This is a genomic window from Streptomyces sp. NPDC039480, assembly GCF_055597165.1.
This window is the reverse complement of record NZ_JBVITX010000001.1, coordinates 732,611-963,296: the sequence shown is the minus strand read 5'-3', so window position 1 is coordinate 963,296 and position 230,686 is coordinate 732,611. Positions and strand designations below refer to the sequence as shown.

General features: G+C 71.4%; 155 protein-coding genes and 5 pseudogenes. 83 read left to right on the top strand and 77 right to left on the bottom strand.

Annotation, left to right across the window (positions count from 1 at the left end; translation table 11 throughout):
- Positions 1 to 205: 205 nt before the first annotated feature.
- The 4 genes from ACZ56E_RS03555 (at position 206) to ACZ56E_RS03540 (ending at position 2,425) form a co-directional block, all read left to right on the top strand.
- Positions 206 to 1,045 (top strand): hypothetical protein, encoded by an 840-nt coding sequence (locus ACZ56E_RS03555; protein WP_471210556.1) that lies wholly within the window; start codon positions 206 to 208, stop codon positions 1,043 to 1,045.
- A gap of 29 nt (positions 1,046 to 1,074) precedes the next feature.
- The gene (locus ACZ56E_RS03550; RefSeq protein ID WP_471210553.1) at positions 1,075 to 1,371 is read left to right on the top strand and encodes a hypothetical protein; all 297 of its coding nucleotides are present in this window, start codon (positions 1,075 to 1,077) and stop codon (positions 1,369 to 1,371) included.
- A 111-nt stretch (positions 1,372 to 1,482) separates the two neighbouring features.
- Positions 1,483 to 1,713 carry a chaplin gene (locus ACZ56E_RS03545; protein ID WP_398304003.1) on the top strand — a complete coding sequence of 77 codons (231 nt, stop codon included), beginning with the start codon at positions 1,483 to 1,485 and terminating at the stop codon, positions 1,711 to 1,713.
- 172 nt (positions 1,714 to 1,885) lie between these two features.
- Positions 1,886 to 2,425: a GNAT family N-acetyltransferase gene (locus tag ACZ56E_RS03540; RefSeq protein WP_471210551.1), complete on the top strand. Its 540-nt coding sequence runs from the start codon at positions 1,886 to 1,888 to the stop codon at positions 2,423 to 2,425.
- 42 nt (positions 2,426 to 2,467) lie between these two features.
- Here ACZ56E_RS03540 and ACZ56E_RS03535 read toward each other — a convergent pair whose 3' ends face one another.
- Positions 2,468 to 3,580: a DUF6183 family protein gene (locus tag ACZ56E_RS03535; protein ID WP_471210549.1), complete on the bottom strand. Its 1,113-nt coding sequence runs from the start codon at positions 3,578 to 3,580 to the stop codon at positions 2,468 to 2,470.
- A 268-nt stretch (positions 3,581 to 3,848) separates the two neighbouring features.
- Between ACZ56E_RS03535 and dapB the strand changes: the two genes are divergently transcribed.
- The 29 genes from dapB to ACZ56E_RS03390 all read left to right on the top strand — a co-directional run bounded on the left by dapB (position 3,849) and on the right by ACZ56E_RS03390 (position 38,611).
- Complete coding sequence (gene dapB, locus ACZ56E_RS03530) at positions 3,849 to 4,607, top strand: 4-hydroxy-tetrahydrodipicolinate reductase (protein WP_471210546.1); 759 nt, start codon at positions 3,849 to 3,851, stop codon at positions 4,605 to 4,607.
- A 22-nt stretch (positions 4,608 to 4,629) separates the two neighbouring features.
- Positions 4,630 to 5,784 (top strand): isopropylmalate synthase, encoded by a 1,155-nt coding sequence (locus ACZ56E_RS03525; protein WP_471210544.1) that lies wholly within the window; start codon positions 4,630 to 4,632, stop codon positions 5,782 to 5,784.
- Between the two features lie 27 nt (positions 5,785 to 5,811).
- Complete coding sequence (locus ACZ56E_RS03520) at positions 5,812 to 5,997, top strand: lysine biosynthesis protein LysW (RefSeq protein WP_468606532.1); 186 nt, start codon at positions 5,812 to 5,814, stop codon at positions 5,995 to 5,997.
- A 1-nt stretch (position 5,998) separates the two neighbouring features.
- A complete protein-coding gene (locus ACZ56E_RS03515; protein ID WP_471210542.1) occupies positions 5,999 to 6,847 on the top strand; it encodes an ATP-grasp domain-containing protein in 849 nt (282 codons plus the stop codon).
- Positions 6,844 to 7,899: an N-acetyl-gamma-glutamyl-phosphate reductase gene (gene argC / locus ACZ56E_RS03510; RefSeq protein WP_471210541.1), complete on the top strand. Its 1,056-nt coding sequence runs from the start codon at positions 6,844 to 6,846 to the stop codon at positions 7,897 to 7,899. Before ACZ56E_RS03515 ends, argC begins: the two co-directional genes overlap by 4 nt.
- 23 nt (positions 7,900 to 7,922) lie before the next feature.
- Positions 7,923 to 8,699 carry an amino acid kinase family protein gene (locus ACZ56E_RS03505; protein ID WP_471210538.1) on the top strand — a complete coding sequence of 259 codons (777 nt, stop codon included), beginning with the start codon at positions 7,923 to 7,925 and terminating at the stop codon, positions 8,697 to 8,699.
- An 11-nt stretch (positions 8,700 to 8,710) separates the two neighbouring features.
- Positions 8,711 to 9,277: a type 1 glutamine amidotransferase gene (locus ACZ56E_RS03500; RefSeq protein ID WP_471210536.1), complete on the top strand. Its 567-nt coding sequence runs from the start codon at positions 8,711 to 8,713 to the stop codon at positions 9,275 to 9,277.
- Positions 9,278 to 9,425: 148 nt separating this feature from the next.
- Complete coding sequence (gene istB / locus ACZ56E_RS03495) at positions 9,426 to 10,637, top strand: IS21-like element helper ATPase IstB (RefSeq protein WP_471211525.1); 1,212 nt, start codon at positions 9,426 to 9,428, stop codon at positions 10,635 to 10,637.
- A gap of 463 nt (positions 10,638 to 11,100) precedes the next feature.
- Entirely contained in the window at positions 11,101 to 12,579 is a 1,479-nt protein-coding gene (locus tag ACZ56E_RS03490) for a sugar transferase (RefSeq protein ID WP_471211522.1), read from the top strand.
- An 82-nt stretch (positions 12,580 to 12,661) separates the two neighbouring features.
- Positions 12,662 to 13,981, top strand: a complete 1,320-nt coding sequence (locus ACZ56E_RS03485) for a nucleotide sugar dehydrogenase (RefSeq protein WP_471210533.1) — start codon at positions 12,662 to 12,664, stop codon at positions 13,979 to 13,981.
- Positions 13,971 to 15,251 carry a glycosyltransferase family 4 protein gene (locus tag ACZ56E_RS03480; protein ID WP_471210531.1) on the top strand — a complete coding sequence of 427 codons (1,281 nt, stop codon included), beginning with the start codon at positions 13,971 to 13,973 and terminating at the stop codon, positions 15,249 to 15,251. Before ACZ56E_RS03485 ends, ACZ56E_RS03480 begins: the two co-directional genes overlap by 11 nt.
- The gene (locus ACZ56E_RS03475) at positions 15,248 to 16,615 is read left to right on the top strand and encodes a Wzz/FepE/Etk N-terminal domain-containing protein (protein WP_471210530.1); all 1,368 of its coding nucleotides are present in this window, start codon (positions 15,248 to 15,250) and stop codon (positions 16,613 to 16,615) included. Before ACZ56E_RS03480 ends, ACZ56E_RS03475 begins: the two co-directional genes overlap by 4 nt.
- On the top strand, positions 16,612 to 18,174 hold the full coding sequence (locus ACZ56E_RS03470; protein ID WP_471210528.1) for a Wzz/FepE/Etk N-terminal domain-containing protein: 1,563 nt from the start codon (positions 16,612 to 16,614) through the stop codon (positions 18,172 to 18,174). Before ACZ56E_RS03475 ends, ACZ56E_RS03470 begins: the two co-directional genes overlap by 4 nt.
- Positions 18,175 to 18,177: 3 nt before the next feature.
- Positions 18,178 to 20,106, top strand: coding sequence for an asparagine synthase (glutamine-hydrolyzing) (asnB, locus tag ACZ56E_RS03465; protein WP_471210526.1), 1,929 nt, complete (start codon positions 18,178 to 18,180; stop codon positions 20,104 to 20,106).
- A gap of 25 nt (positions 20,107 to 20,131) precedes the next feature.
- Positions 20,132 to 22,330, top strand: a complete 2,199-nt coding sequence (locus ACZ56E_RS03460) for a bi-domain-containing oxidoreductase (protein WP_471210523.1) — start codon at positions 20,132 to 20,134, stop codon at positions 22,328 to 22,330.
- The gene (locus ACZ56E_RS03455; RefSeq protein WP_471210521.1) at positions 22,327 to 24,285 is read left to right on the top strand and encodes a heparinase II/III family protein; all 1,959 of its coding nucleotides are present in this window, start codon (positions 22,327 to 22,329) and stop codon (positions 24,283 to 24,285) included. Before ACZ56E_RS03460 ends, ACZ56E_RS03455 begins: the two co-directional genes overlap by 4 nt.
- 8 nt (positions 24,286 to 24,293) lie before the next feature.
- Entirely contained in the window at positions 24,294 to 25,817 is a 1,524-nt protein-coding gene (locus ACZ56E_RS03450; RefSeq protein WP_471210518.1) for a right-handed parallel beta-helix repeat-containing protein, read from the top strand.
- A gap of 1 nt (position 25,818) precedes the next feature.
- Positions 25,819 to 27,057, top strand: coding sequence for an O-antigen ligase domain-containing protein (locus tag ACZ56E_RS03445; RefSeq protein ID WP_471210516.1), 1,239 nt, complete (start codon positions 25,819 to 25,821; stop codon positions 27,055 to 27,057).
- A gap of 8 nt (positions 27,058 to 27,065) precedes the next feature.
- Positions 27,066 to 28,292 (top strand): glycosyltransferase, encoded by a 1,227-nt coding sequence (locus ACZ56E_RS03440; protein WP_471210513.1) that lies wholly within the window; start codon positions 27,066 to 27,068, stop codon positions 28,290 to 28,292.
- Positions 28,289 to 29,524 carry a class I SAM-dependent methyltransferase gene (locus ACZ56E_RS03435; RefSeq protein WP_471210510.1) on the top strand — a complete coding sequence of 412 codons (1,236 nt, stop codon included), beginning with the start codon at positions 28,289 to 28,291 and terminating at the stop codon, positions 29,522 to 29,524. Before ACZ56E_RS03440 ends, ACZ56E_RS03435 begins: the two co-directional genes overlap by 4 nt.
- Positions 29,521 to 30,315: a glycosyltransferase family protein gene (locus tag ACZ56E_RS03430; RefSeq protein ID WP_468606566.1), complete on the top strand. Its 795-nt coding sequence runs from the start codon at positions 29,521 to 29,523 to the stop codon at positions 30,313 to 30,315. Before ACZ56E_RS03435 ends, ACZ56E_RS03430 begins: the two co-directional genes overlap by 4 nt.
- On the top strand, positions 30,312 to 30,974 hold the full coding sequence (locus tag ACZ56E_RS03425; RefSeq protein ID WP_471210508.1) for a PIG-L deacetylase family protein: 663 nt from the start codon (positions 30,312 to 30,314) through the stop codon (positions 30,972 to 30,974). The genes ACZ56E_RS03430 and ACZ56E_RS03425 overlap by 4 nt, the downstream gene beginning before the upstream one ends.
- Before the next feature lie 3 nt (positions 30,975 to 30,977).
- A complete protein-coding gene (locus ACZ56E_RS03420; RefSeq protein ID WP_471147228.1) occupies positions 30,978 to 32,012 on the top strand; it encodes an NAD-dependent epimerase/dehydratase family protein in 1,035 nt (344 codons plus the stop codon).
- A complete protein-coding gene (locus tag ACZ56E_RS03415; RefSeq protein ID WP_471210506.1) occupies positions 32,000 to 33,283 on the top strand; it encodes a DUF4910 domain-containing protein in 1,284 nt (427 codons plus the stop codon). Before ACZ56E_RS03420 ends, ACZ56E_RS03415 begins: the two co-directional genes overlap by 13 nt.
- Complete coding sequence (locus ACZ56E_RS03410; protein ID WP_471210503.1) at positions 33,280 to 34,593, top strand: hypothetical protein; 1,314 nt, start codon at positions 33,280 to 33,282, stop codon at positions 34,591 to 34,593. The genes ACZ56E_RS03415 and ACZ56E_RS03410 overlap by 4 nt, the downstream gene beginning before the upstream one ends.
- Complete coding sequence (locus ACZ56E_RS03405) at positions 34,590 to 35,537, top strand: glycosyltransferase family 2 protein (RefSeq protein ID WP_471210501.1); 948 nt, start codon at positions 34,590 to 34,592, stop codon at positions 35,535 to 35,537. Before ACZ56E_RS03410 ends, ACZ56E_RS03405 begins: the two co-directional genes overlap by 4 nt.
- Complete coding sequence (locus tag ACZ56E_RS03400) at positions 35,534 to 36,730, top strand: polysaccharide pyruvyl transferase family protein (RefSeq protein ID WP_471210499.1); 1,197 nt, start codon at positions 35,534 to 35,536, stop codon at positions 36,728 to 36,730. The genes ACZ56E_RS03405 and ACZ56E_RS03400 overlap by 4 nt, the downstream gene beginning before the upstream one ends.
- Positions 36,727 to 37,278 (top strand): dTDP-4-dehydrorhamnose 3,5-epimerase, encoded by a 552-nt coding sequence (gene rfbC, locus ACZ56E_RS03395; RefSeq protein WP_471210496.1) that lies wholly within the window; start codon positions 36,727 to 36,729, stop codon positions 37,276 to 37,278. The genes ACZ56E_RS03400 and rfbC overlap by 4 nt, the downstream gene beginning before the upstream one ends.
- Before the next feature lie 7 nt (positions 37,279 to 37,285).
- Positions 37,286 to 38,611, top strand: a complete 1,326-nt coding sequence (locus ACZ56E_RS03390; protein WP_471210494.1) for a glutamate-1-semialdehyde 2,1-aminomutase — start codon at positions 37,286 to 37,288, stop codon at positions 38,609 to 38,611.
- Between the two features lie 7 nt (positions 38,612 to 38,618).
- On the opposite strand, the gene ACZ56E_RS03385 is transcribed toward ACZ56E_RS03390, so the two are convergent.
- Positions 38,619 to 39,347, bottom strand: a complete 729-nt coding sequence (locus tag ACZ56E_RS03385) for a phosphatase PAP2 family protein (RefSeq protein WP_471210492.1) — start codon at positions 39,345 to 39,347, stop codon at positions 38,619 to 38,621.
- Between the two features lie 143 nt (positions 39,348 to 39,490).
- Positions 39,491 to 39,901 (bottom strand): winged helix-turn-helix transcriptional regulator, encoded by a 411-nt coding sequence (locus ACZ56E_RS03380; RefSeq protein WP_471210489.1) that lies wholly within the window; start codon positions 39,899 to 39,901, stop codon positions 39,491 to 39,493.
- 98 nt (positions 39,902 to 39,999) lie between these two features.
- On the opposite strand from ACZ56E_RS03380, the gene ACZ56E_RS03375 reads away from it, so the two are divergent.
- Positions 40,000 to 40,899, top strand: coding sequence for an alpha/beta fold hydrolase (locus ACZ56E_RS03375; protein ID WP_471210487.1), 900 nt, complete (start codon positions 40,000 to 40,002; stop codon positions 40,897 to 40,899).
- Positions 40,900 to 40,945: 46 nt separating this feature from the next.
- On the opposite strand, the gene ACZ56E_RS03370 is transcribed toward ACZ56E_RS03375, so the two are convergent.
- Both ACZ56E_RS03370 and ACZ56E_RS03365 read right to left on the bottom strand, forming a co-directional pair.
- Positions 40,946 to 44,311 carry a S8 family peptidase gene (locus ACZ56E_RS03370; RefSeq protein ID WP_471210484.1) on the bottom strand — a complete coding sequence of 1,122 codons (3,366 nt, stop codon included), beginning with the start codon at positions 44,309 to 44,311 and terminating at the stop codon, positions 40,946 to 40,948.
- A gap of 123 nt (positions 44,312 to 44,434) precedes the next feature.
- Positions 44,435 to 45,343 (bottom strand): annotated as a pseudogene (locus ACZ56E_RS03365) (glycoside hydrolase family 62 protein); the annotation flags it as partial.
- 532 nt (positions 45,344 to 45,875) lie between these two features.
- On the opposite strand from ACZ56E_RS03365, the gene ACZ56E_RS03360 reads away from it, so the two are divergent.
- On the top strand, positions 45,876 to 47,327 hold the full coding sequence (locus ACZ56E_RS03360; RefSeq protein WP_471210481.1) for an endo-1,4-beta-xylanase: 1,452 nt from the start codon (positions 45,876 to 45,878) through the stop codon (positions 47,325 to 47,327).
- A 27-nt stretch (positions 47,328 to 47,354) separates the two neighbouring features.
- On the opposite strand, the gene ACZ56E_RS03355 is transcribed toward ACZ56E_RS03360, so the two are convergent.
- Positions 47,355 to 47,840, bottom strand: coding sequence for a carboxymuconolactone decarboxylase family protein (locus tag ACZ56E_RS03355; protein WP_471210479.1), 486 nt, complete (start codon positions 47,838 to 47,840; stop codon positions 47,355 to 47,357).
- Between the two features lie 199 nt (positions 47,841 to 48,039).
- On the opposite strand from ACZ56E_RS03355, the gene ACZ56E_RS03350 reads away from it, so the two are divergent.
- From ACZ56E_RS03350 to ACZ56E_RS03335, 4 genes are all read left to right on the top strand, one after another.
- Positions 48,040 to 48,963 (top strand): RNA polymerase sigma-70 factor, encoded by a 924-nt coding sequence (locus ACZ56E_RS03350; RefSeq protein ID WP_471210476.1) that lies wholly within the window; start codon positions 48,040 to 48,042, stop codon positions 48,961 to 48,963.
- 88 nt (positions 48,964 to 49,051) lie between these two features.
- A complete protein-coding gene (locus tag ACZ56E_RS03345) occupies positions 49,052 to 49,678 on the top strand; it encodes an ArsR/SmtB family transcription factor (RefSeq protein WP_471210474.1) in 627 nt (208 codons plus the stop codon).
- Positions 49,678 to 51,060, top strand: coding sequence for an MFS transporter (locus ACZ56E_RS03340; RefSeq protein WP_471210472.1), 1,383 nt, complete (start codon positions 49,678 to 49,680; stop codon positions 51,058 to 51,060). The genes ACZ56E_RS03345 and ACZ56E_RS03340 overlap by 1 nt, the downstream gene beginning before the upstream one ends.
- A 300-nt stretch (positions 51,061 to 51,360) precedes the next feature.
- Positions 51,361 to 55,899 carry an amino acid adenylation domain-containing protein gene (locus ACZ56E_RS03335; RefSeq protein WP_471210469.1) on the top strand — a complete coding sequence of 1,513 codons (4,539 nt, stop codon included), beginning with the start codon at positions 51,361 to 51,363 and terminating at the stop codon, positions 55,897 to 55,899.
- A gap of 111 nt (positions 55,900 to 56,010) precedes the next feature.
- On the opposite strand, the gene ACZ56E_RS03330 is transcribed toward ACZ56E_RS03335, so the two are convergent.
- Positions 56,011 to 57,027: a hypothetical protein gene (locus ACZ56E_RS03330; RefSeq protein WP_471210468.1), complete on the bottom strand. Its 1,017-nt coding sequence runs from the start codon at positions 57,025 to 57,027 to the stop codon at positions 56,011 to 56,013.
- Complete coding sequence (locus ACZ56E_RS03325) at positions 57,003 to 57,941, bottom strand: class-II aminoacyl-tRNA synthetase family protein (protein ID WP_471210465.1); 939 nt, start codon at positions 57,939 to 57,941, stop codon at positions 57,003 to 57,005. Before ACZ56E_RS03325 ends, ACZ56E_RS03330 begins: the two co-directional genes overlap by 25 nt.
- A 330-nt stretch (positions 57,942 to 58,271) precedes the next feature.
- On the opposite strand from ACZ56E_RS03325, the gene ACZ56E_RS03320 reads away from it, so the two are divergent.
- The 6 genes from ACZ56E_RS03320 to ACZ56E_RS03295 all read left to right on the top strand — a co-directional run bounded on the left by ACZ56E_RS03320 (position 58,272) and on the right by ACZ56E_RS03295 (position 69,176).
- The gene (locus ACZ56E_RS03320) at positions 58,272 to 58,475 is read left to right on the top strand and encodes an MbtH family protein (protein ID WP_468084340.1); all 204 of its coding nucleotides are present in this window, start codon (positions 58,272 to 58,274) and stop codon (positions 58,473 to 58,475) included.
- Positions 58,472 to 58,816 carry a phosphopantetheine-binding protein gene (locus tag ACZ56E_RS03315; protein WP_471210462.1) on the top strand — a complete coding sequence of 115 codons (345 nt, stop codon included), beginning with the start codon at positions 58,472 to 58,474 and terminating at the stop codon, positions 58,814 to 58,816. The genes ACZ56E_RS03320 and ACZ56E_RS03315 overlap by 4 nt, the downstream gene beginning before the upstream one ends.
- A gap of 8 nt (positions 58,817 to 58,824) precedes the next feature.
- Entirely contained in the window at positions 58,825 to 66,075 is a 7,251-nt protein-coding gene (locus ACZ56E_RS03310) for an amino acid adenylation domain-containing protein (RefSeq protein ID WP_471210459.1), read from the top strand.
- Positions 66,076 to 66,106: 31 nt separating this feature from the next.
- Positions 66,107 to 67,087, top strand: coding sequence for a TauD/TfdA family dioxygenase (locus ACZ56E_RS03305; RefSeq protein ID WP_471210456.1), 981 nt, complete (start codon positions 66,107 to 66,109; stop codon positions 67,085 to 67,087).
- 104 nt (positions 67,088 to 67,191) lie between these two features.
- Positions 67,192 to 68,469, top strand: a complete 1,278-nt coding sequence (locus ACZ56E_RS03300; protein ID WP_471210453.1) for a M20 family metallo-hydrolase — start codon at positions 67,192 to 67,194, stop codon at positions 68,467 to 68,469.
- Positions 68,470 to 68,555: 86 nt separating this feature from the next.
- On the top strand, positions 68,556 to 69,176 hold the full coding sequence (locus ACZ56E_RS03295; protein WP_471210451.1) for an LOG family protein: 621 nt from the start codon (positions 68,556 to 68,558) through the stop codon (positions 69,174 to 69,176).
- A 73-nt stretch (positions 69,177 to 69,249) separates the two neighbouring features.
- Here ACZ56E_RS03295 and ACZ56E_RS03290 read toward each other — a convergent pair whose 3' ends face one another.
- The 4 genes from ACZ56E_RS03290 to ACZ56E_RS03275 all read right to left on the bottom strand — a co-directional run bounded on the left by ACZ56E_RS03290 (position 69,250) and on the right by ACZ56E_RS03275 (position 73,702).
- Positions 69,250 to 69,942 carry a LuxR C-terminal-related transcriptional regulator gene (locus tag ACZ56E_RS03290; protein WP_471210450.1) on the bottom strand — a complete coding sequence of 231 codons (693 nt, stop codon included), beginning with the start codon at positions 69,940 to 69,942 and terminating at the stop codon, positions 69,250 to 69,252.
- Positions 69,943 to 70,027: 85 nt separating this feature from the next.
- Positions 70,028 to 73,150, bottom strand: coding sequence for an amino acid adenylation domain-containing protein (locus ACZ56E_RS03285; RefSeq protein ID WP_471210448.1), 3,123 nt, complete (start codon positions 73,148 to 73,150; stop codon positions 70,028 to 70,030).
- Positions 73,151 to 73,237: 87 nt separating this feature from the next.
- Positions 73,238 to 73,501, bottom strand: coding sequence for a hypothetical protein (locus tag ACZ56E_RS03280; protein WP_471210445.1), 264 nt, complete (start codon positions 73,499 to 73,501; stop codon positions 73,238 to 73,240).
- A gap of 39 nt (positions 73,502 to 73,540) precedes the next feature.
- Positions 73,541 to 73,702 carry a hypothetical protein gene (locus ACZ56E_RS03275; protein ID WP_471210443.1) on the bottom strand — a complete coding sequence of 54 codons (162 nt, stop codon included), beginning with the start codon at positions 73,700 to 73,702 and terminating at the stop codon, positions 73,541 to 73,543.
- Between the two features lie 300 nt (positions 73,703 to 74,002).
- Here ACZ56E_RS03275 and ACZ56E_RS03270 point away from each other — a divergent pair, with 300 nt between their 5' ends.
- Positions 74,003 to 74,977, top strand: coding sequence for a LuxR C-terminal-related transcriptional regulator (locus tag ACZ56E_RS03270; protein WP_471210440.1), 975 nt, complete (start codon positions 74,003 to 74,005; stop codon positions 74,975 to 74,977).
- 11 nt (positions 74,978 to 74,988) lie between these two features.
- Here the strand turns inward: ACZ56E_RS03270 and ACZ56E_RS03265 are convergent, their stop codons facing one another.
- From ACZ56E_RS03265 to ACZ56E_RS03165, 21 genes and pseudogenes are all read right to left on the bottom strand, one after another.
- Positions 74,989 to 76,254, bottom strand: coding sequence for an MFS transporter (locus tag ACZ56E_RS03265; protein ID WP_471210437.1), 1,266 nt, complete (start codon positions 76,252 to 76,254; stop codon positions 74,989 to 74,991).
- Positions 76,251 to 76,883 carry a GNAT family N-acetyltransferase gene (locus ACZ56E_RS03260; protein WP_471210435.1) on the bottom strand — a complete coding sequence of 211 codons (633 nt, stop codon included), beginning with the start codon at positions 76,881 to 76,883 and terminating at the stop codon, positions 76,251 to 76,253. Before ACZ56E_RS03260 ends, ACZ56E_RS03265 begins: the two co-directional genes overlap by 4 nt.
- Before the next feature lie 182 nt (positions 76,884 to 77,065).
- Positions 77,066 to 77,269: an MbtH family protein gene (locus ACZ56E_RS03255; RefSeq protein WP_067045059.1), complete on the bottom strand. Its 204-nt coding sequence runs from the start codon at positions 77,267 to 77,269 to the stop codon at positions 77,066 to 77,068.
- A gap of 127 nt (positions 77,270 to 77,396) precedes the next feature.
- Complete coding sequence (locus tag ACZ56E_RS03250; RefSeq protein WP_471210433.1) at positions 77,397 to 98,705, bottom strand: non-ribosomal peptide synthetase; 21,309 nt, start codon at positions 98,703 to 98,705, stop codon at positions 77,397 to 77,399.
- A 13-nt stretch (positions 98,706 to 98,718) separates the two neighbouring features.
- Positions 98,719 to 118,794, bottom strand: coding sequence for a non-ribosomal peptide synthase/polyketide synthase (locus ACZ56E_RS03245; protein WP_471210430.1), 20,076 nt, complete (start codon positions 118,792 to 118,794; stop codon positions 98,719 to 98,721).
- 554 nt (positions 118,795 to 119,348) lie between these two features.
- Positions 119,349 to 120,701, bottom strand: coding sequence for a serine hydrolase domain-containing protein (locus ACZ56E_RS03240; RefSeq protein ID WP_471210427.1), 1,353 nt, complete (start codon positions 120,699 to 120,701; stop codon positions 119,349 to 119,351).
- 105 nt (positions 120,702 to 120,806) lie between these two features.
- Positions 120,807 to 121,931: a cytochrome P450 gene (locus tag ACZ56E_RS03235; RefSeq protein ID WP_471210424.1), complete on the bottom strand. Its 1,125-nt coding sequence runs from the start codon at positions 121,929 to 121,931 to the stop codon at positions 120,807 to 120,809.
- A 1,088-nt stretch (positions 121,932 to 123,019) separates the two neighbouring features.
- Positions 123,020 to 124,234, bottom strand: coding sequence for a lytic transglycosylase domain-containing protein (locus tag ACZ56E_RS03230; RefSeq protein WP_471210421.1), 1,215 nt, complete (start codon positions 124,232 to 124,234; stop codon positions 123,020 to 123,022).
- Positions 124,235 to 124,268: 34 nt separating this feature from the next.
- Positions 124,269 to 125,000: a hypothetical protein gene (locus ACZ56E_RS03225; protein ID WP_471210418.1), complete on the bottom strand. Its 732-nt coding sequence runs from the start codon at positions 124,998 to 125,000 to the stop codon at positions 124,269 to 124,271.
- A gap of 26 nt (positions 125,001 to 125,026) precedes the next feature.
- Positions 125,027 to 125,584, bottom strand: a complete 558-nt coding sequence (locus ACZ56E_RS03220) for a nuclear transport factor 2 family protein (RefSeq protein ID WP_471210415.1) — start codon at positions 125,582 to 125,584, stop codon at positions 125,027 to 125,029.
- A 26-nt stretch (positions 125,585 to 125,610) separates the two neighbouring features.
- Complete coding sequence (locus ACZ56E_RS03215) at positions 125,611 to 126,192, bottom strand: hypothetical protein (RefSeq protein WP_471210412.1); 582 nt, start codon at positions 126,190 to 126,192, stop codon at positions 125,611 to 125,613.
- Positions 126,189 to 126,707 carry a hypothetical protein gene (locus ACZ56E_RS03210; protein WP_471210409.1) on the bottom strand — a complete coding sequence of 173 codons (519 nt, stop codon included), beginning with the start codon at positions 126,705 to 126,707 and terminating at the stop codon, positions 126,189 to 126,191. The genes ACZ56E_RS03215 and ACZ56E_RS03210 overlap by 4 nt, the downstream gene beginning before the upstream one ends.
- A complete protein-coding gene (locus ACZ56E_RS03205; RefSeq protein ID WP_471210406.1) occupies positions 126,704 to 127,996 on the bottom strand; it encodes an MCE family protein in 1,293 nt (430 codons plus the stop codon). The genes ACZ56E_RS03210 and ACZ56E_RS03205 overlap by 4 nt, the downstream gene beginning before the upstream one ends.
- Complete coding sequence (locus ACZ56E_RS03200) at positions 127,993 to 129,294, bottom strand: MCE family protein (protein ID WP_471210404.1); 1,302 nt, start codon at positions 129,292 to 129,294, stop codon at positions 127,993 to 127,995. The genes ACZ56E_RS03205 and ACZ56E_RS03200 overlap by 4 nt, the downstream gene beginning before the upstream one ends.
- Positions 129,291 to 130,358, bottom strand: a complete 1,068-nt coding sequence (locus ACZ56E_RS03195; RefSeq protein WP_471210401.1) for an MCE family protein — start codon at positions 130,356 to 130,358, stop codon at positions 129,291 to 129,293. Before ACZ56E_RS03195 ends, ACZ56E_RS03200 begins: the two co-directional genes overlap by 4 nt.
- The gene (locus ACZ56E_RS03190) at positions 130,358 to 131,464 is read right to left on the bottom strand and encodes an MCE family protein (protein ID WP_471210398.1); all 1,107 of its coding nucleotides are present in this window, start codon (positions 131,462 to 131,464) and stop codon (positions 130,358 to 130,360) included. Before ACZ56E_RS03190 ends, ACZ56E_RS03195 begins: the two co-directional genes overlap by 1 nt.
- On the bottom strand, positions 131,461 to 132,519 hold the full coding sequence (locus ACZ56E_RS03185) for an MCE family protein (protein ID WP_471210395.1): 1,059 nt from the start codon (positions 132,517 to 132,519) through the stop codon (positions 131,461 to 131,463). Before ACZ56E_RS03185 ends, ACZ56E_RS03190 begins: the two co-directional genes overlap by 4 nt.
- Entirely contained in the window at positions 132,516 to 133,769 is a 1,254-nt protein-coding gene (locus ACZ56E_RS03180) for an MCE family protein (RefSeq protein ID WP_471210392.1), read from the bottom strand. The genes ACZ56E_RS03185 and ACZ56E_RS03180 overlap by 4 nt, the downstream gene beginning before the upstream one ends.
- A gap of 1 nt (position 133,770) precedes the next feature.
- Positions 133,771 to 134,577: an MlaE family ABC transporter permease gene (locus ACZ56E_RS03175; protein WP_468606629.1), complete on the bottom strand. Its 807-nt coding sequence runs from the start codon at positions 134,575 to 134,577 to the stop codon at positions 133,771 to 133,773.
- A gap of 5 nt (positions 134,578 to 134,582) precedes the next feature.
- Positions 134,583 to 135,347 carry an MlaE family ABC transporter permease gene (locus ACZ56E_RS03170; protein WP_471210389.1) on the bottom strand — a complete coding sequence of 255 codons (765 nt, stop codon included), beginning with the start codon at positions 135,345 to 135,347 and terminating at the stop codon, positions 134,583 to 134,585.
- 404 nt (positions 135,348 to 135,751) lie between these two features.
- Positions 135,752 to 136,732: pseudogene (locus tag ACZ56E_RS03165) on the bottom strand (ABC transporter ATP-binding protein); the annotation flags it as partial.
- Positions 136,733 to 137,210: 478 nt separating this feature from the next.
- Here ACZ56E_RS03165 and ACZ56E_RS03160 point away from each other — a divergent pair.
- The 4 genes from ACZ56E_RS03160 (at position 137,211) to ACZ56E_RS03145 (ending at position 142,119) form a co-directional block, all read left to right on the top strand.
- Positions 137,211 to 137,843 (top strand): hypothetical protein, encoded by a 633-nt coding sequence (locus tag ACZ56E_RS03160; RefSeq protein WP_471210387.1) that lies wholly within the window; start codon positions 137,211 to 137,213, stop codon positions 137,841 to 137,843.
- A gap of 191 nt (positions 137,844 to 138,034) precedes the next feature.
- Entirely contained in the window at positions 138,035 to 139,648 is a 1,614-nt protein-coding gene (locus ACZ56E_RS03155) for a DUF6801 domain-containing protein (protein ID WP_471210384.1), read from the top strand.
- A 71-nt stretch (positions 139,649 to 139,719) separates the two neighbouring features.
- Positions 139,720 to 140,670 carry a hypothetical protein gene (locus ACZ56E_RS03150; protein ID WP_471211519.1) on the top strand — a complete coding sequence of 317 codons (951 nt, stop codon included), beginning with the start codon at positions 139,720 to 139,722 and terminating at the stop codon, positions 140,668 to 140,670.
- Between the two features lie 240 nt (positions 140,671 to 140,910).
- Complete coding sequence (locus tag ACZ56E_RS03145) at positions 140,911 to 142,119, top strand: PucR-like N-terminal domain-containing protein (RefSeq protein WP_468606639.1); 1,209 nt, start codon at positions 140,911 to 140,913, stop codon at positions 142,117 to 142,119.
- A 39-nt stretch (positions 142,120 to 142,158) separates the two neighbouring features.
- On the opposite strand, the gene xdhC is transcribed toward ACZ56E_RS03145, so the two are convergent.
- The 5 genes from xdhC to ACZ56E_RS03120 form a co-directional block, all read right to left on the bottom strand.
- Positions 142,159 to 142,980 (bottom strand): xanthine dehydrogenase accessory protein XdhC, encoded by an 822-nt coding sequence (xdhC, locus tag ACZ56E_RS03140; RefSeq protein ID WP_471210380.1) that lies wholly within the window; start codon positions 142,978 to 142,980, stop codon positions 142,159 to 142,161.
- Between the two features lies 1 nt (position 142,981).
- The gene (gene xdhB, locus ACZ56E_RS03135) at positions 142,982 to 145,417 is read right to left on the bottom strand and encodes a xanthine dehydrogenase molybdopterin binding subunit (protein WP_471210377.1); all 2,436 of its coding nucleotides are present in this window, start codon (positions 145,415 to 145,417) and stop codon (positions 142,982 to 142,984) included.
- Positions 145,414 to 146,910 carry a xanthine dehydrogenase small subunit gene (locus tag ACZ56E_RS03130; protein WP_471210374.1) on the bottom strand — a complete coding sequence of 499 codons (1,497 nt, stop codon included), beginning with the start codon at positions 146,908 to 146,910 and terminating at the stop codon, positions 145,414 to 145,416. Before ACZ56E_RS03130 ends, xdhB begins: the two co-directional genes overlap by 4 nt.
- A 428-nt stretch (positions 146,911 to 147,338) precedes the next feature.
- A complete protein-coding gene (locus ACZ56E_RS03125; protein ID WP_471210372.1) occupies positions 147,339 to 147,713 on the bottom strand; it encodes a VOC family protein in 375 nt (124 codons plus the stop codon).
- A 55-nt stretch (positions 147,714 to 147,768) separates the two neighbouring features.
- Positions 147,769 to 148,377, bottom strand: a complete 609-nt coding sequence (locus ACZ56E_RS03120) for a TetR/AcrR family transcriptional regulator (protein ID WP_471210369.1) — start codon at positions 148,375 to 148,377, stop codon at positions 147,769 to 147,771.
- A gap of 139 nt (positions 148,378 to 148,516) precedes the next feature.
- On the opposite strand from ACZ56E_RS03120, the gene ACZ56E_RS03115 reads away from it, so the two are divergent.
- On the top strand, positions 148,517 to 149,323 hold the full coding sequence (locus tag ACZ56E_RS03115; protein ID WP_471210366.1) for an alpha/beta fold hydrolase: 807 nt from the start codon (positions 148,517 to 148,519) through the stop codon (positions 149,321 to 149,323).
- On the opposite strand, the gene ACZ56E_RS03110 is transcribed toward ACZ56E_RS03115, so the two are convergent.
- The 3 genes from ACZ56E_RS03110 to ACZ56E_RS03100 form a co-directional block, all read right to left on the bottom strand.
- Entirely contained in the window at positions 149,307 to 150,251 is a 945-nt protein-coding gene (locus ACZ56E_RS03110; protein ID WP_471210363.1) for a Gfo/Idh/MocA family protein, read from the bottom strand. The two genes, ACZ56E_RS03115 and ACZ56E_RS03110, sit on opposite strands and share 17 nt — an antisense overlap.
- 32 nt (positions 150,252 to 150,283) lie before the next feature.
- The gene (locus tag ACZ56E_RS03105) at positions 150,284 to 150,688 is read right to left on the bottom strand and encodes a VOC family protein (RefSeq protein ID WP_471210360.1); all 405 of its coding nucleotides are present in this window, start codon (positions 150,686 to 150,688) and stop codon (positions 150,284 to 150,286) included.
- Between the two features lie 131 nt (positions 150,689 to 150,819).
- On the bottom strand, positions 150,820 to 152,349 hold the full coding sequence (locus ACZ56E_RS03100) for an MFS transporter (RefSeq protein ID WP_471210358.1): 1,530 nt from the start codon (positions 152,347 to 152,349) through the stop codon (positions 150,820 to 150,822).
- A gap of 62 nt (positions 152,350 to 152,411) precedes the next feature.
- On the opposite strand from ACZ56E_RS03100, the gene ACZ56E_RS03095 reads away from it, so the two are divergent.
- The gene (locus tag ACZ56E_RS03095; protein ID WP_471210356.1) at positions 152,412 to 153,371 is read left to right on the top strand and encodes a helix-turn-helix transcriptional regulator; all 960 of its coding nucleotides are present in this window, start codon (positions 152,412 to 152,414) and stop codon (positions 153,369 to 153,371) included.
- 92 nt (positions 153,372 to 153,463) lie between these two features.
- Here ACZ56E_RS03095 and ACZ56E_RS03090 read toward each other — a convergent pair whose 3' ends face one another.
- Positions 153,464 to 154,405, bottom strand: a complete 942-nt coding sequence (locus ACZ56E_RS03090) for a hypothetical protein (protein WP_471210353.1) — start codon at positions 154,403 to 154,405, stop codon at positions 153,464 to 153,466.
- A 116-nt stretch (positions 154,406 to 154,521) separates the two neighbouring features.
- On the opposite strand from ACZ56E_RS03090, the gene ACZ56E_RS03085 reads away from it, so the two are divergent.
- Entirely contained in the window at positions 154,522 to 155,547 is a 1,026-nt protein-coding gene (locus tag ACZ56E_RS03085; protein WP_471210351.1) for an HAD-IIA family hydrolase, read from the top strand.
- Positions 155,548 to 155,654: 107 nt separating this feature from the next.
- Here ACZ56E_RS03085 and ACZ56E_RS03080 read toward each other — a convergent pair whose 3' ends face one another.
- Positions 155,655 to 156,596 carry a polysaccharide deacetylase family protein gene (locus ACZ56E_RS03080; RefSeq protein ID WP_471210348.1) on the bottom strand — a complete coding sequence of 314 codons (942 nt, stop codon included), beginning with the start codon at positions 156,594 to 156,596 and terminating at the stop codon, positions 155,655 to 155,657.
- 248 nt (positions 156,597 to 156,844) lie between these two features.
- Between ACZ56E_RS03080 and ACZ56E_RS03075 the strand changes: the two genes are divergently transcribed.
- A complete protein-coding gene (locus ACZ56E_RS03075) occupies positions 156,845 to 158,095 on the top strand; it encodes a M20 metallopeptidase family protein (RefSeq protein ID WP_471210346.1) in 1,251 nt (416 codons plus the stop codon).
- The gene (locus tag ACZ56E_RS03070; RefSeq protein ID WP_471210344.1) at positions 158,092 to 158,616 is read left to right on the top strand and encodes a GNAT family N-acetyltransferase; all 525 of its coding nucleotides are present in this window, start codon (positions 158,092 to 158,094) and stop codon (positions 158,614 to 158,616) included. The genes ACZ56E_RS03075 and ACZ56E_RS03070 overlap by 4 nt, the downstream gene beginning before the upstream one ends.
- A gap of 231 nt (positions 158,617 to 158,847) precedes the next feature.
- Here the strand turns inward: ACZ56E_RS03070 and ACZ56E_RS03065 are convergent, their stop codons facing one another.
- On the bottom strand, positions 158,848 to 159,906 hold the full coding sequence (locus tag ACZ56E_RS03065) for an NHL domain-containing protein (RefSeq protein WP_471210341.1): 1,059 nt from the start codon (positions 159,904 to 159,906) through the stop codon (positions 158,848 to 158,850).
- 348 nt (positions 159,907 to 160,254) lie between these two features.
- Here ACZ56E_RS03065 and ACZ56E_RS03060 point away from each other — a divergent pair.
- The 6 genes and pseudogenes from ACZ56E_RS03060 to ACZ56E_RS03035 form a co-directional block, all read left to right on the top strand.
- Positions 160,255 to 161,511: pseudogene (locus ACZ56E_RS03060) on the top strand (MFS transporter); the annotation flags it as partial.
- Between the two features lie 551 nt (positions 161,512 to 162,062).
- Positions 162,063 to 163,145, top strand: a complete 1,083-nt coding sequence (locus ACZ56E_RS03055; RefSeq protein ID WP_471210338.1) for a pyridoxal-phosphate dependent enzyme — start codon at positions 162,063 to 162,065, stop codon at positions 163,143 to 163,145.
- Complete coding sequence (locus ACZ56E_RS03050) at positions 163,142 to 164,062, top strand: diiron oxygenase (RefSeq protein ID WP_471210335.1); 921 nt, start codon at positions 163,142 to 163,144, stop codon at positions 164,060 to 164,062. The genes ACZ56E_RS03055 and ACZ56E_RS03050 overlap by 4 nt, the downstream gene beginning before the upstream one ends.
- Positions 164,063 to 164,139: 77 nt before the next feature.
- Positions 164,140 to 165,132: an ornithine carbamoyltransferase gene (locus tag ACZ56E_RS03045; protein ID WP_471210332.1), complete on the top strand. Its 993-nt coding sequence runs from the start codon at positions 164,140 to 164,142 to the stop codon at positions 165,130 to 165,132.
- 56 nt (positions 165,133 to 165,188) lie between these two features.
- Positions 165,189 to 166,091 (top strand): methyltransferase domain-containing protein, encoded by a 903-nt coding sequence (locus tag ACZ56E_RS03040; protein ID WP_471210330.1) that lies wholly within the window; start codon positions 165,189 to 165,191, stop codon positions 166,089 to 166,091.
- Positions 166,092 to 166,163: 72 nt separating this feature from the next.
- The gene (locus ACZ56E_RS03035; RefSeq protein ID WP_471210328.1) at positions 166,164 to 167,279 is read left to right on the top strand and encodes a hypothetical protein; all 1,116 of its coding nucleotides are present in this window, start codon (positions 166,164 to 166,166) and stop codon (positions 167,277 to 167,279) included.
- On the opposite strand, the gene thpD is transcribed toward ACZ56E_RS03035, so the two are convergent.
- From thpD to ACZ56E_RS03000, 7 genes are all read right to left on the bottom strand, one after another.
- Complete coding sequence (thpD, locus tag ACZ56E_RS03030) at positions 167,239 to 168,183, bottom strand: ectoine hydroxylase (protein WP_471210325.1); 945 nt, start codon at positions 168,181 to 168,183, stop codon at positions 167,239 to 167,241. The two genes, ACZ56E_RS03035 and thpD, sit on opposite strands and share 41 nt — an antisense overlap.
- A 46-nt stretch (positions 168,184 to 168,229) precedes the next feature.
- Complete coding sequence (locus tag ACZ56E_RS03025; RefSeq protein WP_471210323.1) at positions 168,230 to 169,294, bottom strand: amino acid ABC transporter permease; 1,065 nt, start codon at positions 169,292 to 169,294, stop codon at positions 168,230 to 168,232.
- Positions 169,207 to 169,854 (bottom strand): amino acid ABC transporter permease, encoded by a 648-nt coding sequence (locus ACZ56E_RS03020; protein ID WP_468606721.1) that lies wholly within the window; start codon positions 169,852 to 169,854, stop codon positions 169,207 to 169,209. The genes ACZ56E_RS03025 and ACZ56E_RS03020 overlap by 88 nt, the downstream gene beginning before the upstream one ends.
- Positions 169,855 to 169,928: 74 nt before the next feature.
- Positions 169,929 to 170,840 carry a glutamate ABC transporter substrate-binding protein gene (locus ACZ56E_RS03015; RefSeq protein ID WP_471210320.1) on the bottom strand — a complete coding sequence of 304 codons (912 nt, stop codon included), beginning with the start codon at positions 170,838 to 170,840 and terminating at the stop codon, positions 169,929 to 169,931.
- 229 nt (positions 170,841 to 171,069) lie between these two features.
- Positions 171,070 to 172,185: a hypothetical protein gene (locus ACZ56E_RS03010; protein ID WP_471210317.1), complete on the bottom strand. Its 1,116-nt coding sequence runs from the start codon at positions 172,183 to 172,185 to the stop codon at positions 171,070 to 171,072.
- Positions 172,186 to 172,229: 44 nt separating this feature from the next.
- Positions 172,230 to 173,660, bottom strand: a complete 1,431-nt coding sequence (locus ACZ56E_RS03005) for a hypothetical protein (protein WP_471210314.1) — start codon at positions 173,658 to 173,660, stop codon at positions 172,230 to 172,232.
- Positions 173,661 to 173,712: 52 nt separating this feature from the next.
- The gene (locus ACZ56E_RS03000) at positions 173,713 to 174,300 is read right to left on the bottom strand and encodes a hypothetical protein (RefSeq protein WP_471210311.1); all 588 of its coding nucleotides are present in this window, start codon (positions 174,298 to 174,300) and stop codon (positions 173,713 to 173,715) included.
- A 358-nt stretch (positions 174,301 to 174,658) separates the two neighbouring features.
- On the opposite strand from ACZ56E_RS03000, the gene ACZ56E_RS02995 reads away from it, so the two are divergent.
- On the top strand, positions 174,659 to 176,014 hold the full coding sequence (locus ACZ56E_RS02995; protein ID WP_471210309.1) for an RCC1 domain-containing protein: 1,356 nt from the start codon (positions 174,659 to 174,661) through the stop codon (positions 176,012 to 176,014).
- A 185-nt stretch (positions 176,015 to 176,199) separates the two neighbouring features.
- Here ACZ56E_RS02995 and ACZ56E_RS02990 read toward each other — a convergent pair whose 3' ends face one another.
- On the bottom strand, positions 176,200 to 176,928 hold the full coding sequence (locus ACZ56E_RS02990; RefSeq protein ID WP_471210306.1) for an SDR family oxidoreductase: 729 nt from the start codon (positions 176,926 to 176,928) through the stop codon (positions 176,200 to 176,202).
- A 76-nt stretch (positions 176,929 to 177,004) separates the two neighbouring features.
- On the opposite strand from ACZ56E_RS02990, the gene ACZ56E_RS02985 reads away from it, so the two are divergent.
- Positions 177,005 to 177,382 (top strand): MerR family DNA-binding transcriptional regulator, encoded by a 378-nt coding sequence (locus ACZ56E_RS02985; protein WP_471210303.1) that lies wholly within the window; start codon positions 177,005 to 177,007, stop codon positions 177,380 to 177,382.
- A gap of 645 nt (positions 177,383 to 178,027) precedes the next feature.
- Here the strand turns inward: ACZ56E_RS02985 and ACZ56E_RS02980 are convergent.
- The 7 genes from ACZ56E_RS02980 to ACZ56E_RS02950 all read right to left on the bottom strand — a co-directional run bounded on the left by ACZ56E_RS02980 (position 178,028) and on the right by ACZ56E_RS02950 (position 187,560).
- Positions 178,028 to 179,893, bottom strand: a complete 1,866-nt coding sequence (locus ACZ56E_RS02980; RefSeq protein ID WP_471210301.1) for an ABC transporter ATP-binding protein — start codon at positions 179,891 to 179,893, stop codon at positions 178,028 to 178,030.
- A 4-nt stretch (positions 179,894 to 179,897) separates the two neighbouring features.
- Entirely contained in the window at positions 179,898 to 180,314 is a 417-nt protein-coding gene (locus ACZ56E_RS02975; protein ID WP_471210298.1) for a lasso peptide biosynthesis B2 protein, read from the bottom strand.
- Between the two features lie 117 nt (positions 180,315 to 180,431).
- Positions 180,432 to 180,704 (bottom strand): lasso peptide biosynthesis PqqD family chaperone, encoded by a 273-nt coding sequence (locus ACZ56E_RS02970; RefSeq protein WP_468606741.1) that lies wholly within the window; start codon positions 180,702 to 180,704, stop codon positions 180,432 to 180,434.
- Positions 180,701 to 182,593, bottom strand: a complete 1,893-nt coding sequence (locus tag ACZ56E_RS02965) for a lasso peptide isopeptide bond-forming cyclase (RefSeq protein ID WP_471210295.1) — start codon at positions 182,591 to 182,593, stop codon at positions 180,701 to 180,703. Before ACZ56E_RS02965 ends, ACZ56E_RS02970 begins: the two co-directional genes overlap by 4 nt.
- 149 nt (positions 182,594 to 182,742) lie before the next feature.
- Complete coding sequence (locus ACZ56E_RS02960) at positions 182,743 to 182,850, bottom strand: keywimysin-related RiPP (protein ID WP_164551888.1); 108 nt, start codon at positions 182,848 to 182,850, stop codon at positions 182,743 to 182,745.
- A gap of 763 nt (positions 182,851 to 183,613) precedes the next feature.
- On the bottom strand, positions 183,614 to 185,527 hold the full coding sequence (locus ACZ56E_RS02955; protein ID WP_471210293.1) for a flavin monoamine oxidase family protein: 1,914 nt from the start codon (positions 185,525 to 185,527) through the stop codon (positions 183,614 to 183,616).
- Positions 185,528 to 185,664: 137 nt separating this feature from the next.
- A complete protein-coding gene (locus ACZ56E_RS02950; protein WP_471210291.1) occupies positions 185,665 to 187,560 on the bottom strand; it encodes a CASTOR/POLLUX-related putative ion channel in 1,896 nt (631 codons plus the stop codon).
- Positions 187,561 to 187,942: 382 nt separating this feature from the next.
- On the opposite strand from ACZ56E_RS02950, the gene ACZ56E_RS02945 reads away from it, so the two are divergent.
- From ACZ56E_RS02945 to ACZ56E_RS02935, 3 genes are all read left to right on the top strand, one after another.
- On the top strand, positions 187,943 to 190,285 hold the full coding sequence (locus tag ACZ56E_RS02945; RefSeq protein WP_471210288.1) for an Orn/Lys/Arg family decarboxylase: 2,343 nt from the start codon (positions 187,943 to 187,945) through the stop codon (positions 190,283 to 190,285).
- Between the two features lie 1,420 nt (positions 190,286 to 191,705).
- A complete protein-coding gene (locus ACZ56E_RS02940; protein WP_471210285.1) occupies positions 191,706 to 191,861 on the top strand; it encodes a hypothetical protein in 156 nt (51 codons plus the stop codon).
- A 45-nt stretch (positions 191,862 to 191,906) separates the two neighbouring features.
- A complete protein-coding gene (locus tag ACZ56E_RS02935; protein WP_471210282.1) occupies positions 191,907 to 192,653 on the top strand; it encodes a bestrophin-like domain in 747 nt (248 codons plus the stop codon).
- Positions 192,654 to 192,710: 57 nt separating this feature from the next.
- On the opposite strand, the pseudogene ACZ56E_RS02930 reads toward ACZ56E_RS02935, so the two are convergent.
- Positions 192,711 to 192,875: pseudogene (locus tag ACZ56E_RS02930) on the bottom strand (pirin family protein); the annotation flags it as partial.
- A 244-nt stretch (positions 192,876 to 193,119) separates the two neighbouring features.
- A complete protein-coding gene (locus ACZ56E_RS02925) occupies positions 193,120 to 193,305 on the bottom strand; it encodes a hypothetical protein (RefSeq protein WP_471210279.1) in 186 nt (61 codons plus the stop codon).
- A gap of 734 nt (positions 193,306 to 194,039) precedes the next feature.
- On the opposite strand from ACZ56E_RS02925, the gene ACZ56E_RS02920 reads away from it, so the two are divergent.
- Positions 194,040 to 194,885: a transposase gene (locus tag ACZ56E_RS02920; protein WP_471210276.1), complete on the top strand. Its 846-nt coding sequence runs from the start codon at positions 194,040 to 194,042 to the stop codon at positions 194,883 to 194,885.
- 84 nt (positions 194,886 to 194,969) lie between these two features.
- Here the strand turns inward: ACZ56E_RS02920 and ACZ56E_RS02915 are convergent, their stop codons facing one another.
- Positions 194,970 to 195,572: a helix-turn-helix domain-containing protein gene (locus tag ACZ56E_RS02915; protein ID WP_471210274.1), complete on the bottom strand. Its 603-nt coding sequence runs from the start codon at positions 195,570 to 195,572 to the stop codon at positions 194,970 to 194,972.
- Between the two features lie 90 nt (positions 195,573 to 195,662).
- On the opposite strand from ACZ56E_RS02915, the gene ACZ56E_RS02910 reads away from it, so the two are divergent.
- The 3 genes and pseudogenes from ACZ56E_RS02910 to ACZ56E_RS02900 all read left to right on the top strand — a co-directional run bounded on the left by ACZ56E_RS02910 (position 195,663) and on the right by ACZ56E_RS02900 (position 198,880).
- Positions 195,663 to 196,694 (top strand): NAD(P)/FAD-dependent oxidoreductase, encoded by a 1,032-nt coding sequence (locus tag ACZ56E_RS02910; RefSeq protein ID WP_471211517.1) that lies wholly within the window; start codon positions 195,663 to 195,665, stop codon positions 196,692 to 196,694.
- Between the two features lie 48 nt (positions 196,695 to 196,742).
- Positions 196,743 to 198,236: pseudogene (locus tag ACZ56E_RS02905) on the top strand (MFS transporter).
- 47 nt (positions 198,237 to 198,283) lie between these two features.
- Complete coding sequence (locus tag ACZ56E_RS02900) at positions 198,284 to 198,880, top strand: class I SAM-dependent methyltransferase (protein ID WP_471210271.1); 597 nt, start codon at positions 198,284 to 198,286, stop codon at positions 198,878 to 198,880.
- Positions 198,881 to 199,236: 356 nt separating this feature from the next.
- On the opposite strand, the gene ACZ56E_RS02895 is transcribed toward ACZ56E_RS02900, so the two are convergent.
- Complete coding sequence (locus ACZ56E_RS02895) at positions 199,237 to 199,419, bottom strand: hypothetical protein (protein ID WP_471211580.1); 183 nt, start codon at positions 199,417 to 199,419, stop codon at positions 199,237 to 199,239.
- On the opposite strand from ACZ56E_RS02895, the gene ACZ56E_RS02890 reads away from it, so the two are divergent.
- Positions 199,333 to 200,202: a TetR/AcrR family transcriptional regulator gene (locus ACZ56E_RS02890; RefSeq protein ID WP_471210269.1), complete on the top strand. Its 870-nt coding sequence runs from the start codon at positions 199,333 to 199,335 to the stop codon at positions 200,200 to 200,202. The two genes, ACZ56E_RS02895 and ACZ56E_RS02890, sit on opposite strands and share 87 nt — an antisense overlap.
- Before the next feature lie 160 nt (positions 200,203 to 200,362).
- Here ACZ56E_RS02890 and ACZ56E_RS02885 read toward each other — a convergent pair whose 3' ends face one another.
- The 3 genes from ACZ56E_RS02885 to ACZ56E_RS02875 all read right to left on the bottom strand — a co-directional run bounded on the left by ACZ56E_RS02885 (position 200,363) and on the right by ACZ56E_RS02875 (position 203,716).
- Positions 200,363 to 201,613 carry a serine hydrolase domain-containing protein gene (locus ACZ56E_RS02885; RefSeq protein ID WP_471211514.1) on the bottom strand — a complete coding sequence of 417 codons (1,251 nt, stop codon included), beginning with the start codon at positions 201,611 to 201,613 and terminating at the stop codon, positions 200,363 to 200,365.
- Positions 201,614 to 201,876: 263 nt separating this feature from the next.
- Positions 201,877 to 202,548, bottom strand: coding sequence for a response regulator (locus tag ACZ56E_RS02880; RefSeq protein ID WP_471210267.1), 672 nt, complete (start codon positions 202,546 to 202,548; stop codon positions 201,877 to 201,879).
- On the bottom strand, positions 202,535 to 203,716 hold the full coding sequence (locus ACZ56E_RS02875) for a sensor histidine kinase (protein ID WP_471210264.1): 1,182 nt from the start codon (positions 203,714 to 203,716) through the stop codon (positions 202,535 to 202,537). The genes ACZ56E_RS02880 and ACZ56E_RS02875 overlap by 14 nt, the downstream gene beginning before the upstream one ends.
- Between ACZ56E_RS02875 and ACZ56E_RS02870 the strand changes: the two genes are divergently transcribed.
- A complete protein-coding gene (locus tag ACZ56E_RS02870; protein WP_471210261.1) occupies positions 203,598 to 204,404 on the top strand; it encodes an integrase core domain-containing protein in 807 nt (268 codons plus the stop codon). The two genes, ACZ56E_RS02875 and ACZ56E_RS02870, sit on opposite strands and share 119 nt — an antisense overlap.
- A 355-nt stretch (positions 204,405 to 204,759) precedes the next feature.
- Here ACZ56E_RS02870 and ACZ56E_RS02865 read toward each other — a convergent pair whose 3' ends face one another.
- Positions 204,760 to 205,461 carry an alpha/beta hydrolase gene (locus ACZ56E_RS02865; protein ID WP_471210257.1) on the bottom strand — a complete coding sequence of 234 codons (702 nt, stop codon included), beginning with the start codon at positions 205,459 to 205,461 and terminating at the stop codon, positions 204,760 to 204,762.
- A gap of 39 nt (positions 205,462 to 205,500) precedes the next feature.
- The gene (locus ACZ56E_RS02860) at positions 205,501 to 207,117 is read right to left on the bottom strand and encodes an MFS transporter (RefSeq protein ID WP_471210255.1); all 1,617 of its coding nucleotides are present in this window, start codon (positions 207,115 to 207,117) and stop codon (positions 205,501 to 205,503) included.
- A gap of 149 nt (positions 207,118 to 207,266) precedes the next feature.
- On the opposite strand from ACZ56E_RS02860, the gene ACZ56E_RS02855 reads away from it, so the two are divergent.
- Both ACZ56E_RS02855 and ACZ56E_RS02850 read left to right on the top strand, forming a co-directional pair.
- Positions 207,267 to 208,283, top strand: coding sequence for an Lrp/AsnC family transcriptional regulator (locus tag ACZ56E_RS02855; protein ID WP_471210252.1), 1,017 nt, complete (start codon positions 207,267 to 207,269; stop codon positions 208,281 to 208,283).
- Positions 208,284 to 208,571: 288 nt separating this feature from the next.
- Positions 208,572 to 208,934: a hypothetical protein gene (locus ACZ56E_RS02850; RefSeq protein WP_471210249.1), complete on the top strand. Its 363-nt coding sequence runs from the start codon at positions 208,572 to 208,574 to the stop codon at positions 208,932 to 208,934.
- A gap of 294 nt (positions 208,935 to 209,228) precedes the next feature.
- Here ACZ56E_RS02850 and ACZ56E_RS02845 read toward each other — a convergent pair whose 3' ends face one another.
- Positions 209,229 to 210,200, bottom strand: coding sequence for a pirin family protein (locus ACZ56E_RS02845; RefSeq protein WP_471210246.1), 972 nt, complete (start codon positions 210,198 to 210,200; stop codon positions 209,229 to 209,231).
- A 128-nt stretch (positions 210,201 to 210,328) separates the two neighbouring features.
- On the opposite strand from ACZ56E_RS02845, the gene ACZ56E_RS02840 reads away from it, so the two are divergent.
- Entirely contained in the window at positions 210,329 to 210,670 is a 342-nt protein-coding gene (locus ACZ56E_RS02840) for a tetratricopeptide repeat protein (protein WP_471211512.1), read from the top strand.
- 49 nt (positions 210,671 to 210,719) lie between these two features.
- On the opposite strand, the gene crcB (ACZ56E_RS02835) is transcribed toward ACZ56E_RS02840, so the two are convergent.
- From crcB (ACZ56E_RS02835) to ACZ56E_RS02820, 4 genes are all read right to left on the bottom strand, one after another.
- A complete protein-coding gene (crcB, locus tag ACZ56E_RS02835; RefSeq protein ID WP_471210243.1) occupies positions 210,720 to 211,094 on the bottom strand; it encodes a fluoride efflux transporter CrcB in 375 nt (124 codons plus the stop codon).
- Positions 211,091 to 211,504 (bottom strand): fluoride efflux transporter CrcB, encoded by a 414-nt coding sequence (crcB, locus tag ACZ56E_RS02830; RefSeq protein ID WP_471210241.1) that lies wholly within the window; start codon positions 211,502 to 211,504, stop codon positions 211,091 to 211,093. The genes crcB (ACZ56E_RS02835) and crcB (ACZ56E_RS02830) overlap by 4 nt, the downstream gene beginning before the upstream one ends.
- 255 nt (positions 211,505 to 211,759) lie before the next feature.
- Positions 211,760 to 212,833 carry a M20 family metallopeptidase gene (locus tag ACZ56E_RS02825; protein WP_471211509.1) on the bottom strand — a complete coding sequence of 358 codons (1,074 nt, stop codon included), beginning with the start codon at positions 212,831 to 212,833 and terminating at the stop codon, positions 211,760 to 211,762.
- 164 nt (positions 212,834 to 212,997) lie between these two features.
- Complete coding sequence (locus ACZ56E_RS02820; protein WP_471210238.1) at positions 212,998 to 213,717, bottom strand: PAS domain-containing protein; 720 nt, start codon at positions 213,715 to 213,717, stop codon at positions 212,998 to 213,000.
- Between the two features lie 239 nt (positions 213,718 to 213,956).
- Here ACZ56E_RS02820 and ACZ56E_RS02815 point away from each other — a divergent pair, with 239 nt between their 5' ends.
- A complete protein-coding gene (locus tag ACZ56E_RS02815) occupies positions 213,957 to 217,238 on the top strand; it encodes a bifunctional cytochrome P450/NADPH--P450 reductase (RefSeq protein ID WP_471210235.1) in 3,282 nt (1,093 codons plus the stop codon).
- Between the two features lie 33 nt (positions 217,239 to 217,271).
- Here ACZ56E_RS02815 and ACZ56E_RS02810 read toward each other — a convergent pair whose 3' ends face one another.
- Entirely contained in the window at positions 217,272 to 219,356 is a 2,085-nt protein-coding gene (locus tag ACZ56E_RS02810; protein WP_471210233.1) for a nuclease-related domain-containing DEAD/DEAH box helicase, read from the bottom strand.
- Positions 219,357 to 219,439: 83 nt separating this feature from the next.
- Positions 219,440 to 220,864, bottom strand: a complete 1,425-nt coding sequence (locus ACZ56E_RS02805; RefSeq protein WP_471210230.1) for a dihydrolipoyl dehydrogenase family protein — start codon at positions 220,862 to 220,864, stop codon at positions 219,440 to 219,442.
- Positions 220,865 to 220,986: 122 nt separating this feature from the next.
- Between ACZ56E_RS02805 and trxA the strand changes: the two genes are divergently transcribed.
- On the top strand, positions 220,987 to 221,412 hold the full coding sequence (gene trxA, locus ACZ56E_RS02800) for a thioredoxin (RefSeq protein ID WP_468323045.1): 426 nt from the start codon (positions 220,987 to 220,989) through the stop codon (positions 221,410 to 221,412).
- Positions 221,413 to 221,450: 38 nt separating this feature from the next.
- On the opposite strand, the gene ACZ56E_RS02795 is transcribed toward trxA, so the two are convergent.
- On the bottom strand, positions 221,451 to 222,515 hold the full coding sequence (locus ACZ56E_RS02795; protein ID WP_471210227.1) for a LacI family DNA-binding transcriptional regulator: 1,065 nt from the start codon (positions 222,513 to 222,515) through the stop codon (positions 221,451 to 221,453).
- Positions 222,516 to 222,677: 162 nt separating this feature from the next.
- On the opposite strand from ACZ56E_RS02795, the gene ACZ56E_RS02790 reads away from it, so the two are divergent.
- From ACZ56E_RS02790 to egtD, 5 genes are all read left to right on the top strand, one after another.
- The gene (locus ACZ56E_RS02790) at positions 222,678 to 224,099 is read left to right on the top strand and encodes an amidase (protein WP_468606800.1); all 1,422 of its coding nucleotides are present in this window, start codon (positions 222,678 to 222,680) and stop codon (positions 224,097 to 224,099) included.
- 123 nt (positions 224,100 to 224,222) lie between these two features.
- On the top strand, positions 224,223 to 225,563 hold the full coding sequence (gene egtA / locus ACZ56E_RS02785; protein ID WP_471210224.1) for an ergothioneine biosynthesis glutamate--cysteine ligase EgtA: 1,341 nt from the start codon (positions 224,223 to 224,225) through the stop codon (positions 225,561 to 225,563).
- Entirely contained in the window at positions 225,560 to 226,903 is a 1,344-nt protein-coding gene (egtB, locus tag ACZ56E_RS02780; RefSeq protein ID WP_471210221.1) for an ergothioneine biosynthesis protein EgtB, read from the top strand. Before egtA ends, egtB begins: the two co-directional genes overlap by 4 nt.
- Positions 226,903 to 227,658: an ergothioneine biosynthesis protein EgtC gene (egtC, locus tag ACZ56E_RS02775; RefSeq protein ID WP_471210218.1), complete on the top strand. Its 756-nt coding sequence runs from the start codon at positions 226,903 to 226,905 to the stop codon at positions 227,656 to 227,658. The genes egtB and egtC overlap by 1 nt, the downstream gene beginning before the upstream one ends.
- The gene (gene egtD, locus ACZ56E_RS02770) at positions 227,655 to 228,617 is read left to right on the top strand and encodes an L-histidine N(alpha)-methyltransferase (protein WP_471210216.1); all 963 of its coding nucleotides are present in this window, start codon (positions 227,655 to 227,657) and stop codon (positions 228,615 to 228,617) included. Before egtC ends, egtD begins: the two co-directional genes overlap by 4 nt.
- A 67-nt stretch (positions 228,618 to 228,684) precedes the next feature.
- Here the strand turns inward: egtD and ACZ56E_RS02765 are convergent, their stop codons facing one another.
- Positions 228,685 to 229,965, bottom strand: a complete 1,281-nt coding sequence (locus ACZ56E_RS02765; RefSeq protein WP_471210215.1) for an extracellular solute-binding protein — start codon at positions 229,963 to 229,965, stop codon at positions 228,685 to 228,687.
- Between the two features lie 245 nt (positions 229,966 to 230,210).
- Here ACZ56E_RS02765 and ACZ56E_RS02760 point away from each other — a divergent pair, with 245 nt between their 5' ends.
- Positions 230,211 to 230,426, top strand: a complete 216-nt coding sequence (locus ACZ56E_RS02760; protein ID WP_471210212.1) for a dodecin — start codon at positions 230,211 to 230,213, stop codon at positions 230,424 to 230,426.
- Positions 230,427 to 230,686 lie beyond the last annotated feature (260 nt).

The window sequence follows — 230,686 nt, the reverse complement described above, 5'->3', positions numbered from 1 at the left end:
GAGGGCTGTCCGGCTGGCCGGGCCGGAGGCGGCGTGTCAGGCGGTGAACCGGCAGACGCCCCTGTGAGGAATTCGCGGCTTACATACCTTTTGGCTGTTACATCGCATACGGGTGGGCTTGATGTGAGGTGCGTAACTTCGTGGATGTCGCCGCAACGGGGCGGCCACCCCCGAGAAAACGAGACCCAGAAGGGCCCTCTTTCCCATGCGTATGACCTCCCGCGCCCTGCGCACCAGCATTGTCACCGCGACGGCCACCACGGCGATCACACTCGGCGCCGCCTCCGGCGCCCTCGCGGCCACGCAGCACGCCCCGGCCACCGCTTCCGCCACGGTGACGGCCGGTGCCCACACCCACACCAAGCCGCACGCCAGGCCGCACGCCAAGCCGCACGCCAAGGCCAAGACGAAGCGGGTCTACGTGAAGACCGTGCGGCTGGCCTCGAAGGGACACACGGCCAAGGTGTACAAGCTCGGCAAGAGCAGGTACCAGGCCGACGTCCTCTTCCACGGCAAGAAGGTCGGCTGCCTGAACGCGTTCGGCAAGACCGCCCTGGCCAATCTGAACGGTCTGCACGTCAAGCTCACCGCACGCGGTGTGCTCTCCTCCTGGGTGGACCGGGCCAAGCCCGCCCCCAAGCCGAAGCCCAAGCCCACGCCGAAGCCGAAGCCGAAGCCGGGCAAGCGCGAGCTGATCCGCATCGACAGCCTGGTGGACGGCTCCATGGCGAAGGTCTACAAGCTCTCCGCCAACCACTGGCAGGCCGACATATACGCCGGCGGCGCGGGCATCGGCACGCTCGACGCCAACGGCCGCTCCGCCTCGGGCGAGAACAACGGGCTGCACGTCGTGCTGTCCCCGGACGGCAAGCTCAGCTCCTGGGCCGACGACCGGACCAAGAAGGACCCCACCCCCAAGCCGGACCCCACCCCCGAGCCGGAGCCCCCCCCTGAGCCGGACCCCACCCCCACTCCGGACCCGACCCCCACGCCGATCACCCCGAGCACGGACCCGGGCAAGATCGAGCCGGTGCCCGCCGCCTGACACGCCCCCGAGCCGGAAGGACTGTCCCCGTGTCCGCGCGTCTGCAAGCCCTCCTCATCGTTCTCGGTGCCCTTGCCGCGACAGCACTGCCGACCGTCGCCGCGTTCGCCGCCCAGCCGCATGTGCCGCCCACGGTGCCGCACAGCACACCGCGCGAGGAGATCCAGCCCGTCACCACCATCGTCGCCCAGCTCGCCTGCAAGACCGCCGCACGCTCCACCCGCAAACCGCTGGGCATGGTCCCCGAACGGGCCGCGCACTCGATCGCCCCGATCATCCCGATCGCCCCGATCGCCCGTTTGGACCGTGTCCTGGGCATGAGCTGATCGTTGATCTTGCTGGGCGTCGGCCGAGTCTGCTGCTCCGGCCGTGTGACAAGTCGCGTTGTGGTCCGCCAGGACGCCCCCGGGCCGCACCGAACCTCTAGGAGTACTCATATGAAGAAGACGATGAGTGTCGTGCTGGGCACCGGCGCCCTTGTGATGGGCAGCGCCGGCCTGGCGGCCGCCGACGCCGGTGCGCAGGGTGCGGCCCAGAACTCGCCGGGCGTCATCTCGGGCAACGCCATTCAGGTCCCGGTCCACGTGCCGATCAACCTGTGCGGCAACACTGTTGACATCATCGGCCTGCTGAACCCGGCCTTCGGCAACACCTGCGTCAACGACTGATCCTCCGCAGCGCATTGCGGGAGCCGCACGGCTCACCGCGACCCGAGCGAGCGCACCGCCGACCTTCCCTTGCGGCGGTGCGCTCGCTCTGCCATGAGCACACACTCTCTTATTCGTTTGCCGCTCTCTTATTCGTTTGCCGCCCGCCCACGCGGTCGGATAAGAATCTCGCATGCTAAAGGGGAACAAGATCGGGCTCAGGGCTCGGCACGAGGACGACATACCGGTGCTGCGGACCGAGCTCTACGACGACGTGGTCAACTCCGCGCGGGCCGAGGCCGGGCCGTGGCGGCCGATCACGCCCGGCGCGCAGGACCCTCGGCTCGTCGTGGACGACAAGGAGCAGGGGCTCGTCCCGTTCTCCGTGGTGGATCTGGACAGCGGCACGCTGGTCGGCACCGCGACGCTGTGGGGCATCGACAACCACCACCGGTCCGCGCACATCGGCCTGGGAGTGCTGCCGTCCGCTCGCGGCAAGGGCTACGGCACCGATGTGGTCGCCACCCTGTGCCACTACGGTTTCGTCGTCCGCGGATTGCAGCGTCTGCAGATCGAGACGCTGGCGGACAACACCGCGATGCTGCGCTCCGCCGAGCGCAACGGCTTCGTACGCGAGGGTGTGCTGCGCTCCTCGGCCTGGGTGCTCGGCGAGTTCCTGGACGAGGTGCTGCTCGGCCTCCTCGCCCATGAGTGGAAGCCGGACCGGGATTAGCCCGGCCGCTCCCCGAGGACGCGGCGGAGGCCGTCCGCACCTCTAGTCGGTGTCCGTCGCCGCGAGGACGGCGAGCCTGCGGCGGTCGGGGGCCAGCGCCGCGATGCCGTAGTCGGAGCCGATCTCGTTGTGGAACCAGTCGCCGTCGGCCTCGAAGTGGAACCACGTGCTCTGCCGGGCGTGGTGCTCGACCTCCTCCGCGCTCGCGCCCGCCGGTGCGCCACTGAGTCCCGCGATCGAACGCCATGCCCACAGCCGGCCGTAGGCGGCCTGCACGCCCGAGCTGCCCATGCCGCCCATCGAGGCGGTGGCGAAGAGCAGGCGCCAGATGTCCGCAAGCGGGCGAACGGCGACTTCGAAGCGGTCGGTGGGGCCCAGCCCGTCGACGCAGGACATGGGCAGCGTCGGCAGCAGCGCGGGCACCCGCTCGGGTGCGACGGGCTCGTCCGGCATGAAGACCCAGGCGTCGCAGGCGCCCCAGTCGCCCGCCTGCACGGCGGCCACGATGCTCTCGTGGACGTCCGTGGTGGCGATGTTGCGAAGGGGGGCCCGCTCGGACGTGCGGGGCGTCGGCGGGTCCAGCCGGCCGTCGTCGGGCAGCCCGCCCGGCACTCCACCGGCAGAACCGTGCAGCGAACGGCTCGGGAAGGCGACGTCGGTCTCGAAGTCGCGGCGGCGCACCGGGAGCCAGGCAAGCGGATGCCAGCCGGGGCGCACGAGCGGCCAGGAGCGCAGGGGCGGGAAGGCGTCGACGTCTACGCCTCGGAGCAGCAACTCGTGGAAGAGGCAGGCGCGGAGCTCGTCGAGCCGTTGCCACTCGGAGCGGTCGAAGACGGTCTCCGCCAGGACCGTGACCTGTTGGTGCTCCGCGAGGAGGGAGGCGACGAAGCGCGGCAGTGCGCCGTGGCCGGGCGGGCGTTTCTCGTCGAGGAGTCGGAGCAGCTGGAGCACGCTGTCCCGGCCGGGGGTGAGGGCGAGCACCCGGACGACGTGGGCGAGTTGGCGCTCGTACTCCCGTACCTGCTCGGCGGCGGCCGCGTACCGGTCGGCCAGGAGCGATCCCAGCTCGCCCACGTACGCGGTGTCGCCTTGCGCGGCGCGCTGTTCGGCCTGGGACCTGACGAGGTGGCCGAGATCGTCTGTGGCGTGTTCCATGATCCGTCACTTTATGGCGACGGGAACCGGCGGCGAGCCCGTGCCGTCCGTCCGCCGACCGGCCGCACTTTCCTGACACCGGCCGCACTTTCTTGGTACCGGCCGCACTTTCTTGACAAACGACACCAGGAATCGGCCGGAGCTTCGCGGCCGTCGGCTGATCCCGCCGGCGCCGGGCAGTCTGGTCCTGTGCTTCCGGTGCCGCTTCGGGAGGCAACCGGCAGGCCCTGCACCGTTCCGTCAGCAGTCGGTGAACGCGAGGAGCAGGATGAACGCCATCCGAGTCGGAGTGATCGGCGCGGCCGGCCGCATGGGGCGCGAGGTCGTCGCGGCCGTCGAGGCCGCCGACGACCTCGAACTGACCGCCGCCCTGGGCCGCACCGACCCCCTGCGGAGCCTCACCCGGGCAGACGTCGAGGTCGCCGTCGAAGTCACCCACCCGGACGCGGTCATGGGGCATCTGGAGTTCTGCGTGCGCAACGGCATCCACGGGGTCGTGGGGACCACCGGCTGGACGGACGAGCGGCTGAACACGTTGCGGGGCTGGCTCGCCGACTCGCCGCGGACGGGCGTGCTCGTCGGTCCCCTCTCCGTCGGCGCGGTGCTGACCATGCGTCTCGCGCAGTACGCGGCCCGCTGGTTCGAGTCCGTCGAAGTCGTCGAGATGCACCACCCCGACAAGGCCGACGCCCCCGGCGGTGCCGCTGTGCGCACGGCCCGGCTCATCGCCGAAGCGCGCCGCAGGTCGGGCCGTGCCGCGCAACCGGACGCCACCACCACCGCCCTGCCCGGCGCCCGGGGCGCGGATGTCGAAGGGGTGCCCGTGCACGCCGTGCGGGCGCGGGGGCTCGTGGCCCATCAGGAGGTCATTTTCGGTGGCACGGGCGAAACGCTCACGATTCGGCACGACTCCATGGACCGGGCCTGCTTCGCGCCCGGCTTCCTGCTCGGTGTGCGTCGGATCGGATCGGTTCCAGGACTGACCTTGGGCCTTGAGTCCTTCATGGACCTTCCCGACCTGGGGTGACCCGAGACGAGGGGTGAAGCAGATGGCAAGGGCAGCGGAATCGCCGGCGAGCCCGGCGGTGCCACCTCACATATCCGACGCGACGCTGCGGGACTCCGCGCACATGGCGGGCGTCGAGTTCGACCGGAAGGACGCCGCGGCCATCGCGGGCCTGCTCGTCAGGACCGGGGTCGGCCTGGTCGAGGTCGGCATGGTCTCGGGCCCGGAGTCGAAGGACGCAGAGCTCGTTCTCGCCGCCCACGAAGCGGTCGGCCCCGAGCGCTGCACGACACTCGTCGTCGTGCGCGATCGTCGGCAGGTCGCCAAGGCACTCGACGAGGCCGAGCGGCTCGGCGTGCGGCACGTCATGTGTTCCCTCCCCACCTCCGAGCGGCATGCGGAGCTGAAGCTCGGCTCGACCAGTCTCAAGTTCCTTCAGGTGCTGGCCCGTTCGGCGATCTCGCAGGCCAAGGAGCGGGGCTTCCACGTCACCTTCAGCGGCGAGGACGGCGCACGGACCCCCGCCGAGCGGCTCCTCCCCTATGTGACGGCGGGTTTCGAGGCGGGAGCCGACCGCTTCCGGCTGGCCGAGACCGTCGCCTGTCTCTCGCCCTGGCAGATGGAGGAGCTGATCGCACGGCTCGTGGCGATCGACCGCTCCGAGATCGAGATCCACGCCCACAACATGCTGGGCCTGGCGGTCGCCAACTCGCTGGCCGCCGTCCGCGCGGGGGCCCGGTGGATCTCTGCGACCGTCGGCGGCATCGGGGAGCGGGGCGGCAACACCCCGCTGGCCGAACTGCTCTCCGCGCTGCGCGTCCTCCACGCGGACACCCGGTTCGACCTGCCCCACCTCACCGAGCTCTCCCGTCTCGCGCTGCGGGGATCCGGCCTCGGCGACGCCTTCCAGTCCGGGCCGACCACCCGGCACTCGTACGCGTACGAACTGGTGGGCCAGCTCAGCCATCCGCAGGCGTACGAGACGCTGCCCGCCGAACTGGTGGGCAACAAGCGGCGGTTACGCGTCCGCAGCCGTCTCACCTCTGCCCTGGTCGCCTGGGCGCTGGCCGACTCGGACATCGATGTGGACGTCGACGCCTTCACCTCGTGGCTCATCGAACAGCAGGAACGTGACGGCAATCCGCTGCTCGACCGGGACGCGATCCGCACGGCCGCCACCGCTTTCCCGTCCGCCTGAGACCCGCACGAGCAACGGAGGTTCCTCATGACGCCCGACACGCTCGCCGGTACCTGCCCCGAGTGCGAGACGGACCTGACCGTGCCGGCGATGGCCGAGGGCGAGACCCTGGCCTGTCCCGAGTGCATGCTCACGCTCCGCGTGGAGGACGTCTCCGAGGGCCGGATGACCCTGCACATGGTCGAGACGCGGCTCCGGGACTGGGGTCAGTGACATGGGGCGGACGGTCGCCGTCGTCGCGGACCGGGTCGGCTGGGAGGAACGGCGGCTGATCGACGTGGGCCCGGCCTTCGGTCTGCATCTGGAGTGGATCAACGACGAGTCGATGTGCCTGGGTCACCCGGACGCGCCGGCCCTCGCGGGCTACGACGCGCTGCTGGTACGCAGCCGGAGCTACACCCGTGGCGGACTCCTCGCCGCACTCGCCGAGGCCGCTGGGGCCCACACCATCAACTCCGCCCGGACGATCGGCATCTGTCAGAACAAGGCGGCTCTGCGCGCCGTGCTGCGTACCGCAGGCGTTCCCGTCCCGGACTTCCGACTCGTGCTCTCCCGCCGGGACTTCGAACTCTGCCTGCGGGAACTGCCGCTCCCCCTGGTCCTCAAACCCGTCTTCGGCGGCATGGGCAAACGGGTCACCCTGCTCCGGCACGCCGACACCGCCCCGTCCGTGTACGACTACGTCGAGGACCTCGGCCACGCCTTCGAGCAGGCGTGCCTGGTGGAGCCGTACCTGGGCGACACCTCGGTGCGCTGCCTGGTCGTCGGAGAAGAACTGCTCGGGGGCGCCGAGTTCACCTGCGACGCCACCGACTGGCGTACCAACGCGGCGCTGGGCGGCCGGACCCGCGCCGTCGCTCACGACCCGGAGCTGCGCGAGATCGTCGGTAGGCTGGTCGCCGAACTGGGGCCCGGCCTCTATGGCGTCGACCTCTTCCGCACCCCCGACGGCTATGTGGTCAACGAGGTCAATCACGCCCCGGGCTTCCGGGCGCTGGACGCGGCGCTCGGCACCGACATCCCGTCGTCCGTCGCCCGCCATGTCCGGGAGGTCCTCGCGTGATCCGTGCGGGAGTCGTCGGTGCCTCCGGGCTCGCCGGTGGCGAACTCATCCGGCTGCTCATCCAACACCCCGGCCTTGAGCTGACGTTCCTCGGCGGCTCCTCCAGCGTCGGCATGCGCCCCGGTGAACTCCACCCCGGCCTGCGCGTCGGCGGGGACCTGACGGTGCAGCATGTCACCGCGGACGTCGCCGACCGGCTCGACGTGGTCTTTCTGGCCACTCCCGCGCCGGTCTCTGCCGAGCTCGCCGCGCTGCTCGCGGACCGGGGCCCGGTCGTCATCGACCTCAGCGGCGCCTTCCGTATCCGCACCGGGCAGCTCCACGACCGCTGGTACCCGAAGGTGGCACGCCGCGCGGACCTCGTGGACCGCTTCACGTACGGGGTGCCGGAACTGATTGGCGATCAGCTCGACGACGCCGCGCTGATCTCGCTCCCCGGCTGCTACGCCACCGCGATCACCTTGGGCCTCGCCCCCCTCACGCACGGCCTCGACCTGCGGCTGAACACCGTGCTCGTGGACGCCAAGGGTGGATCGAGCGGCAGCGGTCTGCGGCTGCGCACCGCCGGTCTGCATCCGCTGCGCAGTGGCGCCATCACGCCCTACGCCCCGACCGGGCACCGCCATGCCGCGGAGGTCACCGACTTCCTGCGACGGACCCGCCCCGGCTCGGTCGCGTCCCTCAGCATGGCGGCGTACGGCGTCCCCACTGTGCGGGGCCTGCTGGCCAGTCTCTACGTGTTCACCGACCGGCCCGTCGGCCGACGTGAGCTGGAGCGGGCCTATCTGCGCTTCTACAAGGGGCACCCTTTCGTACGCCCACGACGGCACGCCGAGACGCGGATTCCGGTGCCCGACCCGCAGGCGGTCCTCGGGTCCAACTTCTGCGACGTGACGCCCCTCGTCGACGAGGAGGGCGGCCACATCGTCGTCCTCGCCGCCCTCGACAACCTCGTCAAAGGCGCCGCGGGCCAGGCGGTGCAGGCCGCGAACCGCCGGTTCGGCCTCCCCGAGGAGACGGGACTGACGATGCAGCCGGTGATGCCCGCGTGAACGCGACCCGGCACCCGTCGCCCGTGACCGTCGTCAAAGTCGGCGGCAGCTGCCTCGACACGCTCGGCGAAGCCTGGTGGGACGACCTGGCCCGGCAGGGACGGGAGCGCCCCTTGGTCCTGGTCCACGGCTGGTCCGGCCCGCTGCGGCGGCTCGGTCCCCGCCACAGCCGGCCGTCGGCGATGCTGCGCGACCGGTACGGCAACCAGAGCCGCTGGACCACACCCCAGGTCATCGACGACATCAGAACCGTCAGCTCGACGCTGAGCAAGGAAGTCCTCGAAAAGCTCCACGCGCGCGGCGTCGGCGCGGAGTGGCTGCTCGGCAGCGACGGGCTGATCGTCGCGGGTCCGGCCGAACGTCTCTGGTGGCGAGGCAGCCGACTCGTCGAGCTGGAGAACCTCGTCGGCCCGCCCGCCCGCGTGAACACCGCATCGCTGGGTGCCCCGCGGGCGGGCCACATCCAGCTGGTGACACCGCTGGCACGCAACGCGGCGGGCCAAGAGGTCAACACGGACGCCGACCGGGCCGCCGCCGCTGTCGCCGGCGCCGTCGGCGCCGCCGATCTGATCCTCGTCACCGACGTCACCCACCTCATGGTCGACGGGAAACCGGTGCACCGGATCACCGAGGAGGGCGCGAGCAGGCTGCGCGACACCGTGGTCACAGGTGGCATGCGCAAGAAGCTGCGGGCCGCCTGCGAAGCCCTGGAGCTGGGCGTGGCGCGGGTCGTCATCGGCGACGCGCCCGTCACGGACCTGCTCACCGCCCGTACCGGAACCGTCATCACTCGAGACTGAGGGGCACACACGTGGCCGCCCGTCCCCGCGTCCTGCTGGTCGACAACGGAACCTTGTCGCTCCCGCGGCTGCGCGCACGCCTGGAAGAGCTGGGATCGGCCACGGAAACGGTGGACACGGCATCGGTGCCCTGCCGGCTTCGCGGGCGCTACCAGGCGATCGTGCTGAGCGGCACCAAGGTGCGCGCCCACGACCGCGCGCACTACGAACCCCTGGTCAACCTGATCCGGATCACCGACGTCCCCGTCCTCGGGATCTGCGGCGGGATGCAGCTCCTCGCGGTCGCCGCGGGCAGTCGGCTCTCACCGGGACCTCAGCGGGTCGGCCGCAGCGAGGTGCAGGTCGACGCCGAGGAACCGCTCTTCGCCCATGTGCGGCCGACGGTGACGCTCTTCCAGCGGCACACCCTGTACCTGCGGGAGGCACCCCCGGGCTTCCGCGTCATCGGCCGCTCCGCGCAGGCGCCCGTGGAGTTCCTCCGCTCCGACGACGGCCGGCTCGTCGGCTCCCAGGCACACCTGGAGTTTCGAACGGACGGACGGGACGTACTACGCGGATTCACCCAGTTCTACGCATAGGCAGTCGGATGGGAGGACCTGTCCGACTGGATTTCTATTAACCCCAACGAGTGGCTCGAATTCAGATTGTCGGGAGCGGACCACAAGAATGACGGACCTCACGGCTGTTGGAGGTCTCGTGTCCCGCTCCGCCTCGCCCCCGTCGAACATGACAACCCTGGGGTGTGCCCTCTTCGCGACCCGTTGGCTCCAAGCGCCCCTGTACTTCGGCCTGGTGGCCGCGCAGGGCGTGTACGTCTACAAGTTCTTCAACGAGTTGTGGCACCTCATCCACCACGTCATCAGCGGGCACGCGGACGAGACGCACGTCATGCTCGCCGTCCTCAAACTCGTCGACGTGGTGATGATCGCCAATCTGCTGATCATGGTGATCGTCGGGGGGTACGAGACCTTCGTCTCGCGGATCGGCCTGCAGGGCCACCGGGACCAGCCCGAGTGGCTGTCGCACGTCAATTCCAATGTCCTGAAGGTGAAGCTGGCCACGGCCATCGTGGGGATCTCGTCGGTGCATCTGCTCCAGATGTTCGTCGACGTGCACCACACGCCTCAGCACGATCTGCTGTGGGGGACGGTCATCCACATGGCGTTCATCGCCTCCGCCGCCATCCTCGCGTACATGTCCGGGCCGATGGCGGCGCACGAGACGAGGACGCGCACCGTGAAGGAGGGTCCCCACGCCCTGGTCATCCCCGCCCAGCGGGACGGCGGCGCCGCGGAGGACGGCGGGGCGGTGACGGAGCCGGGGTCCGGTGCCGAGGAGCGCATCGAGGCCGCCGGATTTCCGGCCAGGAAGGTCCTGGAGATGTTCGACGAGGGTCATCTGCGGGCGCCCGAGCCGCATGTGATCACCCGCCTCGGGAAGGTCGACTTCGTCACCCGCAAGGCGAACGTGGTGCTGCTCGGCGGCCCCGGCACCGGCAAGACGCACCTGGCGGTCGCCCTGGGCGTACGGGCCTGTCAGGCCGGCCACCAGGTGCTGTTCGCGACCGCCGCCGAGTGGGGCACCCGGCTCGCGGACGCCAAGGCCGCGGGGCGGCTGCGCAAGGAGCTGGCCCGGCTCGACGCGTACGCGGTGCTCGTCGTGGACGAGGTCGGTTACGTGCCCTTCGACTCCGAGGTCGCCCACCTCCTCTTCCAGCTCGTCTCGCACCGCTACGAACGGGCCTCGCTGATCGTCACCAGCAACCGTCCGCTCGGCCGCTGGGACGAGGTGTTCGGCGACAGCGCCATGGCTTCCGCGACGGTGGACCGTCTCGCCCATCACGCGGAGGTCGTCGCGCTCGACGCCGACAGCTACCGCACACGCCGCCTGGAGGGCGCGCCGGTCGCGGGCTGGGAGGGGACCGGTCCGGTCTTCTGACGGCACGCGGCACCACTCGGTAACGCCCGGTCGGGTCCCGGCTTTCGGGCGGCTATTCCCCGGGAGGACACCGATTCGTTGAACCAGCATCAAACCTCAAGCACAAATTCCACACATCCCCTCTCCATAGCCGTCGCGATGGTCTAGATTGACCGTGCTTCAGCTGTTCGCACCTGAAGCAACCGGTAATGATCTATGGGTTCGACGCTACAACCAGCCAGAAAGCGCGTCCCCGCGCCCGGCACAGGGTGATCAATTCCTTGTGGCCCGAGAGCGGGCCCTGATGCGGGGAGCATCCGGGGCTTCGACGGCGGGTTGACCAAAGAGCGCTTGAGTGGCCGGAATAGCGTGCGCGGAAGGCGGGGGCCTTCCGTGGGGGAGAACAGTGCGGCGCGGGGGACGGTCGTCTCCCGGGGGGAAGTGTGGGCGAACGTGCCCAACCATGGGGTATCTGGGGGGTTTTGTGCGGCAGGGGGGATTAGTCAGCCCGATTCCGTCGGCGCGCGGGCGTCTGACGGACGGGACGATCAGCCGGCCCGCGATCGACTGGGAGCAGCGGTACAGACGTACCGTGATCACCAGCGATACCGTTGCCACCGCCTTCGTGGTGGGGGCGATAGGTATCTTCTTCGGGGCCCGGGACGCGGCCAACTGGCATGAGAAGTGGGGAATTCTCGCATTCGGCACCGAGCTGCTCGTGCTGGGGGCGCTTGCGGTGAACCGGGCGTGGGCTCCGGCTGTTCTCGGCCAAGGAGCCGAGGAATTCCGCCGACTCGGACGTTCATTGTTTGCGGCGGTCGTCGTACTCGCGCTCGGTGGAATAGCCCTCACCTCGCGCAATATCAAACTCTGGATCTTCGTCGCGATCCCCGCGATCGCACTCGTCACCATGACCGCGCGGTATCTGCTCCGCCTCCGGCTGCACAGAGAGCGGAAGGAGGGGCGGTGCCTGATACCGGTGCTCGCCGCCGGGAGTCCGGCCACCGTGCGCGACCTGATCACCCGGTCCCGCAAGCTTCCGCACCTCGGCTGGCGGGTGGACGCGGTGTGCACGACGGACGGCGTCGGGCTCGACGGCGGTCACCTGGACGGAGTGCCGGTCGTCGGTGAGCTGTCGGACGTCGCGGGCCACGTCCGCCGCGACGGCTATCGCGTCGTCGCCGTCACACCGGACCCGCACTGGTCACCGGACCGGCTGCAGCGGCTCGCCTGGAACCTCGAGGGCAGTGATGCCGAGATGGTCGTTGCCCCCGTCCTGATGGAAGTGGCCGGACCGCGGCTGCACGTCGACGCGGTGCTCGGGATCCCGCTGCTGCGGGTGAGCATGCCGGCCTTCACCGGGGGCCGCCGGGCGGTCAAGGCAGTCGTCGACCGGTTGGGCGCGGCGATCCTGTTGCTGCTGTTCACGCCGCTGATGGTGCTCGTCGGGCTGCTCGTGCTCATGGACAGCCGGGGCGGGGCGTTCTACCGCCAGCGCAGGGTTGGCAAGGGCGGCAGCGAGTTCACCATCCTCAAGTTCCGCACCATGGTCTCCGGGGCCGACCGGGCGCGTGCCGAGCTGGTCGACCTCAACGAAGGCGCCGGCCTGTTGTTCAAGCTCCGCCGGGACCCGCGGGTGACCCGGGTGGGAGCGGTGCTGCGGCGGTACTCGATCGACGAACTCCCGCAGCTTTTCAACGTACTCACCGGATCGATGTCGCTCGTCGGTCCGCGGCCTCCGCTGCCGGAGGAGTCCGCCGCGTACGGCCCGGACATCCGGCGGCGGCTGCTCGTCAAGCCAGGGCTCACCGGTCTGTGGCAGATAAGCGGACGCAGCGACCTGCCGTGGGAGGAGGCGGTCCGCCTCGACCTGCGGTACGTGGAGGACTGGTCGCTCGCACTGGACGCGGTGATCTTGTGGAAGACGCTGCGCGCGGTGCTCTCCGGGCACGGGGCCTACTGATGCGCGGCGGGCGGCGGCCCGGCTGTCCGGCCGACGCGGGGACCGCAGGCCGCAAGGGCCTGCCAGGGGGGAGGGAGACGTCATGAAGGTCAGCGTTTTCGGGCTCGGCTACGTGGGCTGTGTTTCGGCCGCGTGCCTGGCCAGCATGGGGCACGAGGTCATCGGGGTGGACGTGAACCAGGTGAAGGTCGACCTGGTCAACGACGGCAAGGCACCCGTGGTCGAGGAGCGGATCGGCGAGCTCATCGCCGAGATGGTGCGGACCGGGGCGTTACACGCCACCGATGACGTCCGCGAGGCGATCATGGAGAGCGAGGTGTCGCTGGTCTGCGTGGGCACGCCCTCGGAGCCCAACGGCAGCCTGTGCACCACGTATTTAGAGCGGGTCACCGAGCAGATCGGCGCCGTGGTGGCCGAGCGGGGCGGCCGCCAGACCGTCGTGTTCCGCAGCACCATGCTGCCGGGCACCTGCCTGAACCTGCTGGTGCCGATCCTGGAGAAGTACGTCGGCGGCACGGCAGGGGTGGACTTCGGGGTCGCGGTCAACCCGGAGTTCCTGCGCGAGGGCACGAGCGTGCGGGACTTCTTCGACCCGCCCAAGACCGTCATCGGCGAGCTCGACCCGGCGAGCGGTGACGCGGTGGCGGCGCTGTACGACGGTCTTCCCGGCGAGGTGTTCCGGGTGCCGGTCCCGACGGCCGAGGCGATCAAGTACGCGGACAACGCGTTCCACGGCCTCAAGATCGGGTTCGCGAACGAGCTGGGCGCGGTGTGCCAGGCGCTCGGGGTGGACTCGCACCAGGTCATGGATGTGTTCCTGGCCGACCGCAAGCTGAACATAAGCCCCGCCTATCTGCGGCCCGGCTTCGCCTTCGGCGGCTCCTGCCTGCCCAAGGACCTGCGCAGCCTGGTCCACGCGGCGCAGCGGGCCGACGTCTCGGTCCCCATCCTGTCCCATGTGCTGCCCTCCAACTCCGATCATCTGCAGCGCGCGGTGGACCTGGTCGAGCGGACCGGCAAGCGGCGGGTCGGCATGTTCGGTCTCTCCTTCAAACCCGGCACCGACGACCTCCGCGAGAGCCCGCTCGTCGAACTGGCGGAGAGGCTCTTCGGCAAGGGGTACGACCTGCGGATCCACGATGCCAACGTGAGCCTCTCCCGGCTGCTCGGCGCGAACCGCGAGTACATCGAGACCCGCCTTCCGCACCTCGCACAGCTGCTCGCGGGCTCCGTCGACGAGGTGCTCGAGCACGCCGAGGTGTGCCTGGTCGGCACCAAGGACCCGGCCGTGCTCTCCGCGTTGCCCCACGGTGACGAAGGACCTGTGCTCATCGATCTCATCCACCTTCCCGACGCCGACGCGCGCCGGACCGAATCGGGGTACGTGGGCCTTGCCTGGTGACATATCGCTCGGTGACATAACCGGCGGCGAACGGCCGAACCGACGCGCACTGATTCTCGTGGAGAACCTGTCGGTGCCCTTCGACCGGCGGGTGTGGCAGGAGTGCACGACGCTGCGTGACGCGGGCTGGCAGGTGGACGTCATCTGCCCGCAGGGGACCAAGCGGGACACGGAGCCGGAGGCGGAGATCGACGGGGTGCGGATCCACCGCTACCCGTTGCGCGCGGCCACCGGCGGCCCGGCCGGCTATCTGTGGGAGTACGGGGCGGCGCTGTGGCACACGGCCCGGCTGGCCCGCAAGGTCGGCCCGGTCCACGTGGTCCACGCCTGCAATCCGCCGGACCTGCTGTTCCTGCCGGCTCGGTGGCTGACGCGGCGCGGCGCGCGGTTCGTCTTCGACCAGCACGACCTGGTGCCCGAGCTGTACCTGTCCCGCTTCGACCGGGGCAAGGACCTGCTCTACCGCGGTGTGTGCGCCCTCGAACGGATGACGTACCGGGCCGCCGACATCGTGATCGCCACGAACGAGAGCTACCGGGACGTGGCGGTGAGCCGTGGCGGCAAGCGGCCGGAGGACGTCTTCGTGGTGCGCAGCGCACCCGCTGTCGACCGGTTCCGGCCGGTGGCGCCCGAGCCGGAGTTGAAGCGCGGCAGGCCTCATCTGCTGTGCTACCTCGGCGTCATGGGACCTCAGGACGGTGTCGACTACGCGCTGCGGGCCCTCGCGAAGCTGCGCGACGAGCTCGGTCGGACCGACTGGCACGCGGTGTTCGTCGGCTCCGGCGACGCATTCGACGCGATGGTGGAGCTGGCCGGGCGGCTCGGGCTCTCCGAGCAGGTGCAGTTCACCGGGCGCATTCCGGACGCCGACCTGGTGCGTTTTCTGTCCACGGCGGACGTGTGCCTCTCCCCCGACCCGCGCAATCCGCTGAACGACGTGTCGACGATGAACAAGGTCCTGGAGTACATGGCGATGGGCCGGCCGATCGTCTCGTTCGACCTCCGGGAGGCGCGCGTCTCCGCCGGTGACGCCGCCGTGTACGCGCCCGCCAACGACGAGGCCGCGTTCGCCAAGCTCATCACGGAGCTCCTCGACGATCCGGAGAAGCGGGCCCGGATGGGCGAGATCGGCCGGGAGCGGATCAGCGGGCAGCTCTCCTGGCGCAACTCGCAGGAGGCGCTGCTCGCCGCCTACGCCGCCGCCTGCCGCGGTCGGGCCGCGGTGTCGGCGGGCGGCCCGGGGCGGAAGCGGAGGAGGCCCCTCCGTTGAGCGATGACCCGATACGCCTGGTCACGGTCGGGCGGATCCTCCGTCGGCGCTGGCGGCTGCTCGCCGCCCTCGCCGTGGTCGGCGCGCTCGTCGGCTACGGCGTCTCCGTGGTGTTCCCGCCCCGGTACACGGCATCCGCGTCCGTGCTGCTGCCAGGGCAGTGGGAGGAGCGCGAGCTGCTCACCCAGGCGGAGATCGCCACCAGTTCCGCCGTGGTCGACCGTGCGGCCGCCTCGCTCGACTGGAACGACGTCAGCGGCGGCGACCTGCGGGACCGCGTGAGCGCCAAGGCCACCGACGGGAACATCATCAAGATCTCGGGTACGGCCGGCTCCCCGGAGCGCGCGCAGCGGCTCTCCGACCGGGTGGCCAAGGAGTTCGTCGCGTTCTCCGCGCGGATCGTGGGCGGAAGCACCGATTCCGAAGCCGCCGCGGGGCCCGAGGAACTGCGGCAGCAGGTGGTGGAGACCAACCGCCGCATCAGCGAACTGGCCGACGCGGCCGACCCGGGGCGGACCGTGGAGAGCGTGCAGGCCCGCACCTCGCTGGAGAAGCTGCGGACCTCGCTGGAGGACGCCATGAAGAAGCTGGACGAGGCCGACCCGGCGTCCGACACGGCCGGCATGGTCGTCATGGGTCCCGCGCCCCGGCCCACCGGCGAGGCTCCGCCGACGAGGGTGCAACTCATCGTCGCCGGGGCGCTGCTTGCCTTCCTGCTCACGGTCGTCGGCCATCTCGCCGCGGCGCGCCTGAACCGCCGGGTGCGCACCGAACCGGAGATCGCCGCGGCGCTGGGCTCGACGCTGCTCGGCACCGTCGACGTGCCCGAGGAACGGGCCGCGCGCCGGCCGACGGGCCAGGGCCCACGGGCATGGCTCCGCGGATTCCTCGGCCTCGACACCCGCTGGGACGTGCCGGCTCCGCAGGCCTCCGGCGACGAGGCCGGCCGACGGATCCGCTACCGGCGCGTGTGCGCCCGCCTCCGGAGCCGCCTGCCGGGCCCCCGGCGGCTGTTGGTCGTCGTCCCGGACGGCGACGACACCGCCCGCCGGGCCGCCGGTCAGCTCGTCACCGAGGCCAAGAGCGATCCGCTGCTGCGCGTGGTGGACGTACCGGTGGACCGTCCGATGGTGCCGGACCGCGACACCGAGAACGGCGCCCTGGTCGTGCTCAACGCGGGCAGTTGGACCGCGGGTGAGCTCGCCGGCCTCGCCGAGGCGTGCGCGGAAGCCGGACACGAGGTCGTCGGCTTCGTCGTCGCCGGCACGGTCCGGGCCCGTCCTTCGCGGTCCGCCGACCGTCCCGCCGAGAGCGCCACGCCGGCGCTCGCGGCGCGCGGCCACGCGACGGGAGGTGCGGAGTGACGACAAGCACGACTTCGGAGTCGTCCGCGGCCACCCCGCTGCTCGACCTGCACGCGCTGGTGGTCGCGGTGCGCAGGCGTCGCCGCCTCTGGTCCGTCATGGCGCTCCTCGGCCTGGTGGCCGGGGTGGCGGTGGCCGTCCTGCTGCCGCCCGCGCCGACCGCGGTGACCAAGGTGCTGGTCGTGCACCAGGACGATCAGCCCAACGACACCGGAACGCTGATACGCACCGACGTCGAGCTGCTCGGGACCACACGGATCGCCGGCAAGGCCCTGGAAGCCCTCAAGTCCCCGGAGAAACCCGAAGACTTCATGCAGGACTACCGGGGCACCGGCTTGACCAACAACCTGCTGCAGATCGAGGTGTCGGCCGACAGCGACGCGGCGGCGGTGGCCCGGGCCGAAGCACTGGCCGACGCGTTCGTCGCGGACCATGTGCGGCGGATGCGGGAGACCGCGAAGGCCGAGGCCAAAGCACTGCTCGACCAGCGTGACCGCATGCGGGACGAACTGGAGCAGGTCAACAAGGCGATCGGCGGCCGGTCGCCAGACAGCGACCCGACGGCGTCGGCGAGCATCGAGTCGCTCTTCGCCCGCCGGGCCGAACTCAACTCGCGGATCGCCGACTTCGACGAGCGCGCCGCCGAGGCGCGCACCGGCACGCCGAAACTCATCGCCGGCACGCAGATCGTGGACGCCCCGCGCGCGGTGCGGCACTCCCTGCCGAAGACCGCTGCCACCAACGCCGCGATCGGGCTCGTCCTCGGCCTCGTCCTCGGCCTCGTGCTCGCCGCGGTCGGCACGGTGGTCGCGGACCGGCCCGTGCTGCGCCGGGAGATAGCGGCGAACCTGGGGGCCTCGGTCGTCGCGGAGCTGCGCCGCACACCCCGCGGGCTTGCCGGGCGGTGGCAGCGCCGACGGACCCGGGCGGCGCGCGAACGGCTCACCGCGATGTTGGCCCGCACCGTGCGCGGCTCCTCGGAACCGATATCGCTGCTGGAACTGGGCTGCGCCCGCACCACCAGCGCGATCGCCCTCGACGTCGCCAGGGCGCTGGCGGCGGAGGAACCGGTGGTCGTCATCGACGGTCTGCCCGGCCCGGAGCTGGCCGACGGCCGCCGTGCACCGGGAGATCCGGACGTGGTCAGCGGAGAGCGAGCCGCGGCCGTGCCGCATCGCACGCGCCGGATCGGCGTCGGCTCGGTCGCGCCCGGCACGGCGTGGACCGACCTGCAGTACCTCGGCGGCCAGACCGTGCTCGTCGTGCGGGCCGGACACGGCAGCGCCGCATGGCTGCACACCGTGGCGCGGCAGCTCGCGGACCAGCTCATTCCGGTGATCGGTGTGGTGCTGGTCGACCCCGACCCGCGTGACAGGACCGACGGCACGCTGTGGGACGGGACGCGCACCGCGCTGCGCGGACGTCAGGAGCGGCCGGCCCGGCAGAACGTTGGGGGCACCTCCCACGCCGTTGAGGCAGTGGGGAAGGACCAGCCGCGGACGGAACGGCCGACGAGGCCGGCCGCACGGGTCCCGTACAGCGACCAGGAGGCGCGCTAGATCATGTGTGGCATCGCAGGAACCTACCGCTGGCCGGACGGGAAGGCCGTGACCGACCGGCTCACCGATGTCCTCGCCCACCGCGGCCCGGACGGTGCGGGCCGGTACGGCCACTCCGCCGGTGACGGCGAAGTGCAGCTGGGGCACCGGCGCCTCGCCATCATCGACCTGTCCGAGACCGGCGCCCAGCCGATGGTCTCCGACGGTCTCGCCCTGACGTACAACGGCGAGCTGTACAACGCGCCGGAGCTCCGCGCCGAGCTGGCGGCCGCCGGGGTGCGCTTCCGCGGCACCTCCGACACCGAGGTGCTCCTGGAGGCCTGGCGGCGCTGGGGCACGGACTGCCTGCCCCGGCTGCGCGGCATGTTCGCGTTCGCGGTCTTCGACGAGCGGACCGGTGACCTGGTGCTGGCCCGCGACCAGTTGGGCGTCAAGCCGCTGTTCCTGCTCCGGCGCGGCGGCGGCCTGATGTTCGCCTCCGAGCTCAAGGCGCTCGCCGCCGTGACCGGCGGGTCGCTGCGGGTGGACCACGCGGCGCTGGTGGCCTCGCTGCTCTACTACTGGGTACCGGACTCGCGCTGCGCGTTCAGCGAGGCGGAGAAGCTGCCGCCGGGGAGCTGGCTGCGGTGCAGGGCCGACGGCCGGGTCGAGCGCGGCCGGTACTGGAACCTCAAGGACGTCGCCCGCGAGGCGCAGGAGCGGGCCCGCGGCGGTGAACTGCCGGACGTGGCCGCCATTGTCGAGGAGTCGACCCGGCGGCACCTGCTCTCCGACGTACCGGTGGCGACGTTCCTCTCCGGCGGGCTCGACTCCAGCTATCTGACGGCGCTGGCGGCCCGCGACCGGCCCGGGATCTCCGCCTACACGATCGGGTTCCGCGCCGAGGACGCCAAGTTCGAGGCGATGCCGGACGACCTGCGCTATGCCCGGCAGGTCGCCGAGCGGTTCGGTGTCGACCTGCACGAGATCGAGATCGCGCCGAACGTGCTCGACCTGCTGCCGCGGATGACGCACCACCTGGACGAGCCGATCGGTGACCCCGCCGCGATCAACACGTTCCTGATCTGCGAGGCCGCCCGGGAGGCCGGGGTCAAGGTGATGCTCTCGGGCATGGGTGCCGACGAGCTGTTCGCCGGGTACCGCAAGCACCTCGCCAACCTGCTGGCGCTGCGCTACCAGCGCGTCCCGCGGCCCCTGCGGCGCGGCCTGGCCGCGGCCGTGGACCGGCTGCCGGTCGCCACGGCCCGCCGTGGGTACCGGTCGGTGCGCTTCGCGAAAAGGTTCCTCTCCTTCGCCGATCTGCCGGAGGAGACCGCGTTCCGCCGCAGCTACACCATGTACGACCAGGACGAGTTGCTCGCTCTGGTCGATCCGGACCTGGCGGGGACGGTCGACGACGTACTGACGGAGCACGCGGACGTCTATGAGGACAACGACCTCGACGACTTCGTCAACCGCATGTGCCTGGGCGACGCCCGGATGTTCCTGCCGGGCCTGAACCTCGCCTACACGGACCGCTCCAGCATGGCCGCGTCGACCGAGGTGCGGGTGCCGTACGTGGATGTCGAGGTGGTCAAGGCGGCGTTCACCGTGCCGGGCGACCGCAAGATCGCCGGACGGCAGGGCAAGGCCGTCCTCAAGGAGGCGGCCGGCTCGGTCCTGCCGCGGGAGATCGTCTACCGGCCCAAGGGCCTGTTCAGCGCCCCGCTGCGCGCCTGGATGAGCCGGGACCTGGCGCCGCTGGTGCGCGAGGTGGTGAACGACGGGGTGCTCGTCAGCTCCGGGATCCTGCGCCGCGACGCGCTGGCGCGGATGGTCGCCGAGGACGCCGCCGGGCAGCGGGACTTCTCCAAGCATCTGTGGCACGTGCTGACCCTGGAGTACTGGTACCGCGACGCGACCTCCGGCTCCGGCCGGAGCCGGGCGGCTTGACAGTGTGGAAACAAGAGGAGCTCGGGTGAAACAGGTCGTACAGAACTACAAGAGCGGCGAGTTGGCGCTGCTCGACGTGCCGGCACCGGGGTGCAAGCCGGACGGCGTGCTGGTCCGCAGCGCGTACTCGCTGATCTCCACCGGGACCGAGCTCATGAAGGTGTCCGAGGCCGGCATGTCGATGGTGGGCAAGGCCCGCTCCCGGCCCGACCAGGTCGCCAAGGTCATGCAGAGCGTGGCCACCAACGGAGTGCCCGCCACGTACCGCAAGGTGATGGGCAAGCTGGACTCCTACACGCCGCTGGGCTATTCGCTGTGCGGGGTGGTCGAGCAGGTCGGCGCCGGGATCGACGATGTGGCGGTCGGTGACCTCGTGGCCTGCGCGGGCAACGAGCACGCGCTGCACGCCGAGCTGAACTGGGTGCCGAAGAACCTCTACACCCCGGTGCCGGACGGCCTGGAGCCGCGGCACGCGGCCTTCGGCACCGTCGGGTCGATCGCGCTGCAGGGCGTCCGCCAGGGCGAGCCGCAGCTCGGCGAGGTGGCGCTGGTCATCGGCCTCGGCCTGATCGGACAGCTGGTGGTGCAGCTGCTCACCGCCTCGGGGGTCCGCGTCGTCGGTGCCGACCCCGATCCGGCGCGCTGCGAGCTCGCCGCGCGCCTGGGCGCGGCGGCCTGCGGCGATCCCGCGTCCCCGGCCGTGGAGGCCGCCGTCGCCGAACTCACCGGCGGGCACGGCGTGGACCAGGTGTATCTGGCCGCGGGCGGCGGCAGCAACCAGCCCGTCGAGCTGGCCGCCCACCTGAGCCGGGACCGGGGCCGGGTCGTCGACATCGGCAAGTGCCGTCTGGACCTGCCGTGGAACGCGTACTACGAGAAGGAGCTGGACGTCCGGTTCTCCCGCTCGTACGGCCCCGGGCGCTACGACCCGGCGTACGAGCTCGAAGGCCGGGACTACCCGATCGGCTATGTGCGCTGGACCGAGCGCCGCAACCTGGCGTGCTTCCTCGACCTCGTCGCCCGCGGCCGCGTCGACGTGGAGCCGCTGGTCTCCCACATCGCCGACTTCGACGACGCGGTCGACACGTACCAGCGACTGAAGGACGGCGACCTGAAGGCCGTGGCGGTCCTGTTCCGATACCCCGGCCGCACCGAGGACCCGGCGGAAGCGGTGGCCCCGACGGTGACCGTGCCCGCGGTGAAACGACGCGGCGACAAAGCGCCCGCCCCGGCCCGCACCGCCAAGACACCGGTGCGCCTCGCGTTCGTCGGCGCGGGAAACTACGCGACGTCGATGCTGCTGCCGCACCTGGTGGGACGCGACAGTGTCACCCTGTCGACCGTCGTCACCACGACGGCGCTGTCCGCGGCCAACGCCCGGCGGAAGTTCGGCTTCGACGAGGCGACCACCGATCTCGACGCCGTGCTCGGCGACAAGTCCATCGACGCGGTGTTCGTGGTCACCCGCCACAGTTCGCACGCCGACCTGACCCGGCGGGCACTCCTCGCCGGCAAGACGGTGTTCGTGGAGAAGCCCCTGGCCCTCTCCGAGGACGAGCTGGCCGGTGTGCTCGCGGCCGTGGAGGAGTCCGGCAACGACCGGCTGCAGGTGGGCTTCAACCGCCGGTTCGCGCCGCTGCTCCAGGAGGCGAAGCAGCGGTTCGGCGTCCGGACCGGCCCGGCGAGCCTGCGCTACCTGGTCAACGCGGGCCGGCTCCAGCAGGGCAGCTGGTACCTCCAACAGGGCACCGAGGGCTCGCGGTTCGCCGGTGAGGGCGGGCACTTCATCGACACGGCGAGCTGGCTGCTCGCGGCCGACCCGGTCTCCGTGTACGCGGTCGCCCCGTCCGGCAACGAAGACCTGCAGGTCGTCCTGCGCTATCCGGACGGGTCCACCGCCACCATCAGCTACGTCACCACGGGACCGGCCGGCTTCCCGAAGGAGACGCTGGACCTGGTCGCGGACGGCAAGGCGCTGCGGCTCGACGACTTCGTCCGCGCCTCGGTGTACGACGGCGGCCGCAGGCGGTGGGTCAGTTCGCGGCTGCCCAAGGCCAGGGACAAGGGGCAGAACGCCGAACTGGCCGCGTTCATCAGGGCCGTGCGGACCGGCGGTCCTATGCCGGTGCCGCTGGAGTCGCTGGTCGCCACCACGGCGGCCACCCTCGCCGTGCCGGCCGGTCTGGCCGGTGGCGCGCCGGTGACGTTGGCGGGCGCGCGATGACGATGAGCGCGGGCTGGTACCTGCGACGGCTGTCCCGGATGGGGCCGCGGGAGGCCGCGGGGCGGTTCGGTGACGCGGTGCGCAGGCGCCGGTGGCGGTCGGCGCCGCCGGACTGCCCGGACGTGAGCGGCGCCCGGTTCACCTCGGTGCTGCCCGTCGGGGCGCTCGCCGCGGTGCCGCCGGACGCCGCGAAGCGTCTCGTCGCCGAGGCGGACCGGCTGATGGCGGGGCACGCCGAGTTCTTCGGGGTCGTCCGCGACGATCTGGTCGACCCGGACTGGTGGTACGACCCGAAGACCGGGCGGCGGGCCCCGTGGGGCTACGCCTTCGGCCTGCCGTACCGGAACGAGGACACGGTCGGCGACATCAAGCAGATCTGGGAGCCCTCCCGGCACCAGTACCTCACCGTGCTCGCCGCCGCCTACGCGATCACCGGGAACGAACGGTACGCCGAGCGCGTGGCCGAGCACCTGCGGTCGTGGTGGTCGGCCAACGCGCCGCTGCACGGCGTGCACTGGATCAGCGGCATCGAGCTGGGCATCCGGCTGCTGTCCTGGGTGTGGATCCGCCGGCTCCTCGACGGCTGGCCGGGGGCGCCCGGCCTCTTCGAGGACAACCCGGTGGCCCGCAACCAGATCTGGCACCACCAGCGGTGGCTGGCCGCCTTCCCCAGCCGGGGCTCCTCGGCGAACAACCACGTCATCGCGGAGACCGCCGGACAGGCCGCCGCGGCCTGCGCGTTCGGCTGGTTCCCCGCCTCGGCGCGCTGGCGGGCCGACGCGCTGCGCTCCCTCGAACGGCAGTTGCGCGCCAACACCTTCCCCTCCGGCCTCAACCGCGAACTGGCCACCGAGTACCACGGACTCGTCCTCGAGCTCGGCCTGGCCGCGGTGGCCGAGGCGGACGCCGCCGGTGTGCCGGTCCCGCCGACCGTCCGCCTCGTGCTGCTCCGCATGACCGACGCGCTGGCGGCCGTGGTGGACAACCGGTTGCGGCCGCCGCGCCAGGGGGACGCGGACGACGGGCACGGGCTGGTCCTGGACGGCGCGGGCACCGACCGCTGGGCGTCGCTCCTCGCCACCGGGGACGCCGTGTTCGGGCGGCGGGCCTGGTGGCCGACGGTGACGGGCACCGATGTGCGTACCCCGCTCCTCGCGTCGCTCATCCAGCCGTACGCGAAGGACGGCACCGCACCGCGCGTGACCCGCCCCGCACACCGGCCGGTCCACTTCGCCGAAGCGGGCATGACCATTCTGCGCGGCCCGGAGGAGATCTGGTGCCGCTGCGACGGAGGTCCGCACGGCTTCCTGTCCATCGCCGCGCACGCCCACGCCGACGCGCTGTCCGTGGAGGTCCGGCACGACGGGGTGGACGTGCTCGCCGACCCGGGGACGTACTGCTACCACGGGCAGCCCGAGTGGCGGCAGTACTTCCGGTCGACCCTCGGCCACAACACCCTGCAACTGGACGGCGGTGACCAGTCCGTCTCCGGCGGGCCGTTCCTGTGGACCCGGCACGCCCGCAGCCGCGTCCTGGTCGCGGACACCTCCGACGCGCGTGTGGCCCGCTGGTGCGCCGAGCACGACGGCTACCAGCGGACCGTGCACCGCCGCCGGGTGGAGCTGACCGCCGAGCGCCGGGAGCTGCGCGTGGTCGACGAGGTGCGCGGCCCGCACCGGGCGGCGCGCCTGGCGTTCCACCTCGGGCCCGCGATCACCGCGGACCTGACGGGGAACCGGGCCGTGCTCACCTGGACCCGGGACGGCGAGGACCGCTCGGCGGAACTCGACCTGCCGGGACAGCTGACGTGGCGGGCGCACCGCGGCGAGACCGCCCCGCCACTGGGCTGGTACTCCGCGGGATTCGGCCGCAAGGAACCGTCCACCACGCTGATCGGCACCGGGTTCGCCGACGGCGCGGAGGGGTTCACCACCGTACTCAGGTTCCGGGGCTAGGGGGACGCGTGGGGATCACGTGGCGGAAGTGGGCGGTGCCGGCGGCGGCGCTGGCCCTCCTGGCGACCGGCTGCGAGAGCACGCCGAGCGCTCAGGCGGAGCCGACCGTCGCGCCGTCCACGTCCGCGGCCCGGCCGGTGGCCCGGATGTGCGCCAAACCGGCGGCCGGGCCGGCGGAGGCACCGGCGGGCGCGGTGCCGGTCGACCCCGCCGTCGTCGGTGACCTGGCCGCCAAGACCAAGAGCAACCCCTCGGGCACCACGTTCTGGCTCCGGCCCGGCAGGCACAGGCTCGAACCGGACCGGCACGCCCAGGTCATCCCCAAGAAGGGGAACCGCTACCTCGGCGCGCCGGGCGCGGTGTTCGACGGCAGGAAGACCAACCAGTACGCGTTCGGAGGCGCCGCCCGCGACGTCACCATCCGCCATCTGACCGTGCAGGGTTTCGTCGCGCCGCACGACGAGGGCGTGGTCAACCACGACTCGGCCGACGGCTGGGTGATCGAACACAGCAAGATCCAGTACAACTCCGGCGCCGGACTGATGGCCGGAGCCCGACAGCAGGTCCGCGCCAACTGCCTGCGCGACAACGGCCAGTACGGCATGAACGCCTACAAGGGCACCGGCCCCCTGCGCGACCTGGTGGTCGAGGGCAACGAGATCGTGGGCAACAACACCGGCGACTGGGAGCGGCGTCGGAAGGGCTGCGGCTGCACGGGAGGCGTCAAGTTCTGGGCCGTCGACGGCGCCGACATCCGCGGCAACTGGGTGCACGACAACCGCGGTGTCGGGCTGTGGGCGGACACCAACAACAACGACTTCCGCATCGAGGACAACGTACTGGAGGCGAACGACGGTGCCGCGCTGATCTACGAGACCAGCTACAACGCGGTCATCCGAAGGAACACGTTCCGGCGGAACAACTGGGTCGAGGGCCGCAAGTACGCCGCCCGCGGCGACAGCTTCCCGTTCGCGACCATCTACCTGTCCGAGTCCGGCGGCGAGCCACGGGTCGAGGCCCGCACGGACAAGATCGAGGTCTACCGGAACGTGCTGGAGAACAACTGGTCCGGGATCACCCTGTGGGAGAACGCCGACCGGTTCTGCAACAGCCCGGCCAACACCTCGTCCGGCGACTGCACGCTGCTGGTGCCGGACACCGACCGCTGTGCGCGGCCGGCGATCGCCACCGCGCCGCTCTACGCCGACTGCCGGTGGCGGACCCAGCGGGTGGACATCCACGCCAACCGCTTCGTGCTCGACAAGTCCGTCGTCAAGTGCACGGTGAAGTGCGACCGGATGGCGGTCCTCGCCAACTACGGCACCTATCCGAAGTGGTCGCCGTACAAGGGCGAGCGGGTGGCCGAGGCGATCACGCACAAGCAGCACAACCGCTGGCACGACAACGTCTACCGCGGCCCGTGGAAGTTCGTCGCCCACGACCCGAGCCGGGTGCTCGACTTCGGGCAGTGGCAGAGCACGCCCTATGAGCAGGACGCGGACAGCACCCTCGACCTGCGGGCCGGTGGTTGAGATGGCCGAAGACCCGCGCCCCGCCGGCGCGCCGAGACTCGTCGGGATCGTCTGGGGGCTGCTGATCCTCAACACGCTCGGCTCCGCCGGGGCGAAGACCATCGTCCCGCTGCCCCGCTCCCTCATCCAGCTCGTCACGATGGGCGCGCTCGTCGTCGCGTTCACGCTGGCGCTCGCGCTCAATCTCCGGCTGCGCGTCCGGGCCAGCGCCTTCGTGCTCCTGCTCACCCTGCTCCTGGTGCCGAGCCTCATCTCCAGCCTGCAGCTGGAGTCCGGGTTCGGCGCGCTGTTCCGCTGCACGCGGCTGGCTCTCTTCGTCGGCACGCTGTGGCTGCTCAGCCGCTGGTGGGACGGCGGAGTGACGTTCGTGCGGCACCACATCCGGATGTACTTCGCGGTGCTCGGGTCGGTCGCCGCGGGTGCGGTCATCTCACCGGGCGCGGCCATGCCCGATCTCTACGGCGGGCGTCTCGTCGGCGCGTTGTGGCCGCTCACCCCGCCGCAGATCGGGCAGTACGCGGCGGTGATCATCGGGCTCACCGTGCTGCTTGTCCTCGGCCGCAGGACCGACAAGGCCAGCGCGGCCGTCATCGTCGTGCCCTCGCTCGTCCTGCTGGCGCTGACCCATACGCGTACGGCCACGCTCGGCCTGCTCATCGGCCTTGCGCTGGCGATCGGCTCGCTTGTCCTGACCAGTGCGGCCGCCCGCCGGTTCTTCACCTGGGCGGTGCTGTGCGCCGCGGTGGCCGCGGTCGGGTTCGCCTCCGCGCTGCGCGCGTGGTTCCTGCGCGGGCAGAGCGAGGAGAACCTCACCAGCCTCACCGGCCGGGCCAAGGTCTGGGACGCCCTCCTCGCCGCGCCCCGGACGACCTCGGAGAAGTTGTTCGGCACGGGTCTCGGCGACAAGTCGTTCGGCGGGCTGCCGATCGACAACAGCTGGCTGGCTGTCTACCACGAACAGGGCTTGACCGGCATCACGTTGGTGGCGGCGATCATCGTCGTCCTCGCCGGCGTCGCGCTGCTGCGGCCGCCGTCGCTCGCGAGGGCCTGCGCGATCTTCCTGATCAGTTACTGCGGGATCGCGTCGTACACCGAGGCCGGTCTGGGCGACGCCTCGCCGTATCTGCTGCATCTGGCCGTGGCCGCCTCGCTCCTCGCGACGCCCGCCCCGGCCGCGCCCCTCACGGCGCCCGCACTCCCCCGACGACGTGTCCCGCGCTGGGCCCAGGAAAGGAGGTGACCCCCATCATGCGTGTGCTCGTGGTGCACAACCGCTACTCCTCGGCGCAGCCGAGCGGGGAGAACAAGGTCGTCGACCAGGAGGCGGGGCTGCTGCGCGCGGCCGGCCACCAGGTCGAGGTGTTCGAGCGGCGCAGCGACGACATCGCCGCCCGGTCCCTCGCCAGCAAGGTCGCGGTGCCGCTGCTCGTGCCATGGAATCCGGCGGTCCGCAAGGAGCTCACCGCCCGGCTCCGCGCCGAGCGGCCGGACGTGGTGCACGTCCACAACGTCTTCCCGCTCCTGTCGCCCGCGGTCCTCGCGGCCTGCGCCGACGCCGGGGCGCCCGCCGTCGCGACGCTGCACAACTACAGCCAGGTCTGTCCGCCCGGCACGTTGCAGCGGGACGGCCGGCCGTGCACCGAGTGCGTCGGCTCCGGGCCGCTGCCCGCCGTCCGGCACGGCTGCTACCGCGGTTCCCGGCTCGCGACGGTGCCGCTCGCGGTCAGCCTGTCGGTCAACCGGCGGCGGTGGTGGTCCGGCGTGGAGCGGTTCTTCTGCATCTCGGCGGCGCAGCGCGACGTCCTGGTGCGGGCCGGCATGCCCGCCGAGCGGCTGGCGGTCAAGCACAACTTCGTGCCCGACCCGGGCGCCCGCCGGACGGACGCCGGTGAGCACCTGCTCTACCTCGGGCGGCTCGCGGAAACCAAGGGTCTGCGGCTGCTCATGACCGCGTGGGACGAGCTCGCGGCGGACGGCGGGGTGGGCGTGCCGCTCGTGATCGCCGGTACGGGGCCGCTGGAACGGGAGGTGGCGGCCTGGGCGGCGGGCCGGGACGACGTGCGGTACGTCGGCCTGTACGACGCGGAGCAGTGCCGGCGGGCCGTCGCGCGGTCGGTCGCCGTGGTGGCGCCCTCGACGTGGCTGGAGACGTTCGGCCTGGTGGTCGCGGAGGCGATGGCGGCCGGGGTGCCGGCCGTCGCCGCCGGTCACGGCGCCTTCGTGGAGCTCGTCGAGGACGGGGTGACCGGGCTGCTGCACCGGCCGGGCGAGGCCGCTTCGCTCGCGTCCTGCCTGCGCCGGATCACGGCGGACACGGCCCGCAACCGGGAGATGGGACAGGCGGCCCGGCGCCGGTACGACCAGGACTTCAGCCCGGCCGTCGGCCTGGAGCGCCTGCTGGACGGCTACCGCACCGCGATCGCCGGGCGGACGGAATCAATGGGGGGCACCACATCAATGGGGGGCAACAAATGACACGATGCCGACTCTGCGGCTCGGAGGCGATGGCGAGCGTCGTCGACCTCGGGGCGACACCGCCGTGCGAGAGCTTTCTCGCCGCGGACCGACTGGACGATCCGGAGCCGGCGTACCCGTTGCACCTGCGGGTCTGCACGGAGTGCTGGCTGGCGCAGATCCCGCCGCTGATCACGCCGGAGGAGACGTTCAAGGAGTACGCGTACTTCTCCTCCTTCTCGACCTCCTGGGTGGAGCACGCGCGCACGTTCGTCGCCGACGCCGTCCAGCGGGTGGGTCTCGGCCCCGACGCCTTCGTGGTGGAGGTCGCGAGCAACGACGGGTATCTGCTGAAGCACGTGGTGGACCGGGGGATCCGCTGCCTGGGCATCGAGCCGTCGGTGAACGTCGGCGCCGCGGCACGGGAGGCGGGTGTGCCGACGCTCACCGAGTTCCTCTCCCCCGCCACCGGCACGGCCGTCCGCACCGAGCACGGCCCGGCGGACCTGGTCGTGGCCAACAACGTGTACGCGCACATCCCCGACGTCGTCGGGTTCACCGAGGGGCTGCGCGCCCTGGTCGCCGACGACGGCTGGGTCTCCATCGAGGTGCAGCACCTGCTGACCCTGATCGAGGAGAACCAGTACGACACGATCTACCACGAGCACTTCCAGTACTACACGGTCGCGTCCGCGATCCGCGCCCTCGCCCGCGGCGGACTCGCGCTCGTGGACGTCGAGTTGCTGCCCACGCACGGCGGCTCCATCCGGCTGTGGGCGCGGCCGGCCGAGGCGGCGGGCGAGCCGTCCCGCCGGGTGGCCGAGGTGCTCGACCGGGAGCGGGCCGCCGGGCTTCAGGAGCTGTCCGGGTACAACGAGTTCTCCGCCCGGGTGGCCAAGGTGCGCAGGGACCTCCTGAAGTTCCTCATCGAGGCGGCCGAGCGCGGCGAGACCGTCGTCGGCTACGGCGCCCCCGGCAAGGGCAACACCCTGCTCAACCACTGCGGCATCCGGCCCGACCTGCTCCCGTACACGGTCGACCGCAACCCCTACAAGCACGGCAGGTTCACCCCGGGCACCCGCATCCCGATCCTGCCGCCCGAGCAGATCGCCGCGGACCGGCCGGACTACGTCCTCGTCCTGCCGTGGAACCTGCGGGCCGAACTGGTCGAGCAGCTGTCGTTCGTGCACGAGTGGGGCGGCCGGCTCGTCTTCCCCATCCCGGAACTGAGCATCGTCGAGGTGACGTCATGAAGGTCGTTCTGTTCTGCGGCGGTTACGGGATGCGGATGCGGAGCGGCGCCGCGGACGACGTGCCGAAGCCGATGGCGATGGTCGGCCCGCGCCCGCTGATCTGGCATGTCATGCGCTACTACGCGCACTTCGGGCACACCGAGTTCATCCTGTGCCTGGGCTACGGGGCCCACCACATCAAGAACTTCTTCCTCAACTACGAAGAGACGACGTCCAACGACTTCGTGCTGCGGGGCGGACGGACCGAACTCCTCTCCACCGACATAGCCGACTGGACGATCACGTTCGCGCAGACCGGCATCGAGTCGCCGATCGGCGAACGCCTCCGCCGAGTGCGCCACCACCTGGACGGCGACGAGATGTTCCTCGCCAACTACGCCGACGTGCTCACCGACGCCCCGCTGCCGGAGATGGTCGAGAACTTCGCCCGGCGCGACGCCGGTGCGTCGATGATGGTGGTGCCGCCGCAGTCCTCCTTCCACTGCGTGGACCTGGGCGAGGACGGCCTGGTCGGCGGCATCACCGCGGTGAGCGATCTGCCCCTGTGGGAGAACGGCGGCTATTTCGTGCTCCGCCAGGAGGTCTTCGACCACATACCGGAGAACGGGGACCTGGTCGCCGACGGATGCACCGAACTGGCCAAGCGCGGCCGGCTGGTGGCACACCAGCACCGCGGCTTCTGGAAGCCGACGGACACCGTCAAGGAGCGGGCCGCGCTCGACGACGCGTACGCCCGCGGGGACCGCCCGTGGGCCGTGTGGGAGCGGGACGGCGCCGGGGTGGGCGCGTGATCCGGCTCGGCGCGGGCCGCCTGGAGGGGATCGCCGCGGTGGGCGCGCACTGCGACGACATCGCCATCGGCGCCGGCGGCACACTCCTCACGATGTGCCTCGCACACCCGGGCATCCGCGTCGACGCGCTGGTGCTCTCCGGTGGCGGCGGCGAGCGGGAGCAGGAGGAGCAGGCCGCGCTCGCCGCCTTCTGCCCCGGCGCCGACCTGCGCCTCACCGTGCTCAAGCTGCCGGACGGCCGGCTGCCCGTGCACTGGGACGAGGCCAAGGCCGCCGTCGAGGAGCTGCGCGAACGGACCGACCCTGATCTGGTCCTCGCCCCGCGCACCGACGACGCGCACCAGGACCACCGCGGCCTCGCCCAGCTGATCCCCACCGCGTTCCGCGACCATCTCGTCCTCGGCTACGAGATCGTCAAGTGGGACGGCGACCTCGGCCGCATGGCGGCGTACCAGCCGCTGTCGCCGGAGACCGCCGAACAGAAGGTGCGGCTGCTTCAGGAGCACTACCCCTCGCAGCGGCACCGGCCCTGGTACGACCGGGAGGCCTTCCTCGGCCTCGCACGGATCCGCGGCATCGAATGCCACGCCCGGTACGCCGAGGCGTTCGCCGTCACCAAACTCACGCTCGATCTCGGCACTTCCACTCTGGGGGAATGAACCTTGCGCGTACTGCTCACCGGACACCAGGGGTACCTGGGCACCGTGATGGCCCCGGTCCTCGCGGCCGCCGGACACGAGGTCGTCGGTCTCGACGCCGGCCTGTTCGCCGACTGCGTCCTCGGTCCGCCGCCCGCGGACCCGCCGGGGCACCGCGTGGACCTGCGCGACGTCACGGCCGAACACCTGGCCGGAGTGGACGCCGTGATCCACCTGGCCGCACTCTCCAACGACCCGCTGGGTTCCCTGGCACCGGAGCTCACCTACGACATCAACCATCACGCGTCCGTGCACCTCGCCCGGCTGGCCCACGACGCCGGAGTGCGGCGCTTCCTGTACGCGTCGACCTGCTCGGTGTACGGCGCCGCCGGCGGCGGCGACCTGGTGGGCGAGGACGCCCCGCTGCGCCCCGTGACGCCGTACGCGGAGTCCAAGGTGCGGGTGGAGGACGACCTGCACGCCCTGGCCGACGACGACTTCAGCCCGGTGTTCATGCGCAACGCCACCGCCTTCGGCTACTCGCCGAGGCTGCGCGCCGACATCGTGCTGAACAACCTGGTGGGCCACGCGCTGCTGTCCGGCGAGGTCCTCGTGATGTCCGACGGCACCCCGTGGCGTCCGCTGGTGCACGCCGCCGACATCGCACGGGCCTTCGCCGCGGCCCTGACCGCGCCGCGGGACGCGGTGCACGACCGGGCCTTCAACATCGGCAGCGAGACCAACAACGTCACGGTCGCCGAGATCGCCGAGCAGGTCGCCGAGGCGGTGTCAGGCTCGAAGGTCGTGATCACCGGGGAGACGGGCGCCGACCCGCGGTCCTACCGGGTCGACTTCTCCCGGTTCCGCACTGCGTTGGCGGGGGGTCCCGGCTTCGAATGCGAGTGGACGGTGAAGCGAGGCGCGCTCGAACTCGCCGACGCCTACCGCAAACACGGGCTGACGCGGGAGGACTTCGAGCAGCGCTTCACCCGCCTCGCCGTGCTGCGCGCGGCGTCCGAATCCGGCGCGGTCGACGACACCCTGCGGTGGCGCCCGTGACCGCGTCCGGCGAGGAGATGTACGACCTGGTGGAGCGGCTGTACCCGCTCTGCCGGAGCATCACGGGCGACGGTGTCCGCGCCACCCTGAGCATCGTCGACGAGTACATCCCGCTCCAGGTGCACGAGGTGCCGACCGGGACGCAGGTGCTCGACTGGACGGTGCCGCAGGAGTGGAACATCCGGGACGCGTATGTCGCCGACGCCGACGGCAACCGCGTCGTCGACTTCGCCGCGTCCAGCCTGCACGTGCTCGGCTACAGCGTGCCGGTGTCGACGACCATGCCGCTGGCCGAGCTGCGCGCACACCTGCACACCCTGCCCGACCACCCGGCCTGGGTGCCGTACCGCACCAGTTACTACAAGCCGGAGTGGGGATTCTGCCTGGCCCAGGAGACCTTGGACGCACTGCCGGACGGCGACTACGAAGTGCGCATCGACTCCACACTCGCCGACGGACACCTCACCTACGCCGAACACGTCGTCCCCGGGCAGGTCCCGGACGAGGTGATCGTCTCCTGCCACGTGTGCCACCCGTCGCTCGCCAACGACAACCTGGCCGGCATCGCGGTGGCGACGTTCCTGGCCCGGGCGCTCGCGGAGACGACGCCGTACCACACCTACCGGTTCGTCTTCGCGCCCGGCACCATCGGCGCGATCACCTGGCTGGCCCGCAACGCCGAGCGCATCGACCGGGTCAAGCACGGGGTGGTGCTGGCCTGCGCCGGTGACCGGGGAGACCTGACGTACAAGCGGAGCAGGCGCGGCGACGCGGAGATCGACCGGGTGATGCGGCACGTGCTCGCCTCGTCCGAACGCCCGCACCGCGTCACCGAGTTCACTCCGTACGGCTACGACGAGCGGCAGTACTGCTCCCCCGGCTTCGACCTCGGGGTGGGCTCGCTCACCCGCACCCCGTACGCCGGCTACCCCGAGTACCACACCTCGGCGGACAACCTGGACTTCGTCTCCCCGGAGGCGATGGCGGACACGCTCGCCGTCTGCCGCGAGGCGTTCGCCGTGCTCGACCGCAACCGGCGGTACGTCAACCTCAGCCCGTACGGCGAACCCCAGCTGGGCCGACGCGGGCTGTATGACGCGCTGGGCGGCCGCAGCGACACCAAGCAGGCCCAGATGGCCATGCTGTGGGTGCTCAACCTCTCCGACGGCGAGCACAGTCTGCTGGACGTCGCCGAGCGGTCCGGGCTGGCGTTCGACACCGTCGCCGGTGCGGCCGACGCCCTGCGCGGCGCCGGGCTGATCAAGGCATGACGCCGATGGTCACCGAGGGGAAGGATCCGGGTCCGACGGCGCCGACGCCGCGGGCCGGATCCGCCCGGCGGGCCCTCGCAGGCCGGCTGTCCTGGGGTCTTGCCGACCAGGCGGCGTCCAGCATGAGCAACTTCGTGGTGGGGGTCTACGTGGCCCGCTCGCTCGGGGTGACCGCGTTCGGCGTGTTCAGCCTGGCCTGGGTGACCTACGGCGTGGTGCTCAACGTCTCCCGCGGCATCGCCACCGACCCGCTCGTGGTGCGGTTCAGCGGCGTGCCGGACGCGTCCTGGCGCGGGGCGGTGGCCCGTGCGTCGGGTACGGCGCTCGGCGTCGGCGCCGCCCTCGGTGTGGTGTCCGTGGTGGCGGGGCTCGCTCTCGGCGGCCGCCTTGGGGCCGCGTTCGCCTGCCTCGGCGTCGTCCTGCCGGGGCTGTTGCTGCAGGACGCGTGGCGGTTCGCGTTCTTCGCCGCCGGGGCCGGGCGGAAGGCGTTCGTCAACGACCTCGTGTGGGGTGCCGCGCTCGTCCCCGCCATGGTGGTGGCGGCCCAGGTGGGGAGTGTGACCGCCTTCGTGCTCGCCTGGGGCGGGTCCGCCGCGGTGGCCGCGGGGTACGGCTGGTTCCAGTCCGGCATCCGGCCCCACCTGACCGGAGCGCGCGAGTGGGTGCGCGAGCACCGTGACCTCGGCTACCGGTACCTGGTCGAGAACGTCAGCAACAGCGGCGCGAGCCAACTGCGGGCGTACGGGCTCGGCGCGATCGTCGGGGTCGGCGCGGTCGGTGTGATCAGGGGCGCCGAGCTCCTGCTCGGCCCGTTCATGGCCGTGCTGATGGGTCTTTCCCTCGTCACGGTCGCGGAGGCGGCCCGGGTGCTGCGGCGGGCCCCGCACCGCCTCGGCCCGTTCTGTCTGCTGCTGGGCGGCGGACAGGCCGCCGCCGCGCTGCTGTGGGGCGGGGCGCTGCTCCTCGTGCCGGACCGGCTCGGCGCGCTCGTGCTCGGCGGCGTCTGGGGCGCCGCATCCGAACTCATCGTGCCCGTCACGCTCGGTGTCGCGGGCGCCGGGCTCGGCACCGGCGCGGCGGCCGGCCTTCGGGCGCTCGGCGCGGCCCGGCGCAGCCTGCGCAGCCAGCTCTTCGCCTCTGCCTGTTACGTGGGCGGCGGACTCGGCGGGGCGGCCGCGGGCGGCACGGTCGGCTCGGCCTGGGGCGTCGCCGCCGCCACCGTCGTCGGCTCGGCCGTGTGGTGGCTGCAACTGCGGACCGCCCTGCGTGAGCACCACCGCAACTCGATTCCCGAAGTGAGGACTTCATGACCGCGCAACCCCGGCTGAGCATCGGCCTGCCCGTCTACAACGGCGAGGAGTACCTCGCCGAGGCGCTCGACGCCCTGCTCGGCCAGACCTACGAGAACTTCGAGCTGGTCATCTCCGACAACGCCTCGACCGACGGGACCGAGGACATCTGCCGCAGGTACGCCGCGCTCGACCCGCGCATCCGGTATATCCGGCTGCTCCGGAACATCGGCGCCGCGCCGAACCACAACTACGTGTTCACCCAGTGCCGCGGCGAGCTGTTCAAGTGGGCCTCGCACGACGACCTGTACGCCCGGGACCTGCTGCGGCGCTGCGTGGCGGCGCTGGACGAGCGGCCCGAGCTGGTCCTCGCCCACTCCGGGCAGGCGGTCATCGACGGCGAAGGAAAGGTGAAGGTGGACTACGAGTACGGGCTCGCCACCGACTCGCCGCACGCGCCGGAGCGCTTCCGCAGTCTGCTGTTCGAGCCCGGTGGCGACGACTTCTACGGGGTGATGAGGGCCGACGTGCTGCGCCGGGTGAAGCCGCACGACAGCTACCACCACGCGGACCGCACGTTCGTCGCCGAGATCACCCTGCACGGCCCCTTCCACCAGGTGCCCGAGCTGCTGTACTTCCGCCGCGACCACCCCACCCGCGCCGAGCGGGCGAACCCTTCCAAGCGCTCCCGGTGCGTCAACCTGGACCCGCGCCGGGCGGGTCCGCTGCACCCGACGCCCCGGCTGCTCGCCGAGTACGTGTGGGGTTTCGTCGCGGCGATCCGGCGGGCGCCGCTGTCCCCGGCCGACCGGCGCGCCTGCTTCGGCCACTTGGCCGCTTGGATGACGAGCCGGGTCAGGCCGGGCGCCGGCGAGCGGGTCGAGGACCGCGCCCCGGTCGACCCGGCCCGGCTCACCGTCTCCGTCGACGCCCTCGTCGCGGGCCGCGAGGGGAGGCGGCCGTGACCCCGGTGCGGGTGGGGGTGTTCGGGCTGCTCGGCTCCGGCAACCTCGGCAACGACGGGTCACTGGAAGCCGTGCTCGGCTACCTCCGCGCCGAGCACCCGGAGGCGGTCGTGGACGCGCTCTGCGGTGGACCGGAGGTCGTCGCGTCCCGGTACGGCATCCCGGCGACGCGGCTGCACTGGTACCGCGGGGAGTACCGCACCGCCTCCCGTGCGGGCGCGATCGCGCGGAAGGGACTCGGCAAGCTCGTCGACGTCTTCCGCACCGCCGCCTGGGTGCGCCGGCACGACGTGGTGATCGTGCCGGGCATGGGCGTCCTGGAGGCCACGCTGCCGCTGCGGCCGTGGGGCTTCCCGTACTCGCTGTTCCTGCTCTGCGCGAGCGGCCGGTTGCTGGGGACCCGCGTCGCGCTGGTCGGGGTCGGCGCCGCTCCGATCGCGGACCGGCCGACCCGGGCCCTGGTGCGCTGGTCGGCGCGGCTCGCCGCCTACCGCTCGTACCGGGACACCCTGTCCCGCGACGCGATGGGGGCGATGGGCGTGGACACCGCGCGCGACGAGGTCCACCCGGACCTCGCGTTCGCCCTGCCCGCCCCTGCCGTCGCCGCGTCCCCGGGCACGGTCTGCGTCGGTGTCATGGACTTCCACGGCGGCAACGACGACCGCGCCAGAGCCGACGAGATCCACCGCCGCTACCTCGCAGGGACGACCGCTTTCGTGCGCGCCCTGGTCGAGGACGGCAGGACGGTCCGGCTGCTCACCGGCGACGCGTGCGACGCGCCGGTGGCCGACGCCATCCTTGCCGCGGTGGACTCGCCGCTGGTCACCGCCGCCGAAGCGGCCTCGCTCGCGGACCTGTTGCGGGAGACGTCGGCCGCCGACACCGTCGTCGCGACCCGCTACCACAATCTGGTCTGCGCGCTGAAGGCCGGCACCCCGACGCTCGCCGTCAGCTATGCGGCGAAGAGCGACGCGCTCATGGACCGGATGGGCCTCGGCGCGTACTGCCATCCGGCCCGCGAGGTCGACGCCGACCGGCTGCTCGAACAGTTCCGGGCCCTGGAGAAGAATGCGGCGGAACTGCGCCGCACCCTCGCCGAACGCAACGAGGCCGCCGCCCGCCAACTCGCCCGCCAGTTCGCCGCGTTGACCACGGCCTTGTTCCCGTCGACCGCCTCGCAGGAGACCCGATGAAAGCGACCGAAGTCCCGGCGATCGCCGGGGCCTACCTGTTCGAGCCGACGCCGTACGCCGACGAACGCGGCTTCTTCTGCCGCACCTTCGACACCGACGTGCTCCGCTCGGTGGGCCTCGACCCGCACGCCTTCGTCCAGGACAGTCTGTCCCGCTCGGTCCGTGGCGTGCTGCGCGGCCTGCACCTGCGCTCCGGCGCCGGCGAGGCCAAGCTGGTGCGGTGCTCGTACGGGAAGGTCTTCGACGTCGTCGTGGACCTGCGGGCGGACTCGCCGACGTACCTGAGCCGCGCCTTCTTCGAGCTGTCCGGCGAGACGCAGACGACCCTGTACATCCCGGCGGGGTGCGCGCACGGTTTCCAGGCGCTGACCGAGACCGCCGACACCTCGTACCGGATCGACCGCCCACACGATCCGGCCGAGGACGTGACGATCGCCTTCGACGATCCGGAGCTCGCCATACCGTGGCCGTTGCCGGTCACCTCGATGTCCCAGCGGGACCGGGAGGCGCCGAGCCTCGCCGAGGTCCTGAAGCAGAAGGAGAGCTGAACCCACCGTGGACGACGAAGAGTTCTCCCTGCCCCGGTCGTGGGCGGCGAACGAGCGGCTGCACGCGCTGATCCCCGGGGGCGCGCACACATATGCCAAGGGCGACGACCAGTACCCCGAGAACCTGGCCCCGGTCATCAGCCACGGCCGCGGTGCCCATGTGTGGGACATCGACGGCAACCACTACATCGAGTATGGCTCCGGCCTGCGGTCGGTCAGCCTCGGCCACGCCCATCCTCGCGTACTCGAAGCGGTGCGGCGGGAGATCGACCGCGGCGGCAACTTCGTCCGGCCTTCCATCGTGGAGGTCGATGCCGCGGAGCGCTTCCTGGCCACCGTGCCGACCGCCGAGATGGTGAAGTTCGCGAAGAACGGCTCCGACGTCACCACCGCCGCGGTGCGTCTGGCCCGTGCCGTCACCGGGCGCCCGCGGGTGGCGATCTGCGGCGACCATCCGTTCTTCTCCGTCGACGACTGGTTCATCGGCACCACGCCGATGTCCGCCGGCATCCCGGCGACGACCACCGAACTCACGGTGTCGTTCCCCTACGGAGACCTGGCCGCGACAGAGGAGCTGCTCACCCGCCACCAGGACGAGGTCGCCTGCCTGATCCTCGAACCCGCAGGCCACACCGAGCCCCCGCCCGGTTACCTGGCGGGCCTGCGCGAACTGGCCGACCGGCACGGCTGCGTGCTGGTCTTCGACGAGATGATCACCGGCCTCCGCTGGTCGGAGGCGGGCGCGCAGGGTCTGTACGGCGTCGTGCCCGACCTGTCCACGTTCGGCAAGGCGCTGGGCAACGGTTTCGCCGTCTCCGCGCTCGCGGGGCGCCGCGAGCTGATGGAGCGGGGCGGACTGCGTCACTCCGGTGACCGGGTGTTCCTGCTGTCCACCACGCACGGCGCCGAGACGCACTCGCTGGCGGCCGCGATGGCCGTGCAGACCACTTACGTCGAAGAGGGCATCACCGCGCAGCTGCACGCGCTCGGCGAGCGGCTGGCCGCCGGTGTCCGCGAGGCCGCGGCCGGCATGGGCGTCGGCGACCACGTCGTCGTCCGGGGCCGGGCCAGCAACCTGGTCTTCGCCACCCTCGACGAGAACCGGCGGCCGTCGCAGGAGTACCGCACCCTGTTCCTGCGCCGGCTCCTCGCGGGCGGGGTGCTCGCCCCGTCGTTCGTGGTGAGCAGCGCGCTCGACGACGCCGACATCGACCGCACCGTCGAGGTGGTGGCCGAGGCGTGCGCGGTGTACCGGAAGGCGCTGGACGGCGCCGACCCCACGCCCTGGCTGGCCGGACGGCCGGTGAAGCCCGTGTTCCGCCGCTGGGCGTGACTCGACGTCAGCGGCGCTCGCGCCCACGGGTGTCGGCCACCCGGTCGACCAGCCACGCGGTCACGGGCACCACCGTCAGCGCGGTGCACCAACCGCCGAGGACGTCCGTCGGGTAGTGCGCGCCCAGGGCGACCTGCGCCCAGCCCATGGCGGCACCGGCGACCAGCGCCGCGGCGAGCACGAGCGCCAGGCCGGCCGCCCGGCCGAGGCCGAGCCGTCCAGCCGCGAGCAGCGCCATTACGACGGCGAGCGCGGTGAGGAAGGCGGTGTGCCCGCTCGGGTAGGACAGGTTGCCCTCACCGTGGATGGTCCGTCCCACCACGGGCTTGAGCAGCGTCGTCGTCCCCACGGTCAGGGCCGTCCCGGCGACGACGAGCACCGCCGCGCGCGGCCACCGAAGGAGCAGAAAGGCCGTCACGACGGCCACGACCAGCGTCGCCGCTCCCCCGGGCTCGCCCAGGAAGTCCGTGGCCAGAGCGGCGTACCGCCACGGCGGGCGCACGCTGTCCGCCGTCGGCTCGACGAACCACCTGTCCACCCTGCCGGGCTGCCCGTGACCGGCGTACAGAACCCCGAGCACGAGGGCTCCCAGCGCGGCAAGGCCCGCGACCAACCCGAGCCACACGCGCAGAGACGGCGGCAACACCGCGGACGCGGGCCGACCGGCCGACTCTCGCCCCGGACTTCCCGGGGCAAGGTGAGGCTGCGCGTCCTCGTCCGACCGGTGGACAGTCATGAACCAGCGCCTCCCTGGCGGCCCGGGCCCACGCCGCGCGTATCGCGTTCCGAGCACACCCTAACCAACAACGCATGGGCGGCACACGGGCGTTGAGCGGCCCGCTCGGCAGCACGCGGACCGGACGGGCGGAACCGGCCTGCCTATCCCTCGTCGGCCTCGTGGTCGGCGGCTTCGTTGGCGCGGTCGATCTCGGTCATGTGCTCCTCCGCCCAGTTCCGCAGCCCCGTGAGTGCGACTTCCAGAGACAGTCCGAGCCCGGTGAGCCGGTAGAAGACCCGCGGCGGCACCGTCGGTTCGACCCGGCGCGACACCAGCCCATCGCGGGTCAGGCTTCGCAGCGTCACGGACAGCATCTTCTGCGAGACGCCGGGCATCCGGCGCCTCAGCTCCGCGAAGCGCACCTCGTCCGGTGCGGCATCGGCGAGCGTCTTGACGACCATGGAGGTCCACTTCGTCCCTATGCGGTCCAGCAACTGCCGCGTCGGACACCCGGGATCGAAGAGATCGCCGCGCGCCCCGGGACCGGCGGTCCGGCCTTGCCGGGTGGTCACCTGTGGCTCACCACCTTCCCTGAAAGTGCCGTCTAGGCACCGACCGTGCAGTTACTTATCGTTTTCTGGTCACCGATGGTAACCACGAAGGAGCCGTCATGCCCACCACCACCGCACACCGGTTGCGCCGCATCACGACGAACGGCGTCCAACTCAACGTCACAGTCGCCGGGGACGGACCTGCTGTTCTCCTGCTGCACGGCTTTCCGCACACCTGGCGGCTCTGGAGCGGCATCATGGGCCGCCTGGCCGGGCAGTACCGGGTCATCGCCCCGGACCTGCGAGGCTTCGGTGCCAGTACACGAGCCGTCGAGGGTTACGACGCGGGGACCCTCGCCACCGACGCAGAAGGGCTGCTCGACGCACTCGGCGAGCCCTCGGCAGCAGTGGTGGGCATCGACGCGGGAACTGCCCCTGCCGTCCTGCTCGCGCTGCGCCGCCCCGGCCGGGTCCGGCGCCTGGTCGCGATGGAGGCACTGCTCGGCGGCCTTCCCGGAGCAGAACACGTCATCGCGGGCGGCGCCCCGTGGTGGTTCGGTTTCCACGCCGTCCCCGGCCTCGCCGAGAGCGTCCTGGACGGCAACGAGGCCCCGTACATCGACTGGTTCCTCGATTCGGGGACGCTCGGGCGAGGAGTGTCCGACGACATCCGTGCGGCCTTCGTCCACGCGTTCACCGGAAGGGAAGCCCTGCGCTGCGCGTTCTCCTATTACCGGGCGCTGCCCACCAGCGCGCGGCAACTGCGGGACGCCGTCGCGACGGCCCGGCTGACGATGCCCACCCTGGCCGTCGGCTCTCACCCCATCGGCACCGGGCTCGAACGCCAACTCCGCCCCATCGCCGATGACCTGACCGGACACCACCTCCAGGACTGCGGCCACATCATCCCCCTCGACCGCCCCGACGCACTGTTCGCGCTCCTCGCTCCCTTCCTCTCCGCCGACCTGCCGAAAAAGGGGCCGGGCCACGGGAAGTGTTCCCGTGGCCCGGCCTCATGACATGGCCGCTGGGCCTGTCAGGGGTGGAGGCGTCGTGGACCTCGTATCACGGGGCGAGCCGGTACGCGTTGGTGATCGTCTCGGTCACGGTGTTGCCCGCCGTGTCCTTCAGGTACACGCGGTACGACACGGCCTTGGCCGTCGCCGGGTGCTTGACGCTCGCCGTGCGCGCCCCCGTGGTGCCGGTCGTGACGGGGGCCGACTTCCATGTGCTGCCACCGTCGTAGGAGACCTTGACGGTCAGGGAGGCGATCCTGTCGGAGTCCGCCGCCGCGCCGGCCACCTTCAGCGGCACCTTGAGCGTGCTGCCGGCCGGGGCCGTGCCGTTCAGTGCCAGTTTCGGGGCGAGGCGGACGGTGGACAGGGGCAGCGTGGTGGGCGGCTCGTCGGGCGTCTTCGCCGACTTGAACGTCCAGACCGCGGCCACCTTGGTGCTGGTCGTGGCGACCTTGGCCGCGCGGGTGGCCTCCATGGTCAGCCGGTAGGAGGCGGAGGCGGCCGGGAGTTCGGCGCTCACCGCGCCGGGTTCACCCTCGGCGAGGACGCGGCCTCCCGACTCCAGCCGGGTGAAGCCACCGGTCGTCACGGAGCTGCCCGCGTGCCCCGCGCCGTCGCTGAAGAGCTGGACGTACGCGTCCATGGCGTTGCCCGCGCGGCGCGCGCCCTGCCCGTCGTCGGCGTCGAGGTCGGGGCCGACGACGCCGGTGTTGAAGTTCAGCGTGTAGCGCTTGCCCGCCTTGTACGCGACCGTGTCGGTGCCGTAGTCGATGGTGGACTGCCCCGCGTCGTCGAGCTGCGCCATGGACCAGGTCCAGCGGACGTCCTTGGTGCTGACGAAGCTCGTGCCGGAGGCCGGGAGCTTCAGCGCGGTCGCCGGCTGGAGAGGCGGGTAGTAGTCGTTCTTGCCGATCGGCAGGGCGGACAGCGTGCCCTTGCGCCCGGCGGCGGAGGAGCCGACGCCGTACTTCACCTCGGCGAGTTCGGCCTTGGTGGCGGCGTGCTTCAGGCCCGAGAACCAGCTGCCGCTGCGGCTGAAGGCCAGCCGGTAGTCGACCTTGTTCGCCGCCGTGCCCGAACCCTTCCAGACACCGTTGTACTGGGCGTTCAGGGTCGGCGATTCGGCGCCGATGCCCAGGGTGCGGATGACGGTGCCGTCGCCGAGGCTCCAGCTGTTCGCGATGCCGACTGCCGTGTCGTCGTAGCTGATCTGCGACTCCGTGAGACGCGCGCCGGCGTCCGGGGTGGTGACGGCGACCGGCTTGGCCTTGCGGGAGTCCAGTGTGACCGTCGCGTTCGCGCCGATCTTCAGCTTCGGCTGGACGAAGACGGAGAAGCTGCTGCCGGCGCCGTAGACGGAACTCTCCAGCGCGTACGTGCCCTTCGGCACCCGCACGGTGACGGGCCCCTCGCGGAAGGGCACCTCGATCTTCCGCTGTGTGCGGTCGGTGAGCGTGGTGGTGTAGTTGGACGAGTTCCTGCCGTTGACGTCCAGGTGCTTCAGCGTGAGGTCGTACGACTCGACCTCACGGTCGACGACGAGGCCGGTGCGCACCTCCTGGCCGTCACCGGTGGCCAGCAGTGTCCCGCCGTAGACGCCGTTGGTGGTGCCGAGCTTGGTGTCGGCGGTGACGGTGGTCTTCGCGGTGCCGCCCGCAGGGACGGTGAGCTTGGCGTCCTTGACGGTGAACATGCCCGCGGGGCCCGGGCGGCCCTTGGGGTCGAGGGCGGCGGCGGAGAGCGTGAGGGTGACGGGCGCGGTGCCGAGGTTGCGGTAGGTGACGGTCTTGGTGACCGGCTTGTCGTCGGTGTGCGGCCAGGCCTGCGTGCCGAAGGCGACCGTGCCGGGCTCGGGGACGACGGACGCGGTGACGGCGCGCGTCAGGTCGACGCGGCCCGCTCCCTGCTCATAGGCGTTGAGCTTGGGGTGGGGCTTGGCGGAGCCGGTCAGCGCGGCCTTGAGCTGCGGGCCTGTCCACTTCGGGTGCTGCTGGAGGAGCAGGGCGGCGGAACCGGCCACGTGCGGGGTCGCCATCGAGGTGCCCGACATGGCGACATAGGAGTCGCCCTCGGAGCCGTCGGACGTCAGCGTGGAGCGGGCGGCCGTGATGTCGTCGCCGGGCGCGGTGAGGTCGGGCTTGGCGACCCCGTCGGCCTGCGGGCCCCGGCTCGAGGTCTCCGCGATGTTGTCCTGCTTGTCGACGGAGCCGACGGTCAGGGCGTCGGGGGCGCTGCCGGGCGAGTTCAACGTACCGGCCTCGGGGCCGTCGTTGCCCGCCGCGATGACGAAGAGGGCCTTGCCGGAGAGCCGTGCGACGGCCTCCTCCAGCGGGTCGACCCCCGGCGAGTCGAGGCTGCCGAGGCTCAGGTTGACGATCTTCGCCTTGCTGTCGACCGCCCACTGCATGCCTGCGGCGATGCTGGACTCGGTGCCGGTGCCCTCCACTTCGGAGATGACCTTGCCGTCCAGGACCTGCACATCGGGCGCCACGCCCTTGTACTTGCCGCCCGACTTGGCGCCGGACCCCGCGAGGGTCGAGGCGACATGCGTGCCGTGGCCCATGCGGTCCTTGGCGTCGGGCGAGGACTCGGTGAAGTTCTTCTCGGTGACCTCGACGTTCTTGAGGTCCGGGTGCGTCTGGTCGACGCCGGTGTCCAGGACGGCGACCTTGACGCCCTTGCCGGTGTATCCGGCCCGCCACATGGTGGGGGCGCCGATCTGCGGCACGCTCTTGTCGAGGGCGGGGCGGACCTTGGCGTCCAGCCAGACGTGCGCGATGGACGGGGCGGCGATGGTGCGCGCGTTCGTACGGCTCCCCGCCCCGCTGCCCGTGCCGCCGGTGAGCTCCGCCCAGACCTTCTGCGCACCGGACTTGGGCGCGTCGAACGCCTCGCCGCCGATGGCGGGCAGCGTACGGCGGTCGCGGGCCGGGCCCCGGAAGGTGTCGCCGGAGCGGCTGTTGGCGCGGCCCGGCCGGTACTTGACGATCAGCGGCAGCGACGTGCGGTGGGCGTCGTCGTACTTGTCCCTGACGAGCCGCGTGACGTCGAAGAGACGCCGGTCCAGCCTGCCCGCGCTGATCAGCGACTGGGCGTCCTGCGGTACGACGTAGGTGTGCCCGGCCTCGCGCCGTACCGCGATCGAGACCCCCTCGCGGCCCTCGCCGCGGATCAGCCGGACGACCTGCTTGCCCCCTGCCCTCACGACCACCCGGTCGCCGGTCACCAGCGTGACGGTCTTCGTCTTCCCGCCCTGCGCGGCCCGACCGGTCTTGGTCTCCGCACCGGTACCGGCCCGTGTGTCCGCGGTGCGGTCCGGCCCCGCCCCGGAGTCGGCCGAGGCCACCCCCGCGACCAGTGCGCCGGACACCACGGCGGCTATCGCCGCCGTCCCCACCCTCGATATGACTGCCACCCGATTTGCCTGTCTTTTGAGCGTGCCTGATGTGGTCGCCCGTAACACGTGATCTTGCAGGGGTTTGGTTCTGGGGAGGCGGAAGATTCCTGAGATATTTTTGGGACGGGCCGGGCCAGGCCGTCAGCGGCGCAGTGTCAGCAGACCCGGACGGTAGGGCAGGAGGCCGTAGTCACCGCCGGAGTTGGGGCTGCGCCCCTGGTAGAGCAGCTGCAGATTGCAGGGGTCGACAGTCATGGTCTGGTCGGCGCCGGTGCGGAGCAGTTCGCCGTGGCTGATGTCGTTCGTCCAGGTGGCGCCGCTGTTGGCTTTGCCTGCGAAGGGGTTGCTCTCGGTCGCCGCCTGGGGTGTCCAGGTGCCGTTCAGACTCGTGGCCGTGAACGAGCGGAAGTAGCGGCCCTGCGAGCCGATCGCCTCGACGATCATGAGGTAGCGGTTCTGGCCCTGGAGCTTGTAGACCTGCGGGGCTTCGAAGAGGTTGTTCGTCGTATCGCTCATGACCACTGTCGAGGTCGTGCCGAAGCTCCCCGGGAAGTTCCCGATCGGCATGCTGGCCCGGTAGATCTTGCCGTTGTCACCGGCGAAGAACAGGTACATGTTCGTGCCGTCGCCGATGAGCGTCTGGTCGATGGGTCCGGTGCCGGAGCCGGGGATGCTGCCGGAGAAGAGCACCTGCTGGGACGACCAGCCGTTCGGGTTGGTGGGGTCGCTCGATGTCCGGTAGGAGAAGGCGGTCCCACCCCACTGGTAGGCGAGCACCCAGATGTTCTTCGGCGCGAAGTAGAAGAGCGTGGGCGCGACGGTGGACGTCGACATCGTGTTCTGGCGGGCCGAGCCCATCTCCGACCAGTTGGTGAACGGGCTGAAGTTCATCGAGCCCCAACGCGTCCCCGTATCGTGCGTCGTCGCGTAGACGAGTTGCCTGCCGTTGTACGGGACGACGGTGAAGTCCTTGAGCGAGACCCACCCCGGCTTGGGCTGCGCCAGCGCGCCCGTTGAGCTCCAGCGGTACGTCGACGGGAGATCGCAGGAGCTGGCCGGGGCGGCGGGTGGGGCGCCGAGGAACGTGGCTGCGAGCAGCAGGGGCGACAGGACGGCGAGTAAGCGTCTCGGGTGAGCCAGGGGCGGAGAGCGGAACCACATCGGAAGACCTCCCGAAAACTTTCGGAAAACTCTCGAATTGTTTGACGCCACAAGCTAGGAAGACGGGGCCTTCCGGTCAAGGGGTGTCGCAGACCTGTCTGCAAACAGCGGCTCTCACGGGGGCTTGGGCAGTACGCCAGGCCAACCGGAAAATTTTCGGAAGTTTGCGAGCAGGCAGCGCGCGGTCCTGGCCGTCACATCGCCAACTCCGGGTACACCCGCACCTGTTGACGACCGGCTCACGCCTCATTACTGTCCCGCTTCGAATCGCCGACGTACCGACCGCGGTTCGATATTTCGACTGGGAGCGCTCCCAGTTCCGATGCCGCGCCCTGGCGACGACCTCCGCCGACCGCGGCAGCAGCCCCTGCCCACCCGGACCCACTCGACCCGTTCACCACCCCCGACACCGGAGCCGCTCATGTCCCCCACCCCCGCCCCCACCCCCTCCTTACGCAAACCCAGAAACACCATCGCCACCCTGCTGTGTTCTCTCCTCGTGGCGCTGGTCGCCAGCACCCTCGGTGCGGCCGCACTGCCGACCGCACACGCCGCTGAGAGTGCGGCCGAGAGCACACTCGGCGCCGCGGCGGCGCAGAGCGGCCGCTACTTCGGCACCGCCATCGCCTCGGGCCGGCTCAACGACTCGACGTACACGACGATCGCGGCCCGCGAGTTCAACTCGGTGACGGCCGAGAACGAGATGAAGATCGACGCCACCGAACCCCAGCGGGGCCAGTTCGACTTCACCGCCGGTGACCGCGTCTACGACTGGGCGGTGCGGAACGGCAAGCAGGTGCGCGGCCACACCCTGGCCTGGCACTCCCAGCAGCCCGGCTGGATGCAGAGCCTCAGCGGCAGCGCGCTGCGCCAGGCGATGGTCGGCCACATCAACGGCGTGATGTCCCACTACAAGGGCAAGATCGCCCAGTGGGACGTCGTGAACGAGGCCTTCGCCGACGGCAGTTCGGGTGCCCGGCGCGACTCAAACCTGCAGCGCACCGGCAACGACTGGATCGAGGTCGCCTTCCGCACCGCGCGCGCCGCCGACCCTGCCGCCAAGCTCTGCTACAACGACTACAACGTCGAGAACTGGACCTGGGACAAGACCCAGGCCATGTACTCCATGGTCCGGGACTTCAAGCAGCGCGGCGTCCCCATCGACTGCGTCGGCTTCCAGGCGCACTTCAACAGCGGCAGCCCCTACAACAGCAACTTCCGCACCACGCTCCAGCAGTTCGCCGCTCTCGGCGTCGACGTGGCCATCACCGAGCTCGACATCCAGGGCGCCCCGGCCACAACGTACGCCGACGTGACCAAGGACTGCCTGGCCGTCGCGCGCTGCCTCGGCATCACCGTCTGGGGTGTGCGCGACACCGACTCCTGGCGACCGGAGCACTCGCCGCTGCTCTTCAACGGCGACGGCAGCAAGAAGCCCGCCTACACCACCGTCCTCAACGCACTCAACGCCGGCTCCCCCACACCCCCCGGTGATGCCGGACAAATCAAGGGCGTCGCCTCGGGCCGCTGCCTGGACGTGCCCGGATCCGGCCCCACCGACGGCACCCAACTCCAGCTGTGGGACTGCCACGACGGCACCAATCAACAGTGGACGCCCACCGCCGCGGGCGAGCTCAGGATCCACGGCGACAAGTGCCTGGACGCCGCCGGCACCGGCAACGGCGCCAAGGTACAGATCTACAGCTGCTGGGGCGGCGACAACCAGAAATGGCGCCTCAACTCCGACGGATCCATCGTCGGCGTCCAGTCCGGCCGCTGCCTCGACGCCACCGCGGCCGGCACAGCCAACGGCACCCTGATCCAGCTCTACGCCTGCTCGAACGGCAGCAACCAACGCTGGACCCGCACCTGAGGGGAGGCAGGGCGGCGCCGCGGGCGGTCAGACGGCGATCGTGGCGAGGTTGCCGGGTTCGTAGGCGCCGCCCTGGTTGTTGAGGATGACGCCGAGCCGGTTCGTCGCGTTGATCATGGCGATCAGGGAGACCAGCGCGATGGCCTGGTCGTCGTCGTAGTGCTTGCGTACTTGGGACCAGGTCTCGTCGGAGACGCCCTCGTAGCCGTCGATGATGCGCGTGCCCTCCTCGGTGAGGGCCAGCGCGGCCCGCTCGGCCTCGGTGAACACGGTGGAGTGGCGCCAGGCGGCCACCAGGTTCAGCCGGTCCGAGGCCTCGCCCGCGGCCGCGGCGTCCTTGGCGTGGATGTCGACGCAGAAGCCACAGCCGTTGATCTGGCTGGCGCGCAACTGGACCAGCTCCTGCGTCGGCTTGGGCAGCGGCGACTCCTGGATCACCTGGCTGACGGCGAAGATCCGTTTGCCGATCTTCGCGCCGATCTCGTGGGCGAACAGGTTCATACGGGGTTCCATGACAACGTCCTCGCTTGTGGAATCGTGTGCCGCGCGGATCGTCCGTGCAGCGCCCTGACGCCCATAAGGCGCCGGTCGCCGTGGAGCTGTGACAGTCCGGCCGTGTGACGAGGGCCACCGGGGTTCCGTGTCACAAGAGCGTGGCGGGCGGCGTCTTGTGCGCGACACGGACAAGACGCCGCGACAGGCAGGAGCCACCATGGACGAGGACACCCGGCGAGCGACCGGCGCGGCGGGGCACAGCCCTCGCGCCGAGGGGGCGGACTCCGCCACTGAGGTGTTCGTCGCCCATCGCAACCTGTTGTTCACCGTCGCCTACGAGATGCTCGGCTCCGCCGCCGACGCGGAGGACGTCCTTCAGGAGACCTGGCTGCGCTGGGCGGACGTCGACCATGACACGGTGCGGGACCCGCGCGCCTTCCTGGTGCGCATCACCACGCGCCAGGCGCTGACCCGGCTGCGTACACTGCGGCGGCGCAAGGAGTCGTACGTCGGTCCCTGGCTGCCCGAACCCCTGCTGACCGCGCCCGATGTCGCCGAGGACATCGAGCTTGCCGACAGCGTCTCCATGGCGATGCTGCTCGTACTGGAGACGCTCACGCCGACCGAGCGGGCCGTGTTCGTCCTGCGCGACGTCTTCGATCTCGGGTACGACGACATCGCGCAGGCCGTCGACAAGACCCCGGCCGCGGTCCGGCAGATCGCCCACCGCGCACGGGCCCATGTCGCGGCACGCCGACCGCGCGAAGCCGTCTCCCCGGCCCAGACCCGCGGTGTGCTCGCGGCATTCCAACAGGCCGTGGAAACCGGTGACTTGCGGCGCCTGCTCGACATGATCGCTCCGGACGTCGTACTGCTGACCGACGGCGGCGGAGTCGTCCGGGCCGCGCTGGAGCCCGTCGTGGGTGCCGAAGCGGTGGCCGGCGTGCTGAGCAGGCTCACGTCCGCGACCTTGCGGCCGGCCCAGGTCAACGGCCACCCCGCACTCATCCTGCGCACGGGCGGCGAGACCGACACCGTCCTCGCGGTACGCGTCGAGGGCGGCCTCATCACCGGGCTCTACGCCGTCCGCAACCCCGAGAAGCTGTCACGCATCAACCGGGAGACCGCGGTGGGCCGCTGAGGCGACTCGAACCCCGAAGAACTCTTCGCGGAGGATTCTTTGCGAAGAGCTCTTTGCGAAGAGTTCTTCGTGGAATACCGTGAGGCGCATGGCTGATGCAGTGGAGAGGCCGAACGGCCCGCACGAGGAAGACGATTCGGTGGTCCTGGATGCCAAGGGGCTGCGCGCCCTTGCGCATCCGGTGCGCGTGCAGTTGGTCGGGCTGCTGCGGAAGCACGGCCCGTCGACGGCCACCCGCCTCGCGGAGCGGCTGGAGGTGAATTCCGGTACGGCGAGCTACCACCTGCGCCAGCTCGCCGCGGCCGGCTTCGTGGCCGAGGACACGGAAAGAGGCAACGCGCGGGAACGGTGGTGGCGTTCGGTCCACCAGCTCACGCGCTTCAACCACGAGGACCTCGCCGAGCGCGAGCCGGAGGCGGCCCTCGCCTACCTCCGGTCGGTGCACAACGCGCACGTCCTGCGGACCCAGCAAGGACTCAACAGCTTGCAGACGTTCCCCCGGCCGTGGCGGGAAGTGTTCGACATGAGCGACGCCACGCTCCGGCTCACGCCCGCGCAGGCCCAGGAGTTGCGTACCGAGATCCTGTCGGTGATCGACCGATACCCGCGGGCTTCGGGTGACGAGGAATCCGAGGCGACCGAGGCCACCGAGCGGGTGTGGGTGAACTTCCAGGTGCTGCCGGAAGTCGACATACCCTCGCGGGAGGTGGACTGATGCGGTACGAGAAGACAGCGGAAGCCGACCGGGGCCGGTTACGGCCGCTCGCAGGGGTGCTCGCGGCGCTGCTCGTCGCGCACAGCGGCACCAGGATCTCCGCCATCGCCATCCCGTGGTTCGTGCTCGTGACGACGGGCAGCGCCACGCAGACCGGTCTTGTCGCGTTCTGCGAGATGGCGCCCTATGTGGTGGTCAAGGCCTTCGCCGGCCCGCTGGTCGACCGGATCGGTCCCCGCCGGATCTCCTGGATCGCGGACGTCGTCAGCGCGGCCGCCGCCCTGCTGATCCCTCTGTTGCACGCCGAAGGTTTGCTGTCCTTCGGTGTGTTGCTGGCCCTGGTGGCCGTCATCGGCACGGTCCGCAGCCCCGGGGATCTCGCGAAGGACGTCATGATCCCGGAGGCGGCCGAACGCAGCCGGGTGCCGCTGGAACGGGCGACGGGACTCCAGGGCGTGTTCGATCGCCTGGCAGGAACCGTGGGACCTGCCGCCGGTGGCACACTGGTGGGGCTGGTGGGCCCCATGGTCGGGCTGGGCGTCAACGCCGCTTGTTTCGCGCTGGGTTCGCTGATCATCGCCGTCGCGTTGCCCGGCGGCATGGGGCAACCGCAGAAGCACCCTGCAGGGGGCGGCACGGGAGAACCCGAAGAAGCAGCGGAAGCTGAAAAAACACCAGAGGCTACAGGAACCCACGATGCGCGGGACGGCTACTGGCACAGCCTGCGCCAGGGCTTCGCGTTCCTGCGCGGGCAGCCGATCCTGCTCACCCTCTACGCCATGCTCGGCATCACGAATCTGCTGGACGCCGCCTATGTGGCCGTCCTCGTTCCGGTCTGGGCCGCGGAGTCCGGTTACGGCCCCGGCACGATCGGACTGGTGCTGGCATCGTTCAGCGTCACGGCGACCGTGGGCAGCCTCGTCGCTGCGGCGGTGGCCCATCGGCTGCGGCGCCGGCCGGTGTTCTTCCTCGGCTGGCTCGTCACAGGGGCGCCGCGGTTCCTCATCCTGACGACGGAGGCGCCGCTGTGGTGCGTGGCGATGGTGATCGGTATGGGCGGCCTGGGCGGCGGCTTCATCAACCCGATCATCGGTGCCGTCACGTACGAACGCATACCCCCCGAAATGATGGGCCGGGCACAAGGCATCGGCGACGCCATCACCTGGGCCGGAATCCCCCTGGGCGGTCTCATCGCGGGTGCCGTCGTGGCGGGTATGGGCCTCACCCCCGCGCTGCTGATCGCGGGCGGCGTCTATTTCCTGACGACCAACCTCACGGGCCTGCGCCCGGAATGGCGTGAGATGGACCGCCATCGCGGCAAGGGGCGGGCCGGGCAAACCCCCCACGCCACCCCGGCGGAGCCCGCCTCGTCACCGTCCTAGAGACCGGGGTTTCGCCCCGTGTGACGGCGCCCGCCGACGCACGCGCGGCTCCTGTCCCCCACCGGGTGGAACCCAATGGGAACTTCCTCCCCCGGGAGGAGACAAAGTGACGCTGATCAGCGGACATGCCCCCGCCCGAAGAGGTCCGCAGCGCATGTGCGAGGCCGCTCACGAGTGCGGCGCCGACTCGTCGACACCTATATTCCACGCGTCCGCCGCGGCAGCTTCCCGCACCCGGCGCCGGCCGGGCTGCGCGAACGCGGGATTGAGTCAGATTTCGGCCGGTCAAAGCTTGGAGAAATGATGACGGAGTCCAGCGAGTCGACATCTCTGGTGCTATCGGCCGGGCCCGGCACGGCGGTGGCCACCCCCGCGGCGGAGGCCGGTGATCACGGGGCCCCGGCTCCCCAGGGCCTCCTCGCGGGATGGGCCCCGCGCCGGGTCATCAGGGCCAGGACGATCCACGGCGGGTTCGAGGCGCAGGCCTCGCGCGTTCCGCACAGCATCGCGGTACGCGCCCGGGGTCTGACCCTGACGTACGAGGAACTCAACACCCGGGCGAACGTCCTGGCACGCCAACTGCGCGCCCACGGCGTCAGCGCCGAGTCCCTGGTCGTCGTATGCCTGCCGCGCTCCGTGGAGTTGCTGGTCAGCTTTCTCGCGGTCATGAAGGCCGGTGGCGCGTACGTTCCCCTGTCGCCCGGTGACCCGGTTCGACGGCGGCGGCACATCGTGGAGGACGCGCGGCCCACGGTCGTCCTCACGGACGCCACCCACCGCGACGCCGAGGAGTTCGCCGACTCGACGGCCCTGTGCGTAGACGACCTGCTGGAGTCTGTCGCGACCGCGAGCCCCGCCGAGCGGAGCGACCTGGCCGAAGACGTCAGGCCTGAGCAACTGGCCTACGTCATCTACACCTCCGGTTCCAGTGGTCGACCGAAGGGCGTGCAGTGCCCGCACCACGGAGTGGCGAACTACCTGGACTGGGCTGTCGAGACCTACACCACTCTCGGCACCGACGGCGCTCCGCTCTTCTCCTCGGTCGGCTTCGACATGGTGGTGCCCAACATCTACGCGCCCCTGTGGTGCGGCCAGCCGGTGCGGCTCGTCCCCGACGACCAGGACCTGCCCGCGCAGATCTCCGAGGTGCTGTCCAGCGGCCCGTACGGCTTCATCAAACTGACGCCCGGTCAGCTCGACCTGATCACCTCGATGACCGATGCGGACGGGGCGCGGAGCCTTTCGGGGCTGCTCGCGGTGGGGGCGGACCTCTTCCCCGTGCAGTCGCTGCAGCGTTGGCGCGCCCTCGACACCACGACCCCCGTGCTGAACGAGTACGGGCCGACCGAGGCCTCCGTGGCCAATGCCTTCTTCATGACCCCGCCCGGCTTCTCCGGGGAGACCATCCCGATCGGCAAGCCGATCGAGAACACCTCCATGTACGTCCTGGACGACGATTTCCAGCTGGTTCCCGAGGGCGCGGAGGGCGAGATCTTCATCGGCGGGGTGTGCTGTGCCCGCGGCTACCTGGGCCGGCCGGAGCTGACCGGGGAGAAGTTCGTTCCGGACCCCTACGCCCCCGAGCCCGGGGCCCGGATGTACCGCACCGGAGACCGGGCGACCCGGGACGACCAGGGCAACGTGGTCTTCCTCGGCAGGTCGGACCGCCAGCTGAAGATCCGCGGCTACCGCGTGGAACCCGGCGAGACCGAGTCGGCGCTCCGGCGCCACCCGGACATCCATGACGCAGCCGTCGTGGGCCACCGCACCGGCCCCGATGCGCCGCTCGTGCTCAAGGCCTACCTCGTCGTCGACGGGGCCGTGCCGGAGGACCTTGTCCCGTGGCTGGCCGAACAGCTCCCGGACTACGCCGTCCCGCGGCAGTACGCCGCTGTCGACGCGATACCGCTCGACGCGAACGGGAAGGTCGACCGCTCCGCTCTCGCCCGGCAGGACCCGGAGCCCAACGAGGCCCCCGAAGGACCGGGGACGGAAAGCGTCGAGGACGTGCTGCGCGAGGCGTGGAAGTCCGTCCTCGGCGTCACCTCGGTGGCACCCGATGCGAACTTCTTCGAGCTCGGCGGCGACTCGATCTCCACCGTCCGCCTCGCGTCGAAGCTGCGTGAGCAGGGTTACGAGCTGAGCCTCACCGATGTCTTCCGCTGTCCGACGCTGCACGACCTGGCGTCGTCGGTGGTGCGCTCGGACACGGTGGCCGAGACCGCGCTCGACGTCAGCGGGCCGCTGCCCCCGACACCGATCCAGCAGTGGTTCTTCGATCGCGAGCCGGTGGACCAGGACCACAACAACCAGTCGATCCTCCTGGAGTGGCAGGGCGAACCCGAGGTCTTCGCGCTGGAGTCGGCTCTTGAGGCGCTGGTCGACGCCCACGACGCGCTCCGGCTGCGCTTCACGCTCGTCGACGGCCGGTGGCAACAGGAGGCCGGCGAGGCACCGCCCGGTTTCGAGCTCCTGACCGAGGTCTTCCTCGATCAGGACGCCGGTGGCGACCGCGGGCTCCAGGAAGTCGCCACCGAGTTGCAGCGCTCGCTCGACATCGAGAACGGGCAGGTGCTGCGCGCCGCGCTGATCTCCGGCGCCGGACGCCCGAGCCTGCTGCTGATCGCTGTCCACCACCTCGCGGTCGACACCTTCTCGTGGCCGACGATCGTGCGCGACCTGGACGTCGCCTACACGAACCTCGTCGCCGGACGTGAGCCCGGACTGCCCGAAGACTCATACGCGTTCTCCCAATGGGCGAGCGCGTTGGCCGCCGTACGTCCGCGCGAGGCCGCACTGACCGGAGGCGCGCAAGACACGCCGCCCGAGCCGGTGTCCCTCCCTCGGGACACCGCGGACGGCCCCAACACCGTGGGGGGTGTCGCGTGCGTCGACATGCGGCTGTCGGCGTCCGCCACCCGACAGCTTCTGCGGGTGACACCGAGCGACTACAGCAGTCCTGTGGAGGCGGTGCTCCTGACGGCGCTCACCGACGCGCTGAGTGCGGCCCACGACATGCCGGCGGTCTCCTTCGACGTGGAACGGCACGGCCGCGACAGCCGCGTTCCCGGCCCCGACCGCTCCGAGGCGGTCGGCTGGTTCGCGGGGGTGCACCGAGTGACGCTCGGCTCCTTCACCCTGGACGCGGAGAGCGACCCCGGGCTGCGCGACGCGGTGCACCGCGTGAAACACGCGCTGGCCACCGGGCCTTCAGACCGGCTGGGGTGCGACATCGAGGCCGCCCCCGCCAACCCGGGCAGAATCATGTTCAATTACTCGGGCCATCTGGAGACCCAGTTCCAGGCGGAGAACTTCACCGCGGCACTGGGCGCCGCCGGCGAGGAGCGCTCGGCCCGCCAAGAACGCAGCCATGACATCGAGCTCGAAGTCGAGGTCATCGACGACCGGCTCACCTTCCGCTGGCTCTACGCCCCCACGCTGCACACACTGCCGACGATCGAGTCGGTCGCGCGGCGCTGCCTGAGCGCCGTCGAGCTTCTGGTCCTGCGGGGGGCGGGGGCACGCACGGCACGGGTGCCGTCGGACTTCCCGCTGGCGTCCGTCACGCGGGAGCAGTTGGACGCGATCCTCAAGGAGACCGGTCGCACGGACGACGTGTACGACCTCACGCCCCTGCAGAGCGGAATGCTCCTGCACAGCCTCATGGGCAGCGGCTACGGAGGATGCCACCTCATCGACTGCGCTCCCGGCCTCGACGAGTCCGTGGTGGTCGAGGTGTGGCGCGAGCTCGTCCGACGCCACCCGGTGCTGCGCAGCACCGCACACTGGCAGGGCCTGGACCGGCCGGTCCAGGTGGTGCATCCGGTGGAGTCGGTGGACGTCGCGATCGCCGACTGGTCCGAGGACCTCATCGACACGGCGAGCGACCCGGCCCGGGACTGGCGCCCGCTGGTGACGGTGGCACGCACCGGCGAGGGCCGGCTCAAGGTGGTGCTCAACTGCCACCACCTGTGGATCGACGGTTGGAGCGTCGGCGTGCTGACCGAGGAGGCGAGCCGCTTGTACGCGGCGCTGACAGGCGGCGGAGAAGAGCTGCCGGCGCCGGTGCCGTACCGCCGTTTCGTGGAATGGCTGAGCGACCCGCAGCGGCAGCACGCGGCCCGTACGTACTGGACGGACCGGCTCGCGGACAGCCGTGCCTGCTATCTCGACTCGCCCGGCCGGGCTGCCGGGGGCGAGGAGCGGCTGCTGACCGTCGATCTGTCGGCGGCCACCAGGACGCACTTCCAGCGTCTGGTGAGCAGGCACGGTGTGACGCCTGCCGTCGCCACTCTCGCGGCGTGGGCCGTCACGGTGTCGGCGGCCGTCGGCCGTGACGACGTCATGGTGGGCTGCGTGGTCGACGGGCGCACCTGGGACCTCGCGAAGATGGACCGCGTCGTGGGGCTGGTGATGAACACCGTGCCGGTCGTCTGGGATCCGGCCGGTGCGGCGACGGTGGCCACGGCGCTGGCCGGTCTCAGGGACCAGCTGAGCGACTCCGTGCGCCACGGCCACCACTCCCTGGCCGACCTCCAGCGGAGCGTGCCGGACGCGCAGGGTGAGCCCTTCGACACCATCTTCGTCGTCGAGGACGTGTCGGACGGGAGCTCCGCCCTGACGTTCCGGCGGGCGCTGGGGTACGAGGAGGTGCACTACCCGCTCTCACTCACCCTCCTGGTCGAGGACGGCCGGCCGGTCGCGCTCCGGTTCGCCTTCCACGAAGGGGGACTTGACCCGAAGTGGGTCCGGACGCTGGCCGACCGCGTTGTGGTGGCGCTCGAGTTGCTGGAGTCGCACGCTTCCGGGCCGGCGGCCGCGCTCCGGACGATGCTGTAGGGAAGCCGGGCAGAGGCGCCCCCGTGCGCGGTATTCGCGGGGGGACGCCTCCGCCCAAAAATGTGGGGCCGGGCGGGAATTGTGTCCCGGCCGGCCCCACCACGTTTCCGGCTATCGCGCGGGAAGCAGATCGGCGAAGTGGACGGCTTCGCCCGTGCACCCCCGGCGGAGTTTCGGTGAGTCGTGCCCGATGCCGAGCTCCAGCCGGTGTGCCCCGCGCTCGATGGCTGCCCGCAACGGGCCCAGCAGACAGCCGAAGTGGTAGACCGCTCCGCGGTCGAGGCCCGGTGTGTCGAGGATTCCCAGGGTGTGTGCGTCCATGGTGTCGTCGAACATCCGGCACAGCATGTGGGCGATCACCTTCCCCTGCCACCGGGTGCGGACGAAGAAGTGCTTCCCCGGGCGCCGGCGGTAGTTGCCGATCCGCCACCTGACGACGTCGGGGGATTCCTCCATGTCGTTGCGCCGGGAGACGCCGGCGATGCCCGTGGCGGCTTCCGCGACGACCTCGTCCGAGAAGGGCACGACGTCGTGGTCGAGGCCGAGTTCCTCGGCTTCGCGGATGTCCCGGATCCAGTGCCGTCGGCGCTTCGCCGGAAGGCGCTGCAGAAACTCCTCGATGCCGGTGGCCCCGCCGATCTCCAAGGTGCACCAGACGCCGTGCTCACGGAGGGCGGCCGACGGCGCGGCGTCCAGGTACGCCGGCAGATCGGTGGAGGTCAGGAACGGGGACAGGACCGCGTCGGAGGTCTGCGCCGCACGGTCGACGGCCTCGGCGACGAGTGCGGCCAGCAGCTCACGGCGCTCCTCGGGCCCGATGCCGGCGAGGGAGCTGCCGGACCGCAGGCGGGCCGGTCCTCCGCCGATGAAGGCCGCCGACCCCTGGTGCGAGGTCAGGCCGAGATACTGGCGGTAGTCGCCGTTGAGGGACTCGACCTGCTTGACCGTCACCACGGGCAGCCGTCCGCGCCCCCGCCCGGTTCGTGCCTGGACCTCGAAGTAGTCGAGCCTGACGTCCAGTGCGCAGAGCGCCCTGTCGTCCCTCATGGCGAGAGCGTTGCGGGCCAGGACGGGCTCGGTGACGACGTCGGGGAACGGGCTGGTCACCATGCCCTTCGCCCGTTCCACAACAACTCCCGTACGTCCTCGGGCCATTCGGCGGGGCGTGGGCCGTGGGCGGACACGAGCGCGAACGCGAGCCGTTCCAGGCCGAAGCCGACACAGGCGCTGTGGACCGGTTCCCCGTCCGCCGAGCGGATGTCGAAGATCCGGCCGAAGTGATCACGGTGGTAGTTGATCGACGCGACCGCGACGGGGTGATCGCCGATCGGGACGACCACCTCGGCCTTCATCCCCTCCTCCCGCTGGTTCTCGGCCATGACCTGGCCGCTCGTCCCGAAGAACGGGTCCGACGCGGCCTCGACCTCCACCTTGAGGCCGAGCCGCCGCACGAAGGCGGACGCGCGCTCGTACCACTGGCCGAACCAGGCGGAGGCCTCGGCCGGACTGCCGATCCGCACGAACTCGCGCAGCCGGAACGACACCAGGCGTCCCGGTTCGGTCGACGGCTCGTGCCGGAAGCAGAATCCGCTCGCGTCCACCGTCCGGCCCTCTTCCACCACGGTCCCGCCGAAGAGGGGGTACACGGAGTAGCACACGGCCGGGGCCAGGACGAAGTCGGTCAGTCGCGTATGCCCACTCCAGTCCTCGCCCGTGGTGACGGCCCGTTCCAGGCTCTCGTGTGCGCACTCGTCGCCCTGGAACGCGTGCACCGCGCCGAAGAGTTGGGGGAACGAGGCCACGTATTCGCTCTTCTCGAACACGGCACGCGGAATGACGGGCGGGAAATGGAGTTCGGTGGGCTCCATTTCCGTCACTTCCACGGAAAGTGCCTTCGTCAGGCCTGAATAGACTGATTCGAGTTCCGCACCCCATCCGTACAGTCCGGTGGCCGTGTTGACCAGGAGACCGTGGTTGCGCAGCTCATCCGGGAGGCTGGCCGGAACCCTCTCCCCGAGCCCCTTCATCGTCTCGTCCGTCATCTTTGCTCCATCCTGGAGGAGAGTTCGATCACTGACTGCCACCAGTTCCCAGTCGCACCTCGACTGGCGCCTGGAATATAGGCTCGTCCCGCCCGCCGCCGCACACGGCAGCGCCCTCCCGGAGGCTTTCCTTCGTCCGCCCCGGCACGACGTATGCGCAGATCACAGTGGTTGCGCCTCCTCCACGAAGATGAACTTTTCAACCAGTTCAGCCCGGTGGTGGATAGTGATCCGCCTCGCCCGGAAGCTAACTTCTCCACCGAATGGTTCGACTCCCCGCGAACAATGCGGGGTCTTCCCGCTTCTCGCTCAGAAATTCATGGAGTGGCCATGCCCATTGAGGAAAAGTTCACCGTGGTGGTCAACCACGAAGAGCAGTACTCGATTTGGTGGTCCCATCGACCGCTGCCGCCCGGTTGGGACGACGCCGGCTTCAGTGGAAGCCGGGAATCGTGCCTCTCCCACATCTCCGAGGTATGGACCGACATGCGTCCACTCAGCCTGCGGAAGCGTATGGACGGAGCGCCCGCGTGACGAACGGGAACAGCGTGTCGGTCACGGAGGAGCAGGCGCAACCGAGCACGCCTGCCACCGACATCGAGAAGGTCATCGGCGGAATCTTCCAGGACGTGCTCGCCACGGACGACCCCGTGGACGTCACACGCGACTTCTTCCGCATCGGCGGCACGTCCATCCTGGCCGCCAAGGTCGTCGCCCGTGTTTCGGCCCGCTACCGGGCCCAGTTGTCCCTGCGGACCATCTTCGAGTTCCCGACCGTCCGAGAGCTGGCGCAGGTGGTCGAAGCCGAGATCCGAAGTGACGTTTCCGGCCTCTCGGACGCCGAGGTCGTCGCACTGACGACACGTGAGAAGTGAGGACAGGCATGGCCGAGGACATTCAGGCCCTCCGAGACCACATCCTGAGAAGCCGCCTCGAAGGCACCGCGACAGCGGCGGCCCCCATCGCACCCCTGGCCGGACGCGGCGATCGCGTGCCCCTGTCGCCCAGCCAGCGCCGGCTCTGGTTCCTCGACTCGATCAACCCGGACAGCGACGAGTACCACGTGCCCATGGTGCTGCGGCTGCGCGGGGCGGTCGACGCCCCGGCCCTGCGGCGGGCCTGGGAGCGGGTCCTGGAGCGCCACGAGGTGCTGCGGACCCGCTACCGCATGGAGCGGGAAGAGCCGGTGCAGGAGGTGACCGGCGGTCCGGCAAACACCTTCGTCCACAGTGACCTCCGCGAGGAGGCCGCCGAACTGCGGGAGAGCCGCGCGCAGGAAGCGGTGCGGCGGCTGGCCCACTCCCCGATGTCCCTGGCCGAGGGCCTGGTGGCCCGTGCGGGCCTGGTCACGTTGGCGTCGGACGACCACTACCTTGTGGTGTCGATCCATCACATCGCCTTCGACGCCTGGTCCGAGCCGATCCTCTGGCGTGAACTGGCGCTGGCCTACCGGGCCGAGACGGGCGACAGCAGCGTGGAGTTCCCGCCCCTGCCCATGCAGTACGCCGACTACTCCGAGTGGCAGCGCACACGCCTTCTCGACGGCACGCTGGCGGAGTCCCTCGCGTTCTGGAAGCGGCAGCTCTCCGGTGTCACGCCCCTGGAGCTGCCGACGGACCGCCCGCGCCAGGCGGTGCGGTCCTCCGCGGGCGCCTCACTCCCGATCACCGTCCCGCCGGCCGTCGCGGAGGCCGTCCGGGCAGCCGCGGCGGAGCACGGCACCACTCCGTTCCTGGTGCTCCTGACGGCCTTCCAGATGCTCCTGAGCCGCTACACCGGCCAGCGGGACATCGCCGTGGGCGTGCCCATGGTCGGCCGGGACGAGCAGGCGACGCAGGAGCTGATCGGCTGCTTCGTCAACACGGTCGTCATCCGCACCGGCTGGTCCGACGACCCCGCCTTCGCCGATCTCCTGCGCCGCAACAAGTCGCGGTTCCTCGACGCGGTGGAGCACGCGCAGATCCCGTTCGACGTCCTCGTCAACGAGCTGGCGCCGGACCGCGACCTCTCCACGCCGCCCCTGGCCCAGGTGATGTTCAGCTACGGGAACGGAGACCCGGAGGGGATCGCGCTCGCGGGGGTCGAGGCCACCCGCGTGACGCCGCTCAGCGAGAGCTCCAAGCTGGACCTGACCCTGCAGATCGACTCCGCGGCCGACGGCACCATGTCCGGGGCCCTGGAGTACTCGACGGCGCTGTTCGACCCGGACACCGTGGGGCGGTTCGTCGGCAACTTCTTCGAGCTCCTGCGGAGCGCGACCAGCAGCCCCGACACGCCGCTGTCCGATCTCCCGTACATCACCGAGCAGGAGCTGGACGAGCTGCTCGCCGCGGCGGACGGCGGCACCGCCGACCGGCCCCGGGGAGCGCTGCACGAGTTCATCGCCGAACAGGCCCGGCTCGCGCCGGACGCGCCGGCCGTCCTGGCCGGTGACACGGCCCTGACCTTCGGTGAACTGGACGCCGCGGCGAACCGTCTCGCCCAGCACCTGCGGAGCCGCGGTGTCGGACCCGGCTCGGTCGTCGCCGTCCATCTGCCGAGGAACGCCGAACTCGTCGTCGCGCTCCTCGCGGTCCTCAAGGCCGGCGCCGCCTACGCCCCGCTGGACCCCGGTGACTCCGCGACGCGGCGCGGCTACATCCTGAGCGATGCCGGTGCCCGGGTCGTGGTGACCGACGAGCCCGGCGCCGACGCCCTTGCCGACGGCCTGGACGGGCTCACCGTCGTCCTGGTCGACCGCGACGCCCGGCTCATCGGCGTACAGCCGCCCGACGATCCGGGCCTTCCCTTCGCCCCTGACGCTCTCGCCTATCTCATCTACACCTCGGGAACGACCGGGCTGCCCAAGGGAGTCATGGTCACGCACCACGGGCTGATGAACTACCTGTGGTGGACGGTCGACACCTATCTGCGGGCGCCGGGCGGAACCGCGCTGTTCTCCTCCGCGGCCTTCGACCTGGGTGTCCCGAACCTCTACACCTCGCTCCTGCGGGGCCGCCCGGTCCACCTGCTGCCCGACGGCGAACCCGCGGAGCTGGGTGCGCGGCTCCTCGCGTGCGGGCCGCTGAGCTTCGTGAAAATGGCACCGGGGCACCTCGAACTCCTTGCGGAGCAGCTCGATCCGGAGCAGCGCCGAGCACTCGCGGGCCTCGTCATCGCGGCGGGCGACCGCTTCACCGGCACGCTGGCCAACAGCTGGCTGGCCGACGCCGGTCCGGGCAGTGTCGCCGCCGAATACGGTCCGACCGAGATCACGGTCGGCAACAGCGGCTGCCGCCTCGAACGGCCCGTCGACACGGAGCTCGTCTCGATCGGCACGGCCATGCCCAACACCACGATGTACGTCCTCGACGCGCACATGCGCCCCGTGCCCTTCGGCGTCGTCGGCGAGGTCTACATCGGCGGGGCCGGAGTCACCCGCGGCTATCTGGACAAGCCCCACCTCACGGCGGAGAAGTACCTGCCCGACCCGTTCTCCGCGGAGCCGGGCGCACGGCTGTACCGCACCGGCGACCTCGTGGCCCTGCGGCCCGACGGCGACGTGGACTTCGTGGGCCGCGTGGACAAGCAGGTCAAGATCCGCGGCTACCGGGTGGAGCCGGCCGAGGTGGAGAGCGCCATGGCCGCGCATCCCGGCGTACGGACCGCCGTCGTGGTGGCGCGGCAGACCGACGGCGGCCGGCCCGAGCTGGTCGGCTATGTGATGCCCGCGGCCGGGAATGACGCCCCCGGCCAGGCCGCGCTCCGCGCCTTCGTCGGCGAGCGGCTGCCCGAGTACATGGTGCCGTCCGCGATCGTCGTCCTGGACGCGCTCCCGCTGACCGACGTCGGGAAGATCGACACCGATGCGCTGCCTGCGCCCGACCGGCAGTCCCGCGGCATCAGCAGCGACCTCGTGGCACCCCGCTCCGACGCCGAGGCGGAGATCGCGGCGGTGTGGCGCGCGGTGCTCGGCACCGGCGACTTCGGAGTCCGTGACAACTTCTTCGTCATCGGCGGGGACTCGGTGCGCGCGGTGGCCGTGGTGGGCGCCCTGCGCAGGGAGGGGTACCACGTCACCGTGCGGGACGTCTTCGAGCACCGCACCGTCGAGGCCTTCGCCCGGATCCTGGGCCCTCGCTCCGCGGACAGTGTCGACGCGCCCGTGGTACAGCCGTTCGCGATGCTCGACCCGGCCGACCGGGCGCGCATACCTGACGGGGTGACGGACGCGTACCCGCTGTCCCGCATCCAGCTCGGGATGATCCTCGAAATGGAGTCCTCGGGCAACGAAGGCAACTACCACAACGTCACCTGCTATCTGGTCCGTGACGGCCGCCCCTACCGCCACGACCTCTTCCAGGCCGCCATCGACGCCACCGTCGCCCGGCACGAGGCCCTGCGCACCACGATGGACCTCACGACCTACAGCGAGCCGCTCCAGCTCGTGCACAGCGAGGCGTATCTGCCCGTGGGGTTCGCGGACGTCCGCCGGCTGTCGCCATCGGCGCAGCGGGACGAGGTGCGCGCCTACATGGCCGCCGAGCGCGACCGGCGGTTCGATCTGAACACCGCGCCGCTGTTCCGGTACTTCACCCACATGTGCGAGGACCAGTGGTGGGTGACCTTCACGGAGTTCCATCCCATCCTCGAGGGCTGGAGCTTCCACGTACTTCTCTCCGAGGTGTTCGGCCGGTACCACGCCCTGCACGACGGCACGGAGTACACGCCCCAGCCCCTGCCCCAGATCCGGTACGCCGACTTCATCGCCTTGGAGCGGAAGGACCTCGAGGACCCGGCGCACGCCGGTTACTGGCGCGACGTCGTGGCGCACCACGCCAAGCTGGAGCTGCCCTCCGCGTGGGGCGCCGGTTCGGGGCCCGTGAAGCAGCTGGTCGCGCCGTACGACGATCTGCTGGACGACTTGGCCAAGCTGGCCCGTACGGCGGACGCGTCGCTGAAGAACGTGATGCTGGCGGCCCATCTCTCGGTGATGAGCATGATCACCACAGAAGAGGCGTTCTCCACCGGCCTGGTGTGCGACACCCGGCCCGAGGCCGAGGGCGCGGACCGGGTCGCGGGCCTGTACGTCAACACGGTGCCCTTCCCCTTCCGCCGCGGCGCCCGGACCTGGCGGGAGCTGGTCCAGCAGGTGCGCGACACGGAGATCGAGATGTGGCCACACCGCCGGTATCCGCTCGGCGAGATCCAGGAGGGCAGCCGCCATGCCCGCATGATCGATGTCGCCTTCGTCTACCTGGACTTCCATGTCCTCGACTGGGACCTCATCGACGACGACGCCGTCGTCGACGAGAGCCCGAACGAGTTCCGGCTGATGGCCGTCGCCCAGACCGGCCAGCTGACGGTGTACAGCCGTCCGGGGGACGCGGGTCCGCACGCCCAGGCCATGCTGGGCTCCCTGTACCGCGCGGTCCTGGAAGCGATGGCGGCCGACCCGGACGGTGACACCGGCCAGGTGCTGACGCCTCCGGCGTACCACTCCGTGGCCTATGGGCCGGAGTCGACCGTGGCGCTCGGCGAGCGGGCGGGCGCGCCCGTCACCGCCGCTGACGAGGAGCCGTCCGTCCACGGACTCGTGGAACGCCAGGCCGACCGCACGCCGCACGCGCTCGCGGTGGTCTGCGGCGAGGACGAACTGACCTACCGCGAGCTGAATGCCCGCGCGAACCGGCTCGCACGCCGCCTGACCGCCACCGGCGTAGGGGCCGAAGCGGTCGTCGCCGTCCACCTGGAGCGCTCCGTCGACCTCGCCGTCGCCTATCTGGCCGTCCTGAAGGCCGGTGGTGCCATCCTCCCCGTCGATCCCGAATACCCACTCCAGTGGCGACGCGCGTTGCTGGCCCAGGCCGGGCCCGACGCGCTCGTCACCGAGGAGGCGTGGCTGCCCGATCTCGGCGACATCCGGATACCGGCCGTCTGTCTGGACGCCGATCCCGGTCCGCTGGCCCACGCGGCGGACTCCAATGTGCCGGGCAACGGTTGCGGAGGCGACCAGCTCGCGTACGTGATCTACACCTCCGGATCGACGGGGCGGCCCAAGGGCGTGGAGAACACCCACCGCGGGCTGGTCAACACGCTGGAGTGGGGGCAGCGGCGCATCCCGCTGGGGCCCGACGACGCGGTGCTGCAGATGGTCCCGATCAGCTTCGACGTATCGCTGTGGGAGATCTTCAGGCCGCTGACCGTGGGCAGCCGACTCGTGCTGGCGCGGCCCGGCGGGCACCGGGACACCCACTATCTCGCCGACCTGGTGGCCGACCAGCGGGTCACGGTGATCCACCCCGTGCCCTCGGTGCTCTCGATCTTCCTGGACACGCCCGGGGTGGCGGGCAAGTGCGCCGGTCTGCGCCACATCGTGCCGGCCGGCGAGGCGCTGCCGGTCGAGCTGCGGCAGCGGACGATGCGGGAGCTGCCGGGCGTCCGGCTCCACAACCACTACGGCCCGGCCGAGACCGCGATCATCGCCACCGCCTGGGAGTGCCGGTCGGACGACGGACGGACCACGGTGCCCATCGGCCGCCCCATCGGCCGCAGTTGGGCTCTCGTGTGCGACCGCGACCTCAATCCGGTGCCGACGGGCGCGACGGGTGAGCTCTGTCTGGCCGGCGACCTGATGGGACGCGGGTACCGGGGCGCCCCTGCGCTGACCGCCAACCGGTTCGTTCCCGCGCCGCTGGGCCTGCCGGGCGAGCGCATGTACCGGACCGGTGACCTGGCGAGGATGGGGCCGGACGGCGTCATCGAGTTCCTGGGCCGCATCGACCGGCAGGTGAAGCTGCACGGCGTACGCATCGAACCGGGCCAGATCGAGACGGTCCTGGTCGAGCACCCCGCGGTCCGCGACGCCGTCGTGGTGGTGGACGGTTCCGGCGGCGGGAAACGGCTCCTGGCGTACGTGGTGCCGCACACCGAGGTGCTCGTCGCGGATCTCCGCGGCTGGTGCCAGGAGCGGCTGCCCCAGGCGCTGGTGCCGAGTTCCGTGGTCCTCCTGGGATCCTTCCCCCTCTCGCACAACGGAAAGCTCGACCAGGCGGCGCTGCCCGCGCCCGCCGCGGTGCCGACCGGCCCGCAGTCGGCTCCTCGGAGCCGGACGGAGCTGGAGCTGCTGCACATCTGGGAGCGGATCCTGCGGACCCCCGGCATCGGTGTCGAGGACGACTTCTTCGAGGCCGGCGGGAACTCCCTGCTCGGTGTGCGTCTCATCTCGATGATCAGAAAGGAGCTGGGGATCAGCCTGCCGATGGCCAGCCTGCTGGAGGCCCCGACCGTGGCGGCCCAGGCCGCCTCCCTCGTCGCCCAGCGCCCCCGGCAGCCGCGGACCTTGCTCCCGCTGCGACTCGGCACCGGACGCCCCACGTTCTGTGTCGCGCCCGTCGGAGGCACCGCGTTCTGCTACCTCGACCTGGCACGGTCGCTGCCCGGCGACGGCCCGGTCCTCGGGTTGCAGTCGATCGGCGTCGAGCCGGGCGAGGAACCGCTGACCAGCGTCGCCGACATCGCCGCGGGCCATCTCGCCGTCGCCAGGGAGGCCCAGCCCGAGGGCCCGTTGCGGCTGGCCGGCTGGTCGTTCGGTGGTCTGGTGGCGTACGAGATGGCCCGGCAGTGCGCCGAGAAGGGCGAGGAGGTCGAGCTGCTGGCTCTGCTCGACCCGGCCCTGCCGCCCGCGCTCCTGCCGCACCCACCGGACGCGAACCGCCCCGACGACCAGGAACCGGACGTCATCGCGGCCTACCTGTCCTTCCTCGACCGGCTGCACGAGGTCGACCTGGCCGTCGAGGCGGAGACGCTGGCGGCGCTGCCGCCGGCAGCACGGCGCCAGGAGCTGGTGGCCCGGATGCGCGCCGCGCAACTCGTCCCGGCGGACGCTGCCACGGGTGAGGAGCTGCGTCTGTTCGAGGTCTTCCGTGCGAACTGGCGGGCTCTGAGGGACTTCCGGCCCCTGCCCTATCCGGGCCGCGCCCTGATCTTCAGCGCCGGCGACGCGGCCGAGGACGAGCAGGCCGCCGCGGCCGGCCGGCAGTGGCTGCGGCTGTGCACGGGCGATACGACGGCCCTCTCCCTCACCGGCGACCACTACGCGGCCGTGAAGGCCCCCAACACCGACGTCGTGGCCCGTGCTGTGGCGGCGTCCTGATGTCCCTCTCGGATCGCGCACTGGAGCAGAAATGACGGAGAACAGCCCTCTCACCACGACCCTGGAGAAGGACTCGATCTACCTCGACCTGGACGTACGACGGGAGGTCAAGCGGCTCGCCGAGCTTCTGGCGGAGAGCGCGCCGGGCCTGCTGGACGAGCCCCGCTGGCTGGCGGCGGCCCGTGATGTGTCCTGCGCCCTCCCGACCGCCCTGCGCACGGCACTGCGGAACTTCTCCGCCGACTCCGGCCAGGCGGGCGTACTGCAGATACACGGCCTGCCGGTCGGGCCCCTGCCCTCCACTCCCACCCGGCAGGAGTCCGTGGAGCGCCGGGCCACCGTCCCGGCGTCGGCACTCGTCCTCTGCGCCATGGCGCTGGGTGAGGTGGTCGGCTTCGAAGGCGAGAAGAGCGGCGCCCTGGTGCAGAACGTGGTTCCGGTGCCCGGTGAGGAGCGGAGCCAGAGCAACGCCGGGTCCGTGAACCTGGAGATGCACACCGAGAACGCGTTCCATCCCCACAGGCCCGACTTCGTCGCCCTGTTCTGCCTGCGCCAGGACCCCGACGGAGAGGCCGGACTGCGTATCGCCTCGCTGCGGCGGGCGATCGGTCTGCTCTCCGCCGAACAGCGGGAGATCCTCGCCGAGCCCCGCTTCAGGACCGATCCGCCGCCCTCCTTCAACGGATCGGGCTCGACGGTGGCGCACGGGGCCATCTCCGGTGCGTACGAGGATCCGGACGCCCAGGTGGACTTCCACGCCACCACTCCCCTGGACGCGAGTGCCGGGCGGGCCATGGCCGCTCTCCGTGAGGCCCTCGAAGCGGTCGTCGACACCGTCTACTTCGCCCCGGGCGACCTGGCGATCGTCGACAACCGGGTCGCCCTGCACGGACGTACGCCGTTCACCCCGCGGTACGACGGCCAGGACCGTTGGCTGCACCGCGCGTTCATCCACACCGACGCCCGCCGGTCCCGGGCCAGGCGCATGGGAGGCGGACATGTCGTCAGCTGAGCACCCGTCCGCACGGCGCACCCGAACACGGCACGTCCCGACCTCACCCTCCTCCTGGGCCGGCGCACGCCGCCGGAGCCTGATCGCCACGACAGGTGGTAACCATGCCTGATTCTTTGACCGTTGCCGGCACGTCCCGCTCCCGCACCTCTCCGCGGATCGACGGCGCGCGCCTGCTCGACCGGCTCGACCGCCTGGCCGCCATCGGCGGCGCCGAGGACGGCGGCGTCACCCGCATGGGCTTCAGCGACGCCGACCAGGAAGGGCGGGCCCATGTCGCCCGGCAGGCGGTGGAGGCCGGGCTGACCGCCACCGTCGACGCCGGCGGGAACCTGCTCATGCGGCGCCCCGGGGACCACCGCCGCTCCACCCGGCCCCCGGTCCTCGTCGGCTCCCATCTCGACACCGTCGCCAACGGCGGCCGGCTGGACGGGGCCTACGGCGTCATCGCGGCGCTGGAGGTGCTGCAGACCCTGCACGAGGCCGGTGCCGAAACGGACCACGAGACCGTCGCGGTGGGCTTCGCCAACGAGGAGGGCGCGCTCTTCCCCCAGCCGTTCTGGGGCTCCATGGTGCTCGCCGGGCGACTGGACGCCCTGCCCAGCGAGCCGGAGGACTACGCCGGCAGGCCGCTGCGGGAGGCCCTGGCCCGGGCGGGCGGCGATCTGTCCCGGCTCAAGACGGCCGCGTGGGCTCCGGGTTCCCTCACCGCGTACCTGGAACTCCACGTGGAGCAGGGGCCCGTCCTCGAACGGCTGGGCAGGTCCATCGGCGTGGTCGAGTCCATCACCGGACGGGTCCAGATGTCCGTACAGCTGCACGGCAAAGCCGGGCATGCGGGCACCACGCCCATGGAAGGGCGCCAGGACCCTCTCGTCGTGGCGGCGCGCCTGATCAGCGCCGTGCAGAGCCTGGGGCAGGAGGAGAAGCTGTGCCGCGTGGCCACCGTGGGCCGGATGGAGGTCCAGCCGAACTCCCCCAACACCATTCCGGATGTGGTGCGGCTCGACATCGACCTCCGGGACAGCGACCCCGCCCGGCTCGACGCGGCCGAGCAGACCGTGCGCACGGCACTCGCCGCCCTGGCACGCTCGGGGAACGTCCGCGCGGAGATCGAGTCGACCATGCGCAGCGCTCCCGTGCACACGGACCCGGCAATCCAGGAGGCCATCGCGGCGTCGGCGACCGAGCTCGGACACGCCCACGCGACGCTGCCCAGCGGAGCGGGGCACGACGCGCAGATCGTGGCCGATCTCGCCCCCGTCGGAATGATCTTCGTGCCGAGCATCGACGGCGTCAGCCACGTCCCCTCGGAACGCACCGCCCCCGAAGACCTGGTCGCAGGTGCCGAGGTGCTGCTGCGCACGGTGCTGAAGCTCTGACCGGCCCCCTTCCCGCGTCGCGCGGAGCGATCCGCACGGCGCGCTCCTCCTCAACGCTGTGAAAACGCTGTGAATCGGAGACACGAATGCCCGACATTCATCGACGTGCCGCGGTCATCGCCACGTTCTGCGGCGCACGTCCCGGCACGGACCCCGCGTATGTCGCTCTCGCCGAGGACTTCGGTGCCGCGCTGGGCCGCCGGGGCTGCGGACTGGTCTACGGCGCCGGGGGCGTCGGCGTGATGGGGGCGGTGGCCGGAGCGGCGCTGGCCCACGGCGCCTCCGTCACCGGAGTGGTCCCGCACGACCTGCACGAACGGGAGCGGTCCCAGAAGGCGCCGGGGCAGATCTTCGTCGTACAGAGCATGCACGAGCGCAAGGCGCTGATGTACCGGCTCGCCAGCGCCTTCGCGGTCCTGCCCGGTGGCTTCGGGACTCTGGACGAACTCATGGAGGTGGCCACCTGGAACCAGCTCGGCATGCATCGCAAGCGGGTGGTCCTGGTCAACGCGAAGGGCTACTTCGACTCGCTCCTGGGCTTTCTCGACATCGTGGCGCGGGAGGGCTTCATGACTTCCGAGGAACGCGACCTCATCCATGTCGCCGACCATGTCGACGAGGCCCTCGACCTGCTGACGGCGGAACCGTGGGAGTCCGTCGCGGCAGCCACCGTCCCCGCGGCAGAACGCCTCCCCCTCACGACGTGATCCTCCGGCACCCCGCACCCGGATGCGCCAGGCCTTCTTCGAGGCCTGGCGCATCCGGGTGCGTTCCGTCCGCTCAGGCCGCGGCCCTGCCGCGGGCCCTCTGCCGGAACACGGTGGAGGGTGCCGGGCGGCGGAGCGGAGCGTGGACGAGCATCACTACGTCGAGCCGGCTGGTCAGTCCGAGTTTCTTGAGGATTCCCCGCACATGTGTCTTCACCGTCGAGTGGGCCAGCGTGAGCGAGGCGGCGATCTCCATGTTGGACCGGCCGCGGGCGAGCAGATGGAAGACTTCCCGCTCCCTGGGGGTCAGGAGGCGGATGTGTGCCGCCTCACCCGCCCTCTCCTCCAGCGCGCGGTGGGCGAGCCGTTGTGCGAGGCGCCGCTCCACCGGGAGATAGCCGGCGGCGAGGAGCCTGACCGAGGAGACCAGGTCCGCGGAGCTCACGCGTGATCTCTCGAGGACGCACGCCCCCAGCCTGAGCAGTTCCGGGTCCAACTGGACACCGTCGTCGGCGAGAAGGACCAGCGGCCGGTCCGCCAGGTCGACGAGCGAGCGGATCCGCTGCGCGTGGACTTCACCGGCGCCCCGGAGCCCGGAGGCGTCGATGACGAAGAGATCCGGATCCCCTCGTCGTCGCACCTGCGGTATGTCGGCGAAATCCGCTGCTTCGCCCACCACGTCGACCGTCCGGTCGACCGACAGCATGGACCGGATCCCGTCCCTGACGAGTGCTTCGGCGGCGATGATGGCTGCCTTGGTGTGCATCACCCGACTCCCTTCTTGTCACCACAGGTGGCTTGTCGTCACAGCTCTCTTGTCGTCATGGCTCTTGGCGTCACAGCTCCTGTCGTCACAGGTCGACCAATGAGGACGACTGCCAGTCCGCGACGGCCGTGTCCGGCCCACCGCCGTGCACCAGGAACGCGAGGAGCGATTGGAGATCGTGGGCGAAGCGTTCCACGGACGCCGCGTCGAAGAGGTCGGTGGCGTAGGTGAACGAGCAGGAGATCTGCTCCTTCGACTCGACACAGGTCAGATCGAGGTCGAACTTCGACGAGGACATCGGCCAGTGCCGGTGCGTCGCCGTGGCGCGCGGCAGGGCCCAGTGCGGCATGTCGTCAGGCGTCTCGTGGGAGAAGAACACCTGGAAGACAGGGTTGCGGTCCAGATGCCGTTCGGGACGCAGCTCCTCGACGACTTGGTCGTAGGAGACCCGGTTGTACTTCATGGCGCCGAGGGTGGCCGCCCGTACCTCCCTCAGGAGGTCGCGGAAGGTCCGGTCACCGGAGACCGGGCAGCGCAGCACCATGGTGTCGGTCAGGAAGCCGACCAGCTGGTCGAGTTCGGGAAGGGAGCGGCCTCTCATCGCCGCGCCCACCGCGATGTCGTCCTGCCCGCTCCAGCGGGCCAGCACGGCCTGGAACGCGGCCAGCAGGACCATGAACGAGCTGGCGTTCTCCTCGCTGCCGAGCTTCCGCAGGCCGAGGACCACGTCCGGCGCCAGCGTGCACTCGACGGACGCGCCGTGTCCCGACCAGTAGGGAGGCCTCGGCCGGTCGGCGGGCAGTTCCAGGACAGCCAGGCCCTTCAACTGGTCGCGCCAGTACGCAAGATCGGCATCGCGCTCCTCGGCCGGCCGTCGCCGGGCCCACACGGCGTAGTCGAGGAACTGGAGTCGGGGCTCCGCGAGCCCGTCCTGCTGCTCGCCGGCCGCCCGCCGGTACAGGGCCTCCAGATCGCGCAGCGCTGTGGAGAGCGAACTGCCGTCGATGGCGATGTGGTGGAAGACCAGCAGGAACCACGCCTCGCCCGCATGGCGGTGGTCCGTGAAGAGCCCGGCCCGCAGGAGCGGTGCCATACCGAGGTCGAACGGCTCCTCGGCGAAGGCGCGCACCTTCTCGGGGATGCCGCCCCCGGCGAACTCCACGGAAGCCCGGGACAGTTGGAACCGACCCGCATCGCCTGGCCGGACGACCTGGCGGGGGCCGTCCTCCCCGGCGACGAACACGGTCCGCAGGATCTCGTGGCGCCGGACCAGCGCGTCGAGCGCCTCCTCGAGTACCGCGGGGTCCACCTCCCCCGACAGGTGCCACAGCGAGGGCACGTTGTAGTGGTAGCCCACGGGGTCGAGGCTCTGGATGATCCACAGCCTCTCCTGACCGGCCGAGAGCGGCCCCTCGGTCCGCCCCGCGCTGCGCGTGGGCCCCGGGGTGCCGGCCGCCGCCTCTTGGAGGGAACCGGTCGCGGCGGCCATGCCTGCGACCGTCGGGTGCTCGAAGACCACCTTGAGCGGTACGTCCCTCCCGGTTGCGGCGCTCGCCCGGGAAGCGAGCTGGAAGGCCAGCAGGGAGTGTCCACCGAGGTCGAAGAAGTTGTCGTGCACGCCCACGGCGTCAAGCTTCAGCACATCGGCCCAGATCGCCGCCAGCAGGGCCTCTGCCGGGTTCGCGGGCTCGGCGGCAGGTGTCGCGGAGGCGCGTGCCGGGGCCGGGTCGGGCAGTGCCTTGCGGTCGATCTTGCCGTTCGGCGTCATGGGGAAGGCGTCCAACTCCACAACGACAGCGGGCACCATGTGGGCCGGCTGCACCGCTTGGAGCGCCTTGCGCGGCTCGGCGCTCCCCCTGGCCCCGGCGGCCCTCGTCACGTACCCGACCAATTGGGCGTCGCCCGTGGCATCGGGGCGGGCGACGACGGCCGTACCGGTCACTCCGGGCAGTGCGGCCAGCGCCGCCTCGACCTCCCCCAGCGCAATTCGGAATCCGCGGATCTTCACCTGGTCGTCGACGCGTCCCAGGAATTCCAGCGCACCGCCGGGCAGCCGCCGGGCGAGGTCTCCGGTCCGGTAGAGACGGCCGCCCGGCGGGCCGAAGCGGTCCGGCACGAACTGCCGCTCCGTCAGCGCGGGTTGGTTGAGATACCCGCGGGCGACTCTGTCGCCGCCGATGACGATCTCCCCCACCTCGCCCGGTCCGACCTCTCTTCCGTCCTCGCCCAGCAGATGGACGCGGGTGCGGGACACGGGCCGCCCGATGGGAACGGTGTCCCCCTCCGCCACCGCGCCGACCTCCTGGACCATGGCGGTGATGGTCGTCTCGGTCGGGCCGTAGACGTTGAGGACGCGCTTTCCGGCGAGGCGGGTGCGGGCTGCCCGCACGATGCCGGAGCGGATCACGTCGCCGCCCGAGATCACCAACCGGACGGTGTCCAAGCCGGTGCTCTCGCGCAGCACCGCGTCCAGGTAGACCGGCGTCATGTTGAGGACGGTGACGGCATGCTCGTCCACGTACCGGATCACGTCCTGGGGCGCGACGACGTCGTCGGGCTGGATGACCGTGGTCGCCCCGCAGATGAGCGGTGTGAGCATCTGCTCGATGGACACGTCGAACGCGGCACTCACCGTGACGAGGGTCCGGTCGTCCTCGGTGTAGCCGAAGGCCTCCGCGATCGCGGCCAGATGACTGCTCAGGGCGGCGTGCTCGACCATCACGCCCTTCGGCTTCCCGGTCGAGCCGGACGTGTAGATGACGTACGCGAGATCTCGCGGACCGAGCGTCGGCCGGCCGGCCGTACGTGTCCTCTCCATTTCCGGCTCGTCGAGGACGACGGTCCGGGCCGGGCCGTCCGCGAGTCCGGGGGCGAGCGCCCGTGTGGTCAGGACCACCGGTGCCGCCGTGTCCCGCAGGACGAACGCGTTGCGGGCCGCGGGGTACTTCGGGTCGAGGGGCACATAGACTCCCCCCGCCTTCAACACGCCGAGCAGCGCCACCACCAGGTGCGGCGAACGCTCCACTCGGACCACCACGGGAACCTCCGGGCCGACGCCGGCGTCCCGCAGCCGCCCGGCCACCTCGTCGGCCCGCGCGTCCAGCTCGGCATAGGTGAGCGACTGCGTTCCGGAGAGCACCGCCGGGGCGTCCGGCCGGGCCTGGGCCCGGGCGGCTATCAACTCATGGACGAAGCCCTGATCGGGCATTGAGGTAGTCAACGCTCATTGCTCCAGACGTCATCGAGGGGTTACGGATGCGGAGTTACGGCGGCTGCGGGCCGTGCCGCGGTGGCCTCAGCTGTCCGGCAGCCGCCAGCGTGCGAGGCGGGGGGTGCGCTCGATCGCCCGCTGGCATGCCGCGCGGGCGACGAGCAGTGCCTCGGCCTCGTTGTCCGCGAGGAGGAAGAACGCCAGGTCGACGTTGCCCGTGGTGGGGCGGGTCCACAGGTGTTCGATGCGGTCGCCGGGAATGAAGTGGTCGCGAAGCAGCTCACCTATATCGGCTGCGGCGGCTTGCTCTCCGCGGGGGACGGTTAATCGAAAAGTGATCATGTGCATGGCGGTCTCCGTGGTGACTGCCGTGCTTCATGGGACGGATCAGGCCGGGTCACCGTCGGCGGGCGAGCTCCACCCGAATCCGTCGTCGGCGACGGTGTGCTGAGTGACCGGCGTGTCCTCGACCGCCACCACGGAGGTACCCGCACCGACGGCGACGAGCAGGACAGCGGGGGCAAGCAACAGTGCGGCGATCCGAGGCATGGCAGACTCCACCCGTTGAGGAAGCAAGGGATTTACCGCTTTTGGCGGCATTTACGCCCTGAAGGGCGTTGCGTTCGATGGGCAAAGCTTTGCCCACCCGGCCCGGCCATGTCACGAGCCCGGCACCGACACCAAGGTGCCTGGCACCTTCGAGACACGGCGGCACACGCTTCTGCGACCGCATGTCATCCAGCCAACCGGCGATGCCTTCCGGCCGCGGCCAACGCCCTCTTCAAATAAGGCTGGTGAATGAACAACAATCATTGGTCGCGATCAGAATCGGTCACGAGGAGGTCCGTCATGCTGCAGATTCTGGGACTGTCACAGCGATCGGAGACGGTGTACCGGGCCATGCTGCGTCGCCCCGACCACGGTGTGGCGGCTCTTGCCTCGGACACCGGACTGACCGAGAGCACGGTGCGCGAGGCCCTGAACGAGCTGGCGTCCTTGGAACTGCTCAAGCCGTCCGACCAGGAGGCGGGTGCGCTGCGGCCGGTCAGTCCCACGGTCGGCCTGACCGCACTCCTTGCCAACGCCGAGGCCCAGGCCGTCGCACAGCAGGCGCGGGTCGATTCCACGCGCGTCGCGATCGCCTCGATCGCCGCCGAACAGGACCGCCCGTACGACGACGACCGCGCCCTGCGGCTGGAGGGGCTCGACGCGGTGCGGGCCCGCCTCGAAGAGCTCCAGCAGGCCACCGCCTTCGAATGCCTGTCCCTCAACCCTGGTGGCGCCCACCGCCCCGACGCACGGCAGGCCGCCGCCCCGCTGAACGAGGAGGCGCTCAAGCGCGGTGTCACCATCCGGGCGGTGTGCCGCGAGAGCTTCCGCAACGACGCCGACACCCTCGCGTACGCGCGGTGGCTGACCGGGTACGGCGGCCAGATGCGCACCGTTCCTCTGGTGCCGATCCAGATGATCGTCGTCGACCGGAAAACCGCCATCGTGCCGATGGATCCCACCAACCCCAGAGCCGGCGCCCTGGAAATCCATACGCCCGGCACGGTGAGCGCCCTGTGCGCACTGTTCGAGCAGGTCTGGGAGCACGGAACTCCCTTCGGCGAACAGCCTCCCACCGACCCCAACGGCTGCACTCCCACCGAGCGGGTCCTCCTCCACATCATCGCCGCCGGAGACACCGACGAGACCGCCGCCCGCCAACTCGGCGTCTCCCTGCGCACCGTCCGCCGCATGATGTCCAGCCTGATGGAACGTCTCGACGCGACCAGCCGCTTCCAGGCCGGTCTGAACGCCGCGAAGCGCGGCTGGCTGTGACCGCGTACCTCTCAGGAGGTTGACGAGCCGCGGATGCCCTTGCTGCGTGTCGCCGTCACCGCGGCGACGGCCACCAGGGCGGGGAAGACCAGCATGGCCTGTACCGGGCCGAAGCGGGCCAGGAGGGCACCGGCCAGGGCGGGGGCCAGCGCGGCGGCCGAACCCGCGGCGAGCAGTACGCCGCTGACCACGCGGCCTTGCAGGTGGTCCGGTGTGACGGCGGCCTGGTGGGCGAAGAGCGCCGCGTTCGCCGTGGGGCCGAGGAACACGGCGGCGGCCAGCGGTATCGCGGCCGGCACACTGCCCGCAAGGAGCGTGCTCACCGCCATCAGCGCGGCGGTCGTCCAGCACAGCAGCCTCATCAGGACGGGCAGCCGCAGCCGCCGCTGCAGGGCGGGTGCCACGAGGGCGCCGAGGAAACCGCCGAGCGCGAAGATCGTACCGGCGAGACCCACCATGGCCGGGGAGACGCCCGCGTCGAGCAGGGCGAGTGTCATCGCGAAGATCATGCCGGTGAAGGCCATGTTCAGCGGCGCGGCGATCAGCAGCAGGGCGCGCAGGAAGGGGTGGCCGAGGAGGAAGCGCAGGCCCTGCACCGCGGAGACGAGGGCGGGCTGGGCCGCCTCCCGCCGGGCCTCCCGTCGGGTCTCCTGGAGAGGCCGCCGGATACAGGCGACGGCCACGAGGGAGAGCAGGTGGCTCAGCGCGTTGCCGAGGAAGGGCAGGGCGCGGCCGAGCCCGAACAGCAGGCCGCCCAGCGGCGGGCCGGTCAGCGAGACGGCGTACGCGCGCGCCTCGTTGCGGGCGACGGCCGAGGTGAGCTGATCGGGGCGGACCAGGCTGCGTATCGAGGCGTGCTCGGCCGTGCTGAAGACGGCCGTGGCGGCGGCACCGGCGATCACCACCGCGACGATCACCGGCAGGCTCGCGGTGCCCGCCGCCACTGCCCAGCCGAGCAGGGCATACCCCGTGAGCCGCAGTACGTCGCAGGTGATCATCAGGCGACGCCGGTCGAGGCGGTCGGCGAGGACACCGGCCGGGAGTCGGCACACCATCGTGGTGACGAGTCCGGCGGTGCCGACGAGCCCGGCCTGCGCAGGGGATCCGGTCTGTTGGAGCACCAGCAGCGGAAGCGCCAGTTCCACCATGGCGCCGCCGAGGTCGGACAGGCACTGCCCGGACCACAGCAGGTTGAAGTCGCGGTTGCGCCACAGCCCCGGCGGGCGGTCGCCGTCCGCCGTCGCGGCGCTGCCCTCGCCGACGGACGGCCGGCTCACACCGGGCCCCCGGCGGACGCGGTCCCGGCTGCCTCGTCCTGTACGGGCTCCGCGTCGTGCGGCCCCCCGGCGCTCCGCGCGTTGCCGGGCTCCGGGCGGTCAGGGGCGGCTGCCGCCTCCACCGGGTCCGGGCACGGAATGACCAGCATCTTCGTGACGGATCCGTCGTCGCCGACGACGTCCCGGACGTGGCGGAAGCCCAGGCGGCGGCAGAGCGCGAGGCTGGCGGTGTTCTCGGCGCCGACCATGCCGTAGGCCTCGCTGAGTCCGAGGTTGTCGGCGGCGTGCCGGAGCAGGCCTCGTACGGCCTCGCCGCCCAGTCCCTGCCCCCAGTACGCGGGGGCGAGGGCGGTGACGAGTTCATGGCCGTCGACGTTGCCGGTGGGCTTCACCTCCGCGTGTCCGACGTAGGCGCCCTTCAGCCACAGGCCCCACACGTCGAACCGGCGCGTGGGGTAGACATCGTTGAGGATGGCGCGGAACACCTCGCGCAACTGCGGTTCGGGCACGCGCTCTTGGCCCATCCAGCGGCACACCTCCTCGTCCCGCAGCAGCGCGACGAAGTGGTCCTCGTGTTCGGGTCGGTAGGGGAGGAAATCCAGGCGTTCGGTGTGCAGGGCGGGGGTCATGGCGGGCTCCTCGGGAGTGCGGTGCTGCCGTGCGGTGGTGGGCCGAGGGCGGTGGGGCGCCGGGACGGCGACGCGTGGGGGCGGGGGTGGGGCGCCGGGCCGGCGCGGGTGCGGGTGCGGCCGGCCCGGCGTGCGGGTGCGCAGGTGCGCGGGTGTTCGGGTGCGCGGGTTGTGCGGGCCGGTCAGGCCCCGGCGTTCTCCATGCGCTCGCGCAGGCTCTTGGGCCGCATGTCGGTCCAGACCTCGTCGACGTAGGCGGAGCACTCGGCCTCGGTGCCCTCCTTTCCGACGGGCTGCCAGCCTGCGGGCACCTCGATGTCGGCGGGCCAGAGGGAGTACTGCTCCTCGTCGTTGCGCAGCACCTGGTAGCGGGTGTTCTCGTCCATGTCGCCTTCTTTCGTAGTTCGATTCGGGTGGTCGATGAGTAGTCGGGGTGGGTGGTCGGAGCTCGGGGTGCGCGAGGGCCGTGCCGGGCGGTCTGCCGGTACGGTGCCTCGCGGGGGCGGAGTGTGGTCACCGGCCTCCCCGGGCGTCCCTGGCGAGGTGACGCAGGGCCTCGGCGAAGTCCTCGGCCGCCCGGCGCACGGTCGCCGTGTCGTGGCGGCCGGGCCGGTGGTGCCAGGTGAAGGCGAGCCGGCCGTGCTGCACCGCGCCCACCACCTCCACCGGGTGCGAGCCGGGGTCACGCGGGTCGTGGTCCCGTCCGAAGGAGCCGTGTTCGGCACGGATCAGGCTGCCGTCCGCCGCCTCCTCGGGCCGTGCGTCCCACTGCCCGAGATAGTTGAACACCACCTGGCTGTGGGCCTGGGCGCCGAGGCGTTCTCGGACGTCGGGCGGGCCGAACGTGCGGAGGGCGCCGTAGCCGATGCCGTTGCCGGGCACGGCGCGCAGCTGGCGGCGGACCGACTTGACGAGGGACCGCCAGTCGCGGTCCGGGCCGAGGCCGCCGGGGTCGGGCACCTGGATGGCGACGGGGTAGACGGTGGTGAACCAGCCGACGGTGTGCGAGAGATCGACACCGTCGAGCAGGTCCTCACGTCCGTGCCCCTCCAGGTCCAGGCGGACCCGGTCGTGGCCGGTCCAGCGGGCCAGGGCAAGGGCGAGTGCGGCGAGGAGTACGTCGTTGACGCGGGTGCGGTACGCGGTGGGCGCGGAGCGCAGCAGGGCGGTGGTGTCCTCCTCGTCGAGTTCCACGCTCACTGTTGCGGTCGCCGGCCCGTCCCCGGTGGCCTCGGCGGGTTCCGCCGGGGCGGGTTCGGCGCCAGTCGTCTCCTCCCAGTGCGGCAGTTCGTGGTCGAGGCCGCCCTCGGCGACATGTGCGGCCAGGCGCCGGGACCACTCACGGAAGCTGGTGCCGCGCTCGCCCAGCGCGACCGGATCGCCGTTCAGGGCCTGTCGGTAGGCGGTCTCCAGGTCGTCGCGCAGGACGCGCCAGGAGACGGCGTCCACCACCAGGTGGTGTGCGACGAGGAGGAGGTACGCGGGTCGGTCCGCGTCCCCCGTGAACAGGACCGCCCGCAGGTGCGGGCCGCGAGCGAGGTCGAAGCCCGCGTGGATTTCGTCGGCGGCCTTCGCCATCGCCGCGTCGGCGTCCTCGGCGGCGAGCCCTGTCAGGTCATGACGTACGAGGATGTCCTCGCCGGCGGCAGGCGGCGGGTTGAACTGCCGCCAGCCCCCCTGCTCGTCCCGGCTGAAGCGCATGCGCAGGGCGTCGTGGTGCTCGAGGAGGGCGTCGAGCGCGGCGCGCAGCGCCCGCGGGTCGGGGCGGCCGTCGAGTTCGAAGAGCGCCGACTGGTTGAAGTGGTGGTGGGCCGCGCGGGGCGTGGTCAGGAACCACTCCTGGATCGGGGTGAGCGGCACGTCGCCGGTCACCGGGCCCTCGGCGGAGCGCTGGGGCGCGGTGCGGACCACGGTGGCGAGTTCGGCGACGGTCTGGTGTGTGAACAGATCCCGGGTCGCCACGTGCAGTCCGTCGCGGCGCAGCCGGGAGACGACCTGCATGCTCAGGATGGAGTCGCCGCCGAGCGCGAAGAAGTTGTCGTCGGCGCCGACCTCCTCGATGCCGAGCACATCGGCCCAGATCCGGGCGATGCGCAGTTCGGTGTCGGTGCGCGGAGCGATCCGCGGGCCGTGGACGACCTGAGCGGGCCCGGGCGCGGGCAGCGCCCGCCGGTCGATCTTGCCGTTCGGGGTGAGCGGCAGCCGCTCGAGGGCCACGAAGACCGACGGCACCATGTGCGCCGGCAGCAACCCCGCCAGGTGCAGCCGCAGTTCGGCGACGGGTAGCGCGGTGACGGGCGGGGCGGTGTCCGGGGAGTCGGTGTCGGTCGGTTGGGGGTGGGTGGGGGTGGTGGTGGGCGGTTCGGTGTCCGGGGAGCCGGCGCCGGACGGTTCTGGGTGGGTGGATGGGGTGGTGGGCGGCTCGCTGCCCGGCGAACCAGTCCCCGGTAGTGCGGTGCCCGAGGCGCCGGGCGCGGACGGGCCGGGGTGGGGGGGCTCGGCAGCGGACGGCTCGTTGCCTGGCGAACCAGACCCGGGCAGTTCGGCGTCCGAGGCGCCAGGCCCGGATGGGCCGGGTTGGGCGGGTTCGGCAGCGGACAGCTGGCTGCCCGGCCCGGGTCGTACAGTGTCCGAGGCGCCAGACCCTGACGGGCCGGAGTGGGCGGGTTCGGCAGCGGACGGCTCGCCGCCCAGGGGATCAGCCCCGGGCAGTTCGGTGCCCGAGACGCCCGCCCCGGACGAGTCAGAGTCGGTGGGTACGGCAGCGGACGGATCGCCGTCCGGCGAACCAGTCCCGAGAAGTTCGGTGTTCGAGGCACCGGGCCCGGACGGGTCGCGGTGGGCGGGTGCGGCAGCGGACGGCTGGCTGCACGGGGAACCAGCCCCCGGTAGTTCGGTCTCCGAGGTCACGGGCCCGGACAGTTCCGGGTGGACGGACTCGGTGGCAGGCGGCTCGTTGCCGAAGGCGCCCTCGGACGAGTCGGGGTCGGCGGGTGCGGCAGCGGACGGCTCGCCGCCCAGGGAACCAGCCCCCGGTAGTTCGGTGCCCGACGCGCCGGACCCGGCTGGGCCGGGGTGGGCGGGCGCGGTGGCAGACGGCACGGTGCCCAAGGCGCCCGCCCCGGACGGATCGGGGTCCGTGGACGCGGCAGCGGACGGCTCACCGCCCGGGGAACCAGGCCCGGGAAGTTCGGTGTTCGAGGTGCCGGGCCCGGACGGGTCGGGGTGGGTGGGCGGGGTGGTGGGTGGCTGGGACGGTACGACGTACGCGACGAGGCGGGGCGGTGCGTCGGGGCCGTCCCCCGCGCGGACGACCACCGCCGCGTCCCGCACCAGCGGGCTGCGCCGCAGCGCGGTCTCGATCTCGCCGGGCTCGATTCGGAAGCCGCGTAGTTTGACCTGGTCGTCGGCGCGGCCCGCGAACCGCAGGCGGCCGTCGGCGGTCCAGCGGACCAGGTCCCCGGTGCGGTACATCCGCTCCCCCGGCGCGCCGAACGGGTCGGGCAGGAACCGCTGGGCGGTGAGCCGCGGCCGGCCCAGGTAGCCGCGGGCGAGGCCGGGCCCGGCTATGTACAGCTCGCCGGTCACGCCGGGCGGTACGGGGCGCAGGGCGGCGTCCAGTACGTACACACGCGTGGCACCGGACGGGCGGCCGATGGTCGGGGTGCCGGTGCCCGGGGTGAGCGGGCCGGTCCAGGTGGCGACGACGGTGGCCTCGGTGGGGCCGTAGGAGTTGACCATGCGGCGGCCGGGGGCCCACGTGTCGACGAGGTCGGCCGGGCAGGCCTCGGCGCCGACGATGAGGGTGCGCAGGTGGGGCAGGGCGGCGGCGGTCTCGGGCGGCAGCGTGGCCAGTGCCGCCGGTGGGATCAGCGTATGGCTGACGCGCCGTTCGGCGAGGACCTCCGCAAGGCGCTCCCCGACCAGTGGTCCTTCCTCGCCCGTGACCAGCGCGGCCCCGCTGAGCAGGGAGACGCACAGTTCGAGGATGGACGCGTCGAAGCTCGGGGAGGCGAATTGGAGCACCCGGTCGCCGGGTCCCGCCGCGTACTGTTCGGCGGCCGCCGCGGCGAAGGAGGCGAGGCCCCGGTGGGTGATCACGACGCCCTTGGGTGTGCCGGTGGAGCCGGAGGTGTAGATGACGTAGGCGGGGTGGGCGGGGGTGAGTGCGGTGGTGCGGTCGGCGTCCGTGGGTGCCGTGTCCGGCCCCTCGGTGGACCACACCTCGGCCGGGTCGTCGAGGACCAGGTGGGCGCCCGCGTCCCGGATCATGAACTCCCGTCGCTGCGGCGGGTAGTCGGGATCCACGGGCAGGAACGCGCCGCCTGCCTTGGCGACGGCGAGCTGTGCCACCACGGCCGCCGCCGAGCGCGGCAGCGCGAGGGCCACCACGCGCTCGGGTCCGACGCCGTCCCGTACGAGGCGGTGGGCCAGCCGGTTGGCGGCCCGGTCCACGTCCCCGTACGTCAGCTCCCGGTCGCCGTCGATCAGCGCCACGGCGTCCGGGGTGCGGGCCGCCTGCCGTTCGAAGAGGGCGGGCAGGGTGGCTTCGGGCACCGGGCGGAAGGTGCCCCGACCCTGCGCACGAAGGTTCTCCCGCTCGTCATCGGAAGCCAGCGGCAGCGCGCCGAGCGGGCGACACGGGTCCTCGGCGACGGCGTGCAGCAGGGTGCCGAGCTGTCCCGCCATCCGGTCGGCGGTGGCCGCGTCGAACAGGTCGGTGTTGTAGGTGAGCAGGGCGTGCAGTTCACCGGAGTCGGTCTCGGCGAACTCCAGGGTGAGGTCGAACGCGGCCTGCTCCGAGTCCGGTTCGACGTCGGCGACGTCCAAACCGGGCAGGTCGAGGTCGACGGCCGGGGTGTTCTGGAGGACGACCATGACCTGGAAGAGCGGGCTGCGGCTGGTGTCGCGGACGGGCTGCACCTCGTCCACGACGCGTTCGAAGGGCACATCCTGGTGGGCGAAGGCGTCCATGACGGTCTGCCGTACGTCACCGAGGAACGCGGTGAACGGCCGGTCGCCTTCGGCCCGGGACCGCAGCACCAAGGTGTTGACGAAGAAGCCGACGAGGGCCTGCGTCTCCGGCCGGTCGCGGCCGGCGTTGACGGTGCCGACGGCGATGTCCTCGGTACCGGAGAGCCGGGCGAGGTAACTCTGGGCGGCGGCCACGAGGGTGGTGAACAGGGTGGTGCCGTGGTCCCGGGCGAGCCGGGTGAGCCGCCGGGCGGTCGTGGCGGGCACCACAAGGCGGGTGGTGGCACCGGTGCTGGTGCGCACCGGCGGCCGGGGCCGGTCGGTGGGCAGCTCCAGCGGTGCGGTGTCGGCCAGTTGCTCCTTCCAGTACGCGAGATCCGCGGCGGCCTCGGTGTCGCCGGTGGTGCGCTGCCAGTGGGCGTAATCGGCGTACTGCACAGGCAGCGGCGCCAACTGCGCACTATCTACGCCGAGTTCGACGCGGTAGAAGTGCGCGAGGTCACCGAGCAGGACGGAGGTGGACCAGCCGTCGGTGATGATGTGGTGCAGAGCGAGGGAGAGTACGTGGTCGTCATCGGCGAGCCGGAGCAGGCAGGTGCGCAGCAGCGGGCCCTCGCGCAGGTCGAAGGGGCGGAGGCGTTCCTCGGCGAGCAGGCGGCGCACGGCCGTTTCCCACTCCGCCGCGCCGAGCCGGGTCAGGTCATGCACAGGCAAGGGCACGTCCTGGGGCGGATGGACGCACTGAATCCCATGCCCGTCGACGCTGTCGAAGGTGGTCCGCAACGACTCGTGCCGGGCCACGACGGCGCCGAGGGCGGCGCGCAGCGCGTCGGAGTCCAGGGGGCCGCGCAGCCGCAGGGCGAGCGTGGTGACGTACTCGGCGCCGTCGGGCTCGAACTCGTGCAGGAACCACAGGCGTTGCTGGGCGTGCGACATCGGCGCGACCGCGTCACGGGTGCCCGCGTCACGAGTGACCGCGTCACGGGCGACCGGGACGAGCCCCGGGCGGCCGGAGTCCCGCCGGTCGTCGCCGAGCAGACCGGCCAGGGCGGCCGGTGTCGGGTGGGTGAAGACAGCGCGCGGTGTGAGGCCGGTGTCGAAGGCCTCGGCGAGGCGGGACGCGAGCCGGATGCTGAGGATCGAGTCGCCGCCGAGCTGGAAGAAGTCGTCCTCCACACCGGGCGGTTCGATGCCCAGTACCTCGCCGAAGACGTCCGCCGTGCGGCGCTCGGCGTCGGTGCGGGGCTCGACCCGCTCGCGGCCCGGAACGGCGTCCGGCGCGGGCAGGGCGGCCCGGTCGACCTTGCCGTTGCGGCTGAGCGGGAGTGCGGTGAGCGGGACGACGGTGGTGGGCACGAGGTAGTCGGGCAGGGTGCGGGCGGCGAAGGCCCGCAGTTCCTCGCCGTCCTCGCCGGCCGGTCCGACGACGTAGGCGACGAGCCGCTTGGCGCCGGGGCGGTCCTCGCGGGCCAGGACGGCCACGTCGACGACGTCCGGGTGGGCGGCGAGCGCGGCCTCGACCTCGCCGGGCTCCACCCGGAAGCCCCGGATCTTCACCTGGTCGTCGGCGCGGCCGAGGAACTCGACGGTGCCGTCCGGGCGGCGCCGGGCCAGGTCGCCCGTACGGTACATGCGCGCACCGGGCGGGCCGAGCGGATCGGCGAGGAAGCGGGCGGCGGTGTCGCCGGGACGGCCCAGGTAGCCCCGGGCGACGCCCTCACCCGCCAGATACAGCTCGCCCGGGCAGCCCGGCGGCACGGGCCGCAGCCGGGCGTCGAGGACCAGCGCCCGCATGTCGTCCAACGGCCGCCCGATGGGAATCGTGCCGGGTACCGCAGCCGGGTCGGTGAGGGCGAAGGAGGTCGCGAAGGTGGTGGCCTCGGTGGGCCCGTACCCGTCCACGACGGTCAGTCCGGGGCAGGCCTTGAGCACCCGGCCTACGGCCTGTGCCGGTACGACGTCACCGCCGGTCCACAGCTGTTGGAGGCCGCGGAAGCAGTCGGGCGCGTCCTGCGCGAGCAGCCGGAACAGACCGGCGGTCAGCCACAGCGCCGTCAGCCCTCCACCGGCGGCGAGCCGCCGCAGCAGGGCCCCATCGAGGGTCCCGCCCGGGGCCACCACCACACACCCACCGTTGAGGAGCGGCGCCCACACCTCGAAGGTGGCGGCGTCGAACGCGACCGGCGAGTGCAGCAGCACGCGCTCACACACCCCACCGGCAAACCGACTGTCGGTGCCCAGCGCCGCCACGTCCCGATGCCGCACGGCAACCGCCTTGGGCAGGCCGGTGGACCCGGAGGTGAACATCACGTAGGCGAGTTGGTCGGGATCGGTGGGCGGCAACGGCTCCCCTGCGGGCGCCGTGGCGGCGGGCTGTGCGGGCTGTGCGGGCTGTGCCTGACCGTCCGTGGTCTCGAGGGCGTGCGTCGGCTGGTCGGGGTCTGCGGGGGTCGGCGGCTCCGCCACGGCGGGCGGCGTGTGCGGCTCCGGGGTTCCGGTGGCGTGCGCTGGCTGACCCCTGTCCGGCGTCCCGGGGGCCAGCGGGCCGAGCTGAGCGGGTGGGGCCGACTCCCGCGAGAGGCCCGCGCCGTGCGCGGATGCCTGCGGCTCCGCAGCGACGGGCTGTGCGGTCGACGCCTCACGCCCCGTGGCCCCGGCGTCGTACGCCGACCGGCCCGCATCCGGTGCCGGACCGCTCTCGGCGTGCCGTGCCGGCTTCTGCGCGGCTCCCGTGCCGTGCGCGGAGGGCTGTTCGTACAGCCCCGTGGTCCCGGGGCGGGCCGCCACCACCTGTGCGGCGGTGAGTTGGAGGGTCGCGCCCGCCTGGGTGAGCAAGGTGTGGCGGCGCTCCTCCGGGGCGCGGGGGTCGATGGGGACGTAGGCGCCGCCGGCCAGGAGTACCGCCAGCTGGGCCACGACCAGTTCGGCGGAGCGGTCGAGGAGCAGCGCTACTCGGTCCTCGGCGGCCAGGCCGTCGGATCGCAGGCGGGCGGCCAGCGCGTGCGCCCAGTCGTGGAGTTGGCGGTACGTCACATAGTGGTCGCCGTCGTGGATCGCGGGTGCGTCCGGGGTTCGGCGGGCCTGTTCCGTGAACAGGTCGACCGGGCTGCGCGGCGCGGTCCGGCGGGCGGTGGTGTTCCAGGCTGCCAGCAGCTCGCGGTCGGCCGGGGCGAGCATGTCCAGGTCGGTCAGGTCGGTGTCGAACCCGTCGGCGAGGGCGGTGAGCAGCCCGGCCAGACGGGCCGCCGCTCGCTCTGCGGTGGCGGGGTCGAACAGAGCGGGGTCGTAGGCCAGGTCGAAGCCGAGCCGTTCGGTCAGGTGGGCGCGGAGGCACCAGGGGAAGGTGGTCGCGTCGTCGGCGCGCACCTCCTCGACCTGGATCCCCGTGCGGGCCGTCGCCGACTCGTCCACGGGATAGTTCTCGAACACCACCATGCTGTCGAACAGCGCCTCGCCGGACGGGACTTCACTCACCGCCTGGATACGGGGCAGGGCGAGGAAGTCGAAGCGGCGGGCGTCGCTCTGCCGTTCCTGGAGGTCGCGCAGCCACGACAGCACCGGCCCGCCGGGGATACGGGCCCGGGTCGGCACCGTGTTGATGAACATGCCGATCATGCCTTCGACGCCGGGCAGTTCGGCCGGGCGCCCGGAGACGGTGGTACCGAAGACCACGTCATCGCGTCCGCCGGAGCGGGCGAGCAGCAGTGCCCACGCGCCCTCCACCACCGTGTTCACGGTGAGTCCGGCGCGGGCGGCACCCTCCCGCAGTCGCCGCGAGACCTCCCCGTCCAGCTCATGGTGGACGGCCGCCGCGGAACGGGCTCGGTGTGCCTCGGCGGGCGTCCGGTCGTACGGCAGCGGGGTCCGGGTGGTGAACCCGTCGAGGGCGTCGGCCCAGTACCGCTCCGCCGCCGCCTCGTCCTGTTCCCGCAGCCAATGCAGGAAGTCCGCGAAGGGTCGCCGGGCCGGGGGCGCCTGGTCCGGCCCGCCGGTGAGCGCGGCGTAACGCTCGCACACCTCGGTGAGCAGCTGCCCAGTGCTCCAGCCGTCGAGGACGATGTGGTGGGTGGACCAGACGAGCAACACCTCGTCGCCGGGCAGCGCGGCCAGGGCGAGCCGGGTGAGCGGCGCCGTACCGAGGTCCATGCCGGCGGCGCGGTCCTCGGCGAGCAGCCGCTCGGTGGCGTCGGCGCGCTCGGCGCGGGTGAGCGCGCGCCAGTCGAGGTGGCGTACGGGCAGTTCCGCCTGGCGGTGGACCACCTGGACCGGGTGCGGCAGGCCGTGCCAATGAACGCTGGTGCGCAGCGCCGGGGTACGGTCGGCGACCTGCTGCCAGGCAGCGGCGAAGGCCTGTGGGTCTGCGACGCCGGACAGGCGTACGGCCGTGCGGTCGAAGTAGGCGTGCTCGGTGTCCACGAGGCCGTGGAAGAGCATGCCGGACTGGAGCGGCGTGAGCGGCAGGACGTCCTCGACGTGCCGGCCCACACCCACGAGCCCGTCCAGCTGCTCCTGGCTCAGGTCAGCGAGCGGGAAGTCCGAGGGCGTGCGGCCGCCGGCGTCGGGGCGGGCGCAGTGCGCCACGATCTCCCGCAGGGCAGCCAGCATGTCCTCGGCGAGCCGCTCGACGGTGGCCTGGTCGTAGACGGCGGCCGGGTAGGTCCAGCCCAGTTCGAGTCGGCCCTCCTGAACCACGCCGGTGACGTCCAGGAGGTAGGGGCGTGGTTCGTCCGGGTCGGTGTCCCGACCCGCCGGGGGCAGGGCGTCGCGGAACAAGCCGTCGGCGGTGTCCGCGTCCCATTGACCGTGGTAGTTGAAGCCGACCTGCGGGGCGGGAGTCCCGGCGAGCGGGCTGCCGGGCACGAGGTGGCGCAGGGCGCCGTAACTCAGGCCGTGCAGCGGCACCGCCCGCAGCTGTTCCTTCACCGAGCGGAGCGTGTCGTGCCAGCCGCCGTCCGGGGCGACACGCAGGGCGAGCGGGAACTCGGCCGTGAACCAGCCCACGGTCCGCGACAGGTCCACGTCCGCGAACAGCTCCTCCCGGCCGTGGCCCTCCACGCCAAGCAGGACGGTGTCGCGTCCGCACCAGCGGGCCAGGGTGCGGCCGAGAGCGCTGAGCAGGGCGTCGTTGACCTGGGTGCGGTAGGCCCGGGGGACCTCGCGCAGCAGGGCGTCGGTGGTCCGGGCGTCCAGGGTGGCGCTGAGGGTGGTGGCGGTGCCGTGCGTGTTCTGGCCGGGGCGGCCTGCGGGCAGCTCGGCCGGTGCCGTGCCGGTACGTGTCCAGTACGACAGGTCGGCGTCGAACGCGCCGGAGCGTGTGTGCCGGTCGAGCCGGGTGGCCCAGCGGCCGTACGACGTGCCGGTGGGGGGCAGCTCCACGGGCCGGCCGACCGCCGCAGCCCGCTGGGCGGCCTCCAGGTCCGCTAGCAGGATGCGCCAGGACACGCCGTCGATGACCAAGTGGTGGGCGGTGACCACCAGTTGTCCGGGAAGCCCCGGACCACGATCGAAGAACAGGACGCGGATGACCCGCCCGTCGGTGGGATCGAGGGCAGCCTGCGCCTCGTCCGCCAGCCGCTGCACCTCACCTTCCAACGCCATGTCGTCCAGGCTTGCCACGTCGTGCCGGGTGAACACGCCGTCCGGCACCTCGGGCAGGACGTCCTGGCGCCAGCCGTCGGCGGCGGTGCGGCGGAACCGCGTACGCAGGGCTGCATGGTGGCGTACGAGAGCGTCGGTGGCCGCCCGGAGCGTCGGCCCTGGAGTGTCCGGGGCAAGTTCGAGGCGCTGGGTCATGGTGAACCGGAGCCGCTCCCCCGGGTCACGGCCGTCCAGGTACCAGTGCTGGATCGGAGTGAGCGGCGCCTCAACCGGCTCCTCGATGGCGTCGTCCTGCCCCGGGGAGGACTCCCGTACACACAAAGCGAGTTCGGCGATCGTCTGGTGACGGAACACATCCTTGGTGGCGAGGGCGAGCCCGGCCTGCCGGGCGCGGGAGACGATCTGGATGCTCAGGATGGAGTCGCCACCGAGCGTGAAGAAGTTGTCGCGGGCGCCGACGCGTTCGACGCCGAGCACCTCCGCCCAGATCGCAGCCAGGCGTTCCTCCGCACCCGCCCGGGGGGCGACGTAGGGCGTGTCACTGTCGGGCTGTGCGGGCGGGGCGGGCAGGGCACGCCGATCCGTCTTGCCGCTGGTGGTGCGCGGAATGCGGGCCAGCGGCACGAACGCGGCGGGCACCATATGATCGGGCAGGGTGCGGCGCAGGGCGAGGCGCAGCGCGTCGGCAGAGGGGACGCGGTCGGCGGCAGGCACGACGTAACCGACGAGCATGAGACGACCCGCGTTCTCGCGGGCGGCGACCGCCGCGTCGGCGACGTCCGGGTGGTCGAGGAGAGCGGCCTCCACCTCGCCGGGTTCGACGCGGAATCCACGGATCTTGACCTGCTCGTCCGCCCGGCCCAGGAACTCAAGGAGTCCGTCGCGGTCCCAGCGGGCCCGGTCACCGGTGCGGTACATGCGCTCGCCGGGCGCCCCGAACGGGTCGGCGAGGAAGCGGGCGGCGGTGAGGCCGGGCCGGTTCAGATAGCCGCGCGCCACCTGCGTCCCGGCCAGATACAGCTCGCCGGGCGTGCCGGGCGGCACCGGGCGCAGGGCGCCGTCGAGGACGTACGCGCGCAGGTTGCCGCCGGGGCGGCCGATGACCGGGCGGTCGGGCTGGTCGGCGCAGCGGCCGTAGACGGCGTCGACGGTGGTCTCGGTGGGGCCGTACATGTTGTACACCGCCACGCCGAGGTCCTGTTCGGCGCGTACGAGGTCGCGCCAGCCGGCCGGGGTGACGGCCTCGCCGCCGACCAGCAGCAGGCGCGGATGGTGGCGGCCGGCGGCAAGCAGCCCGGCGGAGGTGAGTTCGCGCAGGTAGGACGGCGTAACGTTGACCACGTCGAGGCGGTGTTCGGTGACTTGGGTGCAGAACGCCTGCGGGTCCAGGCGTACGTCCTCGTCGATCAGGTGGACCTCGTGGCCGAGGGCGAGCAGCAGCGGTCCTTCCCAGGAGGTGTCGAACGAGAAGGAGGCGCTGAGCGCGGCCCGCAGCCGCCGTCCGCCGGCGGTGTGCGGGGCGAGCAGGCCCGCACGGTGGTCATGGCAGAGGTTGACCAGGTTGCGGTGTTCGACGGCGACGCCCTTGGGGCGGCCGGTCGAGCCCGAGGTGTAGATGATGTACGCGGTGTTGCCGGGCAGCAGGGGTCGGACGCGGTCGGCGTCGGTCGGGTCGTGGGCGGGCAGCCGGTCCCAGGGCGCCGCGTCGAGGCCGGTCAGCAGGGTGTGCGGGCGGGCGTCCGCGAGAAGGAAGTCCTGGCGCTCGGCGGGGAGTTCGGGGTCCAGGCAGAGCAGGGTGGCGCCCGCCTTGAGGACGGCGAGCACGGCCACCATCAAGTCGCTCGTACGCGGCAGGCGGACGGCAACCACGTCTTCGGGGCCTGCGCCCTGGGTGATGAGGTGATGGGCGAGCCGGTTGGCACGCTGGTTCAGCGCGGCGAAGTCGAGCGCGGCGTCTCGGGCGACGAGCGCGGTGTACCCAGGGGTGCAGGCAGCCTGCGCCTCGAACAGGGCGGGGAAGGTGGTGTCCGGCTCGGGCAGGCGGATGCCCTCGCCCTGGCGCAGCACGCGCTGCCGCTCGTCCTCACTCATCAGCGGCAGCCGGTCCACGCTCTGCCCCGGCTCTGCGGCGATGGATTCCAGCAGAACACGCAGCCGAGCGGCCAGGCCTTCGGCGGTCTCGGCGTCGAAAAGGCCGGTGTTGTACTCCAGGTGGGCGGTGAGCCCGTCGTCGCCCTCCACGAAGTCGAAGGCGAGGTCGTAGGTGGCGACGCGCACCGGCGGGGTCACCGGCTCCGCCGTCAGGCCGGGCAGCCGGGGCGGCTCGGCGCCGAGGTTGTGCAGGGCGACCATGACCTGGAACAGCGGGGTGCGGCTGGTGTCGCGCTCGGGCTGGAGGGCGTCCACCACACGCTCGAAGGGCACCTCCTGGTGGGCGAACGCGTCCAGGACGATGTCGCGCACCTCGGCGAGCAGTTCCCGGAAGGGCACGCCGGGGCGGATCCGGGCGCGCAGCACCAGCGTGTTGACGAACATGCCGACCACGTCGTGCAGTTCACCGCGCTCGCGACCTGCGGTGACGGTACCGACGGTGACGTCGTCCTGCCCCGCCCACCGGCCGAGCAGAACCTGACATGCCGTCACCAGTGTCATATAGAGGGTTGCGTCGGCCTCCCGTGCCCGTTCGCGCAGCCGCTCAGTGAGCGCGGCGCGCAGGGTGAAGGTCAGCAGGGCCCCGTCCCGGGTGCGGACGGCCGGGCGCGGCCGGTCGGTGGGCAGCTCCAGCGGGGTTACGCCATCCAAGGCCTGTCGCCAGTAGGCGAGTTCGGCATCGGCGCGGTCGGCGCGGGAACGCTGCCAGGCCGCGTAATCGACGTAACGGACGGGGAGTGCGGGCAGCTGCGGGCGGCGGTCCTCAAGGGCGGCCGCGTACAGCTCGCCCAGGTCCCGGGCCAATACGCCGACGGACCAGCCGTCGGTGACGATGTGGTGCACGGCCAGGACGAGGACGTGCTCGTCGGGAGTGAAGCGCGCCAGGTGGGCCCGCAACAGGGGGCCGGCCGCCAGGTCGAAGGGGGCGGCGGCGACCCCGTCCACGAGGGCGCCCAGGGCGGCGTCGTCCGGGAGGTCGAGCACCGGCAGGTCCACGTGCCGGGGCGGGTGGACGATCTGCCGGGCCTGACCGTCGTGCTCGGCGAACGTGGTGCGCAGCGCCTCGTGCCGGGCGACCAAGCCGTCCAAGGCGGTACGCAGGGCGGCATGCTCCAGCGGACCGCGCAGCCGCAGCACGGAGAGGGTCGTGAATTCGGTGCTGCCCGGCTCGAATCGGTCCAGGAACCAGAGGCGCTGCTGGGCGTACGACAGGGGTGCCGGGGTGTCCGGGTCGGCGACCGGGATGACGTCGGCGGCCTGCGCGTCGCCCGGCTCCCCCAGGGCGGTGGCGAGGTCGCGGAGGGTGGAGTGGGTGAACAGCATGCGGGGTGAGACGTCCGTGCCGAAGGCGGCGCGCAGCCGGGAGGTGACGCGGACGGCGAGGATCGAGTCGCCGCCGAGGGCGAAGAAGTCGTCATCGACGCCGACCTCGTCGATGTCCAGAACGTCCGTCCAGGCGGCGGCGACGAGCCGTTCGGCCGGCGTGCTCGGCGGGGTCCGCGTGCCGTCGGCGGCGAAGCCGTCGGGTCCTGGCGCGGGCAGGGCGCGCCGGTCGAGCTTGCCGTTGGCGGTGAGCGGGAGCGCGGCCATCGGCACGTAGGCGGCCGGCACCATGTGCGCGGGCAGCAGTCCTTCGAGGTACGTGCGGAGTTCGGCGGCGGACGGCGGCGTGACGCACTCCCCCGCACCGGTGCCGACCACGTGGGCCACAAGCCGTCGCGTCCCCGCAGTGTCCTCGTACACGCCGACCGCCGCCGCCCCCACGCCCGGATGGGCGTGCAGGGCGGCCTCGATCTCGCCGGGTTCGATGCGGTAGCCGCGGATCTTGACCTGCTGGTCGGCTCGGCCCACGTACTCCAGGGTGCCGTCGGCACGCCAACGGGCCCGGTCCCCGGTGCGGTACATACGGTTGCCCGGCCGCCCGAAGGGGTCGGCGAGGAAGCGGTTCGCTGTCAGCCCGGGCCGGTTCAGATAACCACGCGCCAAACCCTCGCCAGCCACGAACAGTTCACCCACGGCGCCCGGCGGCACCGGCTGGAGGGTGTCGTCGAGGATGTAGAGCCGCAGGTCGGGTATTCCGGTGCCGATGGGGCTGGCGGCGGTGCCGGGGCGATCGGCCAGGCCGCTGTCCAGAGCGGCGTAGGTGACGTGCACGGTGGTCTCGGTGATGCCGTACATGTTCACCAGGCGGGGCGCGGTGTCCGGGTGGCGGCGGTACCAGTCGGCGAGCCTGCCCACGTCCAGCGCCTCGCCACCGAAGACGACGGTGCGCAGCGCCAACCGGGCTCCCACGTCCGGCAGTTCGGCGTCCGCGCGGATCAGCGGATAGAACGCTGAGGGTGTCTGATTGAGGACGGTGACCCGTTCATCGGCGAGCAGGCGCAGGAAGTCCTCCGGGGAGCGGGCGGTGTCCTCGGGGACGATCACGAGCCGGCCGCCGTGCAGCAGTGGGCCCCAAAGCTCCCACACCGAGAAGTCGAAGGCGTACGAGTGGAACAGCGTCCACACGTCGTCTGCCCCGAAGTCGAGCCACTGCCGGGTGCGGGTGAACAGCCGGACCACGTTGGCGTGCGGGACGATCACGCCCTTGGGGCGGCCGGTGGAGCCGGAGGTGTAGATGGCGTAGGCGGGGCTCTCGGGTAGCGCACGCGCGGCCGGTCCCGTGGCCGGGCGGCGGGCCAGGTCGGCGCGCACCTCCGGGTCGTCGAGAAGCAGAAGGGTTACGTCATGGACGGCCGCGCTCTGCCGGGTGGCGGTGACAAGAGCGACCGGCCCGGCGTCGGCGATCAGCTGCCGCACACGTTCCTCGGGCAGCCGGGGGTCGATGGGCAGGTAGGCGGCGCCCGTCTTGAGGACGGCGAGGACCGCCACGACCAGGTCGGTGGAGCGGGGCAGCGCGAGGGCGACGAACGTCTCGGGCCCGGCACCGAGTTCGGCGAGCCGGTGGGCGAGGCGGCTCGCGCGTGCGTCCAGGGTGGCGTAGTCGAGCCGTTCGTCGCCGCAGGTGAGCGCCTCGGCGTCGGGCGTGCGGGCGGCTTGGGCCGCGAACAGCGCGTCCAGCGTGTCGGCGGGCCTGCCCTCCTCGGTGCCGTTCCAGTCGGTGAGCATCCGCCGCCGTTCCTCGGCGGTGGTCCAGGCGAGGGAGCGCACGGGCCGGTCCGGGTCGTCGGCCAGCTCCGTGAGCAGCAGGCAGAGCCGGTCGGCGACGGCGCGTACGGTCGTGGCGTCGAACAGCTCCGGGTCGTAGGCGAGGTCGAAGCCGAACCGCTCGCCCTGGTAAGCCCGCAGCACCAACGGGAAGTTGGTGGCGTCACGGGAGGAGACGTCGGCAAGCCGTATCCCGGTAGTGGCCGAACGCGCCTCGTCGAAGGGGTAGTTCTCGAAGGCCACCATGCTGTCGAAGAGCGGGCTGCCTGACGGGACGTCGCTCAGCGAGGTCAGTTCGGCGAGGGACACCGCCGCAAACCGCCGCGCCTGCGCCTGTTCCTCCTGGAGATCCCTCAGCCAGGCGGCAGCCGTACGGCCGCCGTCCACACGGATGCGCGTGGGCAGCGTGTTGATGAACATGCCCACCATCGACTCGGCGCCTGGCAGGTCGTCCGGCCGGCCGGAGACGGTGGTGCCGAACAGCACGTCCCGTTCGGCGCTGTAGCGCGACAGGAGCAGCGCCCAGGCCGCCTGCACCACGGTGCCGAGGGTGAGTCCGGCCGTCCGGGCGGTGTGCGCGAGGCGGGCGGAAACCTCGTCCGACAGGCCGCATGTGTGCACGTCGGCGGACCGGGTCTCGTGACCGGGGCGCCGGACGCGGTCGACGGGCAGCGGGGTGGGGGTGGCGAACCCGTCGAGGACCGTCCGCCAGTGCGCGTGGGCGGCCTCGGTGTCCCGGTCGGCCAACCAGCGTACGTAATCGCCGAACGGCCTGCGGGCCGGTGGCCGGGGCTCGGCGCCGGTGGTGAGCGCCCCGTACTCCTCGGACACCTCGGTGAGTACCTGGGCGAGGCTCCAGCCGTCCAGGATCAGGTGGTGGGAGGTCCACAGGAGGTGCAGCCGGGCGTCGGGGAGCCGGACGAGGGTGAGCCGCATCAGGGGTGCCGTGCCGAGGTCGAGGCCGCGAGCGAGGTCGTCGGCGCGCAGCCGGTCGAGGCGCTCGGCCCGCTCCGCCGCATCCAGCTCGCGCCAGTCCAACTGGACGACGGGGACCTCGACGCGGCGGTGCACGACCTGGAGCGGCACCGGGAAGCCCTCCCACACCACCGAGGTGCGCAGGGCGGGGGTGCGGTCGGTGACCCGCTGCCAGGCGAGGGCGAGGGCGTCCGGGTCGCTCACGCCTTCAAGGAGCAGTGCGGCCTGGTCGACGTACACGTCGTCCTCGCCGCCGACCAGCCGGTGGAAGAGCATGCCTTCCTGGAGCGGGGTGAGCGGCAGCAGGTCCTCGATGTCCCGGCCGTCGCCGACGATCCGGTCCACTCCGGCCTGGTCGAGGCGGGCCAGCGGGAAGTCGGAGGGCGTACGTCCGCCCGCGCCGGGGCGGGCGCAGTGCTCGGCGATGGCGGTGAGCGCCCGCACCATGCCGTCGGCCAAGTCCCGGACTGTTCCCTCCCGGTGGACCTGGTCGCTGTAGTGCCAGGTGATCTCCAGTTGGCCGTCGGTCACCAGGGCGGACACGTCGAGGAGGTGGTCCAGCGGCGCGTCGGGGTCCATGTCCCGGCCGGGCACGTCGGCGACGGGCGCGAAGTCGCCTCCGGCAGGTGCCTCCCACTGCCCGTGGTAGGTGAAGCACACGTCGGGCAGCGGCAGTTGGCCGAGCGCGCGGGCCTCGGGCGCGGGTGAGCCGAGATGGCCGAGCGCCTGATAGCCGAGGCCTCGGCGGGGCACGGCGCGCAGCCGTTCCTTGACGGACTTGAGGGTGGTCCCCCAGTCGTCCGGTCCGGCCGGGGTCAGGGTGACCGGGTACTGGGTGGTGAACCAGCCGACCGTGCGGGACAGGTCGGCGCCCTCGTCCAACTCCTCCTCGCGGCCGTGGCCCTCCAGGGCGACGGGCACCCGGTCGCCGCCCGTCCAGTCGGCCAGTACGCGGCTCAGCGCGCTCAGCAGCACGTCGTTGACCTGCGTGCGGTACGCGCCCGGTACCCGCCGCAGCAGCGCCTCGGTGGTGCCCCGGTCCACGCGCGTACGGACGGTGTGCACGGATCCGGCGAGCGGAGTGCCGGGCAGGTCGACGGGGAGCGGGATGCGCGGCGCCTCCGTCTCCTGCGTCCAGTGGGGCAGGTCGTCGTCGAGGTCGCCGGCCCGGACCCGTTCGGTCAGGGTCCGCGCCCAGTCGGCGAACGGGGTGTGCTCGGGCTCGGGCGCGGGTTCCTCACCGGCCGCCGCCTGCCGGTATGCGTGCTCCAGGTCGGCGAACAGGACGCGCCAGGAGACGCTGTCCACCGCCAAGTGGTGTGCGGCGAGGAAGAGTTGGGGCCGTTCGCCGCCGGTCAGCAGGGCCGCGCGCAGCAGGGCGCCGGTCGCCGGGTCCAGGGCGGCGCGGGCTGCTTCGGCGGCCTCGGCGGGCGGGGTACCGGGGTCGTGGCGGGTGAGCAGTCCGGTCGCGGGGCCGGTGCCGGGGTGCTGCCGCCAGGCGCCGTCGGCGCATATGTAGCGGGTGCGCAGGGCCGGGTGGCGGGCCACCACGGCGTGCAGTGCCCTGTCCAGGGCCCGTTCGTCGAGGTCGTACGGGAGGTCGAGCAGCATCGACATGGCGAAGTGCCGCAGCGGCCCGTGCGTGGCGAAGAACCACTCCTGTACGGGGGTGAGCGGCGCGGGCCCGTCCTTGTGAGGCCGACGGGGCGCGGGCACGGCGGCGGCACGGCCGGCCGCGGCGGCGGCCAGGTCGGCGACCGTCTGGTGGCGGAAGACGTCCTGTGAGCCGATGTGCAGGCCCGCCGCGCGGGCGCGGGAGACGGCCTGGATGCTCAGGATCGAGTCGCCGCCCAGCTCGAAGAAGTTGTCCGTGACACCGACTTGGGCGACCCCGAGCACCTCGGCCCAGATTCCGGCGAGGGTCTCCTCGGCGGAGGTGCGCGGGGCGACGAACTCCCTCTCGCTCGCGGTGTTTTCGGGCGTCGGCAGGGCGCGGCGGTCCAGTTTGCCGCTGGTGGTCAGCGGCAGCGCGTCCAGCGCGGTGAAGGAGGACGGCACAAGGGCGTCGGGCAGCACCTCGCGCAGGGCCGTCCGCAGGTCGGCGGGGGCGGGCCGGGGCGCGCCGGGTGCCGGGACGACGTAGGCGGCGAGACGGGCGTGGCCGTGCGCGTCGGGCAGGGCGACGACCGCGGCGGCGGCGACGGCGGGCAGCGCCAGCAGGGCGGCCTCGATCTCGCCGGGCTCGATGCGGTGGCCGCGTACCTTGACCTGGTCGTCGGCGCGCCCGAGGTAGTCGAGGCGGCCGTCGGCGGTCCAGCGGGCCAGGTCGCCGGTGCGGTACATCCGCTCCCCCGGCCCACCGAACGGGTCGGGCAGGAAGCGGGATGCGGTCAGGCCCGGCCGGCCGGCGTAGCCCCGGGCGAGCTGTCCGCCCGCGAGGTACAGCTCGCCGCCGACGCCGGGCGGCACCGGCCGGCGCCGGTCGTCCAGTACGTACGCCCGTACTCCGGGCAGGGGGCGGCCCACCAGCGGGCGGTCGCCGCCGTCGATACGGCAGGACAGCGCGTCGACCGTGCACTCGGTGGGGCCGTAGAAGTTGTGGGCGGTCACGTCCGGGTGGGCGGCGAGCTCGCGCCAGAGCGCGGGGCCGACCGCTTCGCCGCCGAGCATGAGGACGCGCGGGTGGTGCCGGGGGTCGGTGAGCAGTCCGGCGGGCAGCAGTTGCCGCAGGTAGGACGGGGTGACGTCGAGGAAGTCGACGCGGTGCTCCACGACGTACTCGACCAGCGCGGCCGGGTCCATCCGGGTGGCCTCGTCGACCAGGTGCAGCGGGTGGCCGTCGGCCATCAGGAGCACGCCTTCGAGGGAGGTGTCGAAGGAGAACGACGCGGTGAGCGCGACCCGCAGCGGGCCGCCGCCCGCCTCCGCGACGAAGCCGGCCCGGTGGGCGGCGAGGAGGTGCACCGCCGCGCGGTGGGTGACGGTGACGCCCTTGGGGCGGCCGGTGGAGCCGGAGGTGTAGATGACGTACGCGGTGTGGTCGGCCAGGAGTGGGGCGCACCGGTCGGCGTCGGTCGGGTCGGTGTCCGGGGCAGTCGCGGGCACGGCGCGCAGGGCGGCTTCGTCGAGGACCAGGGCCGGGTGGGCGTCGTCCAGCAGGAACCGGATCCGTTCCTCCGGGAGGGCCAGGTCCAAGGGTAGGTAGCCGGCGCCGGACTTCCAGACGGCGAGGATCGCGACGATCATGTCGGCGGTGCGCGGCAGCCGCAGGGCGACCAGCTGTTCGGGGCCTGCGCCGTGGGCGATGAGGTGGTGGGCGAGGCGGTTGGCGCGGGTGTTGAGCGTGGCGAAGTCCAGCCGTTCGCCGCCCGCGACGAGCGCGAGGGCGTCGGGGGTCCGGGCCGCCCGACGCTCGAACAGCTCGGGGTGGGTGGTGTCGGTGACGGGGAGCGGGGCGGGGTTCCAGTCGTGGACAAGGCGCCGGGTCTCGTCCTCGGACAGCAGGGGCAGGCTGCCAAGGGCCTGGTCCGGCGCGGCGCAGGCGCCCTCAAGGAGGCGTATGAGCTGGTCGGCCATCCGCCCGGCGGTGGCCGGGTCGAACAGGTCGGTGCGGTACTCGAGAAGACCCGTCAGGCCGTCACCGTCCGGAACGAACTCAATGCTCAGGTCGAAGGTGGCCGCCTGCCGGGGCACGGTGACCGGGGTAGTGGCGAGGCCGCGCGGGGCGGTCGCGGCGGGCGGGTCGGGGTGCAGGAGGACCAGCACGTCGAAGAGCGGGTTGCGGCCCGCCTCGCGGGGCGCGCCCACCGCCTCCACGATCCGTTCGAACGGGGTGTCGCCGTGGGCGAAGGCGTCACTCACCGTCTCGGCCGCACGGGCGAGGAGGTCACGGAAGGAACCGGACGCGTCCACCGGGGTGCGCAGCACGACGGTGTTCACGAAGAACCCGACGGCCCGTTCCAGATCGGTGCGGGAGCGGCCCGGCGTGAGGGAGCCGACGGTGATGTCGTCCTGCCCGGACCAGCGGGCGAGGAGGGCCTGGGCGGCGGCGACCAGGGCGGTGTGCAGGGTGGTGTGCTGCTCTCGCGCGAGGTCGCGCAGGCGGGCGGTCAGCGGGGCCGGGACGGCGAAGGCGCTCACGGCGCCCTCGCCCGCCTCCTCGCCGCGCCGCGGCCGGTCCAGGGGCAGCTCGGGCGCCACTGCGCCCGCCAACCGTTCACGCCAGTGGGCGAGTTCACTCTCCAGGCGGGCGCCTGAGAGCCGGGTGCGCTGCCACACCGCGAAGTCCGGGTACTGCGTGGCCACCGGCGGCAGCGCGGGTACGGCGCCCTGCGCGAGGGCGTCGTAGGCGGTGCACAGTTCGTCCAGGACGACGCCCATTGACCAGCCGTCCGTGACGATGTGATGAGCCGTCAGGAGCAGGACGTGGGAGGTGGCGGTCTCGCGCAGCAGCAGGGCGCGCAGCAGCGGTCCACTCCGCAGGTCGAAGGGCCGGGAGTACTCCGCCAGGAGGTCCTTGTCCAGATCGCCGACGTCCCGGACCGGCAGCGGTACCGGGCCCGCCGGGTGCACGCGCTGCACCGGGCGGCCGTCGGTCTCCTCGAAGGTGGTGCGCAGCGCCTCATGCCGGGTTACGACGGCGGTCAGTGCCGCACCAAGGGCCTCCTCGTCCAGAGCGCCGGTGAGGCGGAGTGCGACCGCGCTGTTGTAGCGGGCGTCGCCGGGTCGCAGCCGGTCCAGGAACCACAGTCGCTGCTGCGCGAAGGACAGCGGCAGCGGGCGGTCCCGGTCGGCACGCGGGATGCCCTGCCGGGCGGCCTGGGCAGAGCCGCCGGTCCGCCCGGCGAGCCGTCGGCGCAGCGCCTCCCGCATCTCCTCGGGCAGGGCCTCGGCGCGGGCCCGCCGGGACGGCCGTGCGGAGTCGGCGGGGCCCGAGCCCGGGTTCGAAGCCGAGTTCGAAGGGGTCGAAGACGTCATGGTCGTCGGATCCTCACCGTTCGTGGTCGTGGTCGTGGCCGCCGGACGCGGCGTCTTCGGAGTGGCGGTGGCCGGGCGTGGGGGCTTCGGTGGCGTGACCGCCGGACGCGGTGTCTTCGACCTCGTGGCCGTCATACGCGGCGTCTTCGTCGTAGTACGAGTACGCGCCCTGTTCGAGTTCGCTCAGCACCTGTTCCTCCACCAGCTCCGCCAGCGCGGCGACGGTGCGGGAGACCAGGACGTCGCGGGGGGTGAGCGTGACGGCGAACGCGTCGTTGGCGCGGGAGGCGATGAGCAGGGCGCGCAGCGAGTCGCCGCCGAGCAGGAAGTAGTCGTCCTCGGCGCCCACGGCCGTCTCCAGGGTCTCTTCCCAGATGGCCGCGACCGCCTCCTCGGTGGGGGTGCGGGGCGCCACGTACTCGGGCCGTTCCCGTTCCCCTTCCCGTTCCTCGGCCGGTGCCGGGGCGGGCAGGGCGGCCCGGTCGGTCTTGCCGTTCTCGGTGAGCGGGAAGCGGTCGAGGACCACGAACGCGGACGGCACCATGGAGGCGGGCAGCGAGCGCGCGGCCAGTTCCCGCAGCTCCGCCGGGGCCGCCGGTTCCGTGTCGGGGGCCGTGAGCAGGTGCGCGACCAGGCGCGGCAGGCCCGGTTCGTCCTCCCGTACGGTCACCACGGCGTCGAGGACGCCCGGATGGCGGACGAGGGTCGCCTCGACCTCACCGGCCTCGATGCGGTGGCCGCGCAGCTTGAGCTGGTGGTCCGTGCGGCCCAGATAGTGCAGTTCGCCCGCGCTGTCGCGGCGCACCAGGTCACCGGTGCGGTACATGCGGGTGCCGGGCGGCCCGAACGGGTCGGCGGTGAAGCGGGCCGCGGTCAGCCCGGGCCGGCCGAGGTAGCCGCGTGCCAACGCCGGTCCGCTCAGCCACAGTTCGCCGGTGACGCCGTCGGGGACGGGCCGCAGGCGGGCGTCGAGTGCGTAGGCGCCGGTGGCGGGCAGCGGGCGCCCGATGGGCGGCGCGCCGGCGTCCGCCGTGAGCGGCGCGGACCAGGTGGCGACGACGGTGGCCTCGGTGGGCCCGTAGGAGTTGACCATGCGGTGGTGCGGCGCCCAGCGGGCGACGAGTTCGGGGCCGCACGCGTCGGCGCCGACGATCAGGGTCTTCAGGTCCGGCAGCGTGTCGGGCGTGTCGGGCGGCAGCGTGGCGAGCGCGGCCGGCGGGAGCAGGGTGTGTGTGATGCGCCCGTCCCGCAGTACGTCGGCGAGTTCGGCGCCGAGCAGCGGTCCGGGCCGGGGTACGACGAGGCGCGCGCCGTGCGGCAGGGACGCGCACAGCTCGAGGACGCAGGCGTCGAAGCTGGGCGTGGCGAAGGCCAGCACCCGGTCCCCGGGGGCGACTTGATAGTGGTCCGCCTCGGCGGCACTGAACGCGGCGAGCCCGCGGTGGGTGACGACGACACCCTTGGGCGTACCGGTGGAGCCGGAGGTGTAGATGACGTACGCCGGGTCGTCCAGGTCGAGCGGGCGGGTCCGGTCGGCGTCGGTGGGCCGGTGCCCGGGAACGCCGTCCGGCGCGGCGGCGAGCAGCTCAGCGACCTCCTGGGCATCGAGGGTGAGGGCGGGGGCGGCGTCGCTCAGCATCAGGGCGATCCGCTCCTTCGGGTAGGCCGGATCCACGGGCAGGAACGCGGCACCGGCCTTCGCCACCGCCAGCTGCGCGAGCACCATGTCCGTGGAGCGGGGCAGAAGCAGCGCGACGAGGTCGCCGGGCCCGGCACCCCGGGCGATGAGCCGGTGCGCGAGCCGGTTGGCGCGGTCCTCGGCCTCGGCGAAGCTCAGCGGCGCACCGCCCGAGCCGCCCGACCCGCCCGACCCGCCCGCGTCGAGCTTTTCGAGCGCTTCGAGCGCTTCGAGCGCGGTCGCGGTCGGCCAGCGGTCGACGGCGGCCTCGACGAGGGCGGGCAGGGTGACGGCGGGCACCGGACCGGTCGCGGGGCGAGCCGGGCCGTGCAGCAGCCGGTCGCGCTGCGCCGACGGCAGGACGTCGATGTCGTCCAGACGGGCGGAGCCGTCCGAGGCAGCCAGGGCGTCCAGGGTGTGCAGCAGCTGCCCGGCCAGCGATTCGGCGCCGGCCTCGTCGAAGTACCGCGGGTCGTAGCCGAGTTCGACGGTCAGCCGGTCGCCGGGCGAGACGACCACGGTGAGCGGGTAGTTGGTCGCCTCCCGGGCGTCCAGGTCCCGCAGAGCGAGTCCGTGCGCGCCCGCGGTCGCGTCGCCGACGGGGTAGTTCTCGAAGACCACCAGGCTGTCGAACAGGGCGGTGCCCGGCGGCAGTTCACCGAGGGCGTGCAGGGTGGTGAGGGGAAGGTGGTCGTGGCGGCGGTCCTCGGCGCGGTCCTCCTGGAAGGCACGCAGCCAGGCGCCGCAGTCGGCGTCGCCGTCGATCTCGGTGCGGGCGGGCAGGGTGGTGATGAACAGGCCGGTGATGGTGTCGGCGCCGGGCAGGTCGGCGGGCCGCCCCGAGACGGTGGTGCCGAAGCAGACCTCCCGTTCACCGCTCCACCGTGCGAGGAGCAGCGCCCAGGCACCCTGCACCAGGGTGTTGAGGGTGAGGCGGTGCCTGCGGGCGAACTCCTGGAGCCGGCCGGTCCCTTCGGCGTCGAGCCGCCGGGACAGCCAGGTGCCGGAGCGCGCCGTGGCGTCCGGGGCGGGCCGCCGGTCGTACGGCAGCGGGGTCGGGCCGCGCAGTCCGGCCAGGGCTGCGCGCCAGTGCTCTTGCGCCTGCCGGGTCTCGCGGGCGGCGAGCCAGCCGGCGTAGTCCGCGAACGGCCTGCGTTCGGGCAGGTGGGGCCGTTCGCCGCGGGTGAGGGCGGCGTGCGCGGCCGTGACGTCGGACAGGACGTGGAAGACGCTCCAACCGTCCAGCAGGACGTGGTGGAACGTCCACACCACGCGGACGGCGCCCGGGCCGACCCTGACCAGAGCGAGCCGCATCAGCGGGGCACTCTCCAGGGCGACACCCCGAGCCCGCTCGTCGGCGAGCAGCCGTTCCAGCTCCGCGTCGTGCCGGTCCGCCGGAAGCGTGCTCCAGTCGTGCTCGGTGACCGGCAGGGTCACGTCGCGGTGGACCACTTGGAGCGGTACGGGTACGCCGCGCAGCGCGACGGAGGTGCGCAGCACAGGGGTGCGGTCGACGACGTGCTGCCAGGCGGCGGCGAGGGTCCGCGGGTCGTGGGCGCCGTCCGCGACGAACGTGATCTGCTCGACGTAGAGCCCGTGTTCCGCCTCGTCCAGACCGTGCATCACCATGCCGGTCTGGGTGGGCGTGAGGGGGTACACATCGGCGACATCGACTCCGTCGCCGACGAGCCGGTCGACGCCCGCCTGGTCCAGTGGGGCGAGCGGGAAGTCGGAAGGCGTGCGGCCGCCGGCGCCGGGCCCGGCGCAGTGCCGGACGATCGCGCGCAGTTCGTCGGTCAGCTCGTCCGCAAGGCGGGTGACGGTCTCCCGGTCGTGCACCGCGCGGGAGTACGACAAGGTGAACTCCAGCCGCTCCGCGCTTACTTGCCCGAGGACGTCGAGGACGTACGGCCGCTGCGCCGAGTGGTCCATGCCACCGGACAGACCGCCGTGGGGCGCGGGCAGCAGGCCGCCCGGTGTGCCGGTGCGGTCCTGTCGGCCCAGGTAGTTGAAGCACACCGGCGGCAGGGCGGGCAGCTCGCGGCCGGCCGTGGGGTGCAGGAAGCGCAGGGCGCCGTAGCCCAGTCCGCCGTGGGGCACGGCCCGCAGGTTCTCCTTGACGGCCTTCAGTACGGTGCCGGTGTCGGCGGTCCGGGGCACGTCCAGGGCGACGGGGTACATGGCGGTGAACCAGCCGGCGGTCCGGGCGAGGTCGGTGTCCTCGAACAGTTCCTCGCGGCCGTGCCCCTCCAAGGTCACCGCCACCCGGTCCTGTCCGGTCCACCGGGCAAGGACCCGGCCAAGGGCGCACAGCAGCACATCGTTGACGCGGGTGCGGTAGGCGTCCGGCACGTCCTGGAGCAGGCGTCGGGTCTCCTCGGCGTCGAGGCCGACGGTCACGCTCTCCTCGTCGGCGACGGTGTTCGCACCACCGGGTCGGTCGACGGGCAGCACGGCGGCAGCGCCGTCGAGGCCACGCCAGTGGGCGAGTTCACCGTCGAACCCGCCCGCCTCGGTGTGCTCGGCGAGCCGCCGCGCCCACGTCCGGAACGACGTGCTCTTCGCGGCGAGGTCGATCCTGGCACCGCCCCGCAGCGCGTGGTAGGCGGCGTCCAAGTCCTCCAGAACCACCCGCCAGGACACGGCGTCCACGACGAGGTGGTGGGCGGCGAGCAACAGCACAGGCCGCGTGCCGTCGCCCGGCCGGCACAGTGCGGCCCGCAGCAGCGGCCCGCGGGCCAGGTCGAAGCCGGCGCCCAGGGCGGCGGCCACCTCGTCCGGGGCCGTCCGGTCGTGCACCTCCAGATGTACGTCATGGTCGCCGACCGGGGTGCCGTACTGCCGCCACCGTCCGTCGCCGAGCGACTCGAAACGCATTCGCAGTACGTCGTGGTGTTCGAGTACGGCGGACAGGGCGTCGCGCAACAGCGCCTCGTCGGGGTCCTCGGCCAGTTCGAAGGAGACCGTCTGGCTGAAGTGGGCGGGGTCGCCCGTGAGGGTGTCCAGGAGCCAGTGCTGTACGGGAGTGAGGGGGGTGTCGCCGGTCACGGGCCCCTGCTCGGCGGTGGCTGTGGCGGTGTCGGGCACCGGCTCGGCCACGGCGGCGAGTTCGGCGAGCGTCTGGTGGGTGAACAGGTGCCGGGGGGTCAGGGCGAGCCCGGCCCGGCGGGCGGCGGAGACGATCTGGATGCCGAGGACGGAGTCGCCGCCGAGCGTGAAGTAGTTGTCGTCCGCGCCGACTTCGGGCAGTCCGAGCACCTCGCACCAGATGGCCGCGAGGGCCTGCTCGGCCTCGGTACGCGGCGCCCGGCTCCCCGTCCCGGCGGCCGACACCGCCCACTCGGGCACGGGCAGCGCCCGCCGGTCGAGCTTCCCGGTGGCCCCGAGCGGCAGCCGCTCCAGCGGAACGACGAGGGCGGGCAGCAGGTGGTCGGGAAGACTTTGGGCGAGGAAGACGCGGAGTTCGGCGGTGTCGGGGAGGGCAGGGCGGTGGTAGTGCTGCGGTGGGCCGGCGGGGCCCGACCGACTCGTCGGGCGGGACTCGGCGGAGCCAGCGGGGCCCGACAGGCCCGTCGGACCGGACTCAGCGGAACCAGCGGGGCCCGACAGGCCCCTCGGACCGGACTCAGCGGAACCAGCGGGGCCCGACAGGCCCCTCGGACCGGACTCAGCGGAACCAGCGGGAGCCGACAGGCCCCTCGGACCGGACTCAGCGGAACCAGCGGGAGCCGACAGGCCCCTCGGGCGGGACTCGGCGGAACCAGCGGGAGCCGACAGGCCCGCCGGGCCGGACTCAACGGAACCAGCGGGAGCCGACAGGCCCGCCGAGGCGTCCCCCACCTCACTGGGAAGTGCCGAACGGCCCGTCGGGACGCCCTCCACGTCACCGGCAGGAGCCGGACGGCCCGGCAGGTGACCCTCCGCGTGACCTGCGGGGTCCGCACGGCCCGGCGGACAATTCCCCACGCCACCGGCAGAAGCCGGACCACCCGGCAGGTAGCCCTCCACCTCACCGGCAGGAGCCGGACCACCCGGCAGCTGGCCCTCCACGCCACCGGCGGGCACCGAACGGTCCGACGAGTGCCCCTCCAGCTCACCGGCGGCAGCCGGACCGGGCCGCGGATCGTCGGCCGAGCCGACGCCTCCCGCATCGTCGGCCGCCACGGGCCGGACCGTCACATCCCCAGCCACGCCCACTTCGCCGGCGGACCTCGACGTGACCGTCACATCCCCAGCCACGCCCACTTCACCGGCGGACCTCGACGTGACCGTCACATCCCCAGCCACGCCCACTTCGCCGACGGACCTCGACGTGACCGTCACATCCCCAGCCACGCCCGCCTCTTCGGCGGCCCCCGGCAGGCCCGTCGCGTGAGGCACCACGTACCCGATCAAGCGCCGATGCCCGTCCTGCTCCACCACACGGGCCGCTGCCGCCGCCACCCCCGGGTGGCGGGCCAACGCCGCCTCCACCTCGCCGAGTTCGATGCGGAAGCCCCGCACCTTGACCTGGTCGTCGCCGCGGCCGAGATAGACGAGGTCGCCGTCGGCCGTCCAGCGGACCAGGTCGCCGGTGCGATACATGCGGCTGCCAGGCGGGCCGAACGGGTCGGGCAGGAAACGGGCAGCGGTCAGGCCGGGGCGGTGCAGGTAGCCGCGGGCGACACCGGTTCCTGCGAGGAACAGTTCGCCGGGCGCGCCGGGCGGCACCGGGCGCATCCGTTCGTCCAGGACGTGGGCGCGGGCGCCGCCGAGCGGTCGGCCGATCGGCGGGTCGCGGTCCGGGTCGGCCGGGTCGCAGGTGAAGGCGGTGGCGTAGACGGTGGCCTCGGTGGGGCCGTAGATGTTGTGGATCCGGCTGCCGGCCACGGCCGCGCGCACCCGGTCGACGGTCCGGGCGGGCAGCCCCTCCCCCGCCAGGACGACGGTGTCCGCGGTGACGTGGACGGCGTCCTCGGCGAGCAGCCGGTCCAGGGCGGAAGGCACCGCGCTGAGCAGTCCGGCCCGCCAGGGCCCGGAGCGCTCGGCAAGGGCCAGCAGGTCGCGGACGATCTCCACGCAGCCACCCGACAGCAGCGGCGAGAAGATCTCGAACACCGATACGTCGAAGTTGAGCGAGGTGGAAGCCACCACATGCTCAAGGCCGCGCCCGGCGAACTCCGCAGCCGCCCAGTCGGTCAGGGCACACACGGACGCGTGGCTGACGACCACGCCCTTGGGGCGGCCCGTCGAGCCGGACGTGTGGATGACGTACGCCGGGTGCGCGGGCAGCAGGGGGGTGCGGCGTTCGGCGTCGCCCACGGGGGTGTCCAGCACATCCGTGCCGGGCTCTTCGTCGAGGAAGATCCGGGTGTACGCGCCCTCGGGCAGCCTGCCCGCCGTCTCGGACGCCGTGATCACCGCGTCCGGCCGTACGTCCTCGAAGAGGAACGCCACGCGCTCGGCGGGGTACTGCGGGTCGACCGGCAGGTACCCGGCGCCGCTCTTCAGCACCGCGAGGAGCGCCACGACCAGGTCGGCGGTGCGCGGCAGGCAGAGGGCGACGAAGCGCTCCGGTCCGGCTCCGGCGGCGATGAGCAGCCGGGCCAGCCTGCTGGAGCGGGCGTCGAGTTCGCGGTAGCTGAGGCAGGCGTCGGCGTGGCGGACGGCCGGGGCGTCGGGAGTGCGCTCGGCCTGCCGCCTGAACGCCTCGGGCAGGGTGTCGTACGGCGCCTCGGACGCGGCGTCATGCGGCGCCTCGGACGCGGCGTCATGCGGCGCCTCGGACACCCGCCCACCGAACCGGGCCACCAGCTCGCGCCCCTCGGCCGGGTCGAGGAGTGCCAAGTCGGCCAGGCGGCGGTCCGGCGCGTCGGCCATACCGGTCAGCAGGGTGCGCAGGCTCCCGCCCAGCGCCTCCACCGTGCCGGCGTCGAACGCGGCCGGGTCGTAGTCCAGGTTCACCGCCAGGCTCTCGCCGGGCGCGACGACGACGCTGAGCGGGTAGTTCGTCGGCTCCAGGTCCCGCTCGCCCTCCATCGCCAGACCGTGCCGGGCCATCGCGCCTTCGTCGAAGGGATAGTTCTCGAAGACCACGATGGAGTCGAACAGGCTGGTGCCGCCGGGCACGTCGCTCCACGACTGCACCTGCGCCAGCGAGACGAAGTCGTGGCGCCTCGCCTCCGCCTGGGCGTCCTGCAGTTCGCGCAGCCAGTCGACGAGCGCGCGCCGCCCGTCGACGCGGACCCGGGTGGGCAGGGTGTTGATGAACAGGCCGACCATCGAGGTGACGCCGGGCAGGTCGGCGGGCCGCCCGGAGACGGTCGTCCCGAACACCACGTCGTCACCGCCGCCGTAACGGGACAGAAGCAGCGCCCACGCGCCCTGCACGACCGTGTTGAGGGTCAGTCCGGCCTGTTGGGCGGTCTCCCGCAGCCGTGCCGAGACGTCCGCGTCGAGGGCCACCCGCACGGACCCGGAGGAGGAGGTGCGGTGGGCCTCGGTAGGCCGCCGGTCGCGGGGCAGCTCCGTGGGGGCCTGGAAGCCCGCGAGGGTGCTGCGCCAGTACCGCTCGGCGCGGTCGGCGTCCTGCTCGGACAGCCAGCGCAGGTAGTCGGCGAAGGGCCGCCGGTCGGGCAGTTCGGGGCGGTGCCCCGCGGTCAGGGCGGCGTACCGCTCACACACCTCTTCGAAGACCTGGGCGGCGCTCCAGCCGTCGAGCAGGACGTGGTGGAAGGTCCACACCACACGGACCCGGTCCGCCGTCAACCGGATCAACGTGAGCCGCATCAGGGGCGCGACGCCCAGATCGACGCCGGTCTCCCGGTCCTCGGCGAGCAGCCGGTCCAGTTCGCGTGCGCCGCGCTCGGCGGACCATCCGGACCAGTCGTGGTGGGTGACGGGCACGGTGGCCCGGTGCCGCACGACCTGGAGGGGTTCCGCGGTCTCCTGCCACACCAGGTGGGTGCGGAGCACCGGGTTGGCGTCGGCGGTGTGCTGCCATGCCTCGGCGAGCGCGTGCGGGTCGGTGACGCCGGACAGGACGAACTGCACCTGGTTGACGTAAGAACGGTTGTCGGCGTCGAGCAGGCTGTGGAAGAGCATGCCGGCCTGCATCGGTGTCAGCGGGTAGATGTCCGCGACGTCCCGGCCGTTGCCGACGATCCCGTCCACCGCGGCCTGGTCGAGACGGGCCAGCGGGAAGTCCGACGGGGTACGGCCGCCCGCGTCCGGCAGGGCGCAGTGCGCGACGACGTCGCCGAGCGCCCGCAGCATGGCATCGGCCAGTGCGGTGACGGTCTCCTCGCGGTGCCGTCCCGCGCTGTAGTACCAGGTGATCTCAAGGCGGTCGTCCTCCACCCGGGCGACGACATCGATGAGATGCGGCCGCTCGGTGTCGGGTGCCTCGGCTCCGCCCAGGCCACCGGGTACCGCCCCGACCAGGGTGCCGGCCTCGGCGGACCAGTCGAAGCGGCCCAGGTAGTTGAAGCTGATGCCGGGCTCGTTCGCGCCGGTGAGCCGTTCCTCGCGGGCCAGGTGGCGCAGCACGCCGTAACCGATCCCGCGGTCGGGTACGGCCCGCAGCTGCTCCTTCACGGATTTCAGCGCGGTGCCCCAGGAGCCGGCCGGGACGGACAGCGCGAAGGGGAACAGCGAGGTGAACCAGCCGACCGTGCGAGACAGGTCGACGTCCTCGAACAGCTGGTCCTCGCGGCCGTGCCCCTCCAGGCCGACGGCGACCGTGTCGCGTCCGGTCCAGTCGCCGAGGGCCCGGCCGAGGGCGGTGAGCAGCACGTCGTCGACGCGGGTGCGGTAGACGCCGGGGACGCGGCGCAGGAGGCCGTCGGTGTCGTCGCGGTCGAGGCGGACGGTGACCTCGCGGACGTCGGCTGTGGTGTTGCCGCCGTCGAGGTCGACGGGCAGCGGGTCGGCGCAGGCCCGGGCGGCGCGCTCCCAGTGGCCGAGCTGCGCGGCGAAGCGGTCGTCGTCGCGCAGCCGGTCGGCCCATTCGCGTACGGAGGTGGTGCGGGCGGGCAGCCGTACGGGTTCGCCGGAGGCGGCCTGCCGGTAGGCGGTCTCCAGGTCCTCCAGGAGGATGCGCCAGGAGACGCCGTCGACCACCAGGTGGTGGGCGACGAGGAGCAGCCGGGCGCCGTCGGCGGCGAACAGCCGGGCGGTGAACAACGGGCCGGCGTCGAGGCGGAGTCCGCTGTGCGCCTCCGCGGTGACGCGCTCCTCGTCCGCCGGGTCGTGCACCTGGAGCAGCTCGGGTATCGGTCCTTCGGCGGCGGCGATGTCCTGCCGCCAGGCGCCCTCGTCGTCGCCTTCGTCGTCAAGGAGGAACCGGGCGCGCAGGGCGTCGTGGTGCGTCCACAGGGCGGTGAGGGCGGTGCGCAGGGCGTCCTGGTCGACGGCGCCGGGCGTCTCGACGACGACGGACTGGTTGAAGAAGGCGGGGTGCGCGGGGCGCGGGTCGAGGAACCAGTGCTGGATCGGCAGGAGGTCCGCCGCCCCGGTGACGGGTCCGGTCCCGGCGACGGCGCGCGCGGCGCCCTCGGTGGCGGCGGCCAGTTCGGCCACGGTGGGGTGCCGGAAGAGGTCGCGGGGGCTGAGCGCGAGCCCTGCCGCGCGGGCGCGGGACACCACCTGGATGCTGAGGATGGAGTCGCCGCCCAGCATGAAGAAGTTGTCGTCCACGCCGACCCGTGCCACGCCGAGCAGCTCGGACCAGATCCCGGCGAGGACGCGTTCCGCCTCGGTGCGCGGGGCGCGGTGGGCCTGCTCGCCGCCCGCCGCCCACTCGGGGGCGGGCAGCCGCCGCCGGTCGACCTTGCCGTTGGCGGTCAGGGGCAGCTCGGGCACGGTGACGAACGCGGCGGGCAGCATGTAGTCGGGCAGCCCGGCCGCCAGGTGGGTGCGCAGCCCGGCGGCGGAGGGCAGTTCGGTGTCGCACGACGGCACGAGGTGGGCGGCGAGGCGCTTGCGTCCGCCGTCCTCGTACAGGGAGACGACGGCCTCGGCGACGGCCGGGTGGGCGGTGAGCCTGGCCTCGATCTCGGCGGGTTCGACGCGGAAGCCGCGGATCTTGATCTGGTCGTCCGCGCGGCCGACGAAGTGCAGTTCGCCGTCGGCGCTCCAGCGCACGACGTCGCCGGTGCGGTACATGCGGCTGCCGGGCGGCCCGTAGGGATCGGCGAGGTAGCGGGCGGCGGTCGCGCCGGGCCGACGCGCGTAGCCCCGGGCCAGTCCCGCGCCGGCGATGTACAGCTCGCCGGGGATGCCCGGGGGCTGCGGCTGGAGGGTGCCGTCTAGGACGTACACGCGGGTGTTGTCGAGCGGGCGTCCGATGGGCAGTACGGCGGGCAGCGGGTCGCCGGAGCGGAAGACGCGGCGGGTGGCGAAGGTGGTGGTCTCGGTGGGGCCGTAGCCGTCGACCACGGTCAGGCCGGGGCAGGCGTCGAGGACCCGGCGTACGACCGCCCCCGGCACCGCCTCGCCGCCGGTCCACACCTCGCGGACCCCGCGCAGGCAGGCGGGGTCCTCCTGGGCGAGCAGGCGGAACAGGCCCGCGGTCAGCCAAAGGCAGCTCACCCGCTGCTCGGTGACGGCGTGTCGGACATGGGCAGCGTCGAGATCGACGGGCGGGGCGAGGACGGCGGTGCCGCCGCGCAGCAGCGGCACCCAGACCTCGTAGGTGGCGGCGTCGAAGGCATGCGGCGAGTGCACGAGGACCCGGTCGTGCGCGGCGAAGGCCCGGTCGAGGGCGAGCGCGACGACGTCCCGCTGGCGGACCGCGACGCCCTTGGGGGTGCCGGTGGAGCCCGAAGTAAACATCAGGTACTGGACGTTGTCGGGGTGCACGGCCTGGTGGGGCACCGGGCCGGTGTGCGGCTCGAAGGTGCCGTCGGCGCGCAGGACGCGGTCGCCCGGCAGCACCTCGCGGGCCGTCGCCTCCCAGGCGGCATCGGTGAGCAGCAGCTCGGCCCCGGCCTCGGCCACGGTCCTGCGCAGCCGCTCGGCGGGTGCCCTGCCGTCCAGCGGTACGTACACGCCGCCCGTGCGCACAAGCGCCAGCTGAGCCACGATCAGGTCGACGGAACGATCCATGAGGACGCCGACCGGACGCTCCGGGCACACCCCGGCGCCAGCGAGGCTTGCCGCCAACTGGGCTGCCCGCGCGTCTAGTTCACGGTACGTGAGGTGCTCGCCCCCCGCTTCCAGGGCCACGGCGTCGGGTGTGCGGCGCACCTGGGCGGCGAAGAGGTCGGCGACGGTGGTGTCGGGCAGGTCGGTGGCGGTGTCGTTCCAGGCCCGCAGGACCTGTTCGCGGCGGTCCTCGCCGAGCAGCGGCAGCCGGGCGGGCGGCAGTGCCGAGCCGGTGGTCATGCCGGTGAGCAGGACGGTGAGGTACTCGGCCATACGCTCGGCCGTGTCGGTGTCGAACAGCTCGGGGTCGTAGCCGAGGCGCAGGCCCAGCTCCGTGCCCGGGTAAGCGGTCAGGCTCAGCGGGTAGTTGGTGGTCTCGACGCCTTCCAGGCCGCTAAGGCGGAGCCCGTGGGCGGCGGCGAGGTCGTCGTCCACCGGGTAGTTCTCGAAGACGACGATGCTGTCGAAAAGGCCGACGCGCTCGGGGAGTTCGGTGAACGTCTTCAGCCGGGTGAGCGGCAGGTGGTCGAAGCGCCGGTCCTCGCTCTGGTCGTGCTGGAGGGCGCGCAGCCAGTCGAGCAGGGTGCCGTCGCCGGGGACGGTGACCCGGGTGGGCAGGGTGGTGATGAACAGGCCGGTCATGGCCTCGGCGCCGGGCAGCTCGGCGGGACGGCCGGAGACGGTGGTGCCGAACACCACCTCGTCGCGGCCCGCCTGCCGGGCGAGCAGCAGCGCCCAGGCGCCCTGCACCAGGGTGTTCAGGGTGAGGCCCGAGGTGCGGGCGAGCTCTTCCAGCGCCCGCGTGTCGGCCGCGGGCAGCGTGCCGTGGACCGCGTGCGTGGACTCGGCGCGGTGCGCCTCGCGCGGTTCGCGGTCGTAGGGCGGCGGCGTGGCCTCGGTCAGGCCGGAGAGCCTGCGCTGCCAGTGCCGTTCGGCCGCTTCCCGGTCGCGCTGCCGCAGCCAGGCCACGTACTCCCGGTAGGACGGGCGGTGTGGGAGGGCGGCATCGTCGGGTCCGGCGTGGTGGGCGAAGACGTCCGAGAGCACCTGGAACATGCTCCAGCCGTCGAGGAGCAGGTGGTGGAAGGACCACACCACGCGCACGGCGGTGTCGGAGACGCGGGCGAGCAGGAGGCGTTGGAGCGGGGCCCGCCCGAGGTCGATGCCGTCGGCGCGGTCCCGGGTCAGCAGGTCGCCGAGGCGGGCGCGGCGCTCGTCCTCCGTCAGGTCGCGCCAGTCGACGTGGGTGACGGGCACCGCCGCATGGCGCTCCACCACAAGGAGCGGTTCGGGTACGTCCTGCCAGACGACCCGGCCGCGCAGCACCTCGGTGCGGTCGGTCACGTACTGCCAGGCCGCGGCGAGGGCCGCCGGGTCGGGCACGCCGTCCAGGACGAACGTCAACTGCTGGACGTACACGCCGCGGTCGTCCTGCGACAGGCCGTGGAAGAGCATGCCCGCCTGGGTGGGCGTGAGCGGCAGGACGTCGGCCACCGCGGCCGGGTCCTCGCCCGTGATCCGGTCCACGGCGGCCTGGTCGAGCCGGGCCAGCGGGAAGTCGGACGGGGTGCGCCCCGCGGCGCCCGGGCGGACGGCGTGCCGGGCCAGGTCGGTGAGCGCGTCACTGAAGCGCCCCGCGAGGTCCGCGACGGTGTCCTCACGGCCGGGCGATTCGGCGTAGAAGCAGGTGAACTCCAGCACGTCGCCGACCAGTTGGCCAACAACTTCAAGGGCGTGCGGGCGCTCGACCGTCGGGTCGGCGTCCAGTTCCAGCGGGCGTACGGTACCCCGGTAGAGGCTGTCGGGGTCATCCGGTGTGTCCATGCGGCCCAGGTAGTTGAAGCTGATCTGCGCGGCCGCGGTGCGCGGTGTCCCCGAGCCGGCCAGCCGGAGCAGCACGTCGTGGCCGAGGCCGTTGCGGGGTACGGCACGCAACTGCTCCTTGACCTGTTTCAGCACGGTGTCCCAGCCGGCGTCCTGGGGGACGGCGAGCGCGACGGGGTGCCGGGTCGTGAACCAGCCGACCGTGCGGCTGATGTCCAGTTCGTCGAAGAGCTCCTCGCGGCCGTGCCCCTCGACGTCCACCAGCACCCGCTCCGTGCCGCTCCAGCCGCACAGTGCCCGGCCGAGCGCGCCGAGCAGGACGTCGTTGGCCTGGGTGCGGTAGGTGTCGGGCAGGGTGCGTAGGAGGGCCGAGGTCGTCTCGGCGTCGAGGCGCACGGTATGCGACCTCTGCTCGGCGTAGGTGCCGGGCCCGTCCGTCAGGCCGGCGGGCAGCGCGGGCGCGGTGGCGGGGACCGCCTCGGCCCAGTACGCGCGCTCGTCGTCGAAGCCGCCGCCCGCCGCGTGGGCGGCCAGTCTGCGGGCCCACTGCCGCAGCGGCGAGGACTTCGCGGGCAGTGCCGCGGCGCCGTCCTCGCCCGCGTGGCGGGCCCGGTAGGCGCGGTCCAGGTCTTCGAGGAGCAGCCGCCAGGAGACGCCGTCGACCACCAGGTGGTGTACGGCGAGGTGCAGCAGGTGGGACACGCCGTCGTCGGGGGCGTGCAGCACCGCCCGCAGCAGCGGTCCACGGGTGAGGTCGAACGGCCCGAAGTGCGGGGTGTCCGTCTCCGGGCCGGTGTGGTGGGCCAGTTGGAGGCGGGGGGCCCGCTCGTCGATGTGCCAGCCCGCCGGCTCACCCGGGGTGAAGCGGGAGCGCAGGGCGTCGTGGTGGGCGACCAGGTCGTTCAGCGCGTCCTCCAGCGCCGCCGGGTCCAGGTCGGCGGGCATCCGCAGGGTCAGCGCCTGGGAGAAGTGGCCTGCGCGTTCTCCTGCGGTGTCGAACAGCCAGTGCTGGATGGGGGTGAGGGGGGCCGTGCCGGTCGGCGCCTCCGGTGCGGGGGCGGCTTCGCGCGGGCCCGCCGCGGCGTCCGCGCGGTGCGCGAGGGCGGCCACGGTCTGGTGCTGGTAGAGGTCCCGGGAGGTGAGCGGCAAACCCTCCTGCCGGGCGCGGGCCACCACCTGGATGCTGAGGATCGAGTCGCCGCCGAGTTCGAAGAAGTTGTCGTCGACGCCGACGCGTTCCTCCCGCAGCACCTCCGCCCAGATCCGGGCGAGGACGTGCTCGGTGGGGGTGCGCGGCGCGACGTGCCGTACCGCGCGCACGGCGGGGCCGGGACTGGGCAGCCGGGCGCGGTCGAGCTTGCCGTTGGGGTTGAGCGGGAGGGCGTCGAGGACGACGACGGTCGACGGGACCATGTAGTCGGGCAGCGTGCGGCCGAGGTCCCGGCGCACCGCCTCGGGATCGGTGCGGTGGCCGGCGGCCGGGACGACGTAGCCGACCAGGCGCCGGCTGCGGTCGCCGTCGGTGGCGGCGACGGCCGCCGCCTCGGCGACGCCCGCGCAGCCGCGCAACGCCTCCTCCACCTCCCCCAGTTCGATGCGGAAGCCGCGCACCTTCACCTGCTGGTCCGTGCGGCCCACGTATTCGAGTACGCCGTCGCGGCGCCGGCGCACCAGGTCGCCGGTGCGGTACATGCGCTCTCCCGGCGCGCCGAACGGGTCGGCGACGAACCGGGCGGAGGTCAGTCCTGGCCGGTTCAGGTAGCCGCGGGCCAGGCCGCCGCCCCCCAGATACAGCTCGCCGGGGACGCCGACGGGCTGCGGTCGCAGGGAGGTGTCCAGGACGTACGTGCGGGTGAGCGCCACCGGGTCGCCGATGGGCGGTGCCTGCTCCGGCGTCCCGTCGCCGGCGAACCAGGCGGTGGCGTACACGGTGGCCTCGGTGGGGCCGTAGACGTTGGCGATCCGGCAGCCGGGCATGGCGGCCCGCAGGTCCTGCACGGTCTGCGCGGGCAGGGCCTCGCCGGCGAGGACGACGGTGTCGGCGGTCAGCGGTGCCGTGCCGCCCGCGACGAGCCGGGAGACGACGGACGGCACGCCGCTGAGCAGCGTGGCGTGCCGGGGCCCGGTGCCGTCGGCGAGGGCCGGCAGATCGGCGACGACCTCGACGGTGCCGCCGGCCGTCAGGGGGCAGAGCAGTTCGAAGACGGAGACGTCGAAGTTGAGGGAGGTGGAGGCGATCACATGGGCCAGGCCCTCGGGCCCGAACCGCTCTCCCGCCCACTCGGCCAGCGCGGCGGCACTGCGGTGGCTGACCACCACGCCCTTGGGGCGGCCCGTGGAACCCGAGGTGTAGATGACGTACGCGGGATGGTCGGGCAGCAGCGGCCGCAGCCGGTCGGCGTCGGTCAGCGGGGCATCGGCCGACTGGGCGCCGGTCAGTTGCGGCTCGGGCTCGTCCGGCGCGGCGCAGTCCTCCAGAAGCAGCGGTACGCACTCCGGGGGCAGCGCGGAGGCGGTCTCCCGGGTGGCGAGGACGAGGGCGGGCCGGGCGTCGTCGAGCATGAAGCGGACCCGCTCGGCGGGGTAGGCCGGGTCGACCGGGAGGTAGCCGGCGCCCGAGGCGAGCACCGCCCACAGCACGGGCACGAGGTCGGCGGTGCGCGGCAGGCAGAGCGCGACGAGCGTCTCGGGTCCCGCGCCGCGCGCGACGAGCAGCCGGGCGAGACGGGACGCGCGCCGGGTGACTTCGGCGTAGGCGAGCCGGTCCGGGCCGCAGACGACGGCGGTACGGTCCGGGGTCCTCGCCGCCTGGGCGTGGAGCAGCGCGGGCAGCGTGCCGTACTCGTCCTTCCGCTGTGCGCGGGCGGGCGGATTCCAGCGGTCCACCAGCGTGCGCTGTTCCTCGGCGGCGAGCATGGGCAGTTCGGCGAGCCTGCGGCCGGGTCCTTCCGCCATGCCTTCCAGGAGCCGGTGCAGATGGGCGGTCATCCGGGTCACGGTCGCCGCGTCGAACAGGTCCCTGTTGAACTCGACGGTCAGCACGCAGCCGCCGTCCGAGTCCGGCGTGAACTCCAGGACGAGGTCGAAGCGGGCGGCAGGGCGGGGCAACGGATGGTCGGTGACGCGCAGCCCACCGGCGAGCGGCAGCGCGGGAGAGGCGGTCTGCTGCACGACGAGCACCTGCACCAGCGGGGTGCGGCTCGGGTCGCGGGGCGGAGCCAGCTCCTCCACCACCCGGTCGAACGGAACCCCGTCGTGGGCGAAGGCGTCAAGCACCGTCGTCCGCATCGTCTCCACGAAGCGGTCCACGGTCGCCCGTTCATCCACCTCGCCGCGGAGCACGACGGTGTTGGCGAAGAAGCCCGGCACATCCTCCAGGTCCCGGCGACCGCGTCCGGTGGTGACGGTGCCGAACGCGACGTCCCGCTGCCCCGAATAGCGGGAGAACAACAGCGCGGCGGCCCCCGCGAAGAGCGTGAACGCCGTGGTGCCGCGGCCCGCTGCTAGTTGCCGCAGCCGGGACGTCAACTCCGCGGACAGCACGTGCCGGTGGGTCGCGCCGACGGTGGTGCGCTCGGCGGGGCGGGGCCGGTCCGTGGGCAGCTCCAGGTGCTGGAGATCCGCCAAGTGCCGCTTCCAGTACGCCAGATCGGCGATGTCCGCGTCACCGGCCCGCTGCCGGCGCTCCCAGACCGCAAAGTCCGGGTACTGGACGGCGGGCCGCGTCAGCCCGTCCGGCTCACCGGTGGCCTCCGCGTGGTAGAGAGCGGCGAGTTCACGGGTGAGGATGCCGACCGACCAGCCGTCGGTGACGATGTGGTGCTGGGCCAGAAGCAGCAGGTGATCCTCGCTGGCGAACCGGACGAGGAGCGCCCGGGTGAGCGGTCCGGCCGCCAGGTCGAACGGGCGCCCCAGCTCCTCGGTGAGCACTTCCTCGATGGCCTCGTCGCGCCGCGCATCGGGTACGCCGGTGAGATCGGCGGTCAGCAGGGGAACATCCGGCTCCGGCGCGACAAGCTGCACACCCTGGCCGTCGACCGTGGGGAACGTGGTGCGCAGGGAGTCGTGCCGGGCCGCGAGCCGGAGCAGAGAGCGGTGCAGTGCGTCTCGGTCCAGGGCACCGCGCAGCCTGAGCGAGACACCGGTGTTGTACTCAGTGCCGCCCTCGGTCAGGTCATCCAGGTACCACAGCCTCCGCTGCGCGCTGGACAGTGGCAGCCCGCCCTCGCGCGGGGCCGGCGGGATCGGCTCCGGCGGCGCGGCGGCCGACGGATCGGCGAGCAGGGGCGCCAGCGCGGCGATCGTCCGTGCGGTGAACACGTCCCGCACGGTCAGCCGGACGCCCAGGTCGTCCCGGACCCGGGCGAGCACACGGGCGGCGAGGATCGACTCCCCGCCCAGATCGAAGAAGTCATCGGTCACCCCGACCTCGTCGACGCCGAGGGCATCCGCCCAGATCCTGGCGAGGACCCGCTCCTCGACCGTCCGCGGCGACACATGCCCGCCCGCCACCGACCGCTCCGGCACGGGCAGGGCCCGCCGGTCGATCTTGTGCTGCGGCGTGAGCGGCATCCGCTCGAGCACCACGATGGCGGACGGCACCATGTGCCCCGGCAACACGGCCGCGAGGGCGGCACGCAGGGCGGCGGGGTCGAGGGGCGACGCGGTGGGCCGCGGGGCGGGGGTGGAGGCGGTGGCGGTGGCGGTGGCGGTGGCGGGGAGGCTGCTGGGTGCCGCCGGGTCGTTCGGGGTGGGCGGGGCGTCGGTGGGCTCGTTCGGGCTGGCGGAGGCGCCGGTGAGCTCGTTCCCGCTGGCGGGGCCGGTGGACCCGGCAGGGTCGGGAGAACCGGTGGAGCCGGAGGAACTGGTAGAACCGGAGTAGCCGGCGGTGGAGCCCGTAGGGCCGCCGTTGGAGCCGGTAAGGCCGCTAAGGCCGTCGGTAGAACCGACGAGGCCGGTGGAGCCGCCGGTGAAACCGGCAAGGCCCGTGGAGCCGCCGGTGGAACCGGCAAGACCCGTGGAGCCGCCGGTGGAACCGGCAAGACCCGTGGAGCCGGTAGGCGGAGGCTGCGTAGTTGCGGTGACGTAGGCGACGAGGCGTTGATGGCCCGGTACGTCCTCGCGTACGACGACCACAGCCTCGTCGACCGCGCCCGCGCCGGCCCGGCGCAGCGCCGCCTCGACCTCGCCCGGCTCGATCCGGAAGCCGCGGATCTTCACCTGTCGGTCCAGCCGGCCCAGGAACTCCAGCTCTCCCTCGGCGGTCCACCGCACCCGGTCACCGGTCCGGTACAGACGTGCGCCCGGCGCGCCGAACGGATCGGCGACGAAACGCGCCGCCGTCAGCCCGGGACGTCCCAGGTAGCCGCGGGCCACCGCATCACCGCCCACGAACAACTCGCCGTCGACACCGGGCGGCACGGGCCGCATCGCGGCGTCCAGGACGTACACCCGGGTGTGCGGCAGAGCGCCGCCGATCGTCGGCGTACCGCTCCCCGCGGTGAGCGGCCCGGTCCACGTGGCGACGATGGTGGTCTCCGTCGGACCATACGAGTTGATCATGCGGCGGCCGGGTGCCCAGCGGTCCACGAGCCCGGCCGGGCAGGCCTCGGCTCCCACGATCAGCGTGCGCAGGTGCCGGGCGGTGCCCAGCGCCGGGTCGGGCAGAGAGGCCAGCGCCGCGGGCGGGATGAGGGTGTGGGTGATGCGGTGCTCGTCCAGGACCTCGGCGAGTTCGTCGCCCAACCAGGGCCCGTGCGGCGGTACGACGAGCGTGGCACCGGACAGGACGGAGATGAACAGCTCCAGGACGGAGGCGTCGAAGCTCGGCGACGAGAACTGGAGCACCCGGTCGCCGGGGCCCACCGCGTACCGTTCCCCGGCCGCCGCGGTAAAACCGCCGATGCCGCGGTGCGTCACCGTCACGCCCTTGGGGGTGCCGGTGGAACCGGAGGTGTAGATGACGTACGCCGCGTGATCGGCGTCGACGCCGGGGCCGGCCGCGTCCTCCGCCACCCCTTCGCTCTCCAGCAGTTCGCGCACCTGGCGCGGATCGTCCAGGGTCAGCGCGGGCGCGGCGTCGGCGAGCATCAGCGCACGGCGCTCGGCGGGGTAGGCCGGGTCCACCGGCAGGAAGGCGGCGCCCGCCCGCGCGACCGCCAGCTCCGCCGCGATCAGCTCCATGGAGCGCGGCAGGACAAGGGCCACCACCCGGTCCGGCCCCGCTCCCCGGCCCCGCAGGTGCGCGGCCAAACGCCCGGTGCGGGCGGCCAGTTCACGGTAGGTCCACGTCCGTCGGCCATCGGTGAGGGCCGGTGCGTCCGGGGTCCGGGCCACCCAGGCGGCGAAAAGCTCGACGAGCGTCGGATACGCCGAAGCCGCCCCGTTCTCGGATGCGTCGGCGGTGGGGCCGCCCTGCGGCAGGGAGGACGCCGGTGCGGGCTTGTCGTGCAGGTCCGTCATGGGTGAAGTCCTTCTTGAGAGCGGGGCGATGCGGCGCGGGCCACGCGGCCGGTCCGGCTCCGCCTGGTGGGCGGCGCGCTGGATCGGACGTGACACACCGGGTGTGCGCGGCGGTGCGGCGGAACGGGACGGTGACTCTGTGAGGGGGGCGAACCGTGTACGACGGGGTGGTGCGATGGCCGACGGGCAGGGACCGGTATCGGAGCCGCAGCCCGCACAGACGAACGACCCACTGGCTCGCTGGGCTTCGCAACCTGACCGCCGGGCCGGTGGCCGCCGCCCCAGAACCGGTGGGCCGAGCCGCCGAGCCCGGAGGCACGCCTCTGACCGGAAGCCGATCGGCGCCGACCCCCTCTGTGAACCCGGCCCTCGGTCCAGTGACCGGAGTCGCCGGATCCGACCGGTGCCACACGGCAAGGCGTCTACGCGCATCAGCCCCCAGGCAGCAGGCGGTGGGCCCCCAGCCGACCCCCGTGGGACCCGAACCCGACACACCATCAGCCCCCACCGGAAGCCACACCCGCCGGAGCCCACCCCAACGGCGACAGTCGCCCTCAGCCGTAGTCATCCCGGCGCGCAGTGCGCCCGGATATCTGCACCCGGTCGATCGTGCCGGTGGCCGGATCGCGATGGAACCGGCCACCGGGTTCGACACGCCCGGTGGCCGGATCTCGCAGATCGCAGGACAGATCGGCGTAGCAGACCAGCGGCAGGGCCAGGTCCCCGTCGACCGACAGGGCCGGCGTACCGTCCGGTCCTGGCGCGACGCGGTAGGTCGTGGTGCCGTTGCGGTAGGTGCCGACGCAGTCGGGCAGGCCGACGGGGCGCCCCCGATCCGCCGTGAGCACCTCGGCGGGCACCCGGACGCCGGTGAGCCGGGCCAGGTCCTCTGCGAGGTCGCGCCAGAGGGCGGTGGCGCCCCCGGCGTTGCCCGTGAAGCCCACCACGACCCCGCTCTCGGGGTCGGCCCGCAGGTGGCAGGACGTGCCCTGGGCGTTGCCGTCGTGGCCGCACCACACCCGGCCGTCCCGCTGGTAGAGGGCGACTCCGGCGCCCCAGCCGTCGGCGAGCGTCCCCGGATCGGCGGCGGTCTCGGCCCTGCGCATCTCCTTGGCGGCGGCGGGGGGCAGCAGATCGGAGCGGCCGGTCAGCGCGTTGCCGAACGCGACCAGGTCCAGGGCGCTGGCGGCCAGCGCGCCGGCCGGTGCCTCCAGCGGTGCCAGGTTCTGCCGGGCGGCGACCGGCTGCCCGGTGGCGGTGTTGACGGCGTGCCCCGCGGCCAATGGACGTCCGGGTGCGGTGTCGCCGATGAACGCGGGCACGACACCGAGCGGTTCGAGAAGCAGCACCCGCACGGCCTCGTGCCACTGCATGCCGGTGACCGCCTCCACCAGCCGTCCGGCGGCGACGTAGCCGGCGTTGGAGTAGGAGAAGTCGGTACCGGGCGCGAACAGCAGATCGCGGGCGGTGCAGACGGCCTTCAGGTAGCGCGCCGGGGTGGTCGCGGCGGCGGTGTCGGAGTCCGGCCCCGTGGGCAAACCGCCTGTGTGACCGAGCAGTTGACGGACCGTCACGTCCGGAGTGCCGGTCAGCTCGCCCAGGTGTTCGGCGGCCGGCTCGTCCAGGTCGAGGTCACCGTCGTCGGCCAGGAGCATGACGAGCGCGGCGGTGAAGGGCTTCGTCAGCGATCCCAGCGGAACCGCGGTGTCCGCGGTGAAGGGGCTGCCGGTGGTGACGTCGGCGGTACCGGTGTGCACGGCGACGACGTCGCTGCCGGTGTCCACGGCCAGTTGGGCGCCGGGCACCCGGTGGGTACGGGCCAGGTCGCCGAGCCGGTCCTGCAGCTCGCGGCGCAACAGCGACGGCGCCCGTAAGGCGACCGGAGCAGGAGAAATGGTGTAGGGCATGAGAAGGGGACTCCCGTTGGATGGGTCTCATGAGCGGGTGTGCCGATCCGGCCGGGGAACGAGCGGTGCGGACCGGCCGGAGGGGGCGCTGTGTACGCCGGTTGACTACGGTCTGCCGACCTCTACGGGCAGATGTCGTACGCCGATGAGCACGGCCGGGTTCTGGTGGACGATGTCCTCATAAGAGGGGATCACCAATTTGCGGAATCGTTCATGCAACATGTGAAGAGCGATCCGCGCTTCCAGCCTGGCCAGCGGCGCGCCGAAACAGAAGTGGATGCCGTGCCCGAAGGTCAAGTGCGGGTTGGGGCTTCGGGTCACGTCGAAGACGTCGGGCGCGGTGAAGCGGGCGGGGTCCCGGTTGGCGGCGCCGAGGTGGGCCATCACCATCGTGTCGGCCGGGATCTCGTGACCGCCGAGGACCACGGGCCGGGTGACCCTGCGGCCCAGTTCGGGGAAGGGCGGCAGCCAGCGCAGGACCTCCTCGACGGCGGCCGGGACGCGCGTGGGGTCGGCGCGCAGCGCGGCATCGACGTCGGGGCGCCGCTCGAAGGTGACGATCGCGTTGCCGAGCAGCGCGGTCGTGGTGATGTGCCCGGCCACAAGGAGCAGGGCCACGAAGCCGACCATCTCCTGGTCGGCGAGGCGCACACCGTCCACCTCGGCGGCTATGAGTCTGCTGGTGAGGTCGTCGCCGGGGTCGGCGCGACGGGCGCGGATGTGGTCCAGCATGTAGCCGTTCATCTCGCGCACGGTGGGAGCGATGGCTTCCAGCGCCCGCTCCAGGTCGGCCATGTCGGGCGCCTCGCCGAGCTGGTCGCCGCCGAAGAGGACGCTCGCCCACTCCTGGAAGAGCCGGTGCTCCTCCGCGGGGATGCCGAGCAGTTCGGCGATGACGATGATCGGCAGCGGGTAGGCCAGCGCGTCGACCAGGTCGAACCGGTCGCGGTCCGCCACGTCGTCGAGGAGCCGGGCGCACACCGCCTCGATGCGGGGTTCGAGTCCTTGTACGACACGCGGGGTGAACGCCTGGCTCACCAGGGTGCGGAGCTTCCGGTGCTCCGGCGGGTCCATGCCGACGAAGTTGCCCTGGGTGAAGGTCTCGAAGTCGGACTGGGTGGGTGCGAGCGTGGAGAGCTCCGAGGAGTACGTCGCCGGGTCGGCGAGCACGGCGGAGACGGTCTCGTGGTCGAGCACCTGCCAGACGTGCTGGATCTCGTCGTACCGCACCGGCCCTGTCTCGCGTAAGCTCCGCCAGCGGTCGGGTAACTCCTCCAAGAGGGGTCGCTCGCCGGTCGGTTGCTTGCTGGTCACCTTGTCTCCCTTGCTAGCGGCTGGCGCGTGCGGGCACGGTGGAGTCACGCGCACAGGGGTGTGGTGGGCCCGGCCGGGGCGGGGCGCCGGGCGCGGCTGCGCCACTGTCGCGTCGCCCGGACCTGAGCGAGAACAGCACGTGTCGCGAGGTCCTCGCGCGACGGGACAGTCGCTGTACGACGGGACAGTCGTTCGGCCTCAGTGCGACATCAGGGCGGGCTCACGGCCCTCAACACATGCGGCGCAGGATGCCTCGGCTGCTGTAGGGCCGGCCACGGCCCCGCAGTCGGCTCAGTCGTGCGGCGCGCCAAACAGCCATGACCCATCCCCCTCGGCGATACCTCCCGCGCACCGAGTGCGCGGAACCCTCCCGGCTCCTGGACGGACAGCGGACCCCCAGACCCGGCCGTTCGAAACGATGTGAGAGTACGCATGCGCAGCGTGTGTCTTGCCACGATTGGCATGATGCGACCCCCCGGAACGCCTTCGTTTCGATGGAACTCGGCCACAGTCTTCACGGCGAGTCACGTGCAAGCAACCCCCTGAGGTTGAACGGAGAGTGCTCTGTCGGTGCTTTTGCGTCACCACTCGGCCAGTTCGCCCGACCGACCGCGCGTTGCTGCCGCCCGTCGTATGTCGCATCGCCGCGTGTGCCCCGGCAACCCGTCCGCAAACCGGGCTGTGCGGAAAAGAACGCGGCCAGTGCACGGGCGGGCCCGCCGAACGCCGTCCGTCCGGGCCGGACGGACGCTCCACCGCGCCGTCGGCACCACGGCCGAGATCTCCCCTGAACTGGGGTGATGATTTGGCCAGTTGCCACTCGGGGCCCCTTCGACAGGCCGGTGGCTCAACACGCCGCGCCCTTGCCCGGTTCGCGGCCGAAGCGGACCGCTCGACAACGCGCCACCGCAACCTCGCTCGCCCACTCCGCGCCCGGACGGGCCGCCACTCCCGTATCACCGTACAGATTCCGCCAATTGGCGTGGTGTGCGTCCGGCACTCGCCTACGGCATGGGAGCGACCGACGCGTCGGCGGTCGGCGACGCGCCCGTCTCCGGTGAGGGACTCGCCGATCCGGACGGGCAGTCCTGCGGGGTGGGCGGGCAGGTGTTCGAGCTGGAGGGGTCGGGGGTCGGCGTGGGCGAGGGAGTCGGCGACGGGGAGGGCTCCGGTGACGGCGAGGGGCCCGGTCCCGTCGGGGACGGGGACGGCCGGGGTGACGGCGAGGGCGGCACGGGGCGCGAGGGAGACGGGGACGAGGTGGGCCTGGGGTCGGGGCCGATGATGATGCCGTCGTCGTCGCCCTTGCCGCCGGTGCCTCCGCCGCCCCCGCGGCCGCCCTTGTCGGACGGCTTCGTCGCCGGGGTGTCGCCACCGGCTCCGGGAGACTCCGGGATGACGCCCTTGCCGTCGGGCACGGCGTGCACGCCCCGCCGGTAGAAGTCCAGCCAGGAGCGGACCAGTTCGAGGTAGGCGCGGGAGTGGTTGTAGCTGAGGACCGCCCGGTCGAGATCGGCGGCCCGGCTCAGGTCGCGGTTCCCGGCACACAGGTAGTGCCCTGCGGCCAGGGCCGCGTCGAAGATGTTGTCGGGGTCGCGGCGGCCGTCCCCGTTGCCGTCCGCACCCCACCGCGCCCACGTCGACGGCAGGAACTGCATCGGCCCCACCGCCCGGTCGTACACCGTGTCGCCGTCGTGGACCCCGTCGTCGCTGTCCAGGATCAGGGCGAAGTTCCGGCCGTCGAGCGCCGGACCCGCGATCCGGCCGAGCGTGGTGCCGTGCCGGTCGACCGCGCCGCCGCGCGCCTGTCCGGACTCCACCTTGCCGATGGCGGCGAGCAGTTCCCAGGGCAGCGCGCAGCCGGGGTCCGTCCGGCCGACGGACCGCTCCGCGGAGCGGTAGGCGCGCAGCACCGCCCCCGGGATGCCGGACTCGGCACGTTCCCGGGCGGCCCGCTCGGTGCGCGGCGGGGCATCCGGGGTGACGAGCGGCGGGAGTTCGGTGTGGTACGAGCCGTCGTCGGGCGGGGCGGGTTCGGTGTTCGGGAGGTCCGCGGCCGGGGCGGTACGGTCGTCGGCGGCCGGGTGGGCGCTCGCCCGCTGCGGGAGTCCGGGGGCCTGGGAGGCCGTGAGCGCCGCCACCGCGGTCACGGCGATGGCGGTGGCCCGCAGACCCCGCCGGGTCCGGACGGGCAGGCGTCGGGCACGGTGTTCGGGCATGGCCTGTCACTCCCTGATGAGGCGCGTGCGGGGTTCAGCGGCTGAAGGTGTCGATGCCGGAGACGAGCCAACGGCCGTCGCGCCGCTGGAGGTCGACGGCGAACATCGCCCCGGCGTACGTGCCGTCGTCCTTGGCCTTCTTGCCGCCGGCCGTGCTGACGCTGCTCTGATCGGCGTAGACCAGGACGCGGGCCCGGTCCCCGTCGATGCGCTCGACGGCGCTGTCGGTGACCGTGGTGGTGATCACGGCCTTCTGCTGGTCCGCCCGCTTGCGGAGGTCGCCGAGCAGCTCCCGGTGCTGGGCGACGGCGCGTCCCGTCAGCCACTGCCGCGCGGCCTTGTCGAGGGCACGGGGTTCGGTGTGGTCGTACGAGAAGAGCCCGGCGACGGCCTTGGTCGACTGGCCCTTGATCTCGCTGGTGCGGGCGGTGTCGGAGAGGGCGGTGTTGCGTGCGGCCGGGGTGTCGCGGAGATCCTGTGCGCGGGCGTGCGCCCAGCCGGCGAAGCCGCCGAGGACGAGGGTCAGCAGGCAGAGCACCACGAGGGTGCGGCGGCGGGGCGCGGGTGGGCTCTTTCGGGCGGGCGCCGTCGTGGCACGGGTGGGGAGCAGAGTGCGCAGGGTGCCCCGAGACAGGGAGGCGCTGGTGGGCGGCGGCGTGCGTAGGGTTTCGCGGGGCCCGGGGGCGCCGGTCGCCGTCGGGGCGCGGAGGGCTTCGCGGGCCTGGCGGCGGCGTTGGTTGTTCAGGTGGTGGCGGGTCGTCGGCATCGTGTGTCGTCCTCTCCTGCTGCCGGTCAGCCGGCCGACGTGCCGCCGACCGGAGCCTGGCCCAGGGCGCTGAGTCTCCAGTGGCCGTCGGTGCGGGTCAGTTCGCCGAGCATGCGGCTGTCCTTGTCGGTGCTCTTGTCGCCGGGGGCCTTCACCGTCACCCGCAGGGCGACCAGCACGCGGGCCCGGCCCGCCCGGTCGTCGAGTTCGGTGAGCGCGCCGGCGAGCACCGTGGCCGTGGTCACGGTCTTCGCGGCCTTCACCTGGGTGGCGAACTCGTCCCTCCCGGACGCCAGTTGCTCGTGCAGCTCGCCGGTGGTGGAGGACTCCCAGAGGTCCAGGCCGCGGTCGAGGCTGCGGTGGTCGAGGGTGTTGAGGTTCTGCACGGCCTGCTCACCGGCGGCGAGTGCGGCGTCGCGCTGCTCGGCGTAGCCCGCGGTGTCCTCGTGGGCCGCGTCGTACCAGCCCCAGCCCGCCCACGCGGCGAAACCGCCCGCGAGCAGGGCGAGTACGAGGGCGAACGCCGTGACCGGCAGGGCCCTGAGCGGCCCGCCCCGGGCCGGTCCGCTTGTCCCGCGTCTCATCTGCGTTCCCCTCTCCCCGCGCCCGCTCAGCGGGTCCTGATGTCGACGATGCGCCACTGGTCGTTCTCCCGTCGCGCGGTCACCGTCAGCTGGGCCGCCGCGGCGGTGGTGCCGGCCTTTCCGCGGTGCGAGAGCTGGTCGAGGAAGACCAGCAACTGCGCGGTGTCACCGTCGAGTTCGATCACTCCGGTCCGTACGGCCTGTGTGCTGAGCGTGACCCGCTGCGCGGCGAGGTCCGCGCGGACCCGGCCCATCAGTTCCGTGTACTGGCGCTCCGCCCGCCCCGCGAGGACGGACCGTGCCGCACGCTCGGTCGTCGCCAGACCGTCCGGCGCGTACGAGAACACGCGGGCGAGGGCGTTGCCGACGTCACCGGCGACGCGAGTGGTCGCCTCGGCGTCGGTCAGCGCGTGGTTGCGGGCGGACGGAGTGGACTTCAGCTGATGGGCACCGTAGAAGAACCCGGACCCGGCGAGGACGAGCAGCGCGGCACACACGGCGGGGACGAGGCGCCGGACGCTGCGGCGGGTCTTCACCGGCTCTTCGTCCGGGGCCAGCCGCGTCACGAGATGGGGCAGCCGTGTCACGAGCTGCGGGAGGCGTGTCATCGGCTTTCGTCCTCCTTCGCCGTCCGTGGCAGCGGCACCGCACTCAGCGCCTTGACCTTCCACTCGCCCTCGCCCGTGCGGGCCAGAACCGCTTCCAGGCGCTTGCGGTCCGTGGTCGGCGGCTTCGATCCGGGGGGCGTGACCTCGACACGGACGGTGGCGACGAGTTTCGCCGTGCCCGTGCGCGTGTCGAGGGCGGTGAGCGCGGCCTCGGTGACCGTGCCCCGCGCCGAACTCCCCTTTCTGGGAGCCGTGTTGCCCAGCTCCTCCCGCAGCGGCCCTGTCGAGGCGGCACGCCAGTCCTGGATGCCCGCCCGCGCCCGCTGCCGGGACGAGGCGTCGAGGGTGTTCAGGACGGCGAGCCGCTCCCGGCCGTCGGTCAGCGCCTCGTCGCGTTCACGGCCGTACGCGAGCGAGTCGTCGCCCCGCGCCTGCGCGTACGTCCACACCCCGGTGCCGCAGAACGCCAGCGCCAGTGCCAGCCCCGCCCCGATGAGAACACGCGCCCGCCTCATCGGCCCGCTCCCTTGCCCGCGCCGAGCAGCCCCGGCAGTCCGGCCGCCCCGGTGCCGCCCGTGTCCGGCAGGGCCAGCGCGCCCGGCAGCGGTGCGGTGGCCTTCGACGGGGCCGACGCGGTGGCGCCGGTGCTGCTGCCCGAGGGCAGGGAGCCGGGCCTGGCGGGATCGGGGAGAGCGCCGCCTCGGGGGGCGTTGGCGGAGCCTCGTACGTTGACACCGCTCGCGGCGGGTGCCGTGCAGGAGGCGCCGGTGTTGAGGGCGGGGGCGGTGCCGAGGTCGAGGCCGGTGCGGTACCGGGTGGCGCCGTAGCCGTCGGTGCAGGGCAGGGGCTTGAAGAAGGTGACGGCCAGGCCGAGCTTCATCTTGCCTCCGTCGACGGCGGTGGCGCCGGCCGAGACGGCCGCCGGGTACTTCACGAGGAGTTCCTCGATGCCGCGCTGCCGGGTGACGGCGACCTCGGAGGTGGTGACCAGGTTGGCGAGGACCACGCCCAGGCTCGGGTCGAGGTCCCGGAGTAAGCCGCTGACCTGTGTCGCCGCGTCCGGCGTGACGGTGAGGAGCCGGCGCACGTCGGCGTCGGAGCCCTTGAGGGTGCGGGCGAGTTCGGTGGCGCCGTCGGCGAAGCCGCGGATGGCCTTCGCCTCCTCGGCCTGGGTGCGCAGCACGGTCTCGGCGTCGGAGAGCAGGCGGGTGGTGGAGGGCAGGTTGCGGTCGGCGGCCTCGATGAAGGCGCCGCCGTTGTCCAGCAGCGCCTGCAGGTCGTCGCCGTGTCCCTCGAAGGACTCGCCGAACTCGTCGACGACCGTCCGCAGGTCCTCCAGCGGCACGGACCGGACGAGGTCGTTCACGCTGGTGAGCACATCGGTGACGGGCGCGGGCACCTCGGTGTCGGCCTGGTCGATCCGGGTGCCGTCGGCGAGGTGGGGCCCGGCGTCGCTCTCGGGCCGCAGGTCGATGTACTGCTCGCCGACCGCGGAGAGCCCGGCCACCACGGCCCGGGTGTCGGAGGGGATGCGGGGTGCGGACTTCTTGATGCGCAGCTCCGCGACCACCCCGTCCGCGGTGAGGCCGATGGGGCCGACCCGGCCCACCGACACGCCGCGGTAGGTGACGTCGGAGTGGGTGAAGAGGCCGCCGGTGCGCGGGAGTTCGACCTCGACGGTGTAGTAGTCGGCGACGCCGACGTACCGGCCGAGGTCGGCGTAGCGGATGCCGAGGAAGCCGAGGACGAGGACGGCGATGACGAGGAAGGCGAGGTTCTTCAGGCGTACGGCGAGCGTGATCATCCGTGGGTGCCTCCGTCCCCGGAGGTCCCGGCAGATGTCGGTGCGGACGTGGGCGTCGGTGTCGACGTCGGTACGGAGGGCAGGGGCAGCGGCGCCGACGGGGACGCCGTGGCTCCGGCACCGGACCGCTTCGGAGGCGCGGCGCCCCGGGGCGTGGCGGTGGGTGAGGGCGGCTTGCTCTGCGGCATGAGGGGCGGGATGACCTGGGTGCCGGGGGCGGCCGTCATGTGCAGGTACACATTGAGGTAGTCGCCCTTGACGCCGTTCAGCACCTCGTCGGTGAACGGGTACGTGAGCAGCACCTGGAGGGAGTCGGGCAGGTCGCTCCCCGCGTCGGCGAGGGCCTTGAGGGTGGGGGCGATGGCTTTGAGGTCGGCGACCATGTCATCCTTGCTCGCTTCGACGGTGGAGACGGCGACACCGGACAGCGTGTCCAGGGAGCGGAGCATGGTCAGCAGTGAGCCGCGCTGTTCGTGCAGGGTGCGGAGGCCTGGCGAGAGGCCGGTCACGACGGTGCGTACGTCGTCCTTGCGGCCGGCGAGCGTCGTGGCGAGCCGGTTGACGCCGTCGAGGGCGTCGGTGATGTCACCGCGGTGGTCGTCCAGGTTTCCCACGAGCTTCTCGACCCGCTTCAGCATGGAGCGGACCTCGGGTTCGCGGCCGCCGAGTGCCTTGTTGAGTTCCCGCGTGATGGTCTTGAGCTGGTTGACGCCACCGCCGTTGAGCAGCAGGGACAGGGCGCCGAACACCTCCTCGACCTCGGTGTTGCGGCCGGTGCGGGCGAGCGGGATGACGGCGCCGTCGCCGAGCCGGCGCGCGGCGGAGGACGTGGCGGAGACCGCGGAGGACGCGGCGGACGAGGTGCCGGAAGGCTTGGCGGTGGGCGCGATGAGCTGGACGTACTTCTCACCGAGCAGGCTGGACTGTTCGAGGCGGGCACCGGCGTCGCGGGGCAGCCGGACGTCGCCGTTGATCTTCATGGTGACGCGGGCCGACCACGCGTCACCGTCCAGGCGGATGGCGGTGACCCGGCCGACGGCGACGTCGTTGACCTTGACCGCGGCGTGCGGCACCAGGCTGAGGGCGTCGTCGAATTCGGCGGTGACGGTGTAGGGGTGGGAGCCGAGGTCGGCACCGCCCGGCAGGGGCAGGTCCTCGATGCCGTCGAAGCTCGGGACGGGCACGGAGAACGCCCCCAGGGCGAGCGCGAAGCCGAGACCGAGCGCGAGGAGCCCGCCGAGACCGGCACCCGTGGTGGCTCCGGCGGTGAGGACACACCGCCGTACGACACGCTTCACCGCTCCCCCTCCCCCGCGGGCGACGAGGAGGGCGAGGGCGACGAGGAGGGCGAGGGTGTACCGGAAGGTGGGGAGCCGCCCGTCGCCGGCAGGGGCAGCAGCGGGCCGCCCATGCTGATCTCGTTGAGGTTGGCACGGCCGTCGATCCTGCCGGCGCCGGCGTCGTAGGCGCCGATGAGGTTGTCCGCGGCGAGCGGCGCGACATCCAGGGCCTCGGCCAGGGAGGTGCGCTGGCGGGCCAGTGTCCGGGTGATCGGGACGAGCCGATCGACGTTCTTCTTCAGCTCGCCCCGGTTGTCCTTGATGAACGTCTTCACCCGGCCGAGGGCGGTGCCGAGCTCCTTCAGGGCGCCCGCGAGGTCGTCCTTGTTGTCGGCGAAGTATCCGACGACCGTGTCCAGCCGCTCCTGTGCGGTGCGTACGTCGGTGTCCTTGTCCTTCAGCATGGTGGTGAAGGTCTGGAGGTTGCTGAGAGTGGTGAACAGATCGTCGCTGGAGCCGTCGAGGGTCTTGGTGGCCTTGCCGAACTCCTCGATGCTCTCGCCGATGGCCTTGCCGTTGCCGTCGAGGTTGGCTGCGCCGGTCCTCAGCAACTTCGACAGGGCCCCGGCGGAGTTGGCCCCCTCCGGCCCGAGTGCCTTGCCGAGGTCGGTGATCGAGGCGTACAGCTGGTCGATCTCGACCGGGGTGCGGTTGCGGGAGGCGGGCAGGACGGCGCCGTCGTCGAGGGCGGGCCCCGACCGGTAGGCCGGGGTGAGTTGGACGTACCGGTCGGCGACGACGCTGGGCGCGACCACCAGGGCCCGCGCCGACTTCGGTACGCGTACGCCGTCGTCCAGCTCCAGTTCGACCCGGACCCGGGTGCCCTCGGGGTGGACCGACGCCACCTCGCCGACCCGGACACCGAGGATGCGCAGGTCGGAACCGGCGTAGATGCCGACGGCACGGTCGAAGTAGGCGGTGACGCGAGTGCCCGCGGAGTCCAGGGCGCGCACCGTGACCAGTCCCGCGGCGACCACGGCGAGGGCGAGCGCGACCGCGAGGAGTCTTCTGCGCTTGCTCATCACTCACCACTCCCCTGGGCCGCCGTCCGCTGCTTGGGCGGCATGCACGACGTCTTGGGCTGGGACTGCGCGGGCAGGTAGTCGCGGGGCACCACCCCGCACAGGTAGCTGTCGAACCAGCGGCCGTTGCCGAGCGTGTTGCCGAGGAGCCGGTAGTAGGGGCCGACCAGGGCGAGCGTGCGGTCAAGGCGGGTGTTGTTCTCCTTGAGGACCGTGGTGACGCGGCCGAGCGCCTTCAGCGTGGGGCCGAGCTGCTTCTCGTTGTCGTCCACCAGGCCGGTCAGCTCGGTGCCGAGGAGGCGGCTGCCCTTCAGCAGGGCGGTGATGGCCTTGCGCCGGTTCTGGAGTTCGCCGAGCAGCGGCCCGGCGTCCTGGATGAGGGTCTCGAAGCTGGACTTCTTGTCCTTCAGCGTTTTGGAGAACTTGGCACTGCCCTTGAGGAGTTCGGACAGTTCACGGTCACGCTTGGAGACGGAACGCGACAGGTCGGACAGGCCGGTGGCGGCCTTGCGGACGTGCGGCGGCGAGTTCTCGAAGGTCTCCGAGATCGTCTCGAAGCTCTTCGCGAGCTGCTTGGTGTCGATGGCGTCGACGGTGGAGCCGAGGTCCTGGAACGCCTGGGTGACGTCGTACGGGGAGGTGGTCCTGGCCCGCGGGATGCGGTCGCCGGGGTCCTGCTCCGCGGTGCCGAGCGGGTCGAGGGCCAGGTACTTGTCGCCGAGCAGGGTCTTGATGGCGATGGCGGCGGTGGTGCGGTCGCCGACCCAGGCGTGCTCGACCTCGAAGGTGACCTTCACGCGGTCGCCGTCGAGGGCCACGCCGGTGACCTCGCCGACCTTGACCCCGGCGACGCGCACCTCGTCGCCGTCGTCCAGGCCCGCCGCCTCGGTGAAGTCGGCGTTGTAGGTGGTGCCGCCGCCGGTGAGGGACAGCCGGTCGGCGTTGTACGCGCCGACGGTGAGCAGCGCCAGCAGGAGCAGGCCGACGAGGGCCACGGTGATGGGGTTCCGGTCCTTGACCGGTTTCAGGCGCGGTGGGCGGAGGCGGCGGGGCGTGGGGGCGGCAGCGGGGGTGTCGCGGCGTTCGGGCCGCAGCAGCAGAGTCATGCGCCGCACCTCGCTTCGGTGACCGCGATGCCGGTCGGCGGCTTCGCGCCGGTGGAGGTGGTCACTCCGTCCACGCGGGCCTCGCAGAGGTAGAGGTTGAACCAGGAACCGTAGGAGGAGAGGCGGCCCAGGGCGGTCAGCTTGGCGGGGGACCGCTCCAGGAAGTCCTCGATCTGCGGGGTGGCGTCGCCGAGGTTGTCCGACAGGCGGCCCAGCTGGCGGATGTCCTTCTTCAGGGGCGCGCGGCCCTCGTCGAGGAGGTCGGCGGTCACGGTGGTCAGGTCGCCCATGGCCGTGACGGCCTTGCCGAGGGGCTTGCGGTCCGCGTTGAACCCGGTGACGAGCTTCTGGAGGGTGTCGACGAGCTCGTCGAAGTCGGCCTCGCGGTCGTTGAGGGTGGTCAGGACCGTGTTGAGGTTCTTCACCACCTTGCCGATGACCTCGTCCTTGGCGGCGATCGTCGTACTGACGGAGCCGATGTGCCGGATGAGGCCGTCGACGGTGCCGCCCTCGCCCTGGAGGATCTGCACGATGGAGCCGGCGAGTTCGTTGACGTCCTTGGGGTCGAGGCCCTCGAAGAGCGGCTTGAAACCGTTGAAGAGCAGGGTCAGATCGAGGGCGGGGGCGGTCCGGTCGGACGGAATGGTGTCGTCGGCGTCGAGGGTGCCGGACAGGTCGCCGCTGCCCCGGCCCAGGGCGATGTAGCGCTGCCCGACCATGTTGAGGTACTTCACGGCGGCGGTGGTCGACGCGGGCAGGGTGCGGTCGTCGCGGACGGTGAAGGTGACCTGGGCGGTGCGGCGGTCGACGACGCGGACGTCGGTGACCTCGCCGACCTGGACCCCGGAGATCCTGACGCTGTCGCCGTCGACGACTCCGGTGGCGTCGGTGAACAGTGCTTTGTAGGAGACGCTGTCGTCGCCGACCCGGGTGCCGGAGACGCTCAGTCCGAGGACGGCCGTGGCCAGTGCGGTGACCACGACGAAGGCGAGGGACTTGAGGACCGGGCCGGTCAGGGGGCGGCGCCGGGTGTGGGCGGCGCGCGGGGATGTCATCGCAGGGTCACCTCCGTGCCACGCAGCGCCGGGCCCGCGAGGAGGCTGCTCCACTCGGGGAGTTCGGCGGGGGCCTTTCCGGCGGCGGGTGCGAGGAGTTCGTTGACGAGGTCGTTCTCCTGCGGGGAGTTGGCGGGGCCCAGGCTCTGCCCGGCCGTCGCGGGGGCCTGGACGGCGGGTTTCGTGGCGAGGCCGAGGTAGGGCACGGGGTAGCAGCGGGGGCCGCCGCCTGCGCCGTACGAGGGGGTGTCGCGGCCGGGGCGGTAGGCGCCGCGCGAGGGCACGGTGGTGACGTCGACGCGCAGTCCTGGCCGGTCGGTGCCCTTGCCGAGGGCCTCGTCCATGGCGGGGACGGCGTCGGCGAGGGTGCGCAGGGTGCAGGGGAAGGCCGAGGAGTACTCGGCGAGCAGTTCCAGGGTGGGCCGGGAGGCGGCGGAGAGCCGGATGATGTTGTCCTCGTTCTGCCGCAGGAAGGCGGTCATGTCCTCGGCCGTCCTGGTGGTGGCGCCGAGGGTGCCGGCCAGCTCGCTCTCCTTCTCGGCCAGGGTGCCGCTGGTGGTGGTGAAGTCGGTGAGGGCCGTGAGGATGTCGGGGGCGGCGTCGGCGTAGACATGGCTGACCTTCACGAGCTCTTTCAAGTCGCGGTTGAGCGTGGGCAGTTGGGGGTTGAACTTCCGCAGGTGGGAGTCGAGGAGCGTGAGGGTGTCCCCGAGCCGGTCGCCGCGTCCGTCCAGGGCCTGGGAGACGGCGGAGAGGGTGGCGGAGAGCTTCTGCGGCTGGACGGCGGTGAGCATCGGCAGCACGTTGTCGAGGACCTGCTGGAGTTCCACGGCGCTGGCCGAGCGGTCCTGCGGGATGACGGCGCCGGGCGTCAGTGTCTGCGGGGAGGGTGAGGCGGGCGGGACGAGGGCGACGAAGCGTTCGCCGAACAGGGTGGTCGGCAGCATCTGGGCGCGTACGTCGGCCGGGATCCGGTCGAGGCTGCCGGGGCGCAGGGCGAGGGTGAGCCGGGCGCCGTCACTGGTGGCGTCGATCTCGCGGACCTCGCCGACGACGACGCCGCGCAGCTTCACCTCGGCGCCCAGGTGCATTTCGTTGCCGACGCTGCCGGTCTCGACGACCACCGGGTCGGAGTCGGTGAACCGCTTGTCGTAGACGGCGACCGCGAGCCACACCAGCAGGGCGGGGACCAGCAGGAAGGCCACTCCGGCGAGTCGGCGGCGCGCCGTCGCGCCTCGCGTTCCGCTCATGTCAGCCCGCCACCTTCACGGTCGTGGTGGCGCCCCACAGGGCCAGCGACAGAAAGAAGTCGGTGACGCTGATCAGCACGATGGCGTTGCGCACCGACCGGCCGACGGCGACGCCGACCCCGGCGGGGCCGCCGGAGGCGCGATAGCCGTAGTAGCAGTGGGCGACGATCACCATCACGCTGAAGATGAGCACCTTCAGGACGGAGAGCAGCACGTCCGTGGGCGACAGAAACAGATTGAAGTAGTGGTCGTACGTTCCCCGGGACTGGCCGTTGAAAAGGACCGTGACGTAGCGGGATGCCAGGTAGGAGGAGAGCAACCCGATCGCGTACAGCGGGATGATGGCGACGACACCCGCGATGATGCGGGTGGTCACCAGGTACGGCAGGGAGCGGATGCCCATGCCTTCGAGGGCGTCGACCTCCTCGTTGATGCGCATGGCGCCGAGCTGGGCGGTGAAGCCGGCGCCGACGGTCGCGGAGAGGGCGAGTCCGGCGACCAGCGGGGCGATCTCACGGGTGTTGAAGTACGCGGAGACGAACCCGGTGAAGGCGGCGGTGCCGATCTGGTCGAGGGCCGCGTATCCCTGGAGCCCCACGACGGTCCCCGTGAACAGGGTCATCGCGATCATCACGCCGATGGTGCCGCCGATGACCCCGAGGCCGCCGGTGCCGAAGGCGACCTCGGCGAGGAGGCGCTGCACTTCTTTGAGGTAGCGGCGCAGGGTGCGCGGGATCCAGAGCAAGGAGCGTACATAGAACAGGAGTTGGTCGCCCGATCGGTCGAGCCAGACGAACGGGGAGGACACGGGCCTCAGCCTCCCTTCGGCGGAACGAGTTGGAGGTAGACGCCCGTCATCACCATGTTCACGAAGAAGAGCAGCATGAAGGTGATGACGACGGACTGGTTGACGGCGTCGCCGACGCCCTTGGGGCCGCCGCGCGGGTTCAGGCCCCGGTAGGAGGCGACGACACCCGCGATGAACCCGAAGACGAGGGCCTTGAGTTCGCTGATGTAGAGGTCGGAGAGCTGGGCGAGGGCGGAGAAGCTGGAGAGGTAGGCGCCGGGGGTGCCGTCCTGGAGGAAGACGTTGAAGGCGTAGCCGCCGAGGATCCCGACCACGGAGACGAGGCCGTTGAGCAGGACCGCGACTCCCATGGCGGCGAGGACCCGGGGCACCACCAGGCGCTGCACGGGTGAGACTCCCATGACCTCCATCGCGTCGAGCTCCTCGCGGATGGTGCGCGAGCCGAGGTCGGCGCAGATGGCGGAGCCGGCGGCGCCCGCGATCAGGAGGGCGACGATCAGCGGGCTGGCCTGCTGTACGACGGCCAGCACGCTGGCGCCGCCCGTGAAGGACTGGGCGCCGAGCTGCTGGGTGAGCGAGCCGACCTGGAGGGCGATCACGGCGCCGAACGGAATCGACACGAGCGCCGCGGGCAGGATCGTGACACCGGCGATGAACCAGAACTGCTCCACGAACTCCCGGAACTGGAACGGCCGCCGAAAGATGGCACGGGCCACCTCGACAGCAAGCGCAAAGAGCCGCCCGGTCTGCCGCAGCCCTCCGGCAATCATGTGCTGCTCCGGCTGGTGGGTTTGGGGAGGGGGGTGGTGGGCGTGGTGGGTGGGGTGGTGGTGGTGGGGGTGGCAGGCGTGCCGGGAGCGCTGGGGGTAGCGGGAGTGCTGGGTGTGCCGTCCCCGGCGGGAGCGCCGGGGACGCCGGATGTGCCGGGGACACTGGGCGTCCCGGGGCCTCCGGATGGGCCAGGTACGCCGGGAACGCTGGGTGTGCCGGGACCGACGGGCGCACTGGGTGTGCCTGTGCCGCCGGGGCCGCCGGGTGTAGCGGGCGCGCCGGATGCGCCGGGGCCGCCGGGTTTACCGGGCGCGCCGGGTGCGCCGGGTGCGCCGGGTGCGCCGGGTGCAGCGTGGGTGGCGGGTGCAGCCTGGGTGGCGGGTGTGCCAGCGGCGGCGGACGTACCGTCGGCGGCAGGCAAGGCAGCGTACGTGCGTTCAATGGCGGTGCGGGCCGCGGGCGGTAGGCGGTCGAGCATGCCCAGGACCCGCTCCCGGCGGCGGGTGACCGCGCGGCGCGGCGGGAGCCCGGGGGACGGCTCCAGCTGCGGGATGATCTCCCGCGGCCCGCCGGCGCCCGCGCCACGGGACCCCGCCGCCTCGGCGGCGAGCGTCGCGGCGTCCTTCTCCTCCGACATCCCGATCGGCCCCTCGCGGCGGCCGGACAGGAACTGCGCCACGACCGGTTCCTCACTGGTGAGGAGCACCTCGCGCGGACCGAAGGTGACCAGCTCACGCCGGAAGAGCATGCCCATGTTGTCGGGCACCGTCGCCGCGATGTCGAGGTTGTGGGTGACGATCAGCATCGTCGCGTCGATCTGCGCGTTCAGGTCGATCAGCAGCTGGGAGAGGTAGGCGGTGCGGACGGGGTCGAGCCCGGAGTCGGGTTCGTCGCACAGGATGATCTGCGGGTCGAGCACCAGCGCGCGGGCGAGCCCTGCCCGCTTGCGCATGCCCCCGCTGATCTCCCCCGGCAGTTTCCCCTCGGCGCCCAGCAGCCCGACGACATCGATCCGCTCCATGACGATGCGGCGGATCTCCGACTCCTTCTTCCTGGTGTGCTCGCGCAGCGGAAAGGCGATGTTGTCGAAAAGGGACATGGAGCCGAAAAGGGCGCCGTCCTGGAACATGAGCCCAAATTTCTTGCGGGTCTCATAGATATGCCGTTCGGGACTGTTCACCATGTCGACGCCGTCGATGAGGACACGGCCACGCTCCGGCTTCAGCAGTCCGATGAGCGACTTGAGGAATACGGTCTTTCCGGTACCGGAAGGACCGAGCATGACGCTGACCTCTCCGGCGGGCAGAGTGAGGCTCACGTCCTGCCAGATCTTCTGCGTGCCGAAGGATTTGGTGAGGCCCTCGACCACCACTTCGATTCCCATATCACCTCCAAAGCGGGTGAGGGCAGGCAGTGCGGTCTGTATGCGGAGTGTGGGTGCGGCTGCCGTGCGGGGTGGGGCCCACCTGGGGGTCAGCGCTGTGTCCGGCACGCTACGGCTGAGTAACCTGGGCGGGCAAGAGAGGGATCGGTTTTTCCCTAAGTTTTGAGTCCGGCTCGCACTTCTTTGTCAGCCGGCGACAAACTTCCGCGTTCCACTTGTCATCGGGTGAGCAATCCGGGCCCCGGCGGGGCCCGTTTAGCAGCGGATGACTAAGCGGGACGCCGGACTACTCACCTGGGAAACAGGCATTTCCACTTCTCGAAAGAATCATGGTCTGCGCCATTGTTCGGCTAAGTTTCCCGCGAGTAGCGTCGTGGCTTGCGGTCGAGGATCTCCGGGCCGCGGACCGCTCGTTCTTCCGCTCCACGAGGACGACGCGGCCCCCTCTGCCGGTCAATCCACAAGGGAGTCCCACGTCATGAAGAAATCTCTGACAAGAATCGCCGTCGTGGCGGGCGCGGGCGCCGCCGCCTTCGTCGTGGCCGTCGCCCCCGCCTCGGCCGTCCCCTCCACGGTCTGGACCGTCACCCCGTCCCCGGCCAACTTCACGGCGGTCAACAGCGGCAACATCGTGCTGACCGCCAACATCCCGATGACCTGTACGACGTCCAGCGCCTCCGGCACGATGGCCAGCGCCACCGGCAACCCGGCGACAGTGGCCACCATCAACGCCATCAACTTCGGCACCAGCGCCTCGCCCTGCACCAGCGTCCTGGGCAACGTCACGACCATCGCGACCACTCCCTGGACCGTCGTCGCCCAGGACTACAACGCCTCGACCGGCGTGACCTCCGGCCACATCGGCAACGTCAAGGCGAAGGTGACCGCCGGCGCCTGCGTGTTCACCGTGCAGGGCAAGGCCACCGGCACGTACACCAACTCCACCGGCACCCTCGCGGTCACCAGCGTCAGCGGCGACTTGGCCGTCACCTCGGCCTCCGGCTGCGGCACCGTGGTCACCACCTCCACCAAGCCCACCTTCAAGGGCAAGTACACGGTCAAGGTCACGGGCACGAACACCATCCCGACGATCGTCGGCTCCAACCCGTAATCGGGACCCAACCCGTAATCGGATCCAACCCGTGAGCAGAGCACGGCTCGCCGCCGCCCGGCCGGCCCCCCGGCCGGGCGTGCGGGCCCCCGCACACGGCGGCCGCCGTCGGCCGTCCGGCCCGAGGAACCACTCGCGCAGAGCGACGAACGACCCGAGCGGAACGGCCGATGACCCGAGCGGAGCGACTGATGACAGCCCCCCGTACCACCACCGCCCCACGGGTGGCCCGCGGCCGCGCCCGGACCGCGGCGATCGCCGTGTTCGCCGTGCTGGTCGCCACGGTGCCCGCGGCCTCCGGGGCAGCAGGGGCGTCCGGCAAACAGCAGGTCGACGCCGCACTGCCCTACGTATGCCTGTTCCCCTCCGGGAAGCACTCCGCGACGGTACGGATCTCGGCGGCCTTCCCCGAGCGGGTGGCGGCCGGCGAGCCCATCGAACCCGCGGACGTGACCACGACGGTCGAGCTGCCCGAGCCGGCGGTGGCGGACCTCGTGAAGCTGGACGCGGCCGGCGTCCGGGCCGCGACCCGGCTCGACGTGGACGTCGCTCAGGGCAAGGCCACCGCCGAAGCGACCTGGCGCGGCAGTACCGAGCCCACGGCCCTGCCCTCGGCCGGACCGCTGACGCTGACCGCGACGGGCGACGTCCCCTCGGTGACCGGGCGGAGCGCGGGCGAACTGACCATGACGGCCGGGGGCTTCGCCCTGGATCTGGCTCTGACCACCGCGGACGGCGGAGCCACCGACCCCGCCTCGGTGACCGTCGACTGCACTCTCGCCGAGGACGCCCCGGACGGAGGCCGACTGGTCGGCGTCCGCGTCGGCACGGACGAGGAAGACGGCACGGACACTCCGAGCGGATCGCCCTCCGGCACACCGTCCGCCTCCGGCTCACCCGACCCGACGGGCAAGGACCCGGCGGGCCGGCAGGACGGGCGCACCCCGGAGATCGCCGAGCCGGGCCCGGGCCCGGGCGGTGGTGGCGGTGGCAGTGGAGGCCGTGCCGAACAGACCGCGCCGACCTGCAAGTACGACGACAAGTACCCGGCCGGGCCGATGTCGCTGAACGCCTACATCACCGGCTACTCCAACGTGAACAAGCTCGACGGGGCCGCGCTGATCCCGCCGCTCTGCACCCTCATCACCCAGGGCGAGCCCCAGTTCGTGTTCTTCCCCGACTACAGCGGCGCCACCATCACCCAGCACTCCACCGCCGACCTCTACCACCGGCAGCGCAAGCAGACCCCGCCCTTCGAAGCGACCTTCCTGACCTTCGACTTCACCCCGACGACGGCCACGATGGTGCTGGAGCAGACGGGTCCGATGACCATCGACTCGCACGGCACCACCGACTTCGTGTTCACCAGCACGGACACCCACGTCCGGGCACCGCTCGTGCTCCGGGTGACGTCGCTGAAGGTCAACGGCACACCCCTGGACGTAGGAACCAAGTGCCGGACCAAGACGTCCCTCGTGTCCCCGGAGCCGGACCCGGCGAAGCACCCCGGCGACCACGTGGTCCTGCACGGCCGGGGCGAACAGACCACCGGCCTGCCCGCCACCGGCTATCTGCTGCTGTCCGGCGGCCCGTTGACCGGCAAGGTCACCATCCCCGCCTTCACGGGCTGCGGCACCGCGGGCGGCGAGGACCTCGACCGCCTGCTCACCGCCTCGGTGTCCGGCCCCGACAACCACGTCAAACAGATCCAGGGACAGACCTGCTTCGTCTCGGCCGATGAGCTCAACCCCGCCGAGTGCACCGAGGACGCCCAGCCCCGCAAGATCCCCGTAGCCGAACGATGACCCTCTCCCTCCCCCACACGCCCCCAGCCCCTCTCCCCCTCCCCTCCCCTCCTGATCCGGAAGGCCACATGATGCGGTTCTCCCTCGGCGCCAGAGTCGCCGCCACCGCCACCGCCCTCGGCACCGCGTTCGGCGTCTTCGCCTCCATGGGCACCGCCACGGCGGCCACCGCCGCCGTGCCGAACGGCGAGTGGGCGCCCTTCACCCGCTGCCCCGTCGACGCCCCGGCGATGCTGGCCGCCGACGGCCTGGCCAAGACCCCGCAGTGCGTGGTCTCCACCTCGCCGAACGGCTCCATCAAGCTGGGCAAGACCACCGTGCCCACGGGCCGCACGAACCTCCAGATCGGGGTCGTCCAGAACTCCGACGGGACCAGCTCCGTGGTGGCGCCGCCCGGCGGTGCCCTGATCGCCGACTCCGCGACCGTCCCCGGCGGACTGCTGGGGCTGATGTGCCCGAGCGACATCCCCGCGATCACGGAGATCTGCAAGCAGCTCAGTGACAGCTCCCTCAACAAGATCACGGCGACGGTGGAGTCCGTCGGGGCCCCCTACGACTTCGACCAGACCGCCGGCATCCTCACCGACAAGCCGATCGTCGCCATACCGGTCCGCATCCACCTGGAGAACCCGTTCCTCGGCAAGAAGTGCTACATCGGCACCGCCGCCAAACCCATCGTCCTGCGCCCGAAGAACCTGCAGTTCCCCGAGTTCGGCATGTCGTTCTTCCACGGTGACGGCACGGCCGCCGACGACGGCGAGATGAGCCGCGTCAACCTCACCGGGGCGACACAGAACGACAGCACCTTCGCCGTGCCCGGCGCCAGCGGCTGCGGTCTCGGCCTGCTCGGTCTGATCGACGCGGCGGTCAACGCCAAGACGGGGCTGCCCTCCGCGGCCGGGAAGAACGACCTGACGCTCAACAGCACCCGGACCCACCTCGCCGGTCTGAACGCCCCGGGCACCTTCGCCCCCGACGCGGGCAAGCGCCTCGCACAGAACTGGCACTCCGCCGTCGACTGACGGGAGCGGCCCTCATCCGTCGACTAATGGCCGCGCGGCGGCGATTCTCAGCCGTCCCGGCAGCCATCCCCCGCCTCACCACACGTAAATGTGCACAGACTGTGTACGTCCCACCGAACTTGATTTAACTTCAACAGCCCGAACGCGCATCACCTCAAGTCCGGCCGTGTGCCTCTCCTGTGAAGATCCGAAGCACACGGCCGGCGCACCGTGGGCACCGAAGAGCTAGGGACGGCACTCATGCCTTCAACCACGCGACCGCCGGAAGTCGGTGAACCGCTGGAACCCCTCCCCAAGGAGTTCGCCGCCTTCATGAGGCCGGAGTTACCCGGCCTCATGAAGGAGATCGGCGCCGAGGTCACCCGGGCCTATCCCGTGTACGGGCGGCTGCTCAACGGCCCCAATGCCGAACCCATCCGCCAGGGCCTCGAACAGGCCCTGCACGCCTTCGTCGACCGCGTCGCCGACCCCGGCAAGAACGTCGTGCTCCGTGACGAACTGCTGCGCAAGTTCGGCCGCGTGGAAGCCTACGAGGGCCGCGAACTGGACACCCTCCAGGGGGCGTACCGGCTCGGCGCCCGCATCGCGCTGCGCCGCGCCAAGGCCGTCGGTCAGCAGTACCGGCTCTCGCCCGCGCTGATCCTCGCCTTCGCCGACGCCCTGTTCGCCTATGTCGACGAACTGGAGCAGATCTCCCGCGAGGGGTACGCCGAGGTGCAGTCGCGGGCCTTCTCGGAGGTTCCGGCGCGGCGCAGACGACTGCTCCACCTCATCCTCGCCGCCCCTCCGCTGCCCCAGTCCCTCCCCGGGCTCTGCGAGGCCGCCGCCTGGGACCCGCCCGCCGACGTCACCATGGTCGCCCTGCGCCCGCCGGTCCCCGAGCACCTGGAGGCGGGGCTGGCCGACGACGTCCTCTTCGACCTGGACATCCCGCAGCCGCACCTCCTGATTCCCGGCCCCCTCACCTCGGAGCGCCTCGCGATGCTCGACGCGGCGCTGGAGGGGGCGCACGCCGTGGTGGGGCTGACCGTGCCGCTGGCCCAGGCGGCCGACTCCATCCGCTGGGCACGCCGTGTGCTCCAGCTGATCGACGACGGCGTGGTGGCCGACACGCCCATGGTCCGCTGCGAGGACCACCTGGTGACGCTGTGGCTGTTGTCGGACGCGGCGCTCGTGACCCATCTCGCGGCCCGGGAGCTGAACCCGATCGACCGCCTGCCGGCCAACCGCCGCGACCGGCTCGTCGAAACGCTGCGCGTGCACGTCTCCACGCGGGCGCCGGCGGAGCAGGTCGGTGAAATGCTGGGCGTGCATGCCCAGACCGTCCGCTACCGCCTGCGCAACCTCGATGTCCTCCTGGGCGATCGCCTGGCCGACCCCGACCACCGCTTCGCCATGGAGGCCTCACTGCGGGCCCTGCACCTGCTGGCCCGCGGCACGGGGACGTAACCCTCACTCAGCCTCAGCGAGCTCGGTCACCGTGCGCACTCAGGGGTGCACACTCAAGGGTGCGCACTCGAAGGTGCGCAGGAGATCCGCGGCGACGCTCACGGCGATCGTCGCGGGTTCCTTGCCGGTGATGTCCGCCAGCCCTATCGGGGTCTTGATCCTGTCGATGGTGGCGTCGTCGTGGCCGCCCTCGGTGGAGAGGCGTTTGCGGAAGCGCGCCCACTTGGCCGCCGAGCCGATCAGGCCGATGGAGCCGAGGTGGGTGGTGCGCAGGGCCGCGTCGCACAGAGCCGCGTCCTCTGCGTGGTCATGGGTCATGATCAGGACGTGGGTGCCGTGCGGCAGGGTTTCAAGGACCTCCTCGGGCAGCAGCGGCGTGTGGTGTACGTGTATCTGCGCCACCGCGTCCGCCAGGGCGTCGAGCCGCTTCGGCGCGAGCATGTCCGCGCGGCTGTCGACCAGGTGGAGGTCGAGGTCCTGGCGGGCCAGGATGCGCGCGAGTTCGAGGCCGACGTGCCCCATGCCGAAGACGGCCACCGCCCGTACCACCGGCAGGGGTTCGAGCAGGACGGATACCGTGCCGCCGCAGCACTGCACGCCGTGCCGGTTGGTCACCTTGTCGTTCAGGGCGAAGTCCATCAGCTCCGGCTCCGCCGTGGCCGCGGCGAGCATCTCCCGGGCCCGGTCGATCGCGACGGCCTCGACATTGCCGCCGCCGATCGAGCCCCAGGTCTCGCCGCGCGCCACGACGAGTTTCGCGCCCGCGCCGCGCGGGGCGTGGCCGCGCACGGTCGCGACGGTGACCAGCACGCCGGGCTCCCGGCGTGCCCGCAACCGCGCGACCGCGGCGATCCACGTCATGTCAGGCACCGTTCAGCGCTGCGGCTTCGGCCGCCCGGTCCCGGCCGTCGGCGGTCCCGGCGCCGACCGGGACCTCGGATGCGTGACCGTTCGAGGTGGCAGCCGCCGCGCCGCGCGCCGCCTCGATCGCCCAGAACACGGCCTCCGGTGTCGCGGGCGAGGCCAGTTCGACGCTGACTCCGTCCGGCCCGAACGCGGCGGCGGCCTGGCGCAGCGCCTCGCGCACCGAGAACGCCAGCATCAGCGGCGGCTCGCCCACCGCCTTGGAGCCGTAGACCGCGCCCTCCTCGGTGGCGTGTTCGAGGAGCGTCACGTTGAACTCCTCGGGCATCTCCGAGAAGCTCGGCAGCTTGTAGGTGCTCGCCGCCTGGGTCAGGAGCCGGCCGCGGTGCGGGCCGTCACCGGTGTCCCAGCGCAGGTCCTCCAGCGTCAGCCAGCCCGCGCCCTGCACGAAGCCGCCCTCCACCTGACCGATGTCGATCATCGGCGAGAGGCTGTCGCCGACGTCGTGCACGATGTCCACGCGCCGGATGCGGTAGGCGCCGGTGAAGCCGTCGACCTCCACCTCGGTGGCGGCGGCCCCGTGGGCGAAGTACTTGAACGGCGAGCCACGGAACGTCTTCGCGTCCCAGTGCAGGCCCTCGGTCCGGTAGAAGCCCGCCGCCGACAGCTGGACCCGCTGGAAGTAGGCGGTGCGCACCAGGTCGTCCCAGGCCACCTCCTTGTCGCTGCCCAGGGCTCGTGCGACGCCCTCGACGATGCGTACGTCCGAGGCGTTCGTGCCCAGCTGGGTGGCGGCCACCTGCAACAGCCGCTCGCGCAGCTGCTCACAGGCGTTCTTGATCGCTCCGCCGTTGAGGTCGGTGCCCGCGCTCGCGGCGGTGGCGGAGGTGTTGGGCACCTTGTCGGTGCGGGTCGGGGCGAGGCGCACCTTGTGCAGCGGGATGCCCAGGGTGGTCGCGGCCACCTGCATCATCTTGGTGTGCAGGCCCTGGCCCATCTCGGTGCCGCCGTGGTTGATCAGGACCGAGCCGTCCTTGTAGATCAGCACCAGGGCGCCGCCCTGGTTGAAGGCGGTGAGGTTGAACGAGATGCCGAACTTGATGCCGGTGACGGCCAGCGCCCGCTTGGTGTGCGGGTGCGCGGTGTTGAACGCGTCGATCTCGCGTCGGCGGTCGGCGACACCGGCGCTGTCCTGCACCTGCCGCCAGACCGCGGAGATCCGCTCGGCCTGCGTGACGGGCTGTCCGTACGGCGTCGTCTGGCCCTGGCCAGGCCGGTAGAAGTTGCGTTCCCGCAGCACCATGGGGTCAAGCCCGAGCTTCGGCGCGCAGCGGCCCAGGATGTCCTCGATCACGAGCATGCCCTGGGGGCCGCCGAAGCCGCGGAAGGCGGTGTTGGAGACGGTGTTGGTCCTGGCGATGCGTCCCGCGACGCGCGCGTTGGGGATCCAGTAGGTGTTGTCGATGTGGCACAGCGCGCGGGCGAGGACGGGCTCTGACAGGTCGAGGCTCCAGCCGCCGTCGGCGACGAGGGTGGCGTCCAGCGCCTGGATACGTCCCTCCGCGTCGAAGCCGACCTTCCACGTGGCGTGGAATCCGTGCCGTTTCCCGGACATGGTCAGGTCCTGGGTCCGGTTGAGCCGGAAGCGGACCGGACGGCCGGTGAGCTTGGCGCCGAGCGCCGCGACGGCGGCGAACCCGTGCGGCTGCATCTCCTTGCCGCCGAAGCCACCGCCCATCCGCAGGCACTGCACGGTCACTTCGTGCGCGGGCACGCCGAGCACGTGCGAGACGATCTCCTGCGTCTCGGACGGGTGCTGGGTGCTGCTCTGGATGAACACCTGACCGTTCTCGTCGATCTGGGCCAGCGCCGCGTGCGTCTCCAGGTAGAAGTGCTCCTGTCCGGCGAACTGGAACTCTCCGCTGAGTACGTGCGCGGAGTCGGCGAAGCCCGCGTCGATGTCGCCGGTCTCCATCAGGGGCCGGGCCCCGTGATAGCTGCCGGCCTCGATCGCCTCCTGGAGCGTGACCAGGGAGGGCAGTTCCTCCAGGTCCACCTCGACGGCCGCCGCGCCGAGCCGGGCCGCTTCCAGGGTCTCGCCGAGCACCCAGGCGACCGCGTGGCCGTGGAACATGACTTCGTCGGGGAAGAGCGGCTCGTCGTGCTTCATGCCCGCGTCGTTGACGCCGGGCACGTCGGCACCGGTCAGCACGCGGACCACGCCGGGTACGGCGAGCGCGGGCGCGGTGCGCAGCGCGGTGATCCTGCCGCGGGCCTTCATGACCTGGACGGGGTAGGCGTGCAGTACGTCCTTGGTGCGCTGAACCAGGTCGTCGGTGTAGAGCGCGGCGCCGGTGACGTGCTGGACGGCGCTCTCGTGCGGCATCGAGATCCCGACGACGGGCTTCTCGGGACGCTGGGACAGTTGACTCATGACGACACCGCCTCGGTGGTCTGTGCGTGCAGCTTGAGCAGGCTCTGGCCGAGCATCGCGGAACGGTAGAGGGCGCTGGCGCGGTGATCGCTCATCGGCGTGCCCTCGCCGCGCAGCACCCGGGCCGCGGCCTCCACGGTCCGCGCCGACCACGGCTTGCCCTCCAGGGCGGCCTCGGTGGCCAGGGAGCGGATCGGCGTGGCGGCCACGCCGCCCAGACCGATACGTGCCTTGCGTACGACCCCATCCTCCATGTCCAGCGCGAAGGCGACCGCGACACTGGAGATGTCGTCGAAACGCCGCTTGGCGATCTTGTGGAAGGCCGTGACGGGTGCCAGCGGCAGCGGGACGCGCACCGCGCGGATCAGCTCCCCCGGACGGCGCACGCTCTGCCGGTAGCCGGTGAAGTAGTCCGCCAGCGGGACCACGCGCTCGCCGTCGGCGTCGGCGAGCACCAACGACGCGTCGAGCGCGAGCAGGACCGGCGCGCTGTCACCGATGGGCGAGCCGGTACCCAAATTTCCGCCGAGGGTCGCGCCGTTGCGGATGAGCCGGGAGGCGAACTGCGGGAAGAGGTCGGCGAGCAGCGGGACGTCGCCATCCAGGCGGCGCTCGATCTCCGTGAGCGTCAGGGCCGCGCCGATCTCGATGTGGCCGGACTCGACGCGCAGCTCCCGCAGTTCGGGCAGCCGGTCGACGGCGATGACGCAATCAGCGCGCCGGGAGCGGATGTTGACCTCGACACCCCAGTCGGTGGAGCCGGCGACCACGACGGCGTCGGGCCGCTCACGCAACACCCTCAGGGTCTCGGCAAGAGTGTTCTTACGCAGGAACACCGCGTCGCCGAGGGCGTATTCAGTGGCGACCGGCGCGGGCGGAGGCAGCTCGCGGCGCCGGGCCAGCGGGTCGTCACCGGTGGGCGCGCCGACGGCGAACGCGGCGTCACGGATGGGGCGGTAGCCGGTGCAACGGCACAGATTTCCGCTGAGGGCGTGCAGGTCGAAGCCGTTCGGCCCGTGCTCGGCGTCGGCGTGCGGGGCCACCTCCGTAGCAGTGTCGGTGGCGGTGGCGTGCTCGCAACGCCCAGGGCGGTAGTACTCCGCAGCCATGCTGCAGACGAATCCCGGCGTGCAGTAGCCGCACTGGGAGCCGCCGCGGACCGCCATCTCCTCCTGTACGGGGTGCAGGGAGGGCGCGGCGCCGGGCGCACCGGCCGCCGTCGCGAGTCCTTCGGAGGTGATGATCTCCTGGCCGTCGAGCGCCGCGGCCGGCACCAGGCAGGCGTTGACCGCCACCCAGTCGGTGGGCTTGTGCACTCCGGGACGGGCCACCATGACGGAACAGGCACCGCACTCGCCCTCCGCGCAGCCCTCCTTGGTCCCGGTGAGGCCGCGCTCGCGGAGGAAGTCCAACGCCGTGGTGTGGGGCGCGCACGGTGAGATCGGTGTCTCTGTCCCGTTCACCGTCATCCGCGCCCCGGTCGTACCCGGCATCGGTGCAGGTGTCTCAGGTGTCCGTTCCGGCGCGTGATCGGTCACATTCATGTTCGCCAATTTCAGGCAGCTTTCTGTGTTCAGACACGCCTCACCGGAACGGCGGGCGCAGCAGGGCACGGGACAGCGACGTGCCGGAAGGGGGTGAAGGGAAACCCGGAGAGTGCCGCGGAGGGGCACATCAGGACGGCGTACTCAGCAGCCGTGCGCGATCCGGCCCGGAACCCAGGCGGTGCACTGGGCGAGACGACCGAGGTCAGAGCTGGTGTACATCTGCTGGTCGCCTCCTTCCGAAACCACGGATCAGTGGCTTCGGAACGTAGTGGCTGCGTCGCCGCAGGTCAAGGGCCGACCGCGAAACCATGAGGAAACCGAGCGTGGCGCGGTCCCCCGCGCCACGGCATTGGACCTGAAACCGGCTACCCGGGTCATGCCCCCGGCAGGAAGAGGCAGAACAGATGACCGTGCGGATCCCGCAGCACCCGTACGTCCTTCTGCGGCTGGTGCTCCTCCAGCGTCGCGCCCAGAGCGAGGGCCCGCTCCGTCTCCGCCTCCAGATCGTCGACTTGGAGGTCCAAGTGGGCCTGCATCTGCTGTGTGCCCGGGCGTTGCGGCCAGACCGGGGACGTGTGGTCGGTCTCCAACTGGAAGCTGAGGCCGGGCCGTTCGCGCTCCGGATCGCGCAGGCGGACCCATTCCGGCTGGCGATCCACTTCGCCCCAGCCCAGCAGGGCCCGGTAGAAGTCGGCAAGGGCGGGCGGATCCGGAGTACCGAGAACAAAGGCACCAAGTGTCGTCGTCATGCTCCCACCTTGCCCGCGGCCGACCGGCGACACTCCGGCGATTGCGGTGTGGTGGTCAGCGGTACGCGGCGAGGAAGACGCGGGCGCCGGCGGCGGCGTAGTGGTCGAGGTCGGCGTCGGTGTGCCGGGGCCGGCCGGTGAACATGGCCTGGTTCACCGGGATCCACAACAGCAGGCCGGAGAAGTGGTTCGCGGCCAGGAGCGGGTCGTCGATGCGGAGCAGCCCCTGGTCGGCCAGGCGCTGGAAGGTGGCTGCCAGCGTGGCGAGTCCTCGTTCGAAACCCCGCTCGTACCACTCGGTTCCCAGCTCGGGGAAGGCATCGGCGTTGGCGATGATCAGGCGCCGCAGCTGGATCACTCGGGGGTCGGTGAGGGCGGTCAGGAACTGACGGGCGAGCCGGGTCAGGTTCTCTTCCAGGTTGGCGTCGTCGGTCGGAAGGTCCGCCAGCAGGTCGATCGTGGTGTCGAGTCGGTCGGTGGTGGCCAGAACGATCTCGGCGAACAGCTTTTCCTTGTCGGAGAAGTGCTTGTAGACGGTTTGCTTGGACACCGCGGCCAGCTTTGCGATGTCGTCCATGCTCGTCCCCGAGTACCCCTTGTCCAGGAAGACGCTGGTCGCAGCCTCCAGGATCGCCTCGTGCTTCCGCGCTGAACGGCTGTCCATCGTCGACTCCTTCTCCATCCGTCTCATTGCCCTCACAGGAGAGTACTGGACTGACCAGTACCCATGTGGGTACTGTACGGTCCAGTTCCGGGCGTGGGGGGTCCTACGCACCGCGTAGAGAGATGTGGAGTGGTTTCCCATGCACAAGGTGTTCTCCGCCGACGGCACGGCCATCGCGTACGAGCAGCAGGGCTCGGGCCCCGCGGTGGTGCTGGTGGGCGGTGCTTTCATGGCGCGCGGTGATTCCGCCGCCCTCGCCGCCCTGTTGGCCGAGCACTTCACCGTGGTCACCTATGACCGCCGGGGCCGCGGCGACAGCGGGGACAGCCCGGTCTACGACGTACAGCGCGAGGTCGAGGACCTGGACGCGCTGATCGAGCGGGTGGGCGGGGAGGCGATGGTCTTCGGTATGTCCTCCGGTGCCGTTCTGGCGCTGGAGGCCGTGGCCCGTGGCAGCGCCGTGACGCGTCTCGCCCTGTACGAGCCGCCGTTCGTCACCGACTCCAGCCGGCCTCCGCTGCCCGCCGACTATGTCGCTCATCTGGAGGAGCTCGTGCGGCAGGGGGCGTACGGCGATGCGGCCGCCTACTTCATGACCGCGGCCGTGGGCATGCCCGCCGAGGCCGTCGCGGGTATGAGGCAGGCCCCTTTCTGGGCCGGCATGGAAGCCGCCGCGCGCACCCTGCCCTACGACGGTCGGGTCATGGGCGACACCATGTCAGGGCGACCGCTGCCCGCCGACCGCTGGCAGTCCGTGCAGGTGCCTGTGTTCGTCGGCAGCGGCGACGCGGGCGCACCGCACATGCTCACCGGTGCCCGGGAACTCGCCGCACTGGCGGACAACTTCGCCCTCCACGTCTTCCCCGGCGAAGAGCACTCCATCGCCCCGGAAGTTCTCGCCCCCGCCCTGACCGGCTTCTTCACCGCCGTCAGTGAACGGAGTTGACCTGCTGGTCGATGCGGAGGGTCAGGCGCAGGGCGTCCAGGGCACTGGCCGGGGTGATCCGGTTGTCCGCCTCGCCGCGCAGGACTGCCAGGACGTGTTCGATCATCGCGGTGTACTGGTCGGCCGGGGGCAGTTCCACCTCGCGGGCGCCTTCGCCGGTGTAGGCGGTCAGGCTGGTGGTGGGTTTGCCGTCGTATCCCATGGTGGAGACCGACTCGAGGACGCCGTCGGTGAAGGCGGCGGTGTAGCCGCCGCGGCCGCCCCACGGCATCGGCCGCAGTGAGGAGACCGAGCTGCGGGCTATCGCCCCGTCGAAGGCCATGACCGCCTCGACCGCGCCGGCGTCCGCGTTCCGTTCGACCGAGGTGACGTGGACCTGGCCGGGCATGCCGAGGGTGCGGGTGATCAGGTCGAGGTCGCTGTGCATGGCCTCCATCGGCAGCACCTTCGCTCCCAGACTCGCGCCGGGCCACAGCGGCGCCATCGCCGCCCAGCAGGTCAGTTCCTCCAGCCGCCCGTACGTACCGTTTCGTACGGCGTCCTCGAGAACCTGGTTGGCGGGGATGAACCGCTCGAACATGTCCACGAACACGTGCCGGTCGCTCCCCTCGGCGGCGGTCACGAGCCTGCGGCCCTCCTCCAGGGAACCGGCCATGGGCAGTTCGGTCAGCACGTGCTTGCCTGCCTCCAGGGCGCGCAGCGCCATCGGGGTGTGCAGCGCGATGGGCAGGCAGAGGTCGACCAGGTCGAAGGAGTCGTCGGCGAAGGCGGCATCCAGGTCGGTGGCGGCGGTGAAGCCGAACTGGCCGGCCACCTGGGCGGTCTTGTCCGCGTCGCGGCCGAACATCACCACGTCCACGTCGTCGCGGGCCGCGTACACCGCGGCGTGCGCCTGGCCGAAGTTGGTTCCCAGCAGTGCGATCTTCATGAGTCTTCCTTTCGAAGGCAAAGAGAGTGGGGTCAGGAGGGCTGGGCCTGGCTGATGCACAGCGGCTGGCCGGAGGGGTCCAGGAGGACCGTCCAGTGCTCGCCGCCGGGCTGGAACTCGGGCTTGTGCGCGCCGAGTTCCAGCAGCCGCTCTTCGGCGGCGGCCACATCGGGGAACGACAGGTCCATGTGGAAGGGCAGCTCCTGCTGGGGCCAGGCGGGTGCGGTGAAGGAGCTGGAGGTCCAGAAGACATACATCGCGTTGCCGACGGTGACGGGGAAGGCGACCTCGTTGCCTTGCTCGTCGGGGTAGGGAGCGCCGACCTCGCTGCCCAGCGCGGCGGCGTAGAACTCGGCGAGCCGACGCCCGTCGTCGGCCCAGATCGCGTACGAGATCACCGAACCGTTGAGGGCGTCGGTGGAGGATGTGGTGCTCATGGTGGGGGTTCCTTACTTCGGTGCTGCGGCTACGTGTGTGCGGGTTGACGGGCCGTGGTGCGAGCCTTTCCCGCCGCGATGCGGGTGGCCCGTGGGGCGGGCCGTAGGAGTGAGGCGGCAGGGCCGGTCTGTCAGCCGGACTGTCGGCCGGTCAGAACCGGCTCGGCTCCCTGCTCTTGCTCCGGGGTGGCCTTGTCGGTGGGCCGTGGTGGCGTCGTGCCGACCCTGCGAGGCAGGGCGAACAGGACGGCGAACGCGGCCAGGAAGGCGGCGGCCACGTACCACAGGGAGCCGGCGAAGGCGTGCGGCATCTGCTCCGCCTGTGCGGTGGGGCTGCCGGGTCCGAGCCGGTCGAAGAAGACGACCGAGGACAGAGCCACGCCGACGGCCTGGCCGAGCTGCATCGTGGTGTTGGTCAGGCCGGAGGCGGAGCCCGCGTGCTCGTGGGGCACCTCGGAGAGGATGACGTCGGTCAGCGGGGCGATGATCAATCCCATGCCCAGGCCCATCGGGATCAGCGGCATCATGGTCTGCCACAGGGCGATGTCGGTGCCGTAATGACCGGCCAGACCGATGAACAGCACCATGCCCGCGGCGGCCAGCAGTCCGCCGCCCTGCAGCACCCGACGGCCGAAGTGCGGCACCAGTACCTGCATCGACAGTCCGGCCCCGGCCATCATGGCCGCGGACAGCGGCATTCCCGACAGCCCGGCCTTCAGCGGCGAGAAGCCAAGACCCAGCTGGAGGTACAGCGTCCAGGCCAGGAAGAAGACGCCCGAGGCCAGACCGAACAGCAGCTGCACGCCCTGTCCGCCGGAGAAGCTGCGCCGGGAGAACAGCGACAGCACCACCAGCGGCGATCCGCCACGCCGCGCGAGACGTCGTTCCCAGGCCACGAACGCTGCCAGGACGGGCACGGAGGCGGCCATCGACCCGTACGTCCAGGCAGGCCAGCCCAGCTCACGTCCCTGCGTGAGCGGCAGGACCAGCGCCAGCAGACCGGCCGTGGCAAGGACCACGCCCACCAGGTCCGGACGGGCCGCCCGCTCGGCCTTCGACTCGCTGATCACCAGGGCTCCGGCGATCAGTCCTGCGACGCCCAGCGGCAGGTTGACCAGGAAGATCGGCCGCCAGCCGAGCCCGAACAGGTCACCCTCGACCAGCAGCGCACCGACCAGGGGCCCGGCGAGCGTGCCGAGGGCCATGACCGCGCCGTAGATCCCGAACACCTTGCCCCGCTCATGCTCGGGGAAGGTGACGTGGATGATCGACAGCACCTGCGGCACCATCAGCGCGGCCATGGCGCCCTGCGCGACACGCCCGGCCAGCAGGATCTCCGGATTCCCTGCGACACCGCACACCAGCGAGGTGAGCGTGAAGCCGACGACGCCCAGCAGGAAGATCTTCTTGCGGCCGAACAGATCACCCAGCCGGCCGCCGGTGATCAGCCCGAGCGCGAACGCCAGCGCGTACCCACCGGTGATCCACTGAAGCTGTGCCGTGGACGCGCCGGTCTCGGCCTGGATGTCGGGCAGAGCGATGTGCACCACGGTGACGTCGACCGCGTCCATGAAGGAGGCGACCAGCACGACGACCAGCGCGGCCCACCGGTGCGAGGACGCCTGGCTCGTCATGGTTCGGGAGGTTTTGTTCTCGGGCATGCACCCACGCTAAGAGGCCTTTAGGACACCTCACGTCCTCAGAGCGCGGCATCCTGGAAAACATGACGACCGACCTTCCCGCCCGGATGCTCCGCCTGCTGTCCCTGCTGCAGACGCGCCGCGAGTGGTCCGGCACCGAGCTCGCCGAGCGGCTCGGCGTCACCGGCCGCACCGTCCGCCGCGACATCGAGCGCCTGCGCGACCTCGGCTACCCCGTCGAGGGCACCACCGGCCATGCCGGCGGCTACCGTCTGGCCTCCGGCGCCGCCATGCCGCCCCTGATCCTCGACGACGACGAAGCCACCGCCACCGCCGTCGCCCTGCGCACCGCCGCCGGGCACCTCACCGGCATGGAGGAGACCACCCTGCGCGCCCTCGCCAAACTCGAACAGGTCCTCCCCGCCCGCCTCCGGACCCAGGTGGCCGCCCTGCAGCAGTCGACCGCCACCATCGAGTGGGAGCGCCGGGGACCGCGAACCGACCCGGCGACCCTGACCGCGCTGGCAGCGGCCTGCCGCGACCAGGAGACCGTCACCTTCGCCTACACCACCCGCACCGGCGACAGTGCGGACCGCCGCGCCGACCCGCACCACCTCGTCGCCTCCGGCGGCCTGTGGTACCTCCTCGCCCACGACCACGCCCGCGACGACTGGCGCATCTACCGCCTCGACCGCATCACCGACCTGACCCCGACCCGCCACCACTTCACCCCCCGGCTCGTGCCCGGCCACGACCCAGCCGCGTACGTGGCCGGAAAGATCGCTGCCGCACCCGTGCGCCACCGGGCTGTCGCCACGGTCCGGGAACCCGCCGACGCAGTCCGCCGCCGCACCTGGGCCCTCGCCACCCGCATCCAGCCGGCCGGCCCCGACGCCTGCACGGTGGACTGCTCCGGCGACCACCTCCCCGGCATCGCCCAGCTCCTCGCCGGCCTCGACGCCGACTACACCCTGGACGCCGACGACGCCGTCCGCAGACACCTGCGCACTGCCGCGCGCCGCGCCTTGGACGCCACCGGATGAGCCGCAGGCGACCCTGCACCAGCTGGTACGTCAGCTGCACTAGCTGGTATGTCAGCTGCACCAGCTGGTACGTCAGCTGCGCCCCCGGTCCGTCAGCCGCGCCGGTACCTGGCTGCCATCGTGTGGAACACCTTCTTCGGTTCCCAGCGCCTCTCGTCCAGCATCCGGACGACGCCGTAGGAGCCGAGGTCCTGCCGACCGGGCCTGCTGTAACCGGCGAAGGTGAACCAGAGCGCGGTGTCCACGCCTTCCTCCTCGAAGATGTCCAGCAGTTCGGTGAGGTAGCGCGCCTGCTCGTCCTCGTCCGGGACCGCGCCGTCGGGCACCTGCCAGGCCATGCCGCCCCGTTCTCCCGCGCCCCGGTAGGCACAGGTTCCGTACTCGGTCACCGCGACGGGCTTGCCGTGGGCGAGGTGCCCGCGCAGTTCCTCCCGGAAGCTGTCGGCGTTGTAGGCGGCCCGGTAGGCATCGATGCCCACAAGGTCGAACACACCCCAGTCGACGAACTCCCAGGGAGCCGAGGCATAGGTGACCTGCCCGCCGAAGTGCGTACGGACGGTCGCGGCGATCTGCGGGAGGAAGTCGTTGAGGCGTTCCTGCACCGGTCCGAGGGAGGACCACCACTCCATGTCCGCGGCCGCCATGGCCCGCAAACGGTCGCCGTAGGTGTCGCCCGGAATGAACCCGCCGCAGAACGCGCTGATCTCGCATCCGGCGACGAACACCACATCGGCGCCGGCCCCCCGTACGGCTTCGGCCCGAGCGGCGCAGTCGGCGAAGAACGGGAGCAACCGGTCGCGGGGCAGGTCCACGGGAAAGGGGGCGAACCAGACCTCAAGGCCCGCGTCCGCAGCGTGCTTTGCAGCGATGCTCAACCGTTCGGGCTCCCGTCCCGAGATACGGACGGCGTCACAGTGGAGATCCCGGGAGATCACCGCCATGTCGTGCCGGACCGTCTCAGGGGTGAAGCTCTTGCGGGAGAGTTCTTCCCCTGGAAGGAACCCTGTGTCGTAGTTGATGCCCCGTGCGCGCACACCCCTGTCCCTTCACTTGAGCACTTGAGGTCAAGGCGCTCTCCTCGCGCACACATTGTGCACGCTGTCCGCCGTTGTCATGATGGTCTGGCCTCCGACTGACCCGGGACGGTGCGATGACCGGGCACTCCGCCGTGGACGACCCACCCCTCCCCCTCGTACTGGCCCAGGCATACGACGCCGCGCTCCTCGACCTCGACGGTGTCGTCTACGTAGGGCCGCACGCGGTGGAACACGCCGCCCACTCGCTCGTCCGCGCCGAGGCGCTCGGCATGCGCCTGGTCTACGTCACGAACAACGCCTACAGAACGCCCCGCGCGGTGGGCGAACACCTCCGTCGGCTCGGCCTGCCGGCGGCTGAGGACGATGTGGTCACGTCGGCCCAGGCCGCCGCCCGCCTGGCCGCGGAGCTGCGCCCACCCGTCGCCCGGGTCCTGGCCATCGGGGGCGAGGGACTGCTCGCCGCGCTGCGGGCGCACGGCCTGGAGCCGGTCCGTTCGGCCGACGACGACCCCGACTGCGTCGTCCAGGGCTTCGCGCCGACCGTCAGCTGGCGCGAACTGGCCGAGGCGGCCTACGCCGTGGGACGCGGAGTGCCCTGGATCGTCACCAACGCCGACCCGAACGCGCCCACGCACCGCGGCACGGCACCGGGCAACGGCGCTCTCGCCGGCGTGGTGCGGGCCGCCACCGGCGCCGTCCCCGTGGTGGCGGGCAAACCGTCCGCCGCGCTGCTGCGGGAGGGCGCGGACCGGACGGGTGCCCGGCGCCCCCTCATGGTCGGCGATCGGCTGGACACCGACGTGGAGGGCGCGCGGGCAGCGGGGTTCGACAGCCTCGTGGTGCTCACCGGTGCCACCACTCCGCAGGAACTGCTCACCGCCCCGGAACACCGGCGCCCCACTCATGTGGCGGCGGATCTGCGCGGCCTGCTGGCTCCCGCACGCCGCGTCGAGGAGGACGCCGGAGGCTATCGGTGTGGTGGCTGGCGGTGTGGCGTGCGCGACCGCGAACTGGTGCTGACGGGGCGGGGAGATTCCACGGACGCCTTGTGGGCGGCGTGCTGGGCGGCATGGTCGGCGCCCGAACCCCCTTCGACGGCAACGGCCTTGGCGACGCTGGCCGAATGCGCCCGGGTGTGACCCCAGTTAAGCGCGGGATGTGACGTCAGTACGTCTGGGAGGGCACTCCAGTACGCCCGGTAGGGGACTCCAGTACGTCCGGGAGGGCACCCCAGTACGCAGGCCCGTCACGCGGCAGGCGAGCCGTCGCCGAGCGCCGCCTCCCGCCGCACATGGTCGGCGACCTGAGCATGCGTCGCGTACCAGACGTCCTCGCGCCCGCAGACGTGCTCCAGCAACTGCTCCAGTACGACAGCCCGCGACCGGTGGCCGATGACGTGCGGGTGCATGGTGATCTCGAACAGCCCGCCCTCGGCGTAGGCGGCGTCGAACTCGTCCTGCCACAGCTCCAGCACATGGCGCGGCATCGTGTACGGGCGTACGGCGCTGTAGCGGTCCATGTTGAAGTAGACGGCGTCGTCCCGGATCCACTCGGGTGGGATCTCCACCAGCCCCGTCGGCTTCCCGTAGGACACGATCTCGTACGGATCGTCGTCGGCCATCAGGGAGGAGTCGTACGACAGGCCGAGTTCGAGGGTGATGTCCAGCGTGTGCTCGCTGAAGTCCCAGGACGGCGTGCGGATACCCACGGGCCGCTGCCCGGTGAGCCGTTCGAGAACCTCCGCGCAGCGGAAGGCCAGCTCCCGCTCGTCCTGGCGGCCGAGTTCCATGTTGCGTTCGTGGATCCAGCCGTGGATGGCGACCTCGTGACCGCTTTCCACGTAGCCCCTGGCCTCCTCCGGGCGGAGGAGGGCGCTCACGGCCGGCATGAAGAACGTCGCGGGCAGGGCGTGCCGTTCGAGCAGTCGGAGAATGCGCGGCACGCCCACCCGGGCCCCGTACTCGCCCTGGGACAGCTTCCCCGGCATCACCTCTCCGTCCCGCAGCGGGATCGTCTCGTGGTCGGGGTCGAAGGAGAACGCCACGGCGGCTCTCGCGCCGTGCGGCCACCGGGCCGGTTTGAGGCTGCGCCCCGCGCGCACCCGCTCGACGTGCCGGCGCCATTCCTCCTCCCGCCACTGCCAGGGGGCCCGTGGTGCCTTCCCGGTGTCTGCGCCCGACTCGGTCATGGCCGTCCCTCGCTCCCTCCGCCGCCCGGACGGGTGAACCACCCCATGGGCGTGCCACGACGAGCATGACAGCGCCCTGTACCTCGTACAGGAGCACGAACAGGACAACGCCACGCGGCATCGCCCTGACCGAAACGCGCGCCTCGACGCAGAGGCCATCTGCCCGGCGCCCGCCCGATTTCCCTACTGTTGTCGCGTCGACCCCACAGGCTTCGGCGGGCTGCGGCCCCCGGGGAGGAGAGTCACTCATGCGCCGCGGTGACGTGATCCTGGGCGAAGCCCGGCGGTTCCTGCCCGCCGCCGTGGCACTGCGCCGCTCCCTGCACGCCTGGCCGGAGACCGGCCTGCACCTGCCGAAGACCCAGCAGCGTGTCCTGGAGCAGCTGGACGGCCTGGGCCTGGACCTCCGCACCGGCCGGCAGCTGTCCTCGGTGACAGCGACGCTCGACGGCCGACGAGACGGTCCGGTGGTCCTGCTGCGCGCGGACATGGACGCCCTGCCCCTGTCCGAGGACACCGGCCTCGAGTTCGCCTCACGGGTCCCCGGTGCCATGCACGCCTGCGGGCACGACGCCCACACGGCCATGCTGGTCGGCGCGGCCCAGTTGCTCGCCGCGCGGCGCGACCAGCTCGCTGGCCGCGTGGTGTTCATGTTCCAGCCCGGCGAGGAGGGCCACCACGGCGCCCGCCACATGATCGACGAGGGGCTGCTCGACGGCGACGGCCGCGAGGTGGGCGCCGCGTTTGCCCTGCACGTGATGCCGGGACTGCCGAGCGGCACCCTGTGGCTGCGCCCAGGACCGCAGATGGCCGCCTCCGACAAGCTGCACATCGTCGTCCGCGGCCGGGGAGGTCACGCGTCATCGCCGCACACGGCGTGCGATCCCGTGCCCGTGGCGTGTGAAGTCGTCCTCGCCCTGCAGACGGCGGTGACCAGGACGGTCAGCGTGGCCGACCCGGCCGTCGTCACGGTGAGCTCCCTCACCGCGGGCTCGCTGCCGGGCATCATCCCGGAGACGGTCGGCCTCACCGGGACCGTGCGCACCTTGTCGCAGCAGACACGCGCCCAAGTGCACGAAACGATCACTCGGGTCGCCACGGGCGTGGCCGCGGCTCATGGGGCGACGGCGGAGGTGTCGTTCGCAGCGGGGTATCCGGTGACCCGCAACGATCCGGCGTTCACCGACTTCGTGCTGCGCACGGCGGCGGATGTGCTCGGCTCCGAGCACGTCAACACGCTGCCCGCGCCCGCGATGACCGCGGAGGACTTCTCCTACGTCCTGGACGCGGTACCGGGTGCCCTCGCCTTTCTGGGGGCGTGTCCGCCCGGCATCGAGCCCGAGCGCGCTCCCGCCCTGCACTCCGCACGGGCAGACATCGACGAAGACACCCTCGCGGCTGGGATCGCCTGTCACGCGGCCGTGGCGCTGCACCGTCTGGACGCCGGTACCGACGCACTGGACGCCGGTACCGACGCACGCGGCGAGCGTGCGTCATGACCGACCTGCGGATCCGTCCTGCACGCTCCGACGAACTGGACCGCGTGGAAGCCCTTTGGCTGGAGGCCAGCCACTGGCTCGCCGCCAAGGGGAGCGACCAGTGGCAGTACCCGCCCCGGCGTTGGCGCATGGAAGCAGCCGTCGGCGCCGGTGACTGTCATCTCGCCTTCCGTGACGGCCGACTGGTGGGGACGGTGACCGTCGAGCGGCACGGCGATCCCGAATGGTGGGCGGACGACGACCCGGATGCGGCTCTGTACGTCCATGACCTGGTGGTGAGCAGAGCGGCCGCCGGTCAGTCGGTGGGCGCACAGCTGCTGGACTGGGCGGGGCGTCGGGCAGCGCTGGGTGAGAAGCCCTGGCTCAGGCTGGAGGCGTGGAAGACCAACCGCCTGCTGCACCGCTACTACCTGAACCAGGGGTTCGAGCTGCTGCGCATCGTCGACCTGCCGCACCGCAATTCCGGCGCGCTGTTCCAACGGCCCACAGGGATCGCCGTCGGCCTGAGCCGCGACAGCTGACAACGCAAGCCGACGACGCACTCTTCGTACTGTCCCACTTGTTAACCCGTACTGATTCATCGACGAGTTGACGGAGTAACGGGAGACAGACTGGATGGAGCAAGGCTTGCTCGCGGCCGCAATTTGCCGCCGGGAATCCGGAGGGTTGGCCTCCGGCCGGCAGCCGCGGTGCGCTCCACCATAAGGAGCCGTCTCATGAGGCATTCGTATCGCGACCGGCCGGCCGTGGTGTCAGACGGAAGCGGTGACTTTGCGGACCCGATGGCGGTCGGTCTCGGCGATGACGAGGTCACCGTCCCGGGTCACGCGCACGGCCCGCGGATAGCGCAGCAGCACTCCGACGGCCGGGCCGCTCTCGCGGTCCTCACCGGGAGGGCCGCCGGCCACCGTCTCGATGGTCCCGTCGGGCAGGACGACGCGGACGCACTCGTTGAGGGAGTCGGCCACGTAGAGGTTGCCCTCGCCGTCCATGTCGACGCCCCGCGGCTGGTTGATCGGGCTGTCGGCGGCCCGGAGGCCACCGCTGTCGTAGCCGGGCTTCCCGGTTCCCGCCACGGTCGTGATCAGTCCGTCGGGCGACACCACGCGCACCCGGTGGGACCAGCAGTCGGCGATGTACAAGCAGCCCGCGGCATCCGTGACGAGATCTATGGGGTGGTGCAGGTCGCTGTCGGCGCCCGGCACGCCGTCCGGCCCGGAGCCCGGCGCTCCCGTGCCCGCGACGGTGGCGATACGGCCGTCGGCGCTGATGGCACGGACCCTGTGCCCCTTCCACTCGGCGACATAGAGAGTGCCCGCGCCGTCCAGGGCCAGCCCTCTGGGCTCGTTGAGCGTCGCCCGGGTGGCCGGGCCTCCGTCGCCGCCGTATCCGGGTTCCCCGGTTCCCGCGACGGTGGTGATGGAACCGTCCGGCGCGATCCGCCGGACCCGGTGGTTCCAGTAATCGGCGACGTACAGATGTCCCGCGGCGTCACAGACCAGGCCCCCCGGCTCGTTGAGTGCCGCTCGGACGGCCGGGCCCCCGTCGCCGCCGTATCCCGGCTCCCCGGTTCCCGCGACAGTGGTGATGGAACCGTCAGGCGCGATCCGCCGGACCCGGTGCCCCTTCCACTCGGCGACATACAGAGCACCCGACGCGTCGACCGTCAGGGCCCGGGGCTGGTTCAGTGCCGCCCGGCCGGCCGGCCCGCCGTCTCCTCGTGAGCCGGCCTCGCCGGTGCCGGCGACGGTGAGAATGACACGGTCCGCGAGGTGCCCGGCCCCCGTGCCCGTACGTGTGCTGCCCGTCATGCCCGCCTCCTGGCCAAGGGTGGGAACGCAATTCCGCGGAGTACAGCAAGCGGAGTGCATCAAGCGGTATTGCAGATCGTCGAATCACCGTAGAGACCATTCGGGGACATGGGTAGAGAGCCCCCGATCAGGTTCAGGTGCTTTTCGGTCACCGGTCATGCGACTCCCACGGTCCGATTTTCACCCCTCGGTATGGAAAAAGAGGTGCCCTGGTGCAGCCGAGAGGCTGTCGTTAGAATTGAGGAAATCGTGCAGTGACCGGCTCAGGGACCGTTGATGATGCCCCAGAAGATATGCCCCCCCGCTCTCGCCAGTACCACTCGTTCGCGGGCAATCCCTGGGACCGGCATGAAAACTCTCCGCGCCTACCGCAGCTTTCCGCTCGCGGTACGGCTACTGCTCGTCAATCAATTCGGGGTGGACGTCGGGTTCTACCTCCTCATCCCTTTTCTCGTGACGTATCTCGGCCACGATCTGGGGCTTTCGGCTGCCATGGTCGGGCTGATTCTCGGGGTACGGAACCTCAGTCAGCAGGGGCTGTTCGTGCTCGGCGGTTCCGCGGCCGACCGGCTCGGCCCTCGCGGTGTCATCATCTTCGGCTGCATGCTGCGCACCTTGGGGTTCGCCCTGTTCGCGGTCGGATCCACCCTGCCGCTCCTGCTCGCCGCCTCGGCGCTGAGCGGGCTGGCCGGCGCACTGTTCTACCCGGCGGTGCGGACCTTCCTCGCCCAGGAGGCCGGGCACCGCAGAGCCGAGGCTTTCGCGCTGCTCAACGTCTTCGCGACCGGTGGCTCGCTGCTGGGTCTTGCCCTGGGCAGCGTGCTGCTCCTGGTCGACTTCCGCATCTGCGCCCTCGTCGCGTCCGGCGTGTTCGCCGTCCTGTGCCTGGCCCAGATGTGCGCCCTGCCCGCCCGCAAGGCTCCCCGTTGCAGCACCACGGTCCGCAAGGACTGGCGGGAGGTCCTGAGCAACCGGGCCTTCGTCGCGTTCGCCGTGGCCATGGCAGGCATGACCACCTTGGAGAATCAGGTGTATCTGCTGCTGCCCGAGGGGGCCCGCCAGGCGACCGGACGCCAGGAGGCGGCAAGCGCGGTGCTGGTGATCGGGGCGCTGGCCAACATGGTCTGGCAACTGCGTGTCACCCGGGCGCTGGGACGACGCGGCGGCGGCCCGGTGTGGATCGCTCGCGGCATCGCCCTGACGGCCTTCGGTTTCGTGCCACCGCTCCTGGTGTGCGGATTCGGCGCGCCGGACGTCTGGGGTGCGGCGGTCCTGAACGCCTGCCCGGTGATCGCCGGAGCACTGTTGGTGTATTTCGGCATCATGATCGTGCATCCCCTGGCGATGGAACTCGTGCCGCGATTCGGCCCGGCCCGGCTGACCGGTACGTATTTCGGCATCTTCTACGTCTTCTCCGGGGTTGCCGCCGCCGGAGGCAACGCGCTCGTGGGCTGGACCCTGGACCTCGGCAGACACACCGGCCTGACCGCGCTGCCGTGGTTGTGCTGTCTGGCGATGGGGCTGGTCTCGGCGACGGCGGTCGCCTGGCTGCACCGCACAGGCGCGCTCCCCGCGCCCGGTGCCGCACCGGTGCCGCCGCAGTCGGCGGGGCACGACGCCGCGCCACGCGTGCCCAGGAGCCGACCGCACGGTCCACGGCGTTGCCTGTCGCCATGCCCCGCAGTGGCGTTGCGGCCCTGGGCGCCGGTGGGTCACCGGCACCGGTCGGTCGCCCACAGGCGGGCCCGAGCTGTGCAGCATGTGCCGCGCCACTGCACGACAGCCCGCCAGATCATCTGGTGCGAGGAGTGCTGCTGCGCGAGGTGCGGCTGCCGCCCGAGGCCCCGGGGCACCTCCTGGTGGACGTCGATGTCCCGGCGGCTCGGCCTGCGAACCCGCCGCACGTGCTGTCGTGCGCCCACGTCGGCCCGCCGTCAGGCGTAGACCAAGGACTGTAGACCAAAGACTCTGGAAGAACAGGTGACACAGCGGTTTCGCGGAGAAACCCCTTTTGGCATATGACGCCAATGAATGGCTCCGACACCGAGATGGCGCGTTCCGTTCCTTGTGCTGCCACTAACGGGGCCATAACCTGAGAAGCGTGCAACCTGTTCCAATAAGCTGTGGGAGCAGTTCTGTAAAAAAATAGGGTCTCGGTGAGACAGTGCCACGGAGGTGTCTTGGACATTTTTCCGGATCGGTTTCCTGACAGCTCGGAACCGGTGAGCAGCGCTTGTTCTCCCAGTCCGGTCGTACCTCTGAGCATGGTGTGCGACAACGTACCCAGGACGCTCTGGCTGAAGCTCGAGGCCCACAACCCCTACGGCTCCATAAAAGGGCGTACCGCATTTGCTCTCTGGCAGAGCGTAAAAGACACCATTGATCGCCGAGTCGGTTTGATCGAGTCGACATCGGGAAATCTCGGGCTGGCGCTGGCGGGCCTGGCGGCATCCTTACAGGTGCCCTTCACCGCCGTCGTGGATCCCCGGGTCAGCCCCTCGGTGCAGAACACCATGCGTGCCCTGGGTGCCCGAGTCGTCATGGTCGACGAACCGGACGGAGCCGGCGGGTTCCTGCTCAACCGTCTCGCCCATGTCGCGCAGCGGGTGCGCCGTGAACCGGGGCTCGTCTGGCCGAACCAGTACACCAATCCGGCCAACCCCGCTGTCCATGCCCAGTGGACGGCTCCGGAGCTGTGCGCGCAGCTGCCCGCCCGGCCGATGAGCGTCCTGGTCGCGGTGTCCACCGGCGGCACCCTGGCGGGTTTCCGCGACTACGTCCTCGCCCACGAACCGGACTGGGAGCTGATCGGGGTGGACGTCGTCGGCTCGGTGGCCCTCGGCGACGTACACGGTGAACGTGTGCTTTCGGGAATCGGGGCGAGCCGCAGATCGACCTTTCTGCCGCACGGGTACCGACCCGCCGTGCACATCGATCCGCCGGAAGCGGTCAGTGCATGCCTGTGGCTGAAGGAGACGACCGGCATCGCCGTGGGCTCCAGTTCCGGCGCGCTCGTCGCGGCCGCTCTGCGGCTGTTCCGCGAGAGCCCCGAACGCACCGACGTCGTCTGCCTGTGTCCGGACGGCGGTGACCGCTATCTCGACACCGTCTACTCCCCCCTGTGGCGCTCCCAGCACGCCTTGGCTCCCGTCGACATAGCCCGCGGGGTCACCTGCGGGGACCTCATGACCCCGTCCAGCACGGAGGGCCCTGCCCGAGGGGAGGTGACGCTGAGTTGAGTACGCAGGAACGGGACTGGTACCAGCGTGCCGGGGTCCGGAGCGGTCCCCGGCGCCACCTGGCGGACGAGCTGGGAACCGGGCGCGCCTTCTTCCCCCAGGCCCTGGTGCCCTACCTGGATCACCCACGAGTGGCGGAACTCGGCGAGGCGAAGCGGAGGGAACTCCTCGCCCGGCACCTCTTCCAGTACCTGGACTTCACGGCTCAATTCGAGACGCGCGTGGTGAACCGTGCCACGGAACGCATCGCCGGCAACCGGTGCGGAGTCGAGACGGACGCCGCCGTCCGCCTCGACGCGTACCGCATCTACTGCGACGAGGGCTACCACTCCCTCTACAGCTTCGACGTCATCCAGCAGGTCTCCCGCGCTTCGGGGGTGCCGCCGCTGCCCTACGACTTCGGTCCGTTCCTGCAGCGGCTCGACGCGATCGGGACCGAGGCCCTGCCGTACGAGCCGGCCCTGGCCCAACTGCTTCAGGTCGTGGTCTTCGAGACGCTGATCACCGCGGTGCTCAACGACATACCCAAGGACCCCGACGTACTGACCGTCGTCCGGGACATCGTCAGGGACCACGCCAAGGACGAGGGCTGGCACCACGCGTTCTTCGCCCGGTTCTTCCGGGAGTTGTGGGCCCAGGAGTCCGACCGGTCGCGTGGCCGCATCGCGCGGTGCCTGCCCGAGCTGATCCGGTGCAGCCTGCTCCCCGATCTGCGGCCCGTCCGCGCGTCGTTGGCCGCCACGGGACTGCTGCCTCCGGCCGTCGAGGACATCGTGCACGACTCCTATCCGTCGGCCGCGGTCGACCAAGGCATCCGCAGGGCGGCCCGGCACGCCGTGCGGCTCTTCGAGGAGGTCGGGGCCATGGCCGTGCCCGGCGGCGCCGAGGCGTTCGAGGACGCCGGCCTGCTGCCGTGAACCACACGGCGCGGTGCACCGCCCCGCCCTCCGCCTGGAACTGGCCCGGACACTGACCCTCTACTGAAAGGGACCGCATGGACAACCTCTCCTCCCCGCCCGGTCCTGCTCCCGAACGCGGCCTGTTCTCGCTCGCCGAGGTGGAGGCGGCCGAGATCAGAGAACTGGCCGCGAGATCGGTGGAGTTGTTCCGGGACCGGCACGCCCACGACCGGCCGTTGTCGGGCAGCGTCGCGGGCGTACTGTTCACGAAAACCTCCACCCGTACCCGTACGGCCTTCACCGTCGGCGCCATCCGGCTGGGCGCCGTCCCTGTCACCTACGGCCCACAGGACCTGCAGTTGAACACCGGTGAATCGGTGGCCGACACGGGCCGCGTCCTGGGCGGCATGCTCGACCTCCTGGTGGCGCGCACCTCCGGCCCCCTGGAGGAACTGCGTGAGCTCTCCTGTCACGGCGGTCTGCCCGTGATCAACGCGATGGCGGCCGAGGAGCACCCCAGTCAGGGAGTGACCGATCTCGCCACCCTGTACCTGGCGCTCGGAGATCCGGCCGGAGTGCGGGTGCTCTACCTGGGCGAGGGCAACAACACGGCCGTGGCCCTGGCCCATGCCCTATCGGTTGTGCCGGGGGCCCGGGTCACCTTCAGCACTCCGCCCGGCTACGGGCTACCGGAAGAGGAGTTGACGAGGGCGGCGCGCAGAGCCGCAGCCGTGGGCGCCAGCGTCGAGGAAGTGCACGATCCGGCGCAGCTGCCCGATCGTGTGGACGTCGTCTACACCACTCGTTGGCAGACGACAGGCACCTCGAAACCCGACGCCGACTGGCGTGAGACGTTCCGTCCGTTCCACGTGGACGCCGCGCTGCTGGCCCGCTGGCCCGAAGCCCTGTTCATGCACGACCTGCCCGCCCACCGCGGGGACGAGGTCGCCGGTGCGGTCCTGGACGGGCCCCGGTCCCTGGCCTGGACGCAGGCAGCCATGAAGCTCGCCGGAGCCATGGCCCTCCTGGAGTGGGTGAGCGCCCCTGACACCGACATGAAGCGCGGCCGAGGCCCCGACATGCAGTGACGTGCCACGCACCGCACCGCTTTCCTGCCCGCTTCCACACGGATCGAGGTCCTCCCATGAAACCGACCCGTGTCACCTCCTACCGGCATCTGACTCCCCGTGACCTGCTCCCGCCCTCGTCAGCACACGTCTTCTTCGAACCGGCCGACACCGAGATCGGCGTGTGGGTGGCGCAGGACCTCATCACCGAGGGCTGTGCCGTCCTGGACCTCGGGTCCGGCAGCGGAGCCGCCGCCGCGGCCATGGCCCGCGCGGGAGCGGCCCGGGTGCACGGCATCGATTCGGGAGAACACACCGTGGCGTGGGCTCGCGAGCACTACGCCTCGTCCAACGGCGACCGCCCCGTCACCTTCTCTCACGGCGACTTCACCTCGCTGTCCCCCACCGAACTGTTGGCCACCGCCCCCACCCCGCTCCGCCGCCCCCTGGTCGTCACCAGCAATCCGCCCTACGTCCCCCTCTCCCCCCGGGCCGACTCCCTGCGCCGCTCCGTCGGCGGGGGGACGGACGGCCTGAAACTGATACCTGCGGTCATCACGCACGGTCGTGCGCTGGGAGACGGCCTGGGGATCACGATCGGCAGCTACTCCAGCCCCAGGAAGGCGGTCGAGATGCTGGAATCGGCCGGCTTCACGGCGCACGCCGTCACCTTGTGCCCCCTGCCCTTCGGGGACTTCACCCTGGAGAACCCCGATCAGGTGTTCCTCCTGGAGGAGCAGGGCGAGGCGGTGATCTGGCGCTCGGGGCCCTGCCCGCTCGCGTACTTCATCATCGGCCTCGCCTGTCGCAAGAGCAGCGCCGACCGGCTGACCGGCGATGGGCTGATGGAGTTGCTGCGCACGGCAGCACGCTCCCGCACCACACGGCTGGAGGCCCTGGACGAGCCGGCCTCGCCCCACTGGGCGGGGCATCTGCGCGTCGTGGATCTGCCACAGCCCGCCGTCCGTCAGCACTGGTGACCCCGGTCCGCCGGCACTGGTGACCCCGCTCCCCCAGAGGGCATCCCGTCCCATCGAGCAGAGAGGCCGTTCATGAACACCGCTCGGACCGTGCCCGTCTCACCCGTCAGCGTCACCACCGGCGCCGTCGAGCACAGCGTCGACTTCATCCGCCCACGGCTGCTGGCGACCGGGCACGAGCGGGTCTCCCTGTACGCCGGCGTCCAGATCAACGGCGCCCCGCACCTGGGCACCAGCGTCATGCAGACCTCCGCGTTCCTCCTCGCCCGGACCGCCCGGGAGAGATTCGGCGTCGACGCGACCCTGCGCTTCGGCGCCCTGGACAACGCTGGCTGCGAGACGCGTCGGTGCGCGCGGACGAACACTCTCTATGAGCGCTCCTTCCGCCACGCCTTGGGCGGTGAGCGGATAGAGGAACTGATCCGGACGTACTACGGAGGCTTCTTCGACGCGCTGTCCGCGGCCACCGGCGTCACCTACGAGATCGAGACCTACACGCAGCAGCAGCGGCGGTGGGACTTCCGGCAGGAGTTCCTCGACTCGCTGACACGGATGGATGCCCTGCGGTGGGTGCTCGCGCCGTCGCACGGCAAGGTGCCCATGAGTCCTCCGTGCCCGCAGTGCGGCTGGGCGCAGAAGCAGGGCGAGCACACCGAACTGCTCGCAGCGGGGCCGGACCACGCGGAGCTCGCGGCGGTCTGCCTGGACCACGGCCGCTATGTGGTGCGGGTGCGGGCCGACGAGGCGGACGGGGCGTACATCGGGTCGGGCACGCTCCACCGCAACCTGCTCAAGGAGCGGGTGGCGGCGCGGGAAGACGCGCTTGCCGTGGTGGTCAAGGGAGCCGACTGGGCCGCGGGGTGCCGCCTGCTCGACGAGGCGTTCCTGTGCTACCCGGGGGCGGTTCTCCCGGTGCGCCTGTTCACCCCGGTGGTCCTTTCGACATCCGGGGCCAAGCTCTCCAAGTCACTCATCCGTGCGGGAAGGACGGAGGCCATGGCGGGCAGCGAGCCCTGGATGCTCGATGCGGGTGCCTGGCCCGGAACGGTCGAGGAGTACGCGCGGCTGCTGCTGGGCCTGGTCTCTCTGATGCTGTCCGAACCGTGCCACTTCGAGCGCGGCTACACCACGCTCGAAGTGGCACGGCTCATCGACGCGGCAGGTCTGCGGATCGGGGCACCGGTGTGATGTCCCGCTCGGCGAGGTAACCCGGACGTGGTTCGGCGGCCGCGTACGGCGTGGACAGCGGGTTGTCGACGCTGTTGTACACGACGAACAGGTTCGTCCTGGGAAAGGGTGAAACGTTTCCCCCGGAGGCGTGCAGACAGTTGCAGTCGAACATGACGGCGGAGCCGGCCGGTCCCGTGAACTGCCGGATGCCGTGCCGTTCGGCCAGTGTCGTGACGGCGGTGCGGTCGGCCGGTCCGGCCGGGAGGTTCTTCCCCAGCAGCGAAAGCCTGTGATAGCCGGGTGGAGTCCGCCCGACCGAGGGCACGAAGGTCCGCTGGGACCCGGGAATGATCATGAGCGGGCCGTTGAAGGGGAGGTTGTCCGTGAGAGCGACGGAGAAGCTCAGCGCGCGGGGTGCGGGCATGCCGTCCTCGGAGTGCCAGGTCTCGAAGTCCGAGTGCCAGCCGAACTTCGACCCGTCGAAGGCCGCCTTGTAGTTGACCCTGCTCTGGTGGACGTACACGTCCGAACCGAGGACCTGTCGAGCCCGGTCGGCGAGACGACCGGACTCGACCACGCGCCTGAAGACCTCACTGAGCCGGTGCACCTCGAAGAGCGAACGGATGTCGCCGGACTCCGAGTCCGGTTCGAAAGCCACTCGCTCCGAAGAACGCAGTGTGACGTCGGAGGACATGCGCCGCATTTCCGCGCGGCATTCTTGCACTTCAGCAGCGTCCAGGAGGGCGCCGAAGGAGAGGAAACCGTCCCGTCCGTAGGCTGCCACTTCATCGGCGGACAGCGGGCCCGGTATGCCGGCACCCCCGTCGTTCCACACCACCGGATGGCGTCGCTGAAAGGGCACCGACTCGGTCACGAGACGAGTCGGGTAGAGGTCGTCCACATATTCGACAGATTCGCTCATGTTGATTTCCTCCGATGCAGGCCATGGACAGGCCATGGATACGGACTCAATGCCCGTCGGCATCTTTGGAGAAACTCTCGCGGGATCGCGTGCGTCGCGGCCGCGCCATTCCGGTCATGGTCACCTGATAGCGCTGTCGAGGGCCGGACGGAGTGCTGTACGAATGGCGTGCCGCAAGGCGGCGGGCGACATACGAAAGAAGGAGACACGTGATGATGTAGAGCGAACCGACCACACAGAGAACGGGCAGGTAGGGATAGCCGGAAGGGGTCGCCGTGTTCTGTGCGAGGAGTTTCCCCGCATAGAGGAGTTCCTCGTACATGATGAAGAAGCCGAGTGAGGTGTCCTTCAGCGTCACCACCATTTGGCTGATTACGCTCGGCAGCATGGTCCGCAACGCCTGAGGCATGGCCACCGCCGTCATCACCTGTGTCTTACGCATCCCCAGTGCGTATCCGGCTTCGAACTGCCCCTTGGGTACGGCGCCGACCCCCGCCCGCAGGATCTCCGCCTGTGCCGCGCCGTTGTACAGGGCGATGCCGATGACCAGGGCCCACAGCGTGGGGCTGGCGAAATTCTCCGCTATCCACGCGCCAGGGCTCCCGAGATCCCTGAGAAAGTCGCCGACGGTCGTGACGTACGTGCGCAGCAGATCGGTGGCGTACAGGGCGAAGACCGTGATGATCACCGGCACAGCGCGGAAGAACTCCACCAGCGCACCGGCCGGCCAGCGCAGAATGCGGTGCGCCGAGAGCCGCCCTGCCGCGAAGAGGAAACCCAGCACCAGGGAGAGCAGCACCGAGAGGACAAACGCCTTGAAGGTGTCCACCATGCCGGTGAGGATGCGCAGCTGCACGCCGCGGTAGGTGAACGCCTCCCACATCCGCGCCTCGAACTGTCCGGCGTCCGAGAACCGGAGGAGGGCCCAGCAGACCGTGCCGCCGGTCACCGCCGCCACCAGCACCGTGTACCAGGCGTGGCGACGGCGGGCACGCGGGCCCGGCGCCTCGAACAGGGCGGACTTCATCCGGGCACCGCCAACCGACGCTCCAGCAACCGGAATCCGGTACTGATCACCGCGATCAGCAGCAAGTACGCGGCGGTCACCCACAGGAAGACGACCGCCACCGCGTAACCGCGCTCCACCAGGGTCTTCTCGGTGCTGAACAGCTCATAGACGCTGAAGCCGCCGGCGAGCGCGGAGTTCTTGACCAGGGTGATCACGACGTTGCCCAGCGGTGGGACCGCCGCTCGCCCGGCCTGGGGAAAGACGATCAGTACCGCTGTCTGCAGTGTCGACATGCCGAGGCTGCGGGCGGCCTCCGCCTGCCCTGTCTCCACCGTGTTGACGCCCGAGCGCAGCGCCTCGCACACGAACGCCGCCGCGTAGCCCCCCATCACGAGGACGGCCAGCGTGAAGTAGTCCGCTCCGGTGAGGCCCAGCATGGGCAGCCCGAGCGTCACACCGAAGAAGAGGACGGTGAGCGGGGTGTTGCAGAGCACTGTCACCACCGCCGAACCGAGCCCGCGGCACAGCGGCACCGGGCTGATCCGCAGGGAGACGAGCAGGAGCCCCAGGACGAACGCGAGCAACGTGCTCAGGAACATCAGTCGGACGGTGCCCACAAAGCCCTGCCAGAAGAGACCGGCATTGTCGGTCAACACCTCCATGGGCGCCTCCAGGCTGACGGGGCCGCACCGGTGAGCGGCCCGACGGGATGCCGTCGACGGACGGAACTCGCGGTTCAGTACCGCTGCACCGGTGGCGGTTCCGGCACCGGAGCGCCGGAGCGGCCGAGGGTGGCGCGGTAGGCCCGGAGCCAGTTTCCGTTGCGTACGTGGTGTTCGAGTGCGTCATTGACCGCGTCGCGAAGGGACGCGTCCTGCCGCGCGAGGCCCACCCCATAGGGCTCCTCCGAAAACGGCCGACCGACCACCCGCAGACGACCCTGATTCTGCGCCGCGTAGCCCTTCAGGATGGTGTCGTCGGCGGTGACGGCGTCCACCACGTTCATGATGAGATCCTGTACGCAGTGCGCATAGCTGTCGTGGGATACGACGGATACGCCGAATTCCGGTTGACGAATCCGCTGGAAAGGAGTGGATCCGGTCACCGTACAGACCTTCTTGCCACGCAATTCCTTCGGGCCGCCTATGCTCCGGTCCCCCTCGGCGACCAGCAGGTCCTGCCCGCCCAGGTAATAGGGTCCCGCGAACGAGACCTGCTTCTTCCGCTCATCGTTGATCGTATAGGCGCCCACGTAGAGGTCGACGTCCCCCTTGGATATCGAGAGCTCGCGCACCTGTGGCGCCACCGTCTTCCACTCGATCTCGCCCGGGCCGAATCCCAGATACGCCGCGACCATTTTCGCGATCTCGACGTCGAACCCCGAACGTTGCCCCGTCACCGGATCCTCGAACCCCATGAAAGGGTGGTCGGACTTGACGCCGATGGTTATGGTCTTTTTGGCGATCGCGCGGGAGAGACCTTTTGAACCGATACCGCGGGATTCATTCCCGATGGGATACTCGAGAGTGGGAGAATCAGCCGTCAGCGCTCCGACGCTACCTGGAACACTTCCCTCCCTGCCGCACCCGCCCAGAACAAGAGATGACAGCAGCACCAGGAAACCCAGGCGCCCGACCGGTGCTCGCACCTTCCCTCCTCAGGTCTCTGCGACCCCACCGGTAGAGACCCGAAAGGGCGTGCATCGGAGTGAATGAGAGTGGTATCCCGCCCAGTTTAGCGATGCTGATCTGCCGCGCTACCCGGCGTCCTTTTGGGAATGTCCCCGAAAGAGCCATCGGGGAGCAGGGAAGCCGGGGAGCCGGAGAGGAGCTGACTCCGGCCGCCCGTATGGTGCTGCGTCACGCGCGGTGTCTGCGTCAGCCTGTCTTCCGCCAGGTGCCTCCCTTCTCCAGCCGGTAGCTCCCGGTGAGCCGGCGCTCGCCGCCGCCGGCGCGGGGCGTGACGCTGCGCTCGCCGTTGTCGTCCGGCTGCTTCGCGGTGGCGCCGGACGGACGCACGCTCTGGCACTTGTCGGGGTTGGTGTAGGTCTGCGCCACGACGGTGGAGGAGTTCGTGGTCGACGGGCCGTCCACCGCGATGTCCTTGACCAGCTTGCCGGTGCCGTCCACGTGCAGGTCACCGACGATGCGGGACATGGAGTTGAGCGCACCGAACTGGATCTCGTCGTTGGGCTTCAGGGTGAAGCTGACCTCGGTCTCCTCGGAGTTGGTCATGCTCCAGGTGTGCTCCCAGGTCCCCTTGAACGCGGCGGTGAAAGCGCCACGCAGGGCGAGGTGGATGAGGCTCTTGAACGCGGCGGTCGTGCTGCCCTTCTCGGTCATTTGAGCCGTACCCGTCATCGTGTTCTCCACCGTGGCACTCGTGGAGGCCGTGCTCTCCGAGGTGGAGTCCTGGTTGGGGCCCTTGTCCTTGGGGGCCGTGTGCTGGGTCTCGCTGCTCTTGCTGGTGTTCTCGGTGGTGCCGCTGGCCTTGGAGGCGTCCTGCAAGGTCTGCTGCGACTGGACCTCGCCGGTGCCCGAGCCGCTGACCTCGTTGTCGGTCCAGGCCGTGCCCTCGATGGTGCCGCTCCCGGAGATCTCACCGCCGATGTTGTCGGAGCTCTCGGTCTCCAGCTTCACCGTGCGCTTGATGGTCATGTCGGCATTGGTGCAGTTGATGGCGCCGTTGGACACCGAATAGACGGCGCTGGTGAACTCGCGCTTGCGCTCGGGGTCCAGCTTGAACGAGCACTTGTAGCGTGCCGTGTGGCCGCACAGGGAGGTGACCTCCTGTACCGACTTCAGGGGCTTGTTCCCGTCGAGCGCCCGGGCCTTGGGCATCGCCTCGATGCCATAGGCGCCGGTCTTGTCGCCCTGGGGTGCCGCCGCGGAGGGGAGCGCGGCGGTCAGCGTGAGCGCCGACAGGGCCGGAAGCAGCACGAGCATGCGGCGGGCCACCCGCCGGTGCCGGGAGGAGTACGCGGTGTGAACCATGTCTGTGTCCTTTCGTTGCCGGATGAGAGAGGCGCGGTGTGTCCTCAGTCCCGGGCCGGGGGCTTGTCGACGGTCAGCGGAACGGTGCGGGTCTTGACGCTCTTGGGCGCCTCGCCCACCGGCACCAGGTGGGGAGCCGTCCGCAGGGTGGGCGCGCCGATGGTGTTGTCCGGGGTGCGGGCGTTGTCACGGGCGTCGGCGCACCGGGACAGTTCGACCTTGCTCATCGGGCCGGTGCGCTGGTAGAGACGGTCGCCGTAGGAGCCGGAGGGTACGTCGGCGAAGACATCCATCCGCTCGTTCTTGCTTTCGTGGATCAGCGTGCCGGCGAGCCGCTCCCGGGCCGCCTGGACCTCGACCCAGCTCACCTCACCCGGCTGCACGGTGACAGATACCGTCCGCTGTTCCTTGCGCCCGTAGAGCAGGGGGTTGTTCGTCTCCATCTCCAGCGGGTTGCCGTCGGCGCGAGTGAAGCCGGCCGCGATCTGGGCGGCGATGTTCTTGTGCTCCTCCCGGAGGTCGGTCTGGTGCTCCCGCTGCGGGGTCTTCTGCTGCTGCAGGCCCTGCGGACCGAGAGGCTGCTTCTGCGGCTTCTGCTCGTCGCCCTCGTGGCGTGCGAAGTACTGCGTGATGTTGTCGTAAGGCAACTCCTCCCAGTTCACCGGGCGTTGGTCGGTGATGGTGTTGCGGGTGCAGTTGATGTACGCCTGCCCGACCATGCGCGGCCGGTCGTAGTACCGGTAGGAGTAGCGGTCGTCCTTCACGAAGCGACAGGTCCTGGGACCCCCCAGGCAGTCCTGCGCCACCAGCCGGGGTTCGATCGGCTTGCGCCCCTGGTAGGCCTGGGGCATGGGCAGCCGCGCCTTCTTGAGGTCGTACGGCACCGGCGCCGGGTCCTGCGTGGCGCGGAAGTGCGTGACAAGTGGGCCGCACTTGGACGCCTTCGGGTAGGCCCAGTTGATCTGCGGGTTGTTCTCCTCCGCGGTGAAGGAGTACGAGCGTCCCTCGTGCCAGTTGGCCTTGCCCGACGTGGTGGTCTCCGTCTTGACGGTCTGCGCGGAGTTCTCCTCGCCTGCGACGGAGACGCGGTACTCCTGGCCCTTGGACGGGTCGTCCGTCCCGCAGTTCGTGAGCGGACTGGGGCTGTCGTCCCAGGTCACGGTCACCTTGGAGCCCTTCTGCACACGCCACAGGCGGGTGCTGAGCGTTCCCGCGGAGCCGTCGCCGAGCGCGGCCGCCTGCAATCCACCGTGGTCGGCCCGGTCGGCGGAGAACAGCTGGGTGTGCTCGCCGTCCCAACCGGCCGGTGCCCCCTTCTGGATGGTCCCGGCGGATACGGTGGGCCTGGCGAGATCCGGGTTCTCGATCGGGGCGTCGACCGGGTCCGCGGCGAGCGCGTCACCGGGCAGGGTGCTCAGGACGAGGGAGCTGCCGAGCAGTGCCGACAGGCAGTACGTCATGGTGCGTCGGGGCATGAAGGTCTCCTTGGGGGAAGTGAGCGGGTGGGGGCTTGGACCGCCTGGGGGTTCAACAGGCCCACCAGGAGGACTGCGGCACGATGACCTGGTCGTCGGAGAGCCGGTCGCGCATACCGGAGTTGGCGCCGCACTGCTGCGCCACCCCGTCACCGGGGGGCGCGGACCGCGAGACGTTCCCGAAGTCCGCCTGGTCCTTGACGTAGTTGTCCTGGTCGCTCTTCCAGGCGTCCTGGGCCTCGCCCGTGATGGGCCGACTGCATGAATGGAAGTTCTCCACCTGGCACTTGTCGTTCGCCTGCTGATTCTTTCCGACGCCCTTGCAGGATTCGCTCGACGGGATGCCGTTGATGCCCTCGGACGAACAGGGGTCGGTGCCCGGCGGGGACGGGACGGGTGACTTCTTGTCCACCTCGGGCGGCTCGGGCTTCGGGGCCGCCGGCGGCGGGGGCGCGGTCTGGGTGTCGGGCTTGGGGTCGAGGGCGGACACCGCCGAGGGGGGCTCAACCGCCTTGACCACCATGGCCGTGGGCTCGGTGGCTGCCGCCGGCGACAGGCTCAGGCCGACCAGGGCGGAGGTACCCGCCACGGTGACAATTCCGACCGCGAACAGGGCGCGGCACACAACGGGAGTACGCATGGGTCTCCTTCGGAGAGGGGGGGATTCGGCGGCCTCGGAGCCACAACTCGGGCCTTGGAGCCACACCTCGGTGGGGGCCGCCGCTCTCACATTCCGACACCCCGGCGATCCCCGCCACTCGGCCACCGGCCGAACGTGCGCCGATCACCGGCAGATGGCTCCAATTGGCGGCAGAGCGCCGGGCCTTGGCGTAGCCACGGTTCGCGGGCCGCCACCCGAAGGCGTGAACTCCGGTCCTTCCAGGCCGAAAAGCGATTCGAACGCGGCAGACATGTTGCTGGACGCCCCGATTCTGCTGGGCGGTCCTCCAACTCCGGTGCCGCGCTTACGTCGTGGTGCCCGAAAGAACGGAAATCCCATGAACGCAAAGACCCCTGGGCTGCGCCTGCGCGCTGCCCTGATCGCCATATCCACCGCGACCGCTCTGGGAGCGGCAGCGTCCCCGGCTCTTCCCGCCGAGGGACACGACCCGCTGGTGTACGCCTGGGGCGCCAACACCGGTGGACAGCTCGGCACTTCTTCGGTTCAGGACCGGTACGCTCCGGCGCCGATCCCTTCCCTGCCCAAGCAGGACGTCACGAAGATCGCCGCAGGTGGCGGCATCGACGACGGCTGGGGCTTCGGTGTGGCCCTGCGCAACGACGGGTCCGTCTGGTCCTGGGGCGAGAACGACAAAGGCCAACTCGGCACAGGGCCCAGCGTCGACACATTCGGCGGTCCCGGCAAGGTGCCGGGCCTCAACCAGATCGTGGATGTCGCCGCGGGCGGCCAGCACGCCCTCGCTCTGCGCGTCAACACCGGTAAGGCCGACGGTGTTTACGCCTGGGGCCTGAACGACAAGGGTCAGGTCGGCGATCACACGAACGAGAACCGCTCGGTGCCCAAGCTGGTCCAGAGCATGCACGGCGGCAAGCAGGTCGCGGCCGGCTGCAACCACAGCATGCTCCTCACCGACAAGAACACCGTGCAGACCTGGGGCAGCAACGACAAGGGTCAGCTCGGCATCGGTACCGGCAAGGACGACGAGGAGAACAAGGACCACAACACCCCGGTCGAGGTCCCGCACCTGACCAACGTGGTAAAGATCGCCGCCGGGTGCAACTACAGCCTCGCCGTGAAGGGCGACGGCACCGTCTGGGCATGGGGCGACAACTCCAAGGGCCAGCTCGGCGTCAACAAGGATGAAGCCGACCTGGGGCTCAGCAACAAGCCGGTCCAGGTCGAGGGTCTGCCCGGCCTGGCCGATCCGGCCGATCAGCCGAGTGGAACGGAGACCGGACCGGACACGGGAACGGAATCAGCCGACGGGACGGGGCCGAAGGTGCAGGACATCGTCGCCGGCTACGACCACGCGTACGCCCTCTACTCCGACGACAAGGTCTACGGCTGGGGCAACAACGAGAACGGGCAGCTCGCCGACGGCACGACGATCAACCGGACGAGCGCACACGAGGCCATCGAGTTGCCTTCGGTGAAGTCGATCTCGGCGGGACGCGGCTACGGCCTCGCCGTACGCACCGCCGGCAACGGCACCAGCAACGACATCATCGGCTGGGGTCTGAACAACCACGGCCAGCTCGGTGACGGCGGCACCAACAACCATGACCTCAACGACAACGACAAGTTCGTCACGATCTTCCCGCAGGAGGACGAGGAGGCCAACCCGTTCAACAACGTCACCGCGGGCAACAGCCAGTCCAGCTACGCCTACTGAGCCGGCCTGACCAGTCGCACACGGCGGCTGTCGGTCTCCGCCACACAGAGACTCCCGTCAGGAGTCAGGGCCCCGCGCCCGTGGCAGCCGCAGCCCCGACCGCACGCAGCACAGGCCCGCCCTCCACACCTCGTGGCAGGGCGGGCCACCGGTCACCGACCGAGATCCGTGCCGCCCGAGACCCCTCAGGCCGCGATCAGCGCCGCCAGGGCGCGGTCCATAGCGGCGTTGAACTCTTCAGGTACCAGCGGCAGTCGGGACTTGACGTCCCGGCTCCACTGGTCGGCGAGGACCTCGGCGGAGCCCGCCTCAACACCGTCGAGCGCCGCGTCGGCCAGATCGGACGGAGCGATCTTGTCCACTGGCCAGCCCGCCGCCATGTCGGTGTCGGCCAGGCCGAGATGTACCGCTGTGACGAGCGTGCCCTGCCCGGCGAGTTCCAGGCGGACCCCGTTGGTCATGGCCCAGGCGGCGGCCTTGGTCAGGTGATAGGCATTGGCGCCCTTGACCCCGAACCACGACATGGCGGAGAGTACGTTCACGATCGCACCCCCACCGTTTTCGGCAAGCACCGGCGCGAACTCCCGGACCATTCCCAGGTGCCCGAACATATTGGTCTCCAGCTCGAGCCGCACCTCGGCCAGCGAACCGGTCACCAGGCCGGCCCCCGTACTGATTCCCGCGTTGTTGATGAGCAGCGACACGTCCGGGGCAGCCTCGGCGGCGGCTCTGACGGACGCGGGATCGGTGATGTCCAGGGGCAGCACCTCGACCCCGGGCAGGTCCACGGTCTCCGGCCGGCGGGCCGTCGCGTAGACCTTGCGGGCACCGCGTTCGAGCAGGCGCTGGGCGAAGGCGCGACCCAGGCCGCGGTTGGCTCCGGTGACAAGGGCGACGGAGTTGTTGATGTCCATGACCGGTACGCTAAAACCTGACGCCAGCGTCAGAGGCAAGCACTGATCGGCAGGGCCAGGGGCGAGAGGAAACACCATGACTGTCACAGCGGCCCCAGCCGAACAGTTGATCCGCATCGGCGAAGTGGCACGAGGCGCCGGCGTCTCCGTGCGCGCCGTGCGCTACTACGAGCAGCAAGGCCTGCTCATCCCGGAGCGCAGCCCGTCCGGCCAGCGCCTGTACCGGCCGGACGCCATCCCTCTGGTCCGCTTCTTCCAGCAGATGTACGCCGCCGGCCTCACCAGCCGAAGGATCACCGAACTCCTCCCGTGCTGGGACTCCGGACACACCGACGCCGAACAACGAGCCATGCTCCGCGCCGAGCGGGAGCGCATCCAGGCCAAGATCGCCGACCTGCAGACTGCCCTGGACCACCTCGACAAGGTCATCGCAATCACGGACACACACTCATAGCCACGACCGACCGGTGGCGACCGCAACACAAGTTGCGCAAGGCGTCGCGGATTTGCTCGACGGCTCCGTCGTACGGGTTCCGGAACGTGACAATGAGCTCGTGCCCGATTCAGAGATCTGCGAGGCCTTGTGTGAACTGAATCGAATGCCTCTTGACACGCGCGGCCGGGCCCAGCGCCGACCAGCCCGCCCGGCGCCGATGGGCATGTGCATGTCGGCCAGGTGCTGAGCAGTACAGACCGGCGCCCAGTCAGCCCCAATGCGTCACGGCAGAGGGTCACTTATTACTCGAAGCGGAAGGGCATCTCGGTTTTCGTTTCGGCGATCCTCGGACCGGACTTGTTCAGAGCTGCCCCTGCCCCGTCGGTGCCAGCGGCCGACCAGGCGGTCGACTTCGCCCGCAACTTCACCTTGAGGTCGTGCGGTTTCCCGCCGAGACTGCGTGCCGCCGAGCCCGCCGTGCGAGGCGTCGATTGCGGCATCATCTGTGTCCAGCAGTCCGGCTTTGCGCAGCTCAGCCAGGAGTACTTCGAGCAGGCAGGGCCGGACACCGCCGCCGCGGTGGACGAGGCGGCAGCAGCGGAGCAATGCTTTCCCTCAAGTCATCAGGCTGCCAAGCCCCTGCAGCGACTCATTCTGGAACGGTCAATAGTCGAGAAGTTGCGTGTGCGCCAGTTCGCTGTAGAGGGCGTCATGCTTGATGAGTTCCCTGTGCGTGCCGATCGCTCGTACGCATCCGGCCTCCATGACGATGATCCGGTCGGCCGTGGTGACGGTGGAGAGCCGGTGGGCGATCACCATGACGGTCGTGCTGCGGGCGGCATCGGTGATCATGTTGCGCAATGCCGCCTCGTTGGCCGCGTCGAGTTGTGAGGTGACTTCGTCCATCAGCAGCAGTCTCGGGCGGCGCAGCAGAGCGCGGGCGATCGCCACCCGCTGTCGCTCGCCCCCGGAGAGACGGCTGCCTCGGTGGCCGACATTGGTGTCCAGTCCGTTGGGGAGGCGGTCCGTCAAGGTGTCCAGCCGCGCCATATGCAGCACTTGGGCGAGTTCTTCGCCGGAAGGGTCGGTGGCGCCGAGCGTCAGGTTGTCCCGCAGTGTGCCGGCAAGGACGGGGGTGTCCTGTTCGACGTAGCCGATGGATGCGCGGAGCTGGCTCAGGGGCCACTGCCGGGCGTCCTTGCCTCCCACGAGGATGGACCCGGCATCAGGTTCGTAGAAGCGCTCGATCAGAGAGAAGACGGTGGTCTTGCCCGCGCCGGAGGGACCCACGATTGCCGTCAGGCCGCGCCTGGGCACGGTGAAGGAGACCTCGTGGTGCACCCTGGGCAGTCCGGGCCGGTAAGAGAAGCGGACTTGACGGAACGTCACGTCGAGTGGTGATCGGTAGTCCTCGGCGGCCACGTCGGGTGAGTCGCCCCTCGCTGCCACTCCCCCCGTGCGCTTGGCCGCGTGCCCGGGTTCCACCTGTTCGGCCTCGAGCGTCTCAATGTGCTCGATGCGGGCAGCGGCCGCAGATCCGATCTGGAACTGGCTTACTCCTTCGACGAGTTGACCGATGCGAGGAGCGAGGGCGAAGAGATACAACAGAAAGGCGACCAGGGTGGAGACGCTGATTGTGCCGGAAGTGACCCGGGCGCCTCCCACCCCGAGCACGACGAGGAAGCACACCTGAACGACCACCGCCGAAGCTGTGGCCGACACCGCCTCCCACGCCGCGGCCCGCGTACCTCTGCGGCGGGCGTGTTCGGCCGCACGGTGCAGCGCTTGGGTCTCCCAGTGCTCGGCGCCCGATGCCTTGACTGTGCGAAAGGCTCCCAGGACGCGCTCCAGAGCGCCCCCTATGTGGCCCACCGCATCCTGCACCTGCCGGGTTGCGCGGCCGATGCGCGGCGCCACAACCGCGACGATGACACCGACGAACGCGATCACGCCGAGTGTGACGCAGAGCAGGACGGCGTCGAGGAAGCCCATGATGACGACGGTCGCAGCGGTGACCAGTGTGCCGGTGACGGCGGCGGACACCGCCTGGGGCGCGGTCTGGCGCAGCAACGTCGTATCGGAGGTGACGCGGGCGATCAGGTCGCCCGGTTCGGTGCGCTCCACCACGGGTACCCGCAGGCGCAGCAGCCGTTCGGTCAGTCGGCAGCGGGCGGCGCAGACCATGGACTCGGCCGACCGTTGCAGCACGTAGTGGCCCAGCCCCGCGAGTACCGCGCCGGTGACCACCAGCAGGCTGAGCACGAGGATGGGGCCGGTGGTCGGCCGGCCCTGGCTCATGTCGTCCATCACGCGCTTGGCCGCCAGGGGCTGGGCCAGGCCCATGACGCTGCCGACGAGCCCCAGCAGGACACCCGCGGCCATGCGCCAGCGCTGTGGGCTCAGATGGGTCATGAGCGCTCGTTGTGACGCCCAGGCGCGGTCGGGGCCCGTGTCCTCATCAGGTTCGTAGGAGCCGTCGGCGGGGCCGGTGAGGGGCCGGGGGCCCTCGACGCCGGGGGCCGTGGTCATCGGCTCACTCCACGGTGAAGAAGCGTTGGAAGTATGTGGGTGAGGCGTCTTCTCCGACGAGGACACCCTCGGCTTCCACCCAGGCGTGGGCGGCGAAGGGCGGTCGGCTGCGCACGCCCACGCACCAAGTGGGCCAGTGGCCGTACCACCGGCAGAGCAGCACGGTGGCCAGGGATCTCGGGAGGCAGCCCTTCTGCCCGCCGGCGGACAGGCTTACAGCGAGTACCGTCTCCCGGGCCTTCTCCGCCTCGCAGAGGGTGGCCGGCCGGGCGCCGCGCCGCAGCCTGGCCAGGATGGTGCGGATGCGGCCCGGTGGCAGGGTGGCCAGCACATGGGCACAGCCCACGGCTGCCCGGGCGGCGAAGCGGCGGCCCACCGGTACGGAACGCGGATCGTAGGGGAGAGCTTCCGGGGTCGTCATGCGTGCCTCTTCAGTCGGAGGAGGGCTGGGCGCAGGGAAACGCTGGGCGTGGAGAAGTGGGGCGTCGGGAGGCGTGCAGGAGTTTGGCTGCGGACCCGTGCCTGTCGCATGCGGGCGCTATGTGGTGAGGAGTCCGGCGGAACGCAGCTCCCCGACGATGGCGTCGACGTCCTTGGCTGCCTCGTCGGTGCCGATGTCGTCGTACTGCGTGGTCAGCGCCTCGACAGCCCGCTCCGCGCCACGGGCACGACCGTCCAGCAGGGTGCGCAGGACAAGGGCCGCCGTCGGGTTGAGGGTCCAGTATTCGGCGCTCTTCTGATCGAGCAGCGCCACGCCGTATTCGGTCTCGGTCATCAGGACGCCAGGCCTCAAGGCGTACACCAAGATCATTCCTTTCGGTCGGCGACGGGCCGGGCGGGGACGGCGTTCCCCTGGCGCGGGGGCGTCATTTCGCGAGAGCGCAGCCAGACTTCGCAGGCGATCGTCGGGTGCAGCAGGTAGCTCTCCGTCTCCGCGGCGAGAGAGCGGCGGCACCATTCACGCAGCACGTTCTCGTCGATCAGGCCGAGCCGGGCCAGCCGCGAGTCGTCACACAGTGCCAGCAGCCGTCGGCGATGCTCGCGCAGGCCGACCTCCTCCTCGAACGTGGCGTTCGCCTTGGTGTTGCGCGTCCGGCTGGTCTCCGGCACGACGCCGCGCATGGCTTCGACAATCAGGGGTTTGTACCGCCAGGGGGTGATTCGTTCCTGTGGCCGCACGGCGAGGCAGGTCTCGATGACACGCGTGTCGTAGTAGGGGGCGGCGACGGTGACGCCCAGGGGCGCGGCCATCTGCCCGATGTGCCGGGTCCACTGGGAGATGCCGTCCATCGCGACCAGTTCGCGGTGCTCACCATGCCCCCTCCCCCGGGGTTCGATGCCGGACAGGCCGGCGCGCATCAGTTCGCGGGCGGCTGCGATGGCGTCGGGCGTGGCCCAGGGCGCCATCCTGGGTGGTACGGACCAGTCGAGCAGCGGTGTGTTCGTGCCGGGAGGCGGCCCGGTCAGGTCGCGGGCCACGCGGCCGAGCCAGCTCCGGTAGGAGCGCCGGTCCAGGAGCTGGCGCAGCGTTGCCCGCCGGGTCCACTGGTACTTGGCGGCGTATCCGCGGATGCTGCGAAGTGCGGTCTCGGGATGGGTCAATAACAGGGGATGCAGCCGGGCGGGCGTGCCGGCGAGGAGTTCGTCGCCGCCCAGTCCGGTCATGTGCAGGTTGGATCCGCGGGCCGCGGCCATTTCCACGATGCCCATCCGACGGTTGCGGTCGACGGTGATGATGCTGGGCGTGTCCAGGATGTCGTGGAGGGTGTCGACTCCGTCGAAGGTCATGGCCGTGTCCTCGGCCGGTACGACGTGGTGCTCGATGCCTTGGAGTTCCTGGACGGTGCGTCGGGCCCAGTACACGTCGTCGCCGGATTCGTCGTGGAGCGCGGCTGTGTATGCGACGACCTTGGTGTCGCCGTGGGCTGCTGTACAGCACACGGCGGTGGAGTCCAGTCCGCCCAGATCCGCCGTCACCAGCTCGCGCCCGCGGGTGCGTACACCGACCGCTTCGGCGAGCGCCTCTCTCAGGTGTCGGGCGCCCTCGGCGAGAGGGACGACGGAGTCGGGCGGCGACCACCACCGCCTCGTGGTGGTCCGACCCTCGGCGTCGAGGGTCAGGCAGTGGCCTGCGGGTACGGCTCGCAGGCCCCGCCACAGCGGGGATTCCGACAGCGGGTACGGCGCTCCTGAGGTGAGCAGTTCGAGGGCGATCCGGCGTTCGTCGAGATCAGCGTCAATCAGTTCAGCGAGCACGTCGGCCCGATCCGACGCCACGCTGACGGGGCCGGAGCCGAATGCTGCGGTTTCGGTGTGGAATACGCGCCGTAGGTTCACTACGCCACCCCGTACGTGCACCCGGCCGCCGGCGCTGGCCACCAGATGGAAGCTGCCGGGCCGGCGTGCAGCGCGGTCCAGAGCCGTCGTCAGGGAGGCGGAGCCGGTGGCCGCAGCGGCTTGTTCGAGATATCGCTCAGTGACGGCGTGCTCCCCGATCACCGCGATACGGGTTCCGCCACACCGCCCCAGTACGGTCGCATGCTCCTCCCAGCGGCCGACCAGCCACGGTCGTCCAGAGGCATGGAGCAGACTCCGGGTGGCACAGCGGTGCGCCCTGGCGGCAAAGGGCGCGGCCGCGGCGGTGTCGGGCAACGCGATGAACCAGGCAGGTGCTGCCTGGAGGGAGAGAAACGGAGCCATGAGCAACGGCCTTCGGTCGGCGGTGAGGTGACGCCCGGAGCAGAGGATCGGGTGGCGGCTGGACGCCACCACCCGATAGCCGGCCTGTTCAAGGGCCGGCGCAAACGTTCTGCGACTCATGACCGCTCAGCGGCCGGGGCCGCCCCCGATCAGAGGAACTGCTTGCCGCCGAGGACGTCCTTGGGCCCGGTGTTCTTGATCCCGGTCACCTTGCGGAAGCTTCCGGCCTTGGTGAGAGTGGGCCGCTCGTACGTCATAGTCGTTCTCCCTTTTTGAGGACGATACGCACAGAAAAATATGTGCGGCGAATTCAATTAGACCTCGTCTCAGAAATCGAGAGCGGTCAAATCCACGGGACCAACGTAAGTACGAAAAGGGCAACATCACAACACCCGCTCCGGCTTACGAGGCGGACACGGGGCGCAAGGGGGGCGCACAAGCGGCGCATCCAGTGAGGCAGTGAAAGCGGAAACAGGCGCCCCCTCCATGAGCCTTCTCGCGATGCTGAAAACGCAACAAAGGGGGCATTTTCTCTCCGTTGGGGAGCACTTGCTGTGCGGCCTCGTAGGGACCGTTCTGCTGCTCATCGAGCAAGGCCCGCACCTTCATCGCCGTACGGAAAACTGCCCTATGGGCATTACTGCACGATGGCGGGCTGCTTCAGTGAGTACTCCCGATAACCCAAAATGTGCGCGCCTTCGTAGTAAGGGCGCCCTGCCAGTCAAATTGAAACGTGGATAAAGCCGCAGGGCCTGAGCCGGGGCCGCCTCGGGCGCGAGCCTGTTTGTGGGACTTGTTGTGTGCCTGCTTCCAGTCCGGAGGTTCTTCGCTTGCGTGGCGCCGGCGGGGCATCAAGTTGGTACGCCGGGGCCAGGAGGGGCCGCCGTGCCGTCAACTACCTGACGTCGCACCGAGGTAACCAACTTGCCGAACAGGCGCGGTCTCAGCCCTCTGAAGCCCAGCATCGTCCCCATGTGCACCTCGACGAGGACCGTCACTTCCCCTTGATGGGGGCCTCTGTCATCCGGTGTGGACTTCCAGTGCTGTGCGGATCGCGGATTCGAGGGCTCCTTCGATCCATGCGGGCTTGAGGGAGGTGTGGCAGCCCGCGAAGTGCAAGGGGCCTTCGGAGGCAGGGATGTCGGGGAAGAGTTCGGTGTGCTGACCGGGCAGGAGGACGGATGCTTCCCCGTAGGCGTAGGGGTCGCGCATCCATGACTGGGTGCGGCCCTTTCCCGTGTAGAAGATTTCGGTGCGCTGGCCGTACACCTCCTGAACGCCGGTGAGTGCCAGGGGGTAGCGCTCATCGTCGTCGTAGGCGTCCCACTTCAGGGCGTCGTCGGACCAGCTGTAGGAAGCGAGCAGAACTCCCCCCGGACTGCCGGGAACGGGGTGGGAGGGTTCATAGATGAAGCGATTGGCATTGTCGGTGATCGAGCCGCCGCCGATGACCCGCGCCGCTTCGGGCTGGTTTCGCTGGGGGGAACGGTGCGCCGCGTAGTGGATGCGCTGGCGCTCGGAGACCTGGCCCTCGGGGACGGAGGGGTGGGCGCCGAGCAACGAGCCGTCCGTAGGCGCTTTCCCGGCACGGTACGCCGCGTACAGACCGGGGCGTACGGCGTCGAGTTCACGTTTCCAGTCCTGTTCGCTGAACTCCCACCAGCGGCGTGAGAACTCCAGGAGCACCTTGGTGGCCGCGTCGTAGTGGAGCTCGGTGATGGCACGCCGTTTCCGGTAGGAGATGGCGGGTGTGAAGGTGACGTGGCGCAGCCCGGAGAAGGGCACGGTGATGATCGCCTCGTCGCCGGTGAACTCTTCGGTCACGGGCCGGCTCGTGCGGCTCTCGGAGACGGTGTGCACAGTGACGCCGCCGCCGGGCCGGTAGTTGATGCGCACGACGCGCCGGTCCAGGTGCACGAGATCCCTCACCCGCTCGTAGAGGGCGTCCACGAGAGTGGCGGTGCCTCCGGGCAGTTCGTAAAAGGCGGTGCCCGGGCTGATCAATGCCGCGGAGAGGAAGCTGTGAAGGAAGGAGAGATGCAGGCGCGAGGTGAGGTTCTGGATGGTGCCGATCAGGTCGATGGTGTTCTCGTCGAGTCCGGCTCGTTCTTTGAGGTAGCGGTACATCGACCAGTGCCCGTACGTGCGGAGCACGTTCGCCCAGCCTTCGACGAGTTCGCGGCCGCTCTTGCCGTCGACCAGTGCCCTGGCCGGTGCCAGTGCGGCGCGCAGCAGGTCGGCCGCCGGGGTGTTCTCGTGTCGCGCGGGGACACCGAAGGAGCGGTTGATCCGCCGGGGCCTCTTCTGGTAGTCGGAGCGGCGGGCCCGGATGCCGTTGACGTGGATCCATGTACGGTTCGCGGGCTTCCCCGAGGCGTCGATGTCGATGAGGTGGAAACGGCGACGCTCGAGGCCGAGCGCTTCCATCAGCCCGGTGACCAATGGGTGGCTGCCGGGGATCCGCATCGCTCCGGCCTCCGCGTACTGAGCGGGGTCGGCGAACGGCTGGTCGGCGTTCTCATGGCCACCGGTGCGGAACGTCTTGATGCGCCCGCCGACCCGGTTGGCGTTGGCTTCGAGCACGGTGACGTCGTGCCCGGCCTCGCGCAGGAGGTGGGCGGCCACCATGCCGGCCGGGCCGGCCCCGATGACCAGAACCTTCCTTCTCACGCTCCCACGGGGCAGGCCCTTGCCGAGCAGGATGTCGGTGTACGCGGGGGTGAGGGGCCTGTTGTGCTTGTCAAGGACGAGGATGGCCCGGGCGACTGCCAGGCAGGTCTGCCAGTCGGCGCCCCTGGCCGGCGCGGAGGGTACGGCCGGGGGCGCGAGAGCGGACGCCGCGGCCGCCTGCGGGGCGGAGGCGACGAGGCCGGCAGTCAGGGTGGTGCTGCCGGCCGCGGCCATGACGGCGCGCCTGGAAGGCTGTTCGTTCATGGTCACAGCCTCGCCCGGCGACCGTGTTGTCCTGGCCGGGACACCGCGCCGGAGAGCGCGGATCACCCGGTCGGACACACGCCCTCCCCACGGGCCTGACTCCGGGCAGGCTCCTGCCCGGCACCGCCTCCCGGCGCTCAGGACTCGTCGTGTGTGCCGGGCGACAGGACGATGATCTGGTCATCCTTGGTGTAGCTGACGCGTTCCGCCTTGTCAGGGTTGATCAGAACCCCGTAGTCGGGAGGCAGTTGGGCCCGGGCGTGGATGCGGTGGCCGATGGCGATCTCACCGCACCGGGCGGCCGCGGCGGTCACCGTGAAGAAGTCGGTGTCCGCCCCGGTCCGTACATAGCCGGCCATGGGACGCAGGCTGATCTGGACGCCCCGCGGCCCGAACAGCTCGTCGAAGATCTGGCTCAGTCGGGGGTTCTCGGAGAGCTGGGCGAGGCACAGGCTCACCAGCTCGCTGCTCACGATGAAGTCGTCCGCCTTCGCCGCCCGGGCCAGGGCGCGGTTGCGGTCGTCGGCGATCTCCGTGGCCAGGGAGAAATCGTGGGAGTGCCGGGCCGCCAGATCGCGTAGCTTCAGCAAGGTGGTGAGGGTGCGGGCATCGGAGCCGCGGGGGTCCCGCTCGTTCGGGCAGACGACCATGACGTGGTCGTAGGCGCCGAGGCCGGCGGACTCCAGCACCTCCCGACGGGTGGTGTCGGCCTGGCGGAAGGACACTTCCGTGACGCTGTCGCCCGCGCCCGTAAGTACTTTCTCGGCGCCGGTGAGGTCGGTATCGGCGATCACGTCCACCCGGGACCCGGCAGGCAGCTGCGTCTGAAGCTGGCGGACGATGTCAGGCGCGTGTCGACTCCAGCCCACCATCAGTACCCGGCGGCCCGGCCGCTCGGGGACATCGGGTGGTGAGATCGCCGTCTCGTCGACGACGGGCACCGTTTCGGACAGCACCACTGTGCTGTCGTCCTCGCTGATGGCGACGATCTGGTCGTGCGCGCGGAGCACTGTGCCGTGGCGGGGGTTGAGCCGTACGCGGCCGGACGCGTCCATCAACCCGATCACGCACGAGGTCCGGTAGGCCGCCAGCGTCTCACCGAAGGTCCGTCCGACCAGTTCGGGCTGCGGCTGCATGTAGATCTCATCGCCTTCGAAGTCCAACAGGCCGGTATAGACCGCGGACAGCCCGCACTGAAGGCTCATCTGCACCATCAACCGGGAGATGAACCCCTGAGCGCTGATGACATGACAGGTGGCACCGCCGGCCAGGCGCGCCACGGACAGGTTCTGTGCCTCCTGGACGCTGGCCACGATCACCGGTGCGGCGCTGTCCCCGCCCCGCTCCCGCTCCGGCTCCGGCTCCGGCTCCGGCTCCCGCGGAGCCTGGCTACTCCCAACGGCCAGCAGTGATTTGACGACCGCGATGTCAGGATCGTCACCCCCCGGCGGGAGCACGATGATCGAGCGTGCGCTCGAAGGATTGACGATCGCGATGTCGACCGGGTCGGTGGGGTCACCGCTGCGGCACACGACTCTGGTGGTGGCGGTGTCCCCCACCCGCTCCCGGATCGCGGCTTCCATCTCCGGACGGTCCTTCTCCGCGAGGATGGCCACACAGGCACGGCGCCGGCTGCGATTGGCCTCCACCAACTCGCAGAGCACGGTATAGACATGGGGAGACCAGCCCAGCACGACCGTGTGCCCGCTCTCGGCGACGGCCGAACGGCCGCGGCGCAGGCGGGCCAGCTGGTTCTGGAGCCCCGCGCTGATCACCGGGATAAGCGTGCTCATCAGAAAGATCCCGCCGAAAGCCATCAGCGCCGCAACGGCCAGGAACGGAGCCGGACCCCTGTCCCTGGCAATCACCGCCGGGCTGATGACCCGCAGGAAACCGGACCACAGCCACGACTCCCCACCCTGCGAAGACACCCCCCTCGGAGCGAGTAACAACAACAGCGCCCCATTGAGCAACACGAGTACACAGCAGGCAATGGCCAGCACTCCGATGAGTGCCGGTGTTCCGCGCGCCATGACATTGTCGAATCTGTACCGCAACCGCTGAAGCAACGTCGCCCCTCGACCTCGGCCCCGGCCCGCGTCTCTTCCGCCACCCGAGCTCAGCCCAGCTTGCGCCCCGTCCCGAGGCTTGATCATTCGGCATGGGCACGATCGCCCGCTCGGACCATGTCGTTCATCCATCCGCCCCACAGCGACGACCGAGAGACCGACCGCGTGGCGACTTGTTGAAGCCGTGGGGGCAGGAGTGCGCTGGCCCGGCTGTCGGCGGACCCGTCAGAGTGAAGACGGCTCGCCCTCGGTGTCGCTGCCCGAGGCCCGCCCGTTCCTCCTTCGGCTCCCCATGGAGTGCTGGTTGCACGAGGCAGGCGATACGCCGGACATTTTGAGGAGCACGATGGCAAACGGAACCGTTCTGTTCGCTGTACCAGGTGGCGCGCAGAGCGCAAGCGCCGCCGCCGACCAACTCCGCAGGATCGCAAAGGAGTTGGAGTCCAGTGGGTTCGAGGTGCGCTGGGCGGCCACCGGCCCGCACGCCCGGGCGGTGCTTCAGACGCAGGCCAACCTGGCCGCCGCGGTGGTGGCCTGGGACCTGCCCACCGGTGAGGCCGGGCCGGTCGATCCCCATCCCACGGACGACGACGCGGATGACGCGCCGGGCGGCGGCGCGGTACTGCGCCTGATCGGCCGGCGCTTCCAGAAGCTGCCGGTCTTCCTCGTGACGGCCGAGGACGACATCGACGGACTGCCGCTGTGGGTGGCGGAGACCGTGATCGGCTACATCTGGCCGCTGGAGGACACTCCGTCCTTCGTCGCAGGACGGATCGCTCGCACCGCCCTCGACTATCAGGAGGGAGTGCTGCCCCCGTTCTTCAGGGCGCTGCGCCGTTTCGACGACGCGCACGAGTACTCCTGGCACACTCCCGCCCACTCCGGCGGCATCGCGTTCCTCAAGTCCCCGGTCGGACGGGCCTTCCACGACTACTTCGGAGAGCGGCTGCTGCGGAGCGACCTGTCCATCTCGGTCGGGGAACTCGGCTCGCTGTTCGAACACACCGGCCCGATCGGCGACGCCGAGCGCAATGCCGCGCGGATCTTCGGTGCCGAGCGCACCTACTTCGTTCTGGGCGGCGACTCGACCTGCGATCGTATGGTCGGGCACTTCAGCGTCACCCAGGACGAGATCGCCCTGGTGGACCGCAACTGTCACAAGTCGGTGCTGCACGGGTTGATCCTCTCCGGTGCCCACCCGGTGTACCTGGTGCCCACCCGCAATGGCTACGGGCTGGCCGGTCCGCTGCCCCCTGTCGAGATCGAAGCCCGTGCCGTCGCCGAGCGGGTCGCGCGCAACCCACTGACGGAGCGCGCCGTTTCGCCCCATGCCCAGTACGCGGTGCTGACCAACTCCACCTATGACGGTTTGTGCTACGACACCATCCAGGTGGCCGAGGCGCTTGCCCCGAGCACCCCACGCCTCCACTTCGACGAGGCATGGTTCGCGTACGCCCGCTTCCACCCCCTCTACGCGCGGCGCTACGGCATGGCCGTGGATTCCGGTTCCTTCCCCGGCACCGAGCGCCCCACCGTCTTCGCCACCCAGTCCACGCACAAGCTCCTCGCCGCCCTGTCGCAGAGTGCCATGGTCCACGTGCGGGAATCCCCACGGGCGCCCGTGACGCACGAGCGGTTCAACGAAACGTTCATGATGCACGGCACTACCTCGCCGCTGTACCCGATGATCGCCTCCTTGGACGTGGCCGGAGCGATGATGGACGGCCCGCAGGGCCGCTGGCTGATCGACGAAGCGGTCACCGAGGCGATCCGTTTCCGTCAGGCCGTGGTGCGTACCGGCCGACGCATCGAAGCCGCAGGCGACCGGCCCACCTGGTTCTTCGGTGTCTGGCAGCCCGCCACGGTGACCGACCCGAGCAGCGGGGACACCATCCCCTTCGCCGACGCGCCCACCGAGGTGCTCCGCTCCGACCCCTCCTGCTGGGAACTGGAACCCGGCGCCGCATGGCACGGCTTCTCCGACCTGACCCCGGGCTACTGCCAACTCGACCCGATCAAGGTCACCCTCACCTGCCCCGGCATCGACGCCACGGGACAGGTCGCGGATCGGGGCATCCCCGCCCGTGTGCTCACCTCCTACCTGGCCACCAGGAACATCGTGGTGGAGAAGACCGACAGCTACACCACGCTGATCCTCTTCTCCATGGGCATCACCAAGGGCAAGTGGGGGACCCTCCTCGACGCGCTGATGGACTTCAAGGCGCTCTACGACGAGGAGGCCCCCCTTGAGCAGGTGCTGCCCGATATCGTCGCCGCTCACCCCCAGCGCTACGCCGGCCAGAGCCTGCCGGAACTGTGCCAGTCGATGCACGACCACCTGCGGCAGGCTCGCCTTGTCGAACTGCTCGACGCCGCCTTCCAGAACCTGCCCAGGCCCGTCGAATCGCCACAGACCTGCTACCGGCAACTGATCCGCGGGGGCACCGAGCGCATCCCCCTGGCCGAGGCGGCCGACCGCGTCGCCGCCGCCATGATCACCGTCACGCCGCCCGGCATCCCCGTCCTGATGCCGGGCGAGGAGACGGGGCCTCCCGAAGGGCCCCTGATGCGCTACCTGACGGCTCTGGAAACGTTCGACCGGCACTTTCCCGGCTTCCGCAGCGAAACGCACGGGGTCGTCGTCGACCCACTCACCGGGAATTACCTCATCGAGTGTGTTCGCCGATGAGGTGAGGCCGGCACGAGGCCACAAGAGTGATTGTCACACCGCCACGGAGACGGCAGGCGCGTTCCTTTCCGTGTGAAATGCGGTCCTCGTCGAGCATGGCGGCATGCGTATCCGCTGGAGGAAGGCGTTGGTGTGGCCCTGGCACGTATCCGCACTGCTGATTCTGGCCTGCGCTGTCGCGGTGCCCGGTGGAGGACGCGCGAAGGCCGACGGCGCGGGGAACGGCGGCCTGGCACTGCAAGTGAACGTCAACTCCCGGCCGGGCACCGGGGCACTGCATCCCGGCATCCGGGTCGGTGACCCCGTTCACAAGGTCTACCGCCTGATCAATCGTACGGGGGCCGACCTGTTGAACGTGCGGGTGACCGACCCCGCCCTCCCTCGGGGCATGGCCGTCAACTGCGGGGGACGGGGCACGGTGGCGATGTTGCGTGGTCTCAGCTCGGCCACGTGCACGGCCGAGACGCGGGCCAACCCGGGCGTCCAGGCAACGGACGTCACCGCCGTCGGTGCTGTCCGTGCCATGAACACGGAGTCCCGGGCCCGCGCACGGGCGGGATACCGAGGGGTCGGAGGAGTCCTGGCCCTCACCCAGACGGTCGAGGTGGCCCCGCAGCGGGGCGTCATCCATTACACAGTGACGAATCGGGGAGACCTCACCGTTCACCAAGTCCGCGTCAGTGACGCGCTGCCGGAGGCGAAAGCCGTCGACTGCGGGGCCGGCCGCCCGGTGGTGCCACAGATCGCTCCCGGGCGCTCCGCTTCATGCCGTTCCATCGCTCATGCGGCGCCGGGCATCTACGAGAGCAGGGGCTTCGCCGAGGCCAACGACCTCACCCGGACGCTGGGACGTACCGGCGCGCTGGTCCCTCCCCCGCGCCTCACGGCACACTCCTCGGTGCGGTTCGCCCTGCGGGCCGCTGCTGCTCAGCCCCCGCCCCCGCCTCCCCCTCCGCCCAGAGCCCGGACCGGGCAGCGGACCGCTCCTCTTCCTCCTGGCGCGCGACCTGTCCCCGCGGTGCCCGCACCCGGCCCGCTCCCCTTTCCCCCGGAGGCCCGGCTCGCGCCACCGCGTCTCTACGTCGGGCCCCCGGGGATCCCACGCACCCCGCCGGGTCTCTTCCTCGCGCCACCAGCGCCGCCGCTCGCGCCACCGGGGCCGCCGGGGCCGCCGCTCGCGCCCCCGGGCCTCTTCCCCGCTCCCCCAGGTGCGGCCCCGTTCGCGCCGCCGGGTCTCTTCCCCCTACCTCCGGGCGCGGCCCCTTTCGCGCCACCGGGTCTCTTCCCCCTACCTCCGGGCACGGCCCCGTTCGCACCACCGGGCCTTGCGCGACCTCCAACCGCTGCGGTCCGGCCACCTCTGCTGCAGCCGGTGGTCCCGCCGCCTCTCCTGGACCCCGATACCTCCAGCGTGACACCGGTGCGTCCCGAACAAACCGCCCAAGATGTGGAGCTCCTGGACCGCCTCTATCGTCCAGGACACGGGCCCACCGGGACCGGCCTGGTGACCCTCCTGTTCCTGATCGTGTTTCCGGCGGTCCTGGCAGCAGTCCTGCTCGGCTCGCGCCTGAAGTGACACACGGACGCCCCGGTAGCCGCGCCGTACGCAGAAGGAGCGCTCATGACCGAAACGATCGCGCTGGTCCTGGGCGTGTCCATGCTCGCGGCCGCGAGCGTGCTCCTGCGTCACCGCTACTGGCCGAACGACGACGCCGAGCCGCGGGAGGACGTGGCCGAGTACATCGCGATGATGGTCGGCGTCCTGTACGCGTTGCTGCTGGGACTGTCGCTGGTGTCGGTCTGGGAAGGCCGGTCCAGCGCGGAGGAGCACGTCCAGAACGAGGCGAACGCGGCCCACGAGATCTACCAGCTCGCCGAGGGCCTGCCCGGGGCCGACGCGGTGCGCCTGCGCGAGAGCGTGACGCAGTACGTACACCACGCGGTGCGCACCGAGCTCCCGGCCATGGCGGCAGGAGAACCTCCGGGGCAGGAGGGCTGGCGTCTCCTGCAGAGTGTGCGCACTGCGAACCGGGCCCCCGCCGACGCGAAGGCGACGGAGCAGGTCACCGTGCAAGAAGTAGCCAACCGGGTCTGGGCCCTGGGGGACGCGCGCCGGGGCCGGGAAGCTGACGCACGTAACGGCCTGTCACCGGTCCTGTGGTTCGGCCTGCTGAGCGGCGGACTGCTCACCATCGCCTTCATGTTCATGTTCGGGATCCAGCGCAGCGTCTCCCATGTCGTCATGGTGATGGGTCTCACCGGCCTGATCACCCTGACTGTTCTGCTCGTCTACCAGTTGGACCAGCCTTTCACCGGCCTCATGGCGGTCGACTCCTCATCTTTCAACCGGTACTTCCCCGGCGCGTAGCCGATGCGCCGCCGGGGCGTCGCGAGGGTTCGCTGATCAGGCCGCCATAACCCCAGGTCAACGCACCCGACCCCGCGGCTTCAGCGTCACCGGCGGCAGTTCCGGGGCGGGCAGTGGCGCGCCCTCGTAGCCCTGCACCTCGCCGAAGCGGGAGCCCGTCATCCAGTCACCCCGTGCCTGCTCGATCTCCTCATGGCTGCGGCCCACGAAGTTCCACCACATCTCATACGTCTCGGGCGTTTACGCAGGTCAGGCGCCTAGCCTCCTGCAAGTGGTCAGCAAATCGTCAGCATCGGCACCTGATGACTCTTCAGTAGCACGGGACGGCGGCCAGTTCGGCCCAGGTGGCACTGGACCAGACGCGCACGGTGGAGTCCCTGCAGCCAGCCGCAAGCCTGCGTCCGTCGTCGACCAGGCCACGCCCTATATCCAGGCGCCGTCCCCTGCGAGCACCACCGGTTGGTCGTCATGCTCTGGACGCCACCCCGGGGGCCACGTCCAGGACGCCCCCGTCGCCGCCGGTAAGCAGGCGTCCGGTGACAAAGGCGTCAGCGACCTCCTGTTCCCGCGGGGTGAGGTCGCCACGGCGGACCCGGCGGCGGGTGGCTTCGTTGCGGTCGACGGTGACGAACCGCAACAGGGTGCCGCTCACGGATGCGCCCGCCAGCTCACCGGTGATCTGGTCGGCCCGCTCGGACAGACCCCGGCGACGCCACCGAGGGCGCGGAATGCCTCCTCGGTCACCGTTCTACCGGAGCCACCGGCACACAGGTACCGCTCTTGGAGCGGTGTAAGCAAGCAGCGGCACCGCGTCACCTCCGCCACATGCATCGACCATGCGGGCCACGACGCCGGGTGTGAAGGTCAGCCCGGCTTGCTAGGCCGGCATTTCGATGACCTCGTACAGCGCTTCCCGGACGAGCGCGCCGACGACGAGCAGGTTACGCACCAGCTCGGCGAACGCGGCGAGGAACGCTTACCGCTCCTCGCGGCCGGACAGGGCGAGCAACTCCTCCAGCTAATCGATCACCAGCAACGTCGGCTGTTCGTCGGCTAGTTGGGGCAGCTGGCGGTGCAGGTGCCGATCGGGTCCTCACCGGCCGAGAACGGTGGAGCGACCACCCAGCCCCCCCGCCCGCCCGCCAGGCCACGCCGGCAGCAGCCGCCCGCACACCAACGACGGCTTTCCGCTCCCTGACGGCCCGACCACGGTCACAAACCGCTGTGCCCACCCTGGCACCGCCGGATGCAGCCGCCCGACCAACTCGGCGCCTACTTCAGCGCACCCGCCTCGCGGCTTCAGCGGCACGTTCGGCAGTTCGGTAGCGGGCAGCTAATGCTGGGTTCCTCTTTGGTTGGGTATATGTCTTGTTGGCGGGGTAGTTGATGGTGCTCGGGGGCGGGTGCTGGGCGATGGTTTTACGGGCACGACCGGGGCGCGACAAGGACGAACGGGACGTCGCTCGCCGATTGTCGCGGGCACGGAAGGCTCCGCGTGATGCAGTGATGCGGGCCCGGATGATCGAGCTGAGCTGGTCGGGGCTGAGGGTGCCGGCGATCGCGGTGGAGTTGGGCTGCAGCCAAAAGACGGTCCGGTGCTGGCTGCACCGCTTCAACCGCTCGGGCCTGCAAGGGCTGGACGATCTGGGCGGGCAGGGCCGCAAACGGCGCATCACCGAGGAGGAACGCTCCAGGGTCATCGCCCTGGTCAAGACGGTGCCGCCGGGGCGGCTGCGGTGGGAGCCGGTCGGGCACCGGATCAAAGCGGAGCTCGACTACAGCCGCGGACCGGAGAAGACCTGGGTCTACGGCGGTCTGCGGCCAGCCGATGGCCAGGCAGTCACGATGACCGCACCCTCCCGCAACAGCGTGTTCTACCAGCAGTTCCTGCAGCTGCTCGAGGACGCCAACCCCGACGGGGAGATCTGGGTCGTCACCGACAATCTGTCCAGTCACAACAGCGTGTCTACCCGGACCTGGCTCGAGGACCATCCCCGCATTCACCATGCCTTCATCCCGGTGGGCGCGTGCTGGCTCAACCTGCAGGAAGGCTGGTGGCGCATCTTCCGCAAAGCCGCGCTCGCTGGCCAGTCATTCACCAACCGCGACGACATCGAATACGCCACCAACCTGGCGACCGGCCAGCTCAACGACCACGCCAGCCCCTGGATCTGGGGCAGACCCGCACCAGCAACTCGCCTACTACGACGCCGATATGTGTATACCGTTTGAGGAACCCAGCACTAGCTCGCATGGGCGGGCGAGGTGACGGGGTGGAAGACGTCCCACGCTCCGTGTTCGTGCCGGTAGGCCGGTTCAGCGTGGACGGGTTTCGTCGGGGCGGTAGCTGGCCTTGATGTGGACGCGTTCGCCTTGTGGACCGAGGATGCTGAGGAACTCCACGGGATGTTCGTCGGCGTTGCCGAACCAGTGCGGGAGGTGGGTGTCGAATTCGGCGACCTCGCCCTCGGTGAGGATGAAGTCGTTGTCGCCGAGAACGACGCGTAGGCGGCCTCGCAGGACATAAAGCCAGTGGTAGCCCTCGTGGGAGCGGGGCTCGGGTTCGCGACCGTCGCTCAGGCCGGCGGGCAGGATGTGCTTGAACGCCTGAAGTCCGCCGGGGGTGCGGGAGAGCGGGACGACGGTCATACCGTTCCGGGTGAAGGGCTGCGGATACACCCGGGGATCCAGGTCGGTGGGGGCTCCGATCAGCTCCTCGACCGGCATCCGGTAGGCCCGGGCCAGCGGCAGTAAGAGTTCCAGGCCCGGTTTGCGCTGCCCGGATTCGAGCCGGGACAGGATGCTGATCGGGATGCCGGTGGTCTCCGACAGGGCGGTCAGGGTGGCACCGCGGCGGCGGCGCAGCTCGCGCAGCCGGGGGCCGACGGCAGCCAGCACTGCCTCGAAGTCGTCGCTCATACGTCCACCCTGCCCGCACTTTTCACTTTCCGCAAAGAGCTTTGCCTGATCGTCGAAGCGGGTGCACCGTGACGATCGGAGGTGGTCATGATGACCCGAAACACCCAGGTCAACAGCGCGAGCCGGTACGACGTCGTGGTGGTCGGCGCAGGCCCGGCAGGCTTGAGCGCGGCGCTCATGCTCGGGCGCGCCCGCAGGTCGGTACTGGTGATCGACGAAGGCCGGCCCCGCAACGCGCCCGCGGCGCACATGCACGGCTTCCTGTCCCGTGACGGGATGGCGCCCGGTGACCTGTTGCAGGCGGGACGGCGCGAGGTGGAGGGCTACGGCGGCACCGTTCAGGCGGGGCAGGCGGTGAGCGTGGTGCGTGACGGCGACGGGTTCGCGATCGAGCTCGACACCGGCCGCTCGGTGCGGGCGCGGCGGCTGCTGGCCACCGCCGGAGTCGTCGACGAGCTGCCTGACGTGCCGGGGCTCGCCCCGCGGTGGGGGCGCGATGTGGTGCACTGCCCGTACTGCCACGGGTGGGAGATCCGTGACCAGCCGATCGGCGTTCTGGCCACCGGCCCGCTGGGGGTGAAGCAGGCCCTGCTGTTCCGGCAGTGGACCGACCGGCTGACTCTGCTGCTGCACACCGCCCCCCGTCCCACGGAAGAGGAGGCGGAGCAGCTGGCTGCCCGCCGGATCACGGTGGTGGACGGCGAGGTCACCGGCCTGGAGGTCGCCGAGGACCAGCTGACCGGGGTCCGCCTGGCGTCCGGCACGCGGATCCCGCTACGGGCCTTGGCCGTCGCGCCCCAGCCGTACCCCCGGGCGGCTTTCCTGACCGGGCTCGGGCTCGTCCCGACGGCACACCCCAGCGGGCTCGGCGCCTACATCGCCGCGGACATGACCGGCCTCACCGCGGTTCCCGGTGTGTGGGTCGCGGGCAACCTCACCGACCCGAACGCCAACGTTCTCGCCTCGGCCGCATCCGGCTCCACGGCCGCCGGAGCGATCAACGGCGACCTCATCGCCGAGGACACCAGCCACGCGGTCCGGGCCCACCGCGCTCCCTTCTCACCCGCGTCCGAGGCCCGCGTCTGCGAACAGGTCATGGGTGACCGGCGCCATGGCCTGTGACCCACAGCCGATACCGACATCGATGACCACTTTTCAGGCAGGATCGTCATGAGCCAACCAACAGCCACCATGAGTGCTGAAAGCACGAGCCCCTCCGGATCCCGTCACTGGTGGATCCTCACCGTACTGAGCCTGACCCAGCTGCTGCTGGTGCTCGACTCCACCGTCATGAACGTCGCCCTCCCCTCCGTACAGGCGGACCTGGGCTTCAGCAGCGCGGACCGGCAGTGGATCGTCACCGCCTACGCCCTCGTCTTCGGCGGCACACTCCTGGCCGGAGGCCGGTTGAGCGACATGCTCGGCCGCAAGCGCATGCTGCTGACGGCCACGTCCGGCTTTGTCCTCGCCTCCGTACTGGGCGGCCTCGCGAACGGCTTCGGCATGCTGGTCACCGCGCGGGGCCTACAGGGCTTCTTCGGGGCCCTGTAGGCCCCGGCGACCCTGTCGCTCATGGCCACCACCTTCACCGACCGGTCCACCCGCGGTAGGGCGTTCGGCGTCTTCGGCGCGGTCTCCAGCAGCGGCGCCGCGATCGGCCTGCTCCTGGGCGGGGCACTGACCCAGTACCTGGACTGGCGCTGGTGCCTGCTGGTCAACGTCGTGGCCGGCGCGGTGATCCTCGCGGCGGCAGCGGCCCTGATCCCCGTACAGGCCCCGGTCTCGTCGCGCCCGCGCATGGACCTGCCCGGCGCGATCACCTCCGTGCTCGGTGTCCTCGCCCTGGTCTACGGCTGCTCGACGGCGGAGCGCGACGGGTGGACCAGCCCGGTGACGCTGGGTTCCCTCGCTGCGGGCGTACTGCTCCTGGGAGTGTTCGTCCTCATCCAGACCCGGGTCTCCCAGCCCTTGCTGCCGATGCGGGTCGTACGCGACCGCAACCGCGGGGCCGCGTACCTCATGGTCGCGTTCGCCGGTATCGGCATGTTCGGCGTCTTCCTCTTCCTCGCCTACCACTTGCAGGAGGTGCTCGGCTTCTCCGCGCTGATGACTGGCGTCGCGTTCCTGCCCATGGTCATCTCCATGGTGGTGATGGCCATCGTGACCGGAGGCGTCCTGCTGCCCCGCACCGGCCCGCGCCCCATCGTCATCGGCGGCTTTCTGCTCACCGCCGTGGGCACCGCCCTGTTCACCGGGCTGAGCGTGCACAGCGGATACGCCGCCGGTATTCTGCCGGGCCTGCTGATCACCGGCTCCGGCTTCGGCCTGATCTTCGGACCGGCGATGAACCTCGCCACCGACCGGGTCGATGCCGCCGACGCAGGCGCCGCCTCCGCACTGGTCAACGCCGGACAGCAGATCGGAGCGGCCATCGGCACCGCCCTGCTCAACACCATCGCGGTCAGCGCCACTACCAGTTACCTCACCACCCACCCCAAGGCCCCCGACGCCGCCGCGCAGGCGTCCGTGCACGGCAACAGCGTCGCCTTCTGGGTGACCATCGCGGTGTTCGTCCTCGGCGCTCTCACCTGCGGACTCCTCGTCCGGCCCGGTAGGCAGCCCGAGCCGCAGGGCGACGACATCACAGCTCCGGCAGTGTTCTGAGCCCGCCGGCACACCGACCAATCGAGAGACCGAGGAGGCCCGAGCCCATGGACGCCCAGCACTGGGACGACATGTACCGCAGTCGAGATCACGTGTTCAGCGGCGAACCCAACCCCGTACTCGTCAGCGAGATCGCCGCCCTGACACCGGGCCAGGCGCTCGATGTCGGCTGCGGCGAAGGGGCCGACGCACTCTGGCTGGCCCGGCGAGGCTGGCAGGTCACCGCCGTCGACATCTCTGCCACCGCCCTACGACGCGCCGCAGCCGCCGCCACCGACCTCCAAGCCCGGGTGGCCTGGGCGCGGGCCGACCTCACCGTCACACCGCCCCCGGCGCGTAGCTTCGACCTGGTGTCCCTGCACTACTTCCCGCTCCGCCGTCAGCCCGGCCACCCCACGCTGTACCGCCTGCTCGACGCGGTCGCCCCCGGCGGCACCCTGCTCTTCACCACCCACGCCCGCACCGGCCTCACCCCGTCCGGCGACTTCGATTCCGCCGACTACTACCAGCCCGACGACATCGCCCCACTCCTTGCCCCCACCTGGAACGTCCTGGTCAACGAGGCCCGCCCGCGCACCGGCCCCGCCCCGGCCGGCACACACCACACCCACGACACCGTCCTGCGAGCCGTGCGCCCGTCGTAGGCCGCCGCCGAAATGGGCATCTCCCGTACGCCCACGAGACGACCCGTCGATGGCGAGTCGAACGCGAAGCCGGCCTGCACGGACGCCTCAGCTGGCACATGACGTCCACCGGCCAAACGCGGAGCGCAACGCACGTCTGTAGGCGCCCCATTGAACAGTGCAGCATGGAACCGTGCTGGACGTAGTGCAGAAGACCCTCGCGCCGCGCTGCCGGGCAGTCCGGGTTCGATGGCAAATGATCCAGCATCGATGTCACAGGACAGCAGTTCGCCGGGGCAGAAAGGAAAGATCACGGACAGACTGACCAATATCCGCGAGAGCATGTCAACGTAGACGGCCTTGCAAGAAACCTCAGCTCAGAGGGGTGATGTCCTGGTGCTCGCGGCGGACGGTGGCTTCACCGCCGCCACGATCCGCGGCGCAGGGAGCGCATACTCGACGCCGCACTGGACGTGCTCGTGGACGACGGGGTCGGCGGGATCACGCACCGCAAGGTCGCCGCTCGGGCGGACGTGCCGCTGGGCTCCGTCACGTATCACTTCGCAAGCCTGACCGAACTATGCACGTGGGCGTTCGCCCGGTACGTCGAGCAGCGGAGCGCCGAGTACGAGGCGCTCTTCACCGGCGTGGCCTCGCGCGAGGCCCTGGTCGATGTCCTGGTGGAGCAGGTACGGGGAGGGCCGTCCCGGCACCGCAGCGCGGTGCTCGGCTTCGAACTGCACCTCATCCCTCTACTGGTTCACCGGCACGATCTCCACGTCCTTCCGGCCGTATTACGAGTACGCGCACGAACTGACCCGGCGTGCACGGCGAGTGGACGTCCTCACCGCCCTCGCTCTGTTCCCCGCGGATCTCGCCCGACCGCCACGAAGCTGGGCCGAGCGCACCTACCACCTCACGCGCTACACCCACATGCCCCGCGGCGGACACTTCGCCGCGCACGAGGAACCCGCCAGCCGGCCACGCAGACGGGCGGGCGGGACAGCCTTGGCGTCGACGCCGTTGAAGCGCAGGAAAACGCGCATGGCGAGCCAAGCGGTGCGCTTGTTCCCGTCGTCAGCGCATGGTTCCGGGCAACGGAATGCAGCAGTGCCGCCGCATTCCCGAGCAGCGTGGGATACAGCTCGGCCCCGAACACGTTGGCCAGGGGCCGTTCGATTGCCGACACCAAAAAGGCCCATTTCACGCACGCTGTGCCCGGTACTGTAGACGCTGCGAGCGATAGCCAGACTCGTCGATCTCGATGCAGCGCATGCCGGTCGCTGGTAGTCCAAGATCTCCGCACCTCCGTCCATGGACTCGGGCGAGGCCCTCCTCGGTGACCTGCTCCAGCACGGTCCCAGCGTTCGCGAAAAGTGCGTCCAGGCCTCGGCCACGAGCGCGGTCGGGTCGGCAGGGGAAGGTACGTGACGGCAGCCGTCGCGTACCGGTCGTCAGTGGAACGGTCATCGGCGGAGGCGTGCCGGCCGGTGTCCGCGGCTGTCATCCGGTCGGGCTGTCCGACGGATGCGGCTCACCGAGCATCTGGCAGGCGGCCGCGTCGACGAGGGCCTTGTTCGCAGTCGCGGCGGCTTTGTCCTTGATGCCGAAGTTCGTGCTGGTCAGAACAGCGACGCTGCGCTTGCCCGCCGCGTCGGTGTAGACCTCGCTGGAGTAGCCGGGCAGGCCGCCGGTGTGCCCCCAGACGGTGCCGCAGGAGGTGTCCACCCGCATCAGGCCGAGTCCGTAGCCGCCGCCCTCCTCAGGAGCGTCGACTGTGGTGCGCATCTGCTTCATCTGTGCCTCGGGCAGCAGCTCGCCGGACATGAGCGCGGTCAGGAAGCGCTGCCACTCCTGTGCGGTGCTGACCATGCCGCCTGCCGCCCAGGACCAGCTCGGGTCGATGGCAGAGGTGTCGATGTTGTCCTCGGGGCGTTCGGGACCGGTGAATCCGACGCCTTCGGGCAGGTCCACGGTCCCGGAGAGGACGGCCTTCAGGCGCTCGGCGTCCGGTTCGTAGCCGGTCACGTGCCGCTTCCCGGTGGTCCCAGCGGTGTCCCAGTCGGCGTTCGTGGCCAGGAACGAGTCCTTCATGCCGAGTGGCCCGGTTATCTTTTTCTCGATCAGCTCGGCCAGGCCGGTGCCGGTGGCCTTCTCCAGGATGAGTCCGAGTGCCTCGTAGTTGGCGTTGCTGTAGGAGTTCGTCTCGCCGGGATCGGCCGGCGGGTTCTGCTCGGGCGTGATGGCGAGCAGCTCCTCGGGTGTCCAGGTGCGCTCCTCCTGGCCGGTGAGGGAGGGCAGGAACTCCGGGGTCAGTAGGAAGTCGCCCAGGCCGCTGGTGTGGTTGAGCAGCATCCGGACGGTGATGTCCTCGCCGCCCTTGACGAGGCCGGGCAGCCACTTCTCCACCGTGTCGTCGAGGCTGATCTTCTTCTCGGCGACCTGTTGCAGGACGAGGGTCGCGGTGACCGTCTTGGTGTTGGAGCCGACCCGGAACCGGTCGTCGGCGGCGATGCGGTGGTCGCCCTTCGTCCAGGCGGCCTGCCGGGCGATCTCGACGGGCTTCCCGTCGCCGGAGTCGACCCGGACGATGACGCCCAGGGAGCCGGAGTCCGCCGCCTTCTGAGCGAGGCCGGCCAGTGGCGCGTCGGCCGACGGGCTCGCCGCGCTCCGCCCGGCCGCCGCCCCGGCCCCGTCCGGCCCCTCGTCCGAGCAGCTCACGAGCGCCGCGCCCATGCAGGTCGCCAACGCCATGGTCAGCGCCCCCCGGCGGATCCGGTGACGGCGAAACAGCGTCTGTACGGACATGGCAAGTTCCCTTCGGCGCGTGACAGTTGACGCGTGCGTCGAGGAACCTGGCATACAGCCGTCGAGCGGCCTTCCGGTGGTCCCGCGCACAACAACCATTCAGTCAGTGGCGCGCACCGGGTACATCGCTCGATGGCGGGCTTCCCACCGGCTTGGGGTCACTCCAAGGAATGACCTCGCGGGGTACGTAGCCCCGTCGGCCCGGGTGCTCAGGACAGGGTGTTTCTGGCCAGCACCGCCGCCTGCGCTCTGCTCTGGCAGCCGGTCTTCGTGAGCACGCGGCTGACGTGCGTCTTGACCGTGTGCAGGCTGACGACGAGCCGGTCGGCGATCTCGGCGTTGCTCAGCCCGTCCCGGATCAGACGCAGCACGTCGACCTCCCGCCCGGTGAGGTCCCTCAGCCGGGACAGCTCCTGGTCGCTGGGCCGTCGTCGGCCGCTGAGATGGCCTTCGATGATCCGCTGGGTCACCGCAGGGCTCAGCGCGCTGTGCCCGGCCGCCGCGGCGCGGACGGCTCCGGTCAGCTCCTCGTACGAACTGTTCTTCAGCAGGAAGCCTGAGGCCCCGGCGGCCAGCGCGTCGTCGACGTATTCGTCGAGGTCGAACGTCGTCAGCATCAGTACCCGGCTGCGCCCCGGCCCGAGCAGTTCCCGGCGGCCCAGTTCGGCCAGTGCCCACAGGCCGTTGCGGCGCGGCATCCGGATGTCCATCAGCAGCACGTCCGGCCGCAGCCGCGCGCACGCCTCGACGGCTTGCTCACCGTCGTCCGCGGTGCCCGCCACGGTGATGTCCGCCTGGGTGTCCAGGATCGCGCTCAGCCCGGCGCGGATGATCGGCTCGTCGTCCACGACGAGGACGCTGATCTGCTCAGACACCCGCACGCTCCAACGGCATCGTGGCGACGACGCGAAAGCCACCGTCACTGGTCGAGCCCACGGTGAGATTGCCGCCCAGCGCGCCCACCCGTTCCTCCATGCTGACCAGACCGAGCCCGATGCCCGCGCCGGCCGCGCCGTGCCACGTCGCGCGGCCGTTCACGACCTCGCACCGCAGCTCTCCCGCGGAGCCGTCGACACTCACCCGGACCGGTGCTCCGGGCGCGTGACGACGAGCGTTGACCAGTGCTTCCTGCACGACGCGGTACCCCGCCACCTGCACAGGCCCCGGCACGGACTCCAACGCGCTGCCCATCGTCAGCTCGACCGTTCCTCCCGCGGCACGGTGACTCTCCAGCAAGGTCTCCAGCTCACCGAGGCCCGGTACGGGCTGGAGCGGGACCGCGTCCGCGGGATCGCGCAGCATCCGCAGCAGGTCACGCAGCTCACCGCTGCTCTGCCGGCCCGCCGCCGCCAGCCCGTCGACCTGGTCACGGGCCCAGCCGGGCAGTTCACCACCGCGGGCCCGCAGGGTCTCCGCGTGCACGACGAGCAGGGTCAGGGAGTGCGCGACCACATCGTGCATCTCGCCAGCGATCCGTGTCCGCTCGCGTTGTGTGGCCTGCGCCGCCTCCAAAACCTGTGCCCGGCGCGCGTCGGCCGCCCGCCGCTCCGCCGCGGCCAGCAGCGCCTGCCGGGTCCGCGCGGCGAATCCCATCGCCCACGCCAGCGGCATGGGGGCCAGCGCGGCGAGGACGTCCAGACCGCCCTGGAAGTCACCGGAGTCGGTCGTCAACCGGTTCAGCCACAGACCGGCCACGCTCAGCGCGATCACGCCCAGGACCGCCGACACGGTCCGCCTCCAGCCCGCGCAGCAGTTGCCCAGGTTGTAGAGCAGCACCGCCAGCGGCAGAAAGACTAGTGGCGACAGTTTGGCCCCTTCGCCCGCGCTCCCCACCAGCGCCGCCAGCAGGCCCCCGAACCCCACGACGAAGGTGGTGGCCGGCAGTCGCCGCCGCAACAGCAGGACCACCACGCCCACCGCCTCGTACACCATGAGCGACGCCCAAGCAGCCCCGGAGGTGTCCACGTACGGCTGCGACAGCAGCGGCGGCAGAAGCGTCAGCACGACCAACCCGGCATCGGCGCCCCAACCGGGCCACTTGCCGTCCATCACTCTCATCCCTCCGACATTACGACCTCACACTCCGGCCTTCATCACTCCAAAGAGCCACTCGCGCCCCGGTGCGGCACCACCGGTGCTCCATGCCCGTGGCGCAGGGCTGCGTGGCGCGGCTGAGGGCCTGGCTGGTGCCGGCCAGCGATCACGTCCCTCTTGCTCGGGGGTGAGAAGGTGGACGGCGAGAACGCGGATAGTTCTCTTCCGTACTCGCTCTCGGCGGCTCGACCCGTCTCACGAAGGATTGGAGGTGAGCGCCGGTCCGGCCGCGGTCAGCAGGTCTGCAACCTCGCCAGCGGTCGTCCGGACCGTCTCCTCGTCCACGGGGGCGGAGGGTTCGACTGCTGCCGCGACGCTACGTCCGAGCAGGTTCGCGCGATGTCTGTCGCGTTCACCGCCCACTTGCTCGAGGCCAGCATCGACGCCTCGATCGGCACCGTCGGTGACGCCCTGGACAACGCGCTCATGGAGTCCCCCGCCCGGCCTTCACAAGACGGAGCTGCTCAAGCCCCGCACGGTCTGGCACGGCCTGGCCGACGTCGAACTCGGCACCGCGGAATGGGTCGACTGGTTCAACAACCAGCGTCTTCACACAGCGACCGGGGACATCCCGCCTCACGAGCACGAGAGCAACTACTACGCTCAACAGCAGCCCCGACCGGCTGCTGGAGTCAACGCATAGAGCCTGCGCCGATCCCCGACGCGGTTCAGGTCTCACGGACGGCACCGCTGGGCTTCGGCCTTGGTACGAATCCTTCCCCTGCTGGTACCCCCAAAGTGGCCGGTGCCTGTGCCGTCGGAAGTGGTTCACGTTCCTCGGCCGACCTGGAGGGCCAACACCATGCGCAAGTCCGGCGTGCCCGGGGGCCTGAGACGTTGCAACCCACGCTGTCCCAGTGACCACCGCTGAACGAGGGCGACGGCATGCACTCGGCGTTCCAGCAGTTGAAGTCCCCGGCTGCTGCGGACGGCCGCGGCCGGCTCTGCGCGGCCCGGTCGCTTCGGCTTCACACGACTCCGCTGAGGTCCGGGGAGGGTCAGACCTTGGCGACGTAGGAGGAGATGTCGCCGAGGAGCGCGGCGAGCCGGGCGGGTGCGGACAGGAAGGGGCAGTGGCCGGTGTCGAGCCGTTCGACGCGCGTGGCCCGTAGCGACATCTTCGCCTGCAGCGCGGGCGGGAGGGCCTGGTCGCGTTCGCAGAGCACGTAGGTGGAGGGCACTGCCCGCCACGCGGCGCGAGTGATGTGCTCTCCGAAGGACCGCCGGCTCTGCTCGACGAGTTGACTCATGGCGTACTCGGCGCGGTGGCCGGGCATATCCCCGTACAGAGCTGAGCGGGGATCTTCGAAGACGACGGGAGCGATGCCGCTTAGCTCTTCGTCCTTGTCGATGGCGTGGCCGTGGACGCCGCCGACGGATTCGCCCTCGGCCGGCATGTAGGCCGCGAGGTAGACGAGGTGAGCGAGGCCCGGGAGGGTGACGGTCTGTGTGGCCGGGAAACCGCCGTAGGAGTGCGCGACGACGATCACGGGACCTTCCAGCTGCTCAAGGTGCGCGGCTATTTCCTCGGCGTCGTCGTACATACCGGCGCTTGGCGCGCGTCCCGCACTGGGCAGATCGACCGTGCGGGAGTGATGACCGTCGGCGGCGAGGGCGTCCTGGAGATCGGTCCAGCACTCCGAGCGGTGCCAGGCGCCATGGACGAGGAGGAAGGAGGGGCGTACTGCGGTCGTGGGCATGGCGGTGTTGCTCCTTGGTGGTGGGTGGTGGGTGGTGGGTCAGTGGTGGTTCGTCGGGGCTGTGGGCTCGGCGGCCCGTGCCCGCGCCGGGGCAACCGTGGTGGCCGCGGGGCTGTCCGGGCTGTCCTTGGGGGCCGGTGCAGCCGCCCGGCTAGGCGGTCGTACCAAGGCCAGGACGATCAGTCCACCGAGGGCTGCCGCAAGGGCCGAGAGCAGGAACACACTGTCGAGGCCGTCGGCGAATGCCTGGTGCACCAGGTGTTGTGCCTCCGCGCCGCGGGCGGCGGGCACCGCCTGTACCAGCTGCTGTGCCTGGCCCGCGGCGAGGGTGGCGGCAGCCTGGTCGGGGTCCGGAACCGCACCGGACGCGGTGAGTGCCTCGGCCGTCCGGCTGGTGAAGACCGCGCCGAGGACGGCGATGGCCAGGGTCATGCCCAGCTGGCGGAAGGTGTTGACGGCCCCGCCGGCCATCCCCGCCCGTTGCGGAGGTACGGCGGAGGTAGCGGCCGAGAGCAACACCGGGGTGGCCAGACCCACGCCGATCCCGGTGACCACGAAGCCCCCGGTCAGGGCGGCTGCCCCAGCGTCGGCCGTCATCTCCGCGCGTAGGAGGAGCATGCCCGCCGCGATGAAAAGGAGGCCCAAGCCGATGGGCAGACGCGGGACGAGCCGCTGGATGTGGCGGCCGGCCCCGGCGGCCACCAGGAACGACGCTCCCGCCAATGGGGTCAGGGCGAGGCCCGCTGCGACCGGGCTGAGGCCGAGTATGGATTGCAGCCACACGGAGACCAGCACCAGAGCGCCGAAGGCGCCGCCCTGGAGCAGCGGCGCGGCGCTCATCAGCCCCGCGAACGACGGGCTTCGCAGCAGTGCCAGATCGAGCATCGGGGTACCGCCGTGCCGTGCCGTACGGTGCTCGATCACCACGAACGCGGCCAGGGCCACGATGGTGAGGGCGAAGGACGCCAGGACCTCGGCCGAGGTCCAGGCCGCCTCGGGGCCACGGATGAGCCCGTAGGTGAGGGTGGTCGCCGCGACGGTGAAGGCCGTCGCGCCGGGGAGGTCAATGCGGGCCGGTGCGTCGGTACCGGACGGCCTGCCGGGCTGGTCGGCGCGTACCATCCGCAGCGACATGGCGATGGCGACGGCCGCGATGGGCAGGTTGACCCAGAAGATCGCCTGCCAGGTGAAGTGCTCGGTGAGCAGGCCGCCGAGCAGCGGACCCGCGGCTGCGGCGGCGCCGTTGGCGGCGCCCCATACGCCGAAGGCGGTCCCCCGGTCCCTGCCCTGGTAGGAGGAGATCAGCAGGGCAGGGGCCGTGGCGAACATGGCGGCGCCACCGGCGCCCTGCACCACGCGGGCGGCGATCAGTACGTTGGCATCGGGAGCGAGGCCGCACAGGAGGGAGGCCAGGCCGAAAAGTCCCAGGCCGTAAACGTAGAACCGCCGGTGCCCGAACCGGTCGGCCAGGGAACCGCAGGCCAGGAGCAGAGCGGCGAGGGCCAGGGCGTATCCGTCGATCACCCATTGCAATGAGGTGAAGGAGGCGCCGAGATCGTCGGCCATGCTGGGCAGGGCGACGTTCACGATGGTCACGTCCACCAGCAAGATGAAGGCGCCGAGGCAGACAGCCAGCAAGGGCCACCACTTGCGCATGTCGTTCTCCGTTCGGATCGTACGTGCTGTCCGGGACGACCGGTGAGCGCGTCGCCCTGGTGCCGTCCCTTCCATGGAGTGTGGAACGCTTTCGGACGATCCAATGAGTCAGAGATGCCCGACTGCGCAGATCCGACACAATGGAGGGCATGAAGACGTATCTCGACATACCTGATGATGCCGGTCGTGCGCTGTCGGACGAGGAGACGGCGCTCGCGCACGCCCTTCAGATCAACGGACGGGCCTCGTTCAAGGAGATCGCAGAGGTCCTGGGAGTGTCCGACCAGACCGCCGCGCGCCGCTGGTCACGGCTTCGCTCCGCAGGGAAGCTCCGGGTCCTGGGCCTGACCGATCCGCTGCGGCTCGGCGACTCCTCCTGGATCGTGCGTATCCGGTGCACGCCCGACGCGGCCGCCTCCATCGGGGAGGCGCTGGCACGACGCACGGACACCAACTGGGTCAGCCTCAGCTCCGGCGGCACCGAACTGGTCTGTGTGGTACGGACCCGGGGTCCGGGACTGCGGGAGCCGCTGCTTCTGCAGAAGCTGCCGCGCACACCGCAGGTGATGGACGTCTCGGCGCACAGCCTGCTACACGTCTTCTTCGGCAGGGACCTCAGCACGATCAACAAGAGTGGGCCGCTGACGCCCGCTCAGGCCGCGGCGCTCACGCCGCCGGCCGTACCGGAGCAGGCCATGGACGCGGCGCCGGTGAAGCTGGACGACTGCGACCGGCATCTGCTCGATCTGCTGGCCCGCGACGGCAGGGCGACGCCGGGGGAACTGGCTGCCGCGACGGGGCTTTCGCAGTCGACGGTGCGCCGACGGGTCACCGAGCTCAGAGCGGCCGGTGTCCTCTACTTCGACGTCGAGTACCACCTGGACGTTCTCCAGCAGAACTTCCGGGCGGCGCTGTGGCTGGAGATCGACCCGGCCCGTCTCGCCGAGGCGGGGAGAGCGCTGGCCGCCCATCCGGAGGTCCCTTTCGCCGCCGCCGTGACGGGCACGGCCAACCTGTACGCCAGCGTGGCTGTCACGAGCGCGCAGGAGTTCTACCGCTACCTGACCGGGTCGGTGGCCGCCCTGCCGGGTCTGCGTCATACGGCGACCGCGCCCGTCCACCGCACTCTGAAGGGCCCGGGCCCCTACCTCCCGGCCACAGCATGACTTTTCGCCCCCGCGCTCGGGGTGTTCACGAGTGGGGATGAGCTGCGACGCCGCCAACTGAGTTCCAAGATCTGTTCCCACCAACAGGAAGATCGTTCCCTCGTGAAGGCGGATCGATCGCCTCACCTACTGCGCGGACCTCGTGCGCGGCGTACCTCGGCCGGACCGCGTCCATCTGTATCTGTGTGACGCCGCAGACATCGCCGATCTGCCTGACCGGGAACGGCCCTACGACCTAGTGGTGGCCCGGGGAGTCATCACGCACCTCCCCCCCCGCAGGTGTACGAGGTGGCGACCGAGGCACTGGCCCGACGCATGGGGCCAGGGTCACTGCTCGTCGTCTCCGAGACCCTGTACAGCGAGGAGTTCCTGGCTCGTGAGCCGGGTATCCCCGCGGACGAGGACCATCTGGCGCTCACCGACGTCCTGCGGGACAGCGGATTCCGGATCCGGGACGACCGAGTGCTCCCCAGCCCGGAGGACGCCGCCCGGTGGGTGCTGGAGTTGAAGAGCAACATCGACGTCCACTTCCCCGAGAAGGCGAGCCCGCCCCTCGAGGCGATCCGGCGTATGGCCGCGGACCTCGCCGTCGCCCTGCTGCGGCAGGAGGCGTCGGTCCACAGCATCATCGCTGAAAGGGGCCCCGCGTAGAGCACTCGGTACCGGCGGCCCGCCGACCGGGTCGGCGGGCCGCCGCGAAGGGGCGAGATCGAGGAGGCGGGAGTGGGTCAGCCGCCAAGGACGTAGTCCCAGTACGTCGAGACACTCGACGCGAGCTGGCGAGCGAAGTCCACGATGCGTTCGGGTTCCTCGCCTTGCGCCAGGGCGTACGTCAGCACTGCGCGGGCGCCATCGGCGATCTCCGGCGGCGGTGGTCAAGCCCCCTCGACCAGGCAGCTTCAGGCGGCCAGCAAGCGAAGCGCGCGTCAGACGCAAAATCCCAGATCAGCGCACCCGACCCCGCGGTTTCAGCGGCACGTTCGGCAGTTCGGGGGCGGAGAGTGGGTCTCCGTCGTACCCCTTCACGACGCCGAAGCGGTCGCCTGTCATCCAGTCGTCGCGGGCCTGTGCGATGTCCTCGTGTGTGCGGCCGATGAAGTTCCACCACATCACGAGCTCCTCCTCGAACGGCTCGCCGCCCAGGAGCATCAGGGAGGCGTTCGATTCCGCGCGCAGGGGGAGTTCGGTGCGGCCGCAGCCCAGGTAGAGCATTGAGCCGGGGAGTACGGGGACGCCGTCGACCTGTGCCTCGCCGGACCCGGACATGGCGAGGACGGCGTACTCGAAGTCCGGGTTCAAGGGGAGGCGTACGTCCGTGCCGGCGGACAGGGTTAGGTCCGCGCCGACGATGGGGGTGTACGTCGTGCCGGGGGAGGTCGTTCCGTCCAGCGTTCCCAGGAGCAGAGTCGCCGTCAGCCCCGGTGCGGTGATCTGTGGCAGCTCCGCGTGGTGTTCGAAGCGTGGGGCCGTGTGCCGGTCGGTGTCGGGCAGGGCCACCCACAGTTGTGCGCCGTGCAGGAAGCGGGCGTGGGACCTGGGGCTCTCCTCTGAGTGGGAGATGGCCCGGCCGGAGGTCATGAGGCCCAGTTCGCGGGGGCGGATGGTCTGCAGGCTGCCGGTGGAGTCGCGGTGCAGCACTTCCCCGTCGTGCAGCCAGCTGACGGTCTGCAGGCCCATGTGCGGGTGCGGCGGCACCTGCATGCCGGGTTCGTCAGCGATGTCGTCGGGGCCGTAGTGATCGACGAAGCACCAGGCTCCGACCATGCGGCGGCCGAGATTCGGCAGCAGGCGACGGACCTCCGTGGACTCGCCGAGCTTGACCCGGCGGGGACTGAGGAGTTCCCGTACCGGTTCCGCGACGACGAACCCGCGCCCGCCGCACAAGGAAGGAACCGCCTCGCGATCAAGATTGCTCATGCCGCACAACCTAGCCCCGTGGGGCGCCGAACGGCAGCCGCTCGCCCCGGTGGGCACACGAAGGGAGCGTCGTGGAATATTCAACTAAGCCGGGTCGTTGCAGTCCCCGAAGGAGGCAGACAGTGGACATGATCTATTACGACCACGGGACCGCGGCGGAGCGGTGGGAGCGCGCGCGGCAGTTCTTCGACGCCAAGGAGTACGCGACGGCGGCGCGCATCCTCGACGCTCTGGCCGACGAGGTGCCCGAGCAGGTCGCCCCGCGTCTGCTGCTCGCCCGCGCCTACTACCACTCGGCCCAACTCGGGCGCGCCGAGGCGGAGTTGCGCAAGGTGCTCGACCTCGATCCGGTCGAGAGCTACGCCCGGCTCATGCTGGGCCGCACGCTGGAGCGGCAGAACCGTCCGGACGACGCGGCGCCCCATCTCCGCATGGCCGCCGCGCTGAACGGGGACTTCGCTCAGGTGTGAGTGGGTGCGAGTGGGTGTGAGTTACACGGTGTGCCGCACACCGTGTGACTCATAGCCACAGGGTCTCGGCCGCGGCCACCCCCGCACACGCCGCGCCGAGGCCCGCACCCACGCTCACCAGCACGTTCGCCACCGCGTGGCGCCGCGCGCCGCTCTCGGCGAGCCGCAGTGTCTCGTACGAGAACGTCGAGTACGTCGTCAGCGCCCCGCAGAGCCCCGTGCCGAGGAAGAGCTGGATGTGCGACGACGCGGCGCCCGCCGTGACGGCGCCGGTGAGCACTCCGAGGATCAGGCAGCCCATGATGTTGACGGTGAGGGTGCCCCAGGGGAAGGCGGTGCCGTGTCGGGCCTGCACGGCGCGGTCGGTCAGATAACGGAGCGGGGCGCCGATCATTCCGCCGGCGAGGACGAGCAGCCACGTCATGCCTGCCTCCTCCCCTGGACCGTGCGGCGCGTCGCCCACGTCGCGCCCCAGACCGCCGCGAGCGCCACGAGTGGCGTCAGGGCCAGGTAGAGCAGGGCCGTGCGGACGTGGTCGCCGCTCAGGAGCCGCTCGATGTCCACCGCGTACGTCGAGAACGTGGTGAAGCCGCCGAGGAGGCCCGGGCCGAAGAAGGGGCGCACCAAGGGGTGGACGGGGCGTGCCCGGGTGACCAGCACCATGAGGACGCCGATCGCGGCGCACCCCACGGCGTTCACCGCGAGGGTCGTCCAGGGAAATGCGCCGGGGGCCACCGGCCACCACAGCGACGCCGCGTACCGGGCCACCGCGCCGATGCCGCCGCCGACGGCGACCGCCGCGACGACCTGCCCTTCGTGCTGCGTCCGCGTCACCGCTCCTCCTACTCGCCGTCGCCCGTCCTCGGGCGCACTCGTGCGCAAGTAGGGACTGTTGGCGGCATCCTTCGCCGCGGTTCGGGTACGGCGAGCCCCACCGCCGCGCGGCGCCCCGGGAGTCCCTAGGAGCCCCTGGGAGTCCCTGGGAGTCCCTGGGAAAGATCACCGCTCGCTCCACATTAACCGGCCTGCACGGGCCCCGCGTCATCCCTCCCCCCTCCACCAATGGGGACGGTCACCGACGGGGGCAGGTCACAGCCGCGCCCCGTTCTCGCGGATCGCGCGCACCAGGCCGGTGACCAGATGTGCCCGCTCGGCCATCGCGTCGACCAGCACGTACTCGTGGTCGGCGTGCGCACCGCCGCCGACCGCGCCGAGACCGTCGAGCGTGAGCACGCCGAGCGCGGCCGTGAAGTTGCCGTCGCTGCCGCCGCCGACCGCCTCGCTCCCGATGCCGGGAAGCAGCCGCTCCGCCATCGCGAAGAGCCCGGCCGCCGCAGACTCGGGCATCGGGGGGCGGCCGACGGAACCCCGGACCGTGAGCTCCGCCCCCGCCAGATGCGGAGTCAGCGCGGCGAACGCGGTCTCGACGCGTTCCTTCTCCTCGGGCGACTCGACCCGGACGTCGACGACGACGGTCGCCTCCGCCGGAACCACGTTGTCCAAAGTCCCCGCGGACGCGACGGTCGGGGTGACGGTCGTGCCGATGTCCGGGCGGCCGAGCGCCGCAATGTCCAGGACCTGGTGTGCCGCTTCGACCAGGGCGTTGACGCCGGCTTCGGGCTCTAGGCCCGCGTGTGACGCGCGGCCCGCGACCACGACTTCGAACGTGCCGCAGCCCTTGCGGCCCGTCTTCAGCGCGCCGCCGTCAGCGGCGCCCTCGAACACCAGGACGGCACCGCAGGCGCGGGCCCGTTCCTCGATGAGGGCGCGGGAGGAGCGGGAGCCGACCTCTTCGTCGGCGGTCACCAGGATCTCGACGCCCGACCGGTCGTCGAGCGCCGCCAGGCCGTGCACGGCCTGCACCAGCCCGCCCAGCATGTCGAAGACGCCGGGACCGGTCGCGCGCCCGTCCTCGACCTTGAACGGGCGGCGTTCGAGGGTGCCGAGCGGGAACACCGTGTCGTGGTGGCCGAGGATCAGGACGCGGGGGTCGCCGCCGCCCGACCAGTGGACGTGCGGCCCGGCTTCGCTCGCGATGAGGGCGGCCCGCCCGCCGAGCCGGCTCTCGATCACCGCGGCGACGGTTTTCGCCGACTCCGTCAGGGCGTCGAGGTCGCGTGACGGCGACTCGACTTCGACGAGGGTCCTGAGGTCCTCGATCATCGCGTCGACACTCACGTCGCTCACGGTATGGACGTCACTTACGGGATGTACATCACTTACGGTACGTACGTCACTCACGTCGGCCGTCTCGCGCATCGTCACGCCGGAAGGATACGCGGGCCTGTCCGGAGCCCAAGGGCCCAGGGGCGTAGAGGCCTAGGCGCTCAGGGTCCGGTCCCGGCCCCGCCACCGCGGCGTCCGGCCGGCCCCGCCACCCGCGGCGGCCACGCCTCGGGGTCCAGGAGCCCGAGTACGTACGCCCTCGCCACCAGCGCCGTCCGGTTCGGGGCCCGCAGCCGGCGGCAGAGCCGGGTCAGGTGGTAGTTGACGCCGTCGACGCCGATTCCCACGGCGCGTGCCACGACCGATGTCGTGGCGCCGCCCGCGACCAGCCGCAGGATGCGGGCCTCCTGTGCGCTCAGCGCCGGGTGGGCGACCTCCTCCTTCGCGTCGGCGGCTCGGGCCGCCGTGTCGTTTCCCGGCGTCTCCGCTCGATCCTCCGCGACGCGCAGCGTCACCAGCAGGGGCGGTGTGTCCGCGAGCGGGTCGGTGACGGGTTCGACGGTGACCTGCCCGTGGCGGGCCGTTCCCCGTGCCGTCCAGCTCACTTCGACCGGGTAGCGGGACCTGCGGCCGGAGCGCATGGCCTCGTCGAGTTTGCGGAGCTGTTGTCGGTTGGTGGGGGTGAGCAGGTCGAGCAGGAGCTGGTTCGCCACCCGGCCCGGCTGGAGGCCGAGGGCCGTCGCAAAGGCGGGGTTGGCGACGGTGACGAGGCCGCCTGTGCTGGCGATGGCGGTCGGTGCGGGGGAACGGTCTAGCAGGGTGAGGAAGCGGCCGCGCCATATCGCCGCGTCCGCCTCCTCGGCCTCCCTCGGCTCGTTCACACCTCCAGCCCCCTTCACACCTCTGACCCGCTGCACACCCCACTCCTTCACACCCTCGGCCTCCTCCGCGCCGTCTCACACCTCGTCGCTCGTCGCGCAACCGGCGACGCGGAAAAGAGCCCTACAAGATTATGTAGTTCTCGCACGAGGGCGCCGCCCCGGGGAGGCCACCTTGGATGCGGCGCCCCGCGTACCGGGCGCTCAACTCCCCCGCGTCCATGGGAAGAGGCACTGCCCCGATGAGCGAAGAACACCCCGCCGAGATCTGCGGCCTCCGGGACTACCCGGACCTCGTACTGCCCACCGTCGATGTGACGGCGGCCGGGCCGACCAGCACGCCGGTCCAGCAGTCCGTGGAGCTCGCGCGGCGGCACGGACCTCTCTACGTCCGCCGTTACCACGGCCGTGAGACCGTCTGGGTCAGCTCACTGGAGCTGGTCGAGGAGCTGTCCGACGAGACGCGGTTCTCCAAGGGCGTCGGTCCTGCCCTGCAGAACGTCCGCGGCATCGCCGGTGACGGCCTGTTCACGGCGTACGACGAGGAACCCAACTGGGCCAAGGCGCACGACATCCTGCTCCCCGCGTTCGCCATGAACTCGATGCGGACGTACCACCCGCACATGCTGCGCGTGGCCCGGCGCCTCATCGCCTCCTGGGACGGCCGGTTCACGCCGGGTGCGGTCGAGTCCGCGCCGGTGGAGGTCTCCGAGGACATGACCAGGATGACGCTGGACACCATCGGCCTGTCCGGCTTCGGCTACGACTTCGAGTCGTTCGGCCGCACCGATCCGCACCCCTTCGTCCAGGCGCTCGTACGGGGTCTGGCGCACAGTCAGGCGAAGCTGGCGCGGGACCCCGCCGGTGACTACGCCGCCGACGACGCGGCGTTCGAGGCCGACGCCGCCTTCCTCGCGCGGGTCGTCGACGGGGTGATCGAGGCGCGCAAGGCGTCGGGCGACCCCTCAGCCGACGACCTGCTCGGCCTGATGCTCAACTCCCCGCACCCCGAGAGCGGGGAGACCCTGGACGAGGCGAACATCCGCAACCAGGTCATCACGTTCCTCATCGCCGGGCACGAGACGACCTCGGGCACGCTCGCCTTCGCCCTTCACCACCTGGTGAAGAACCCCGCGGTCCTGCACCTCGCGCAGGCCGAGGTGGACGCGCTGTGGGGCGACGATCCCGACCCCGAGCCGACGTACGAGGACGTGGGCAAGCTGCGCTACGTACGCCAGGTACTGAACGAGGCGCTTCGGCTGTGGCCCACCGCTCCCGCGTTCCAGCGCCGGGCGCGCGCCGACACCGTCATCGGCGGGCGGCATCCGATCAAGGCGGGGCAGTACGTGGTGGTGCTCACGCCGATGCTGCACCGGGACCCGGTCTGGGGCGACAACGTCGAGGAGTTCGACCCCGAGCGCTTCGCCCCCCAGGTGGAGGCGGCCCGCTCCCCGCACGCGTACAAGCCGTTCGGTACCGGTGAACGCGCCTGTATCGGGCGGCAGTTCGCGCTGCACGAGGCGACCATGCTGCTCGGCATGCTGGTGCACCGCTACCGGTTCATCGACCATGCCGACTACCGCCTGAAGGTCAAGGAGACTCTGACCCTCAAGCCCGACGGCTTCACCATGACGCTGGCCGCGCGCACCCCCGAGGACCGTGAGCGCAGCCGGTCCACCCTCGCGGGGTTGACCGCGCTCGGCGGGGCGTCGGGGCCCGGTTCCGCGGGCATGCGGCAGGGCGGGACCGACCTGCCGGCGAGCGACCTTCCCACCCGGGCCGTGCCGGGCACCGCCCTGACGCTGCTGCACGGCTCCAACTTCGGGACCTGCCGCGGATACGCCGAGCAACTCGGGGAGGCAGCAGCCGACTTGGGCTTCGACGTGCGCGTCACCCCTCTCGACGAGGCCGCCGACGCGCTGCCCGCCGACTCCCCCGTGGTGATCGTCGCCGCCTCCTACAACGGCAGTCCCACCGACGACGCGGGCGCGTTCGTGTCCTGGCTGGCCGGGGCCGCGCCGGACGCGGCCGACGGTGTGCGGTACGCGGTCCTCGGTGTCGGCGACCGCAACTGGGCGGCGACCTACCAGCAGGTGCCGACCCTTATCGACGACGGCCTCACGGCGGCGGGCGCGACCCGCCTACTGGAGCGCGCCGAGGCCGACGCCTCCGGGGACCTCGCCGGGTCGGTGCAACGCTTCGCCTCAGCACTCCGCAACACCCTGCTGCGGCAGTACGGGGACCCGACGAGCGTGGGAGTCGCCGCCGACAGCACGCCGCCCGCCAGGGCTTATGACGTCGTGGAGGTCTCCGGTGGTCCGCTGGACGCACTGGACGCCCGGCACGGCACGGTACCGATGACCGTGGCGGAGACCGCCGACCTGGCCGACCTCACCCATCCGCTCGCCCGCCCGAAGCGGTTCCTGCGCGTGGCGCTTCCCGACGGGATGACCTACCGCACCGCCGACCATCTCTCCGTACTGCCGGTCAACGACCCCGGCTCGGTGGAACGCGCGGCAGCGCTCCTCGGTGTCGACCTGGACGTGGTCCTCAACATCCGTGCGCACCGGCCCGGCCGGTCCACCCTGCCGCTCGACCGGCCGGTCACCGTACGTGAACTCCTCAGCCGGTACGTGGAGTTGCGGGACGCCCCGACCGCCGCACAGGTCGCCCTGCTCACCGAGCACAACCCGTGCCCGCCCGAGCGGGCCGCCCTGGAGCAACTGGCCGCCGACCCGGCGGCGTTGGCGGCACGGCATGGCAGCTTCCTCGACCTGTTCGAGGACCACCCGGCGCTGCGCGGCCAGGTCCCCTGGCCCGTTCTGCTCGAACTGCTGCCGGCGGTGCGCCCCCGCCACTACTCGATCTCTTCCTCACCCGCCGCCTCGCCGGGCCACGCCGATCTGATGGTCTCCCTCCTGTCGGCACCGGACCGCTCGGGGCGCGGGACGTTCCGCGGCACCGGTTCGTCGTACCTCCACGGCCTGCGGCCCGGCGACACGCTCCACGCGCGCGTGCAGCCCTGCCGCGACGTCTTCCGGATCCCCGCCGACGCGACGAGCCCGGTCATCATGATCGGCGCGGGCACGGGCCTCGCCCCGTTCCGGGGCGCGATCGCCGACCGCCTGGAACTCCTGCGAAACGGCACCCGGCTCTCCCCCGCCCTCTGCTACTTCGGCTGCGACCACCCCGACGTCGACTACCTCCACCGAGCGGAACTCGAAGCCGCGGAGCACGCGGGAGCGGTGTCCATGCGCCCGACGTTCTCCAAGTCCCCCGAGGGCGAACTCCTCTTCGTCCAGCACCGGATCGCGGCGGAGGCCGAGGAGATCTGGCACCTCATGGAGGCCGGGGCCCGGGTCTACGTCTGCGGCGACGGCGCCCGCATGGCACCCGGCGTCCGCGAGGCGTTCCAACACCTCCGCATGAAGCACATGGGCGGCGACGCATCGGAGGCGGAGGCGTGGTGGCGGGAGCTGGTCGCCGAGGGGCGGTATGTGGAGGACGTGTATGTGAGCGCCTGAGAGACAGCGGGCCGCCCCCGACCGGCCCGGGTGCTAGCGCGTGACGCTCCCGAGCCACAGGACGTCACGCGCTCGCGTCATCGCCACGAAAAGCTGGCTGCGCAGGAGCTCTTCGTGCTCCCGTAGCGTTTCGGGCGGGTCCGTGGACCCGGGGCCGGCTGGGGGCTCGTGCCGCAGGGCGGCATCGTGCTGGGGCAGGTATACGCGCTTGAACTCCAGGCCCTTGGCCCTGCGGTAGGTGCCGAGCTTGACCGCCTCCACTGGGTGGCCGTCGTAGTGCTCCAACGGACAGACCGGGATGGCGGCACGGGTGAGAAGGCGTTGATAGTGAATGATGGCCCGCTTCGAGGGGCACAACACCGCGGCATCGCCCCTCTCCGCGGCGGACAAGGCGCGCAGGGCGTCCAGCAGAGCCTCGTCGTGGTCGGCCAGAGTAGGTTTCGTGACGCGGACGACCTGCCCGTCGTGGTAGGTGAGATCGACGTCCCTGCGGCCCGGTGTGCGCAGGCCGTCGATGTCTTCGAAGGCGTCGTCGGCGACGACCGCGAGGGCGGTATCGAGGATCTGCTTGCTGTTGCGATAGTTGGTGCGCAGCACCTGCCCACGGTCGCCCCGGATGTCGATACCTGCGTCGGAGAGGCGGAAACCACCCGGATAGACGGCCTGTTGGCCGTCGCCGACCAGCAGCAGTCCGTTGGAGACGTCTCCGACCAGTGCGTGCAGCAGCCGCACTCCGACGAGGGTGAGGTCCTGAACCTCGTCCACGATCACGGCCGCGTACCGGCGCGAGCTCTTGTTCCGTGTCGCTTCCGCCAGGGCGAGGGAGAGGATGTCGTTGAAGTCGTGCACGCCCCGCTCGACACGCAAGGACTCGTACGCCTCGTACAGCTCCCACACCGCCTGCCGGTGCGGCCGGCGGAGGACGGTCCTGCGACGGCGCCGGGGCACGATGGCGTACTCCTCGAACGTGGTGATGCCGCGCCCCTTGATGACATGGTGGATCTCGTCGCGCCAGTAGGTCGGCGCGGCGTCTATCTGCGCCAGTCGGCTGTCGCGTCCGACGTGCTTCCAGGCGAGGCTGAACGCGGTCTCGGCTTTGTCCGGGTGCAGCCGGACCGGTACGCCGTGCTCCTGCAGGAACTCCTGCGCCCAGGAGTGCAGGCTGCTGAAGTCGACCCGGTCCGCGACCGCCGGGGACATGGTCCCGAGGAAGGTGCCCTGCACCCGGGGCAGGTTGTTGGCGAACGTGACGTACAGGATCCGGCCGCCGGTACGCCTGGCCAGGTGGGCCGCACGGTGCAGGCCGACGACCGTCTTGCCCGTGCCGGCCGGACCACTGATGCGGGCCGGGCCCGACCAGTTGCGGCGGACCAGTGCCACCTGGTCGGGGTGGAGGAAGGTCATCCACTGCTCGATCGGGGCACGCAGCGCCTCCTCCAGCGCCGCGTCCCGGAGTCCTTCAAGGTCGAACAGGCCGTCGGGTTCGGCCTGTTGGGGCGGGGACGGGGCGGAAGGCGGTCGGGCGACCGCCGAGCTCTCGTAGTCGGGGAAGACGCGCTCCAGATGGTCGGCGACCGCGCGGACCGACTCCGCACGGAGTCGGTGGCGCTCTGCCAGGAGGGCGGGCCCCACCTCGTGTTCGCCGAGGAGTCGTATCCTGCCGAGTCCGGCGTCGAGCCGCCTGCCCGCGAAGACCATGAGCGGCTGAACCGCCACGGGGGACATTCCCAGGGAGGCCACCGCACCCTCGGCCGCCTTCGTGACGGCCAGGAGCTTGGCGGCGTGTTCGTCACACGGCCGGCCTCCGGCACTCAGCTTGCCCTCCGACGTCTCGGGAGCGGCACGCCAGTTCTTGACGTCGATGACGAAGACCCCGCCGGGCCCCACGAGCAGCATGTCCACATTGGCGGCCCGCGTGCCCGGCCACCGCCGGTCCACCAACAGCCGCCACCCGCGCTCCGTCAGCACCAGCAGCTGGGCGGCGACCCGGCGTTCACCCTCGCTCGCCGCCTCCCACCGGTGCGCCTGGCGGCGGGCGGCCTGCCACTGTTCACGCAGCAGCCGCTCCTGACGCCTCGCCTCCTGCGCCCGTCGCGACGCCGACCAGCCTGCCGCCATACCCAGCCCCCTCCTACGCTGAGTGACGATCATAGGACCGCCCGCGACCGGAGCGGCAGGGTGCCGACAGGAGCGAGGGGGCCTCAGCCCCGATACGTCTCCAGCAGCCGCAGCCACACCTCGCTGATCGTCGGGTAGGCGGGGACCGCGTGCCACAGGCGGTCCAGGGGGATCTCGCCTGCGATCGCCATCGTCGCGGAGTGGATGAGTTCGCCGACTCCTGGGCCGACGAACGTGACGCCGAGGAGGATCTCTCGGTCCAGGTCGACGATCATGCGGGCGCGGCCGCGGTAGCCGTCGGCGTAGAGGCCGGCGCCCGCGACGCCGGACATGTCGTAGTCGACGGCGCGGACGCGGTGGCCGGCGGCTTCCGCCTCCGCGAGGGTGAGGCCGGCGGAGGCCGCCTCGGGGTCGGTGAAGACGACCTGCGGGACGGCGGCGTGGTCGGCGGTGGCGGAGTGGGCGCCCCAGCGGTCGGTTTCCAGGAGCGGGACGCCCTGGGCGCGGGCGGCGATGGCGGCGCCCGCGATGCGGGCCTGGTATTTGCCCTGGTGGGTGAGGAGCGCGCGGTGGTTCGCGTCGCCGACCGCGTACAGCCAGTCGCTGCCCTCCACGCGCAGGCTCTCGTCGACCGGCAGCCAGGAGCCGGGCTCCAGGCCGACGGTCTCCAAGCCGATGTCGTCCGTGCGCGGGGCGCGGCCCGTGGCGAAGAGGATTTCGTCGGCCTGGAGTGTGGAGCCGTCGTCCAGGGTCGCCGTCACGGTGCCGTTCTCGCGTTTCACCGCGGTGACCGACACTCCGGAGCGGACCTCTGCGCCCGCCTCCGTGAGGGCCTCCTGCACCAGCTCGCCCGCGAAGGGCTCCATACGGGGCAGCAGACCCCCACCCCGGACGAGGACCGTCACCTGTGAGCCGAGCGCCTGCCATGCGGTGGCCATCTCGACGGCGACGACGCCGCCGCCGACCACCAGGAGGCGGCCGGGCACGTGGTCGGCGGCGGTGGCCTCACGGCTGGTCCAGGGCTTGACGTCGGCGAGGCCCGGCAGGTCGGGCAGAGCGGCGCGGGTGCCGGTGCAGACGGCCACGGCGTGGCGGGCCTGGAGCGTGTGCTCCGTGCCGTCCGGGGCGGTGACCGTGACCTTGCGAGGGCCCGTGAGGCGGCCGTGGCCGCGGTGGAGGGCGACGCCGATGCCGTCCAGCCAGCCGACCTGGCCGTCGTCCTTCCAGTGCGAGGTGTAGTCGTCGCGGTGGGCGAGCACGGCCGGGGCGTCGAGGGGGCCCTGCACGGACTGGCGCAGGCCGGGGACCCGGCGGGCGTCGGCGCGGGCGATCACGGGGCGCAGCAGGGCCTTGCTGGGCATGCACGCCCAGTAGGAGCATTCGCCGCCGACCAGTTCGCTCTCCACGATCGCGGCGCTGAGCCCCGCGGCGCGGGCCCGGTCCGCCACGTTCTCCCCCACGGGACCTGCTCCGATGACTACTACGTCGTACGTGATGGCATCCGTCATGAGGACAGTCTGTCGGCAGGTGTGCGCCGTGGCCACACGGGTACGCGCGCGGAACACGCCCATGCGCGCCCGGCACCGTCCGTGCGTGCGGCGGGCGGAATACGTTCGCACCATCGGCCGTTGTGCACAGCGGCTACGCCCGACAGCAGGAAGTAGGGAACACCATGAGCAGCGCGACAGTGGAGCTCACCAAGGAGAACTTCGACCAGACGGTCACGGACAACGGATTCGTGCTGATCGATTTCTGGGCTGACTGGTGCGGGCCTTGCAAGCAGTTCGCCCCCGTTTACGAGCGGGCCGCCGAGGCCAATCCCGACCTGGTCTTCGCCAAGGTCGACACGGAGGCCCAGCCCGAGCTGGCCCAGGCCTTCGACATCCAGTCCATTCCGACGCTGATGATCGTCCGCGACCAGGTGGCGGTGTTCGCCCAGCCGGGCGCGCTGCCCGAGGCCGCCCTGACGGACGTCATCGGCCAGGCGAGGAACCTGGACATGGACGACGTGCGCCGGCAGGTCGCCGAGGAGCAGGCCAAGCAGCAGGGCCAGTGAGCGTAGAGCAGGACGGGCAGCAGGAAGGGCCGTAGCCGTCAGCTGGACTCGCGGTGCACGACGTCGGCCCCGAGCACGTCGTGCACCTCGGGTTCCGCGCCGGGGTCGCGCACCACTCGGTCGACGAGTTCCGCGAGGCCGCGGCCCGACGGCAGCTCGATGCGGACGGTGCTGAGCCGGGGCCTCAGGAGCCTGCCGAGCATCAGGTCGTCCGAGCCGACCACGGCGGTCTCGCCGGGTATGCCGATGCCCTCGTCCTGGAGGGCCCGCATCAGGAGCATGGCGTACTCGTCGTTGTAGGCGAAGACGGCGTCGATCCCGAGGGTGCGGCAGCGCGTCGCGAGCCGGGCGGCGGACTCCTCGTCGTACGCGAGGGGCAGCTCGGTGACGGAGGCGCCGGTGGTGCGCGCGCTCGTCACGGCCTGGCGGACCCCTTCGAGGCGGGGCTGTGAGAAGTGTTCCAGACCGCCTTCCGCGGGGACGACGACGCCGATGTTGCGTCGTCCGCGCGCGAGGAAGTGCAGGGCAGCGGCTTCGCCGACCCTGCGGCCGTCCATGAGCAGGGCGTGCGCGCCCTCGACACGGTGGGGACCGAGCGTGAAGACGGCCCTGGCGCCGGACCGCTTGAGGACCTCGACACCGCGCGGGTTGAGCGCGGACGCGTCGGGCGCGAGGACCGCCACGGGGCGCAGCTCGGCCCAGGCGCGGGCGGCGTCCTCGCCGGTGAGGCCGAGGCTGGCGTACTGCACGACGGTGTAGTCGAACCGGCTGAGCGCCCACTGCAGTTCGTTGAAGAACCGGCTGAAGAGCGGGCCCATCGGAATCTCCGACGTGGGCATGAGGACCATGCGGCTGTGTCCGGCACGGAGGCTGCGGGCGGCCGCGTGCGGGACGTAGCCGAGCTCCCTGGCCGCCTCGTGGACGCGGCGCCGGGTGGGTTCGCTGATGCGGACGGCACTGGTGTTGTTGAGGACGTACGAGACGGTCGCGCGGGAGACCCCCGCCAGGCGGGCGACGTCGGCGCTCGTCGGCACGGAGCGCTGCGTGGGCTGCTGCTTCGATATTTGTTGCTTGCGTCTCTGCTGCTTCGGTATCTGCGCCATGACACGGGCATCCTCGCAGACGGGCGCCGGGGCCCCGGAGGCGGGCGGAGCACCTTCGCGCGGGGCGCCATCGGGCGAGGCAACGCCCCCTGGCACATTCCGTGTTGGGCTACTCGCCGGTTAACGTTCGGGCATCCGTTCGTCGAGCGAAGGTGCCCCCACATGACTGCCGACCGTGCCGAGGGGTTGGCGCGCACCGCCCGCGCGCTGGCCGAGGGAGAGGTCTCCTCGCGTGCGCTGACCGAGCGGACGCTGGCCAGGATCGAGGCGTCGCAGCCCGTGCTCAACGCCTTCAAGCGGGTGCGGGCCGAGGCCGCGCTGGCCGAGGCGGACGCCGCCGACCGGGAGTTGGCGGCGGGCGGCGCCTCTCAGGAGCGGCCGCTGCTGGGGGTGCCGCTGGCCGTCAAGGACGACATGGACGTGGCGGGCGAGCCGACCGCGTTCGGATGCAGGGGTGAATTTCCGCCGAGCGCGCAGGACTCGGAGGCCGTACGCCGGCTGCGCGCCGCCGGGGCCGTGATCGTGGGCAAGACCAACACGTGCGAGCTGGGACAGTGGCCGTTCACGGAGGGGCCCGGTTTCGGGGACACCCGCAATCCGTGGAACACCGCTCACACGCCCGGGGGCTCGTCGGGCGGCTCGGCGGCGGCGGTCGCGGCGGGGCTCGTCCCCGCGGCGCTCGGCTCGGACGGTGCGGGCTCGGTGCGGATTCCCGCCGCCTGGACGCACCTGGTCGGCATCAAGCCGCAGCGCGGCCGCATATCGACGTGGCCGTGGCCGGAGGCCTTCCACGGCATCACTGTCAACGGACCGCTGGCCAGGACGGTCGAGGACGCCGCGCTGCTGCTCGACGCGGCGAGCGGCAGCCACGCGGGCGATCTGCACCGGCCGCCCGCCGTGCGGGCCGCCGAGGCCGCGACCCGCGATCCGGGGCGGCTGCGGATCGCCCTGTCGCTGCGGATGCCGTTCACGGCGACGCCCAAGCAGCTGCACCCCGTGGTGCGGGACCGGGTGGTGGCGCTCGCGGACCGGCTCGCCGCGCTCGGGCACGACGTGGCGGAGGCGGATCCGCGGTACGGGCAGATCGGCCTGGCGTTCGTGCCGCGGGCCACGGCGGGCATCGCGGAGTGGGCCCGGCAGGTGCCGGACGTCTCCCTCCTCGACCGGCGCACGCGGGAAGCGGCCCGCATGGGGCGGCTGCTGCAGGGCGCCCCGCTGCGTCTCGCGCGCCGCTCGGAGGCGGCGCTGCACCGCCGGGTGGGGGCCGTCTTCTCGACGTACGACGTGGTCGTCGCGCCCACGACGGCCGCTCCCCCGCCGCGCGTCGGCGCGCTGGCCGCCATGAGCGGCTGGCGCACCGACCGGGCGATGATCGCCGCGTGTCCCTACGCGTGGCCGTGGAACGTGCTCGGCTGGCCGGGCGTCAATGTCCCCGCGGGCCGCACTCCGGGCGGCCTGCCCGTCGGCGCCCAACTCCTCGGCCCAGCGGGCAGCGAGCCGCTGCTCATCTCTCTGGCGGCGCAGCTGGAGGCGGACCAGCGGTGGCACGCGGAATGGCCGAGTCCGGTCACGAACGCGTCGTGAGTCGCGTGCCGCGTGCCGCGCGTCAGAAATACCTGGTGCGGGAACGGCCTGAGGGGCACTCTTGTGCGGACGCCCGCGAAGGTTTTGGGTGTGACGAGCAGCATCGGAAGGAAGGATCCCGGCATGCCTGAGGGAGACTGTACGGAACACCGCGCCACGCGCCGCACGACGGCGCGCGACACGGTGTCGGAAGCCGAAGTGGAGGCGCTGGTCCGCGGCATCTGCTTCAAGACGGGACCACCTCGCACCACCGGTGTCGAGCTGGAGTGGCTCGTCCACGCGCCAGGTGCGCCCCACCTGCCCGTGCCCGCCGCCCGCCGTGAAGCGGCCTATGCCGCACTGCGGGCCCTGCCCCTGCACTCGTCCGTCACCGTCGAACCCGGCGGTCAGCTGGAGCTCAGCTCGCTGCCCGCCGCCTCGCTGACGGAGTGCATCTCGGCCATGCAGGCCGATCTCACCGTCGTACGCGACGTGTTACGTTCCCACCACCTCACCCTCAGCGGAGTCGGCGCCGACCCGTGGCGGCCGCCGTCGCGGGTGCTGCGCGAGCCCCGCTATGACGCACTGGAGTCCTGCCTCGACCGCGGGGGCCCGGCCGGCCGCCGCATGATGTGCTCGACGGCGTCCGTGCAGATCTGTCTCGACGCCGGCCACGAGGAGCCGGGCCCACTCGGTTACGCGCGGCGCTGGCGCCTGGCGCATCTGCTGGGGCCCGTCCTGGTCGCCGCGTTCGCCAACTCGCCGCTGCAGGACGGCCGCCCGACAGGCTGGCGTTCGACCCGGCAGGCCGTGTGGGCGGGCATCGAGCCCGGCAGATCCGGTGCCCCGCCGCTCGACGTGGAGCCGCGGGAGGCCTGGACCCGGCACGCACTGGACGCGCCGGTCATGTGTGTCAGGAGAGAGCCCGGCGAGGGGCCCTGGACCGTCCCGGAGGGGATGAGTTTCCGTACGTGGGCCCGTCGCGGCGCGCCGCGCAGACCCACCCGCGAGGACCTCGCCTACCACCTGACCACGCTGTTCCCGCCGGTCCGCCCGCGCGGTCACCTGGAGCTGCGGATGGTCGACGCGCAGCCCGGCGAGGACGGCTGGATCGTGCCGCTCGCCGTGACGAGCGCGCTGTTCGACGACCCGGAGGCGGCCGAGACCGCCTACCGCGCCGTGAAGCCGCTGGCCGAGCGGTCCGGGCCGCCGGGCTCGCCCGCCGCGCCGCACAGCCCGCTCTGGCTGGACGCGGCACGCCACGGACCCGCCGACCCCGAGCTGCGCGAGGCCGCCGTCGTCTGCTTCGCCGCCGCCGTCGACGCGCTGCCCCGGCTCGGGGCGCCCGCGTCCGTGCGGGACGCCGTGGCGACGTATGCCGCGCGGTACGTCGCGCGGGGCCGCTGCCCGGCCGACGACCTGCTGGACGGCCTGCGTGACGGCCGTCGCCCCCTCGACACACCTGGGAAGGACTCCCGCCGATGACAGGCCCCACCGCCGACCCGGAAGCCTTGCGGGAGCGCGCACTGGCCGCGCTCCTGGCCGCCCGGGACCGTACGACCCTCCTCACCAGCTGTGTGGAGGACGCCGAACTCACCGCGCAGCACTCCCCGTTGATGTCGCCGCTGGTCTGGGACCTCGCGCACATAGGCAACCAGGAGGAGCAGTGGCTGCTGCGCGCGGTCGCCGGCCGTGACGCCATGCGGCCCGAGATCGACCCGCTGTACGACGCCTTCGAGCATCCCCGCGCCGAGCGCCCGAGCCTGCCACTCCTTGCGCCCGCCGAGGCCCGCGGCTACGCGGCGGAGGTGCGCGGCCGCGCACTCGACGTGCTGGAGAAGACGCCGTTCCGCGGCACACCGCTCACCGACGCGGGCTTCGCCTTCGGCATGATCGCGCAGCACGAGCAGCAGCACGACGAGACGATGCTGATCACCCATCAGCTGAGGTCGGGCCCGACCGCTCTCACCGCGCCGGAACCCCCCGCCGGGGAGCCCTTCGCCGGACCCGCCGAAGTCCTCGTGCCGGGCGGCCCGTTCACGATGGGCACGTCCACCGAGCCGTGGGCCCTCGACAACGAACGTCCGGCGCACCGCCGCCTCGTCCCGCCGTTCTTCATCGACACGACTCCGGTGACGAACGCCGCGTACCAGCGTTTCATCGAGGACGGCGGCTACGAACGCATCCAGTGGTGGGACCCGGCCGGCTGGGCGATGGTCCGGCGACACGAGCTCCGGGCGCCGCTGTTCTGGCGGCGCGAGGGCGGCCAGTGGCTGCGGCGGCACTTCGGCACGGTCGAGCCGGTGCCCGCCGACGAGCCGGTGCTGCACGTCAGCTGGTACGAGGCGGACGCCTACGCGCGCTGGGCGGGCCGGCGTCTGCCCAGTGAGGTGGAGTGGGAGAAGGCGGCCCGGCACGACCCGGTGGCCGACCGGTCGATGCGCTACCCGTGGGGCGACGCGGACCCCACGCCCGAGCGGGCCAACCTGGGGCAGCGCCATCTTCGCCCCGCCCCCGCCGGAAGCTACCCGGCGGGCGAATCTGCTTATGGTGTGCGGCAGTTGATCGGGGACGTGTGGGAGTGGACGGCGAGTGACTTCCTGCCCTACCCGGGCTTCTCCGCCTTCCCCTACCGCGAGTACTCGGACGTCTTCTTCGGCGGTGACTACAAGGTGCTGCGCGGCGGCGCCTTCTCCGTCGACGCGGTGGCCTGCCGCGGCACGTTCCGCAACTGGGACCACCCGGTGCGGCGGCAGATATTCGCCGGGTTCCGCACGGCGCGGGACGCCGGGCCCGCCGACGCGCCGGAACCGGAGACCGCCTGATGTGCCGTCACCTCGCCTATCTCGGGCCGCCGGAGCCGCTGGGCAGCGTCCTCGTGACGCCCGCCCACAGCCTGTTCCGGCAGTCGTGGGCGCCCCGCAGACAGCGCTACGGCACCGTCAACGCCGACGGTTTCGGGGTGGGCTGGTACGCCGAAGGGGACCCGGTCCCCGGACGGTACCGCCGCTCCGGGCCCATCTGGGGCGACGCGTCGTTCGCCGATCTGGCCCGGGTCGTGCGCTCCGGGGCGTTGCTCGGCGCGGTGCGCGACGCGACCCTGGCGGGCGCGGACGGGGAGGCCGCGGCCGCGCCGTTCGCCTCCGGGCCGTGGCTGTTCAGCCACAACGGCGCGGTCACCGGCTGGCCCCGCTCGCTCGCCCCGCTCACCGCGACCCTGCCGCCCGAAGAGCTGCTGTCGATGGAGGCGCGCTGCGACTCCGCGCTGGTGTGGGCGCTCGTCCTGCACCGGCTGCGCCACGGCGACGAGGAGGGCCAGGCCCTCGCCGACACCGTCCTGGAGGTCGCCGGGGCGGCCCCCGGGTCACGCCTCAACCTCCTGCTCACCAACGGCGACTCGATCACCGCGACCGCCTGGGGCGACACCCTCTGGTATCTCGCGGAGCCCGGCCGCCGCACCGTCGTGGCCTCCGAGCCCTACGACGACGACCCGCACTGGCGCGAGGTGCCCGACCGCACCCTGCTCGCCGCCAGCCGCACCGACGTACTGCTGACCCCGCTCAAGGAGCCCCCTGCGTGAGCCCGTTCCTGCTGACCCGCACCCTGCCCGAGGACGCCACCGACGCCGCACTGCGCGCCGACGTCCTGCACGGCCTCACCCGCACCCCGAAGACCCTGCCGCCCAAGTGGTTCTACGACGCGCGCGGCAGCGCCCTCTTCGAGGAGATCACCACCCTGCCCGAGTACTACCCCACGCGCGCCGAGCGCGAGATCCTGGTCACCCGCTCGGAGCTGATCGCCGAGATCACGAAGGCGCGCACGCTGATCGAGCTGGGTTCGGGATCCTCGGAGAAGACCCGCCACCTGATCGACGCCCTCGCCGACCTGCACACCTACGTCCCCGTGGACGTGAGCGAGAGCGCGCTGACCGGTGCCGCGAACGCCCTGCTCGCGCAGCGGCCCGCGCTCGAAGTGCACGCCCTGATCGCCGACTTCACCCGAGGTCTCGCGCTTCCGGGCACGCCGGGACCGCGCCTGGTCGCGTTCCTCGGCGGCACCATCGGCAACCTGCTGCCCGCCGAACGCGCCACGTTCCTGGCCTCGGTACGCGACCTCCTAGCACCCGGCGACGCGCTGCTCCTCGGCACGGACCTCGTCAAGGACGAGTCGGTGCTCGTCTCGGCGTACGACGACGCGACGGGCGTGACGGGCGCGTTCAACAAGAACGTCCTGGCGGTGATCAACCGCGAACTGGCCGGGGACTTCGACCCGGACGCCTTCGAGCACATCGCCGTCTGGAACCGCGAGCGCGAATGGATCGAGATGCGGCTGCGCTCCACATCCGACCAGACAGTGAAGATCCACGCGCTCGACCTGGCGGTCGACTTCGCCGCGGGCGAGGAGCTCCGCACGGAGATCTCGGCCAAGTTCCGCGAGGACGGCGTACGCGCCGAACTGGCCGCGTCCGGCCTGGAAATGACGCACTGGTGGACGGACGAGAGGGCACGCTTCGCGCTGTCGCTGAGCACAGTGGCGTAGGTCGCTGACGAACGGCTGTCCCGACGGGTGCCCGGCCCCGCCCCCCTGCGGCGGGGCCGGGCACCCGTCACAGGCCGCCGACGTCCAGCGCCTCGGTGATCCGGCGCGACGCCTCGCGGGCCTCAGTCGCCGGGTCGCCGCCCGTCAGGACCTTCGTCATGTAGCCCTTGATGGGGTTGTCCGCCTCGACGGCCGCCCAGCGCGGCGAGTTGGGCGTCGCCCGGCCGTTCGCGGCGCCGACGGCCATCGCCGCGACGCCGGCCTCACCGGTGACCGCGGGGGCCAGCTTCGCCTTGTTCGGGACGTAGTTCATGGTCCGGGCGAGATCGGTCTGCCACTTCTTGCCCGCCAGCGCCTCGATGACCTCGACCGCGCCCTTGTGGTCGTCGCTGTGCTCGGGCACGACGAGGTCCGAGCCGCCAGTGAAGACCGCGCCCGGCTTGCCTGCCTTCTTGCCGGGGATGGGGAAGTAGCCGAGTTTCCCCTTCAGTTCGGGGTTCTTCTCCTCGATGGCGCGGGCCGCGCCGGGCACCGCGACGATCTGGGCGACGTCGCCGCCCGCGAACACGCCGGCCTGCGACGGATGCTCCTCGTCAGCGTCGCGCGGGCCCTCGCCGAGCGCCTGCAGCCGCTGGTAGAACTCCATGCCGCGCAGCGCCGCGGGCGTGTGCAGGGCGCCGCGCCAGTCACCGGACGACTCCTTGGTCTCCTTGGCGAGGTCGCCGCCCTCGTCCCAGACGAACCCGGCGAGGGTGTACCAGTCCTGGCCGGCAAGGTAGATGCCCTGCTTGCCGCCGGTGTTGAGCTTTTCGGTGACCGTGATCCACTCCTCGCGGGTGCGGGGCGGCTCGGTGATGCCCGCCTGCGCGAAGAGGTCCTTGTTGTAGATGACGACGCGGTTCGCCGCGTACCAGGGGATGCCGTACTGCGCGCCGCGGTAGCGGCCGGGCTCGGCGAGGCCGGGCAGCCAGTCGTCCATGCCGAGGTCGCGTGCGGACTCCAGGGTGAGGTCGTAGAGGCCGCCCTCGTCGACGTACTGCGCCACCTGGGTGTTGCCGACCTCGATCACCTCGGGCCCGTCGCCGCCCTCCTCCTTCAGCGCCTTCTTCACCTTGGCGCCGATGCCGGTCCACTCCTGGACGCGGATGTCCAGGTCGATGCCGTCGTGCTCCTTCTCGAAGTCCGCCGTGAAGCGCTCCACGAACTCGGGCGACGCGCTGCCCCGCATCAGCCAGACCGTGACGGTCCTGCTGTCGTCCCCGCCGGGGAGCACGCCGCAGCCGGCGAGCAGGACGGTGGAGGAGAGGGTGAGCGCCAGGGACACGGCGGCGCGGCGGTGCGGGTTCACGTGGGTCACTTTCTGCCTGCGGACAGGGAAGGTCAGCCCGACGCGGGGGGTGAGCACGTGGCTCGAACGGGTCACTGGCTTGGAGTTTGGTCCGTACCAATGCGCTGGTCAAGGGGCAGCGGTCATCTTGCGTGCCATCTCGCGCTCCTGGGCGGGTTGGGGCACGGTGGAGTGACGGTACTGCACGGAGTCGTACGACATCGGTCGTACGACCTCACTTCCGACGGCCCGGAGGAATCACCCTGATGTCGAACCACACCTACCGTGTCACCGAGATCGTCGGCACGTCCCACGAGGGCGTCGACCAGGCGATCCGCAACGGCGTCGCGCGCGCCGCGCAGACGCTGCGCTCGCTGGACTGGTTCGAGGTCACGCAGGTGCGGGGCCATATCGAGGACGGGGAGATCAAGCACTATCAGGTGGGGCTCAAGGTTGGGTTCCGTCTGGAGGACGGGGAGTAGGGCTGGGTGGGGCGGGGGTCGACGGCGCGTTGTTTGCTGCGCGTGCGTTGCGGTGCTCGCGCAGTTCCCCGCGCCCCTGATCGGGGCTCTTTCGGTGCGTCGTCTGCTGCGGGTGCGTTCGTGGTTTTCGCGCCGTTCCCCGCGCCCCTGATCGGGGCTCTTCCCGTGCGTCGTCTGCTGCGGGTGCGTTCGTGGTTTTCGCGCCGTTCCCCGCGCCCCTGATCGGGGCTCTTCCCGTGCGTCGTCTGCTGCGGGTGCGT

Excerpts from the sequence above, each read along its gene's own strand:
- ACZ56E_RS03555 (WP_471210556.1), top strand. The coding sequence starts at position 206 with ATGCGTATGACCTCCCGCGCCCTGCGCACCAGCATTGTCACCGCGACG.
- ACZ56E_RS03545 (WP_398304003.1), top strand. The coding sequence starts at position 1,483 with ATGAAGAAGACGATGAGTGTCGTGCTGGGCACCGGCGCCCTTGTGATG.
- ACZ56E_RS03540 (WP_471210551.1), top strand. The coding sequence starts at position 1,886 with ATGCTAAAGGGGAACAAGATCGGGCTCAGGGCTCGGCACGAGGACGAC.
- ACZ56E_RS03535 (WP_471210549.1), bottom strand. The coding sequence starts at position 3,580 with ATGGAACACGCCACAGACGATCTCGGCCACCTCGTCAGGTCCCAGGCC.
- dapB (WP_471210546.1), top strand. The coding sequence starts at position 3,849 with ATGAACGCCATCCGAGTCGGAGTGATCGGCGCGGCCGGCCGCATGGGG.
- ACZ56E_RS03525 (WP_471210544.1), top strand. The coding sequence starts at position 4,630 with ATGGCAAGGGCAGCGGAATCGCCGGCGAGCCCGGCGGTGCCACCTCAC.
- ACZ56E_RS03520 (WP_468606532.1), top strand. The coding sequence starts at position 5,812 with ATGACGCCCGACACGCTCGCCGGTACCTGCCCCGAGTGCGAGACGGAC.
- ACZ56E_RS03515 (WP_471210542.1), top strand. The coding sequence starts at position 5,999 with ATGGGGCGGACGGTCGCCGTCGTCGCGGACCGGGTCGGCTGGGAGGAA.
- istB (WP_471211525.1), top strand. The coding sequence starts at position 9,426 with ATGACAACCCTGGGGTGTGCCCTCTTCGCGACCCGTTGGCTCCAAGCG.
- ACZ56E_RS03485 (WP_471210533.1), top strand. The coding sequence starts at position 12,662 with ATGAAGGTCAGCGTTTTCGGGCTCGGCTACGTGGGCTGTGTTTCGGCC.
- asnB (WP_471210526.1), top strand. The coding sequence starts at position 18,178 with ATGTGTGGCATCGCAGGAACCTACCGCTGGCCGGACGGGAAGGCCGTG.
- ACZ56E_RS03455 (WP_471210521.1), top strand. The coding sequence starts at position 22,327 with ATGACGATGAGCGCGGGCTGGTACCTGCGACGGCTGTCCCGGATGGGG.
- ACZ56E_RS03445 (WP_471210516.1), top strand. The coding sequence starts at position 25,819 with ATGGCCGAAGACCCGCGCCCCGCCGGCGCGCCGAGACTCGTCGGGATC.
- ACZ56E_RS03440 (WP_471210513.1), top strand. The coding sequence starts at position 27,066 with ATGCGTGTGCTCGTGGTGCACAACCGCTACTCCTCGGCGCAGCCGAGC.
- ACZ56E_RS03435 (WP_471210510.1), top strand. The coding sequence starts at position 28,289 with ATGACACGATGCCGACTCTGCGGCTCGGAGGCGATGGCGAGCGTCGTC.
- ACZ56E_RS03430 (WP_468606566.1), top strand. The coding sequence starts at position 29,521 with ATGAAGGTCGTTCTGTTCTGCGGCGGTTACGGGATGCGGATGCGGAGC.
- ACZ56E_RS03410 (WP_471210503.1), top strand. The coding sequence starts at position 33,280 with ATGACGCCGATGGTCACCGAGGGGAAGGATCCGGGTCCGACGGCGCCG.
- ACZ56E_RS03405 (WP_471210501.1), top strand. The coding sequence starts at position 34,590 with ATGACCGCGCAACCCCGGCTGAGCATCGGCCTGCCCGTCTACAACGGC.
- rfbC (WP_471210496.1), top strand. The coding sequence starts at position 36,727 with ATGAAAGCGACCGAAGTCCCGGCGATCGCCGGGGCCTACCTGTTCGAG.
- ACZ56E_RS03385 (WP_471210492.1), bottom strand. The coding sequence starts at position 39,347 with ATGACTGTCCACCGGTCGGACGAGGACGCGCAGCCTCACCTTGCCCCG.
- ACZ56E_RS03375 (WP_471210487.1), top strand. The coding sequence starts at position 40,000 with ATGCCCACCACCACCGCACACCGGTTGCGCCGCATCACGACGAACGGC.
- ACZ56E_RS03360 (WP_471210481.1), top strand. The coding sequence starts at position 45,876 with ATGTCCCCCACCCCCGCCCCCACCCCCTCCTTACGCAAACCCAGAAAC.
- ACZ56E_RS03355 (WP_471210479.1), bottom strand. The coding sequence starts at position 47,840 with ATGGAACCCCGTATGAACCTGTTCGCCCACGAGATCGGCGCGAAGATC.
- ACZ56E_RS03350 (WP_471210476.1), top strand. The coding sequence starts at position 48,040 with ATGGACGAGGACACCCGGCGAGCGACCGGCGCGGCGGGGCACAGCCCT.
- ACZ56E_RS03345 (WP_471210474.1), top strand. The coding sequence starts at position 49,052 with ATGGCTGATGCAGTGGAGAGGCCGAACGGCCCGCACGAGGAAGACGAT.
- ACZ56E_RS03340 (WP_471210472.1), top strand. The coding sequence starts at position 49,678 with ATGCGGTACGAGAAGACAGCGGAAGCCGACCGGGGCCGGTTACGGCCG.
- ACZ56E_RS03335 (WP_471210469.1), top strand. The coding sequence starts at position 51,361 with ATGATGACGGAGTCCAGCGAGTCGACATCTCTGGTGCTATCGGCCGGG.
- ACZ56E_RS03325 (WP_471210465.1), bottom strand. The coding sequence starts at position 57,941 with ATGACGGACGAGACGATGAAGGGGCTCGGGGAGAGGGTTCCGGCCAGC.
- ACZ56E_RS03320 (WP_468084340.1), top strand. The coding sequence starts at position 58,272 with ATGCCCATTGAGGAAAAGTTCACCGTGGTGGTCAACCACGAAGAGCAG.
- ACZ56E_RS03310 (WP_471210459.1), top strand. The coding sequence starts at position 58,825 with ATGGCCGAGGACATTCAGGCCCTCCGAGACCACATCCTGAGAAGCCGC.
- ACZ56E_RS03305 (WP_471210456.1), top strand. The coding sequence starts at position 66,107 with ATGACGGAGAACAGCCCTCTCACCACGACCCTGGAGAAGGACTCGATC.
- ACZ56E_RS03300 (WP_471210453.1), top strand. The coding sequence starts at position 67,192 with ATGCCTGATTCTTTGACCGTTGCCGGCACGTCCCGCTCCCGCACCTCT.
- ACZ56E_RS03295 (WP_471210451.1), top strand. The coding sequence starts at position 68,556 with ATGCCCGACATTCATCGACGTGCCGCGGTCATCGCCACGTTCTGCGGC.
- ACZ56E_RS03290 (WP_471210450.1), bottom strand. The coding sequence starts at position 69,942 with ATGCACACCAAGGCAGCCATCATCGCCGCCGAAGCACTCGTCAGGGAC.
- ACZ56E_RS03285 (WP_471210448.1), bottom strand. The coding sequence starts at position 73,150 with ATGCCCGATCAGGGCTTCGTCCATGAGTTGATAGCCGCCCGGGCCCAG.
- ACZ56E_RS03280 (WP_471210445.1), bottom strand. The coding sequence starts at position 73,501 with ATGCACATGATCACTTTTCGATTAACCGTCCCCCGCGGAGAGCAAGCC.
- ACZ56E_RS03275 (WP_471210443.1), bottom strand. The coding sequence starts at position 73,702 with ATGCCTCGGATCGCCGCACTGTTGCTTGCCCCCGCTGTCCTGCTCGTC.
- ACZ56E_RS03270 (WP_471210440.1), top strand. The coding sequence starts at position 74,003 with ATGCTGCAGATTCTGGGACTGTCACAGCGATCGGAGACGGTGTACCGG.
- ACZ56E_RS03260 (WP_471210435.1), bottom strand. The coding sequence starts at position 76,883 with ATGACCCCCGCCCTGCACACCGAACGCCTGGATTTCCTCCCCTACCGA.
- ACZ56E_RS03255 (WP_067045059.1), bottom strand. The coding sequence starts at position 77,269 with ATGGACGAGAACACCCGCTACCAGGTGCTGCGCAACGACGAGGAGCAG.
- ACZ56E_RS03250 (WP_471210433.1), bottom strand. The coding sequence starts at position 98,705 with ATGACGTCTTCGACCCCTTCGAACTCGGCTTCGAACCCGGGCTCGGGC.
- ACZ56E_RS03245 (WP_471210430.1), bottom strand. The coding sequence starts at position 118,794 with ATGACGGACCTGCACGACAAGCCCGCACCGGCGTCCTCCCTGCCGCAG.
- ACZ56E_RS03240 (WP_471210427.1), bottom strand. The coding sequence starts at position 120,701 with ATGCCCTACACCATTTCTCCTGCTCCGGTCGCCTTACGGGCGCCGTCG.
- ACZ56E_RS03230 (WP_471210421.1), bottom strand. The coding sequence starts at position 124,234 with ATGCCCGAACACCGTGCCCGACGCCTGCCCGTCCGGACCCGGCGGGGT.
- ACZ56E_RS03225 (WP_471210418.1), bottom strand. The coding sequence starts at position 125,000 with ATGCCGACGACCCGCCACCACCTGAACAACCAACGCCGCCGCCAGGCC.
- ACZ56E_RS03220 (WP_471210415.1), bottom strand. The coding sequence starts at position 125,584 with ATGAGACGCGGGACAAGCGGACCGGCCCGGGGCGGGCCGCTCAGGGCC.
- ACZ56E_RS03215 (WP_471210412.1), bottom strand. The coding sequence starts at position 126,192 with ATGACACGCCTCCCGCAGCTCGTGACACGGCTGCCCCATCTCGTGACG.
- ACZ56E_RS03210 (WP_471210409.1), bottom strand. The coding sequence starts at position 126,707 with ATGAGGCGGGCGCGTGTTCTCATCGGGGCGGGGCTGGCACTGGCGCTG.
- ACZ56E_RS03205 (WP_471210406.1), bottom strand. The coding sequence starts at position 127,996 with ATGATCACGCTCGCCGTACGCCTGAAGAACCTCGCCTTCCTCGTCATC.
- ACZ56E_RS03195 (WP_471210401.1), bottom strand. The coding sequence starts at position 130,358 with ATGAGCAAGCGCAGAAGACTCCTCGCGGTCGCGCTCGCCCTCGCCGTG.
- ACZ56E_RS03190 (WP_471210398.1), bottom strand. The coding sequence starts at position 131,464 with ATGACTCTGCTGCTGCGGCCCGAACGCCGCGACACCCCCGCTGCCGCC.
- ACZ56E_RS03185 (WP_471210395.1), bottom strand. The coding sequence starts at position 132,519 with ATGACATCCCCGCGCGCCGCCCACACCCGGCGCCGCCCCCTGACCGGC.
- ACZ56E_RS03180 (WP_471210392.1), bottom strand. The coding sequence starts at position 133,769 with ATGAGCGGAACGCGAGGCGCGACGGCGCGCCGCCGACTCGCCGGAGTG.
- ACZ56E_RS03170 (WP_471210389.1), bottom strand. The coding sequence starts at position 135,347 with ATGATTGCCGGAGGGCTGCGGCAGACCGGGCGGCTCTTTGCGCTTGCT.
- ACZ56E_RS03160 (WP_471210387.1), top strand. The coding sequence starts at position 137,211 with ATGAAGAAATCTCTGACAAGAATCGCCGTCGTGGCGGGCGCGGGCGCC.
- ACZ56E_RS03155 (WP_471210384.1), top strand. The coding sequence starts at position 138,035 with ATGACAGCCCCCCGTACCACCACCGCCCCACGGGTGGCCCGCGGCCGC.
- ACZ56E_RS03150 (WP_471211519.1), top strand. The coding sequence starts at position 139,720 with ATGCGGTTCTCCCTCGGCGCCAGAGTCGCCGCCACCGCCACCGCCCTC.
- ACZ56E_RS03145 (WP_468606639.1), top strand. The coding sequence starts at position 140,911 with ATGCCTTCAACCACGCGACCGCCGGAAGTCGGTGAACCGCTGGAACCC.
- xdhC (WP_471210380.1), bottom strand. The coding sequence starts at position 142,980 with ATGACGTGGATCGCCGCGGTCGCGCGGTTGCGGGCACGCCGGGAGCCC.
- xdhB (WP_471210377.1), bottom strand. The coding sequence starts at position 145,417 with ATGAGTCAACTGTCCCAGCGTCCCGAGAAGCCCGTCGTCGGGATCTCG.
- ACZ56E_RS03130 (WP_471210374.1), bottom strand. The coding sequence starts at position 146,910 with ATGCCGGGTACGACCGGGGCGCGGATGACGGTGAACGGGACAGAGACA.
- ACZ56E_RS03125 (WP_471210372.1), bottom strand. The coding sequence starts at position 147,713 with ATGACGACGACACTTGGTGCCTTTGTTCTCGGTACTCCGGATCCGCCC.
- ACZ56E_RS03120 (WP_471210369.1), bottom strand. The coding sequence starts at position 148,377 with ATGGACAGCCGTTCAGCGCGGAAGCACGAGGCGATCCTGGAGGCTGCG.
- ACZ56E_RS03115 (WP_471210366.1), top strand. The coding sequence starts at position 148,517 with ATGCACAAGGTGTTCTCCGCCGACGGCACGGCCATCGCGTACGAGCAG.
- ACZ56E_RS03110 (WP_471210363.1), bottom strand. The coding sequence starts at position 150,251 with ATGAAGATCGCACTGCTGGGAACCAACTTCGGCCAGGCGCACGCCGCG.
- ACZ56E_RS03105 (WP_471210360.1), bottom strand. The coding sequence starts at position 150,688 with ATGAGCACCACATCCTCCACCGACGCCCTCAACGGTTCGGTGATCTCG.
- ACZ56E_RS03100 (WP_471210358.1), bottom strand. The coding sequence starts at position 152,349 with ATGCCCGAGAACAAAACCTCCCGAACCATGACGAGCCAGGCGTCCTCG.
- ACZ56E_RS03095 (WP_471210356.1), top strand. The coding sequence starts at position 152,412 with ATGACGACCGACCTTCCCGCCCGGATGCTCCGCCTGCTGTCCCTGCTG.
- ACZ56E_RS03085 (WP_471210351.1), top strand. The coding sequence starts at position 154,522 with ATGACCGGGCACTCCGCCGTGGACGACCCACCCCTCCCCCTCGTACTG.
- ACZ56E_RS03080 (WP_471210348.1), bottom strand. The coding sequence starts at position 156,596 with ATGACCGAGTCGGGCGCAGACACCGGGAAGGCACCACGGGCCCCCTGG.
- ACZ56E_RS03075 (WP_471210346.1), top strand. The coding sequence starts at position 156,845 with ATGCGCCGCGGTGACGTGATCCTGGGCGAAGCCCGGCGGTTCCTGCCC.
- ACZ56E_RS03070 (WP_471210344.1), top strand. The coding sequence starts at position 158,092 with ATGACCGACCTGCGGATCCGTCCTGCACGCTCCGACGAACTGGACCGC.
- ACZ56E_RS03065 (WP_471210341.1), bottom strand. The coding sequence starts at position 159,906 with ATGACGGGCAGCACACGTACGGGCACGGGGGCCGGGCACCTCGCGGAC.
- ACZ56E_RS03045 (WP_471210332.1), top strand. The coding sequence starts at position 164,140 with ATGGACAACCTCTCCTCCCCGCCCGGTCCTGCTCCCGAACGCGGCCTG.
- ACZ56E_RS03040 (WP_471210330.1), top strand. The coding sequence starts at position 165,189 with ATGAAACCGACCCGTGTCACCTCCTACCGGCATCTGACTCCCCGTGAC.
- ACZ56E_RS03035 (WP_471210328.1), top strand. The coding sequence starts at position 166,164 with ATGAACACCGCTCGGACCGTGCCCGTCTCACCCGTCAGCGTCACCACC.
- thpD (WP_471210325.1), bottom strand. The coding sequence starts at position 168,183 with ATGAGCGAATCTGTCGAATATGTGGACGACCTCTACCCGACTCGTCTC.
- ACZ56E_RS03020 (WP_468606721.1), bottom strand. The coding sequence starts at position 169,854 with ATGGAGGTGTTGACCGACAATGCCGGTCTCTTCTGGCAGGGCTTTGTG.
- ACZ56E_RS03010 (WP_471210317.1), bottom strand. The coding sequence starts at position 172,185 with ATGGTTCACACCGCGTACTCCTCCCGGCACCGGCGGGTGGCCCGCCGC.
- ACZ56E_RS03005 (WP_471210314.1), bottom strand. The coding sequence starts at position 173,660 with ATGCCCCGACGCACCATGACGTACTGCCTGTCGGCACTGCTCGGCAGC.
- ACZ56E_RS03000 (WP_471210311.1), bottom strand. The coding sequence starts at position 174,300 with ATGCGTACTCCCGTTGTGTGCCGCGCCCTGTTCGCGGTCGGAATTGTC.
- ACZ56E_RS02995 (WP_471210309.1), top strand. The coding sequence starts at position 174,659 with ATGAACGCAAAGACCCCTGGGCTGCGCCTGCGCGCTGCCCTGATCGCC.
- ACZ56E_RS02990 (WP_471210306.1), bottom strand. The coding sequence starts at position 176,928 with ATGGACATCAACAACTCCGTCGCCCTTGTCACCGGAGCCAACCGCGGC.
- ACZ56E_RS02985 (WP_471210303.1), top strand. The coding sequence starts at position 177,005 with ATGACTGTCACAGCGGCCCCAGCCGAACAGTTGATCCGCATCGGCGAA.
- ACZ56E_RS02980 (WP_471210301.1), bottom strand. The coding sequence starts at position 179,893 with ATGACCACGGCCCCCGGCGTCGAGGGCCCCCGGCCCCTCACCGGCCCC.
- ACZ56E_RS02975 (WP_471210298.1), bottom strand. The coding sequence starts at position 180,314 with ATGACGACCCCGGAAGCTCTCCCCTACGATCCGCGTTCCGTACCGGTG.
- ACZ56E_RS02970 (WP_468606741.1), bottom strand. The coding sequence starts at position 180,704 with ATGATCTTGGTGTACGCCTTGAGGCCTGGCGTCCTGATGACCGAGACC.
- ACZ56E_RS02965 (WP_471210295.1), bottom strand. The coding sequence starts at position 182,593 with ATGGCTCCGTTTCTCTCCCTCCAGGCAGCACCTGCCTGGTTCATCGCG.
- ACZ56E_RS02960 (WP_164551888.1), bottom strand. The coding sequence starts at position 182,850 with ATGACGTACGAGCGGCCCACTCTCACCAAGGCCGGAAGCTTCCGCAAG.
- ACZ56E_RS02955 (WP_471210293.1), bottom strand. The coding sequence starts at position 185,527 with ATGAACGAACAGCCTTCCAGGCGCGCCGTCATGGCCGCGGCCGGCAGC.
- ACZ56E_RS02950 (WP_471210291.1), bottom strand. The coding sequence starts at position 187,560 with ATGGCGCGCGGAACACCGGCACTCATCGGAGTGCTGGCCATTGCCTGC.
- ACZ56E_RS02945 (WP_471210288.1), top strand. The coding sequence starts at position 187,943 with ATGGCAAACGGAACCGTTCTGTTCGCTGTACCAGGTGGCGCGCAGAGC.
- ACZ56E_RS02935 (WP_471210282.1), top strand. The coding sequence starts at position 191,907 with ATGACCGAAACGATCGCGCTGGTCCTGGGCGTGTCCATGCTCGCGGCC.
- ACZ56E_RS02920 (WP_471210276.1), top strand. The coding sequence starts at position 194,040 with ATGGTGCTCGGGGGCGGGTGCTGGGCGATGGTTTTACGGGCACGACCG.
- ACZ56E_RS02915 (WP_471210274.1), bottom strand. The coding sequence starts at position 195,572 with ATGAGCGACGACTTCGAGGCAGTGCTGGCTGCCGTCGGCCCCCGGCTG.
- ACZ56E_RS02910 (WP_471211517.1), top strand. The coding sequence starts at position 195,663 with ATGACCCGAAACACCCAGGTCAACAGCGCGAGCCGGTACGACGTCGTG.
- ACZ56E_RS02900 (WP_471210271.1), top strand. The coding sequence starts at position 198,284 with ATGGACGCCCAGCACTGGGACGACATGTACCGCAGTCGAGATCACGTG.
- ACZ56E_RS02885 (WP_471211514.1), bottom strand. The coding sequence starts at position 201,613 with ATGGCGTTGGCGACCTGCATGGGCGCGGCGCTCGTGAGCTGCTCGGAC.
- ACZ56E_RS02870 (WP_471210261.1), top strand. The coding sequence starts at position 203,598 with ATGAGCGACGCCCAAGCAGCCCCGGAGGTGTCCACGTACGGCTGCGAC.
- ACZ56E_RS02875 (WP_471210264.1), bottom strand. The coding sequence starts at position 203,716 with ATGGACGGCAAGTGGCCCGGTTGGGGCGCCGATGCCGGGTTGGTCGTG.
- ACZ56E_RS02865 (WP_471210257.1), bottom strand. The coding sequence starts at position 205,461 with ATGCCCACGACCGCAGTACGCCCCTCCTTCCTCCTCGTCCATGGCGCC.
- ACZ56E_RS02860 (WP_471210255.1), bottom strand. The coding sequence starts at position 207,117 with ATGCGCAAGTGGTGGCCCTTGCTGGCTGTCTGCCTCGGCGCCTTCATC.
- ACZ56E_RS02855 (WP_471210252.1), top strand. The coding sequence starts at position 207,267 with ATGAAGACGTATCTCGACATACCTGATGATGCCGGTCGTGCGCTGTCG.
- ACZ56E_RS02845 (WP_471210246.1), bottom strand. The coding sequence starts at position 210,200 with ATGAGCAATCTTGATCGCGAGGCGGTTCCTTCCTTGTGCGGCGGGCGC.
- ACZ56E_RS02840 (WP_471211512.1), top strand. The coding sequence starts at position 210,329 with ATGATCTATTACGACCACGGGACCGCGGCGGAGCGGTGGGAGCGCGCG.
- crcB (WP_471210243.1), bottom strand. The coding sequence starts at position 211,094 with ATGACGTGGCTGCTCGTCCTCGCCGGCGGAATGATCGGCGCCCCGCTC.
- ACZ56E_RS02825 (WP_471211509.1), bottom strand. The coding sequence starts at position 212,833 with ATGATCGAGGACCTCAGGACCCTCGTCGAAGTCGAGTCGCCGTCACGC.
- ACZ56E_RS02815 (WP_471210235.1), top strand. The coding sequence starts at position 213,957 with ATGAGCGAAGAACACCCCGCCGAGATCTGCGGCCTCCGGGACTACCCG.
- ACZ56E_RS02810 (WP_471210233.1), bottom strand. The coding sequence starts at position 219,356 with ATGGCGGCAGGCTGGTCGGCGTCGCGACGGGCGCAGGAGGCGAGGCGT.
- ACZ56E_RS02805 (WP_471210230.1), bottom strand. The coding sequence starts at position 220,864 with ATGACGGATGCCATCACGTACGACGTAGTAGTCATCGGAGCAGGTCCC.
- ACZ56E_RS02795 (WP_471210227.1), bottom strand. The coding sequence starts at position 222,515 with ATGGCGCAGATACCGAAGCAGCAGAGACGCAAGCAACAAATATCGAAG.
- ACZ56E_RS02790 (WP_468606800.1), top strand. The coding sequence starts at position 222,678 with ATGACTGCCGACCGTGCCGAGGGGTTGGCGCGCACCGCCCGCGCGCTG.
- egtA (WP_471210224.1), top strand. The coding sequence starts at position 224,223 with ATGCCTGAGGGAGACTGTACGGAACACCGCGCCACGCGCCGCACGACG.
- egtB (WP_471210221.1), top strand. The coding sequence starts at position 225,560 with ATGACAGGCCCCACCGCCGACCCGGAAGCCTTGCGGGAGCGCGCACTG.
- egtC (WP_471210218.1), top strand. The coding sequence starts at position 226,903 with ATGTGCCGTCACCTCGCCTATCTCGGGCCGCCGGAGCCGCTGGGCAGC.
- ACZ56E_RS02760 (WP_471210212.1), top strand. The coding sequence starts at position 230,211 with ATGTCGAACCACACCTACCGTGTCACCGAGATCGTCGGCACGTCCCAC.